Below are 230686 nucleotides of genomic sequence, written 5' to 3'. Positions count from 1 at the left end.
CAAGGGAGTCGCTCATGCGGGCCTCATCATTTTGTCGTCTGACGCAGCAGCAAGTTGCCGCCGCGCTGGGTGAATTCAAGTTGTTTCATGGCGCTCATGCCCAGCAGCACCTGATCACCGTCCAGACCGGGCACCACCAGGGCGCGCACGTTGTTCAGGACGATATCGCCGATCTGCAGCCGCTCAAGCGTGGTCCGAAAAGCCTCGGCAAGGCCATTGGCGGTACCGACCTGAACCCTGTCCCCACGCTTGAGGTGAAGTGTGTCCGCAACTTGCCCGGGAACCGCGACATCGGTCGCGCCGGTATCGAGCATGAACTGCACCTCACCGGTGTTGATCTGCCCCGTCATGACGAAATGCCCCTGCCGATTGCTCGCCAGTTGCACCTCGACATAGCCCTCACCGTGTCTGGAAGTGACGTTGGTGTTGGGGTTTTCCTGACGCTGCTCCCATTCACCAAAAAACCGCGTCGCCAGAAACAGCGCTGCGGCCCAGGCGATGATCAGCATCAGACGCCCGGCACGCTTGCCGGGAGCGGGCTGAGTCAAGGTTTGGCGCTCCAGCCACCCTCAGGCGCGGCAAAGCGCCAGACGATGGGGCGTTTCTCACCATCGGCTCGAACACCGAAGTTATTGTCGGTTCCGACCCAGGCGCCCGTGTCATCGACGATCAGCGCCTCGGTCAGGCCGTATTTCTGATCATAGAGCCGATTGGGTTTCAGAGCCTCCCGGGCGAACGACCAGCAGGTTTCCAGCTCACCGGTTTCCAGCGTGCGACGGCAAATCCGGTAGGCCGAGCGCTCAAGCGTGAACAGCTTGCCCTTGTACAGAGAGATATCGGAAAAGTCCTTGGCCACGGACTTGCCACCCACCTGCGGCGGCAGCTTTTCGTTGCCGGACTCCACTTTCAGAATGCAACTGGCGTCACAGGCCCAGCCATCCTTGCCCAGCCGCGCCGTCAGCAGCCCGCGCTTCTCGCGCTCGGCCGCCAGCCAGATCTGATCACCCGCAGGGCTGATCGCAATGCCTTCGAATATCGCGTTGAAGTGCTGCAGCATGCCGGCCGTCTGAGCCTCCTGGACCAGCTTCTTCGGCAGTTCCAGCCAGACCGGCGCACCGTTGACCGGCACCTTGAGCACCGTGGCATAGCCTTCACTGACCAGATAACGGTTGCCGGCTGCGTCGCAGCTCACGCCTTCGTAGTCCAGATCGCCACCGCGAAGCAAAACGGCGGCCTTGGCCATTGCGCGCAGGGTCGCCGACAACCCGCTGTCCGGGATCGGCGGAATGTCGAGCACCTGCGCGTGGGCTTTCCACACCGTCGCCGAGGTGTCCAGGCTGTAGAGCAGCGTGTCGTCGCGATCGGAGATCGTCCACAGCACGCCGTTGCACGACGCCAGACCCGACAGGTTGCCGCCGATCATGTCGTCGACCGGGTGCTCGGACAGCAACTTGAGCTCTGGCAGGGGCGCTGCGAAGACGGGAGTGGCGGTCAGCAACAGCGCTGCCAGCCAACCTCGCATCAAACCAGCACCTCGGCCAGATTGCCCTTGGACTCGAGCCACGTCTTGCGGTCGCCCGCGCGCTTCTTGGCCAGCAGCATGTCCATCATCTCCGAAGTGGCGGCAAAGTCGTCCAGCGTCAGCTGAACCAGGCGGCGGGTGTTCGGATCCATCGTGGTTTCACGCAGTTGCGGCGGGTTCATTTCACCCAGGCCCTTGAATCGTGTGACCTGTGGCTTGCCGCGTTTTTTCTCGGCCACCAGGCGATCGAGAATGCCATCGCGCTCGGCCTCGTCCAGGGCGTAGTAGATTTCCTTGCCCAGGTCGATGCGATACAACGGCGGCATCGCCACATACACATGGCCGGCGTCTACCAGCGGGCGGAAGTGCTGGACGAACAGCGCGCACAGCAACGTGGCAATGTGCAGCCCGTCGGAGTCGGCGTCAGCCAGGATGCAGATCTTGCCGTAGCGCAACTGGCTCATGTCAGCGGCGCCCGGATCGACACCGATGGCGACCGCAATGTTGTGCACCTCCTGACTGGCCAGCACTTCACCGCCGTCGACTTCCCAGGTGTTGAGGATCTTTCCGCGCAGCGGCAGGATGGCCTGGAACTCCTTGTCACGCGCCTGCTTGGCCGAACCACCGGCAGAATCGCCCTCGACCAGAAACAGCTCCGAGCGCATCGGGTCCTGCCCGGCACAATCAGCCAGCTTGCCGGGCAATGCCGGCCCCTGAGTGATGCGTTTGCGCTCGACCTTCTTGCTCGCCTTGAGACGGCGACCGGCATTGTTGATGGCCAGTTCGGCCAGTTGCATGCCCAGCTCGGGGTGGCCGTTGAGCCACAGGCTGAAGGCATCCTTGACCACTCCGGAAACGAACGCCGCCGCCTCCCGGGAGGACAGCCGCTCCTTGGTCTGGCCGGAGAATTGCGGCTCCTGCATCTTCATCGACAGCACGAAAGCAATGCGCTCCCAGACGTCCTCGGGCGCCAGCTTCACCCCGCGCGGCAGCAGATTGCGGAACTCGCAGAATTCGCGCATTGCATCGAGCAGGCCCTGACGCAAACCATTGACGTGGGTGCCGCCCTGGGCCGTGGGAATCAGGTTGACGTAGCTTTCCTGCACGCTGTCGCCGCCTTCGGGCAACCACAGCAAGGCCCAGTCGACGGCCTCCTTGTTCCCGGCAAAGGCGCCGCAGAACGGCTCTTCGGGCAGGCGCAGGAAATCATTGACCGAGTCCTGCAGGTAAGAGCGCAGGCCGTCTTCGTAATGCCATTCGACCTTCTCGCCACTGCTCTTGTCTTCGAAGCTGACCAGCAGGCCCGGGCACAGAACGGCCTTGGCCTTGAGCACGTGTTTGAGACGGCTGACCGAGAATTTCGGGCTGTCGAAATATTTGGGATCCGGGGCGAAATAGACGCTGGTGCCGGTGTTGCGTTTGCCGACCGTGCCGACGACCGCCAGCTCGGTGACTTTGTAGCCGTCGGCAAAGGTCATTTCGTATTCGTTGCCGTCACGCTTGACCCGCACCCGTACCTGGGTCGAGAGCGCGTTGACCACGGAGATCCCGACCCCGTGCAGACCACCGGAAAACTGGTAGTTCTTGTTGGAGAACTTGCCGCCGGCGTGGAGTTTGGTGAGGATCAGCTCGACACCCGACACGCCCTCTTCCGGGTGAATGTCCACTGGCATGCCACGGCCGTCGTCGGCCACTTCCAGCGAGTTGTCGGCGTGGAGAATGACCTGCACCGACCTGGCGTGCCCCGCCAGGGCTTCATCGACACTGTTGTCGATGACTTCCTGCGCCAGGTGATTGGGGCGCGAGGTGTCGGTGTACATGCCCGGCCGCTTGCGGACCGGGTCGAGGCCCGAGAGGACTTCGATGGCGTCTGCGTTATAAGAGCTAGCGCTGGGATTGGCCATGGGGTCTCGTCATCAAGTCGTTCATGAAATTTCGGAGTGACATTGTTCTAACTGTTCGTTTCAGCATAGAGCTTCGATTTGCGCGCCTGTCTCACAGCGCCGATGGTTCAATGGCCTGCAGCAGCTGCGGGGCAAAGCCGGCAAAACCGAGCAAGGCCGGCAGCCGCTGTTCAAAGCCCTGAAAGCTGTGATCGCCGCCCGCTTCGATGTGCAAGGCACAGGCCCGGTAGAACCCCTGGGCGCGGCGGTAATCCAGCGTCTGGTCACCGGTTTGCAGCCATACCTGAATACGCTGCGGATCTTGGGGAGCGGGCACTTCAAGCTCAGCCAGGGCAGCCACATGATCGTGGGTCAGCTCCCAGCTTTCGCCGGTATAGAGGTTTTTTTGAGTCCCCAGAAAACCGTCGAACAGCTGATGCGGGTTGACCGCCGGATTGATCAGCACCGCCTTGAGGCCGTGGCGTTCAGCCAAGTGAGTCGCATAGTAGCCGCCGAGTGAGCTGCCGACCAGCAGTGGCCGACCGAGTTCTTCGATCGCGCCTTGCAGCTGAGCCAGGGCCTGGCGTGGATGATGATGCAGCTCCGGCACCCGCAACCGCTCGCTCAACCCAAGATGCTTCATCAGCTCGGCCAGTTGGGTGGCTTTGTGCGATGTCGCCGAACTGTTCAGGCCGTGGATATAAAGAAGCGTCGAGTGATCCTGATTCACGCTGTTACCTCCGAAAATCTCGAGTCGGTACGTCTGTTGTGGGGGCCACAAGAGCAAAGCCACGCAGTTTACAGGGACAACCGCAAGAAGACTCGTCTGATGATAATCCGCGGCAAATTCAGGACTTTTCCTTCAATACCCGACGCCGCTGAGGTCGGCTTCGAACAGCCCGGCAGCGATGCGCGAGACCGCGGTTTCGATCTGACCGTCATCGTGCAGACGCAACCAGCGATAGCCCGGAGCGCGCGAATCGAGCTTGAAGTCTTCACTCTGGGGCGCGAACTGAATGCAGGTCGAAGGCGAGGCCATGAGCCGAACGCCCTGTCGCAGCTGGTCGAACTCCTGATGCACATGCCCCCAGAGCAGCGCCTTGACCTGCGGAAAACGCTCCAGCACGGCGAACAAGGCTTCCGGGTTGCGCAACCCGATGGGCTCCATCCAGGCGGCGCCAATCGGCACAGGATGATGGTGCAAACAGATCAAATGATGGCGTTGCGGCGCCTCGCTCAGGGATTGAGCGAGCAACTGCAGCTGCTTGTCTTCCAGATAACCGGGCACCGACCCCGGCACCGCGGAGTCAAGCATAGTGATGCGCCAGTTTCCGACATCCACGACCGGTTCGAGAAAATCGCTTTGCTGGGCGGCAATGGCCATTTCCCGCAGCCCGTCATGATTACCCGGCAGCCAGCGCTTGGGCGCCTGGATCAGCTCGCTCGATTCGCGAAACGTCTGATACGACGCAACCGTGCCGTCCTGAGAAAGGTCACCGGTGGCCAGCACCAGGTCGATGGCCGGTTGCTCGGCCAGCACCAGATCGATCACCGCCTTGAGGCTGTCAGCGGTTTTCATGCCCAGCAGCTGGCCGTGCGCTTCTGCGAACAAATGGCTGTCGGACAGTTGCACCACCAGGACGGAGGATGAATTTAAAGGCGCGCTCGGCAAAGGCCATCTCCTTGAGCAGGTATGGCCGGATTATGGTGTCTGATTGTTACGACGGCAAACCCGGAAACAGCGTGGCAGTTCTCAATCATGCAATGAGAACCCAAGCCTGACGCAAATCCTGTAGGCGCTGAGCTTGCTCGCGAGGGCGGCCGATAGACAGTACAACGTCGACTGGTCCGCAGCATTCGCCAGCAAGCCGGCTCCTACAGTTGATCAGTGGTACCTGTGGAATATCTCAGCGTACCGCCTCGAACTCGTGCCCGCAGGCCAGGCAATGGCTGAGCCACTCGCCGAGAAACAGGTTCAGCTGAGCCTTTTCGTCGGGCTGGTGCATATCGGCGTTGGGGTAGGGATAAATACCGCGGAAGCGCCGGGCGTGTTCGGCACCGATGACTTCGGCCATGCGCGCGTCGTGATAGACCTGCACTTCCAGTACTGGCACCGGCAGCCAGGGCAGGCTGTGCTCCTGACGCACCTGCAACGTGGTGGTGTACGGACAGTCGAGGATGACCTCGACCGCCAGCACGCCGAGCATCTGATCGCCCTGGGTGACCGCCACCCGGCGCGAACGTTGTTCATTGCGCATGTCGGGTAACAGACGCATCAAGCGCGCGTAGTTGGCCTCACAGGCTGCTTGCAGCCCGGCGAGGTCGACACGATAGCGCTCGCGGAAAAGATTCACGACCACAGCCCCCTGATTTCGGCACGATTAAGTGCCAGCCACTGTATTGCGATGATAGTTGCCGCATTGACGATGCGTCCGTCTTTTACGGCTTGCATCGCGTCATCGAACGACCAGACCGACACGCGGATATCCTCGGCCTCTTCGACCAGCCCGTGGACCCCACCAGCCCCCTCGCTTTCGCATTTACCCAGGTACAGGTGGACAAATTCGTTACTGCCACCGGGCGACGGAAAGTATTTGGTGATCGGCCACAATGCACCGAAGACCAGCCCAGCTTCCTCTTCTCCCTCGCGGTGGGCAACCTCTTCAGGCTGCTCTTTTTTGTCGATCAGCCCGGCGACCATTTCGATCAGCCAGGGGTTGGGGTGCTTGCCGACCACGCCTACACGAAACTGCTCGATCAGCACCACTGCATCGCGCTTGGCGTCGTAGGGCAGGACACAAACCGCATCATGGCGCACGAACAGTTCGCGCTTGATCTCGGGGCTCATGCCACCATCGAACAGCTCATGACGCAGATGCAGACGGTCCAGTTGGTAGAAACCCTTGAAGCAGGTCTCGCGCTGGGTGATCTCATGCTTGGTGGGGGTCGACTTGGTGGTCTCGGTCATAAATTTCTCACTGCTTGAGCACAGGTGACTTTGCCCCATCCTAACGTGCCGGTGCCTCAGATGCAGCCCTTTGAAATGGCAAATCCGGCGCTCAGGGTAGACGGGGTAAGCGAAAGGCACTCTAATCCGCCCGGTGGCGAACCGATTGCGCCACACGTAGTCGAAGCTGGTTGCCGTTACCTCCCTGTGATGGCCCTTTATGCCAACGCCAAGGATCAACATGTCGTTTCTGAAGATCATTTCAATGGCCTGCCTGGCCCTGATACTGGGCGCCTGCCAGAGTCTTTTCCAGCCCAACCTGCGCAGTCCGCTGACCGTTCAGCGCGACGCCTCGGAGCTGATCAAGCCCGGTTGCACCACCGACGATTGCCCGCTGGTAAACATCGACACCGTGCATTTCCCGGACGAGCCCAAACTCGATGCCATCGTGCAGCGCACTTTGTTGCAGCTGACTCGCAGCGATACCGACGGCCCGCTGCCGCCGACCCTGAAGGACTACCAGGAGCAATTCCTCAGCCGCGCCCAGGCGCGCAACAGCAGTTATCTGCAGGCCAAGGTACGCGAGCAGCATGACGGTATCGTGGTGGTCGAGCTGTCGAGCTACTTGGATACCGGCGGTGCCCACGGCAACCCGGGCCGGGCTTTCATCAACTACTCCCGCCCGCAACAACGGGTGCTGACCCTGGCCGACATGCTGGTGCCCGGCCAGGAAGCGGCATTCTGGGACAAGGCCGAACTTGCGCATCAGGCCTGGCAGATCAGCACCAAGCTGGACAAGGACACCGAGTTCCAGAAGATGTGGCCATTCAAGAAAACTTCAAACGTTGCCCTGACGTACGGTGCAGTGATCCTCAAATATCCGGTCACCACCATCGCGCCATACGCCATGGGCCACATTGAGCTGAAGATTCCTTATCCGCAGCTCAATGGCATCATCAAGCCGGAACTGTTCCCCGGCCGGAGCTGATCGCCTTACTCAAGATCAGCTGCAACACGCCAGCGACGATCAACGCTGGCAGTGTTGCGCCGATGTTCGGGTACAGGTTGGCCAGCACGTGGTAGGTACTGATCCCGCCAAGCCACGCCAGCAGACTCATCCAGCGCAGCTTTTCAGTCGCAACGCTCCGGCTGCAGTCGCCCGTCGCGGCGCCATGGCTGCGACGACGCAGGATGAAATGGTCCACCAGCACCACGCCGAACAAGGGTGCAAACACCGAGCCGATCAGTAGCAGGAAGTTCTGGTACTGCGCCAGCGGCGCGAAACAGGCGATCAGCGTGCAGACAATGCCGATGGCCAGCGCCAGATGTTCGACCTTGACCTTGAGCAGAATGCCGCTGGAGACCGCTGCCGAGTGGATGTCGGCAAAGGCGTTTTCCGACTCGTCCAGCAGGATCAACAACAGCGGAATGCCCATCCCGGCGCCGGCCAGCGCCAGCAGCAGCGCATTGGCTTCGCCGCTCGGCGCGAACGCCAGCGTATAGGCCACACCCAGAGTCATCAGCCAGAAGTTACCGATAAAAAAGCCCAGCACGGTGCCGCCGAACACGCCAGTGGCGCGCTTGCCGAAGCGTGAATAATCGGCGATCAGCGGCAGCCAGGACAAAGGCATGGCAATGGCGATGTCAAAGCCGACGGCGAACGGCAGCGAACCGTCTCCGGCGCGGGACCACAACGCCGACAGATCGGCTTTGCTCAGCAGGTTCCAGCTCAGCCAGAGGCACGCGCCGAGCAACAGCCAGATGCCCCATTTGCGCAGGATTTGCCGGACGAACGTCAACGGACCGCTGACCGCCAGCGCCGTGGCGATGGCACCGAAGATCAGCGTCCAGAGCAGCGGATTGGCCCACAGGCTGGACTCGGAAAACGCGCCCGCGCCGAGCAGGCTGGCAGCATCGCGCATGACGATGATTTCAAACGAGCCCCAACCCACCAGTTGCAGCAGGTTGAGAATCGCTGGCACGCCCGCACCCTTGGTGCCCAGGCTGAGCTTGAGTGCGGCCATCGACGACAGCCCGGTGTCGCTGCCGATCACGCCGACCGCAGCGAGCAACAGAACGCCGACCAGCGTGCCGAGGAAAATTGCCAGCATAGAGCCTGACATGCCCAACCCCGGCGCCAGCAACGCGCCGGTCTGCAGGACCATCAAGCCGATGCCCAGGGAGAACCATAATGCAAACAAGTCGCGGCCGCCGAAGACCCGCCTGCCGGCGGGGACGGGGATGTCGGGTGAGTAGGTGCTAGGTGTGTTCACGTTGTTATCTCGCAGGGACACTGTTAGTTATCGGCATACATCCAGCCTGTGATGATCGTTGCCATGCTCTGCGTGGGCATGCATGCCCGGACGCTCCGCGTCCCATGTGACGTGGAGCGTCATCCAGGGCGTTGCCACGCTCTGCGTGGGCACGATCAGCCTCAGGCGAGGCGAATCAAACCTTCTTATAAAGCTGACTGCCTTCCTGCTTGAAGCGTTGCGCCTGTTCGCGCATGCCCTCGGCTACCGAGACATCCACTGCCTCGATTTTCTGGTTGGCGGCGTATTCGCGCACTTCCTGGGTGATCTTCATCGAGCAGAATTTCGGTCCGCACATGGAGCAGAAATGCGCGACTTTGGCCGAATCCTTGGGCAGGGTTTCGTCGTGATAGGAGCGCGCGGTGTCCGGGTCAAGACCGAGGTTGAATTGGTCTTCCCAGCGGAATTCGAAACGCGCCTTGCTCAAGGCATTGTCGCGAATCTGCGCCCCCGGATGCCCCTTGGCCAGATCCGCCGCATGAGCGGCGATCTTGTAGGTAATGATCCCGGTCTTCACATCGTCCTTGTTGGGCAGCCCCAGGTGCTCCTTGGGCGTGACGTAACAGAGCATGGCGCAACCGAACCAGCCGATCATGGCCGCGCCGATCCCTGAGGTGATGTGGTCGTAGCCGGGCGCGATGTCGGTGGTCAGCGGGCCGAGGGTGTAGAACGGCGCCTCGTCGCAGCACTCCAGCTGCTTGTCCATGTTCTCCTTGATCAACTGCATCGGCACGTGGCCCGGGCCTTCGATCATGCATTGCACGTCGTGCTTCCAGGCGATCTTGGTCAGCTCGCCGAGGGTTTCCAGTTCACCGAACTGCGCTTGATCATTGGCGTCGGCAATCGAGCCCGGACGCAGGCCGTCGCCCAGCGAGAAGCTGACGTCGTAGGCCTTCATGATTTCGCAGATTTCGTCGAAGTGGGTGTAGAGGAAGTTTTCCTGGTGATGCGCCAGGCACCACTTGGCCATGATCGAACCGCCACGGCTGACAATCCCGGTGACGCGCTTGGCGGTCAGCGGCACGTAACGCAGCAATACGCCGGCATGGATGGTGAAGTAATCAACGCCCTGCTCCGCTTGCTCGATCAGCGTGTCGCGGAACAGCTCCCAGGTCAGGTCTTCAGCGGCGCCGCCGACTTTTTCCAGTGCCTGATAGATCGGCACGGTACCGATCGGCACCGGCGAATTGCGGATGATCCACTCGCGGGTTTCATGGATGTGCTTGCCGGTGGACAGGTCCATGACGGTGTCCGAACCCCAACGGATGCCCCAGGTCAGCTTCGCCACTTCTTCTTCGATGGACGAACCCAGCGCGCTGTTACCGATGTTGCCGTTGATCTTCACCAGGAAGTTGCGGCCGATGATCATCGGCTCGAGCTCCACGTGATTGATGTTGGCCGGAATGATCGCGCGCCCGCGGGCGATTTCCTCGCGGACGAACTCGGCGGTGATCTCCTTTGGCGTGTTGGCGCCGAAACTGTGCCCTGCGTGTTGTTGCTTCAACAACCCTGCAGCGCGGGCCTCTTGCAGTTTCATGTTTTCGCGGATGGCGACGTATTCCATCTCGGCGGTGATGATGCCCTGGCGCGCGTAGTGCATCTGGCTGACATTGGCCCCGGCCTTGGCGCGGCGCGGGTTGCGCACGTGAGCGAAACGCAGCTTGGTCAGCTCGGCATCGGCCAGGCGCTGCTGGCCGAAATCGGAACTCAGGCCGCCCAGGCGTTCGGTGTCGCCACGCGACTCGATCCAGGGCGAACGCACATCGCCCAGGCCTTTGCGCACGTCGATGATGACGTTGGGATCGGTATAGGGGCCTGAAGTGTCATACACACAAACCGGTGCGTTGATCTCGCCTCCAAAGTCGGTCGGCGTGATGTCCAGGCTGATTTCGCGCATCGGCACGCGGATATCCGGGCGTGAACCCTGGACATAGATTTTCTGCGAACGGGTGAACGGCTGCACCGAACCCGAATCGACCTGGGCGGATTCACTCAGATTGGCGTTTTTTGCTTTTGTACTCATCACGGGCTCTCCAGACATCATCCTGCGTGGAATGAATTGTCGGAGCTTGAGCCTGATATCAACGGACGGATGCACCCTGAGACGACACGGATGCTGAGAATCGAAAGGCGAGGACTGTTCAAGAAATGAACAAAGACGACCCCGGACGACACTCAAGAGGACTCGCCGGGAGACGAGAAATCTTGTTCCCTACGCAGGCGCTAACCTGATCAGGTTCAACGGGATCCGGATTATCCGATCTCAGCCTCATATCAAGGCACCCCGACAAGAACGGCGTCAGTCTAGTCGCCATGCAGGGCAAACACCAAGCGTGGAATTCAAACGCTCGTTAAATGGCTGTTTTACCCGATTGTTGTCAGCAGGCCACGGAACTACACTCGCTACGCGACGCCAAAGCCGTCGGAACAAGATTTGGCGACAACAACTACTAGGGAATGTCTATGCTGCGCAAACTTTCACTGGCCATTGCCGTGTCGGGTGCCTGGAGTGCAATGGCCGGGGCAGCAGACTTGCCTCTGCCGACCAAAACCGGTCTGGTCAGCGTCTATCAGGAAGCGGTGAACAACAACGCAGACCTGGCGGCAGCCCGCGCCAACTACGACGCGCAGAAGGAAATCGTGCCTCAGGCGCGTGCAGGCCTGCTGCCGAACATCTCGGGCGGTGCCGACGTGAACGACACGCGCACCAAGATCGACCAGCCATCCACGGTGATCAATCGCAGTGGCACGGTGTACCGCGCGACCTTGAGCCAGCCGATCTTCCGCGCTGACCGCTGGTTCCAGCTCAAGGCGGCCAAGGACGTCAACGAGCAGGCCATGCTGCAGCTCTCGGCCACCGAGCAAAACCTGATTCTGCAAAGCGCCGAGGATTACTTCTCGGTACTGCGCGCCCAGGACAACCTGGCGTCGACCAAGGCTGAGGAGGCTGCGTTCAAACGCCAGCTGGATCAAGCCAACGAGCGCTTTGATGTCGGCCTGTCGGACAAGACCGACGTGCTGCAGGCCCAAGCCAGCTACGACACGGCGCGTGCGTCGCGGATCGTGGCCAAGCGCCGCGTGGACGATGCGTTCCAGGCCCTGGTCACCCTGACCAACCGCGAATACAACGCCATCGAAGGCATCGTGCACACCCTGCCGGTGCTCGCTCCGACGCCCAACGACGCCAAATCCTGGGTCGACACGGCATCGCAGCAGAACCTCAACCTGCTGGCCAGTAACTACGCGGTCAGCGCCGCCGAAGAAACCCTGCGTCAACGCAAGGCGGGTCATGCACCCACGGTCGATGCCGTCGCCCAGTACGAAAAAGGCGACAACGACCCGCTGGGCTTCACCAACCCGAACTACACCGGGCAGAACTTTCACGGCAGCGTCGAACAGCGCACCATCGGCCTGCAAGTGAATATCCCGATCTACAGCGGTGGCCTGACCAGCTCGCAGGTTCGCGAGGCCTATGCCCGCCTCGGCCAGTCCGAGCAACAGCGTGAAGGCCTGCGCCGTCAGGTGGTGGAGGACACCCGTAACCTGCACCGCGCGGTGAACACCGATGTGGAGCAGGTACAAGCGCGCAAACAGTCGATCATTTCCAACCAGAGCGCGCTGGAAGCCACGGAAATCGGCTATCAGGTCGGCACGCGCAATATCGTCGACGTGCTCGATGCCCAGCGCCAGCTGTACGCCTCGGTGCGCGACTACAACAACACCCGTTACGACTACATCCTCGACAACCTGCGCCTCAAGCAAGCGGCAGGCACCTTGAGCCCGGGTGATCTGCAGGATCTGTCGCGTTATCTCAAACCCGACTACAACCCGGACAAGGATTTCCTGCCGCCGGATCTGGCCAAAGAGGCAGCGAAGAACTTCGAGCGACCTTCGGAAAGATAATGACGTCAGTATCTAGCCGGCGATGCAACGGCGCTTCTGCCCGCCCGGCGTAGGAGCCAGCTTGCCCGCGATCTGGCGCGTAGCGGCAGCAAAACCAGACGCTCGGGTTGTGTCTGACTCAACGCTGTCTCAGGGTTTACTACTGCTGCGCAGCAGATCGCGAGCAAGCTCACTCCTACGGGCTGCGCCCCGAATCAAAAGCGGTTAGCGCAGCAGGCTGGCGATGCCGTCCAACAGCTTGTGCAACGCACCCTGATTGGCCTTCATCACCGCCAGCCCGGCATCCGCCATGGCCTTGGCCTGCTCGGGCTGTTCGACCAGGCGCTGCACCGCTGCAGCCAATCCATGAGCATCAGCGACTTCTTCCAGCGCGCCGGCATTGCGCAACATCGCGGCGATTTCCAGGAAGTTGAACAGGTGCGGCCCGCTCAATACCGGCTTGTCCAGCGCCGCCGGTTCCAGCAGGTTATGCCCGCCGTTGGGCACCAGACTGCCGCCGACGAAGGCAATGTCGGCCAACGCATAGAGAAACAGCAACTCGCCCATGGTGTCGCCGACCAGCACTGAGTGCTGGCTGGCAACAGGCGCTGAGGTCGAGCGACGAACTGTTGAAAAACCCTGCTGCTGGCTCAATTCGAACACGCTGTTGAAACGCTCCGGATGGCGTGGCACCAGAATCAGCAACGCATCGGGATGGCTTTGCAGCAACGTCCGGTGAGCCGACAACACCACCTCATCCTCACCGGCATGCGTGCTGGCAGCGATCCACACCGGGCGCTGGGTGGTCTGCCACTGATCACGCTGGTGCACCGCCCGCGCCAGCAACTGCGGGTCGATGGTCAGGTCGAATTTGATCGAACCGGTCACCGTGACCCGGTCCGGTCGCGCGCCAAGCTCACGAAAACGCTGAGCTTCGGTTTCGGTCTGTACCGCGATCAAGCTCATTTCAGCCAGCATCGGCCGGGTCAGCCTGGCGAATCGTCCGTAGCCGCGCGCGGAACGCTCCGATAATCGCGCGTTGGCCAACACGGTGGGTATGCCGCGTTTGGCGCACTGATGAATATGGTTGGGCCACAGCTCGGTCTCCATGATCACGCCGATCTTCGGCTGGATGTGATCGAGAAAACGCCCGGCCGCCCATGGAAAGTCGTAAGGCAGGTAGCAATGCTGCACCCGAGGCTCATCGGCGAACATCGACTGGATGCGCTCGGACCCGGTTGGGGTCATGCAGGTGATGGTGATCGGCAGCTGTGGATAACGGGCGAGCAATGCACGAATCATCGGTGCGGCAGCGATGCTCTCGCCGACCGAAACCGCATGCACCCAGATGCCGCCAGGTTGCATCGGCGCCAGGCCCATGGCGAAACGCTCGCCGATACGCTGCGCATAGGCCGGCGCCTTGCGCGAACGCAACCACAGGCGCAGGGCAATAAAGGGCAGGCCAAGGTGAAACAGGACGGTATAGAGGGTTCTATTCATGGGCGCGGAGTTTATCAGCCAATGGCCTTCAAATGATGGGTGAAACACTCGGCCAGCCAACGTGCGGCCGGCCCCAGAGGTTCGTCGCGACGCCAGACCATTTCCACCACCAGCGCCGGCGGCGTCCATTCACTGCTCAATTCAATCATCTGGTTCTGGTAGGCCGGGTATTGCACCACATGGCGCGGCAGCCAGGCCCAACCCAGTCCACGCATCAGCAACTCGGCCATGACGTAAAAACTGTCGGCGCGCCAGACCTGCGGACTCAACGGCTCGCCACCGGGATAGCCGCTCTGCTGCGGCGCGATGAGCAACTGCCGATGCCGCGCCAATTGCTGACGACTGATCAGCGGCTCGCTTGCCAGCGGATGATCGACCGCACAAACAGTGACCATCTCGACGCTGCCGAGCACTCGGCGCTCCAGCTCCTCGGGCATCTGCTCGTGATGGAACAGCAAGCCAAGATCAGCGCGGCGCTCCAGCAACTTGCGCGCGACATCCCCCTGCGCAGCGCTGGCCAGCTGCACCTCGACCCTGGGGAAACGCTCGTCCAGCGCTTCCAGGCTGTCGAGCACCGGCTGATAAGGCATCGCTTCATCATGAGCCAGCCTCAGCCGCGCTTCCTCACCCCGCATCAACGCCATGGCACGGCCGTCAAGCCGATCGCATTGGCGCAGCAACTCTCGTGCTTCTTCGAGCAATGCGCCGCCTGCTTCGGTCAGGCGTGGCTGACGCCCACTGCTGCGATCGAAAAGGCTTACGCCCAGATCGGTCTCAAGCATGGCGATGGCGCCGCTGACCGCCGACTGCGCTCGCCTGGACGTGCGTGCCACGGCGGAAAACGAGCGTTGCTCGGCGACGTTGACGAACAGCCTGATCTGTTCAAGATTCCATTGCATGCGCAGGCAACCTATCGGCCAGAGAGATGGGTAATGACTTTACCCCATCTGCGTAGTCTCTAGAATCGCCGGCATTGAAAACCGCTTTCTGTACCGAGGGATCTGACCATGCCTGCCTACTACCTGCTCGCTATCGCTATCTGCGCCGAAGTCATCGGCACCGTTTCCATGAAAGCCGTCAAAGGCCTCAGCACACCCCTGCCGCTGTTGCTGGTGATTGTCGGTTACGCGGTGGCGTTCTGGATGCTGACCCTGGTCGTGCGCACTATTCCGGTGGGCGTGGCCTACGCCGTCTGGGCGGGCATGGGCATCGTCATGGTGAGCATTGCCGCGCTCTTCATCTACGGACAGAAACTCGACCTGCCCGCTGTCGCCGGAATGGGCCTGATCGTCGCCGGGGTCGTGGTGATCCAGCTGTTCTCGAAAACAGCCGGTCATTAAGGGGGGTCATTGAAAAGCGGCTTCCCCTATAATGGCGCGATTGATTTCGCCATTTGAGGTGCCCATGCCATCTGCTCTTTCCACTGACGTCCTGATTGTCGGCGCTGGCGTTGCCGGCCTCTGGCTCAATGCCCGCCTGCGTGGGCAGGGCTTCTCGACGATAGTGGTGGAAAGCGCCAGCCTCGGCGGCGGGCAGACAGTCAAATCCCAGGGCATCATCCATGGCGGCGCCAAATATGCCTTGCATGGCGCGCTGTCAGGGGCCTCCGAAGCGATCGCCGACATGCCACGTCGCTGGCGTGAAGCACTGGCCGGCAAGGGCGAATTGAATCTTTCAGGGGTGCGCCTGCTTTCCGAGGCGCATTACCTGTGGTCCCCGGGCACCATCGCCGGCAACCTCACCAGCTTCTTCGCCAGCAAGGCGGTGCGCGGGCGTGTCGATCAGGTCAAGGGCAATGACCTGCCGCCAGCCCTGCAAGACCCGCGCTTCAAGGGCAAGGTCTATCGTCTGGCCGAACTGGTCATCGACGTCCCCAGCCTCATCGAAAAACTCGCCGACCTGGCCGGCGACAGCCTGCTGGCAGGCCAGCAGATCGAGCCGCTGACTCACGAAGGCGAGCTGGTCGGCCTGCGCGTCGACGGCCGCGACATCCATGCCCAGCGCGTGGTACTGAGCGCCGGTGGCGGCAATGCCGAGCTGCTCAAGGCCCTGAACGTCAGCCACCCGACCATGCAACGGCGACCGTTGCACATGGTCATGGTCAAGGGCCCGACCCTTAAACCGCTGTATGCCCATTGTCTGGGTGGCGGCCCCAAGCCGCGTATCACGGTCACCACCCATCCGGCCGCTGACGGGCAGTGGGTCTGGTACCTGGGGGGCGATATTTCCGAAGCAGAAGGCGTTGCCCGCCAACCCGCTGAACAGATCGCGGTCGCGAAAAAAGAGCTGGAGCATCTGTTGCCGTGGGTGGATCTGAGCCAGGCACAGTTCGCCACCTTGCGTGTCGACCGTGCCGAACCGCAGCAGAGCGGCCTGGCACGCCCGGACAACGCATTCCTTGAGGTTCAGGGGCGTCTGATGGTGGGCTGGCCGACCAAACTGGCGCTGGCGCCCGACTTCGCCGACCGGGTGCTGGCCTCGCTCTCGCGAGATGATATTCACCCCATTCCGCAACCGCCACGCAAAGACCTGCCACGCCCGCCCATGGCCACACCTGCCTGGGACCTTCTGCTGCCATGAAAACCCTGCACGATCTGCATCGGCCACTGGGCCGCCTGGGCATCAACGTCTCCCCTGTCGGGTTGGGCACGGTCAAGCTGGGCCGGGACCAGGGCGTCAAATACCCCAACGGCTTCACCATTCCCGATGATCACGAGGCGCAGATGCTGCTCAAGCTGGCACGGGATCTGGGTATCAACCTGATCGACACCGCCCCGGCCTACGGTCGCAGCGAAGAGCGCCTCGGCCCGTTGTTGCGCGGCCAGCGTCAGGACTGGGTCATCGTCAGCAAGGTCGGCGAAGAGTTCGAGGCCGGCCAGTCGCGGCATGACTTCAGTGCGGCGCACACGCGCCTGTCGGTGGAACGCAGCCTCAAGCGTCTGGAGACCGATTTCATCGATCTGGTCCTGGTGCATTCGGATGGCAACGACCTGCATGTCCTTAACGAATGCGGCGTCTATCAGGCGCTGGCCGAGCTGAAACGCGAGGGCAAGATTCGCGGCTTCGGTTTCTCGGGCAAGACTGTCGAGGGAGGGTTGCTGGCGTTGCAGCAAGGCGATTGCGCCATGGTGACCTACAACCTCAACGAGCAAGGCGAAAAGCCGGTCCTCGACTACGCTGCTGCTCACGGCAAGGGCATTCTGATCAAAAAAGCGCTGGCCAGCGGGCATGTCTGCCTGAGTCCCGGCGTCGATCCGGTGCAAGCCAGTTTCGAGTTACTGTTCGAGCACCCTGGCGTCACCGGCGCCATCGTCGGGACCATCAACCCTCTGCACCTGGCCCATAACGTGGCGACTGCCGCCAAAGTAATCCGCCATCACAACTGATGTGGGCGGCCGACCCCAACGCAAGAAGGAGCCGATATGCCGCGAACCCTGATCCGGAAAAACCCCAGCAACTTCAAAACCCTGCCGCTGTTCGTCGAAGCCACCCCCGAAAGCCTGAGCTACCAGAGCCTGGGCATGCCGCTGAACTTTGCCCAGACGCTATTGCGTCGGCGGCATATCGAGGTGGAGAGTAACGAGCGCTTTTCCACCGAGCTGGCGAACCTGGGAGTGTCGGTGCGCCTGACGCTCAACTGGCAGAATCGCGATTACTGGGTGCTGGTGCGTCAACGCCGTCAGGACCGCGGCGATGTGGTGCTGAAGCTGATCTCAGGCTACGTTCCGGCGCATGAGCTCAATCTGCCGCTGCATACGGCGATTCAGGAAGTGGCCGAAGAGTGCCTGATCGAGACCCCGCAAGGCTGGCTTGGCGGACGCTTCAATGACACCTGGCTGCCGGCACCCTACGCCGCTGCGCTGCACTACCGCGAAGCCATGCCCTTTCGTCTCAGCCCGCTGTCCGGCGCGGCGCGTCCCGTGCGCTGCGGCAGCATGACGCTGATCGAGCGGCCGCGCGCCTATGTCCACTTGCCGACCGCGTCACTGCAACTGATCTACGACATGCGCCTGGAAGTGCCCAAAGAGGCGCGTCCGCTCAGCCTGTTCCACGTCGACGAGGTGCTGGAAAACGATCAATTGGTGGCAAGGCTCAATCGCAGCAAGCCGGATTTGTACCTGATGCCTCTGGAAAACGGCTCACCCTTGCCCGAGCTATACACGCTCAAGAATGACAAGCTTTCACCTGCCAGCACGCGCGGACTGTACCTGGCCGAGAGTTTCGCCGCCCAGGAGGGCTGGGTCGTGCGTGAGGAGCGCATCCGCTGGAAGGACTGGCTGTTGCAGCAAGGCATGACCCCACCCAAGCCCAAGAAGACCGGCCTCAAGCGGCGCCTGAAAGTGGGGGCCAAGCAACTGTTGCGCATGGCGCGCAAGACCTTGCATAAGTCGTAGCCGCAGAGCGCTGCAACCCTGTTGTAGGAGCCGGCTTGCTGGCGAACGCGACGGGGCCGCCACATTCGCCAGCAAGCCGGCCCCCACGGCCTTCGGCCAGAATCGGCGCGGCGTCATGGCTGACACTTTGAAGCCAACCCGCCGACGTTCGAGAGTTGAAGGACCACCGGCTCACTGCCCGCGAATCTTCTCGACAATTGCGGTGGTCGAACTGTTGGCGACCAGCCCCAGTACCCGCACTTCTCCGCCGTAGGCCTGGACGATTTCGGCGCCGACCACCTGGTCGACACTGTAGTCGCCACCTTTGACCAATACGTCCGGCTTGACGTGGCTCAGCAGGTTCTCGGGCGTGCCCTCGGGGAAGCTGATGACCCAGTCCACTGCGCCGAGGCCGGCCAGCACCGCCATGCGTCGATCAACGCTGTTGATCGGGCGACCAGGGCCCTTCAAGCGGCTGACCGAGGCATCGTCGTTGACCGCCACGATCAAGCGATCACCCTGCGCCCGCGCCTGTTCCAGGTAGGTCACGTGGCCGGCATGGAGGATATCGAAGCAGCCGTTGGTGAATACGATCGTCTCGTTATGTGCCCGGGCATCATCGATGGCCAACAACAGCTGATCGAGACTCAGCACCCCGCGCTCGGAACCCTCGGCGCGCTGAATCGCACGGCGCAGTTCCGGGGCACTGATCGCAGCAGTACCCAACTTGCCGACGACGATGCCGGCAGCCAGGTTGGCCAGAGCGACCGCATGGGGCAATTCTTCACCGGCGGCAATCGCAGCGGCCAGGGTGGAAATCACCGTATCGCCAGCACCGGTCACATCGAACACTTCGCGGGCGCGTGCGGGCAGGTGGAGGGCGTGCTGATCGGGACGCAGCAAGGTCATCCCGTGTTCGCCGCGGGTCACCAACAGCGCACCCAGCTCCAGCTCCGCCATCAGTTGCGCACCCTTGGCGACCAGTTCGGCTTCGTCGACACAATGGCCGACGATCGCCTCAAATTCGCTCAGGTTCGGCGTCAGGACGCTGGCACCGCGATAGATGGCGAAGTCCTTGCCCTTGGGGTCGGCCAGCACCGGAATGCCGCGATCGCGCGCAGCTGTGATCAATACCTGATGGTTTTTCAGCGCGCCTTTGCCGTAGTCGGAGAGGACCAGCACCTTGACCCCGTCGAGCAACGAATCAACCTCAGCGCTCAAGGCCTGGGCGTCGGTGGCGAACGGCTCTTCGAAGTCGATGCGCAGCAGCTGCTGATGGCGGCTCATGACCCGCAGTTTGACAATGGTTGGCTGGTGAGCAATGCGCTGAAAGCGTGCCGTCACGCCCGCTGCCTTGAGGCTGTTGCTCAGGCTATCGGCTGCTTCGTCTTCACCGGTGACGCCTACGAGCGAGGCCCTGGCACCCAGTGCAGCGATGTTCAACGCCACGTTGGCAGCGCCGCCCGGACGATCTTCGATCTGATCGACTTTGACCACCGGCACCGGGGCTTCAGGCGAAATTCTGGAGGTACCGCCATGCCAGTAGCGGTCGAGCATGACATCGCCCACTACCAGAACTGGTGCCTGATCGAAACGCGGCATGGACAACTTCATCGAACAACCCGTAACTAAGAATGAACAAGGGCGGAATCTTAGCACAGGGTTCGCAATGGCTTGAGGCAAGAAGGGAAAGTCGCTGTGACAGGCCGTCAGGCGATATGTAGCGACGCTATCGCGAGCACGCTCACTCCTACAGGGTTGTGTGATTCCTGTAGGAGTGAGCTGGCTCGCGATAGATGTTTCAGTCGCAGCGATTCTGCAAGCCGGTCAAACAGCCCCGACCGGCGCCGGTTCATCCAGGCCCATGGCGTGCAGTCGGGCGTAATAGCCATTGTGCGCCAGCAGCTGGGCATGCGTGCCGCGCTCGACGATCCGGCCCTGATCCATGACCAGGATCAGATCGGCGCGCTCGATGGTCGACAGACGGTGGGCAATGACCAGGGTGGTGCGGCCTTTCATCACGTGATCGAGCGCTGCCTGAATATGACGCTCGGACTCGGTGTCCAGCGCCGACGTCGCCTCGTCGAGAATCAGCAGCGGAGCATTCTTGAGCAGTGCCCGGGCAATCGCCAGGCGTTGGCGCTGACCACCGGACAGCAGCACGCCGTTCTCGCCCACCTGAGTGTCGAAGCCCTCAGGCAGCTGGTCGACGAACTCCTTGGCGTAGGCATCGGCTGCCGCGGCTTCGACATCGGCACGCGGCGCGCCGGCCAGATCGCCGTAGGCGATGTTATTGGCCACGCTATCGTTGAACAGCGTCACGTTCTGATTGACCTGAGCCACATGCTTGCGCAGGTTACGCAGGCGATAGTCCTCGATCTCCACATCGTCGAGCAGGATCTGCCCGGAGGTGTGGTGGTAAAAACGCGGGATCAGGTTGGCCAGCGTCGACTTGCCGCTACCGGAGCGCCCGACCAGCGCAATCATCTGCCCTGGCGCTGCCGAGAAGCTGATGTCGTGAAGTACCTGACGCTCGGTTTCAGGGTAGGTGAAGCTCAGGTTGCGGACTTCCAGATGCCCCTTGACCCGATCCAGCTCAATCGTGCCGGTGTCCAGTTCAGGCTCGACATCCAGCTGTTCGAAAATGCTCTCGGCGCCCGCGACCCCTTTCTGGATCGTCGAGCTGACTTCAGACAGCTGCCGGATCGGTTTGGGCAGCAGGCCCGCAGCCGTGATGTAGGCGACCAGATCGCCAGCCGTCGCGTCACCGCGCAGGAACAGCACCAGAAACATCAGCACAGCCATGGCGGTGTAGATCACCAGCTGCAACATCGGCGTATACACCGCACCGGTCTTGGTCATGCGCAGCTGTTTGTCGGTGTTGCTGGTGCTGGCCCGGGCAAAGCGCTCTTCTTCGTATTTCTCGCCACCGAAGCTGCGCACCACGCGATAACCCTGGATGGTTTCCGATGCGACGTGGGTCACATCGCCCATCGCCACCTGGATCTTCTTGCTCTGCTTGCGGAATTTCTTGCTGGCATTGCCCACCATGAACGCGATCAACGGCAGGATCGCCAGCATCACGATGGTCAGCTTCCAGTTCATCCACAGCAGATAGATGAACAGGAAAACGATGGTCAGGCCTTCGCGAATCACCACCTTGATGGCGTCGGTGGCAGCGCCGGTGACCATGGTCACGTTAAAGGTGATACGCGAAATCAGATGCCCGGAGTTGTGGGTATCGAAGTAGCGATTGGGCAGCACCAGCAGCTTGTTGAACAACTCCACGCGCAAGTCGTGTACCAGGCCCAACGAAACCTTGGCCAGGAAGTAGTTACCCAGGTATGACCCCAGCCCCTGCCAGGCGGCGATCAGCACGATCAGCAGCGGCACCGCCTGCAGTAACTGCAGATCCCTCAGGTAAGGCACGTTGGGGAACAGCACGGCCTCAGGATTGCTCAGACCGTCGACGAAGTACTTGAGAATCCCCGCCAGCATCGGCTGGGTCGAGGCGAAGATCACGAAACCGACGATGCTGAGCAGGAAAATGCCCACGTAGGGTTTCACGTAGTTCAGCAGTCGGAAATAGATTTTCAGGCTGGAGGATTCGCTTTTCTCTGGCGTGCTCATGGTCATCGATACGATAAAAAGAGCCGAAATACTAACACACGGGTGGACGGTTGGGCCTCAGGTCGCCGGCTGAGGTATCATGGCGGCCATTTTCGAAGGAGCCCGCATGCGCGCACTCGCCTACTCTGACTACCAAGCCCTGCGCAGAGACGCCGAAGTCATAGAAGCCGACTTCTTTGGAGACAAGGTTCTACGCCTGACCGACGGCAATTACATGAAGCTGTTCCGGCGCAAGAGGCTGATCTCCTCGGCCGCGCTTTATCCTTACGCCAAACGTTTCGCCAACAATGCACTGACCCTTCGCAAACGCGGGATTGCCTGCCCCGAAGTGCTGGATACGTATCGTGTCGCCGATATCGCTCGCGATGTGGTGCATTATCAGCCGCTGCCAGGCCAGACACTTCGTCAGCTGATTGCCGAACCTGCTCGCTTCAATGACCCGGCACTGATCAGACAATTCGGGCGCTTCGTCGCTGAACTGCACAATCAGGGGATCTACTTCCGCTCGCTGCACCTGGGCAATGTCGTCATGACGCCTGAAAACCAGCTAGGGCTGATCGACATCGCCGACATGAAAACCCTGCGCCGCCCCTTGCGCAGAAACCTGTGCCTGCGCAATTTCCAGCACATGCGCCGCTACAAGAGCGACCATGCGTGGTTGCTGCAGAAGGACGGGGATCTGTTTTTCGAAAGCTATATCGAACACAGCAAGCACGTCTGGAAACGCCAGATACTCACCGAGCAACTGGCGCTCGCGGGTCAGGCGTGATCCTGCGCCACTGTCGCCTGCTTCTCGGACTTGCCAAGGCACAGTGAAAGCACGAACGGCATCCACACGACCATCCACATCGCCCGCGCACGGCCAAACACGGTGAACACATCGAACTGCTGCGCGACAGTGGCGAACACCCAGATCATCAGGATCGCCATGCCCAGGCTCTCGGCACGGTGACGCCACGCACGAAAGCCCAGCCACACCCACAGCCAGACCCACAGCGCGGTGAAGATCACGCCGTATTGCACCGCGGTGTCGAGTATCAGGTTATGGCAGTGGCCGAAGACTATCCCGCCCGCCGACACTTCATAGTCGCTACTCAGACCGATGCCCAGCCACGGACGCTGCGCAATCAGCTCCAGCGCGCCCTTGATCAGGATCATCCGCTCGGAGTCGCCGCGCTGCAGGATTGATGGTTCGAAGATCGCCAGCGCCACCGCCGCGACCAGCGCCACGATCGCCAGGATGCGATAGAAACGCCCGCCGCCGAGCAGCACCACCACTGCCGCCACGGCCATCAGCGATACGATCGAGCCACGACTGCCGGTCATGATGACAAAGGCCACCGAGCACGCCTGAAGCATTGCCCAGACGACCCGCGCGCTGAGCTTCTGCGGCCACCAGGTGCAACTGAGCACCACCAGCGCGGCGATGGTGTACCCCGCCGGATTGGGGTTATCCATGAATCCGCCGAATCCGTACATCCGGTCGATGCCACGCATCGGATAGGCGATCAGCGCTGCCAGCGAATACAGCCCGGCCAGCCCGCCCCAGAGGATCATCATGCTCTGCAGCGGCCGGTTGAACGTGCGCCCCCAGACAATCCAGCCCAGGATCAGCAGCAGAAAAAACAGCTCACGCTTGATGATGGTCAGGTATCGCTCGGCATCATGGCTCCATGCCAACGACACCAGCGACCAGGCAAACAACAGCAGGAACAGCCAGAGCTCGCGGCGGTTCAGCACCGTATGACGAAATTCGTTGAAGTAGCGAGCGACCAGGTAGAAGCAGGGCAGATAGACAAACGCCGTCAGCAACCAGCTGTAGAACTTCATGGTTGGGGTGAGCATGACCCCAGCCACGCTCCAGAACAGCCCGACCGCCAGCAGCACGCCACCGATGCCCAGGTGATCGAGGACCGAACGCAGTTGCGCAGCGCCCTGTGAAGTGATGCTGCTGACCGACTGCCGATCCTGTAAAGACTGACTCACTGTGCACCCTTGGGCTTGCGATATTTAAAGACAAAGTGCCGGAATCGCTTCCATGTCAGTCGATTCCAGCGATGGACGGGGATACTGGCGAACAGACCGCGGGCGAACTTCTTGTCGGCAACAACAGACTCCTTGAGCGCCTTGTTGATGATCGCCAAGCGGCCTGCTTCGTAGGCAGGGTTGCCCTTGTAGGCCTCGATGACCTTGAGGTCATAGATCAACTGACTCTTGTAGGCAGTCTTCGAAATATTGGTCTCATGGCGACGGTACAGGGTGACCCGGTCCGGCAGGATGTCCACCTGGTAACCGGCCTGGGCCACCCGCAGGGTCATCTGGAAGTCCTGGACCTTGATCGACGGGTCGTAGCCGCCCACCTTGTCGATCGCCTCGCGGCGGTACATGGCCACCGGCGCACCGACGGCGTAGGCGTCGGCCAGCAGCTCATCGAAGGTCCAGCGCTGTACACGGGCGTTGGCGGCGACCTTGTGCTTGAGCGGCGCGCCTTTGGAATCGATGTAGATGACCTTCGCACCCAGCAAGCCAACTTCAGGATGTTCGAGCATGTAGCTCACCTGGCGGCGAATACGCCCGGCGAGCATCACATCATCGGAGTCGTGGGTAATGATGAATTCGCCACGAGCGTGACCCAGCGCATTGTTGAGCGCGGCACTGACCCCCTTGTTTTCCTGCTGATAAAACTCGAAGCCATGCACCTGACGCAATGCTTCGATCTTTTCAGCGCTGGCATCGGTGGATCCGTCGTTGACCACGATCAGTTCGAAGTTGTCGTAGTCCTGCGCAAGGATGCTGAGCAGGCACTCCTCGATGTACAGCTCATGGTTGAAGCACGGCACCAGAACCGAGACTAATGGCCATTTCATATCCGCACTCGATCCTTGGCTTCTGGCCGCGCCTTCAAAGGCCATGTTCCCTGGGCCTGATAACGGACTTCATGACATCCTGACAGTAAGAAAAATGGCATGCGGAGGTTATCTGGATTCAAGTTAGGATCGTTATATTCAGCGCATAAACCGTTCAAATCAAATCCCTGACAGTGCTCGCAGCTTCTCGATCCAGCTCAGTGGCGCCTGTTCGCGCAACGCGGGTTCGAGTTCACGCACGATTCGCGCACCGATGGCTGCGAAGCCGAACCCAGACACTGCCAGATCCCGCCCATTGACCGCAATATGCGCAGCAAGCGTCGGGTCATCGCGCAGCACCGCGAGTTTTTCGCGCAACTGCGGGATATCGCTGTAAAACACCACGTTATGCATGTCCTGCAGGCCCAGCGCGCGGTTTTCCGCCTCACCTTGATCATAGGCAAACAGCACGCAGCCACACGCCATGGCTTCGAAATTCTTGATCATGTATTCGCCCATGCCCACATCGGCACTGACGAAAAAGCGGATGCGGTTCAGCGTGTCGCAGTATTGCTCACCGGACTTGGTTCGGGTCACCACCAGATTTTCGACTTGACCGAGTTCATCGAGCAGCGCCTTGCGACCGCTGTAGGCGACGCTGTTGGTACTGCCGACGAAAGCCAGTTCGATGTCCCGCTCGCGTCCTTGATCACTGAGCAGCGTCTCGTCGTATCCCTTGGGCACGAAGACGGCGTCGAAACCTTCCTCGCGCAGCCGCTCGCTGACCACGAACCCTGAACTCAGAACGCGCACCCATGACAGCTTGCGGTAATGAGCGCTGAATTTGCCGGTGTATTTGCAGGGGATGTAGTTCTGGTAGGCGTCGTGCTCGAGAATCACCAGATTGGGCACGGTGCGAATGAAGCTCGCCTGGCGGATTTCCTGCTTGAAGCGCAGGAAGAACACGATACGGTCGTACTGCGTGACGTCCACGTGCTGACGAAAGTAGCGACGCAGATGACGCTGTTCGTCCGAGGTCAGCCACCGCAGATCGCACTCGCAGTTCGCGGCGACGCCTTCATATAAGCGATCCAGAATCGCGCGTTGCTCTTTCTGGACCAGAAACAAGACCTTCATGGGCTTCCTTATAAAACCAGATCACTTCGAGCCCGGCCTCTCGACCCCTTGACGGTGTTGAGGGCGATCAGAGCTCCTTGCGCCAGAACAGCTCGTGGCGGCGCACGGCCTTTCTGAAAAATTCGTTTTCACCTTCGCCCGGCCAGCGTCGGCCGGCCAGCAGTTTCTGCAGCCATCGCCGGACTCTACGCTTGAGCGCAGCTGGGGGTTGCAAGTCATGCATCATACCCAAGGCCATGGCCTTGTCTCGCTGTTGTTCGGTATTGAGCTCGATACTGTAGGGCATCAGCTCTTGCGACGAGTCGAATACCGGCGGCAATGCCACGCCGCTGTAGGCATTGCCCATCGGCCAGCGATCGTTGTCGTGCAGATGATTGGCATAACCAAGCACCCATTGCGGCTGCCATTCCAGCCCCTGCAGCGCCTCGAGCACTGCCGCTTGCGAGCAGATGTGATCCGGATGCGGGTCGATGGTGGCGTGCGGCATCACCAGGACCTGCGGTCGCGCGTGCAGCAACAAAGCGCGCAAGTCGGCGATCAGGTTGTTCCAGGTCGGCGCGCCGTCGACATCGCCCGGCAACGTCATCGAGTTGAACTGACGAAACAGCCGTGTATCGCTCAAATCGGCTTCGCGCGAGGCAATGGGCTGATCAGGGGCGGCCTGCATGGCGGGCAACTGCAGACAGAAATAGCCCAGTTGCACGCACCGAGACTCCGGCACACCCGCCCAGCGCGGCACGCTGATGCTGTCCCAGGCACGCAGACGCCCTTTGATTCGCGCCGCCTCGGCAGGGCGCATGCCCATCTTCTGATAGTGCTCGGCTTCAATCTCGCCTGCGGTCAGGGTCACGATCCAGCTTTCATCGGCCTGGCTGTAAAGCCCGAAAGCGGCAAGCTCAGCGTCATCGGCATGCGGGGCGATCACCATCACGCGCTGGCGTCGGGCATCGGCTTGACGGAACGACCACAGACGCGGCTGCCCCTGAACGCTGCAACGGCGGCCGCGAATACGCAGCCTGCCAGCGCTCACATCAGCGTTGAATCCGGTCAGGTTCAAGTAACGCAGGCCTTTCACCCCGCGCTCGAAGGCCTGATCGTCAGTGCGCTCGCTGCCAGTCAATTCGATGGACGGATCGAAGAAACGTCCCAGCCACGAGCTTTTGATCGGCAGCGCCAGTACCAGTGTTTCAGAGCCATCCAGCGTGAGAGGCTGATCGACGACCAGCGCGTTGCCCTGCAGCCGTACCCCGGGCACTTCGTGGTGTTCGGCAAAGCGGTATTGGTAATCGTCGCCGGGCGAATAGAACAGGTGGTCGGAGAACCAGGCTTCGTGGGCCACCCAGCCAAGCACGGCGAGTACCAGCGGCAGCCACCAGGCGACCAGCAGGCCAAGCACAACCAGGATGACCAACGCCACCAGCAACGCCACTCGCTTGTTGCGGCGGTGGCGTTTGAGCAGTTGCTGTTTGCGGCTCAAATCTGAAACACCGGTACGGGGTTGCACCAACGATCCTTGTACTCCCGATCGGCGCGACCGAAGGAAAACCGCAGTGGCTTGCCCAGCGCCCTGGCCTGTTCCCAGGCGCTTTGCGTGTTGAGGAAGCTCAGCACGCTGCCGGGGCTGAAGTCGCGGGTCTGCGGGTCGACACCGCCGTTGATGTATTCAACGCTGATCCACTCAGGCGCCTCGACGCGGTACACCAGTTGAATGGCGATCGGCGCATCGTTGAGAAAGACCACAGAGCCCATCAACAACTCGCGCAGTAGCTCGATCACCTCGGCCATGCGCTCGGCGCCGGTCGCGGCAAAACCCCAGCGACGCTGGAACAGGTCGCAGTACATGCGTGCAAGCTCGGCACTGCTGAAGTCGGTCACCGGGCGAACGACCCCGCCGGCCTCTTCGAGCAGGCGCAATTCGCGGCGCTGGTTGTAGCGAAATTTCTTCGACAGGTCTTCTGGCGCGCGAGCCATTGCCAGTGATTCGGCCTGCGGCTTGAGGGTGGCTATGCGACCCTCACCCAGCGCCGACAGATAACGACCGCGATGCCGCACCGGCACCTGCACATCGCCTGACACCGGCAGAATCAACTCGGCGTTGCCCAGATCGAACAGGCCTTTCTTGCCGTGGCTTTTGAGCACGTCCTTGGACAACGCCAGTGAGCGGCCCCAGGTCGGGATGGCCGCTTTCAGTTCACCGTTGTGCTGCCACCCCAGGTACCGCACCGGGATTTGCGCAAGCCCGGCCAGACGCTCGACCACCAGCGGATGGGTCGCGACGCTGCCGCCAAAACGCTGCCAGGCCTGCTGGTAGCTCGGGGCATCGATCTGCGTCCAGCCACGTTCACGAAAGGCGCGAAAACGATTGAGCATCAGGACTCCGCAGTCAGGTCGGTGACTTGCGGCAAGCGCCAGAACACCGTGCGCACAGCTTCATCGGAGAACCGCTCACGCAAACGCTGGAGCATCATCTCTGCGCAGGACTGCCGTTGTTCAGCATCCAGTTGCGACAAGTGCACCAAGCCCTGAGCCAGATGCCCGGCATCGCCCAGCGGGAACAAGATGCCAACGCCTTCGACCACTTCCCTGGCGCCGCCGCAGGAGGTGGCAATCAACGGCACCCCGGCGACCATGGCTTCGAGCAGCACCATGCCGAAGGGTTCGTGATCGGAGCTCAAGGCGAACGCATCGAACGCCCTGAAGTAACGGCTGGCCTGCGGCACCTGCCCCAGCAGCAGGACCTGGCGACCGATGCCAAGCTCCATGGCCAGTTCCTTGAGGTCCTGCTCCAGTCGTCCCTTGCCCAGAATCACCAACTGGCTATCGGCAGGCAGATTCGGCAGCGCCTGTGCGAAACCACGCAGCAGCGTGGCCTGATCCTTGTCGGGGTGCAGCCTGCCGACGTTGCCCACGACCCAGGCGTCCTGCGCGATCCCAAGGGCTTCGCGCGCCTGTTCACGGGAGAGCAACGAGGCTGCGAGCGGATCGACATCGATGCGGTTGTAAAGGGTCTGGATTCGGCCGGTCGGCCATTTCGGCAGGCACTTGCGCATGTCGTCGCGCACGGCATCCGACACACCCAGCAGGCTCAGGCGCATGCGAAACAGGTGGGCAAACAGCTTGCGACTGCGGCGCTGGTAATCGCCGAAGGCATGATGCACACCGATCACCGCCAGACGCGTCGCCAGCAACGCGATGTAAATGGGCTTGAAGCGGTGGGCGATGCAGAACGCGAAATTGCGCGACGCGGCGATCTTGCGCAAGTCACGGATCGCCCCCAGCTTCAGGCCACGAATGGCCTTGGAGCTGTACTCCATGAACAGCACTTCGTCCGAGGCGCAATTGTGCGCGACCTCGGGGTCGGCCGCGCCGGTCAAGAATACCGTGGTCACCCGGTATCCCTTGCCGGCGAACAGGCTGGCGTATTGACGGGCGCAGTCGAGAAACGGCCCGTCATAGCCGTGGCAGAACTGCAACACATGGCGCTCAGCCGAGCGTGTCATAGCTGTCCGCGCCGTCTTTGACCACCAGGATGTCTTCCATGATCAGGTACTGCAGGTCCGAACCGAAGAACATGTTCAGGGCGTCGGTCGGCGAGCAGATCATCGGCTCGCCACGACGGTTGAGCGAGGTGTTCAGCGACACGCCGTTGCCGGTCAGGGTTTCCAGCGCCTTCATCATGTCGTAGTAGCGCGGGTTGTACTCGCGCTTGAGCACCTGGGCACGGGAAGTGCCGTCTTCATGGACGACTTCCGGCACGCGGGTCTTCCACTCTTCGGCAACTTCGAAAGTGAAGGTCATGAACGGCGCCGGGTGATCGATCTTGATCATCTGCGCCGCAACGGTGTCGAGCATCGACGGGCAGAAAGGCCTCCAGCGCTCGCGGAACTTGATCTGGTGGTTGATACGATCAGCCACGCCGGCAATGCTCGGGCAGCCGATGATCGAACGACCACCCAGGGCACGCGGACCGAACTCCATGCGGCCCTGGAACCAGGCCACCGGGTTGCCGTCGACCATGATCTTGGCGATCTGCTCAGGCATGTTCTCAAGCTTGCGCCACGCAGGCTGGCTCGGATGACGGGCACAGGCGGCGATCACGTCTTCGTTGCTGTACGACGGGCCGAGGTAGACGTGTTCCATCTTCTCGACCGGTACGCCACGGGCGTGGGAAACATAGGCCGCAGCGCCGACCGCAGTGCCCGCATCACCGGAAGCCGGCTGCACGAACAGCTCTTTGACTTCAGGCCGGGCGATGATTTTCTGGTTCAGCTTGACGTTCAGCGCACAACCACCGGCGAAGGCGATCTTGCCGGTTTCCTTGAGGATGTCGCCCAGATAGTGATCCATCATCTGCAGCGACAGTTTCTCGAACAGCGCCTGCATGCTGGCGGCGTAGTGGATGTACGGCTCGTCGGCGATGTCGCCTTCGCGCTTGGGACCCAGCCACTCGATCAGTTTCGGCGAGAAGTAGAAGCCTTTGCCCTTCTCTTTATAACGACGCAGGCCGATCACGTTGGCGTATTCGGTATTGATCACCAGCTCGCCGTTTTCGAAACTGGCCAGACGCGAGAAATCATACTTGCTGGCGTCGCCATACGGCGCCATGCCCATGACCTTGAACTCGCCGTCGAGCATCTCGAAACCGAGGAACTCGGTGATCGCGCCGTACAGACCGCCCAGGGAGTCAGGGTCGAAGAATTCCTTGATCTTGTGGATCTTGCCGTTTTCGCCGTAGCCGAAGAACGTCGTGGCGTATTCACCCTTGCCGTCGATGCCCATGATCGCGGTTTTCTCTTTGAAACCGGAGCAGTGATAAGCGCTGGAAGCGTGGGCCAGGTGGTGCTCGACCGGTTCGATCTTGACTTTTTTCGGATCAAAACCCAGTTGCTCAAGGCACCAGACGATCTTGTTGCGATAGCGCTTGTAGCGGCGGTTGCCCATCAGGATGGCATCGAGTGCGCGGTCCGGGGCGTACCAGTAGCGCTTGGCGTAGTGCCAGCGCGCTTCGCCGAACAGGCTGATCGGGGCAAACGGGATGGCGACCACGTCGACGTCGGAGGGCTTGATGCCTGCCTGTTCGAGGCAGAACTTCGCGGATTCGTAGGGCATGCGGTTCTTTGCGTGCTTGTCGCGCACGAACCGCTCTTCTTCGGCTGCTGCAACCAGCTTGCCGTCGATGTACAGGGCCGCGGAAGGATCATGGCTAAGGGCGCCGGACAGGCCAAGGATCGTCAATGCCACTAGGGTCTAGCCTCTTAAGTCTGCAGGCAGGCGTCGTGCGCCTGATAAATAAGGTGTGCCTGGCGCAAGTGCGGCGGGCAGCTAAAGGGCGGGATTATAGCGTAATGAAGTGCGATATGGCGCTGGGCGAACAAAAGCGTGCTGCGCCCCTCGAGCCGGGTGGCGGACGCCAGGGCACGAGCGGCGCCCGCGTCGACCCATCCTGTGACAGTGCGGCCCATGCCTGGCAATACATATCTAACGCCTCCTCCTGATTGGGCCGTGATTGATTGAAGCCTTCGAGCACGCGACTCCCTGCGTGCCATAGGCGCCCTGTTGAAAAGGGCCAATCAGGAACCCAGATCCAATGCACACCTTTACCGCTGTATCCCAGACACCCGCGGCCACCCGGACTCACGCTGATGCCGCCCTGGAACGCCTCGCCCGTACTGTCACCACCCTCTCCACTGAACTGGACGATTTACCCCTGGCCCATCAGGCACTGCTCGACGCGCTGAAGGCTGAGGACAAGCCGCTGATCGAGCACGAAATGAACAACTTGCTGCAACGACTCGAGGATTACTGGCTCGCCCCCAGCGCCTTGGGGCAAAGCCGGCGCAAGCTGTTCACCGCTCGCTTGAACAAAGCGCTGCACGATGAGGCGATCCTCAAATCCCATGAAACCGACCTGGGCATGGACGCCGCCGCATGCCTGCCGCTTTCAGCGCCCGCTATGGGCGAGCCTTCGCAAACCCGGGCGGGCGCCGCCTCGTTGCATGTGAAGCTCAACCACCAGACGTTCGTGGAAATCAAGGGTGCCCTGGTCATGAGCACCGACGCCGGGCGCACCCTGCTGGCGCTGCCCGCCTGTGGACTGACCGAGTTCGCGAGCCAGGGCGAACTGTTCGAAACCCTCGCACAGTGGCTCAACGACACAGAGCTGCGCTGGGCCTTGCTGATCAATACCGATCAACGCCACCAGGATGCGGCAGTCGCCATCGCAGAGGATCCCGAGTTGTTCATGGAGGCGTTTGGTCCTGCCGATGTACAGCTGCAATCGATCACCGACGATCCCTATCGACATGCCTTGCAACGGCAGATGGACAAACAGCGCGAGGACCTGCGCTACGCCTGTGGTGTCGGGCTGGGCACTGATCCGCAACAGCACGCCGGTCAGATCGAAGCGGCGATCCGCATGTCCGGGCTGTTCGGCCCCGAGGCGATGCTCGAGCGACGTGAGCAGGCCCTCGCCGAACATGCCCTGCGCAAGGGCCTGCCGGACTGGATAAAGATCGCATCGGCCGATGACCTGGATACTTATGGGCAGCACCTCGCCCGTCACGACCAGGCACGCCAAGCGCTGTCCAGCGTGCTCAACGGCGCCGCTTCCGCCGATCAGTATGCGCAGGTGAGCGTGCGAACGCGCCTGGCCAATGACCTTGGCTACGACCTTAAGCCCGACGACATCACCGTCACTACCCAGCGCACGCTACCGGTCACCGGGCAAAGCTATACCATTGCGCGCACCTTGACCCAGCTGGCGCTGTACGGGCTGCATCCGGGTGATCGGCAGGACGGCTCGGAGTTTCTCACCCGCAGCACCATCGGCATCGACGGCATACCCCAAGGCCCAGCCCATGCCTTGCTCACGCCGGCCTATATCGCGCGGATCATCGAGGAACTGGACCTGCGCCTGGGCTTTGCGGACTACCAGCGCACGGCGTACGCAAAGGGCGCCAACCAGAAATCAATGCGCGAGCTGATCCACATTCAGCTTGCAGAAGCCGCGTACGCCGCAAAACTGCAGGGGCACCTTTCGCCCGAAGAGTTCGCCATTGTCGAGGCGATCGCAACGTCTGCGCCGGCCGAAAACGGCGCCGTGATGCGCACCCAACACATCAGGATCAACAACAGCGGGATTCTGGGCCGCATTCTGCTGTTGCGCAAAGACAATGCCCAGGGCGAACTCGAACGGCTGATCATGTTCGCCGCCGATGCGCCACGCGAGCAGCTGTTCCAGAGCTTTCTCAACGAAACGCAGCTGCTGCATGAACTGGTGGCCTGGGCTGCCGATCCGCAGATGAGCGAGTATCTGCTTGGACAGTCGTCGGCTGCCGAGCGTCCGATGCTCGATGAGGCATTGCAGGCCCTCAGGCAGAAACCGCACCCGCTGCCCGATTTCATCCGTCTGATATCGCTGGACAGCTACGACGCAGGCCTGCGCAACTTTGTCCGCGAGCTGATCGATGTCTCGCTTTCCAGGCATCAGGCCCACACCCCGGACTGGTACCGCCAGGCCAGCGCAGCACAGCGTCAGGAATTGCTCCAGCTCGAGGACGCCAGCGCCGCAGCGATCCGTCACTATGAGGCGCAGGCCCATACCCGGGTCCAGGACTTCGAAGACTACGTGCACCAGCGCGCCAGCGAGAAGATCTGCCAACTGCTGAATGTACCGCCAGGAACGGTAGACCCCGATCAGATCGTCATTACCGCTGAACGGGAAACAATGACCTACACCCGCATGATGCGAGATGGCTACGACGACAGCATCGGCCTGTTCACAGCGGCGGCCGACGGCATGGCATCGTTCAGCGGCCCGCAAGGCGTTGACCTGAGTGCGCTGACCGCCGTCAATGTCGCCCGCTCCGTGCACGGCAAATGGCTGGCCGATGACTACACCGCCGGCATCCGGCGCAACCAGCTGGACCCAGCGTCCACCGGCTACGAGTACCGACGCCAGGCCAGCACCCTGATCACCCTTCTGCACATGCAGTCGGCAGCCTTGCGCAGCCTGCTCAAGGGGCATATCGACGCGGCTCAGTATCACTGGCTCAAGGTGGCGATCAGCAACCTGCATGACAGCCATGCCGACACGCGCGCACGCTATCCGGTCTACCCTTTGCAGATTCACATCAACAAGCCATTGATTGGATCAGGGCTGCGCGGGCTGGACGATCTGGTGATGACCAGTACCCACCTGACCCACGTGGAAACCGTCCAGGGCTGCTTTGCCCTGCTGTCCACCGACAACAGGCTGGCGCCGCTGCTCTACACGCCTCAGGCCCCGGACGGGGTCGAGTTCCGTGTGTTCAGCTCGTTCGCCGAGTCGCTCAGCGCGCCGGGCATGATTGATTACTACAAAGACCGCTGCAGGATCAATGCGCGCCGGGTGCTGTCGTTCTTCCTCAACGACATGAAGCAGGGCAATGCCAACAAGCCTCCGGTCATCCCCCGGGAATCGATCACCGACTTTGCCCATATCTGTTTCAACCGGCCGATCGAGCGCAAATTGCGCGACGTCGAAGAAACCACCAGCGGTCGCCATGACATGCTGAGCAAGGTCATCTGGAACAGCATCGACATCATCGCCACCGTGCTGACGCTGCCCTTCCCGCCTGCAAGTTTCGTCGTGGGCGTCGGGCTGTCGCTCCGTGACAGCGTCAAGGCGTATCAGGCCCTGATCGGCCATTCGCCGGAGCAGGCCGGGGCACTGATCCTGGCTGCGGCGCTGAACATGGCTGGCGCAGCAGGTGATCTGCAGGTCGGCCTGAAGGGCTTCGGCGGGGTGCTGCGCAAGCTTGCCAGAGACTCTAAAACGGGTGTTTCGCCCAAGGTCTTGAACAAGACCCCGGCAGCGACAACGCGGCAAACGCTGTACCCGGTGCAGCTGGAGAACGAGCCGTTTCTCCTCGGCAAACCCAACGCCAACGGTCAGGCTGCGGTGTATCGAAGCCTGGGCTTTGACACTGACGAGGTGTACGCGACCCGGCATTACGCGGTCAGGGACGCCAGCGGCAGCTGGCAACCGCTGGGCCAGCCCTCTTCGCCAGCGCTCGCCGGTGCGCGGCAGGTCGTCAGCGCCAATCGCGTGGTGAACATTTCCCTGCGCGACCTGCCACGGCTGAGCGAAGGGCATGCCGCCGGGGTCAGTCTGGGCAACGGCAAGTGTTTCATCGAAATGCACGGCCTGGTCTATCAGGTCAATTACGACGCCAGCGTGCGCTGCTGGCACATCGTCGACCCGGACAACCCGTTCGCCTTTTTCGGGCGTCAACCCGTCAGGTTGAACGATCAGGGGCAATGGACGCTGATCGAACGCGCCGGTCTGCGTGGTGGCGGCAAGGACGACCCGACGGGCTTCAACCCCCTGCCCGAGGACGCCGGCGCCAGCGCGCCAGCCCCGGCAAGCCTGCGTGACTTCGAGGTGCCGAAAAACTTCCAGCGGCATCTGGACCGGGTGCTCAATACTGCTCCGATGGAGGAGCTGGGCGTGGGGCTGGACGAGTTTTTCGAGATCTACTATGCGCAGATGCGTCAGGTCTATTTCATGCTCAAGGAAAAACTCTACCGCCACGCTCGAGCCTTCTTCGACCAGCCGCTGGCACTGCCGCCACGACCGCTGATTCCGGCAGTGGACGCGTCAACCCCTGTCGGCAGCTTCCTTGAGAGCGTATTTGCCAACAGCAACGGCCTGGTCCTGAGCGAGGCACCGAAATCGATCGCCAGCAAACGCTTTCTGGTCACGCACATGCACAATCTGGTCGAGCAGCGTGTCGAGGTGATCTACCTGCCTCATCTGTTCACCGACAAGCACCTGGGCAAACTGGCCAAGTATCGCGTGAAAGGCAAAAGCGTGCGTTCCGGCTCCCATGAAATCAAGAATCACCTGGAGCTTATCAACGGCGGTGCACTGAATAACCTGAGCCGCGAATACGATTACTACCACCTGATCAAGCAAGCGCATCGCCACGGCATCGAGGTGCGCCCGCTGAGTTCATCGGTGAGTTATCCGGTCGACGGCTTTGCAGTGGCGACCTCGGTCGCAGACAGCACAGCCGCTCAAAAAATGAGCAATTTTTTCGCTCACCAGCTGATCGCCAGCGATGTCGCCCAGGATCCTTCCAAGCGCTGGATCGCCCTGCTCGACCGCACGTTTGCCACCACCCACGAGCAGGTGCCCGGTATCGCCCAGCTGGAAGGCGCCATCAGCGTACATATCGAAGACGTGGCGGCAGGCCAGGCAACCCGGATCAGCGCCGATGCGGGTCGTGTCGGTATTGATGCGCAGTCCACGCCCTGCGATTTCACCCTTGCATTCGCCAACCCCAACAAGACCGACGCTGCGGCCGTTGCTGGCGTCCCCGCGCGTCTGGACACCGCGTCGACCGCCGGGGCCGGCGCAGTGACCGCCAGCCCTGACGCCGCCCGCGCAGCGCTGCGTTGGGACGACGCAACAGGCTGGAAACGCGTCACGACTCAACAGTCGAGTGTTGACAGCTCACCGACCGCGCTTCAGCAGTCGCTGAGCGATGCCGCCTATGAAGTGCCAGCGGACTCCAGACGCATCCTGCATGAGCTGGCATACGACAGGATCAGGGGGCTCGACAGCCGTTATTTCACCCTCGACGACGACATCATCCCGGTACAGACCCGATTCTTTGAGTTGCGCTCGAAGCTGCAAGTCGATTCCCGGCCGATCGTATTTGGCGAGGTTCCACTGCGCCCGGTGATGCCCGTCCTTGAACCGCAACCGAGCGCCGCGCAGTTCATCCAGAGCCTCTACCAGAACACCGACGGCATGGTCGTTGGCGAATTTCATGCCTCCATTGGCAGCAAGAAATTCATCATCGACAACCTGCCGCTACTGGCGCAGCAGAAGGTCAAGACCCTGTACATGGAACATTTGCTGACCGACCTGCATCAGGCAGACCTGGACCGCTTCTTCGACACCGGGATCATGAGCCAGAGGCTGCTCGATGACCTCAGAACGATGGACAGCGGGCATCTGACGGATCCGGACAACGTGTATAACTTCGAAAAACTGGTGATCAGGGCGCAGCAACACGGCATGGAAATTCGCGCCATCGATTGCGCGGCGAGCTACCACCTCAAAGGCGTGCGTCCCGAAACGCCGACGATTCGTCAGCAGATGATGAATTACTTCGCCTCACGCACGATTCGTCGCCATCAGGCCGTCATGGGCAAACACCGGTGGGTCGCACTGGTCGGAAACAGCCACGCCAACACCTACCGAACCGTGCCGGGGATCGCCGAACTGGAGGGCGCCATTGGCGTTCATCTGGATGACGTGGCCCCGGGAACGTCCAGGGGCATTACCCTGGACCCTGGCGAAAGCCGACGCACCCCATTGGGCAAGCAGTCAGGATTCGTCAAGGGCGACTTCAGGGTCGAGATCGAGGTGCCGGGTACGCTCATCGACCTCACGCCCCCCGCGACGCCGTCCGTGGAGGGGCGTCTGACCTTCCCGGGCATGTTCGTGATCGAGCGTGAGGCGGGCAGTGCACAGGTCATCATTCATCGATCACGGGACAGTGCGATCCATCGCACTCCCGTGCAGATCAACGCCCAAGGCAAGGTCTTCGTTGACCGTCCGAACTGGACCCAGGTCCACCTGCACCCCTTTGACAGTCCCGAGGCGCTGGCGCTGGCCCTGGAAAGGATGCACCTGCACCGCGTGGGTTGAGATCACCATCACGCAAGTGGCAGCGCTGAACGGCTGCCACCTCACATAGCACCGTCTATGGCGCTTTTGGCAGGCGCTGCTCCAGCAACTGGTGCAGCGCGCTGTCTGCCGGCCAGTTGCGCATGAATCGCGCGCGATCCTTGGCGAACGCCGCCGCGAACGCACTTGGCGAGCCGTGCTGACACATCGCATCGAGATCGATCAACGCCCAGCGGTCCTGATCCCAGAACACATTGTGCCCCTTCAAGTCGCCATGGCTGATGCGCTCACGCAGCAATTGCGCGAACAACGCATCCAGCGCCTGCAACTCGCTTTGCGGGGCCTGACCGGATTCAACGTAGGGCGCAAAGCGCTCGATGATGTCCGGGCCCGGCAGGTATTCAGTGACCAGATACGCCTTGCGCCGCAACCAGAACAAGCGTTGTTCCAGCAGCGCCAATGGCTTGGGCGTGGCGATGCCGAGGAACATCAGGCGGTTGCCTTCGCGCCACGAATGCCAGGCGCGGCTCGGGCGCCAGAAGCGCTTGAGCCAATGGGCGAAGTTCTTGATATTGTAGCGTTTGATCACCAGTGCACGACCGCCGACCTCAGCCTTGGCCACACTGGCCGCGCCGCCGGTCTTGTACAGATGGCCGCTGTCGATCAGCGAATCGGCCTGCTCGAGCACCGGAAGCATCGCGGCCTGTTCCTCACGACGAATCGCGCGCAGGCCAAACGGGCCGTCGGATACGCTGAACAGGCTGCAATCGCGGCCGACCTTGATCAGGTAATCGCGCAGGCGCCAGTGGCTGACCTTGTCGATCTGCTTTTGCAGTGCCTCCACAGGCAGGCCATGCTCGCCGTTGCTCAACAGGTAATGCACCAACAGCTCTTCAGTGAACGGCTCCAGCGACTTGGGCAACTGGGCGAAGAACACGCCCAGGTTCTCCAGCACCTTTTGTCGCGACAGGGGCTTGCCCGCTTGCTCGACACGAATCCCGGCACCATCGATCAGGTACAGCTTGCCGTCCTGACGCAACAGGTTGTCCAGGTGCAGGTCTTCCTGCCAGATGCCCTTGCCGTGCATCTGCCCGACTGCGGCAAGGGCATCGCCCAGCACGGCCTGTTGTTCGTCAGCCAGAGGCGGCAGGTGTTCAACAGCCTTCCACGCCTCGCCCAGACTCTGCGCCTTGTCGAGAAACTCGAACAGCAACCAGCCACCCTCGCCTTCCTGCAGCCCTTCGGCCAACAGCAATGGCGTGGTCAGGCCCTGGTCGGCCAGCAACTGCACCCCGGCGCGCTCGCGCTGAAAATGCCGGGGCGCCTTTTGCCCTACCAGCAATTTGGCCAGCACCGCACGGCCACGCCAGATCCCGGCGCCCACATAGCGCTGCCCCGGCAAAACCCGCAGCAGGGTCAGCAATTGCAAATCGGCAGGCCCGGCCGCATCGGCCAGCGCGATGCTCATGGGTAGCGCTGGGGTGCGACCGGCATGTTTCAGTTCAGACAAACGCATCAGTGCCCTCTTCGATCAAACATGAATGAAACGCGGATCAGCAAGTTCACACTGACTGGCCTCTGCCCGGAGGGCGTGGGAGTCTGCCGGGTGGCGCTCCACCTTCCCGACGATCTGCCGGCTACCGGCAGCAAATCCAGTACATGCGGTGTATCAGGCATAACCAGGGCGTCCGGTTTTACTACTGCTTGGCAGCAGATCGCCAGCAAGCTTGCTCCTACGGCCTGCGGCCAGAATCAAAAACAACCCCCATCGCGACCCACTTCATGCGCGGCCGTACGGTGCGAATGCAATTACCGACTGCCGCGCTTATGACTGCCGCGCTTCGCCAGGCGCTGCCACCAGGCGTCTACCAGACCGCTGTCGCCGGGCGCTTGCAGATAAGCGGCGAGCATCTCGCGGATCTGGGCCTCGTTCCACATCGGCGCCCGGCGCAGCAGCGGTTCCAGATCCTTGACCCGGTCACGCTGGCCGAAGACCGACTTGCGGGTTTTCTCAAGGTCGATCAACTGCGCCAGGTATTCGCCTGCGCGGGCCTTGAGAAAAATATGCTTGGGGTAGAAACAGCCGTGCACCTGCCCGGCCTTGTGCAGCGTGCGGGCCAGTTGTCCGCATGCCTGCAGAATCGCCAGACGTTGAGTCGCCGACAGCTCTTCCCATTGCAACAGCAGGGTGTCCAGATCGGTCCAGCCGTCCAGCGCGCGGGTCATCAGAATCGCCCGGCGCTCGCCGTCGACCTTCTGCTCGCCATAAAACACCGCGTGCAGCGCCGGAATGCCAAGCTTCTGATACAGGCTGATGTTGCGAAACTCCCGGGAGAACGAAGGCTCGCCCAGCGGATGATGCAACGTGCGAGTCAGGTAATTGCTCTGGCGCTTGAGGTAGTAGCCCGCGCCCTCGAGCTCCAGACGAAACACGCTGCTCCAGCCGCCGCGCCCGGTGTTGGGCTCATCGACGGCGTCGAGCTGCACGTCCCACAACGAATCGAAATCCGCCAGGCCATGACGCTCCAGCAGGCTGCGATCGGCGTCATCAATGAAAACACTCATTCGCGGCCCTCGAAGAAGCTGACGATATGACGAATGCGCTTTTTGTCTGACTCATTCAGGCGCTCGCGCCCGCGATATTGCAGATAAAAACGCAGACGCTGGGTGGCTGACAGGTGATATTTGGCCACCTTGTCCAGGCACGCGAGGTCCTTGGTGATGCGATAGCGCAGCATGAAACTGACCCAGAACGCGCCGTTGGGGCAGTCGATCAGAAACACCGTCGATTGATCGTCCACCAGCAAGTTACGCCACTTCAGGTCGTTATGCGTGAAGTGATGATCGTGCATGGTCCGGGTGTAGCTGGCGACCTGCTGGCTGATCCGGTCGACCCAAGCGCGGTTGTCCAGGCGCGCATCGTTGAAGCGCGCCAGCTCCGACAGATCCTCGGTGCGCGGCAGCTCGAGGGTGATCAGCGCGCCGCGATCATAGGCTGCGCCCTTGCGCTCAAGGCCCCAGGCGACGACTTCGGCCGTGGGAATACCCCACTTGGCAAAGCGCTTGAGGTTCTGCCATTCGGACTTGACCCGCGGGCGCCCCAGATAACGGCGCAGCCCCTTGCCGGCAGCCACATAGCGTTTGACGTAGTAGTTCACGCCGCCGCGTTCGACGCGGATCACCTCGGACAACGGGTCGCGGGTCAGGCGTTCACCCTGCAGGGCAAAAACAGCGTCAAGCGAGCCGAAATCGTCAGCCAGCGCAGCATACTCAGGCTCCAGGTTCCAACCAGCCATCAGAGCGCATCCCCGTAGCGCAGTTTGCGCTGGTAGAGCTTGTCGGCCTTGCCTTGCAGCCAGATCAGCAGCGCTGACTCTTCGGCCAGAATCTGGCGCAATGGCTGCTGGAAGTAACCCTTTAGAAAACGCAGCTTGTCGCGACGGGTCAGACCGATGTCCATCGCCGAGAAATACAGCGCCGCCAGATCCTTGTTGCGCCAGCGCATGGTGATCGCCGGACGTGTCTGGGCGCGGTGCAAGTCAATCACCGAGAGCTTGAAATCATCAGCGGTGACCGGTTTGTCGGTGTGCAGCAGGAAGTGGCAGATGTAGCAGTCGCGATGGTTGACCCCGGCCCGGTGCATCATCCCGACCAGACGCGCGACTTCGGCGATGTACGCCCGCTTCATGCGTGGTTCGGGCGGCACCTTGCGCCAGTCGATGCTGACGTCTTCCAGGCTTTCGGTCGGTGCCAGCTCTTCGGTAATGATGAACGAGTGCTGAGCGGCCGGGCTGTTGCCACGCTCGCCGTAGGCTACGGCGGTCATGGTCGGCACGCCGACTTCGTGCAGGCGATTGATCGCCTGCCACTCCTGGCCTGCGCCGAGCACCGGCAACTTGGCGGTCAGCAGGTTCTTGGCCACTTCGCCCCAGCCGATGCCGCGATGGATCTTGACGAAATACCCGCGTCCGTCGACTTCGGTGCGCAAGGTGCGGCGGTTTTCCAGTTCGCGATAAACCTGCCCTTCCAGCGCCTCGACGGCATCGAACGCGTCGCGTCCGGCCCACAGGCTCTTGAAAGGTTCGGCAAGGATCAGTTTCATCCGTGGTGCTCCGCCAGAATCACATCCGCAGCGTGTTGCGGCATGCTGTAAAGATCAGCCGTGTCGGCGAATGCCAGCCCGTTGCGGCCCCAAGTGGTGCGCGCGGCATCGTCCTTGAGGATGCGGGCCAGATATTGATTGAGCTGGTTCTGTTCGAACGGCTCATCGAGCACCAGGCCGCTGTCCGCCTCGGCGATGTAATGGGCGTACCCACACACGGCGCTGACCAGCACCGGCAAGCCGGCCACCAACGCTTCGAGCAGGACCGTCCCGGTGTTCTCGTTGTAGGCCGGGTGGATCAACAGGTCGGCGCCCAACAGAAAACGCGGGATGTCGCTGCGCCCTTTCATGAACGTGACGTTATCGCCCAGGCCCAAAGCGCTGCTCTGCAACTGGAATACCTTGGGGTCGTCCTGGCCGATTACAAACAGACGCGTGCGCTTTCTCAGTTCGGTCGGCAACGCGGCAAGCGCCTTGAGGGTGCGATCGACGCCCTTGGTCTTGAACCCGGAGCCGATCTGCACCAGCAGCAGATCGTCATCGCCCAGTTTGAATTCGCGGCGAAACTCGGCGCGAATCAGGGCGGCGTTTTCGGGGGCGCGACGGTCCAGGGAAATCCCCGGCGGCAGCAGGTGGAAGCGCTCGAGCGGCGTGTTGTAGTGCTTGATGAACAGCGGCTGCTGCACCTCGGAGATCATCAACACTTCAGTCTTGGCGTCCCTGGCGAACACCGCGCGCTCGTAATCGGCGAAGTGGCGATAACGGCCCCAGTATTTGTACAGGCCGTGACGCAGGTTTTGCGCCTTGTCCTCATAACAGCCATCGGCGGCGTAATACACATCCAGGCCGGGCATCTTGTTGAAGCCGATCAGACGGTCCACCGGGCGCTTGGCCAGGTCGGCGTTCATCCAGTCGGTGAGCTTTTCGTTGCGCCGGTGATTGAAGATCGCCTTGACCGGCGCCACCAGCACTTCAAAGCCAGGCGGCACATCGCCCTCCCAGATCAGGGTGTAGACGCGGATCGTGTGGCCGCGCTGCTGACACTCCAGGGCAATGCGCATGAAGTCGCGCTGCAGGCCGCCGAAGGGGAAGTATTTATAAAGCACGAATGCCAGTCGCATCACGGATGTTCCTTTGCCAGCAACAGCGAACCCAACTGATTCGCTACTCGCTCGGGATTCAGGCGAGTGAAGCACAGCGGCCACTCGCGTTCGATATCGAACCGACGCTGGTCTTCCGCCGTCGGTCGATAGGTGCATTTCTTTTGCAGGCACGGCGCACAGGCCGGATAATCGCCGGCCAGATGAACTTGCGATTTGCCGTAGGCGCCGGTCAGCCCAGGGTTGGTCGGGCCGAACAGCGACAGGGTAGGAACATCCAGCGCCGCGGCCAGATGACCCAGGCCAGTATCCACCGCAACGCAGCCTTGGGCGCTGGCCAGCACTTTGGCCACGCCTGCCAAATTCAATCTGGGCAGCACCAGCGCTTTATCAAGGCCCTCGGCGATGCGTTCGGCGCGTGCCTTCTCTGCCGGGTTGCCCCAGGGCAGATGGACCTCAAGGCCCTGGCTGATCATGCGCTCGGCCAATTGCCGCCAATACAGCTCGGGCCAGTGTTTGGTGACCCAGGTGGTGCCGTGCAGAAACAGCACGAAGGGCGCGCCGCCGCTATTGGCATCGAGCAAACGACTGCGATCCAGGCCGTAGTCGCCAAGGCCGGCGGGAACCTGATAGCCCAGCGCCTGTGCGAACAGCTGACGCAGGCGCTCGACTGCATGCTGACCGCGTGGCACAGGATACGCCCGATCATAAAAGCGTGCCGCCAGCGGCTCCCGGGCCGAATGCCGGTCCAGGCCGATGACGGGGGTTTTGACCTGGCGGGTGAGCCAGGCGCTTTTCAGCAGGCCTTGGGCGTCGATCACCAGATCGTAGCGCGTGTCACGCAGACGTTGCTTGAACTGGCGCCATTCGCCGTTCTTGAAGGTCTGCCAGAGATTCTTGCGCCAGCGCCGGATGGCCACCGGAATCACCCTGGCGACTGCCGGGTGCCAGCCGGGAATCTCGGCGAAGCCTTCTTCGACTACCCAGTCGAACTGGATGCCCGGCAGCGCGCGCATCGCATCGGTCAGTGCGGGCAGGGTATGAATCACATCACCCAGCGACGAGGTCTTGATCAGCAGTACCCGCAAGTCAGGCGACCTCGACCGGTGTACCGCCCAGGCGGCCGAGCGCGCCAACCACGGACTCAGGCTCCAGCAGTCGCAGACAGTTGTAGTGACCGAAGCGGCAGGTACGGTCGAAACACGGACTGCATTCGATGCCCAACTGGACGATCTCGACCTGATCGGCCAACGGCGGGGTGAAGCCCGGGGAAGTCGAGCCATAGACCGCCACCAGCGGACGATTGAGCGCCGCGGCCACGTGCATCAGGCCCGAATCGTTGGAAACGACCGAGTCGGCACAGGACATCAGATCAATCGCTTCGGCCAGAGAGGTTCCGCCACTGAGGTTTACCGACTCTTCACGCAGGCCCGGGATCAGTCGCTCGCGAATGCTTTCACCGACCGGATGATCGTTTTTCGAGCCGAACAGCCAGACCTGCCAACCCTCGCGGATCTTCGCTTCGGCGACCTTGGCGTAGTGCTCGGCGGGCCAGCGCTTGGACTCGCCGAATTCGGCGCCAGGGCACAGCGCCAATACCGGGCGATCGAGGCTCAAGCCGAACTTGGCCAAGGCCGCGTCACGACTGGCAGGCTCGATCTGCAAGGTTGGCCGGGGATAAGGGCGCGGCAATTCAGCGTCCTTGTCGTAGGCCAGCGCCATGAAGCGCTCGATCATCAGCGGATATTTCTGTTTATCCAGCGTGCGCACATCATTGAGCAACCCGTAGCGGAACTCGCCACGCCAGCCGGTGCGCTTGGGGATACCGGCGAAGAACGGCACCAGCGCCGATTTCAACGAATTGGGTAGCAGGATCGCCTGATCGTACTGGCCCTTGAGCGATTTGCCGATGCGCCGACGGGTCGCCAGCTCAAGCGCGCCGTGGCCGAGCGGGAAGCTCAGGGCCTTGCGCACCTGGGGCATACGCTCAAGGATCGGCCGGCTCCATTCGGGCGCCAGCACATCGATTTCGCATTGCGGGTGACGCTGCTTCAGGCACTGGAACAGCGTTTGCGCCATCACCATGTCACCGACCCAGCTGGGCCCTACGATCAGAATTCTCATGCTCAATCCAAAAACGACCAGAAACGATCAGGGAGGCTCATCAGGCTGCGTGACGCTTGCACACAGCCTGACGCCTCCCTGTCATAGCTTTATATAGGTCCACTCGTGCGAACCTTGCAGTGTTCTCACTGGCCTGATCGCGAGCAAGCTCACTCCTACAGGGAGCTTGCTCGCGATCAGGCCGCAGGACTCAATGAAGAATCCTTCATCTATCAACTCAGCCCCAGCTGCCCCCAGATCCGCATCACTTCGCGCCGTTCGTTGACAAACTGGTCACCGCTGACCACCCCTGCATCCTTCTGCAAGGCCTGTCGGTGAGCGGCTGAACGGTACGCCTTGTACACCTCACGCAGCAGGCTGGCATCGGCTGCGGGCATCAGACCTGCCTGTTCCAGCCCCTCCAGAATGCGGATGTTATCGGTGTACTTCAGCAGCGCGGGATGCTCTCTGGACCACGCCAGGGCCGCGTATTGCACCATAAATTCGATATCGACGATACCACCGGCATCCTGCTTGAGATCGAACGACGACGTGGCCTCGAAGGCATTGGCGGCCTTTCCGGCCGCAGTGCCGCGGGTACCAAGGTTGTCGCGCATCTTGGCGCGCATCTCACTGACCTCCTGACGCAACGTTGGCAGGTCACGCTCGCGCCCCAGCACCGAGGCGCGTACCGCTTCGAATCCCTTGCCGACATCGTTACTGCCCACCAGCACTCTGGCGCGCACCAACGCCTGATGCTCCCAGGTCCAGGCCTCGTTTTCCTGGTAGCGTGAAAACGCCCCGAGCGAACTGACCAGCAGGCCGGAGGCACCAGACGGCCGCAGGCGCATGTCCACCTCGTACAGCAGACCGGAGTTGGTCTGGGTCGTGATCAGATGAATGATTCGCTGCCCCAGACGGGTGAAAAACTGCGCCCCATCGATCGGCTTGGCACCATCGGTCTCAGCCTGAGGGTCACCGTCGTGGATGAACACCAGGTCCAGGTCCGAACCATGCCCCAGTTCGATGCCCCCCACTTTTCCATAACCGACTATCACGAAGCCGGGATCGCACAAGGTGCCGTCAGGTCGCTGCGGTGCACCGTGGCGGGCGACCGTATGCCGCCACGCCAGCGCAAGCACCTGCTCCAGAATCGCTTCGGCCAGCCAGGTCAGGTAGTCACTGACTTTCATCAGCGGCAGGCTGCCGGTGATTTCCGAGGCAGCGACGCGCAGGCGGTGAGCCAGTTTGAAATGGCGCAACGCCTCCATCTGCTGCTCCAGGTCATCCTCGGGGATGCGCGTCAGACGCTCACGCAGCTCGGCCGCCAGCTCCAGCGCCTGGGGCGGGCTGAAAAGACGTCCCTCATTGAGCAATTCGTCCAGCAACAGGGGGAAGCGCGCAATCTGCTCGGCAATCCAGGGGCTGGCGGCACACAAGGTCAGCAGGCGTCGAAGCGCCCCGGGGTTTTCCGTGAGCAATACCAGATAGGCCGAGCGCCGGGCCACGGCCTCGACCAACGGCAAGACACGCTCAAGCACAAGGTCGGGATTGTCATGTTCGACCGCCTGCGCCAACAGACGCGGAATGAACGCGTCCAGTCGTTCGCGTCCCAGACGCTGCATCGAGCGCAGCTGCGAACTGTTACGCAGGTTGCTCAGATGCTTGAGCGCTTTCTGCGCATCGACGAACCCGCCCTCCTGCAGCTGCAGACAAGCGCTTTCTTCGTTCTGCGACTCTTCCCACAACGGCAACCACTCACCGCCGACGATTTCTTCACCGCCGTCCTGCTGGCCTTCCTCTTCATCCGGGTCGGCGATCACCTGACGGAAATGCCAGTCCACCCGCCCGCGCCAGTACATCAACTGCTTGTGAAAGCCGTCCCAGTCGGCGAATCCCATGATGAAGGCGATGCGTGCCTGGTCGCGGTCATCGTCGGGCAGCATCTGCGTCTGGCGATCGGCGATGGCCTGAATCGCGTGCTCGGTGTAGCGCAGGAACTCGTAGCCCTGGCGCAATTCGTCGATCACCGCGCTCGGCAGATAACCTTGCCCCTCAAGGGTTTTCAGCACCTTGAGCAAGGGCCGCTGTTGCAGGCTCAGATCGCGCCCGCCGTGGATCAGCTGGAAGGCCTGGGCGATGAATTCCACCTCGCGAATGCCGCCCGAGCCCAGCTTGATGTTCGCCGCCATGCCCTTGCGCCGCACTTCCTGCTGGATCAGCTGCTTCATGGTGCGCAGCGCCTCGATGGCCGAGAAGTCCAGATAGCGGCGATAGACGAAGGGGCGCAGCATCGCCAGCAGCTCTTCGCCCTTGGCCTGATCCCCACCGACCACCCGCGCCTTGATCATGGCGTAGCGCTCCCAGTCGCGGCCCTGGTCCTGGTAGTACTGCTCCAACGCATTGAAGCTGAGCACCAGCGCCCCGGATGAACCGTAAGGCCGCAGGCGCATGTCGACACGGAAGACAAAACCATCGACGGTGACCGGGTCCAGCGCCTTGATCAGACGCTGGCCCAGGCGGATGAAAAATTCCTGATTATCCAGGGGGCGCTTGATCCCTTGAGTTTCGCCGCCTTCGGGGTAGGCGAAAATCAGGTCGATGTCCGAGGAAAGATTCAGCTCCACCGCGCCCAGCTTGCCCATGCCCAGGATAACCATGTGCTGCGCCTCGCCGCTGCGCCGCCCGGTGGGGGTCCCGAACTGCTGGCAATGGCGTTCGTACAACCATTTGTAGGCAAGGTCGATACTGCCATCGGCCATGTCGGAAAGGTCACGACAGGTTTCCACCAGATCAGCCTGGCGGGTCAGGTCGCGCCAGATAATTCGCACTTGCTGACGTGTCCGTTGCCGACGTAGATTACGCCCCAGCTCATCGTCGCTGGCAGCCTGAACCACTGCACTGGCAATCTGCCCATGCAGCTCACCAGGCGCAAAACTGCGCTCCAGCTCCCCGGATTCAGCGAGATCGAGCAGCATCTGTGGGTCGCGCACAACCTGTTCGGCGACGAAGTCACTGGCCGCGAAGATGCGCTCCATGGCTGTCAGCCGAGCAGCGGGCCACGCGTCGAAAGCCGCCTGGGCACTGTCCGTCAGAGAAGTGAGCGAGGCGCGGAACGACTGTTGCGCGCGAGTGACCAACGGCAGAAGGACGGCCGGCAGATCGGCCAGCACAGGTAGGCTCATGGTCTATCCTAGATCGGCGTTCAAAAGACTACCCGGCATGCTGGTTGTACACACGATACGGACAAGACTGTCGAACAAAGGTTAAAGATTGCTGATTCCAGCTTCTTATTGGTTTTCAGCATAACTGCTTTGCCGGCAGGGGTTGATTTTCTACCAACAATGGCAATTTGTTTCACGAAGTGACACGAGCGAAAACATCGTTCCGCTGTAGTTTTACTACTGTATATACAAGTCAAAAAGCTGAAACAGCCGAAGATTTGTAGTAAAACTACACAACGCCGGGTACAAGTCCGGTCATCCAAGAATTTTACGTCGTCTGCCCACAAGGCCAGTCGCAACAAACTCAGGCAACCGATTCTGGAAGCCTTTCCGCCCTGGAGCAAGCCATGCAAGACCTCGATCCCGTCGAAACCCAGGAATGGCTGGACGCCCTGGAATCGGTTCTCGACAAAGAAGGCGAAGACCGCGCGCATTACCTGATGACCCGTATGGGCGAGCTGGCCACACGAAGTGGTTCGCAGCTGCCGTACGCCATCACCACGCCATACCGCAACACCATTCCCGTCACCCACGAAGCACGCATGCCTGGCGACCTGTTCATGGAACGCCGCATTCGCTCGTTGGTGCGTTGGAACGCCTTGGCGATGGTGGTCAAAACCAACATCGGCGACCCGGATCTGGGCGGTCACATCTCCAGCTTCGCTTCCAGTGCGACCCTGTATGACATCGGCTTCAACTACTTCTTCCAGGCCCCGACCGACGAACACGGCGGCGACCTGATCTACTTCCAGGGTCACGCATCGCCAGGCGTCTACGCCCGTGCGTTCATGGAAGGCCGCATCACCGAAGACCAGATGAACAACTTCCGTCAGGAAGTCGATGGCAACGGTCTGTCGTCTTATCCACACCCGTGGCTGATGAAGGATTTCTGGCAGTTCCCGACCGTTTCCATGGGTCTGGGTCCGATCCAGGCGATCTACCAGGCGCGCTTCATGAAGTACCTGGAGCACCGCGGCTATATCCCTGAAGGCAAGCAGAAAGTCTGGTGCTTCCTGGGCGACGGCGAGACCGACGAGCCGGAATCCCTGGGCGCCATCGCCCTGGCCGGTCGTGAGAAGCTCGACAACCTGATCTTCGTCGTCAACTGCAACCTGCAGCGTCTGGACGGTCCGGTTCGCGGCAACGCCAAGATCATCCAGGAACTGGAAGGCGTGTTCCGTGGTGCTCAGTGGAACGTGACCAAAGTCATCTGGGGCCGTTTCTGGGACCCACTGCTGGCCAAGGACGTCGACGGCATCCTGCAACGTCGCATGGACGAAGTCATCGACGGCGAATACCAGAACTACAAGGCCAAAGACGGCGCCTTCGTTCGCGAACACTTCTTCAACTCGCCAGAACTCAAGGCCATGGTTGCAGACATGTCCGATGACGAAATCTGGAAGCTCAACCGTGGCGGCCACGACCCGTACAAGGTCTATGCGGCTTACCACGAGGCGGTCAACCACAAGGGTCAACCGACCGTGGTTCTGGCCAAGACCATCAAAGGTTATGGCACCGGCGCCGGTGAAGCGAAAAACACCGCGCACAACACCAAGAAAGTCGACGTGGATAGCCTGCGTCACTTCCGTGACCGCTTCGACATCCCGGTCAAGGACGATCAACTCGAATCCCTGCCGTTCTTCAAACCTGAAGAAGGCAGCGCCGAGGCCCGCTACCTGAGCGAGCGTCGCGCTGCACTGGGCGGCTTCGTCCCACAGCGTCGCGCACAGAGCTTCAGCCTGCCGACTCCGCCGCTGGAAACCCTCAAGGCGATCCTGGACGGCTCCGGCGACCGCGAAATCTCCACCACCATGGCCTTCGTGCGCATCCTGGCGCAGCTGGTTAAGGACAAGGAAGTGGGCCAGCGTATCGTTCCGATCATCCCGGACGAAGCCCGTACCTTCGGTATGGAAGGCATGTTCCGCCAGCTGGGCATCTACTCTTCCGTCGGCCAGCTGTACGAGCCAGTCGATAAAGAACAGGTGATGTTCTACCGCGAGGACAAGAAAGGTCAGATCCTCGAGGAAGGCATCAACGAAGCGGGCGCGATGTCCTCCTTCATCGCTGCCGGTACCTCGTACAGCAGCCACAACCAGCCGATGATTCCGTTCTACATCTTCTACTCGATGTTCGGTTTCCAGCGTATCGGCGACTTGGCATGGGCCGCAGGCGACAGCCGCACCCGTGGCTTCCTGGTTGGCGGTACTGCTGGTCGTACCACCCTGAACGGTGAAGGTCTGCAGCACGAAGACGGTCACAGCCACATCCTGGCCTCGACCATCCCGAACTGCCGCACCTACGATCCAACCTACGGCTACGAGCTGGCGGTGATCATTCAGGACGGCATGAAGAAGATGTTCGAAGAGCAACAGGACGTCTTCTACTACCTGACCGTGATGAACGAATCCTATGTCCAGCCTGCAATGCCGGCCGGTTCCGAGGAAGGCATCGTCAAGGGCATGTACCTGCTCGAGGAAGACACCAAGGAAGCGGCGCACCACGTGCAACTCCTGGGTTCGGGCACCATCCTGCGCGAAGTACGCGAAGCGGCGAAGATCCTGCGCGAGCAGTTCAACGTCGGTGCGGACGTCTGGAGCGTTACCAGCTTCAACGAACTGCGTCGCGACGGTCTGGCCGTAGAACGCGCCAACCGCCTCAAGCCAGGTCAGAAACCACAAGTGAGCTACGTTGAAGAGTGCCTCAACGGCCGTAAAGGTCCGGTGATCGCTTCGACCGACTACATGAAACTGTTCGCTGACCAGATTCGTCAGTGGGTTCCGACCAAGGAATACAAAGTCCTGGGCACCGACGGTTTCGGCCGTTCCGACAGCCGCAAGAAGCTGCGTAACTTCTTCGAAGTTGACCGTCACTTCGTTGTGCTGGCAGCTCTGGAAGCCTTGGCCGATCGCGGCGATATCGAACCTAAAGTGGTGGCCGAAGCCATCACCAAGTTCGGCATCGACCCGGACAAACGCAACCCGCTGGACTGCTAAGCGTCTGCGTTAAAGATCGAAGTAAGCGCTGACCGATTGCGCGAAACAGCCAAGGATGCGGAATTTACTCCGGTAAATGAGCATCCAAGGCTGTTTCGTCGCACTACCGCCAGCGCAATCGAGTGAACAGGTTCTCCTAAGGAGAGACATTGTGAGTGAGCTAATTCGCGTACCCGACATCGGCAACGGTGAAGGTGAAGTCATTGAGTTGATGGTCAAGGTCGGTGATCGCATCGAAGCGGACCAGAGCATTCTGACCCTGGAGTCGGACAAGGCGAGCATGGAAATCCCTGCTCCCAAGGCCGGCGTCATCAAAAGCATGAAGGTCAAGCTGGGCGACCGCCTGAAAGAAGGCGACGAGTTGTTCGAGCTGGAAGTCGAAGGCGAAGCTGCTGCACCTGCTGCAGAGCCAGCTGCTGCCGCTCCGGCGCCAGCGCCAGCGGCTGAAAAACCGGCTGAAGCTGCCCCTGCAGCTGCTGCACCAGCACCTGCCGCCGAGGCTGCCGTTCAGGACATCCACGTTCCTGACATCGGTTCGTCGGGCAAGGCACGCATCATCGAGCTGATGGTCAAGGTTGGCGACAGCATCGAAGCCGACCAATCGCTGATCACGCTGGAATCGGACAAGGCCTCGATGGAGATTCCTTCTCCGGCGGCAGGCGTGGTCGAGAGCATCAGCGTCAAGGTCGAAGACGAAGTTGGCACCGGCGACCTGATCCTGAAACTGAAAGTCGCAGGCGCCGCACCCGCTGCTGCACCAGCCCCGGCAGCCGCCCCCGCGGCGGAAAAAGCCCAGGCCCCTGCTGCCGCTCCGGCCGCTGCTCCGGCTGCCAAGACAGAAGCTGCACCGGCACCTGCCGCAGCCCCGGCCAAAGCCGGCGCCAAGGTACACGCAGGCCCGGCTGTTCGTCAGCTGGCGCGCGAGTTCGGTGTCGAGCTCAACGCTGTGTCCGCCACCGGTCCACACGGCCGTGTCCTGAAGGAAGACGTGCAGGCGTACGTCAAATCCATCATGACCAAATCCAAGGACGCACCCGCTGGCGGCGCTGCCGGCGGCATGGGCATCCCGCCGATTCCGGAAGTCGATTTCAGCCGTTTCGGCGAGATCGAAGAAGTGCCGATGACTCGCCTGATGCAGCTGGGTGCGACCGGCCTGCACCGCAGCTGGCTGAACATCCCACACGTCACTCAGTTCGACCAGGCCGACATCACCGACCTGGAAGCTTTCCGCGTCGCGCAGAAAGCCGTCGCTGAAAAAGCCGGCGTGAAACTGACTGTCCTGCCGTTGCTGCTCAAGTCCATCGCGCACCTGCTCAAGGAACTGCCGGACTTCAACAGCTCGCTGGCGCCAAGCGGCAAGGCGATCATCCGCAAGAAATACGTCAACGTCGGTTTCGCCGTAGACACGCCGGATGGCCTGCTGGTCCCTGTGATCAAGGACGTCGACCAGAAGAGCCTGCTGCAACTGGCTGCCGAAGCCGCCGTGCTGGCTGAAAAAGCGCGCACCAAGAAGCTCTCGGCCAACGAGATGCAGGGCGCCTGCTTCACCATCTCAAGCCTGGGTCACATTGGCGGTACCGGCTTCACGCCGATCGTCAACGCGCCTGAAGTGGCGATCCTGGGTGTTTCCAAGGCCACCATGCAACCGGTCTGGGACGGCAAGGCTTTCCAGCCGCGCCTGATGCTGCCGCTGTCGCTGTCCTACGATCACCGTGTGATCAACGGTGCCGCAGCTGCCCGCTTCACCAAGCGTCTGAGCGAATTGCTGGCGGACATCCGCACGATTCTGCTGTAAGCCTCGTCAGGCCCGCGTCCAGCGACGCGGGCCTGTACAGTTTTTCGAGCTGCCACGCTCGTACCTCAACCCCGCTCATTTGGCGGGGCTTTTTTTGGGCGGGTGGTTTTGGATATTGGATATTGGGGTTGGGGTTGGGGTTGGGGTTGGGGTTGGGGTGCATATCGGGGGTCGGTGGTGACGCTGATATGGGTTCGGCCTAACGGCCAAACTGTTCCGCCTTCGGCGGGTTACTTGAAAAGACACCAAGTAACCAAGTGTCCTGGCTCCCTGTTCGGCCCGACTTCGTCGGGTTCCCTCGACTCCGGCATTGCTCCGTGGGCCCGCCGCCATCCGCCATCCATGGCGGGGGGCGGCTCTCGCGGCATCCATGCCGCTCGGCCCACTACGCAATACCTGCGCTCGGCCTTCCAAAGTCGCAATGGGTGGCGCCCATAAAACCTGCGCATGAACCACAAAAAGATTGCGACGCGCTGGTGCTAACGCACGTCGCTTGTTGAGGTCGACACGGTCTATGTAGGAGCCGGCTTGCTGGTGGTGGACGCGATGCACCTGATCCGCCGCGCCGTCTGACTCTACTGCCGCTGCCCGGCAGATCACTGGCAAGCCAAGCTCCCACGGCCTGCGGCCAGAATCAGAAGCAAGCGGCGCAACAGGGAGTCCATTGCTTCTGCCCGCAGGCCCTCAGATGTCCACCCGCTTCTGCCCGGAGGGCGTGGGAGTTGGCTTGCCGACGATCTGGCGCGAAGCGCCAGCAAAGCCTGTGGACGCGATGCACCTGACCCCCGCGCCGTCTGACTCTACTGCCGGTGCCCGGCAGATCGCTGGCAAGCCAAGCTCCCACGGCCTGCGGCCAGAATCAAAAGCGGGCGGCGCAACAGGGGTCGATTGCTTCTGCCCGCAGGCCGTCAGAGGTCCACCCGCTTCTGCCCGGAGGGCGTGGGAGTTGGCTTGCCGACGATCTGGCGCGAAGCGCCAGCAAAGCCTGTGGACGCGATGCACCTGATCCGCCGTGCCGTCTGACTCTACTGCCGGTGCCCGGCAGATCGCTGGCAAGCCAAGCTCCCACGGCCTGCGGCCAGAATCAGAAGCAGGCGGCGCAACATGTCGATTGCTTCTGCCCGCAGGCGCTCAGATGTCCACCCGCTTCTGCCCGGAGGGCGTGGGAGTTGGCTTGCCGACGATCTGGCGCGAAGCGCCAGCAAAGCCTGGGGACGCGATGCACCTGACCGGCCGTGCCGTCTGACTCTACTGCCGGTGCCCGGCAGATCGCTGGCAAGCCAAGCTCCCACGGCCTGCGGCCAGAATCAGAAGCAGGCGGCGCAAGGGGGGCGATTGCTTCTGCCCGCAGGACGACAGATGTCCACCCGCTTCTGCCCGCAGGCCCGCAGATGTCCACCCGCTTCTGCCCGGAGGGCGTGGGAGTTGGCTTGCCGACGATCTGGCGCGAAGCGCCAGCAAAGCCTGTTGACGCGATGCACCTGATCCGCCGCGCCGTCTGACTCTACTGCCGGTGCCCGGCAGATCGCTGGCAAGCCAAGCTCCCACGGCCTGCGGCCAGAATCAAAAGCACGCGGCGCAAGGGGGGTCGATTGCTTCTGCGCGCGGCCGTCAGATGTTCACCCGCTTCTGCCCGGAGAACGTGGGAGTTGGCTTGCCGACGATCTGGCGCGAAGCGCCAGCAAAGCCTGTGGACGCGGTACACCTGGCCCGCCGCGCCGTCTGACTCTACTGCCGGTACCCGGCAGATCGCTGGCAAGCCAAGCTCCCACGGCCTGCGGCCAGAATCAAAAGCAGGCGGCGCAATAGTCCAAAGCTGCTTGAGGAGCTTGTCTGAAACCATAGAATCTCCCACACTGGATCGGGTTCACGCCAAGGGTCGGAGATACAAATCCTGCAGCAGCACGGCTTGCCGCCGGCGTCCTCAAGATTGCTAACGCCGGCAGGCCGGACTGCTGCAAGACCGGTGTCTAACATCTGCTTTTGCTACTGCTTTTTCGAACGCGACAGTCCAGACACCACCGATCGCGACTTGGGTGCAGGCCAAACGCAGGCGATGCGCAGTGGGTCGAGCGGCATGGATGCCGCGAGAGCGCCGTCAGGACATGGATGTCCGTTCGGCGCGGGCCCACGGAGCATCGCCGGAGTGCGGGTATTCCGACGAAGGAGGAACCAAACCAGGAGCAAGCACTTTTGGTTACTTTTGGTGCGTTTCAAAAGTAACTCGCCGAAGGCGAAACAGTTCTGCCTAACGGCAGAACCACCTACCAGCGAAACCCGACTTACAGGATAAACACAAGACCAACGCGCCCATGCCCGCTACAACATCAACCACTTACTGCCCTTTCCCGACAAATCCGACCAACAACCTTCAGTTAATCCCCGATTTGCCGACAGATTTATAGCACTAAGCCATCGCGCTCACTTGTCAGCCCGTTCGCCATGATGCAACCTTGCGACACGCGATTTCACAATGGGCTCCTTGCCCATGCGCGACCGTACTCTTAAAGCGAGTTCCTTCATGAAAAGCCAACCTGATGCTGCCGCTCGATCGGCAGCCGAGGTCGTGACGCAATTGCCGGTGCCCTCGCGGCTCGGCATGCTGCGTTTCGAGCGGCTGAATGAAGCGAGCTGGGCGATGCTGTACCTGGACCCCAACTGCGAAAAGCAATTCGACATGCCGGCCATGGAGTTGTGCGCGCTCATTGGCGCCCCCTATGCCAGCCTGATGGAGCCCGAGGCGCGTTATCAACTGCACGACGCCGTGCAAATGCAACTGGCCGTCAATTCCCACTACGTGATCCGCTATACCCTGCACACCACCCGCGGCCCATTGGGCCTGCTGGAGATCGGTGAAGGCTACAAGCAACACAACCGGCATCTGCTACGCGGTTACCTGATGGTCGTGGATGAGGTGTTCGAAGCCAGCGAACTGGCGTTCAGCCCGGACCTGGAAGTTCAGAACTCGCGCCTGCAAATCGCCCTGGAACTGAACCAGCGCGCCCAGCACGAACAGCTTCAGCACCTGGAGCGCGTACGTGCCCAGCAGAGCCTGATCCTGCGCCTGGCACGTCATCGCTACAGCTCCAGCAACTCGCTGCAGGAAGCTGCGGAGCTGATCACCAAAAGCGCCTGCGAGATCTACGACATTTCCTGCGCCAGCATCTGGAATCTCAACGCCAAGGTGCTCGAACCGATAGCCGAATACCGTCGCGACACCGACGCCTACCGCAAACCCCCGCCCATCGACGTCAGCCGCTTCCCCAGCTATCTGGAAGCGCTGCATACCAGCCGCGCCATTGATGCCAATGACGTCGAGCTGGACCCGCGTACCCGTGAACTGGCCGCGAGCCTGCGGCCGCGTGACATCAACGCCATCCTCGACGCCAGCGTGCGAATCGATGGCCAGGTGGTCGGCGTGTTGTGCCTTGAGCAGACGGGTACCCCCCGCGAGTGGCAATCCGACGAAATCGCCTTTGCCGGCGAGCTGGCCGATCAGTTCGCTCAAGCCATCAACAACCACAACCGGCGCACCGCCACCAACGCGCTGCACCTGTTTCAGCGCGCCGTGGAGCAAAGCGCCAACGCGTTTTTGCTGGTCAATTGCGACAGCGTGGTCGAATACGTCAACCCAAGCTTCACCGAGATCACCCAGTACACCGCCGAAGAAGTTCACGGGCATCGCTTGTCGGAGCTGCCGGCGCTGGAGAATCTCAACTCGCTGCTGCTCGATGCCAACTCAAGCCTGGCCACGGGCAACAGCTGGCAGGGCGAGTTCAAGAGCCGTCGCAAGAATCTGGAGCCCTACTGGGGCCAGCTGTCGATTTCCAAGGTCTTCAGCGATAACCGCGAGCTTACTCATTACATCGGCATCTACGAAGACATCACCCAGGCCAAGCTCTCCCAGCAGCGCATCGAGCGCCTGGCCTACACCGATAACCTGACCAATCTGGGCAACCGTCCGGCGTTCATCCGCACCCTCGACGAACACTTCGCGCGGGACATCGAAACCCCGATCAGCCTGTTGTTGGTGGACATCGACAACTTCAAGCGAATCAACGACAGCCTTGGCCATCAGACCGGCGACAAGCTGCTGATCAGCCTGGCCCGACGCCTGCGCAACAGCCTGAGCCCGACCGGGATCCTGGCCCGTTTCGCCAGTAACGAATTCGCCGTACTGCTGGATGACACCGGCCCCGAAGACGGCCAGCGTATCGCCAGCCAGGTGCTGACCACGCTGGACAAGCCGATGTTCGTCGACAACCAGCTGATCAGCGTGACCGGTTCGGTGGGCCTGGCCTGTGCCCCGCTGCATGGCCGCGATCCACAGACCCTGATGAAAAACGCAGGTCTGGCGCTGCACAAGGCCAAGGCCAACGGCAAACATCAGGTGCAGGTCTTCACCGAGGCGCTGAACGCCGAGGCCAGCTACAAGCTGTTCGTGGAGAACAACCTGCGTCGCGCGCTGACGCAAAACGAGCTGGAAGTCTTCTACCAGCCCAAACTTTGCCTGCGTACCGGCCGCTTGCTGGGCATGGAGGCGCTGTTGCGCTGGAATCATCCGGAAAAGGGCATGATCCGCCCGGACCAGTTCATCAGCGTGGCCGAAGAAACCGGTCTGATCATTCCGATCGGCAAGTGGGTCGCACGCCAGTCCTGCCGCATGAGCAAGCAATTGACCGCCGCCGGATACGGCAAGCTCCACGTTGCCATCAACGTCTCACCCAAGCAGTTTTCCGACCCGGAGCTGGTCAGTTCGCTGGCCAGTATCCTGCGCGAAGAACAGCTCGACCCGTCGCTGCTGGAGCTGGAACTGACCGAAGGTCTGCTGCTGGAAGCCACGGAGGACACGCGCCTGCAGCTGGAATCGCTGAAAACCCTGGGCCTGACCCTGGCCATGGACGACTTCGGCACCGGGTATTCGTCGTTCAGCTACTTGAAAAAATTCCCCATCGACGTGATCAAGATCGACCGCAGCTTCATCCGCGACATCCCGGATGACCAGGACGATATGGAGATCACTTCAGCGGTCATCGCCATGGCGCACAACCTCAAGCTGACGGTGGTCGCCGAAGGCATCGAAACCGCCGAGCAACTGGCCTTTCTGCGTCGCCACCGCTGCGACGTGGGCCAGGGCTATCTGTTCGACAAACCGATCCCGGGCGAAGACCTGATCGACAAGCTGCGACGCTACCCACGCGGCCCGCTGGCCTGATTCGCCACAACGCGCTTCCTGCTCCAGACGTTGTGCGGCACACTTGTCGCCTGGCATTTGTAACAGCCCAATCTGACCCCATATACGTCCTTCACTGACAAACCCTGTCGGTCGTCCTGTCCCAGAGAGGATTCGCCTCATGGTCTTGCGCTCGGAAATTCTTGTGAACAAAAACCAACTGCCTACCGCCCAGCAAGCACTGCCAGGCCGCGAAACACCGATGAACATCCCGGAAGAACACTTCGTCAACGGCCATCCGCTGCTGGGGCCGTTCCTGGTGGACGTCGATTTCGCCATTTTCGGACTGGGTTGCTTCTGGGGCGCGGAGCGTCGCTTTTGGCAACGTGACGGCGTTTACAGCACAGTCGTGGGCTACGCCGGTGGCTTTACGCCGAACCCGACCTACGAGGAAGTGTGCTCCGGCCTGACCGGCCATAGCGAAGTGGTACTGGTGGTTTACGAGCCCGGGAAGGTCAGCTACGAAGAGCTGCTGGCGATGTTCTGGGAACTGCACAACCCGACCCAGGGCATGCGTCAGGGCAATGACATCGGCACTCAATACCGCTCGGTGATCTACGCTACCAACCCCGCGCAACTGCAAGCCGCCAAGGCCAGCGCCGAGGTGTTCCAGGCTGAACTGACCAAGGCCGGCCTGGGCGAAATCACCACCGAGATCGACCAGGCACCGACCATGTACTTCGCCGAGGCCTATCACCAACAATACCTGGCCAAGAACCCCCAGGGTTATTGCGGCATTGCCGGGACCGGTGTGTGCATGCCGCCGAGCTTGAATCCGTAAGCCTCCACGATGCCACGGCCGTCACCCAAATCGGTATGGGCCATGGCTTCTGCCCGGAGGGCGTGGGAGCTGCCGGGGTGGCGCTCCACCTTGCCAGCGATCTGCCGGGCACCGGCGGTAGAATCAGGCAGCGCAGTGGGTCAGGTGCATAGCATTCACAGGGTTCGCTGGCGCTTCGCACCAGATCGTCGGCAAGCCGGACTCCCACGCCCTCGGGCAGAAGCAACGAACTCCGTCGCCGCGTGCCTTTGATTCTGGCCAGAGGGCGTGGGAGCTGCCAGGGTGGCGCTCCACCTTGCCAGCGATCTGCCGGGCAGCGGTAGTAAACTGGATACTGCGTGGAATCTGCCAGACATCGATGGTCTGATTTTACTGCCAGTGCCCAGCAGATCGCGGGCGAGCCGGACCCCCACGGCCTGCGGCCGGAATCAGAAAGCGGACATCCGGCAAATCAGGCTTCGGCAATCAACCAATCCATCCGCCAGTCGCCCTGGGTCTGCCCCAGTTTCTCGGCGAGCCATGGCAGCAACTGGCGCAACTCCTCTTCCAGTCCCCACGGCGGGTTGGCGATGGCCATCCCCGAGCCGTTGAGGCTGTTCGGCGTGTCCAGCGGATGCACCAGCAGCTCCACGCGCAGCAATTTTGGTGCGCCGGTTTCGGCCAGTTCCTGATAGAAACGCTTGAGCGCGCGCTGATCCTTGACCGGGTACCAGATGGCGGCGACGGTCTGACGCATGCGCCCGATGGTTTCCTTGAGCGCGACCGAACAGCGTTTCATTTCGTCGAGCTGCTCGAACGGCGGGTCGATCAGCATCACGGCGCGCTTCTCCTGCACCGGTAGCAAGGCACGCGGCACATGCCAGCCTTCGCCCAGATGCACCGCCACGCGGCGGTCGTATTTCATGTTGTCCTTGAGCAGCGCGCCGTCTTCGGGGTGCTTCTCATTGAGCAATACACGGTCCTGTTCGCGGGTCACACGGCGCGCCAGCTCCGGGGAGCCTGGGTAGTAACGCAATTCGCCGGTCTTGCGGTTCATCTGGCGGATCGCATCCATGTAGCCGGCGGCCACCGCAGGCACGTCGTCCGCGTCCCACAGGCGGCCGATGCCTTCGAGCCACTCACCGGTGCGCGTCGCCTGATCACCCTGCAGGTCATACAGACCGAGACCGGCGTGGGTGTCGATATAGGCGAGGGGCTGCTCCTTGCGCGACATCAGCGCGATAAGGCGAGTCAGGACGATGTGTTTGAAGACGTCGGCATGGTTGCCGGCGTGGAAGGCGTGACGGTAGTTCATGGCGGCTCCTGGAAGGCTGCGGAGTTTAACAAAACAGCCGAGGTTGCGCAGACCACTCAGGCGATGGAGCAAAAACGCAGGCAAAAAAAGCCCCGGTTAAGCCGTTACAAAACCGGGGTTGAGGGACTTGCGCGGAGCAGAGGGTGACCAAACCGTAATCCGAGCAATACAAGTGGCGGCATTATGCCGAATTAACCAAACGGTTACATAGCCGAAAACGACACGCTTATGCGCATGCCAGACATTGCCGACGACAGGTCTTGCCGAGCGTGCAGCGCGCTACCAGAATCGCCTCAACCCCCCATAAAAGGAGCGAGCGTCATGATGCATGCAGACCTGATCGACCAGGACGATCTACTGGGTCAACTCCGATCGATCGGCTTTGAAATGCCCTCCGGAGCGACTCCCGAACAAGCCTGCAGCCAAGCGGTATGCGGCCTGACCGACGACCGCGCCAGGGCATTGCGCCAGTTGGTGGAAAGAATGCTCACCAGCAGCGCGACCATCCTGCCGGCAGTCCGTCAGGCGATCGATCAACAGTTGCTACCGGCACTGGCTTCCTACCAGACTGCACGCGTCAAGGCTTGATCAAGGATGGCGCTCTCGGCCTGGACCGGCAGGCAGATGAGCGCCAAACCTTCATCACAGATCCTTGAGTACGACCAGCAGACGGGCCCCGCCTTGCTTGTCCGACTCCGTGCCAGTGCGCAGGAGAAAAGTCTTGCCGTGGTCGTTGGTCAAAATGTTGGTCGATGTCCAGTATTCATTGACCTGCCGCCAGCCCAGATAAGCCTCAATGTCGCCTGCGCTGGATGCGTAGGTGTCGTAGAAGAGCCTCATTTCGGCAACGCTGAGCGCTCGGTTGACCCAGGGTCGATCATTGACGCTGGACCCCCAATTGACAGGACCATACTGCGCCACCTGCACGATGGCTGAAAACGTAATGGCGAACTGCGCCGTAGCTGCGCTGCAATCGCGAACACTGATCAGCGCTGTGCCGTTACCGGCGGCGGTCACCAGGCCTTCACTGTCGACCTGCGCAACCTGTTCATCGGAGGACGCGTAGGTATACGGCGGCATCCCGCCAGTGGGCTGCCGTCGATATTGCGCCTTGGCAGGCGCGACGGGAGGTGGCTTGCCCCTGACGATGATGTAGCCGGGGATGGCCATGGCATGCGGGGCACCGAGATTCAATGCTTGCGGCCTGATTGAAAGGACCAGTGGCTCAGACACCAACCGGCCGTCCTTCACTTTCTCGAGATAGCTACGGCGTCCTGGCGATAGCTCATTCGGACTCGCCAGGTCGGTTATCGCGCCACCCGTGCGCGCCCCCTGACCGGCAGTACCCTGCCCTTGCGGACTCGCACCTTTGTCTGTCGACATGCTCCACCTCACAAATTGCATCCAGGCGATGAGTGATCAGCTCGCGCAGCGCCGTGACGCGCAGGCGCGAAACTGTGATCCAGTGGGTATTGCAGGCAAGTTTCCAGACCTGGACGGGCTGAAAACCCCTGCAGACATGAGGCACCTGTTTGCAAAAGTCGACAACTGTCAGAAATGACAGGTTTTCCCGATTGGCCGGACCGCTCGTCGTTCTGTCAGCTGTTGGGCGGGTGGAGTTGACGGATTCAGGAAGTGAAGCTCAGTTCGCCACCACCGCAGATTTGCGACGCTGCACGAGCCTCTTGCACAGCTCGGCCCCGTCGCAGATGGCTGGCGAATGCGTCGGGCCAGTCAGGGTAGCGGCGGCTGACAACCCGGACTCGCCTGCCAGCCGGCATCAACAAGCTGCGTGCGGCGGTAGTTCTACAACCGCACGCTCGCAAAGGTCGACTCGTTGCGCGCCTGGCTGAGCGCCGAGAGCGGCCCGGACAGCGGCGCCAGCACCATCGCCTGGGGAATCGGCAGCATCGCCACCTGCTGTGCGGTGTTGGAACCTACGCGCTCATCGCGCGGCGGGATGCCGAAGTATTCGCGGTAGCACTTGGAAAAGTGCGGGGTGGAGACAAAACCACAGACCGACGCCACTTCAATGATCGACATCGGGGTTTGCTTGAGCAACTGCCGGGCGCGAATCAGGCGCAGCTTCAGGTAGTAGCGCGACGGCGAGCAATGCAGATACTTCTGGAACAGCCTTTCGAGCTGACGCCGGGAGACCGCGACATAAACTGCCAGCTCGTCGAGGTCGATTGGCTCTTCGAGGTTGGCCTCCATCAGCGCGACGATTTCCTGAAGTTTCGGCTGGTTGGTGCCGAGCATGTGCTTGAGTGGCACGCGCTGGTGATCCTGCTCATTGCGAATGCGCTCGTAGACGAACATTTCCGAGATCGCAGCGGACAGTTCACGCCCGTGATCACGGCTGATCAGGTGCAGCATCATGTCCAGCGGCGCGGTGCCCCCGGAGCTGGTGAAGCGGTTACGGTCCAGGGTGAACAGACGCGTACTCATCGCCACGCGAGGGAAGGCTTCCTGCATCGCGGCCAGGCATTCCCAGTGCACGCTGCAATCGAAGCCGTCGAGCAGGCCGGCGCATGCCAGCGCCCAGCTGCCGGTGCACACCGCGCCCAGACGGCGGGACTGACGTGCCTGGCTCTGCAGCCAGCTCACGTGTTCGCGAGTGACGGTGCGTTGAATGCCGACACCTCCGCAGACGATTACGGTGTCCAGCACCGGCGCCTTGTGCATCGAGGCATCAGGGGTAATTTGCAGGCCATCGCTGGCCCACACCTGGCCGCCATCGACACTCAGTGTGGTCCAGCGATACAGCTCACGACCAGAAAGCTGGTTGGCCATTCGCAGTGGCTCAACCGCAGATGCGAGAGAAATCAGTGTGAAATTGTCCAGCAGCAGGAAGCCGATGGATTGAGGCGCACGGTTCTGGGGTTGAGCCCCGGAGTTGAACGAAGTCATCACGGTATCTCCTCAAGCGAAAAGCGGTTGATGGCCCCAGTAAGAGGCTCTTGTTGTTGGCCCTCCTCAAAGGAGAGCTTTGTCATTGCAACGCAAATGCCATGCCTAAAGTTGAATGGGCATTCAATAAACCCTGATTGCGACGTCGCGATACGTCTATTCGGTAGCGACATGGGCGTTCGATTAGCGACCTGACGATTGCCGAGCCACGGAAATGGCGGGCGCGATGAGCAATTCGGTATCACTTGTGTGAAGCACCGAAATATCGGACGAAGGGAGAGTGTCACCCCATGCACGGATGACTCGCGCAGGGTCGAAACAGGCCGGCAGGACATGGCTTTGCGCCATGCGACACGGTATGCGCGCCAAAAGGTAGCGGCGGGTTGGCAGCGTGGATCAAAAGCGAGCAGACATGAAACGCGAACTTGCTTGTGCCGAAGGCGTGGGAGCCCGCCGGGGTGGCGGACTCCTACGGGCTTCGCCCAGAATCAAAAGCATTGAAAGGACGAGGGCTCGATCAACACTCCACTGCACTCACCGCCAGCCCGCCGCGCGATGTCTCCTTGTATTTGTCGTGCATGTCGGCGCCGGTATCGCGCATGGTGCGGATGACCCGGTCCAGCGAGATGAAGTGCTGGCCGTCTCCGCGCAACGCCATTTGCGCGGCGTTGATGGCCTTGACCGCGGCAATTGCGTTGCGCTCGATGCACGGCACTTGAACCAGGCCACCGACCGGGTCGCAGGTCAGCCCCAAATTGTGCTCAAGGCCGATTTCCGCCGCGTTGCACAATTGCTCAGGCGTGGCACCCAGAATGTCTGCGAGCCCCGCCGCCGCCATTGCGCAGGCTGAACCCACCTCGCCCTGGCAGCCCACCTCGGCGCCGGAGATCGACGCGTTCTTTTTACAGAGGATGCCGATCGCGGCCGCACCCAGAAAGTAGTCCACCACATTGGCTTCGCTGACTTCATCACTGAATTTGACGAAGTAATGCAGCACCGCAGGGATGATGCCTGCCGCGCCGTTGGTGGGCGCCGTGACCATGCGTCCACCCGCCGCGTTTTCTTCATTGACCGCCAGGGCGAATAGGTTGACCCACTCCATCGCGCTCAACGTCGAGCCAATTACATTGGGCTTGCCCAGTTCCTGAAGGCTGCGATGCAGGCGCGCCGCACGACGACGCACATTCAGGCCTCCGGGCAGGATGCCTTCGTGTTTGAGACCCTGCTCCACGCACTGCTGCATGGCGCGCCACAAGTGCATCAGGCCTGAACGAATCTCTTCCTCACTGCGCCAGACCTTCTCGTTCTCCATCATCAACTGCGAGACCCGCAGGCCGTGCTTTTCACACAGCGCCAGCAGCTCGTCGGCGCTGGAAAAGTCGTAGGGCAGCACGGTGCTGTCCATATCCAGCACGCCGCTGGCCGCTTGCGCCTCATCGACCACGAAACCACCGCCCACCGAGTAATAAGTGTCGCGATGGCATTCGCCGCTGGCATCAAAGGCGAGCAGAGTCATGGCGTTGGGATGGAAAGGCAGGTTTTCGTCGATCAGCAGCATGTCGCGTTGCCAGACAAAGGGGATCGGGTGATCGCCATTGAGCTTCAGCGTGTCGGTTTCGCGCAGTTCGGCGATGTGCTGACCAATAAGCGTGGGATCGATTGCGTCCGGCCATTCGCCCATCAGGCCCATGATCACCGCGTTGTCGCTGCCGTGACCGACGCCGGTCGCCGACAGCGAGCCATACAGCCGCACTTCGATGCGCCGGACTTGCGCCAGCTGACCGCGCTCACGCAGGCCTTGAACGAATAACGCGGCTGCGCGCATCGGCCCCACGGTGTGAGAGCTGGAGGGGCCGATACCGATCTTGAACAGGTCGAACACGCTGATAGCCATTTACCGCAAACCTCCGCAAAACAGGGTTCCCGGCGCGCCGAGCGGCCGGCGACGGAGCTGCTACGCTCAAACTGCAATCCGTCGAGATGGCGGCATCATCAGCCTTTTATCTTGCCGGGCGGCGTCTCACACCGACCCACTCTTGTCCACAAACGTCGCGTCCATGCGCAAGCGAGCAGGAGCCTGTCCCCGAGGAACAAATGTCACTGTTTTCGACACTTTTTGCCGCATTGGCACTCGAAAAGCCGCCGGCGGCCGGGGAAAGAACCTGTAAGCGACGTCACTGACACTGGATACGACCCCCTATGTACTGGTTACGACGCCCCCTGTAGGCGTTTGTTTTCCCCTGCTACATGATCGTTGTCGACTCGATCGCCAGACGCAGTGAAAGAGCTGTTTTCCAACTTGACTCGCCGACACCAAAAAAACGCGTCAGCCCGCTGATGACGAGAAGAAAACACCTAAGGAGTCCAACCATGAAAGGTTCACAAAAGCTGTTGCTGGGCGTTGTGCTGAGTCTGCCCATCCTGGCCCAGGCTGCAGAGCCTGCCGCCTGCCAGACGGTCAATTTTTCCGATGTAGGCTGGACCGATATCACTGCAACGACCGCTACCACCAGCGTGGTCCTGCAGTCACTGGGCTACAAGACCAAGACCACGATGATTTCCGTGCCCGTGACCTACAAGTCGCTGGCCGATGGCAAGAACATGGACGTGTTCCTCGGCAACTGGATGCCCACCATGGAAAACGACATCAAGGCTTATCGCGACGCCGGCAGCGTCGAAGTGGTGCGCACCAACCTCACCGGCGCCAAATACACCCTGGCCGTGCCGCAAGCGTTGTACGACAAAGGCCTGCACGATTTCGCCGACATCGCCAAATTCAAGAAAGAGCTCGACGGCAAGATCTACGGCATCGAGCCTGGCAACGATGGCAACCGCCTGATCCAGAGCATGATCGACAAAGATGCCTTCGGCCTGAAAACCGCTGGCTTCAAGGTCGTCGAGTCGAGCGAAGCGGGCATGCTGTCGCAGGTCGATCGCGCCTCCAAGCGTGACACCGCCGTGGTCTTCCTCGGCTGGGCGCCGCACCCGATGAACAAGCGCTTCAAGATCCAGTACCTGACCGGCGGCGACGATTTCTTCGGCCCCGATTTCGGCGCTGCAACCGTGGCCACCAACACACGCAAGGGTTACACCGCCGAATGCAGCAACGTCGGTCAGCTGCTGAAGAACCTGCAGTTCACGGTCGACATGGAAAGCTCACTGATGGGCAACATCCTCGACGACAAGATGAAGCCTGAAGCAGCCGCCAAGGCGTGGCTGAAGAAAAACCCTCAAGTACTCGACACCTGGCTGGCGGGTGTCACCACAGTGGACGGTAAACCTGGCCTGGAAGCCGCAAAAGCCGAGCTGACGAAGTAACTCGACACGCAGGCGGGTCCGCCCGCCTGTTGTCCTCTTTTCATCCCGCACGCGGACAATCGATATCATGCTGACTGATCATAAAATCCCCCTAGGCCAGTACATCGCAGGCTTTGTCGAATGGTTGACGCAACACGGCGCCAGCACCTTCGACGCCATCGCTTCGTCACTGGAAACCATGATCCACGGACTGACCGGCGGTCTGACTTGGTTCAACCCTTTTGTGCTGATCGGCCTGATTGCTCTGCTTGCTCATTTCATCCAGCGCAAATGGGGCCTGACCGCCTTCGTCATCATCTCCTTTCTGCTGATCCTCAACCTGGGTTACTGGCAGGAAACCATGGAGACCCTGGCGCAGGTGTTGTTTGCCACGCTGGTGTGCGTGGTGATCGGCGTGCCGCTGGGCATCATCGCGGCGCACAAGCCGATGTTTTACACCTGTATGCGACCGGTGCTGGACCTGATGCAGACCGTTCCTACATTCGTTTACCTGATTCCTACCCTGACCCTCTTCGGGCTGGGTGTGGTGCCGGGTCTGATTTCGACGGTGGTGTTCGCGATTGCGGCGCCCATCCGACTGACCTATCTGGGCATCTGCGATGTCCCGCAAGAACTGCTCGACGCCGGCAAGGCCTTCGGCTGCTCCCGTCGTCAACTGCTGTCCCGGATCGAACTGCCCCACGCCATGCCAAGCATCGCGGCCGGTATCACCCAGTGCATCATGCTGTCGTTGTCGATGGTGGTGATTGCCGCACTGGTGGGCGCCGACGGTCTGGGCAAACCCGTGGTCAACGCACTGAACACCGCTGATATCGCCCTGGGCTTCGAAGCGGGCCTGGCGATCGTATTGCTGGCAATCATGCTCGACCGTATCTGCAAACAACCCGACGCTAAAGTGAGGGCCGACGCATGAGCATCATCAAATTCGACCAGGTAGACGTCGTCTTCTCCAAAGACCCGCGTGAGGCTCTCAAGCTGCTGGATCAGGGCCTTGCGCGGCCAGAAATCCTGAAGAAGACCGGTCAGATCGTTGGCGTGGAAAAAGCCAGCCTGGAAATCAACAAAGGCGAGATCTGCGTACTGATGGGCTTGTCCGGCTCGGGCAAATCCAGTCTGTTGCGCTGCATCAACGGCCTCAATACCGTCAGCCGCGGTTCGTTGTTCGTCGAGCATGAAGGCAAGCAGATCAACATCGCCAAATGCACCCCGGCCGAGCTGAAAATGATGCGCACCAAACGCATCGCCATGGTGTTCCAGAAGTTCGCCCTGATGCCCTGGCTGACCGTTCGCGAGAACATCAGTTTCGGCCTGGAAATGCAGGGCCGCCCGGAGAAAGAACGCCGCCAGCTGGTGGACGAGAAACTCGAGCTGGTAGGCCTGACCCAATGGCGCAACAAGAAGCCCGACGAGCTGTCCGGCGGTATGCAGCAACGAGTGGGCCTGGCCCGCGCGCTGGCGATGGACGCCGACATTCTGTTGATGGACGAACCCTTCTCTGCGCTCGACCCACTGATCCGTCAGGGGCTGCAGGACGAGCTGCTGGCGCTGCAGAAGAAACTCAACAAGACCATCGTCTTCGTCAGCCATGACCTGGACGAAGCACTCAAGCTCGGCACCCGCATCGCGATCATGAAAGACGGCCGGATCATCCAGTACAGCGTGCCGGAAGAAATCGTGCTCAACCCTGCCGACGAATACGTGCGCACCTTCGTCGCCCACACTAACCCGCTCAACGTGCTGTGCGGCCGCAGCCTGATGCGCCCGATCACCGACTGCACGCGCATCAACGGTTCCCAGGTCTGCCTGGATCCGGGAGATGACTCGTGGATCGACCTGACCGAAGGCAACCAGATCCAGGGCATCCATCAGCACGGCGCTGCTGTCGATCTGCAGAGCTGGGCACCCGGTCAGGCAGTAGAGAATCTGGGCCGCAGGCCGACCGTGGTGCATTCGGACATTGGCATGCGTGAAGCCCTGCAGATCCGCTATCACACCGGCAACAAGCTGGTGCTGCAGGAGAACAACCAACTGGTGGGCATTCTCGGCGACAGCGAGCTGTATCACGCGTTGCTGGGTAAAAATCACGGTTAAAAGCAGCTCCAAGCTGCAAGTTTCAAGCTGCAAGACGAAGGCCCGTACGCCTCTGTTCTTGCGGCTTCTAGCTTGAAGCTTGCGGCTGTTTCTGCTTGCCCGCCGCTTTTTGTTGATTGAACGTTCAATTAAAAAGCTCTACACTGCAGGCCGTTTTTCAGTCCTTCATGATCACCCGGCGAGCCACGGAGACTCACAGATGCCCAAGGTCGGTATGCAACCCATTCGCCGTCAACAGCTGATCCAGGCCACCCTTTCGGCGGTCGATCAGGTTGGCATGGGCGACGCCAGCATCGCGCTGATCGCCAAGCTTGCGGGCGTCTCCAACGGCATCATCAGTCACTACTTCCAGGACAAGAACGGCCTGATCGCAGCGACCATGCGTCACCTGATGAACGCCTTGATCATCAACGTCGCCGCGCGCAGGCAAGCGTTGACCGACGACAGCCCCCGGGCGCATCTGAAAGTGATCATCGAGGGCAACTTCGACGCCAGCCAGGTCAACGGCCCGGCGATGAAAACCTGGCTGGCCTTCTGGGCCACCAGCATGCATTCCCCATCCCTGCACCGGTTGCAGCGGATCAACGATCACCGCCTGTATTCGAACCTGTGCTGCCAGTTCCGCCGCGTCCTCCCGCTGGACGACGCACGTACCGCCGCCCGCGGCCTGGCCGCGCTGATCGACGGCTTGTGGCTGCGCGGCGCGCTATCGGGGGATGCCTTCGATACCGAACAGGCGCAGCAGCTCGCCTACGAATACATGGATTTCCAACTGGCAAAAGCGGCGAGCTGAAGCAGCTGCCGCACATCGATCGCACCGCGCGCAGCGCACCCGATCACGCCATCGACAGACAACTGCGAGGATTTTATGGCCCGTTTCGAATTGCAAAAACTCTACATTGACGGTGGTTACGTCGACGCCAGCAGCGACGCGACCTTCGAAGCCATCAACCCGGCCAATGGCGAAGTCCTTGCCAAGGTCCAGCGGGCCACCCAGGCAGACGTCGAGCGTGCCGTGGTCAGCGCTGAAAAAGGCCAGAAGGTCTGGGCCGCGATGACTGCCATGGAGCGTTCGCGCATTCTGCGCCGTGCCGTCGACATCCTGCGCGAGCGCAACGACGAACTGGCCGCCCTGGAAACCCTGGACACCGGCAAGTCGATCTCCGAGACCCAATACGTCGACATCGTCACCGGCGCCGACGTGCTGGAATACTACGCAGGTCTGGTGCCAGCCATCGAAGGCGAACAGATCCCGCTGCGTACCTCGTCGTTCGTCTACACCCGCCGCGAGCCGCTGGGCGTCACCGTCGGCATCGGCGCCTGGAACTACCCGATCCAGATCGCCCTGTGGAAATCCGCGCCAGCGCTGGCTGCGGGTAACGCGATGATCTTCAAGCCAAGCGAAGTCACGTCGCTGACCACCCTCAAGCTGGCGGAGATCTATACCCAGGCGGGCGTGCCGGACGGCGTGTTCAACGTGCTCACCGGCAGCGGTCGCGAAGTTGGCACCTGGCTGACCGAACACCCGCGCATCGAGAAAATCTCGTTCACCGGCGGCACCGATACCGGCAAGAAAGTCATGGCCAGCGCTTCGAGTTCATCGCTCAAGGAAGTGACCATGGAACTGGGTGGCAAGTCGCCGCTGATCATTTTCGATGACGCCGACCTGGATCGCGCGGCCGACATCGCCATGATGGCCAACTTCTATAGCTCCGGTCAGGTCTGCACCAACGGCACGCGGGTATTCGTGCCGAGTGCGTTGAAGACCCGGTTCGAAGAGAAAATCCTGGAACGCGTCAAGCGCATCCGCGTCGGCAACCCGCAGGACGACACCACCAACTTCGGCCCGCTGGTGAGCTTCGCGCACATGGAAAGCGTGCTGGGCTACATCGCCAAGGGCAAGGAAGAAGGGGCACGCCTGCTGATCGGCGGCGAGCGCCTGACTGACGGTGAGTTCGCCAAGGGAGCCTTCGTTGCGCCGACGGTGTTCACCGACTGCAGCGACGAGATGACCATCGTCAGGGAAGAGATCTTCGGCCCGGTGATGAGCATCCTCAGCTACGAGACCGAAGAAGAAGTCATCCGCCGCGCCAACGACACCGAAATGGGTCTGGCGGCGGGCGTCGTGACCCGCGACCTCAACCGCGCCCACCGGGTGATCCATCAACTGGAAGCCGGTATCTGCTGGATCAACGCCTGGGGCGAGTCCGACGCCAAAATGCCGGTCGGCGGCTACAAGCAATCGGGGGTCGGCCGCGAGAACGGCATCAGCTCGCTGGCGCAGTACACGAGAATCAAATCGGTACAGGTCGAGCTTGGGGATTACGCGTCGGTGTTTTGAGAGCAGCTTCTAGTTTCAAGCGGCAAGCTTCAAGAAACAGCAGATCCTGCTTGCCGCTCCACACATTGATTCGCAAGCTCAGCTTCGCTGCTTTTTCTTGCAGCTTTAGGCTGGGGGCTTGCCGCTTTACGGAGCCCTTATGAACACCTCCGAATACGATTACATCATCATCGGCGCCGGCTCTGCCGGTAACACCCTGGCAGCGCGCCTCACTGAAGATGCGGGCGTCACCGTTCTGTTGCTCGAAGCCGGCGGCCCGGACTACCGCGCCGACTTCCGCACACAGATGCCCGCCGCGCTGGCGTTTCCGCTGCAGGGCCGTCGCTACAACTGGGCCTACGAAACCGACCCCGAACCGCACATGGACAACCGGCGCATGGAGTGCGGGCGTGGCAAGGGCCTGGGTGGTTCGTCGCTGATCAACGGCATGTGCTACATCCGCGGCAACGCCATGGACTACGACGGCTGGGCCAAACTCCCAGGCCTTGAAGACTGGACCTACCTGGATTGCCTGCCGTATTTCCGCAAGGCCGAAACCCGCGACATCGGCCCCGACGACTACCACGGTGGCGAAGGCCCGGTCAGCGTGACCACACCCAAGGCGGGCAACAACCCGTTGTTCCACGCCATGGTCGAGGCAGGTGTGCAGGCTGGCTATCCCGCCACCTCCGATCTCAACGGCTATCAGCAGGAAGGCTTCGGCCCGATGGATCGCACCGTGACGCCCAACGGCCGTCGCGCCAGCACCGCGCGCGGTTATCTGGATGAAGCCAAGAAGCGCCCGACCCTGACCATCGTCACGCACGCCCTGACCGACCGGATCCTGTTCGACAACAAGCGGGCGACCGGTGTCGCCTACATGGTCGGCGACAGCGATACCCGCATCCAGGCCCGGGCGCGCAAGGAAGTCCTGCTGTGCAGCGGCGCAATCGCCTCGCCACAGATCCTCCAGCGCTCGGGTGTCGGCCCTGCCGCGCTGCTGAAAAAGATGGATATCCCTGTAGTGCACGATCTGCCGGGCGTGGGGGAAAACCTTCAGGATCACCTGGAGATGTACCTGCAATACGCCTGCAAGGAGCCGGTCTCGCTCTACCCTTCTCTGCTCTGGTGGAATCAGCCGGCCATTGGCGCCGAGTGGATGTTCCTGGGCAAGGGTATCGGCGCCAGCAACCAGTTCGAGGCCGGTGGTTTCATTCGCTCCCGTGAAGAATTCGAGTGGCCGAACATCCAGTACCACTTCCTGCCGGTCGCGATTAACTACAACGGCAGCAACGGGGTGAAGGAACACGGCTTCCAGGCTCACGTCGGCTCGATGCGCTCGCCAAGCCGTGGCCGCGTGCAGCTCAAGTCGAAGGACCCGCGCGAGTACCCGAGCATCCTCTTCAACTACATGGCCACCGAGCAGGACTGGCAGGAGTTTCGCGACGGCATTCGTTTGACCCGCGAAATCATGCAGCAGCCGGCGCTGGACAAATACCGCGGCCGCGAAATCAGTCCGGGGCCGGAGGTGCAGACCGACGAGCAACTCGACCAGTTCGTCCGCGAACATGCCGAGACCGCGTTCCACCCGTCCTGCTCGTGCAAGATGGGCACCGATGAAATGGCCGTGGTCGATCATCAGGGCCGGGTGCACGGGATGGAAGGTCTGCGCGTGGTCGACGCCTCGATCATGCCGATCATCACCACCGGCAACCTCAACGCCCCGACGATCATGCTGGCCGAGAAAATTGCCGACCGGATTCGCGGGCGGGCGCCATTGCCACGCAGCACGGCCAGATACTTCGTGGCAGGCGATACCCCGGCGCGTGGCAAGCCGATGCGTGAGGTCGGTCACGCGACACTGTAAGGCGAACGCAATACTGTAGGCGTGAGCTTGCTCGCGATAGCGGTCTGTCAGTTACCGGTTGGGTGCCGGACAGATTGCAATCGCGAGCAAGCTCACTCCTACAGGTCGATATACACATCGCGTCCTCGTAACCCCCGCCCCAAGGCTCAAGCGCGCTATGATTCGGACCGTTGCCCGTCCGATCGCCAAGGAGCCATCCTGCATGTTCGACTTCTCCGCTCAACTCAAGCAGCGCTTCGCTGCCCTGCAGAGCAGCGCCCAGTTTCTCTCCCTGCGTTACGTCAAACAGACCAGCCAGCATCTGTCTGTGCGCAAGAACGTCGCCGAACCGCCGCAACTGAGCAGCGACGAAGGCGCCATGCTCACCGTGCGCATCAACGGCGTCGAAGCCTACGCGGCCACCAACGACATCTCTCAACGGGGGCTGCAGGCGGCGCTTGAGCAAGCCGAGGCACAGGCGCGAATGCTCGCACCGCACGCCTTGCTCGACCTGAGCGAACACGCCGTGTCCAGCAGCCGCGCTGATTACCTGTCGCCGAATCTGAGCACCGCATTTCCTTCGCTCAGCGACTGCTATGCCCTGCTTGGCCGCGAATCGGCCTCGGTGCCCAAGGACGAGCGCCTGGTCAACTGGCAGGTCAGTCTGGGGATTGAAAACGTCGAACAGATCTACCTCAACAGCGCCGGCGCCGAGATCCGTCAGGCCCAGCGTTTTGTCTTCCCGGGCCTGAGCGTCACCGCTTATGACGGCCAGGACAGCCAGACCCGCAGCCTGGGCCGCGACAACTTCGGCCAGCAAGGCGGCGCAGAAGTCATCACCTCCTGCGGGATTATCGGCGCGGCCGCCAACGTCGCCGATCAGGCGCTGCAACTGATCATGGCGCCCAACACCCCCACAGGCCCGCGCGATCTGCTGCTGACACCGGATCAGATGATCCTGCAGATCCACGAATCCATCGGCCACCCGCTGGAGCTGGACCGTATCCTGGGCGATGAGCGCAACTACGCCGGCACCAGCTTCGTCAAGGCCTGCGACTTCGGCAGCCTGCAATATGGCTCGAGCCTGCTCAATGTGACCTTCGACCCGCAGATCCCCGAGCAATTGGCGAGCTATGCCTACGACGACGATGGCACACAGGCCAGCAAGCAGTTCCTGATCAAGGACGGCGTGCTCGAGCGACCGCTGGGTGGCGCTCTGTCGCAGTACCGCAGCGGCATGGACGGCGTGGCCAACAGTCGCGCCTGTAGCTGGAACCGCGCGCCCATCGACCGCATGGCCAACCTCAATATCGAGCCAGGCGACCAGTCGATGGCGCAGCTTGTCGGCGGCATCGAGCACGGCATTCTGATGAGCACCAACCGCTCATGGTCGATCGACGATGCGCGCAACAAATTCCAGTTCGGCTGCGAATGGGGTCAGTTGATCGAGAACGGCGAACTCAAGGGCGTGGTGAAGAACCCGAACTACCGGGCAATTTCCGCCCAGTTCTGGCGCAACCTCAGCGCAGTCGGCGATGCCAGCACGTTCAAGGTCCTGGGCACGCCAAACTGCGGCAAGGGCGAACCCAATCAAGTGGTACGCGTCGGCCACGCCTCACCCGCCTGCGTATTCGCCAACGTCGATGTTTTCGGAGGTGACGCCTGATGTCCCATCAAGATCAATTCAAAGCGCTGGTTCAATGGCTGCAAGGTGCTGTGACGCCTCAGGAACGCTTCACCCTCAGCTACAACGCAGAAGCGTCGGATTTTATCCGTTTCAATCACGCCAAGGTGCGTCAGGCCGGACACGTGCAGCAGGCCAGCGTCTATTTCAAGCTGATCGAAGACGGGCGCCACGCCGACCTCAACCTGACGCTGTCCGGTGATCGGGACGTGGATCGTCAGCGCCTGGGCGAAGCTCTGGATCAGTTGCGTGACACCCTGACGCTGCTGCCGCAAGACCCCTACCTGCTGCTCAACGACGAGGCCTGGCAGAGCAGCAACGTCCAGGACGCGCCGCTGCCTGACAGCGCCCACGTGGTACAGCAGATCGCACAGCTGGGCGAAGGCCTGGATCTGGTCGGCATTTATGCCGCCGGGCCGATCTACCGGGGTTTTGCCAGCTCCAATGGTGCGCTGGGCTGGCACCAGGCCAACAGTTTCAACTTCGACTGGAGCCTGTTCCACGACAATGGCCAGGCGGTGAAGGCCAACTACGCCGGTCACCAATGGAGCGATGAGGCATTCGCCCAACGCTTCGCCCTGGCCCGTGAACAACTTGAGTTTCTGGGTCATCCTTCGCACACGCTGGCGCCCGGCCAATACCGCGCCTATCTGGCGCCGGCTGCACTGGAAGAAGTGATGGGCATGCTGTGCTGGGGAGGGTTCTCGGCGCAGTCGCTGGCTGACAAGACCAGCCCGCTGCAACGTTTGTACGACGGTCAGGCCACGCTCAACCCGCTGGTGAGCCTGGATGAACAGGTCACGGGGTCATTGTCTCCGGCGTTTTCAGGCGAAGGTTACCCGCGCTCGGATCTGGCGCTGGTGGTCGAAGGCCACGCCAGGGATCGCCTGATCGATTCGCGCAGTGCCGCCGAATACGGCCTGACCGCCAACGGCGCCGGCTGGGGCGAATATCCCAGCGCACTGAGCATGGGCGGTGGCTCGCTGGCGCTGGACGATATCCTCAAGGCCCTGGGCACCGGCCTGTACATCAGCAACCTGTGGTACCTGAACTTCTCCGACCGCACGGCAGGACGCATCACCGGCATGACCCGCTTTGCCACATTCTGGGTCGAGGACGGCAAGATCAAGGCTCCGGTCAGCACCATGCGCTTTGACGACAGCATATTCAGTCTGCTGGGCGGTGCGCTGGAACAATTGACCACGCAAAGGGAACTCATCCTCTCGGCAAGTACCTACAGTCAACGTCAGACAGCTTCGAACCTGCTGCCGGGGGCGCTGGTGAGCAAGCTTACGTTGACGCTTTAGCGTTGTTTTTGATTCGGCCCGAAGGGCGTGGGAGCTCGACTTGTCAGCGATCTGCTGCGAAGCCGCAGTAAAACCTCCTGACGCGCTGTGTCAGGAATACCGCGTTGGCGGGGTTTGCTACCGCTTCGCGGCAGATCGTCAGCAAGCTGGACTCCTACGGCCTTCGGCCAGAAGCATGCACGTAGCAATTCAGTAGTCACCAAAAAAACCATAAGGACCCAGACCTCCACATGCCGACCTCAACACCGCAGCTGGACGCCAGAACCCTGCGCTGGATGCCCTGGGTCATCGCCATTGCGTTTTTCATGCAAAGCCTGGACGGCACGATCCTCAACACCGCGCTGCCGTCCATGGCCGGATCGCTGTCCGAGGACCCGCTGCGCATGCAGTCGGTGATCATCGCCTACATGCTGACCATTGCCCTGCTGATTCCCGCCTCCGGCTGGATTTCCGACCGCTTTGGCATCAAGCGCATCTTCTTCAGCGCGATCCTGCTGTTCAGCTTCGGCTCATTGCTGTGCGCGGCCGCCAACTCCCTCGGCATGCTGGTCGCGGCCCGCGTGGTGCAGGGGCTCGGGGGCGCGTTGATGATGCCGGTCGGACGACTGATCGTGCTGCGGGCCTATCCGCGTACCGAACTGGTGCGCATCCTCAGCTTCATCACCATGCCGGCGCTGCTTGGCCCGTTGATGGGACCGACGGTTGGCGGCTGGCTGGTGGAATACCTGAGCTGGCACTGGATCTTCCTGATCAACATTCCAGTGGGCATTCTGGGCTGCTTTGCCGTGCGCAAGTTCATTCCGGACCTGCAGGGCGGCGGGCGCACACGCTTCGACCTGGTGGGCTTTGCGCTGTTCGGCGCGTCCATGGTGCTGATCACCATTGCCCTGGAGGGCCTGGGCGAACTGCACTTGCCGCACCTGCGCGTGGTGATGCTGCTGTTTGGCGGCATGGCGTGTCTGGCGGCCTATTGGCTGCGCGCCGGCCACGTGGAATCGCCGCTGTTTTCTGCCTCGCTGTTTGGCACCCGCAGTTTTGCCGTCGGAATCATGGGCAACCTGTTCGCGCGCCTGGGCAGCGGCGCCTTGCCGTTCCTGTTGCCGCTGATGCTGCAAGTGGCGCTGGGTTACTCGCCCTCCCATGCCGGGATGAGCATGATCCCGCTGGCACTGGCGGCGATGTTCGCTAAACCCCTGGCGACCAAGGCCATCGAACGGCTGGGTTACCGCATCGTCCTGACCGGCAACACGCTGCTGCTCGGCGCGTTACTGGCGAGCATGGCCTTGGTAGACGCCAACACGCCTTACTGGCTGCTGCTGATCCATCTGGCGTTCCTTGGCGGGGTCAACTCATTGCAGTTTTCGGCGATGAACGCCGTGACCCTGATCGATCTGGACGATGCCAGCGCCGCCAGCGGCAACAGTCTGCTGTCAGTGGTCGCGCAGCTGTCCCTGAGCCTGGGGGTTGCCTGTGCGGCGGCACTGCTGGGCGGCTTTACCGAAGACGTCAGCACCGGCGAAGTCAGCAGCGTGCTGGGTGCCTTTCAACTGACCTTCCTGTGCGTTGGCGTGCTGGCCATGCTGGCGGCATCGATCTTCCTGCAACTGTCGCCACGCATGCCGCCGGAAAATCCGCCGCGCAAGCCGCAGACCGAGCCTGAAATCGAAGCCTGACTGGCCGCTGATTGCGCCGCAACGCGATCCCTGTAGCCGTCCGGCGTGCCGGCGGCCACGTTCTTGTGGGCGTCAGCGCCGGCAGGCCGGATGGCTACACAGGGCTCGCGCCAGGCTCATAAAGCGCCACCATTTATCGCCCACAGCCCCTAGGCAGGGGCCGCGACCTGATACACTGCGCGACATTTTGTTTTGCAGGCTCACTCTTGTGACTAACACCGCGTTCAATTCCTTGCCCCTTTCCGCCGCCATGCTGGCTAACCTGGAGTCCCTCGGTTATGCCCAGATGACGCCGATTCAGGCGCAGAGCCTGCCGGTGATTCTCAAGGGCATGGACCTGATTGCCCAGGCCAAGACCGGTAGCGGCAAGACCGCTGCATTCGGCATCGGCCTCCTCAACCCGATCAACCCGCGCTATTTCGGCTGTCAGGCCCTGGTGCTGTGCCCGACCCGTGAGCTGGCGGACCAGGTGGCCAAGGAAATCCGTCGCCTGGCGCGCTCCGAAGACAACATCAAGGTGCTGACCCTGTGCGGCGGCGTGTCCTTCGGCCCACAGATCGGCTCGCTGGAGCACGGCGCGCACATCATCGTCGGCACCCCGGGCCGTATCCAGCAGCATCTGCGCAAAGGTTCGCTGGTGCTCGACGGCCTCAACACACTGGTGCTCGATGAAGCCGACCGCATGCTCGACATGGGCTTCTACGACGCCATCGCCGACATCATCGAGCAGACCCCGCAACGTCGTCAGACCCTGCTGTTCTCGGCCACCTACCCGGTGGGCATCAAGCAGTTGGCGTCCAAGTTCATGCGCGATCCGCAGACGGTGAAGGTTGAAGCGCTGCACGCTGACAGCCAGATCGAGCAGATCTTCTACGAAATCGCCCCGGAGCAACGTCTGGAAGCGGTGGTCAAGGTCCTCGATCATTTCCGTCCGCAGTCGTGCGTGGCGTTCTGCTTCACCAAGCAGCAGGTCCAGGAAGTGGTCGATCACCTGACCGCCAAGGGCATGTCGGCCGTGGGCCTGCATGGCGACCTTGAGCAACGTGATCGCGATCAGGTGCTGGCGATGTTCGCCAACCGCAGTACGTCGGTGCTGGTTGCCACCGACGTCGCCGCGCGCGGCCTGGATATCGATGCGCTGGACATGGTGATCAACGTCGAACTGGCCCGCGACTCGGAAATCCACATTCACCGCGTCGGCCGTACCGGTCGTGCTGGCGAGACCGGGATTGCCGTCAGCCTCGTCGCGCCATCGGAAAGCCAGCGCGCCCGGGCCGTCGAAGAGCTGCAGAAAGCGCCGCTGAACTGGCAGCAATACGACAACCTGACCCGCACCGAAGGCGGCAAACTGCTGCCTCCGATGACCACCCTGTGCATCGGCTCGGGCCGCAAGGACAAACTGCGTCCGGGCGACATCCTCGGCGCGCTGACGGGTGAGGCGGGCATTCCCGGCACCCAGGTTGGCAAAATCGCGATCTTCGACTTCCAGGCTTATGTCGCCGTCGAGCGCAGCATGGCCAAACAGGCGCTGGAGCGCTTGAACAACGGCAAGATCAAGGGCAAGTCGTTGCGGGTGCGGATTCTGTAATCTGGCCCGGCACCGCAGCGCGCCTCAATCGCCAGCAAGCTCACGCCTACAGGTCGGCGCAACTGTTGTGATCGTTCCCACGTTCCGCGTGGGAATGCCGCCCCGGACGCTCTGCGTCCTTTTTTGTGACGCCCAGCGTTACGGTTTGCGTACCAACGCCGAGCGTTGGCACGATCTTCTTCTGTTGAGGACATCGCTTTGCCCGTTACTGACGTTGTGATCATCGGCGCCGGCGCCGCAGGTTTGATGTGTGCATTCACCGCCGCCAGGCGTGGGCGCAAGGTGATGTTGATCGACCACGCGAACAAGCCGGGCAAGAAAATCCTCATGTCGGGCGGCGGGCGCTGCAACTTCACCAACATGTACAGCGAGCCTGCCAACTTCCTTTCGCAGAACCCGCATTTCTGCAAGTCGGCGCTGGCGCGCTACACCCAGTGGGATTTCATCGAGCTGGTGGGCAAACACGGTGTGCCCTACCACGAGAAGAAACTCGGCCAGCTGTTTTGCGACAACAAGTCCAGCGACATCCTGGGCCTGCTGCTCAGCGAGTGCGACGAGGCCGGCGTCAGTCTGCATATGGACACCTCGGTGCAGACCATCGAGAAAACCGCTGCCGGCTACCTGCTGCAGACCACCCTTGGCGACATCACCTGCGCGTCGCTGGTGATTGCCACCGGCGGCCTGTCGATCCCGACCCTGGGCGCCACCGGCTTCGGTTATCAGGTCGGCAAGCAGTTCGGCCACACCCTGCTGCCGACCCGCGCAGGCCTGGTACCGTTCACCATCACCGATCAGCTCAAGGAGCTTTGCACCGAGCTGACCGGGACTTCGGTGGATTGCGTGGTGAGCTGTAACGACACCAGCTTTCGCGAGAACATTCTGTTTACCCACCGCGGCCTCAGTGGCCCGGCGATCCTGCAGATCTCCTCGTTCTGGCACCCAGGCGACGCCGTGGAAATCAACCTGCTGCCCGAGCACGATGCGCACAGCTGGCTGACCGGACAACAGGCCGAGCGCCCCAACAGCGAACTGAAGACCCTGCTCGGCGAGATATTCACCAAGAAGATGGCCAACCTGATTGCCGAGCAATGGTTCGTGTCCAAGCCGATGAAGCAGTACACCCATGCCGAGCTGGCCGACATCGCCGAGAAACTCTCGAGCTGGCAGGTGGTGCCCGCGGGGACCGAGGGCTATCGCACCGCTGAAGTGACCCTGGGGGGTATCGATACCCGCGAGGTGTCGTCCAAGACCATGGAGTCGTTGAAATCACCCGGTTTGTATTTCATTGGCGAAGTGCTGGACGTCAGCGGGCATCTGGGCGGTTTCAACTTCCAGTGGGCCTGGGCCTCGGCGTATGCGGCGGCGCAGTTCGTCTGACCGGCAACGCATCTGCCCTGGTGGGAGCCTACAGATTCGGCGCTCGGCGACAGATCGCCGCAACCGAACTGGAATAAATTTTGCTGACCGGATGTACAGCGCGCATCAGGCGCTGTACATATCCCTCAGCAGAATCAATCGCGAACAAGGCCGTCAGCGTTCATGGCATCGAAATCGTTGCGCAATACCTTCCGCCGCCTGTGGGCGCTGGACAAGTTTTCCTACAGCGTGCGGGTTTTCGTCGCGCTGACCGGCAGCATGGCCCTGTGCTGGTATCAAAACGAGATGTCACTGGTGATCCCGCTGTTTTTGGGGATTATCGCCAGCGCGCTGTCCGAGACCGACGACAGCTGGCAGGGTCGCCTCAACGCATTGGCGGTGACGCTGGTGTGCTTCAGCGTCGCGGCGCTGTCCGTCGAACTGCTTTTCCCCTACCCCATTGCGTTCATCTGCGCCTTTGCCCTGGCGGCGTTCTGCCTGACCATGCTGGGGGCCTTGGGCGAGCGTTACGGGGCCATCGCCTATGCGACGCTGATTCTCTCGGTCTACACCATGATTGGCGTGGATCAACGCGGTGGCGAGGTCACTGACTTCTGGCACGAACCGATGCTGCTGGTGGCCGGTGCCGCCTGGTACGGACTGTTGTCGGTGCTGTGGCAGATGCTGTTCTCCAACCAGCCGGTGCAGCAGGCGCTGGCTCGTCTGTTTCGGGAGCTGGGCCTGTACCTGAAATTGAAGTCCGAGCTGTTCGAGCCGATCCGCACCCTGGACGTCGAAGCCAGGCGCCTGGAACTGGCCAAGCAGAATGGCAAGGTAGTGGCCGCGCTCAACGTCACCAAGGAAATCATCCTGAACCGGGTCGGCAGCGGTCGCCCCGGCTCCAAGGTCAGTCGCTACCTGAAGCTGTACTTTCTGGCTCAGGACATCCACGAGCGCGCCAGCTCCTCGCATTACCCGTACAACTCGCTGGCCGAGGCGTTTTTCCACAGCGATGTGCTGTTCCGCTGCCAGCGCCTGTTGCGTCAGCAAGGCAATGCCTGCCGTGACCTGTCGGTGTCGATCCAGTTGCGCCAGCCGTTCATCTACGACGACAGCTTCGCCCACGCGCTGGATGACTTGCGCGCCTCGCTCGAACACCTGCGCATCCAGAGCAATCCGGCCTGGCGCGGGCTGTTGCGCTCATTGCGGGCACTGGCCAACAACCTGGCGACCCTGGACCGGCTGCTCAGCGACGCCAGCAACCCCGATGCCCTGGCCGACGCCTCCGACAGCAGCCTGCTGGACCGCTCGCCCCGCACCTTGAAGGACGTCTGGACGCGCCTGCGCCTGCAATTGACGCCCACTTCGCTGCTGTTCCGGCATGCCCTGCGCCTGCCACTGGCGCTGGTGATCGGCTACATCATGGTTCACCTGATCCATCCCTCGCAGGGCTACTGGATCATCCTGACCACGGTTTTCGTCTGCCAGCCAAGCTATGGCGCCACCCGCCGCAAGCTGGGTCAGCGAATCATCGGTACGGCCATCGGCCTGACCGCAGGCTGGATTCTGTTCGATCTGATCACCACCCCGGTGCTGCAATCGATGTGCGCGGTGTTGGCCGGCGTGGTGTTCTTCGTCAACCGCACCACGCGCTACACGCTGTCGACGGCTGCGATCACAGTGATGATCCTGTTCTGCTTCAATCAGGTGGGCAACGGTTACGGGTTGTTCCTGCCGCGCTTGATGGACACCCTGCTGGGCAGCCTGATTGCCGGGCTTGCGGTGTTCCTGTTCCTGCCGGACTGGCAGGGTCGGCGCCTGAACAAGGTGCTGGCCAACACCCTGACCTGCAACAGCATCTACCTGCGTCAGATCATGCAGCAATACGCCCAGGGCAAAAGCGATGACCTGGCGTATCGACTGGCCCGACGCAACGCCCACAACGCCGATGCGGCATTGTCGACGACCCTGGCGAACATGCTCATGGAACCTGGGCATTTCCGAAAGGAGGCCGACGTAGGTTTTCGCTTCCTGGTGCTCTCGCACACGTTGCTCAGCTACCTGTCAGGCCTGGGTGCGCACCGAGAGACGCCGTTACCCGCCGATGTGCGCGAGCATCTGATCGAGGGTGCGGGCGCCAATCTGGCCGCGAGCATCGATGAAATCGCCCAGAGCCTGTCGACCCGCCAGCCAGTGGCGGTACAAAGCGATGCCGAGGAAGCGCTGGCCACCGACCTGGAGCAGATGGCCGAGGAGATCGACGAAGGACAGCGACTGGTGCAGACGCAACTGGCGCTGATCTGCCGTCAACTGGGGCCGTTGCGGACCCTGGCCGCGCATCTGATCAAGGAACCGACCAAGGAAGCCGACGTTACAGACCGTGCAGCTTGAACAGCTTGTCATAGGTGCCATCGGCCTTCATCGCAGCGATGGCCTTGTCGAAATCGGCGACGATTTTTTCGTGATCGGGGTTTTTCAGGCTCACCAGAATGTGCAGGCCGTTTTCGCTCAGCGAGCCTGACACAAACTCGACGTTGTCACGCACCTCGTCGGGCTCGCGACTGAGGGCCAGGCGCGCTGCGTATTCGTCCTCGATGGTCAGATCCACCCTGCCTGCCGCCAGCATCCGCACCGCTGTCGAGAAGCTCGCAACCGGCACCTTTTTCAGCTCTGCATCGTTGTCGAAGGCCGGCCAGTACGCATAGCTGCGCACCACTGCAATCGAGTAGGGATGCAATTGTTCCAGCGTCTGGTACTCGATGCCCGACGTCTTGCGCTTGAGAAAGCGCAGTCTGTTGACCAGGTATTCACCGGAAAACTCGCCAATCTGCGTACGGTCCTTGCTGTACCAGGCGTTGATCAATATGTCGTATCGACCCTCGCTCACGCCATGGATTGCCCGGGCCCAGGGCACCTGCTCATATTCGGTGGTGTAGCCGGCGCGAGTCAGCGCCGTGCGGATCAGATCGGTCGACAGCCCCCCGTTAAGCAGCGAGACATCGGCGTACGGGGCCCAGGCATCTGCGGCCATGCGCAGCTTCTGCGCCATCGCGCCTTGCGTGACCAGTAGCATTGCCAGCAAACCCATGGCTCGAAGCAAACGCGGCATGCTCAAGATCCTTAGGGCAAACGATGAGCCCGTGATTGTTTCAGCGCCGCCAGAGCGACACGGTGAAATCCATGGTTCGAGCGTCGGGCGCGCAGCATGGGCGGCTCGAGGTCAAGCGACTTGCGAGGGTCAGTGCAGCGTCCTGCAAGGTCATGCAAAGCCACGTAAAAACGCGATAGCAACTGGCCTTCAGTGAAGACCTGTTCTACCGTTTTAACAACTCATAGGAAAGTGCTGTTTGTGCCGCAGTTCAAGAAAACAGACCAATGCGGCATCCCCTTGTCGCAACTGCATTGAACTAGTCGCTTTGGGCTCAGCGCGATATGCGTCTAGTATCCGCCATGGACTTCTTCATATGAGCCGGCTTCATGTCTATAAACTGGATTTGCAAACACCATACCGCCCTGACCAAAGAACAGTTGTACGCCATTTTGCAGCTACGCGCGCAGGTGTTCGTGGTGGAGCAGAAGTGCTGGTATCAGGACGTCGATGGCCAGGATTTGCTGGGCGATACCCGGCATCTGATGGCGTGGCAAGACGCCGAACTGGTGGCGTATCTGCGTTTGCTGGACCCGATCCAGCAGGACGGCGACGTGACCATCGGCCGCGTCGTCACCGCCCCTTCAATGCGCAACAAGGGCATGGGTCACGAGCTGATGGTGCAAGCTTTGGAACATGCCGAGCGCAACTGGCCGGACCAACCGATCTACCTGTCAGCGCAGGCGCACTTGCAAGGCTATTACAGCCGCTATGGCTTCAACGTGGCCGGTGAGGTCTATGTCGAGGACGGCATTCCCCACGTCGGCATGCGTCGGGATCTGGACTGAGATTGCCCATGCGCACCGGCCCTGCGTGATCGCAGCGGGTATCAGGGATAACCCAGCACCGCCTTGATCTGCTGCAGGTTGCGCTCGATCCACTGGCGATCGATCGCGCCCCAGTCGTGAATCCGATAGGCCCCGGCATGATTGCGCGCGCCATCGAGTTGCTCGAACTCACAGACAATATCCAGATCGGCCAGCGCCGCGATGGTGTCCTGCGCGGTGCGGCGCGGCATTCCGGTGACGTCGGTGAGCGCCGGGACGCTGCTGGCCAGCTGGCTGTCGATCAGGTACGCCACGTAGAGGCGTCGGTAGAAACTGCTCTTGGTCTTGCTGACGTCCATCGTCGGGTCCTTGTTCTAAATCTTGCCAGGTTGATTCATGTTTGCGCAGCGTCACCCTGCAGGAGTGCGCTTGCTCGCGATAGCAATTTGGCGGGAACACTGGGATGGCGGCTCTGGCCTGAGCGCGAGCAAGCTCACGCCTACAGGAATCAGGATCGCTCAGGTCGACCGCTCAACCCTGCATATCCCGCCAGGTCAGGTAGATGCGCAGATCGAACTCCAGCTGGTGATAACCGGGCTGCATATGCTCGCACAGCTGGTAGAACGCCTTGTTGTGATCGCTCTCTTTGAAATGCGCGAGTTCGTGTACCACGATCATCTTCAGAAACTGCGGCGCGGCGTCCTTGAACAGCGACGCCACGCGGATTTCCTTCTTGGCCTTGAGCTTGCCACCCTGCACCCGTGACACGCTGGTGTGCAGGCCGAGGGCGCGATGGGTGAGGTCCAGCCGGTTGTCGAACAGCACCTTGTCGATGTTCGGCGCATTGCGCAGGTATTCCTGCTTGAGCCCCAGCGCGTAGGCGTAGAGCGCCTTGTCACTCTGCACGTCGTGACGGCCCGGGTAGCGTTGTTCCAGATAGGCGCCCAGTTTGTCCTGGACGATCAGCTGCCGTACCTGATCCTGCAGCGACGCCGGATAGGCTTGCAGATATTTGAGCGGCGGTACGGCAGTCACGGTCATGGTCAGATCAAGTCGCTGAAAAGGCGCCAGTCTACCGCGTCAGCTCTGATCGAGCAGCGGATCAGAGGTCGGCAATTCGATCGGCTGGACGAAACGCAGCGCATCGTCGGCGGCCAGCGGATGAGCCAGCAGGAACCCTTGAATGATCTGGCAACCATTGGCCACCAGCCATTGGTACTGCTCAAGGGTCTCTACCCCTTCGGCAATCACGTCGATGTTCAGCATCCGACACAAGTCGATGATACTGCGCGCCACCGCCTGGTCGCGGGTGGAGCTCATCATGCCGCCGATGAAATGGCGATCAATCTTGAGGGTGTCCAGATCGAGGTTTCGCAGGTGAGCCAACGAACTGTCACCTGCCCCGAAATCGTCGAGCGACACCCGCACACCTATGTCATGCAGGCTTTGCAGCTGCTGGCGGCTGTGGACCAGGTTATGCACCAGTGACGGCTCGGTGATCTCGACTTCCAGTTGGCGGGGGTGCAGACCGTGCATGTGGATGGCACGCTGCAACTCGGCCGCCAGATTCGGCATGCTGAACTGTGCCGGACTGACGCTGACGCTCATCACCAGGTCATCTGCAAAGACACCACTCCAGCGCTCACGCTGGGCGGCTCCCTGTTCAAAGATCCAGCTTCCGAGCTTGTTGATCAGCCGTGTTTCTTCGAGCAGCGGAATGAACAGGCTGGACGGCACATCTCCGGCGTCCGGATGATTCCAGCGCAACAGCGCCTCGAACCCTCGGGTGCGCCCGGTCACCACGTTGATCTGCGGCTGATAGACGATCGAGAAGTCCTTGCCTTCGATGGCGGTGCGCACGCTTTCCTCAAGCATCAAACGTGAGCGCGCGCGGCCATTCATGTACTGATCGTAGAACCGGTACTGCTGCCTGCCTGCACGCTTGGCTTCATACATGGCGATATCCGCCGCCCGCAGCAGACCGTCCAGGTTGGTGCCGCAGTCTGGATAAACCGCGATACCCAGGCTTGCACCCAGGGTCGCTTCAACGCCGTCGATATGTCGACGCACCGAGACTCGCTCGATGAGTTTTTCTGCCACTTTGGCCGCGTGTTCCGGGAAGTCCAGTCCATCGATCACCACGACGAACTCGTCCCCACCCATCCGCGCCAGCACGTCATAGGGGCGCAGGCATTCCTTCAACTGTTCTGCGACCCAGATCAGCACCTGATCCCCTGCATCGTGGCCCAGCGAATCGTTGACGTGCTTGAAGCCGTCAAGATCCAGGTACAACACCACCAGATACTTCCCGGCGTGTTCATTGCGCAGCAACATGCCTTCGACGGTCTGGTAGAAGCCGCGCCGGTTGAGCAGCCCTGTCAGCGAGTCGGTCACCGCCTGATGCTCGAGCTGACTGTACAGATCACGCACCACGGACATGTCGAGCACGCTCAGCACCATGGCTTTCTGCTCATCGGGCAGGGGCGCGCAGGACAGCGCCACAGGCACTTGCCGACCTTCAGGGGTGCGCATCACCGCGTCGTGCACGCGGTAGGTGTCAGCGCGGCGGTAATGATGATAGAAGCCCGAGTCGGTCCACTCGCTGACAGTGGGCTCCTGCAGGTAGCAGCACAGCCCGGTGCCGCGCAGCTCGCCATCGGTCATGCCCAACAGTTTGCAGATGGCCGGGTTGGCGAAGCTGATGATGCCGTCCTCTTTGACCACCAAGATGCCTTCGGCAACGTTGGCCAGCACCGACGCATTGAAGGCGCGCGCCGACTCCAGCTCGCGGCTGAGCTTCTGCAAGGCACGTCGATTGTGCTGATGCTCCAGCAGCGCCTGAACCTTGGGCTTGAGGACGTTGGGGTCGAAGGGCTTGAACAGGTAGTCCACGGCACCGCTGGCATAACCCTTGTGCACAGCGTCGCGGGACTGCTCGTTGGCCGTCAGAAAAATAATGGGCGTCAAACGGGTTCGCTGACTGCCGCGCATCAGGCGCGCGACTTCAAAGCCGTCCATTTCCGGCATCTGCACATCCAGCAGGACAAGGTCGACGTCTACGTCCAGGAGCAGGCCGAGCGCTTCCATGCCTGAACTTGCGGTGACGATCTCCCAATCCTGTCGTTGCAGGACGGCACGCATCGTGACCAGGTTTTCCGGATAGTCATCAACGACCAACAGGACCGACTTGCCAGGAGATGGCGGGGACTGCACGCATTCCATGCTGCTATTCATTCACATTACTGCCCGGTGAAGGGGCTCCGCCCATGGGTCCAATTGGCGTTTACTCTAGCTGTGAATCGGAAAAAAAGAAGCAGGGCCACCGTTTGGCCATCCCAAAACGCGACCCGACCCGACTAACGGTAGCTGCTCTGAGCGGCCCTTGCACACCGTCCTCACGGCAAAATGGCGGCACATTGACGTCAACCGCCCGACGGATTCGCGTTAACAAAGCGCGCCTCAAAACGTATAAGGAGCCCCCCTCAAACCCTTGCGCCAGACGCGTTTGCTGGCAATGAGACATATCGGACTAAAGACAAAATGATTGATTTGGGATCCTGGAATCTGAGCATTCCAGTGGGCTCGCCCCCCGCCACCATCGAAACAAAGCAACTGCTCCAGGGCTATGACGGAAAATTTTTCACTTCCGGCTCCTCGAACATCACTTTCTGGGCCCCCGTCACCGGCAGCAAGACCGCCAACGCGATCTACCCCCGCTCCGAACTCCGCGAAACCTGGTCCGACGGCACGCTGCACAACTGGTCCTACGCCGACGCCGACAATTTTCTGAATGCCAAACTCAAGGTCATGCAGGTGCCGTCTTCCGGACGCGTAGTGATCGGGCAGATCCATGTGTACGAAAGCTCGCAACCTTTGCTGAAAGTGGAATACCAGTACAAGGACGCAACCCAGGACGGCATCATCGTTGCCAAAGTGCGCTTTCATCCGGACGACAAGAAGCCGCGCATTTTCACCATCGCCGAAGGCGTGCGGCTCAACGAAACCTTCAACTATGCCATTCACCTGAACAAGGCCGGACTGCTCAGCGTCAGTGCCCACGGCATGGTGTGGAACGAACGCCTGAGCGCCACCTGGAGCAAACAACAGCTGTATTTCAAGGCAGGCGTCTACACCCAGGACAACACCGGCTACACCAGTGAAGGCGGCAAGGTGATGTTCTTCAATCTGGATATCGATCACAACAAGACGTGATAACAACACGCCCAGCGGACCTTGGAGCGCGGGTTGACACAGTCCCGCCCTGGCCCTGACGCAAAAAAGCCCGCGTTCCTTGCGAAACGCGGGCTTTCTTTAATTGCGGCTGCTTCCTACGCCGCCTTGTACTCTTTCTCAGCGGCTTCGAACCGGGCCTGCATACCCGGCGTCGGGCCCTTGCCCAACAGACTGAACAGCAGGATGGCGATGCTGGCAAAGATGAAGCCTGGAATGATTTCGTACAGCCCCAGCAATTCGAAATGCTTCCACACCACTACGGTGATGGCGCCCACCAGAATGCCGGCCAGTGCTCCGTTGCGGGTCATGCCCTTCCAGACGACGGAGATCAACACCACCGGGCCGAACGCTGCACCGAAACCGGCCCAGGCGTAACTGACCAGACCCAGCACGCGGTTTTCCGGGTTGGCAGCCAGGGCGATGGCGATCAGCGCCACCAGCAGAACCATGGCACGGCCCACCCACACCAACTCACGCTGCGAAGCGCTCTTGCGCAGGAAGGCTTTGTAGAAGTCCTCGGTCAGCGCACTGGAGCACACCAATAGCTGGCAGCTCAGGGTGCTCATGACGGCGGCGAGGATGGCCGAGAGCAGCACACCGGCGATCCACGGGTTGAACAGAATCTTCGCCAACTCGATGAATACCCGTTCATGGTTCTCGCTCACCGGCCCTGCAACCTCGGGATGGGCCGAGAAATAAGCGATGCCGAAGAAACCCACCGCGACCGTGCCGCCCAGGCAGAGAATCATCCAGGTCATGGAAATACGGCGCGCCTTGGCGATGGACTTCACCGAATCGGCGGCCATGAAGCGTGCCAGGATGTGCGGCTGACCGAAGTACCCAAGGCCCCAGCCCAACAGCGAAATGACGCCGATAAACGTGGTGTTCTTGAGCATGTCGAAGTTGCTTGGGTCTTTCGCCTCGATGGCCAGGAAAGTGGTATCGATGCCTCCGGTGGCCAACAGCACGATGATCGGCGTGAGAATCAGGGCGAAGATCATCAACGTGGCTTGCACGGTATCGGTCCAGCTGACGGCCAGAAAACCACCGACGAAGGTGTAGGCAATCGTCGCCGCGGCACCGGCCCACAAGGCGGTTTCGTAGGACATGCCGAACGTGCTTTCAAACAGACGAGCGCCGGCGACGATGCCGGAGGCGCAATAGATGGTGAAGAACACCAGGATCACGATGGCCGAGATCACTCGCAGCAAACCGCTCTGATCCTCGAACCGGCTGGAGAAGTAATCGGGCAGCGTCAGCGCATCGCCATTGTGCTCGGTCTGCACGCGCAGACGGCCGGCGACGAACAACCAGTTCAAATAAGCCCCGGCGATCAGCCCGATGGCGATCCAGCTCTCCGACAGACCGGACATATAAATGGCGCCTGGCAGCCCCATGAGCAACCAGCCGCTCATGTCCGAGGCACCCGCCGAGAGTGCGGTCACGACGCTGCCCAGGCTGCGCCCACCGAGAATGTAATCCGACAGGTTATTGGTGGAGCGATAGGCCATGAGGCCAATCAGGACCATCGCCGCGATGTAGATCACGAAGGTGATCAAAGTAGGATTGCTGACGCTCATTGTGTATGCCCGTGCGTTGTTTTTATGCCAGGACGGCGCCAGAGCGGGTTGCCGACAGTCGGCTGGTCTGGCTCGTCCCCTGTATCCGACCCGACTCCCAAGACGCGAATCGACGGCCAGACCGTGCTAGGAACAAAGTGGTTGCACCAAGGTCGGGCATGCTAGTCAACCTGTCGATGTAGGCGCAACCCATGGCAGCGCCTCAGTTGCACCTTTATGCACACAAAAATGTAACTATTTAAGTGCTTTTGCGCCTTTATCGAGCGTTGGCGCCCGGTTCAAGGGCCTTGGCACCATTGCCGGGCAGTTGCTGACAGGTTTGCTTCAGATGCGAAGTGGTCCGAGAAATATCCCGAAAAAAAGGGTTGCACCCGGTTGCACCTCAGTCGAGCCACAGCTACTCTTGGCCACAGCTATAGCCACACGAATAGTGGCTCTTATGAGGACCAAGACATGGCGACCACCACCCTGGGTGTCAAACTCGACGACCCGACCCGCGAGCGATTGAAGGCTGCTGCACAGTCCATTGACCGGACGCCGCACTGGCTGATCAAACAGGCGATCTTCAATTACCTGGAAAAACTCGAGGGTGGTGCAACCCTTAGCGAACTCAGCGGCCTGGGCAGCAAGGATGCCGACGACCAGGGTGAAGTCCCGGCGGACAGCACCCATCAAGCGTTCCTGGAGTTTGCCGAAAGCATCCTTCCGCAGTCGGTTCTGCGGGCTGCCATCACCTCGGCCTATCGTCGCCCCGAGCCCGAAGTCGTGCCCATGCTGCTGGAACAGGCTCGCCTGCCGGCGGCGATGGGCGAGGCCACCCAAAAGCTGGCGGCTTCCATCGCCGAAAAACTGCGCAACCAGAAGAGCGCCGGTGGTCGTGCCGGTATCGTCCAGGGCCTGCTGCAGGAGTTTTCGCTGTCCTCCCAGGAAGGCGTCGCCCTGATGTGCCTGGCCGAAGCGCTGCTGCGCATCCCCGACAAAGGCACCCGCGACGCGTTGATCCGCGACAAGATCAGCACCGGCAACTGGCATCCGCACCTGGGCAACAGCCCTTCATTGTTCGTCAACGCCGCCACCTGGGGCCTGCTGCTGACCGGCAAACTGGTGAGCACCCACAACGAAGCCGGGCTGACCTCGTCGCTGAGCCGCATCATCGGTAAATCCGGCGAGCCGATGATCCGCAAGGGCGTCGACATGGCCATGCGCCTGATGGGCGAGCAGTTCGTCACCGGCGAGACCATCGCTGAAGCACTGGCCAACGCCAGCCGCTTCGAGGCCAAGGGCTTCCGCTACTCCTACGACATGCTGGGTGAGGCCGCGCTGACCGAGCACGATGCCCAGAAGTATCTGGCATCGTATGAACAGGCCATCCATTCCATCGGCAAGGCGTCCCACGGGCGTGGCATCTACGAAGGCCCGGGCATTTCCATCAAGCTCTCGGCCCTGCATCCGCGCTACAGCCGTGCGCAGTACGAGCGCGTGATGGAAGAGCTCTACCCGCGCCTGCTGTCGCTGACGCTGCTGGCCAAGCAATACGACATCGGCTTGAACATCGATGCCGAGGAAGCCGATCGCCTGGAGCTGTCGCTGGACCTGCTCGAGCGCTTGTGCTTTGAGCCGCAGCTGACCGGCTGGAACGGCATCGGCTTCGTGATCCAGGCCTACCAGAAACGTTGCCCGTACGTGATCGACTACGTGATCGATCTGGCCCGCCGCAGCCGGCACCGCCTGATGATCCGTCTGGTCAAGGGCGCCTACTGGGACAGCGAAATCAAACGCGCCCAGGTCGATGGCCTGGAAGGGTATCCGGTCTATACCCGCAAGGTTTACACCGACGTTTCCTACATCGCTTGCGCGCGCAAACTGCTGTCGGTGCCAGAAGTCATCTACCCGCAGTTCGCCACTCACAACGCCCATACGCTGGCAGCCATTTACCACATCGCGGGTCAGAACTATTACCCCGGCCAGTACGAATTCCAGTGCCTGCACGGCATGGGCGAGCCGCTTTACGAGCAGGTGGTCGGCAAGGTTGCCGACGGCAAGCTGAACCGGCCGTGCCGCGTATACGCACCTGTCGGCACTCACGAAACCCTGCTGGCCTACCTGGTTCGCCGCCTGCTGGAAAACGGCGCCAACACCTCGTTCGTCAACCGCATTGCCGATCAGTCGATTTCGATCCAGGAACTGGTGGCCGATCCGGTCTCCAGCATCGAGCGCATGGCCACGCAGGAAGGTGGTTTCGGTTTGCCGCATCCGCGCATTGCGCTGCCGCGTGACCTGTATGGCAGCGAGCGCGCCAACTCGGCGGGCATCGACATGGCCAACGAACATCGTCTGGCGTCGCTGTCTTCGGCACTGCTCGCCACTGCCCACACCGACTGGAAAGCCGGCCCGATGCTGGGCGGCGCGGTCAGCGCCGGCACCGAGGCCCCGGTACTGAACCCCTCCGACCTGCGTGATGTGGTGGGTCATGTCCAGGAAGCCAGCCTTGAGGATGTCGATAACGCCCTGCTCAGTGCCCTGAGCGCCGGCCCTATCTGGCAAGCGACGCCGCCTGCAGAACGGGCAGCCATTCTCGAACGTGCCGCGGACCTGATGGAGGCTGAAATCCAGCCGCTAATGGGCCTGCTGGCCCGGGAGGCCGGCAAGACCTACGCCAACGCCATTGCCGAAGTACGCGAAGCCGTGGACTTCCTGCGTTATTACGCAGTTCAGGCGCGCAACGATTTCAGCAACGACGCCCACCGTCCGCTGGGGCCGGTGGTGTGCATCAGCCCGTGGAACTTCCCGCTGGCGATTTTCAGCGGTCAGGTTGCCGCCGCGCTGGCCGCCGGTAACCCGGTGCTGGCCAAGCCCGCCGAGCAGACTCCGCTGATCGCCGCCCAGGCCGTTCGCCTGCTGCTGGAAGCCGGGATCCCGGAAGGCGTGGTGCAGTTGTTGCCGGGCCGTGGGGAAACCGTCGGCGCTCGTCTGGTCGGTGATGACCGGGTCAAAGGCGTGATGTTCACCGGCTCCACCGAAGTGGCTCGCCTGCTGCAGCGCAACATCGCCGGACGCCTGGACGCTCAGGGCCGGCCGATCCCGTTGATCGCCGAAACCGGCGGTCAGAACGCCATGATCGTCGACTCCTCGGCGCTGACTGAACAAGTGGTCATCGATGTGGTGTCCTCGGCATTCGACAGCGCCGGTCAGCGCTGCTCGGCCCTGCGCGTGCTGTGCCTGCAGGAGGATTCCGCCGACCGCGTGATCGAAATGCTCAAGGGCGCCATGGCCGAGAGCCGTCTGGGCAATCCCGAGCGGCTGTCCGTGGATATCGGCCCGGTGATCGACGCCGAAGCCAAGGCAGGGATCGAGAAGCACATCCAGGCCATGCGCGATAAAGGTCGCACGGTCTATCAGGTGGCCATCGCCGACAACGACGAAATCAAGCGCGGCACCTACGTGATGCCCACCCTGATCGAGCTGGAAAGCTTCGATGAACTGCAACGCGAGATTTTCGGCCCGGTGCTGCACGTTGTCCGCTACAAGCGCAAAGAGCTGGATCAACTGATCGCGCAGATCAACGCTTCGGGCTACGGCCTGACCCTGGGCGTGCATACCCGCATCGACGAGACCATTGCCAAGGTGATCGACTCGGTGAACGCGGGCAACATGTACGTCAACCGCAACATCGTCGGCGCGGTAGTCGGTGTGCAGCCGTTCGGCGGCGAAGGCCTGTCGGGCACCGGGCCCAAAGCCGGTGGGCCGCTGTACCTGTATCGCCTGCTGTCGACACGTCCGGCCGATGCCGTGCAGAAGTCCTTTGCCTTGCGCGATGCAGCAACGGCGCCGGACACTCGTCTGCGCGACACCCTGCTCAAGCCGCTGAGCGCGCTGAAAGCCTGGGCGGCCAGCCAGCAACAGGGAGAACTGGAAGCCCTGTGTGGACAGTTCGCCGAGCAATCGCAGAGCGGTGTCATCCGCCTGCTGGCAGGCCCGACCGGTGAGCGCAACAGCTACAGCATCCTGCCGCGCGAGCACGTGCTGTGTCTGGCAGAGGACGAGACCGACCTGCTCACCCAACTGGCCGCGGTCTTGGCCGTCGGCAGCAGCGCAATCGTGCCGGACAACGAGCTGAGCAAGCCGCTGCGCAATCGCCTTCCCAAGGAAGTACAGGCGCGCATCAAACTGGTTGCCGACTGGAGCAAGGACGACCTCGTCATCGATGCCGTACTGCATCACGGCGACTCCGACCAACTGCGCGCCATCTGCGAACAGGTCGCCCAACGCAGCGGCGCCATCATTGGCGTCCACGGCCTGTCCAAAGGCGAGACCGGCATCGCGCTGGAACGTCTGGTAATCGAACGTGCATTGAGCGTCAACACTGCTGCGGCAGGGGGCAACGCAAGCCTGATGACGATCGGTTAAGCCGGGATTCTGTATCAGTCCGGCCTGCCGGCGGTAGGCCTTTGGGTCGCTACCGCCGGCAAGCCGGACTGCTACCGATGAATCTTCAGAGCATGACCTGCGACACCTTGGCCATCCGAGCCAACCTCCCACCACCCCGCCCCACGACACCCTCTGCTTAGGCTTTCTTCCTTCATCGCGAAGGACATTTCCGAAATTCGCCTGCCTGCTTGTGCTCTCCGATATCGACCCATAGGCTGCCCGGGTCGCTGAAGCGCAACGCCCAGGTTTGGCAGCCTGATCAAGAGGCAGCGTGATGCGACAGCTCCTATGGTGGCTTTGCGCGGGGCACGTTCGCGTGCGCTGGTTTTTGGCCTTTGGGACCAGTCTGCTAACCCGTGTCAAAGCCGCCACCCTTATTTCGTTTAGCAGCGAAGCGTCGGTGGCATCACAATCAAAAGGCCTTTACATGCTAAAAATCAGTAACCGGTTGGCGAAGTCACCCACCCAATTCCCGTGATAGCAGGCGTCGAAACCCACAGTCATAATGCCTTAACTCTTACAACCGGTATCCACACATCCACGTAACCCTTGCCTTGGGCCGGGTCAAAGTCAGAGCTGTATTGTTCGAACTCGGGGCCGTCGGCAAGCGCGTAACCAGAGCCAGGCAACCAGTGATTAAAGATGGTGAAGAATGTCTGATGGATCTTTGAAATATGATCCAGGTGTCGGAACACCGCATAGTTTTGCTGTGGCACTTTGAAGTACCGAAAAGCTGGGGGCAGATTTTTGATGCAGGAGACTTCGCTGCCGGCAATATACTCAAAACTTCCGTCATCTCCAGGGTTACAGCACAGACCATAGTTCCAGTTGTTCACCTGGCATGACACTCGCCCTATGTAAGGCTCGAACGCTTGCCACAAACCGACAATGCCTTCATTCCTATCGATGGTAAAACGATCTCCCAGACCCGCAATGAAAAACTCGGGTCTAGTTTCAAAGCGTGGTGTTGAGAGCGTTATCAGATTCATTTCTTTCATGCGTAGAGGCTCCACCAAGGGTAGGTGTTCATATTTGCGCTCACGAACCTGCTTCGGAGTGACCCCAAACTGATCGCGGAAAGCGCGCGTAAAAGCTTCATGGGAGCTGTAACCAGCATCCAGCGCTACTTTCAGGATTTCAGGTGTTCCCTGCTGTAAGGTCAGCGCCGCCTGGCTCAAACGCCTAGCCCGGATGTAGCGCATTACTGGCCAGCCCGTCGACAGCGCAAACAAACGGGCAAGGGCAAAAGGAGACAGGTTGCAATGACGCGCAACACGTCCTAGATCGAGGTGGGCTCCCAGCTCCAGCTCGATGTACCACAGGGCTCTCTCGATATTCAGCATCATGATGCTCCTTGAAGTCAGAACAACGTTATCAAACGAATCCGCGAAGTATTTGATCGTTCTTGCGGTTTCTGTAAAGCGTCAAGCGAATACACCAAAAATCCCCCCCCGACCCACCCAACAAATCGTTCGAAGAATCCCTGGCCCACGCCTCGGGCCTGCTGCGATGCGCCATGGCCACAGCCTGTGAAAGCGCAGAGAACCTCAGCGGCGTCAAACGCGACCTGGCGTTCTCCGTCGTACACCTGATCGACATAGCCGAAGCCGTAGTCGACCAGTCGCTGGATCAGCTGGAGGTGCGCTGACCCCAGATTCACGCGAACTGTAGGAACCGGCTTGCTGGCGAATGCGCTGGGGCAGTGGCACATAGACTGACACGCCCGGTTCGCCAGCAATCCGGCTTCTACAGAATCAATCACCACGACAAAGGGCTTTTTCGAGTCCGCCACAGAGTCCAGCCCTTTAAGCATTCAGATGAAAAAAGCAATAACAGGAGCAAGCCAATATCATATCCTTCCGTGAGATCGGGCCCCATGAATATGATCGAAACCGAGGGAACGAGAAATATCAGCCTGAACGGTATCTGAAACCAGGCCACCCACCTTGCTGCGCCGCATCGCGCAATGAACAACACACAACTCAGAAGGATAGAAAGTTCAAAACCCCAAACCATCACGGCGAACACTTTTGAATATTCTCCTTGCGCTTCGAGCAACTCAAGACCGCCATTAAAATCTTCAACATAAGGAACTCTATCTGTACTAAGACTTATGAAGATATATCTGGCAATGTACATTGCATCAAACAGACCCCAACCCAAAAAAACCTTTTCAGCGGACACATTTAACCTGACCATTGTTTCAGCCCCTTCAATTCACAACGATGTCCATCGTAGACCCAGTACATGCGTATATAACTGCCGGGCGCTTCTTTTAATAACGTAGGAAGCATCCCCGCCTGCCAGATACGGACGGCGGTTTCGCCTATAACGAAAAACTTACCCACAACCGGTTTTATCCCTCGTCGCGTTCTACCCCTCCATCACCCAAATCAATCTTGCTGTTCACCCCCACCTCACCCACCTAGACTCACGGCAATCCAATATGAGGTGATGCCGCCATGTCCGAGACGCTGCTCAGTTCCCGCAATCTGGCTTTCGAGTTGTATGAAGTGCTGGATGCCGAAGCACTGACGCGGCGCGAGCGTTTCGCTGAGCACAGCCGCGAGACGTTCGATGCGGCGATCGGCACGGCGCGCAGCATCGCCGAGAAATACTTCGCCCCGCATAACCGCAAGAACGACGAAAACGAGCCGCGCTTCGAGAATGGCGAAGCGGTGCTGATACCCGAGGTCAAGCCTGCGGTGGATGCGTTCCTTGAGGCGGGCTTTCTCAATGCCGCGCGGAATTTCGAGGCGGGTGGCATGCAACTGCCGACGTTGCTGTCGCAAGCCTGTTTTGCGCATTTTCAGTCAGCCAATGCGGCGTCGACGTCTTACCCGTTCCTGACTATGGGCGCCGCCAATCTGATCGAAAACTTTGGCAGCGCCGAGCAGAAACAACGCTTCCTGCAACCGATGATCGAGGGGCGTTTCTTCGGCACCATGGCCCTGACCGAGCCCCACGCAGGTTCATCGCTGTCGGATATTCGTACTCGCGCCGAACCGGCCGCAGACGGCAGCTATCGCCTGCGCGGCAACAAGATCTTCATCTCCGGCGGGGACCATCCGCTGTCGGAAAACATCGTGCATCTGGTCCTGGCCAAACTCCCGAATGCGCCTGCCGGCGTGAAGGGCATTTCGCTGTTCATCGTGCCGAAATTTCGGGTCAACGACGACGGCAGCCTCGGCGAGCGCAATGACGTGCTACTGGCCGGGCTGTTCCACAAGATGGGCTGGCGCGGCACGACCTCCACTGCGCTGAATTTCGGCGACAACGGCCAGTGCGTCGGCTACCTGATTGGCAAACCGCATCAGGGCTTGAGCTACATGTTCCAGATGATGAACGAGGCGCGTATCGGGGTCGGCATGGGCGCTGTGATGCTCGGTTATGCGGGGTATCTGTACTCGCTGGAATACGCCCGGGAGCGCCCGCAGGGTCGCCTCCCCGACAGCAAAAACCCGGAAAGCGCGCCGGTTTCGATCATCCGCCACGCGGACGTGAAACGCATGCTGCTGACCCAGAAAGCCTACGTCGAAGGTTCATTCGACCTGGGGCTGTATGCTGCGCGGCTGTTTGACGACACCCAGACCGGCGAGTCCGAGGAACAACGCAAGCTGGCCCATGAGTTGCTGGACCTGCTGACCCCCATCGTCAAATCATGGCCGTCGGAGTTTTGCCTGAAGGCTAACGAGCTGGCGATCCAGATTCTCGGCGGCCATGGCTACACGCGCGAGTATCCGGTGGAGCAGTACTACCGCGACAATCGCCTGAACCCGATCCATGAAGGCACTCACGGCATCCAGTCGCTGGACCTGCTCGGCCGCAAGCTGGCGCAGAACGACGGCGCCGGGCTCAAACAGTTGATACGCCTGATCACCGACACCTGCCTGCGCGCCCAGACCCATGAGTCGCTGAGCACCCTGCGCCAGCCGCTCGAACACCTGGTGGCGCGCCTGCAAGCCGTGACCCTGCAATTGCTCAGCGACCTGGCCGAAGGGAAAGTCACTGCAACGCTGGCCAACTCGGCGCTCTACCTCAAGGCCTTCGGCCACACGATCATCGGCTGGCGCTGGCTGGAACAGGCGATCCGCGCCCAAGAGGGGTTGAGCAAAGGCAACCCGGCCGACGTCGACTTCTACCGGGGCAAGCTGCAGGCGGCGCGCTACTTCCTGACCTGGGAAGTCCCGTCCTGTCATCACGAACTGGCGATTCTGAAGGCGCGTGATGATCTGTGTCTGTCGATGGACGAAAACTGGTTCTGACTCACCGGGATCTCGCGACACACATCGGTTAACAGCACGGTCTGGCGGCGCCAGCGTTTGCGTAAGCGCGGCCGCGCCAAGCCGTGCGGCTGCAAAAAACCCCGCGATCCATGCGCCTTCTGTCGGTAGCCAACCGCGCCTCGCTTGCCCGCATTCTCCGAATCATTCAGACAAAGCTTTGACAGTGAACCAATTCAACGGGTTAAATCGGTTGGCACGCGGACTGCATGGTCACTTCGCGGACACTTTCATTTTTTGCTTTTGCCTGGAGTACCGCCCTTGGATGCCACGACCATCAACAGCCTGTTCCTGATCGGCGCGTTGCTGGTGGCGGCGAGCATTCTGGTCAGCTCGCTGTCCTCGCGGCTGGGCATTCCGATTCTGGTGATCATCCTGGCGGTCGGCATGACCGCAGGCGTGGATGGCGGCGGCATCATCTTCGATAACTACCCAACGGCTTATCTGGTCGGCAACCTCGCCCTGGCGGTGATTTTGCTCGACGGCGGTTTGCGCACGCGGGTCGCAACCTTCCGCGTTGCGCTGTGGCCCGCATTGTCGCTGGCCACGGTCGGCGTACTGATTACCACCGGACTGACCGGCCTGGTCGCCGCCTGGCTGTTCGACCTGAACATCATCCAGGGCCTGTTGATCGGCGCCATCGTCGGCTCCACGGACGCCGCAGCGGTGTTTTCGTTGCTCGGCGGCAAGGGCCTGAACGAGCGGGTGACCGCCAGCCTGGAAATCGAATCCGGCAGCAACGATCCCATGGCGGTGTTCCTCACCGTGACCCTGATCGACATGCTCGCCAGCGGCCAGACCGGCCTGCACTGGAGCCTGCTGGGCCATCTGGTGCAGGAGTTCGGCATCGGCGCCATCATCGGTCTCGGCGGCGGCTGGCTGATGTTGCAACTGGTCAACCGCATCAATCTGGCGACCGGTCTGTATCCAATCCTGGTGATTGCCGGTGGCCTGGCCGTATTCGCCCTGACCAACGCCATTCACGGCAGTGGTTTTTTGGCGGTCTACCTGTGCGGTCTGGTGCTGGGCAACAAGCCGATCCGCAGCCGCCACGGCATCCTGCACATGCTCGACGGCATGGCCTGGCTGGCGCAGATCGGCATGTTCCTGGTCCTGGGCCTGCTGGTGACGCCTCACGATTTGCTGCCTATCGCCTTGCCCGCCCTGGGCCTGGCGCTGTGGATGATTCTGGTGGCACGGCCGCTGTCGGTGCTTGCGGGGCTGTTGCCCTTCCGGGTGTTCCACGGTCGCGAAAAAGCCTTTATTGCCTGGGTCGGCCTGCGCGGCGCGGTCCCCATCATTCTGGCGGTGTTCCCGTTGATGGCGGGCCTGCCCCACGCTCAGCTGTACTTCAACCTGGCGTTCTTCATCGTGCTGGTGTCACTGCTGGTCCAGGGCACGAGCCTGCCCTGGGTCGCCAAATGGCTGAAGGTGACGGTTCCGCCCGATCCGGCGCCCATCTCCCGCGCGGCTCTGGAAGTCCACGTGACCAGCGAGTGGGAGCTGTTCGTTTACCGACTCGGCGCAGAAAAGTGGTGCATCGGCGCGGCCCTTCGCGAGTTGAAAATGCCCGACGGTACTCGGATTGCAGCCCTGTTTCGTGGCCAACAACTGCTCCATCCGTCGGGTAGTACGGTGTTGGAGACGGGCGATCTGCTATGCGTCATCGGCCACGAACACGACCTTCCGGCCTTGGGCAAGCTGTTCAGCCAGGCACCGCAGCGCGGTCTGGATCTGCGCTTCTTCGGTGACTTCGTGCTCGAAGGAGACGCTCAGCTGGGGGCTGTCGCGGCGTTGTACGGTCTGAAGCTCGACGGCCTGGATCCGGATATGCCGCTGAGTCAGTTCATCATTCAGAAGAATCGCGGGGCGCCAATCGTGGGCGACCAGATCGAATGGAATGGAACTATTTGGACAGTTGCGGTTATGGAGGGGAACAAGATCCTCAAAGTGGGCGTCAGATTCCCCGAAGGAAGCCGCCCGGGTCCCGGGTTGTTCCTCTAAACTGCTCTCCTTTCCTGATGGCTCGACCCGGTGTCTATGTTCACGCTGCGTACCTTTTTTGCCTCGGCCCTGCTGGGGCTATGCCTGTCTTCATTCCCGGCGCTTGCCGCCGACACGCCTCCCCCCAGCAGCGACGCTGTCCAGCAAAGCCTGGACAAGATCGCCGACCGAAAACTGTCGGCCGATGATCAGAAAAGCCTGCAACAGGTGCTGGAACAGACGCTTGCGTTCCTGGCCAGCCAGCAGGACAACCAGCGCAAGCTTGAAGACCTGAAGAAACAGCTGGCAGACGCGCCCAGGCAGACTGCCGAAAACCAGAAAGAGCTCACGCGCCTCAAAGGCATACGCCAGATACCGGTGGCGCAACGCTACGCCAGCATGGACGTGCCCCAGCTTGAGCAGATGCTCAGCCAGCGCAGCACTCAGCAAGCCGATCTGCAAAAAGCCCTCAATGATGCCAACAGCCTGACGATCACAGCCCAGACTCGCCCCGAACGGGCGCAGGCCGAGATCAGCAGCAGCCAGACCCGCATCCAGGCCATCAACGGTATCCTCAAGTCCGGCAAGGATGGCGGCAAAACCATCAACGCCGATCAACGCAACCAGTTGAACGCCGAACTGGCGTCGATCAATGCGCTGATTGCCTTGCGTCGTCAGGAGCTGGCCGGCAACAGCCAATTGCAGGACCTGGGCGGCAGTCAGCATGATCTGCTGACCGAGAAGGTCGCTCGTCAGGATCAGGAAATCCAGGACCTGCAAACGCTGATCAACGACAAGCGTCGTGCCCAGTCCCAGCAAACCGTCACCCAGCTCTCGCTGGAAGCACAAAAAGCGGGTGGCAGCAGTCTGCTGGCGACCGAAAGCGCCGCCAACCTCAAGCTCTCCGACTATCTGTTGCGCGGCACCGACCGGCTCAACGAACTGACGCAGCAGAACCTCAAGACCAAGACTCAGCTCGATGCCATCACCCAGACCGACCAGGCGCTGGATGAGCAGATCAATGTGTTGAGCGGCAGTCTGCTGTTGTCCAAGATCCTCTATAAACAGAAGCAGGCATTGCCGCATCTGAAGCTCGACAGCGGACTGGCCGACGAGATCGCCGACATCCGCCTGTATCAGTTCGAGGTCAATCAGCAACGTGAGCAGATGAGCAGCCCGAGCGCTTATGTCGACACCTTGCTCGCGACTCAGAAACCGGAAGACGTCACCCCCGCCCTGCGCAAAACGTTGCTGGATCTGGCGACCACCCGCAGTGATCTGCTCGAGCGGCTCAACCGTGAACTGAGCGCCCTGCTCAACGAATCCATCACCTTGCAGCTCAACCAGAAACAACTGGTCAGCACGGCCCTCAGCCTGCGTCAGACGCTGGACGAGCAGATGTTCTGGATTCCCAGCAACAAGCCACTGGACTTCGAATGGTTCGAGCGCATCCAGCCGCGGCTGGCCAAGCAGGTCTCCACTCTGCCCTGGACCTCCAGCGTCAGCGAGTTGAGTGACGGCCTGACCCAGCGGCCACTGATCTTCCTGCCCCTGCTGTTGGTGATCGGCGGCCTGATGTGGAAGCGCAAGGCGCTGTACGACAAGCTCAATCGCCTGCACGCCGACATCGGGCACTTCAAGCGTGATCGGCAATGGCAGACCCCACTGGCGATCTTTATCAACATTCTGCTGGCGATGCCGCTGTCGCTGGCGTTGGCATCCTGCGCGCTGGCCCTGCAAATCGATGCCCGCGAGCAAAACGTCAACCTGGGCGCCGCGTTGATGCAGATCTCCCTGGCCTGGCTGGTGTTTTACACCGCTTACCGCATCCTGGCGCCGGGTGGCGTGGCGCAGCTGCATTTCCGCTGGGAAAAACCGCAGGTCGAATTCCTTCGCGGCTGGATCCGACGCCTGGGTCTGGTCGTGCTGGCACTGGTCTCCGTTGTGGCGGTCGCCGAGCACGAGCCTTCCGCGCTGGCCGATGACGTGATCGGCATCGCCGTGGTCTTGACCTGCTATGCGCTGATGACCTGGCTGCTGGGGCGCCTGCTGCTGACCAGCCCGACCCACCAGAATGCCTCGCTGTTCCGCCGCGCGGTGGGTGTGGCGTTTACCGCGCTGCCGGTCGCGCTGTTTCTCGCCGTGTGTTTTGGCTACTACTACACCGCGCTGAAACTCAGTGACCGACTGATCGATACCCTCTACCTGCTGATGCTATGGCTGGTCATCGAAGCCGCCTTCGTCCGCGGCTTGGGCGTCGCGGCGCGGCGCCTGGCGTATCAGCGTGCGCTGAGCAAACGCCAGGCGGCCAAGGAAGCCGGTGAAGGCGAAACCCTGGTCGAAGAGCCGACACTGGACATCGAGCAGGTCAACCAGCAGTCGCTGCGTCTGATCCGCCTGGCCCTGATCGGTGGATTCATCGGCGCGCTGTACCTGGTCTGGGCGGACCTGATCACGGTGTTCTCGTATCTGGACAACATCACCCTGTATGAATACACCAGCGGCACCGGCGCGGCCATGAGCATGGTGCCCATCAGCCTCGGCGATCTGATCGGCGCGCTGGTGATCATCGGCATCACGTTCGTGCTGGCCGGCAACCTGCCCGGTCTGCTGGAAGTGCTGGTGCTGTCGAAACTGAACCTCAAGCAAGGCAGTTCCTACGCCACCACTACCCTGCTGTCCTACACCATTGCCGGCGTCGGCTTCGTCTCCACCCTGTCGGCCCTGGGCGTCAGCTGGGACAAGTTGCAATGGCTGGTGGCGGCGCTATCGGTAGGTCTGGGTTTCGGTATGCAGGAGATCTTCGCCAACTTCATCTCCGGCATCATGATCCTGTTCGAGCGCCCGGTGCGGATTGGCGACACCATTACCATCGGCAACCTGTCGGGGACTGTCAGCAAGATCCGCATTCGCGCCACCACCATCACTGACTTCGACCGCAAGGACATCATTGTCCCGAACAAGACGTTCATCACCGGGCAACTGATCAACTGGTCGCTGACCGACACCATCACCCGCGTGACCCTCAAGCTGGGCGTGGATTACGGCTCCGACCTTGACCTGGTACGCAGCCTGCTGCTCAAGGCCGCCCATGACAACCCACGGGTGCTCAAGGAGCCGGCGCCGATCGTCTACTTCCTCAACTTCGGCGAAAGCACGCTGGATCACGAACTGCGCATGCATGTACGCGACCTCGGCGACCGCAACCCGGTGCTTGATGAGATCAACCGCTTCATCAACAAGGAATTCAAGAAGCAGCACATCAATATTTCGTTCCGGCAGATGGAGGTTTACCTCAAGAACATGCAGGGGCAGGAGTACAAGATGGTGCCCATTGAAGCGGAGCAAAAGAGCATCGCTGAGCCCGCCGCCGTGCCCGTCGCGCCGAAGGATGTCCCGGAGCCGCCGGACGTCAGGCTCGACTGACAGCAAAAAGCCCAGCAGAATGCTCGGACATGCTGCTGGAGCTTTGCCGTGAAAGCCCTCGACGAGTTGACCTTCGACAACCGCTTCGCCCGCCTGGGCGACGCATTTTCCACTTCCGTGCTGCCCGAGCCCATCGCCGAACCGCGTCTGGTGGTCGCCAGCGATGCCGCCCTGGCACTGCTCGATCTGGACCCGTCACAGGCCCGGGAGCCGGTATTCGCCGAGCTGTTCAGCGGCCACAAACTGTGGGCAGAGGCCGATCCGCGCGCGATGTTGTATTCCGGCCACCAGTTCGGCTCCTACAACCCGCGGCTGGGCGATGGACGCGGGCTGCTACTGGGTGAGATCTACAACGACGCCGGCGAGCATTGGGACCTGCACCTCAAGGGTGCCGGGCAGACGCCGTACTCGCGCATGGGTGATGGTCGTGCCGTATTGCGGTCTTCGATCCGGGAATTCCTCGCCTCCGAGGCACTGCATGCGCTGGGTATCGCCAGCAGCCGCGCTGCTTGCGTGATCGGCTCGAGTACCACGGTCTGGCGCGAAACCCAGGAGCGCGCCGCGATGGTGTTGCGCCTGGCAAAGAGCCACGTGCGCTTCGGCAGCTTCGAATACTTCTTCTATACCAAGCAGCCGGAGCAGCTCAAAGAGCTGGTCGATCACGTGCTGTCGTTGCACTACGCGCAATGCCTGGAGCAGCCCGAACCGTACCTGGCCATGTTCAACACAATCGTCGAACGCCAGGCCGAGATGATCGCCAAATGGCAGGCCTACGGCTTCTGCCATGGCGTGATGAACACCGACAACATGTCGATTCTGGGCATCACCTTCGACTTCGGCCCGTTCGCCTTTCTCGATGACTTCGACCAGCATTTCATCTGCAACCACTCCGACAATGAAGGTCGTTATTCTTTCAGCAATCAGGTGCCAATCGGTCAGTGGAACCTCAGCGCGCTCGCCCAGGCACTCACGCCGTTCATCAGCGTCGAAGCACTGCGCGAGGCGCTGGCGCTGTTCCTGCCGCTGTATCAGGCGCATTACCTGGACCTCATGCGCCGGCGTCTGGGTCTGACCACAGCCGAAGAAGAAGACGCCGACCTCATCGCCCGCCTGCTGCAACTGATGCAGAACAGTGGCGTCGATTACAGCCTGTTCTTCCGCCGCCTGGGTGAAGAATCGGCCGAGATTGCCGTCAGCCAACTGCGCGACGATTTCGTCGACCTGCTCGGCTTCGACGCCTGGGCCGACACCTACAAAGCCCGCATCGCCCGCGAGCCTGCCACCGGCCAGGACCAACGTCGCGCCCGCATGCACGCCGTCAACCCGCTCTACATCCTGCGCAACTACCTGGCCCAACGCGCCATCGAAGCCGCAGAACTTGGCGACTACAGCGAAGTCCAGCGTCTGCATCAGGTGTTGTGCAAGCCCTTCGAGGAACAGCCCGGCATGGAAAGTTATGCACAACGGCCACCCGATTGGGGCAAGCATCTGGAGATCAGTTGTTCGTCTTGATAAAGGCCATTACCTCGATATCCCTTTGCAGCAGCACGGTTTGCCGTTAGTCGCGACGGCAAATCGCAACGCCACCAGCAAGCCGTCCTGGCAAAAGGCTTCAAGCGTTTTTAATCACCGGCAGAACGCCACTGCCCGCCTCGGGTTTGACCTGAGCGACGGGGTTGGGCCCCTGAGCAGCAGCCTGCTTTTTCAGGTATGCCTCGGTGAAGGTCACCGGTACCGGTGATGTTCTGGGGCTGAATTTTTTCGTTCGCGCGGGATGGGTTGGGTCGGCGCCCTTGTCCTTCTGAGTGTCGACGATCCCGGCGAGGATGTCGTAAAGCGTCAATTTGCGGTCTGCGGAACGCCGCTCGATGATGCCGGAAACGCTTGGCAGGGTCTGGTCGGTTTTGATCCTGGCCTGCAGGATCGCCTCGGCATCCTTGGGATAATCCACCGCCTTCTCGATGGTCGGCAGCGATTTGAAGTAGCTCAGTGCCTCCCTGTAAAACTTCGGCGCCTTGCCGGTCCGGGTCTGCTCAAGCACCCCTTCGGCAATCGCAACCTTGCGCCAGGCGTCGTCCATCTTTTGCACGCCCTGCCAGGCTGCACGTCGTTCGTTCAGGGTGAAGTCGCCGCTGTCGTCGTAGGCAATCAGATTGAGTTGTTCGCGCGACAGGTTTTCAAACGGGCTTTTTGCATTCATGTCTCCCGCCAGCGTGCGGGTCACGAAGGCGCTGGCCTGGCGCGCGCGATCGAGCAACTCGGGGTCGTTGGTCGCCGGAACCTCCATTGCCCGAGTCGCGCTGTTGGCCTTGGGTGTCTCCAGCAGAAATTCGTTTATCCGATTGAGCCCATATTTCCCCAGCTCAGCGTGCGTCATCCCCGCGTCCCGCTTGGCCGCCCTGGCCGCGCTTTCGTTCAACTGACTGGCGAGCGTGGAAAAACTAGCCTTGTCGGTCTTCACCCGCTTGCTTTCAGCCACCGCCGTCTGATCACCCTTTTCGCTCGTGGTTGCGGCTGCTGGCTTATTCGAAATGATCGCGGAAACGGCGGCCTGTATCTGACTGATCATTGGCGACTCCCTGGCAATGAATGTTCAGGGGCCGCCGTGCCAACAACCTTGCGCAAACCGGCCCCAGGACACAAACCTATTGCTGGAAGCCGGCCAGGCCCAGTCGGGCAAACGGGGGGCTCTTTCGGCTAATGCCCCCGGTTCATGAGGCGTCCGGGTCCGTACTTCGCGCCATGGGAAGACCTGCGTTCAGTAATAGAGGGCATTGCGGGGGGATGTGATGAATGAGGGCTGGAGCACAGAAATTTGCGCATCCATTGAGTTAGTTGTCATGAAAGATCGCTAGTCTTGAAGATCAATCACGCTTAGCACCTTGGACACGATATCGTTCGTCGTGAACTTATCGAGACTCTCGATGAATCTTGCCGAACCTGAACGAACGCGTTGTTCAATATCGAAACTGCGTACCTGATTACACACGGCGATACCGCTGGTTTCATGGCCTGCAACCAGAACGGCGAGTCCAGATTCGCGCGCAAACCGTCCCCCACTGGTAACCGGCACTGTCATACAGACGCCCAGCGCGTTTATTCGATGAGATGTGATGACTACAAATCGATGACGATCTTTCATTTCACGACCAGCGACCGGATTAGGATCGATCCAGTAAACGTCGCCCTGGCGAGGCGCCCCCCGGCGCACCATCAGGTAATCTCCCTTCCGGCAGGATTACCCTCCCTGGCCCAGTCGGTCTCACGGTTCAGCTCTGCAACATGCTCCGCCCCTCTGAGCAGTTGCGAAGCGGTATATCGTTTACGCGCCAGCTGCGCGACAGGCTTTGCAACAAGCTCACCGGCTACCACTGTCAGCTCGACCTGCGAGCCTATTTCCAACTCCAGAAGCTTGAGAAACGCTGGAGGAATAGTCATCACAGCGGCACCTCCCTGGCGACGAATAGTAGAGTTCATAGTCATCGGTTTTCTCTTATCGACCATACTCTTCACCTCTCGCTTAAGTGCTACGAACGTAGCACTTAAGGCCCAGCCTGGCGATCAATGAAGACGAGCGTTCAGGCTATTCATTGCCAAGACTTCCTGAAAGCCGAATAGGCGGCGGCCTCTGTGAGAAAGTGCTGAAATTCGCGCTTGATAACCCGCCCTGCAGGCTCCACTTACCCATCATTAGCCCCCCATTGCGGAAAACCTGCCATGTCCGACTCACTGCTGATCCCTTGCCCACACTGCAATGGACTTAACCGTATTCCCTCCGAGCGACTGGGCGATCAGCCCAAGTGCGGCCGCTGCAAGCAGGCGGTGTTGCTGAGCAAGCCGTTCAATCTGACGCAGGGCGATTACGCCAGCCAGATCAAAGGCGATCTGCCGCTGCTGGTGGATGTCTGGGCCGAGTGGTGCGGGCCGTGCAAATCCTTCGCGCCGACGTTTGAACAGGCGGCAGCGCAACTGAGCGGCCGGGTCCGCCTGGCCAAGCTCGACAGCGAGGCAAACCAGCAGCTGTCGGCACAGCTTGGCATCCGTTCGATTCCCAGTCTGATTCTGTTCAGAGACGGGCGCGAAGTGGCCCGGCAGAGCGGCGCCTTGCCGCTTCAGCAGCTGACGGCATGGCTGGCGAGCCAAGGCATCTGACAGCCCACGCCACCTGGCACGAAGTGTATGCCTGCTTCGGTTGTAGGGTATTTCTGAAAGCGCATCGAGCCGTCACACACACCGATTTCAACGCCTAGGGTTAGTCGTTCTCACGGATGATCCAGAGGCAGTCAACGATGACATGTGTAATCAGAGAAGGTGACTCCACCACCACCGGTGGCGTGGTGATGCAAACCTCGTCCACGCAAGTCTGGGCCGAGCGCAGGCTTGCGCGAATGGGCGATCCGGTGTGGTGCGCCGCCTGTCAGCAGGTGGGTTTTATCGCTCAGGGCAACCCGACCTTCATTGACCAACTGATGGCCGTCGCCACGGATGGCCATCTCGTGCATTGCGCCTGCCCGCATGGCGTTCATCGGCTGATATCAAGTCAGGATCAGTTGCTGGCCGACATGGACGCGACGATAAACATCCCCAAGGATCAAGCCGAAAAAGCTCGCAAGCGGGCCAGGCAACTGAGCAGAACGCTGCGCCCGGCTGACTCCCCGGCGCAATAGACGGCACAGGCGCCGGGGTCGCCCGCGCAAACGGCCAAGCTCAACGCTAAGCCTTGCTTTCCAGCAGATCGTGCAATTGGACAAACTGCAGACTCAACTTGTGGCGCGGGTCCAGATAAATCAGAGGCTTGCTGGCTTCATGGGACTCGCGCATCTGCACCGAACTGCTCAGGTAAACCGGCAATACCGGCAGACCTTCGGCGATCAGCTCGTCGAGGATCCGCTGCGGCAGCGAGGCCCGTGACTGAAACTGGTTGACGATGATGCCCTCCACCTCAAGCCCTTCATTGTGGTCCTCTTTCAATTCGTCTATTTCCCTGAGCAAGCCATAGAGCGCCTGCCGCGAGAAGCTGTCGCAGTCGAAGGGAATCAACACGCGGTCGGCGGCGATCAACGCCGATACCGCGTAGAAATTCAACGCGGGCGGTGTATCCAGATAAATACGCTCGTAATCCTCATCCAGCCCGTCGAGCAACTTACGCAGCTTGTTGATCTTGTGCTTGGCCTCAAGCTTGGGCTGCAGGTCGGCCAGCTCGGCGGTGGCCGTCACCACATGCAGGTTATCGAACGGCGTTTCGTATATATCGACCTGGTTCTTTTTCGAGAACGGCACGGAAGAAAGCGTGTGCTTGAAGAAATCGGCAATGCCCATGGGAATGTCTTCGCCGGTCAACCCTGTCAGGTATTGCGTCGAATTGGCCTGTGCGTCGAGATCGATCAACAGGGTCCGATAGCCCTGACTGGCGCTGACCGCCGCCAGATTGCAGGCAATGCTCGATTTGCCAACGCCGCCTTTCTGATTGAACACCACACGCCGCATCTGGAGAACTCCCTGTTGCTGTCTTGCAGTGAAGGACCGCCTGGCGGCCCGATGAATGGTCCCGAGTCTAGGCAATCTGCATCAAGAGGGCGAGCCTCTCGGACAAATCGGACAACCGGAGGAGAACAGGCGGGCTTGCCGCTCTAATTCGTCCTACTCGGTCTGACAGACCATATCCGCCATAACAGTAAGAAAGATCTTCAGTAAATAAACTAATTGTTTCAGCGTTTGCCACTGTGCTTTGGCATCGGGATAATGCCCGCCACTCGGTACTAGCGCCGCGCCATGGTTGGTGTCACTTCGGATTCTCGAAGCCAGGAAGTAAGCCCGCTAAAGGGCGGGAAGATAACTCGTGATCATGTTCAACATCGCACAATGGCGCGCGTGGGCCCCTGGCCTGACGTCGGCAGAAGACTGGTCACAATGGAGCCGAAACCCGGCAATTGCGTGCGATCAGGGTGAAGCGCCCGACGTCTCTTTCCTGCCTGCCATGCAGCGTCGACGGCTGAGTCGCCTGGCCAGAATGGCCTTCGCTGTAGGCTGGCCGCTGGCTGAAGGGCGTGAACAGTTGCCGCTGGTATTCGTGTCACGACACGGCGAGACCCCGCGCACATTCGACATCCTCAGCGATCTGGCCACCGACCAACCGCTCTCTCCGACCCAATTCAGCCTGTCGGTACACAACGCCGTGATTGGCCTGTGGTCCATCCTGCGCAACGAAACCAGTGAAATGACCGCACTGGCGGCTGCTGGCGACGGGTTGGAACATGGCGTACTCGAAGCAGCAGCGTTGCTCAGGGAAGGCGCCCCGGCAGTACTGCTGATCGTGGCCGAGGAGCGGCCGCCAGGCGCTTATGCGCCCTGGATCGACGATGTGCCGTTCCCTTATGCGATGGGGCTGCTGTTGACCCCGGGCGACGAATGGCAGCTGGGACTGAGCACTTGCGAGTCTAAGGACACTGCACATTTGCGGGACGACTGGCCCCACGCCCTCAAACTTATCCGCGGGTTGTCAACGCAAAAGGGCGCCCTGCAGCATCACTGGAAGAATCGGCTATGGAACTGGCTACACAACCGCTGAGCAAGAGCCGCGACGCCTATTACTGGCGCTTGCTGGGCACTGCACTGAGCTTCGCCCTGTTCGGGCTGGGCGGGTTGTGCCTGCGTCTTCTCATATTCCCGCTGCTGTCATTGCTGCCGGGGCACCCGTGCAGCCAGCAACGCCGCGCTCGCCGCACAATCAGCCGGCTGTTCTGGGCCTTTATCCGGTTCATGGCCAGGGCCGGTGTCCTTACGTATGAAATCGAAGGCGCAGATCGCCTGGGCCGACCGGGCCAGATGATCATCGCCAACCATCCTTCGTTGATCGACGTGGTGTTTCTCATCGGCCTGGTCCGCGATGCCAATTGCGTGGTCAAGAAAAGCCTGTGGGACAACCCGTTCACTCGGGGTCCGGTACGTTCGACCGGCTATGTCACCAACGACGGCAGCGCCGACATGCTGGAAAACGCCGCCGGACTGCTGCAGTCAGGTCAGACCCTGATCATCTTCCCGGAAGGCACCCGTACCCCGCCGGGGATGGCTCCTGCTTTCCACCGAGGCGGCGCAGCCATCGCACTGCGTGGCGCCAAGACCGTCACCCCGGTCACCATCCATGTTTCGCCCAGCACATTGACCAAGGCCGAACCCTGGTATCGCATCCCTCTGCGTCGACCGCACTTTCACTTGCGCGTAGGCAACGACATCGACCCTGCGGCATTCGCCGCGCTGGGTCCGCCCCCTGTGGCATCACGCAAGCTCAATGACTATCTGCATCACTACTTCACCAAGGAACTCGCCACAGATGAGCGATCTGCACCTGGAAATCAAACAGCTGATCATCGACGCCCTGGGCCTTGAAGACATCAGCACACACGACATCGGCAACGACCAGACGCTGTTTGGCGAAGGGCTGGGGCTGGACTCGGTCGACGCCCTGGAGCTAGGGCTGGCCGTGCAGAAACGCTACGGCATCAAGATCGACGCCGACGCCAAGGACACACGCACCCACTTCACCAGCGTCGACAGCCTCGCGGCCTTCGTCAGCGCTCGCCAAGTGGCCTGAGGACTGAACATGCAATCCCGTGAAGACATCTTCCAAACCCTGCGTACTGCGCTGGTCGAGCTGTTCGAACTTGAACCGGAGCGAGTCACTCCGCAGGCCAACCTGTATCAGGACCTGGAAATCGACAGCATCGACGCCGTCGACCTGATCGACCATATAAAACGCAAGACCGGCAAGAAGATCGCCGCCGAAGAATTCAAGTCCGTACGCACCGTCGACGATGTGGTTGAAGCGGTCCACCGGCTGGTCACCGCGGCAGCATGAACCGGCTGATCGGCATCGGACTGGTGCTTGCGGGCGCGCTCTATCCATTTGCAGTGTATTTCGGCAGGGGCCACTTCGCGCCGTGGCAACTGGCGCTGCTGCTGGGAGCCTTGTGGGCATGCCGCGCGCTGACCGCTGAGCGGCGTCCCGGCAGTCTTGGCATGGCGTTCGTCGCGCTCGCTTTCTGCCTGTTGCTGGGGATTTTCGACAGCCCGCAGTTTCTGCGCTGGTACCCGGTGCTGATCAGCGCCTTCATGCTCACCGTGTTCGGGCTGAGCCTGATACGCGGCATGCCGGTCATCGAACGTCTGGCGCGCCTGACCGACCCACAGCTTTCGCCGGCCGCTATTCGCTATACGCGCCAGGTGACCCGGATCTGGTGTGTGTTCTTCCTGGTAAACGGTGCAGTCGCAGCCGCGCTGACCCTCTGGGCACCACTGAGCTGGTGGGCGCTGTACACCGGTCTGATTGCCTACGGGCTGATGGGCGCGCTGTTCGCCGGTGAATGGGTTGTCCGCCAGCGCGTGCGAGGTGGTGCATGAGCTGGATAAACCCTGAACAACTGCTGCTGGAGGCTTACCCGGGCCGGACGATCACCCATGCGCCTTACATGAGCCAGCCTCAATGGCGCGACCGGGCACTGAGTGCTGCCGCAGCGCTGCAGGCGCGCGGAGCTGCGAGCATTGCGATTTACCTCGAAGATGCTGGCGAACTGGCCGTGGCATTGTTCGCTGCGTGGCGCGCCGGGGTCAGGGTTCTGTTGCCCTCCGATCTGCAAGCGCCGACTCGCCAGCGCTGGGCGCGGCAGGTAGATCTCTGGATCACGGACCTGGCGGAAGATACGCAGCTGCATCAGCTCGACGCAGCCCCTCTCACTCCGGCGACACTGGACCTCGACCAATGCGTGCTAGGGCTCTGCACTTCCGGCTCCAGCGGCGAGCCCAAGCTGATCGAAAAAAAGCTGCGCCACCTGGCCAATGAAGTCGCCGCGCTGGAACGCCTGTGGGGCGCGGATCTGGGGAACGCCTGCGTGATCGGCAGCGTTGCCGCACAGCATATTTACGGGCTGCTGTTCCGGGTGTTATGGCCAATGTGTGCCGGCCGCAGTTTCGTGCGCATGCAACTACCGTTTCCCGAGGACCTGCAGCGTGCCAGCCGCGAGCACCAAGCCTTCGCCTGGGTGGCCAGCCCTGCCCTGCTCAAGCGTATGGGTGACAACCTCGACTGGCGCAGCATGAGCGCGGTGCGCCGGGTATTTTCGTCCGGCGGCGCGCTGCCTCCCCAAGCAGCTGAAAGCCTGCATGAACGGCTGGGCCAATGGCCGACCGAGATCCTTGGCAGCTCCGAAACCGGCGGCATCGCCTGGCGTCAGGATGAGCCGCTGTGGCGAGCGTTTGAAGGCGTGACGCTGAGTCAGGACGACGAGGGCGCGCTGTGCGTGGAATCTGCGTATCTGCCGGCCGGTCACGTTGAACGGACAGCCGACGCCGCGCGGTTTGGCGATGACGGACGTTTCGAGTTGCTTGGGCGACTGGACCGCATCGTCAAACTGGAAGAAAAGCGCATCTCCCTGCCCCTGCTGGAGCAGGCGCTGGCCACCCATGACTGGATCAGCGAGGCGCACATGGGCGTGGTGCATGAAAATCGCGCCTCGCTCGGTGCGCTCGCGGTACTCAGCGCCAGCGGTGTGCAAGCCTTGCGCAACAGGGGCCGCAAGGCACTGACCAGCGCTCTGCGTCAGCATCTGATGCCCCATTGCGAGGCCATCGCCCTGCCACGCCGCTGGCGGCTGGCAAGTCAGCTGCCACTCAACTCCCAAGGCAAGCTGCCTCAGGCGTTGATAGAAGCTTTGCTCGCCGCGCCAAGGACCCGGGAACCCGAGTTGGTTCGCCAGCAACAGATCGGCGACGAACTGCAACTGGATCTGATCGTGCCGCTGGACCTTGCGCACTTCACCGGGCATTTCCCCGGCACGCCGATTCTACCGGGCGTGGTGCAGGTCGACTGGGCCATCAACATGGCACAGCGCCTGATGCAAATTCCGTCGCGCTTCGCCGGTATGGAAGTCCTGAAATTCCAACAGTTGGTACGCCCCGGTGATTGCATCTCCCTGACCCTGCGATTCGATCGCGAGCGCAGCAAACTGCATTTCACCTATCGCAACGGCGATGCGTCGTGCTCCAGCGGACGGATTCTATTGATGGAAGAGCCTCTCAATGCATAACGCCTGCGCCGTTATCCCGGTCTACGACCACGAACTGGCCGTTCCGGCGGTGGTTCGGGAGCTGCTGCAGGCTGGCCTGCCTTGCGTGCTGATCGACGACGCCAGCAGCCCGGCTTGCGCGGCGGTCCTCAAGACACTGGCTGCACAAAACGACTTGTTCCTGGTGCAGCTGCCAGTCAATCAGGGCAAGGGGGGCGCGGTCATGGCCGGCCTTCGCGAAGCCGCAAAACTGGGCTTTAGCCATGCGCTTCAAGTGGATGCCGATGGCCAGCACGATCTGAACGATATTGCGGTGTTCCTCGAACACTCCCGCGAGCACCCCCAATCACTGATCTGTGGCTATCCGCAGTACGACGCCAGCGTACCCAAAGGTCGCCTGTACGCACGCTATCTGACCCATGTCTGGGTCTGGATCAACAGCCTGTCCCTGCAGATTCCCGATTCGATGTGCGGTTTTCGGGTCTATCCGCTCAAGCCGGTGTTGCATCTGATCAACACGGTAAATCTGGGCAAGCGCATGGATTTCGACCCGGAAATACTCGTGCGTCTGTCCTGGCGAAATCAACCGATGCGCTGGCTGCCAACCAGGGTTCATTACCCCCAGGACGGCCTGTCGCATTTCCGCCTGTTTCACGACAACGCATTGATTTCGAAAATGCACACCAAGCTGTTCTTCGGCATGCTGGCGCGCTTGCCGCTGATCCTCTGGCGGCGGTGGCTGCCATGAGCGATGCCGGGCAAAAGGAGCACTGGGCCCAGCATCAGGAGCGCGGCAGCTTTCTGCTGATGAAGCTCACGGCCTGGGGCGTGAAGCTGCTCGGACGCCGGGTGCTGAGCCCGGTTTTGCACGCCATCGTCCTGTACTTTTTTCTGTTCGGTCGCAGCGCCCGTCGGAGCGCCTGGCAATACCAGCAACGCCTGGCCGAGTGGAGCAATCAACCGTTATCGCGCCCCAGCCACTGGCGCGTGTTCAAACAGTTCATGGCCTTCGCCGACGCCCTGCTGGACAAGCTCGACGTGTGGAACGGCAAGCTGGGCCTTGAGCAAATCCAGATCGTCGATGACGCCAGCCTGCGCGATCAGTTGCGCGGCGAACGCGGACAGATGCTGGTCGGCGCCCACCTGGGCAACCTCGAGGTCTGCCGGGCACTGGCCGAACTGGGCGAAAAGGTCACGATGAATGTGCTGGTTCATACCCGGCACGCCGAACGCTTCAACCGCCTGCTCGGCGAGGCCGGGGCGACCAACCTGCGCCTGATACAGGTCAGCGAGCTGGACCCGGCGGTCATGCTGCAACTGAGCCAGCGCCTTGACCGCGGGGAGTGGCTGGCGATCGCCGGCGACCGCGTGCCGCTACACGGAGGGCGCAACGTGCGCGTCGACTTCCTCGGCCATTCGGCGGCTTTCCCGCAAGGCCCATGGTTGCTCGCCGGCCTGCTGAAGTGCCCGATCAACCTGATTTTCTGCCTCAAGGGGGCGAGCGGTTACCGCGTGGTACTCGAGCCCTTCGCCCAGGCCATCGAGTGGCGGCGCAGTGATCGTCAGCAAGTGATCGCACGATGGACCCAACGTTATGCCGACCGTCTGGCGCACTACTGCCTGCAAGCGCCTGAGCAGTGGTTCAACTTCTACCCGTTCTGGAAATCCGATGACGAACCAAGCACCTGAGCCGATCATCTTCGGCGAACGCCCTTTGAGCATCGAGGACGTTTGGGCGTTGTCCAACCGTCAGCGACCAACCGCCCTGCAAGGTGACGAGCCATACCGTCAGCGCATTGCCAGGGGGGCGCAGTTCCTTGACTCGCTGCTGGACAAGGAAGGCGTGATCTACGGCGTCACCACTGGCTACGGTGATTCCTGCGTGGTTGCGGTACCGCTGGAGCACGTCGAGGCACTGCCGCGTCATCTGTATACCTTTCATGGCTGCGGGCTGGGCAAGATGCTCGATGCCCAGGCGACCCGGGCGGTATTGGCTGCACGTCTGCGTTCACTGTGCCACGGTGTTTCCGGCGTGCGTATCGAGCTGCTGGAACGGTTGCAGGCGTTTCTCGATCACGACATTCTGCCGCTGATTCCGGAGGAAGGCTCGGTCGGTGCCAGCGGCGACCTGACCCCGCTGTCCTATGTCGCGGCGACGCTGTCCGGCGAACGTGAAGTCGTTTTTGACGGCCAGCGCCGCCAATCTGCCGATGTGCACCGCCAATTGGGCTGGACGCCGCTGGTTCTACGGCCCAAAGAGGCCCTGGCGTTGATGAACGGTACCGCCGTAATGACCGGGCTGGCCTGTCTGGCCTTTGCCCGTGCCGACTACCTGCTGAAGCTGGCGACTCGCATCACCGCATTGAATGTGGTGGCGCTGCAAGGCAACCCCGAGCACTTCGACGAGCGCCTGTTCGCCGCCAAACCGCATCCCGGGCAGATGCAAGTGGCGGCATGGCTGCGCGAGGATCTGGCGATCAACGCCCCTACGGCGCCGCTGCATCGCCTGCAGGATCGCTACTCGTTGCGGTGCGCCCCCCATGTGCTCGGCGTGCTGGCTGACAGCCTCAACTGGCTGCGCGGCTTCATCGAAATCGAGCTCAACAGCGCCAATGACAATCCGATCATCGACGCCGAAGCCGAGCGCGTCCTGCATGGCGGGCATTTCTATGGTGGCCATATCGCTTTTGCCATGGACAGCCTCAAGACCCTGGTGGCCAACGTCGCCGATCTGCTGGACCGTCAGCTGGCGCTGTTGGTGGACGAACGCTACAACCACGGCCTGCCGAGCAATCTGTCGGGCTCGCCGGCGCACCGCGCGATGATCAATCACGGCTTCAAGGCAGTTCAGATCGGCACCAGCGCCTGGACCGCCGAAGCCTTGAAAAACACCATGCCGGCCAGCGTGTTTTCGCGCTCCACCGAGTGTCACAACCAGGACAAGGTGAGCATGGGCACCATCGCCGCGCGCGACGCCATTCGTGTGCTGGAACTGACCGAACAGGTTGCCGCCGCGACGCTGATCGCCGCCAACCAGGGTGTATGGCTGCGCAGCCGCGTCGCAGATGCCCGTGCCTTGCCGCCAGTGCTCGCCGCCATGCATGAGCAACTGCGTGAGGATTTCCCCCCGGTCATCGAAGATCGCGCGCTGGACGCTGAACTGCGCCTGTGCCTGCAACGCATTGCCCACCAACACTGGAGGCTGCATGCGTAACAAAGGCGTGATTCACGAAGACACCCAAGTGCTGGTGCCATTTTTCGACGTCGACAGCATGCACGTCGTCTGGCACGGCCATTACGTCAAGTATCTGGAAGAAGCGCGCTGCGCCTTGCTCGACAAGCTCGGGCACAACTACGCCCACATGCTGCAATCGGGTTATGCGTGGCCGGTAATCGACCTGCAATTGCGCTATGTGCGCAGTGCAGTGTTCGGTCAACGGATCAACGTGCGCGCCAGTCTGGTGGAGTGGGAAAACCGCCTGAAGATCGACTACCTGATCACTGATATCGCAACAGGCGAACGGCTGACCCGCGCCAGTACCGTTCAAGTGGCGGTGCATATCGACAGCCGGGAAATGCAACTGGCCTCGCCAAAGGTATTCGTCGAAGCGGTCGGGAGGGCACTGGAATGCTGATCCCTGCAGGCGCGAGCGTGCTCGCGAAAATCGTCAACGATAACCCCGGGCGCCTGATCAAACGCAGCGCCCTGAAGCTTTTCGCGAGCAGGCTCGTTGCTGCAATGGCGGTGCTGTTGTCGAGCTTCGGCGCGCATGCCTTCGATCTGCAGCAGCTGAGCGAGCAACTGGCGAAACCGAGTGTGATCCACGGCGGATTCATTCAGGAAAAACACCTGCGCTCGCTGCCTCAACCGCTGACCAGCAAAGGCAACTTCGTCCTGGCCAGGGACTTGGGCCTGTTGTGGTTATTGGACACACCGCTCAAGCAGGACTACCGCATCACCGCCGCAGGGATAGCCCGTCGCGAAACGGATGCAGACGGCGCCTGGCAGATGCTCCCCGGCAAGAGCGCCGGTGCTGAGCAGAACCGTCTGTTCCTCGCCGTGTTGCGCGGTGACAGCAGCGGCCTGCAACGCGATTTCGAATTGCACCTGAGCGGCGACACGAACGGCTGGCAACTGACGCTGGTGCCACGTTCGCTGATGCTTGGGCAGGTGTTCAAGCAGATCAACATCAGTGGCGGTGCCCTGGTGCAACGTATCGAGCTTATGGAAACCCAAGGCGACAGCACCCTTTTGAAGATGATCGATAGCACCAGCGCCCAGCCCCTCAGCGAATCGGAGCGCACCGACTTTGCCCGCTGAACGCCTGCTGCCGCGCCTGTTTCTGGTCATCCTGCTGGCGGTCCTGGCGCTGGCGGGCTGGCAGTGGCGTGACGGCGCGCCATTGTCGGCCAACCTGATGGAGCTGGTCCCGGGCAGCAGTCCGGATGCGCTGGAGCTGCGTGCCGAACAACGCATTCAGGAGCCGCTCAACCGCGAAATGCTGATACTGGTCGGCCAGGCTGACCGATCGCGGGCCGTTGATCTGGCGCACAGGATAAGCGACACCTGGCAGGCCAGCGGACTTTTCGAAAAGGTCCAATGGAATCTGCAAGCCGACCTTCCGGCCTTGCGTGAGCAACTGTTGCAAGGTCGACTGGCCATGCTTGCCGACAGCGACCGCGCCGAGCTGATCGAACATCCCGAGGTGTTCATCGAAAAACGCGTACAGAATCTGTTCGACCCGTTTGGCGGCTTCAGTCTGGTGCCCAGCCAGAACGATTGGCTAGGGCTGACCGGACGTATCCAGAACAGCCAGCCGAGCCACGGTGCGGTGCAGCTGGACATTGGCAGCGGCGCCCTGATTGCCGATGCCGATGGCAAAAGCTGGGTGCTGTTGCGGGCACGGACCAAGGCCGATGCCTTTGACATGAGCCTGCCGCTCAAGGTCTGGGCCTTGCTCGATGACGCGCGGGCCCAGGCGTCCAGTGAAGACGCGCAACTGCTGGCCGCGAGCGGTCTGCTGTATGCCGCCCACGGCCAGCAGCAGGCCGCCCGTGAAATCACCTGGGTCGGCGGCGGCGCGACATTGGGCATCCTGTTGCTGCTGATGATGGCGTTCCGACGCTGGCGCGTGCTGCTGGCGTTCGTACCGGTCATCGTCGGCATGCTCTTCGGCGCCACCGCATGCATCGCCTTGTTCGGCAAGATGCATGTGATGACGCTGGTATTGGGCTCGAGCCTGATCGGTGTTGCTGTCGATTACCCCCTGCACTACCTCTCCAAGAGCTGGAGCCTGAAACCCTGGCGCAGCTGGCCCGCCCTGCGTCTGACGCTGTCAGGCCTGAGCCTGAGCCTGGCCACCAGTTGCATTGGCTATCTGGCGCTGGCCTGGACGCCATTCCCGGCCCTGACCCAGATTGCCGTTTTCTCGGCTGCCGGACTGGTCGGCGCTTACCTTTGCGCCGTATGCCTGCTGCCTGCGCTGCTCAAGGGCGTCGAGTTGCGTCCGGCGCAGTGGCCGCTCAAGCTCGCGCAGCGGATGGTGAATCTGCACGGCCAATTGCTGGCGCGGGGGGGGACTGCGCCTCTGCTGGTCTTGCTACTGATTTTCTGTGGGGGCGGGCTCTGGCAACTGACAACCAAAAACGACATCCGTCAGTGGATCGCCGCGCCGCCGAGCCTCACCGACGAAGCCCGCGCAGTCGCGCGCATCACCGGCTATCAACCGACCAGCCAGTTTTTCCTGGTTCGCGGGGCAGACCAGCAACAGTTGCTGGCGCGTCAGACCGCCCTCAGTCAACGCCTTGATCAGTTGGTGATGCTGGGCAAACTGCAAGGCTATCTGGCGTTGAATCAACTGGTGGCCACGCCAGTCGAACAAGAGGCCACCCGCAATGCACTCGATGCCTTGCCCGCACATTGGCAGCCATTGCTCGACCTTGGGGTGCCGGCCGAGGCCTTGAACCAGGAGCTGGCCAACCTGCGCGCACTGCCCACCCAGGACATTGACAGCCTGCTGGCCGGACCACTGGGCGAGCCATGGCGCCTGCTGTGGATGGGTAAAAATGGCAACGAAGTCGCAGGGCTCGTCAGCCTGCGAGGCCTCAACGATGCCAACCTGCTGCGTATTCAGGCGCAGGATTTGCCCGGCGTACAACTGGTTGACCGCCTCGGCGACCTGAACAAGGTCTTCGCCGCCACGCAGGTCAGCGCTGCAGAACTGAAACTGCTGTCCTGCGTACTGATCGTGGCGCTGCTGACCCTGCCGTTCGGCCTTGGCGGTGCATTGCGTATCGTTGCGCTGCCGCTGCTCGCAGCGCTGTGCAGCCTCGCGAGCCTAGGCTGGCTTGGTCAACCGCTGACACTGTTCAGCCTGTTTGGCCTGCTGCTGGTGACAGCGATCAGCGTCGATTACGCCATCCTCATGCGCGAGCAGATTGGCGGTGCTGCCGTCAGTCTGCTCGGTACGCTGCTGGCCGCGGCGACCACATGGTTGTCGTTCGGTCTACTGGCGATATCCAGTACGCCTGCGGTCAGCAACTTCGGTCTCTCGGTCAGCCTGGGCCTGGCCTTCAGCTTCTTGCTGGCGCCATGGGCCGGCCGCCAGCACACCCAAGATACGCCTGCGAACGATGGCGAACGGGATGCAGGCTTGAACGGGCCGCGCCCTTCGCAAGAGGAGCAGGCCAACACACTCGAAAAGGAAACCTTGTGCCAGTAGCTGATAGGGAATGTCGCCAGATCGTGGTGATCGGTGCCGGTCCAGCCGGAGCCATCGCCGCCACCCTGCTTAAACGTCAGGGCCATGATGTATTGATTATCGAACGAGAGCAGTTCCCGCGTTTTTCGATCGGCGAGAGTCTGCTGTCGCATTGTCTGGATTTCCTCGAAGAAGCCGGCATGCTCGATGCGGTCCAGGCTGCCGGGTTCCAGCTCAAAACCGGTGCAGCGTTCGCTTGTGGCGAGCAGTACAGCGCGTTCGATTTCAGCGAAACGTTCAGCGACGGCAAGCCGACGACGTTCCAGGTGCCACGTGCCGACTTCGACAAACTGCTGGCCGACGAAGCGAGCCGTCAGGGGGTGGAAATCCGCTACCAGGAATCCATCATCGCCGGCGATTTTGCAGCCGGGCAGCCGGTTCTCGCCGTGCAGCGCGCAGATGGCAGTCAATACAGCGTGCAGGCGGGTTTCGTGCTTGACGCCAGCGGCTACGGCCGGGTGTTGGCGCGCCTGCTGGATCTGGAAGCACCCTCTGACTTCCCTACCCGCCAGGCGGTATTCACACATGTGGAAGATCGCATCGGCGACCCCGATTTCGACCGGACCAAGATCCTGGTCACCGTTCATCCGACAATGCCCGATGTGTGGTTCTGGTCGATCCCGTTCAGCGCCGGGCGCTGCTCTGTCGGCGTGGTGGCATCGGCCGAGCGCTTCAACGGTCAGCCCGAAGACCTGGACGCCTGTCTGCGCGCCTTTATCGAGCAGACTCCAAGCCTGAGCCGGGTGCTGCAAAACACAGTCTGGGATACCCCGGCGCGGACCATCGGTGGCTATGCCGCCAACGTCAAGACCCTGCATGGCAGAGGCTTTGCGCTGCTGGGCAATGCGGCGGAGTTCCTCGATCCGGTGTTTTCGTCCGGCGTGACCATCGCCATGCGCTCGGCCAGCCTGGCCGCCGGGGTATTGCACCGTCAGTTGCAGGGCCAGAGCGTGGACTGGGAAGCCGAATTCGCCGTACCGCTCAAGCGTGGTGTCGATACGTTCCGCGCCTACGTCGAGAGCTGGTACGAAGGCCGCTTGCAGAGAGTAATCTTCTACCCCGACAGCAGCGACGACATTCGTCGCATGATCTGCTCGATCCTGGCCGGTTATGCCTGGGATGAGCGCAACCCGTTCGTGGCCGAGCCCAAGCGAAGGTTGCGCATGCTGGCTGAAATCTGCGCGAGTACAGACTCATGAGCGAGCCGTTTTTCAGCCACAGCTATGTCGAGGAAACGCGCCTTGGCTTTGTGTTCCTGCGCAGCCACACCTGGCAACACCACGTGCTGCGCGTGGCCATCAACGACCTGCGCGGTCTGTTCGGCGAGCATCCCCCGCAAGATCCGGTGATCCTCGACGCGGGTTGCGGTCAGGGAAAATCTTTCCAGTACTTGCACAAGGTGTTCAATCCGACGCAGATTCTGGGGGTCGACGCCGACCCGCTGAGCCTCAGGCTCAGCGCTGAAGAGGCCGCACGCAGGCGCCTTGACGTCGAGCTGCTGGGCAGTGACTGTGCAGCGTTGAAGCTGGCCGACGCCAGTGTCGATCTCGTGTTCTGCCACCAGACGTTTCATCATCTGGTCGAGCAGGAGAAAGCCCTCGCCGAGTTCTATCGCGTGCTCAAACCGGGGGGCTACCTGCTGTTCGCCGAATCCACCCAGGCCTACATCGACACCTGGGTGATTCGCTGGTTCTTCCGCCATCCGATGCAGGTGCAGAAGAGTGCGGCGCAATACCTGGACATGCTGCGCCAGCAAGGTTTTCAATTCGGCCCGCAGAACGTCTCCTATCCCTATCTTTGTTGGAGTCGTGCCAAGGATTTCGGCTTGCTCGAACGCCTCAAACTGATCAAACCCAAACCCTTCGGCGAACGTGAGGAGACGCTGGTCAACGTCGTCGCACGCAAACCGCCCAAGGCCTCACTGGAAGGTGACACACCATGATCCGCGCCCTTCTGCTGGTTTGCGTCCTGTTGCTGAGCGCCTGCGCCAGCCACGCGCCGTTGCCCGCTCAAATCCCTCACATCAAATTCCCGCAACAGCTGCACGTTCAGCGCGAGCAGGCCGGCCAACGCCAGGACTGGCTGCTGGTGGTCCAGAAAGAGCGCCATGGCCTGCGCTGGTCGCTGATGGACCCGCTGGGCATGCCACTGGCACGCCAGCAGTTGCAGGAAGACACCTGGAAAGCGGACGGTCTGCTGCCACCAAACCCCGAAGCCCGAGAGCTGTTCGCCGCCGTACTGTTCGCGCTGACGTCCGAGCAGGAAGTGCGCTTCGACTACCCGGGTGTGCAGCTGCTGCCCCATGGCCGCATCCTGGAAGATCGCTGGAGGGTCGACTACGCCTCCGAGGGCATCTTCCGTCTCACCCTGGAAAGCGGCGAACTCAAATACATTGTCAGCCCGCTCGAAGGCAAGGCGAGCAAATGACCGCCTACCTCAATTCACTGGGGCTGATCTGCGCGCTGGGGCAGGACCGTGCCAGCGTCGCACGAGCATTGTTCGCCGGTGACACCTCTGGCATGCGCAGCGAAAACGGCTGGCTACCTGAGCGTTCCCTGCCGGTGGCGGCGGTCAAAGGAGCGCTGCCGCCAATTCCTGCCGCGCTCGGCCAACAAAGCAGCCGCAACAACCAGCTGCTGTTGGCAGCGGCGCTGCAGATAGAGCCCCAGATCCATCAGGCGATCGACCAATACGGACGCGAGCGCATCGGGGTGATCCTCGGCACCAGCACATCGGGCATCGACGAGGCTAGTCGCGGTATCGCAGCCTATCTGCGCGATGAGGCGTTCCCCGATAGCTACGACTACCGCCAGCAGGAACTCAGCGCGCCGGCCAATTTCCTGACCACCTGGCTTGAGTTGAGCGGCCCCAGCTACGTGATTTCAACCGCCTGCACGTCCAGCGCCCGCGCCTTGCTCAGCGCCCGCCGTCTGCTTGACATGAACCTGTGCGACGCAGTGCTGTGTGGCGGCGTGGACAGTTTGTGCAAACTGACACTCAACGGTTTTTCGGCACTTGAGGCGGTCTCCGGCGAGCGTTGCAATCCGTTTTCGGTCAACCGCAACGGAATCAATATCGGTGAGGCGGCAGTGCTGTTCCTGATGACCCGCCGGGCCGGTGACGATCATCACATCGCCCTGCTCGGCGCAGGCGCCAGCTCCGACGCCCACCATATTTCCGCTCCCGAGCCGCATGGCCGCGGCGCGCAACAGGCGATGCGCAAAGCGCTGGATAACGCGCATCTGCACCCCGGCGACATCGGTTATCTGAACCTGCACGGCACGGCGACTCAACACAACGACTCGATGGAATCGGTAGCCGTGAACGCCATTTTCCCAGGGGGCGTGCCGTGTTCATCGACCAAACCCATGAGCGGCCACACCCTCGGCGCGGCCGGGGCGCTGGAAGCGGCGTTCTGCTGGCTGGCGTTGTCACCCGACAATTACACGCAACAGCTGCCGCCTCATGTGTGGGACAACCAGGCCGATACAAGCCTGCCTGCAATGACCTGGGTAAAACCGGGCGACGTCCTGCAAAGTCAGGCACCACGTCGCCTGATGAGCAACTCATTCGCCTTCGGCGGCAACAACGTCAGTCTGATCATCGGAGACGCAGCGTGACTTCCATGACCCCATGCCCGTGGTGGCCTGCCGACCTGCTGCCCCACACCGGCGACATGATCCTCATTGATCAAGTGCTGGAGTTCGACGCAGAGCAGATCCTCACCCGCATTCATGTGCGTGGCGGCGGCCTGTTCAATCGCCCCGACGGCAGCCTGCCCGCCTGGGTCGGCATCGAGTTGATGGCCCAGACGGTCGCCGCCTATGCCGGTTGTCAGGCCCGGGTTGGCGATAAACCCGTGGAGCTGGGCTTTCTGCTGGGCACGCGCAAGTTCGAGTGCAATGTCGAGCATTTCCCGCTCGGCAGCGACCTGCTCATCCACGCCCGGCGCTCCCTGCAGGACGACAGCGGCATGGGCGTGTTCGAGTGCCACCTGACTGGCGGCGGGATTCAAGCCAGCGCCCGCCTCAATGTCTACCGCCCGCCGCAATCGGCCAATTATCTGGCCGAAGGAGCCGCACATGACTGACTCGATTCTGGTCACCGGTTCCAGCCGTGGTATCGGCCGCGCCATCGCGCTGCGTCTGGCCCAGGCCGGTTACGACATCGTCCTGCACTGCCGCAGCGGACACGCAGAAGCCCAGGCGGTGCAAGGGGAGGTTCAGGTGTTGGGCCGACAGGCGCGGGTGTTGCAATTCGACGTTGCCGATCGCGCGGCCTGCAAGGCCATTCTGCAAGCCGATGTCGAAACCCACGGCGCGTATTACGGCGTGGTGTGCAATGCCGGCCTGACCCGTGACGGTGCTTTTCCGGCACTGACCGAGGACGACTGGGACATTGTCATGCGCACCAACCTCGACGGTTTCTACAACGTCCTGCACCCGGTGATGATGCCGATGATTCGTCGTCGTGCCGCCGGGCGAATTGTGTGTATCACTTCGGTATCGGGACTGATCGGCAACCGTGGCCAGGTTAACTACAGCGCCTCCAAAGCCGGCATCATTGGCGCCGCCAAGGCCCTGGCCATCGAACTGGGCAAGCGCAAGATCACCGTCAATTGCGTCGCTCCGGGCCTGATCGACACGGCGATGCTTGACGAAAACGTGCCGGTGGACGAGCTGCTCAAGATGATCCCCGCGCAACGCATGGGCACCCCTGAAGAAGTGGCCGGTGCCGTGAATTTCCTGATGTCGGCGGAAGCCTCTTACATCACCCGTCAGGTTCTGGCGGTCAACGGAGGCTTGTGCTGATGAAGCGCGTCGTCGTCACCGGCATGGCCGGTATCACCTCGCTGGGCAGTGACTGGGCCAGCATCGAAGCCAACTTCAACAGCGATCGTAGCGGCATCCGGCGCATGGATGAATGGGATCGCTTCAGCGAACTGAATACGCGTCTGGCGGGCCCTATCGACGACTTCGTCGTACCCTCGCACTGGACCCGCAAACAACTGCGCAGCATGGGTCGGGTTTCACGCCTGGCGGTAGGCGCCTCGGAACAGGCGCTGCGTGACGCCGGCTTGCTGGGTGACCCGATCATTCGTGACGGGCGCATGGGGGTGGCCTGCGGTTCATCCACCGGCAGCACCGACGAAATCAAGGCGTTTGGCAACATGCTGCTCAACTCGGTGGCCGAAGGCCTCAATGCCAACTCTTATGTGCGCATGATGCCGCACACCACAGCGGCGAATATCAGCATTTTTTTCAACCTCACCGGCCGCCTGATCCCGACCTCCAGCGCCTGCACCAGCGGCAGCCAGGGCGTGGGTTATGCCTATGAGGCGATCAAGTTCGGGCGCCTGCCGCTGATGCTCGCTGGCGGCGCCGAAGAGCTGTGCCCGACCGAAGCGATGGTGTTCGACGCGCTCTATGCCACCAGCCTGAAAAACGACGCGCCGCATACCAGCCCCCGCCCGTATGACAGTGCACGGGATGGTCTGGTGATCGGCGAAGGCGGCGGCATGCTGGTACTCGAAGAGCTGGAGCACGCGTTGGCCCGTGGCGCGCGGATTCACGCGGAAGTGGTCGGCTTTGGCAGCAATGCCGACGGCGTGCACACCACCCGTCCCGAGCAGCTCACCATGCGCCGCGCCATGGAGCTGGCCCTCGAGGACGCCCACCTGTCGCCCGATGCGATCGGCTATGTCAACGGTCATGGCACCGCGACCGAACAGGGCGATATCGCTGAAACCCTGGCCACCCACAGCCTGTTCGGCTCGCGCATGAGCATCAGTTCGCAAAAGAGCTTCCTGGGCCACACCCTGGGTGCCTGCGGTGCGCTTGAGTCATGGTTCAGCATCGAGATGATGAACCGCGACCGCTACATTCACACGCTCAATCTGGACGAGGTCGACAGCCGCTGCGGCGAACTGGACTACCTGCGCGGCGAACCCAGGCGCATGAGCCATGAGTTCGTGATGAACAACAACTTCGCTTTCGGTGGGGTCAACACCTCGTTGATCTTCCGTCGTTGGCAATGACCGCTTCACCCATCTTCTGGAGAAATGGAATGTCCTCCCTGCTTCGCGCCTCACTGATCATCCTGGCGCTGTTATCCACCGCCGCCTGCACCAGCAAGGCCGTGGTAACCCCCGACCGCACCCTTGCGACAAACCTGCATGCTGATCAGGAACAGGTGAAGCAGGCGATCCTGACCACGCTGGTCAAACGCCAGTGGAGTGTCCAGCGTGTCGGCCCTGACCTGGTTCAGGCGCAAATCACCGTGCGCGGGCAGTTCCACGCCGAAATCGATATCCCGTACACCGCAGATCACTACCAGATCAGATACCGCGACAGCCGTGAGATGAACTACAAGGACGGCAAGATTCACAAGAACTACAACCGCTGGGTCAGGTTGCTCGATAAGGGCATCCTGAATGAGTTGCGCGACGCTCAGGCGAAGGTCACCGCGAAGAATCTGGCAAACGGCGTGGCGACTGACGCCATGCCGCTGCAGTCGGGGCAGATGCTGCACTGAAGAGCGCCTGCCACTCACCCCGCCTTGCGCGTCACCAGTTCAACGAATGCCTTGGCCATGGGGGACTTCTGGTCCTTGCGCTGCACCAGCCACACCGCTGATGTCGCGTCAGGGTCCAGCAGCGTGCGATAGACCACGCCATCAATGCGCATGCGCTGATAGGACGCGGGCAGCACGGTCACCCCCAATCCCGCCGCGACAAGGCCGATGATCGTCATCGCCTCGCCCGCCTCCTGGGTGAACATCGGGCTGAAGCCGGCCTCTCGCGCCAGGTCCAACAACTGCGCGTACAGGCCGCTGCCGTAGGATCGCGGAAAAAACACGAAAGGCTCGGCCGCCAGCTCCCTGAGATGGATGCCCCGCTCGCTCCCCTCGGCCAACGGGTGGTCGGAACGCAAAATGGCCACTAACGGCTCACGTAACAGCTCCACCGCCACCAGTGAATCCGGCAAAGGCAGAGGACGCATGATGCCAACCTGCATCGATTGTTCTTCCAGGCGCTCGGCGACCTCCTTGCTGCTCATCTCCTGAAGCGCCAGATGCACGGCTGGATAGCGCTGGCGAAAAGCAAAGATCGCTTGCGGGATGCTGGAGGTGAACGGGGCGGAGGCGGTGAAGCCGATCTTCAGTTCGCCCAGCTCGCCCAACTGCGCGCGGCGGGCGACATCCGAAGCTTTTTCGACTTGGGCCAGTACCAGCCGCGCCTCATCGAGGAACAACCGGCCGGCCTCGCTCAATTCCACTCGTCGGTTGGTACGCTCGAACAGACGCGCTCCCAGTTCCTGCTCCAGCGCCTGGATCTGCTGGCTCAGCGGGGGCTGCGATATCCCCAGTGCCAGCGCGGCGCGTCCAAAGTGCAGCTCTTCGGCCACGGCGATGAAGTAGCGTAGATGTCTCAACTCCATGAATACCTCATTAGGTCGTCAGACGTATCAAACAGGTCGAACAATATATTGGAAAGAATCGTTAGCCAGCTATATTCTTTTCAATATTGCCGCCCCGCTCCCCCCTGAGGTTCATCGTGAATACTGCTGCATCTCCCAACGCATCTGCGCCCGAGCTGATCGAAGCCGCGATCCCGCTGGGCGATACCTATATCGAAAAAGACACCCCCGCCTTCATTCGTACGGTTCTGGCGTTGTTTTCCGGCGGTTTCGCCACGTTTGCCTTGCTGTATTGCGTGCAGCCGATGATGCCCGTGCTGTCCAGAGAGTTCTCCATCAACCCGGCCCAGAGCAGCCTGATTCTGTCGGTCTCCACGGCGATGCTGGCGATTGGATTGTTGATCACCGGTCCGATCTCTGATCGCCTTGGGCGTAAGTCGGTGATGGTCTGTTCGTTGTTTTCAGCGGCGATTTTCACCATCGCCAGCGCGCTGATGCCGACCTGGGAAGGGGTGCTGGTTGCCAGGGCGTTGGTGGGGCTGTCTCTGAGCGGTCTGGCAGCGGTGGCTATGACCTACCTGAGCGAAGAAATCCACCCGCAGCACATCGGTCTGGCCATGGGGCTGTATATCGGCGGCAACGCCATTGGCGGGATGAGCGGGCGGGTAATCACCGGTGTGCTGAGCGACTACGTCAGCTGGCACACCGCGCTGTCGATCATGGGCCTGATCGCCCTTGGCGCCGCCTGCGTGTTCTGGAAAATCCTGCCGCCGTCGCGCAACTTTCGCGCCCGCCCGCTCAACGGCCGAACCCTGCTGGAAGGGTTTGTCATGCAGTTTCGCGATGCTGGCCTGCCGTGGCTGTTCCTGGAAGGCTTCCTGCTGATGGGCGCTTTCGTCACCCTGTTCAACTACATCGGCTATCGCCTGTTGGCCGAGCCGTACAACCTGAGCCAGGCCGTGGTGGGATTATTCTCGGTGGTGTACCTGTCGGGCATCTACAGCTCGGCGAAGATCGGTGCGCTGGCCGACCAACTGGGTCGACGCAACGTGCTGTGGGCCGTCATCGTGCTGATGCTGGCAGGCGTGGCCCTGACCATGTTCAGCCCATTGGTGGTGGTGATCGCGGGCGTCCTGATGTTCACCTTCGGCTTCTTCGGCGCCCACTCGGTCGCCAGCAGCTGGATCGGCCGTCGTGCGATCAAGGCCAAGGGGCAGGCCTCGTCGCTGTACCTGTTCAGTTATTACGTTGGTTCCAGCGTTGCAGGCACCGGCGGCGGCGTGTTCTGGCATTACGCAGGCTGGAACGGCATAGGCGTGTTCATCGGCATCCTGCTGCTGATCGCACTGGCTGCAGCGCTGAAACTCGCGAAAGTCCCGCCGTTGGCGGTGAATGTGCAGGTTTGATCTTTTAGGCGTTTTCGTACAAAACCCAGCTTCGTTTCACATGGTTCGCATCGACCTTGCCTGACAGTAAAGCGTGAACATTTATCATCAATGGCCGTGCACCGGTGAGCCCAGATCTGGCAGTACGACTGGAACGCGCCGGACTGAGTACCGCTCGCTTTTGGCTGGCCCTACAGATGAACCACGACCTCTGGCAGGCAGAGCACCGGGAGCAGCCCTCCATCACGCCTGTATATTCCCCACAAACGATCACTGCAGCATGAAACCGCACACAAAAACGCCCGGCATCGACCGGGCGTTTTTGCGTCTGCGTGTTAGCGCTTATTGATGATACTGCGCCGACATCTCGTGTACCGCTTCGATGAATGCACCCGCATTGGCCGGGTCGACCTCGGGGGTGATGCCGTGGCCCAGGTTGAATACGTGGCCGGTACCGCTGCCGTAGCTCTTGAGGATGTTCGAGACTTCCTGGCGAATCGCCTGGGGGTTTGCGTAGAGCACGGTCGGGTCCATGTTGCCTTGCAGCGCGACCTTGCCGCCCACCCGGCGACGGGCTTCGCCGATGTCGCAGGTCCAGTCCAGGCCCAGCGCGTCAGCACCGGCATCAGCGATGCTTTCCAGCCACAGACCGCCGCCCTTGGTGAACAGGATCACCGGCACTTTACGGCCGTCGTGTTCGCGGATCAGGCCGCTGACGATCTTGCGCATGTAAGCCAGGGAGAATTCCTGATACGCCGCCGCCGACAGGCTTCCGCCCCAGCTGTCGAAGATCTGCACCGCTTGCGCGCCTGCCAGGATTTGCCCGTTGAGGTAAGCGGTGACGGCCTGCGCCAGCTTGTCCAGCAACAGGTGCATGGCTTGCGGGTTGTCGTAGAGCATGGCTTTGGATTTACGGAAGTCCTTGGACGAGCCGCCTTCAACCATATAGGTGGCCAGGGTCCACGGGCTTCCGGCGAAACCGATCAACGGCACCCGACCGTTGAGTTCACGGCGGATGGTGCTGACCGCATCCATGACATAGCCCAGGTCTTTGCGGGCGTCGGGAATCGGCAGGGCTTCGATGTCGGCCAGGGTGCTGACGGTCTTCTTGAAGCGCGGGCCTTCGCCGGTTTCGAAATACAGACCCAGGCCCATGGCGTCAGGCACGGTGAGGATGTCGGAGAACAGGATGGCGGCGTCCAGCGGGTAGCGCTCAAGCGGCTGCAGGGTGACTTCGCAGGCAAACTCCGGGTTCATGCACAGGCTCATGAAATCGCCGGCCTTGGCGCGGCTGGCGCGGTATTCCGGGAGATAGCGACCGGCCTGACGCATCATCCATACCGGCGTGACATCTACAGGTTGCTTGAGCAGGGCGCGAAGGAAACGGTCGTTCTTCAGGGCGGTCATGGCGGCATCCGGAAAAAAAGTGCGGGCATTTTCTCAGACACCAACGCAAAAGGCACGGTAAGTACCGTGCCTTTTGTCTATGGGGGCGATTTGTCGCAGAAATCCGGCGCTGGATCATCTGCTAGGAGCCGGCTAGCTGGCGAACCAGACGACGCGGTGTATCGGACACAACGCGTTATCGTTCTTCGCCAGCAAGCCGGCTCCCACGGCCTTCGGCCAGAATCAAAAGCAAGCGGCGCAGTAGAGGTCTATCGCTTCTGCCCGCAGGACGACAGAGGCCCACCCGCTTCTGCCCGGAGGGCGTGGGAGTTGGCTTGCCGACGATCTGGCGCGAAGCGCCAGCAAAGCCTGGGGACGCGATGCACCTGACCGGCCGTGCCGTCTGACTCTACTACCGGTGCCCGGCAGATCGCTGGCAAGCCAAGCTCCCACGGCCTGGGCCAGAATCAAAAGCAGGCGCAATAGTCCAAAGCTGCTTGAGGGGCTTGTTTGAAACCATAGAATCTCCCACCCCCTTTCGGTCAGAAGAGGACAGGCAAACACCGTTCGAAAACGCTTTGCCCTCCCAGTCCGGATTGCAGATCAGACGCCCAGATAGTCCAGAATCCCTTCAGCCGCGTTGCGGCCTTCGAAGATTGCGGTCACAACCAGATCCGACCCGCGCACCATATCGCCACCGGCGAAGATTTTCGGGTTGCTGGTCTGGTGCTTGAACTTGCCCTGTTCCGGCGCGACCACACGGCCCTGGCTGTCGGTGTCGATCTGGTGCTGCTCGAACCAGGATGCCGGGCTTGGGCGGAAACCGAAGGCGATGACCACAGCGTCTGCCGGGATGATCTCTTCGGAGCCTGGAATCGGCTCGGGGCTGCGACGACCACGGGCATCAGGCTCGCCAAGTCGGGTCTCGACGACCTTCACGCCTTCGACCTTGTCCTCGCCGACAATGGCGATCGGCTGGCGGTTGTAGAGGAACCTCACGCCCTCTTCCTTGGCGTTCTTCACTTCCTTGCGCGAGCCCGGCATGTTTTCTTCGTCGCGGCGATAGGCACAGGTCACCGACTTGGCGCCCTGGCGGATCGAGGTACGGTTACAGTCCATGGCGGTGTCACCACCACCGAGCACCACCACCTTCTTGCCTTTCATGTCGACGAAATCTTCCGGCGACTTTTCAAAGCCCAGGTTGCGATTGACGTTGGCGATCAGGAAATCCAGCGCATCGTGCACGCCTGGCAGGTCCTCACCGGGGAAGCCGCCCTTCATGTAGGTGTAGGTGCCCATGCCCATGAACACGGCATCGAATTCTTCCAGCAGTTGCTCGACCGAGATGTCCTTGCCGATTTCGGTATTGAGGCGGAACTCGATACCCATGCCGGTGAACACTTCGCGGCGGTTGCTGAGCACGCTTTTCTCAAGCTTGAACTCAGGGATGCCGAAGGTCAGCAGACCGCCGATTTCCGGGTTCTTGTCGAACACCACCGGCGCCACACCACCGCGCACCAGCACGTCGGCACAACCCAGGCCGGCAGGGCCTGCACCAATGATTGCCACGCGCTTGCCGGTCGGCACCACGCGCGACATGTCCGGACGCCAGCCCATGGCGAAGGCGGTATCGGTGATGTACTTCTCCACCGATCCGATGGTCACTGCGCCGAAGCCGTCGTTGAGGGTGCAGGCACCTTCGCACAGACGGTCCTGCGGGCACACGCGACCGCAGACTTCCGGCAGGGTGTTGGTCTGGTGCGACAGCTCGGCGGCGGCGAGGATGTTGCCCTCCGACACCAGCTTCAACCAGTTGGGAATGAAGTTATGCACAGGGCATTTCCATTCACAGTACGGGTTACCGCAACCCAGGCAACGGTGGGCCTGGTCGGCCGACTGCTGGGGTTTGAAGGGCTCGTAGATTTCCACGAACTCTTTCTTGCGTTGACGCAACAGTTTCTTCTTCGGATCTTTGCGCCCGACATCGATGAACTGGAAGTCGTTACTGAGACGCTCGGCCATTCTCTTGAACCTCTAACCGCAGCCTCAAGCCGTAAGCCTGAAGCTGCAAGAACTTATTTCGCAGGCACTCGCGCACTGCCATTAGCTTGCGGCTTGAAACTTGCCGCTTGCAGCTGCCCTTATTGCGGATTTGCGCGGGTGCTGGACAACAGAGACTTCAGGTTCGCAGCCTTGGGCTTGACCAGCCAGAAGCGGCGCAGGTAGTCGTCCAGGTTCTCCCAGAGATTACGGCCCCACTCGCTGTCGGTTTCCGCCACGTACTCGGCCAGAACGCGCTCCAGATGGCTGCGATAGGCTTCCATCGCTTCGCCGCTGATGCGCTGGATCTCGACCAGTTCGTGGTTGACCCGGTCAACGAAGGTGTTGTCCTGATCCAGCACGTAGGCGAAACCACCGGTCATGCCGGAGCCGAAGTTGTAGCCGGTCTTGCCCAGAACGCAGACGAAACCGCCGGTCATGTATTCGCAGCAGTGATCGCCAGTGCCTTCCACCACGGTGTGGGCGCCAGAGTTACGTACCGCGAAACGCTCGCCCGCGGTTCCTGCAGCAAAAAGCTTGCCGCCGGTGGCGCCGTACAGGCAAGTGTTGCCGATGATGGCGCTGTCCTGGGTTTTGAACGGGCTGCCTTTTGGCGGCACGATCACCAGTTTGCCAGCGGTCATGCCTTTGCCGACGTAGTCGTTGGCATCTCCTTCCAGGTACATGTTCAGGCCGCCGGCGTTCCACACACCGAAGCTCTGACCGGCGGTGCCCTTGAAGCGGAAGGTCACCGCAGCGTCGTTCATGCCCTGGTTGCCGTGCAGTTTGGCGATTTCGCCGGAAATCCGTGCGCCGATGGAGCGGTCACAGTTGCAGATGTCCAGTTCGTACTCGCCACCGCTCTTGGCCTGAATGGCCGATAGCGCCATGTCGACCATTTTCTCGGCCAGCAGGCCCTTGTCGAACGGCGGGTTGCGCTCTACCTGGCTGAACTGGGGTTTGTCAGCCGGAATGTGATCGCTACCCAGCAGAGGCGTCAGGTCCAGATGCTGCTGCTTGGCAGTCTCGCCCGGCAGGATATCCAGCAGATCGGTACGGCCGATCAGTTGCTCCAGCGAGCGAACGCCCAGCTTGGCCAGCCACTCGCGGGTTTCTTCGGCCACGTAGGTGAAGAAGTTGATCACCATGTCGACGGTGCCGATGTAGTGATCCTTGCGCAGCTTGTCGTTCTGGGTCGCAACGCCGGTGGCGCAGTTGTTCAGGTGGCAGATACGCAGGTATTTGCAGCCCAGCGCGATCATTGGCGCGGTACCGAAGCCGAAGCTTTCAGCGCCGAGGATCGCGGCCTTGATCACGTCCAGGCCCGTCTTCAGACCACCGTCGGTCTGTACCCGCACCTTGCCGCGCAGGTCGTTGCCGCGCAGGGTCTGGTGGGTTTCGGCCAGGCCGATTTCCCACGGAGCGCCCGCGTACTTGATCGACGACAGCGGCGACGCACCGGTACCGCCGTCGTAGCCGGAGATGGTGATCAGGTCGGCGTAGGCCTTGGCCACACCGGCGGCGATGGTGCCGACGCCGGCTTCCGCTACCAGCTTGACCGAGACCAGCGCTGCCGGGTTGACCTGCTTAAGGTCGAAAATCAACTGCGACAAGTCTTCGATCGAGTAGATGTCGTGGTGCGGCGGTGGCGAAATCAGGGTCACGCCAGGCACTGCGTAACGCAGCTTGGCGATCAGACCGTTGACCTTGCCGCCTGGCAACTGCCCGCCCTCGCCCGGCTTGGCGCCCTGGGCAACCTTGATCTGCAGCACGTCGGCGTTGACCAGGTACTCCGGCGTCACACCGAAGCGGCCGGTGGCGATCTGCTTGATCTTGGAGCTGCGGATGGTGCCGTAGCGGGCCGGATCTTCGCCGCCCTCACCCGAGTTGGAGCGCGCGCCCAGACGGTTCATCGCCTCGGCCAGCGCTTCATGAGCCTCTGGCGACAACGCACCCAGCGAGATACCCGCCGAGTCGAAACGCTTGAGAATCGCTTCCAGTGGCTCGATTTCCTCGATGGCCAATGGTGTGTCGAGTTCCTTGACCTTGAACAGGTCGCGGATCATCGACACCGGACGGTTGTCCACCAGCGCCGTGTATTCCTTGAATTTGCTGTAATCGCCCTGCTGCACGGCGGCTTGCAGCGTCGCCACCACGTCAGGGTTGTAGGCATGGTATTCACCACCGTAGACGAACTTCAGCAGCCCGCCTTGCTGGATTGGCTTGCGCGGGCTCCAGGCTTCACCGGCCAGGGCTTTCTGCTCATCTTCGATGTCGACGAAGCGCGCACCCTTGATGCGGCTCGGCACACCACGGAAGCTCAGGTCGCAGACCTGCTCGGACAAACCGATGGCTTCGAACAGTTGCGCACCGCGATACGAGGCGATGGTGGAGATACCCATCTTCGACAGGATCTTGAGCAGGCCCTTGGTGATGCCTTTGCGATAGTTCTTGAACACTTCGTACAGATCGCCCAGCACTTCGCCGGTGCGGATCAGGTCGCCCAGCACTTCGTAGGCCAGGAACGGATAGACCGCCGAGGCGCCGAAGCCGATCAACACGGCGAAGTGATGCGGATCGCGCGCGGTGGCGGTCTCGACCAGAATGTTGCTGTCGCAGCGCAGGCCTTTTTCGGTCAGGCGGTGATGCACCGCGCCGGTGGCCAGCGAAGCGTGGATCGGCAGCTTGCCCGGGGCGATGTGACGGTCAGTCAACACGATCTGGGTACGCCCGGCGCGCACGGCTTCTTCGGCCTGATCGGCAACGTTGCGCACAGCAGCCTCAAGGCCGGTGCTTTCGTCGTAGTTCAGGTCGATGATCGCGCGGTCGAAGCCTGGGCGGTCCAGGTTCATCAACGAGCGCCACTTGGCCGGGGAAATGACCGGCGAGCTGAGGATCACCCGCGAAGCATGCTCAGGCGACTCCTGGAAAATATTGCGCTCGGCGCCCAGGCAGACTTCCAGCGACATGACGATGGCTTCACGCAGCGGATCGATCGGCGGGTTGGTGACCTGCGCGAACTGCTGGCGGAAGTAGTCGTACGGGGTGCGCACACGACGCGACAGCACGGCCATTGGCGTGTCGTCGCCCATGGAGCCGACGGCTTCCTGACCTTGCTCGCCCAATGGGCGCAACACCTGATCACGCTCCTCGAACGTGACCTGGAACATTTTCATGTACTGCTTGAGCTGATCCGGGTTGTAGAACGCCGAACCGTGGTCGTGGTCTTCCAGGGTCGCCTGAATGCGCAACGCGTTCTTGCGCAGCCACTGCTTGTACGGGTGGCGCGACTTGAGACGGCTGTCGATGGCATCGGTGTCGAGGATCTGGCCGGTCTCGGTGTCCACGGCGAAGATCTGACCCGGGCCGACACGGCCCTTGGCGATGACGTCCTCGGGGCTGTAGTTCCAGACACCGATTTCCGAGGCCAGGGTGATGTAGCCGTTCTTGGTGGTGACCCAGCGCGCCGGACGCAAACCGTTACGGTCGAGCAGGCAGACCGCGTGGCGACCTTCGGTCATCACGATACCGGCCGGGCCGTCCCACGGCTCCATGTGCATGGAGTTGAATTCATAGAACGCCCGCAGATCAGGGTCCATGGTCTCAACGTTCTGCCATGCAGGTGGCACGAGCATGCGCACGCCACGGAACAGGTCGATGCCGCCGGTAACCATCAGCTCCAGCATGTTGTCCATGCTCGAGGAGTCCGAACCCACGCGGTTGACCAGCGGGCCCAGTTCGTCCAGGTCCATCAGGTCATTGGTGAACTTGGTGCGACGGGCCTGAGCCCAGTTGCGGTTACCGGTGATGGTGTTGATCTCGCCGTTGTGGGCGAGGAAGCGGAATGGCTGGGCCAGCGGCCATTTCGGCAGGGTGTTGGTCGAGAAGCGCTGGTGGAACACGCAGATTGCGGTCTGCAGGCGCTCATCGTTGAGGTCCGGATAGAATGCCGTGAGGTCACGCGGCATCATCAGGCCTTTGTAGATGATGGTCTTGTGCGAAAAGCTGCAGATGTAGTGGTCGGTATCAGCGGCGTTGGCAACTGACGAGCGGCGACGGGCGCTGAACAGCTTGATCGCGAATTCCTGATCGCTCAGGCCTTCACCGCCGATGAACACCTGCTCGATCTTCGGCAGGCGCTCAAGGGCCAGGCGGCCGAGGACGCTGGTATCGATGGGTACTTCACGCCAGCCGATCAGGGTCAGGCCTTCGGCGAGGATTTCGCGATTCATGTTGTCGCGAGCAGCTTGCGACTTGGCGTTGTCCTGGTTGAGGAACACCATGCCCACGCAGTACTGGCGCGGCAGCTCAGCGCCGAAGTGCTCTTGGGCCACGGCGCGCAGGAACGTGTCGGGTTTTTGCATCAACAGCCCGCAACCGTCACCGGTCTTGCCGTCGGCGTTGATCCCACCACGGTGGGTCATGCAGGTCAGGGCTTCGATAGCCGTCTGCAACAGATGATGACTGGGCTCGCCTTGCATATGGGCGATCAGGCCGAAACCACAGTTATCCTTGAATTCTTCTGGATGGTACAGACCTGCTTTCATAGACACATTCTCACCAGGCTGCCTCTTATCGAGGCAAATTTCTTTTCAATTCAACCATTTACCGTCCACGCTGAACGTATGCCAGCTTTGCGGGAGCAAAAGGGAGGTCATTGTACACACCGACACAAAACCTCACAAATTTAGCGACGAAACGTCGCAAATTTATGTCGCATTCATGAAAGGTTTTAAAACGATTCTCGTGCTAGTCAGAGCTGTTTTGCGAGTCTGACCAAAGAGAGCCCAAAGTTCAATGCGTGTCTGAGACGCATACACCACAAGGCGCGCTGCTCATTGTCAGCGCGCTCATGCGTGAATTTGGGGGCCAAGCGAGCGACCTGGATAAGGCCGCTGCGTCTTCAGCGAGCGGCGGCGAGTTCCTGTTGGATACTGCCGACAGTACGAGGCCAAGGTTTACCAGCCTGAACCTTCTCTGGCAAGACCTTGATAGCGGCAAGTGCAGCATTGCGGTCCGCGAAGCTACCGTAGGTCACCACATACAGAGGCTTGCCCTGCAGGGTCTTCTTGAAGTAGCGGTACTCCGCGCCCTGCTCTTTCACGTAGCTCTGAGCCGTGGCTTCGGAGCTGGTGCCGAGGATCTGCACCACGTAGTGAGTCGGCGTCTGACCCGAGTACCAGGTCCCGCCAGCAGCGGCTGGAGCGGCAGCGGCGGGTTTCTCTACGGGCTTGGGCGCAGGTTTGGCGCTGGCGACCTGAGTCGGTGCCGGCGCAGGCTTGGCAACGGGTGCAGGCGCAGGCTTAACCGCAGGCGCTGGTCGTGGCGTCGGTACTGGCGTTTGCGCCATGGCAGGTGCGGGACCCGCTGTTGCGCCTGCTGGTGGCGCAGTCGTGGTCACGGTTGGCGGCTGCAGCGACTGGTTGGCCGCAGCGCCGCCGTCCTCGCCGTCACCTTCGCCGGAGCCTGCGGCCTCGGCCAGTGGACCGCGCATCACCGGCTGCGAGTTACCGACCAACGGTAGCGGCATCGGCTGGGAGTTACCGGCGAACTCGATGGCCGGGCCACCGTTGTTCGATTGTTGCGCAGGCGCCTGCCCCTGACCCAGCGGCAATTGCGCCTGAGAGTTGGCTGGCGCAGTCGCCGGCGCATTGTTACGACCTGGAATCAACCACGCTGCGAGCACTGCTGCTACAACGACGCCACCCAAAGCCAACACGTGTTTCTTAGGCATTTTGAACCCCATACTTGGACGCTTGACCGCAGAGCGGCTGGCGATCATGGCTTCGATCATCGAATCGCGCGCGACCTGGTTGATCGCGCCCGGCCATCCATTGGACTGTTCGTGGATATCTGCAATCTGATCGGCATTGAGCACTTCAATGCCTCGCCCCGCGCCATCGAGACGCTGAGCCAGATACTCACGGGTTTCTTCTTCGGAATACGGTGCAAGCTCGATGACGTGGAAGCGCTCTTCTTCTGTACCGCTCTCGGCGCACAGCTGATCCAGTCGATCGATGATCGAAGCCTCGCCGAACAGGAAGACGTGCGGACGCCCTTCCGGAGTGCCCGCCGCCAATCCCAACAACGCTTCGAGTGCGGATTCGCCAAGTTGTTCGGCATCGTCCACCAGGACATACACTTCCTGACCCGTCAGCGCCAGTTGCACGACTTGCGAGAGGATGGCGCGCATCTCTGGCTGGGCGACGTTCAGCGCCTGGGCCACCTGACGCAGGACGCCTGAGGCATCACCCGCGCCACGGGCGGAAACCACCACGCTCTGCACCGACTGCTTGTTGGTGCTGGCAACCAGCGCCTGGCGCAGCAGCGTCTTGCCGCTGCCGTGAGGGCCGGTTACCAGCAACAGCAATTGGCTGTAACGCGCCAGGTGATGCAACTGACCCAGCACCGGCTTGCGCTGGGCAGGGAAAAACTTGAAGCCGGGGACCCGCGTGGCAAAGGGGTCATGACTCAATTGATAGTGACCGAGGAAGGCCTCATCGGCGTGCAAACTAGTCATGGATTTCTCATTAACCTCTAAGCTGATCCACCAAGGCGCGGTAGTCCGCGACCAGTGTGGCCTGTAGTACTTCTTTTGGATATTCGTCAGTCACCACCGCCTCGCCCATACGGCGCAGCAGCACCAGGCGCAGACGGCCATCGATCACCTTTTTGTCCACCGCCATGTGCTCGAGGAAATGCTCAGGCGTCATGTCCTGGGGCGGTACCACCGGCAGACCGGCGCGCTGAAACAGGCGGATACCGCGATCGCGCTCCTGCTCGCTGATCCAGCCCAGGCGCATCGACATCTCCAGCGCCATCACGGTACCTGCGGCGACGGCCTCACCGTGCAACCAGACCCCGTAACCCATGTGGGTTTCGATGGCATGACCGAAGGTGTGACCCAGATTCAGCGTGGCACGCACGCCCGATTCGCGCTCGTCGGCGCCGACCACGGCCGCCTTGGCCGCACAGGAGCGAGCAATGGCCGTGGTCAGTGTGGCCTGATCCAGACCGCGCAGCTTGTCCACATTGTCTTCGAGCCATGTCAGGAACGGCTCATCGCAAATCAGCCCGTACTTGATGACCTCGGCCAGCCCGGCCGAGAGTTCACGCTCAGGCAGCGTGTTCAGCGACAGGGTGTCGATGATGACCGCCTTTGGCTGGTAGAACGCACCCACCATATTCTTGCCCAGCGGGTGATTGATCCCGGTCTTGCCGCCCACCGAGGAGTCCACCTGGGACAACAGCGTGGTCGGCACCTGAATGAAATCCACCCCACGCTGATAACAGGCCGCCGCGAAACCGGCCATGTCACCGATCACGCCGCCGCCCAGCGCAATGACGGTCGTACGACGGTCGTGGCGCGCGGTCAGCAGGCCATCGAAGATGGTTTGCAGGGTTTCCCAGTTCTTGAAGGCTTCGCCATCGGGAAGCACGATCGGCAGGACGCTGTAGCCGGTCAGCGCTTTGCTCAGGCGCTCCATGTACAACGGAGCCACAGTCGCGTTGGACACGATCGCGACTTGCTTGCCGGCAATATAGGGCGTGAGCAGCTCAGGCCGATCCAACAAGCCTTCGCCAATATGAATCGGGTAGCTGCGCTCGCCAAGCTCGACCTTGAGTGTCTGCATGTGTCCCCACTGTTCTAACAATTGGATGCCCGGGTTCGTTCGCAGAGGCGTCGATACGGACCAGGGCGCAGGTCATTTGACGACCCTGCTTTTTATGGTCGCCGAGGATAGCGCATTTCCGTCTGCGCTTTAACGGGGAGGAAGCTCGGCCAACAGGGCGAGGATGTCAAGGACGACCATTCGTGGCGGCCGCTCATCGGTTTCGATGATGACATCGGCGATTTCTCGATAGAGCGGATCACGGATGGCCAGCAGCTCGCGCAGCACTCGGGCAGGATCGGCCGTACGCAGCAGAGGCCGATTGCGATCACGGGAGGTGCGACCCACTTGCTGCTCGACCGAGGCGTGCAGATACACCACACGGCCCCCGGCATGCAGCGAGCGGCGGTTTTCTTCGCGCATGACCGCGCCACCACCAGTGGCGAGCACCACGCCATCATGGGCGCATAGCTCGGCAATCATGGCTTGTTCGCGATCGCGAAAGCCCGCTTCACCTTCCTTGTCGAAGATCCACGGGATATTGGCGCCCGTTCGCAGCTCGATTTCCTTGTCGGAATCCTTGAACGGCAGTCGAAGCTCTTTGGCCAGCAGGCGACCGATGGTGCTTTTGCCAGCCCCCATCGGTCCCACAAGTATTAAATTTCGCACAGAATCAACGACTCACAGCAATCGCCTGGTTGTTCATGATACGCGGAGTGAGGAACACCAACAGCTCGGATTTTTTCTCCGAGACCACATCCCGCCGGAAAAGGCGGCCAACATACGGCACATCGCCCAAAAATGGCACCTTGTCGACGACTTTACTCTGCGTATTGGAGAACACACCACCAATTACGATGGTTTCGCCATCGGCCACCAGCACTTTGGCATTGACTTCGTTTTTCTTGATGGGCGGCACGCCCAGCACGGTATTGACGTAGTCCGGCTCGTCCTTGGTGACCTTCACTTCCATGATGATGCGGTTATCCGGGGTGATCTGCGGGGTCACTTCCAGAGACAGCGAGGCCTCTTTGAAGGACACCGACGTCGCACCGCTGGAACTGGCTTCCTGATAAGGGACTTCCGTACCCTTGAGGATCTTCGCGGTTTCCTTGTCCGAGGTCACAACCTTGGGCTGGGAAACCACTTCCCCGTTGCCGGTCTTCTCCATGGCACTGAGTTCCAGGTCCAGGATGGTGTTATTGGTCAAGAAGCCCAGGCCGATGGTCGAAGTGGGGTTAGCCACGCCCATGTCCACATAAGGACCATTGGTCGCGCCCGCGCCGCTCACCGTGCCGTTGCCGCCGGCTGTGAAGTTGCCGCTGGTGCTGGAGCCGCCCCAACGCACGCCGATTGCCTTGTCGTAGTCGACGTTGGCTTCGACGATGCGCGCCTCGATCATTACCTGACGCACCGGAATATCAAGCTGGGAGACGATACGGCGCAGCTCGTCCAGACGATCCTGGGTCTGGTAGGCAATGATGTTGTTGGTGCGCTCATCGACTGTGATCGAACCGCGCTCGTCGGACTTCGACTCGGCACTGGTCACCGACTGGAACAGCTTGGCGATGTCGGCGGCCTTGGCGTAGTTGACCTGCAGCAGCTCACGACGCAGCGGCGCCAGCTCGGAAATCTGCTTGAGCGATTCCAGCTCCTGACGCTCACGGGCGGCAATCTCATCCGCCGGCGCGACCAGCAGCACATTGCCGATCTTGCGCTTGTCCAGGCCCTTGGTCTTGAGTACCAGATCCAGCGCCTGATCCCACGGCACGTTCTGCAGGCGCAGAGTGATACCGCCCTGCACGGTGTCACTGGCGACCAGGTTGAGGTTGGTGAAATCGGCGATCAGCTGCAGTACCGAGCGCACATCGATGTCCTGGAAATTCAGCGACAGTTTCTCGCCGGTGTAGACCAGCTTCTCTGAGTTACGACGCTCGACATCTTCGTTGGTCAACGGGCGCACGCTGATGGTCAGCTTGTTATCGGTCTGATAGGCCGAATAGTCGAACGCACCGGACGGCTCGATGGAGATGCTGGCCTTGTCGCCGCTGACACTGGAGTTGATGAACTGGACCGGGGTGGCGAAATCCTTCACATCGAGACGTACACGCAGCGGATCAGGCAATTGAGTCTTGGCAAAGTCGACACGGATCTTGCCGCCCTGCTCCTGGATATCGGGCGCGATACCCGTATCGCTCAGCTCGATGACGACATTGCCCTCACCCAGCTCACCGCGCTGGAAATCGACGTTTTTGACCGCTCGCGGGCCTGGAGAAAACGACCGGGCAGCAGGTTTGGGCTGTGCAGTGGCGTTTACCGACGCCGGAGGAACGCTGACTCGGGGCGCACCCTGGGCGGTACTGGGTTGCGAACCCTGCGCCGCAGCGGCGCCCTGACCCACGACCACGAACAGGTTATTGCCTTCGACCCTGGAGCTGTATGGCGCAAGCGTGGTGAGGTTAATGATCACCCGCGTGCGGTCCTTGGCTTCGACCACCACCACACTGTGGGCGTTACCCGACCCCAGGTCACGACTCTTGATCGCCAGCTGGCTGGTCACGCCGGGCAGATCCAGCGCGATACGCGCCGGCTGCTCAGTGGTGTAGCCACGAGGCGCCGCCACCGGACCGTCGAAGGAAAGCTTCAACTCGACCCGATCCCCCGGCAATGCGGCAACATCCATCGTCTTGAGATTGGCCGCCTGGAGAATCGGTGAAAGCATCGCCATCCCTAGCGACATGCCGATAATCGAAAGAATCCTAGTCATGTTCACATTCCACCACTGTGCAGATCCGAAGGTGTTTCGCTTGCCTGTCATGTTCATGAGCGTTCTTTGAGGGAAATGCTGCGCGGCCGCTCAAGCCACGCCCCCTCTCCATCGGGCACGATCTCGATCAGCTGCACCTCGGACTCGTTGATGGAGATGATCCGGCCATCGTTGCGGCCCAGATAATCACCTACCTTGACCCGGTGCACGCCGCCGGCGCCACGCAACAGGGCGAACATACCGGATTCATTGCTCAGGGTGCCGACCATTTCGAAACCGTCGATATTGAACCCTTCAAGGAACTGCTTGACCCGGGTCGGATCCGGATGGACCAGGTGCGAGCCCTTCTGGCGGTTTACCAGATCGACCTTGATCGGCGGCTGAAACGGGCTGCGCAGGCTCGCGGCTGCGTAGGTGAAAGCCTCATAAGGACGAAACTTGGGCATCGGCTCGATGTTGCCGACCGGACGCGCGCGCACCTCTGCCATGAACTGCTTCAAATCGTCGAAGTCGCCCGAACCGTCGCAACCTGCCAACCCCATCAGCGTGACGCCGATGCACAACCAACGCACGGCCCTCATTTCGCCTGTCCTTTCGTGTCAGTGCCCTGTAGTCCCTTGTCGTTATAGCGATAGGTCTTGGCCAGGATGCTCATGCGCAGCTTCCCGGGGGACTTGGGGTCCACCGGTTTGATTTCGAAATCGTGCAAGGTGACGATGCGCGGCAAGCTGGCCACGCCGCTGACGAAGGTCGCCAGGTCGTGATAGGCGCCCGTCACCGTGATCTGTATCGGCAGCTCGATGTAGAACTGCTGGGCCGCTTCAGGCAGCAGCTTGATCTCTTCGAACTCAAGACCGCTGCCAAGGCCGGTACGGGTAATGTCTTCCAGCAAGCCCGGGACCTCGGTATCGCTGGGCAGTTGCCGCAGCAGCGCGCCGAAGGTGTTTTCCATCTCCACCATCTGCGCTTTGTAGGCGGTCAGGTTCGCCGCCTGGTAAGCCTTGTTGGAAAACTGCTCCTTGAGCGTGGCCTCGTCACCGCGCGCCTGATCCAGCTGCGTCTGCATGTCCTGGATGTAGAAGAAGTACCCCCCGGCCAGCACCAGTACCAACAGCAGGGCGCCGGCAATGGTCTTGACCGCGGCAGGCCATGAACCGAGATTGTTGAGTTCCAGATCGTTGATATCGATCTTGCGCAGGCTGTCCAGCCATTCATTCACATTCATGGCTTGGCTCCTTCGACAGCCGGCTGAGTCTGACGGACGGTCAGCTGGAAGGTGTTGGACTGATCCACCGACCCTGCGGTGTTGGCCTTGACCTCGGTCAGACTCGGCGCCTCCAGCCAGTCGGAGGCGTCCAGATTACGTAGCAGGTCCGACACGCGGTTGTTCGACTCCGCGGCGCCGGCGATGCTGATCAGCTTGTCGGCCATCTTCACTTCGCTGAAATACACGCCATCGGGCAATGTCCGCGCCAGCTGGTCGAAGATCCGACCGATGATCGGCCGGTTGCCTTGCAGGTCCTGGATGATTTTCATCCGCTCCAGCAACTGCTTGCGCCGCGCCTTCAGCTCGCTGATCTCCTTGATGCGCGCATCGAGCTGGACGATCTCGGTCTTGATGAACTGGTTGCGCGCGTTCTGGTGGCTGATCGCGCTGCTCAAATATTGATCAGCCAGCAGGATGGCACCGATGCCGATCACCAGAACGCCGACCAGGGAGATCAGAAAACGCTTTTTACGCTCTTCGCGCTGTTGTTCACGCCAGGGAAGCAGGTTGATCCGTGCCATTAGTCGAAGCTCCTCAAAGCCAGACCGCAGGCGATCATCAGTGCCGGGGCATCACTGGCCAGGGCGCCGGCGTTCACTTTGGCGCTCAGGGCCATGTCGGCGAAGGGGTTGGCGACCATGGCGGGCGTACCCAGACGCTCCTGAATCAGGCGGTCGAGTCCGGCAATGGATGCCGTGCCGCCTGCCAGCATGATGTAGTCGACACGGTTGTACTGGCCAGCTGCGAAGAAGAACTGCAGGGAGCGGGATACTTGCTGAACCACGGCGTCCTTGAATGGCTGCAGCACTTCCATCGTGTAGTCGTCCGGCAATCCGCCCTGCTTTTTCGCAAGGCCTGCCTCGCCCACGGACAAGCCGTAGCGGCGCTGAATTTCCTCGGTGAGCTGACGACCACCGAACAGCTGCTCGCGGGTGTAAATGATCCGGCCGTTATGCAGCACGCTGAGGGTGGTCATGGTGGCGCCGATGTCGATCACTGCCACCGTCAGCTGATCGTGGTCTTGCCCCAGTTGGGAGGACAGCAGGCCGAAGGAGCGCTCCAGTGCGTAGGCTTCGACATCGACCACGCGAGCCGTCAGCCCGGCCAGGGCCAAGGCAGCTTCGCGCACTTCGACGTTTTCCTTGCGGCAGGCAGCCAGTAGCACTTCGACGCGCTCGGGATTGCGCGCCGAATAGCCCTGGACTTCGAAATCGATGGCGACTTCTTCCAGTGGGTAGGGAATGTATTGGTCGGCTTCGATCTTGAGCTGGTTTTCCATCTCGTCGTCGGAAAGCCCTGCGTCCATCTCGATAGTCTTGGTAATGACCGCCGAACCCGCCACCGCAACCGCCGCGATTTTGACGTTGCTCTTGGCTTTTACCAGCACGCGCGTCAATGCATTGCCGACACCTTCGAGCTCGGCAATGTTCTTTTCTACCACCGCATTGGCAGGCAACGGTTCGACCGCGTAGGACTCGACCTTGTAGCGGGTACCGGAACGACTCAATTCAAGGAGCTTTACCGAGGTGGAGCTAATATCGATCCCTAGAAGGGTATTGGCCTTCTTACTGAAGAGTTCGAACACAACCGATTCCCTATGCGTTTCCGTCACTTACGGATATTTTTTTGACCAACGCCACTGTCGGCAGCCTTGACAGTAGCGCAAATAACGCTCGGCGACGAAAAATGCTTATAATGCCCAGCGTTTTTTTCGTGTAGCGAAGCTTCAAGGCGTGTTCATTTGTCGATGCCTGCGCTTAACTCATTCTTTTATCTGGAAATCCAAAAGCCTTGATACGCCTGCTGAAGTTTTTCTGGTGGTCCTTCGTCGCTCTCGTATGCGGACTGCTGCTCGGCTTGACCGGGGCCTTCCTCTACCTGTCTCCAAACCTGCCCTCGGTCGACGCGCTGCGCAACATCCAGCTGCAGATCCCGCTGCGGGTGTTCAGCAGCGATGGCAAGCTGATCGCCGAGTTTGGCGAGATGCGCCGCTCTCCCATCCGTTTCGCCGACATTCCGCCCAATTTCATTCATGCGTTGCTATCGGCCGAAGACGACAACTTCGCCAACCACTATGGCGTGGACCCCAGCAGCCTGATGCGCGCCGCCAGCCAACTGGTCAAGAGCGGTCACATTCAGTCCGGCGGCTCGACCATCACCATGCAGGTCGCCAAGAACTACTTCCTGACCAGCGAGCGCAGCTTCTCACGTAAAACCACCGAGATTCTCCTGGCCTTGCAAATCGAGCGCCAACTTACCAAGGACGAGATTCTCGAGCTGTACGTCAACAAGATCTATCTGGGCAACCGGGCCTACGGCATCGAGGCCGCGGCACAGGTTTACTACGGTAAATCCATCCGTGATCTGAGCGTTGCCCAGATGGCGATGATCGCCGGCCTGCCCAAGGCGCCGTCACGATTCAACCCACTGGCCAACCCGGTGCGGGCCAAGGAGCGTCGCGACTGGATCCTGGGCCGCATGTTCAAACTGGGCAAGATCGACCAGAGCACCTATCAGACCGCTCTGGCCGAGCCTATCAATGCCAGCTATCACGTTCAGAGCCCTGAAGTGAACGCGCCGTACATCGCCGAAATGGCCCGCGCCGAGATGGTCGGTCGCTACGGCAGCGAAGCGTACACAGAAGGCTTCCGCGTCACCACTACCGTGCCGAGTAATCTGCAGGAAGACGCCAACAAGGCGGTGCAGGATGGCCTGATCGAATATGACCAGCGCCACGGCTATCGCGGGCCTGAGAGCCGCTTCCCCGGCCTGACCCGGGACGCCTGGATCCAGGAACTGTCCAAGCAGCGTCCGATCAGCGGTCTTGAGCCGGCCATCGTCAGCCAGGTCGACAAGAACGGCATCCACGTCCTCACGCGCAATGGCGAGAAAGAAGAAACCGTCGCCTGGGACAGCATGAAGTGGGCCAAGGCCTTCCTCAACACCAACAGCGTCGGCGCAAATCCGAAGCAGGCCGCCGATGTCGCCCACGTCGGTGATCTGATCCGCGTACAGCGCCAGCCGGACAACTCGCTCAAGTTCAGCCAGATCCCGGTTGCACAAAGCGCGCTGGTGTCGCTGGACCCGCACAATGGTGCGATTCGCGCGCTGGTCGGCGGCTTTGCCTTCGAACAGAGCAACTACAACCGCGCCATGCAGGCCAAGCGCCAGCCGGGCTCAAGCTTCAAGCCGTTCCTCTACTCTGCCGCCCTGGATAACGGCTACACCGCCGCGAGCCTGGTCAACGACGCGCCGATCGTGTTCGTCGACGAGGCCATAGACAAGGTCTGGCGTCCGAAGAACGACACTGGCACCTTCCTCGGCCCGATCCGTCTGCGCGAAGCGTTGTACAAGTCGCGCAACCTGGTGTCGATCCGCCTGCTGCAGAGCCTGGGGGTCAACACGGCGATCAACTACATCACCCGTTTTGGCTTCAACAAACAAGACCTGCCGCCGAATCTGTCGCTGGCGCTGGGTACTGCGACACTGACCCCGATGGAAATCGTCAGCGGCTGGAGCACCTTCGCCAACGGTGGCTACAAGATCAGCCCATACCTGATCGACAAGATCGAAGACCGCGAAGGCAAGACACTGTTCGTTGCCAACCCGCCGACCGTTCCGGCCAACGACCCGAACCCCAAGGCTGTCAGCGAAACCGCCATCAGCAGCGCATCGACCTACGCGGCTCCGCAAACCCCGGCCCTGACCGCCAACACGGTGCCCAATGCCCTGGACACTAATGGTGCACCGCCCGCACCGGCCGTTGCCGAGCGCATTGTCGACGGTCGCACCACCTACATCCTCAACAGCATGCTGCAGGACGTGATCAAGCGTGGTACCGGGCGCCGCGCCCTGTCGATGAACCGTCCGGACATCGCGGGCAAGACCGGCACCACCAACGATTCGAAAGACGCCTGGTTCACCGGCTACAACGCAGACTACGTCACCACGGTCTGGACCGGCTTCGACCAGCCGGAAAGCCTCGGCCGTCGTGAATTTGGCGGTACCGTCGCGCTGCCGATCTGGATGAGCTACATGAGCGCTGCCCTCAAGGACAAGCCACCGCATGTGCAGGCTGAACCCGACGGCATCCTGAGCCTGAGAATCGACCCGGTCAGCGGCCGCTCGGCCACGCCAAGCACGGCAGGGGCGTTCTTCGAACTGTTCAAGAGCGAAGACACGCCGCCTAGCGTGAACGAGCTCAACGGCAGCCCGGCACCCGGCAGCCCGCTGCCAGCAGATGAATCGGCGCCGATCGATTTGTTCTGATCTTATCGGCGATCTTCGAAATGGCGAAGATCCCCTGCAGGAGTGAGCTTGCTCGCGATGAAGACATGTCAGACAGCCCCACGGCGACTGATCTGCCGCAATCGCGAGCAAGCTCACTCCTACAGGCGACCGCTTTTCCAGCACCCACAAAAAAGCCCTGCATCGCTGCTGCCGATCGACCTCTTCTGATCCTGATAGGGAATCTTCGAAACGGCGAAGACCCCGGTAGGAGTGAGCTTGCTCGCGATAAAGACATGTCAGACAGCTCCACGGCGACTGATCTTCCGCAATCGCGAGCAAGCTCACTCCTACAGGCGACCACTTTTCAGCACCCACAAAAAAGCCCTGCATCGCTACTGCCGACCGACGTCTTCTGATCCGGATAGGAAATCTTCGAAACGGCGAAGATCCCCTGTAGGAGTGAGCTTGCTTGCGATGAAGACAGTCAGACAGCCCCACGGCGACTGATCTGCCGCAATCGCGAGCAAGCTCACTCCTACAGGCAGCCGCTTTTCCAGCACCCACAAAAAAGCCCTGCATCGCTGCTGCTGATCGACGTCTTCTGATCCTGATAGGGAATCTTCGAAACGGCGAAGACCCCCTGTAGGAGTGAGCTTGCTCGCGATGAAGACATGTCAGACAGCCCCACGGCGACTGATCTGCCGCAATCGCGAGCAAGCTCACTCCTACAGGCAGCCGCTTTTTCAGCACCCACAAAAAAGCCCTGCATCGCTGCTGCCGATCGACGTCTTCTGACCCTGATAGGGAATCTTCGAAATGGCGAAGACCCCCTGTAGGAGTGAGCTTGCTCGCGATGAAAACATGTCAGACAGCTCCACGGCGACTGATCTGCCGCAATCGCGAGCAAGCTCACTCCTACAGGCAGCCGCTTTTCCAGCACCCACAAAAAAGCCCTGCATCGCTGCTGCCGACCGACGTCTTCTGATCCTGCAAGGGAATCTTCGAAACGGCGAAGACCCCGGTAGGAGTGAGCTTGCTCGCGATGAAGACATGTCAGACAGCCCCACGGCGACTGATCTGCCGCAATCGCGAGCAAGCTGACCCCTACAGGCGACCACTTTTTAGCACCCACAAAAAAGCCCTGCATCGCCGCTGCCGATCGACGTCTTCTGATCCTGATAGGGAATCTTCGAAACGGCGAAGATCCCCTGTAGGAGTGAGCTTGCTCGCGATGAAGACATGTCAGACAGCCCCACGGCGACTGATCTGTCGCAATCGCGAGCAAGCTCACTCCTACAGGCGACCGCTTTTTCAGCACCCACAAAAAAGCCCTGCATCGCTGCTGCCGATCGACGTCTTCTGATCCTGATAGGGAATCTTCGAAATGGCGAAGATCCCCTGTAGGAGTGAGCTTGCTCGCGATGAAGACAGTCAGACGGCCCCACGGCGACTGATCTGCCGCAATCGCGAGCAAGCTCACTCCTACAGGCAGCCGCTTTTTCAGCACCCACAAAAAAGCCCTGCATCGCTGCAGGGCTTTTTGTTTGTAGCGTTCAGCTATCAGCCGTTGAACACGTCATCCACGCTCTTGAGCGGGTAGTGCTTCGGATACGGCAGGGTGGCAACGCCGCTCTCGATGGCCGCCTTGGCAACGGCATCGGAGATCAGACCCAGCAAGCGAACATCCATTGGCTTGGGAATGATGTACTGACGACCGAACTCCAGCTTGATACCGCCGTAGGCGTCGCAGACTTCCTGAGGCACCGGCAGCTTGGCCAGTTCGCGCAGGGCGTTGGCAGCGGCGATTTTCATCTCTTCGTTGATGCGGCTTGCACGAACGTCAAGCGCGCCACGGAAGATGAACGGGAAGCCCAACACGTTGTTGACCTGGTTCGGGTAGTCCGAACGACCGGTCGCCATGATCACGTCGTCACGGGTAGCGTGGGCCAGCTCCGGCGAAATTTCCGGATCCGGGTTCGAGCAGGCGAACACGATCGGGTTGGCCGCCATGGACTTCAGGCCTTCGGCGCTCAGCAGGTTCGGGCCGGACAGACCAACGAACACGTCAGCGCCATCCAGAGCGTCGGCCAGGGTGCGTTTGTCGGTGGCGTGCGCGAACTGCGCCTTGTACTGGTTCAGATCGGAGCGGCCGGAGTGAACCACACCGTTACGGTCGATCATGAAGATGTTTTCGATCGCAGCGCCCATGCTCACCAGCAACTTCATGCAGGAGATGGCGGCCGCGCCAGCGCCCAGGCAGACGATTTTCGCCTCGCCCAGGGTTTTGCCGGCGATTTCCAGGGCGTTGATCATGCCGGCCGCAGTAACGATCGCGGTGCCGTGCTGGTCATCGTGGAAAACCGGGATATCACATTGTTCGATCAGGGCCTTTTCGATCTCGAAGCACTCAGGTGCCTTGATGTCTTCCAGGTTGATGCCGCCGAACGTGATGGAGATGCGCTTGACGGTGTCGATGAAGGCCTGCGGGCTTTCCGAATCGACTTCGATGTCGAACACGTCGATACCGGCGAAACGTTTGAACAGAACACCCTTGCCTTCCATCACCGGCTTGGAAGCCAGCGGGCCAAGGTTACCCAGGCCCAGGATCGCGGTGCCATCGGAGATGACGGCTACCAGATTACCTTTGCCGGTGTACTTGTAAGCGAGTTCAGGATCGCGTGCGATTTCACGCACCGGCTCAGCAACGCCCGGGCTGTAGGCCAGCGACAGATCGCGAGCGGTGGCGGTGGCCTTGGTGAGTTCAACGCTCAGTTTCCCCGGACGAGGATGGGCGTGATATTCGAGAGCGGCAGTTTTCAAATCTGACATGTGGGCATTCCGCTTTTTTGCTGTTGGACAGACGGACCGACGAGCATACGCAAGTCAGAAAGTCCTAACAAGACTGGCGGGTCACCTGTGTCAAGGGGCCGCATCTACGACTTTCAGCGTAGAGCCGCGGAACACAAGGCTTTCAGTGTGCACAATCGAACTGAAAAAATGTCTACAATTTTAATTAGAAGTCGTATTCAACATCACGGGATGGGTGAGCGGCATCATCCAGCGCGCTTGACCTGCTTTAAGGCCACCACGGCGAGACCGATCGATGACCCACCCACGCGCTTCAATCTGCCGACCTTTGAGGCGCAGCAAAGAGGCGCTGTCGAACTGACTCAGCAGGTTGGGCGCAACACGCAGCACCAAGGCATCCCCCAGTTCGATCCAGAGGCCGCCACCGTTGCGCTGGACATCGCTGACTCGGCCCGACACCACGGCAAAACCACTGCGGTTGACTTGCGTCGCCGGCTGCACCGGGGAATTGCGCCACAGCCCGAGGCCGGCCTGACGCGCAACCTGTTCGGCCCCGGCCTGGCAATCGACCAGCGCGACGTTCGGAGAAACCGCAACCAGATAACCCAAGCCTTCGGCCAGCAGTTGCGCTTCGAAGTTGGCGCCGTTGCGACCGTAAACGTTGGCCAGCGTCCGACCGTAGCGGTCGGCAGCCTCCTTACCCACCAGCAGGCCGACCTGACCATCGGAATCATCGACCAGTGTTTGCAGACGACGCTTGGCCGCCTCGGCAAATGGCTCGGCGGACTGACCTTTTTTGCCGGTTTCCGGCGCGTTGAGGCCAATCATGCGCACGCTACGCCCATCGCTCAGGCGTAAGGTATCGCCATCGACCACACGCTGGACCTGCGCTGGCTGCAGGGAGGACGGCGCCGGGCACAGCGCATGGGCCGCAGACAGCCAAATCGCGGACATAAAAAAGGCGCCCGCAAGGGACGCCTTTTTAAGCAGCCTGGAGAAACCCATTGGAAACTCCAGACTTCCAGCCTTACTCGGCAGCTGCAGGAGCTTTGGTAGCGCCGAAAGCACCGAAACGCGACTTGAACTTGTCGACACGACCGCCGACGTCCAGCGTCTTTTGCTTACCGGTGTAGAACGGGTGGCACTCGTTGCACACGTCCAGGCTCAGAGGCTTGGCCAGGTTGGAACGAGTGTGGATGACGTTGCCGCAGCTGCAGGTCGCAACGACGTCTTCGTAAACTGGATGGATATCAGCTTTCATCGGTATTTCCTCAGGCTAGCGTGCCGCCACCCAACACTATTGTTGAATACCGCACGGAATTAGGCCGCGCATATTACCAGACATCGCAAATGACGCAAGGGCACGTTAACGCCGGTCGTCTGCTAAGATCGCGCCCTTGGTCATACTCCGTAACAGGAAATCCCCCGCGTGCCCGACGCCATCTTGCGCCTCGCCCTGCCCTCGCCTCTGCGCCGCCTGTTCGACTACCGCGCTCCTGCCGGCGTCTCTCGCGACGCCTTGCAGCCCGGCATGCGCCTGCGGGTGCCGTTCGGCCGCCGGGAGATGATCGGCATCCTGATCGAAATCACCGATCACAGCGAGGTGCCAGCCGACAAACTCAAGCCCGCCATCGCCCTTCTGGATGCCGAAGCGCCCTTGCCACCCGCGCTGTTCAAGTTGTGCCTGTGGACCGCTCAGTATTACCAGCACAGCCTCGGCGACACATTAAGCTGGGCATTGCCGGTGTTGCTGCGTCAGGGCGAACCTGCCGAGGCGCGACAGGAGCGTTTCTGGCAGATCGCCGACGGTGCCAGCATCGATGATCCGCGCATCGCACGGGCGCCGAAACAGAAAGAAGCGCTCAAGACGCTGGCCCAGCACCCCCATGGCGTCGCTCATCAGCTATTGAGCAAGCTGATGCTCAATCGCGACAGCCTGAACCTGCTTCTGGCCAAGCAACTGGTCACGGCAGAGGTGCGTGGCCACGCGCCCACCGCGCGACATGAGCATTGGCTGGCCCAGCCGGAGTTGCCACTGAACACCGAACAACGCGCCGCTTTCGAGGCGATTCGCTCAGGCTTTGGCAGTTTTCATGCCTCTCTGCTGGCAGGCGTCACCGGCAGCGGCAAGACCGAGGTGTATCTGCAGCTGATCCGCGAAACCCTTGAGGCCGGCAAGCAGGCGCTGGTGCTGATTCCGGAAATCAACCTGGGTCCGCAAACCCTGGCGCGCTTCGAGCAGCGGTTCAACGCGCGCATCGCCCTGTTGCACTCGGCGGTCAATGACCGGGATCGCCTCGACGCCTGGCTGGCAGCGCGCGACGGCGAGGCAGACATCATCATCGGCACGCGTTCGGCGCTGTTCACGCCGATGAAGAACCCCGGGCTGATCATCATCGACGAAGAGCACGACGGGTCCTATAAACAGCAGGAGGGCCTGCGCTACCACGCGCGGGACCTGGCGCTGGTCCGCGCACGTCAGGAAGACATTCCTATCGTGCTTGGCTCGGCCACGCCATCACTGGAAAGCCTGCACAACGCCTACACCGGGCGTTACGCCCTCCTACGCCTGAACCAGCGCGCCGGCGGCGCTCAACAACCGCGATTCCTGCGCCTGGACGTCAAGAGTCGACCGTTGGACAGCGGTATTTCCGGCCCCATGCAGCAGGCCATCGGTCAAACCCTGGCGGCCGGCCAGCAGGTGCTGGTTTTTCTCAATCGCCGGGGTTTCGCGCCGACCCTGCTGTGTCACGACTGCGGGTGGCTGTCGGAATGCAACCGGTGCGATGCACGCATGACAGTCCATCAGCGTTCAGGCGAATTACGCTGCCACCACTGTGGCCATGTCGAGCGCGTCCCGCGCAACTGCCCGGCGTGCGGCAAGGTTGACCTGCGCCCGGTCGGTGCGGGCACTGAGCGCGCCGAGGAACGGCTGGCGATTTTGTTCCCCGACTATCCGGTGCTGCGGGTTGATCGCGACAGCACCTCGCGCAAGGACGCGATGAAACATCTGTTCGCGACGATTCAGAAGGGGCAGCCTTGCATCCTGGTCGGCACACAGATGCTGGCCAAGGGTCATCACTTCCCCCGCGTGACGCTGGTGTCGATCCTGGATGCCGACGGCGGGCTGTTTTCCGGCGACTTCCGCGCCAGTGAGCGCATGGCCCAGCTGATCGTGCAGGTGGCTGGGCGGGCCGGACGCGCAGGAGAACCGGGCAAGGTGATCATTCAGACGCACCTGGCCGATCATCCGCTGTTGATCCAGCTCACCGAGCAGGGCTACTTCGCCTTCGCCGAGCAGGCATTGAGTGAACGTCGCGCTGCCGGCTTGCCGCCGTTCTCGCATCTGGCTCTGCTGCGCGCCGAGGCCCACAAACCGGGGCAGGCCGAGGGGTTTCTTGACCAGGCCTGCACCGAGGCCGAGCATCTGCTCAGGGAAATGGCGCTGGGCGGCATTGAACTGTTGGGCCCGGTTCCGGCTCCTATGGAGCGCCGCGCCGGCCGCTATCGCGCCCAGTTGCTGGTGCAGGCCAACGCCCGCGCGCCGCTGCACAAACTGCTGGCGACCTGGTTGCTGGCGCTGGAGAGCATGCCCAGCGGCAGGCAGGTGCGCTGGTCGCTGGATGTGGACCCGGTGGATCTTTATTGAACAGGCAACACCTGTAGGGGCGAGGCTTGTCTCTGGGCCGCATCCAGACGATCGCCTGCACAGCAGTCGTAAACCTGGGCAACCCGGTTATTTCTGACGGACCGCATTCGCCGGGTTTGCTGCCGCTTCGCGTCAGATCGCGGGACAAGCCACGCTCCCACAGGTGATTGTGGTCGCGACCAGTTTCACAACCGCACATCCAACGCGGTTGGCAAGGTGGCTCCGGCAACGGATAATGCCCAGTTTTTCCACCCGCGCATCGAGCGCTGCCGCGCTTGCGGTCGAAAGAGAGCCTCATGAAAGACACCATTCGCCAGCTGATTCAACAAGCTCTGAGCCAACTCGTCACCGAAGGCGTCTTGCCACAAGGGCTGACGCCGGCGATCCAGGTGGAAAACGCCAAAGACAAGAAAAACGGCGACTTCGCCAGCAATATCGCGATGATGCTGGCCAAGCCTGCGGGCATGAAGCCACGCGACCTGGCCGAGAAAATCGTTGCCGCGCTGCCTGCCGACGAGCAGGTCAGCAAAGTCGATATCGCCGGTCCCGGCTTCCTCAATTTCTTCCAGAACACCCAGGCCCTGGCCGCGCGTCTTGATGAAGCGTTCGCTGACGCCACGCTGTCGGTGCGCAAGAACGGTCCCGCCCAGCGCGTGGTGGTCGACCTGTCGGCGCCCAACCTCGCCAAAGAGATGCATGTCGGCCACCTGCGTTCGACCATCATCGGCGACGGCGTGGCCAGCGTCCTGGAGTTTCTCGGCGACACCGTGATCCGCCAGAACCACGTCGGCGACTGGGGCACTCAGTTCGGCATGCTGTTGGCCTATCTGCAGGAAACCCCGGCCACCAGCGACGAACTGTCGGACCTGGAAAACTTCTATCGTGCCGCCAAGGGTCGCTTCGACGAGTCCGAAGAGTTCGCCGAGCGCGCCCGTGGCCTGGTGGTCAAGCTGCAAGCCGGCGACCCCGAGTGCCTGACCTTGTGGACCCGCTTCAAGGACATCTCGCTGTCGCACTGTCAGCAAGTGTACGAGCGCCTGAACGTCAAACTGACGCCCAAGGATGTGATGGGCGAAAGCGCATATAACGACGATCTGGCCAACGTGGTCGCGGACCTGAAGAAGGCCGGCCTGTTGGTCGAAAGCAATGGCGCACAGTGCGTGTTCCTCGAAGAGTTCAAGACCGCAGAAGGCACCCCGCTGCCCGTGATCGTGCAGAAAGCCGGCGGTGGTTATCTTTATGCGACCACTGACCTGGCCGCTGTCCGCTACCGCAGCAACGTCCTGAAAGCCGACCGCGCGCTGTATTTCGTTGACCAGCGTCAGGCCCTGCACTTCCAGCAGGTGTTCGAAGTGGCGCGTCGCGCCGGCTTCGTCAGCAACGACATGCAGATGGAACACATGGGCTTCGGCACCATGAACGGCGCCGATGGCCGGCCGTTCAAGACCCGCGATGGCGGCACCGTCAAGCTGGTCGACCTGCTCGACGAAGCCGAAGAGCGCGCCTACGTGCTGGTCAAGGAGAAGAACCCTGAGGTCGCCGAGGCGGAACTGCGCGCCATTGCCAAGGCCGTGGGCATCAGTGCGGTGAAATACGCTGACCTGTCCAAGCACCGCGCCAGCGACTACAGCTTCAACTTCGACCAGATGCTCAGCTTCGAAGGCAATACCGCGCCCTATCTGCTGTACGCCTACACCCGTGTGGTCGGCGTGTTCCGCAAGCTGGGTGAGGCGTTCGACCAGAGCAAGGGTCAGATCGTCCTCGACGCACCCCAGGAACAGGATCTGGCAGCACGTCTGGCGCAGTTCGGTGAAACCGTGAACAACGTCGCCGAAAAAGGGACGCCGCATGTGCTGTGCGCCTACCTCTACGATCTGGCCGGGCTGTTCTCCAGCTTCTACGAGAACTGCCCGATCCTGAATGCGGAAAACCCCGAGCAACAACAGAGCCGTCTGCGTCTCGCGCACCTGACCGGTCGCACCCTCAAGCAAGGCCTGCAATTGCTGGGTCTGGAAACTCTGGAGCGTATGTAAGTTGGCAGTCAAAAAGAAACCTGCTCCCAAGCGCGGCGCCAGCCGGTACGAGGCACCCGCAAAGAAGCCGATTCCGGGATGGGTGTGGATGGCGGTCGGCCTGACCGTCGGCGCCTTCATCGTTTTCCTGATGAAACTGGAGCCGGGCAGCACCGATGTGAAGCGTGAGAAAGCCGACGCCAAGGCTGCGAAGATCGCCGAAGCCAACAAGACGCCGCCAAGCCCCACGGCGCCGGTCAAGCCCAAGTACGACTTCTACACCCTGCTGCCGGAGTCGGAAGTCATCGTGCCGAACGAAGCGGTACCGGAGAAGACCCCGCCTCCGGTGGTTGCGCCAACGACACCGGTGACGCCTGAACAGGCCGCCAAGATCGACACGGCGCGTGCCCAGGCGGCCCTCAGCGGCCTGACGCCACCACCCGCGCCACCGGTGAACAAACCCGCGCCAGTGACGACGTTCTTCCTGCAAGCCGGTTCGTTCCGCAAGCAGGCCGATGCCGACAAGGTCCGTGCGCAGATCATTCTGCTGGGGCAGGCGGCGACGGTGGAATCCGGCACGGTGAAGGATGAAACCTGGTACCGCGTGCTGGTGGGCCCGTTCAGCAATCGCGAACAATTGACCACCGCGCAGAAACAACTGGCCGGTGGTGGTTTCAGTAACCTTTTGTTGCAACAACGCCAGGCGAGATAATTAATCGCGGCGTGCAGGACACGCCGCAGATGATGATCGTCCCCACGCTCTGCGTGGGAAGGCCGGGCCGGGCGCTCTGCGTCCATATAGCCCACGCGCAGGGTCGGGAGATGCATTCCCACGCGGAGCGCGGGAACGATCAAGCGATCGCGAGCAAGCGATCGAGAGCAAGCTCACTCCTACAGTGAGCGCGCTCCGGGCAGATCCCGGACTGCTACAGAACACCGCGCCGCGAGCACCTGCCATTCATCCTTGAACCCACCCGGCAGTTGAAATACCCGACCCCACCCCCATATGAGTTTGCATCAGGGCATTTTCGCCCGACAGCGTGGAGACTCTCCCCTTGACCACCATCGTTTCAGTGCGCCGCCAAGGCAAAGTCGTCATGGCGGGTGACGGCCAGGTTTCCCTGGGCAATACCGTCATGAAAGGCAACGCCAAAAAGGTCCGCCGTCTTTATCACGGCCAAGTGATCGCCGGCTTTGCAGGCGCCACTGCCGACGCCTTCACCCTGTTCGAACGCTTCGAAGCCCAACTGGAAAAACATCAGGGCCATCTGGTTCGCGCCGCTGTGGAGCTTGCCAAAGACTGGCGCACCGACCGCTCCCTGAGCCGCCTGGAAGCCATGCTGGCGGTTGCCAACAAGGACGCGTCACTGATCATTACCGGTAACGGCGATGTCGTGGAGCCAGAAGACGGCTTGATCGCCATGGGCTCGGGCGGCGCCTTCGCCCAGGCGGCGGCCCGTGCACTGCTGCTGAAAACTGACCTGTCGGCGCGTGAAATCGCCGAAACGGCTCTGCACATCGCTGGCGACATCTGCGTGTTCACCAACCACCACATCACCATTGAGGAGCAGGACCTCGCTGAATAAGTGCTGAGGTGGGTCGCAACTCATCGCGACCCGTCGCACTCATTCATCACCGAGGACCTAGAAAACCATGTCCATGACTCCCCGTGAAATCGTCCATGAACTCAATCGCCATATCATCGGCCAGGACGATGCCAAGCGCGCTGTCGCCATCGCATTGCGCAACCGCTGGCGCCGGATGCAGCTGCCTGAAGAGCTGCGTGTCGAAGTCACCCCCAAGAATATTCTGATGATCGGCCCGACCGGTGTCGGCAAGACCGAGATCGCCCGTCGTCTGGCGAAACTGGCCAACGCCCCGTTCATCAAGGTCGAAGCCACCAAGTTCACTGAAGTCGGTTATGTCGGCCGTGACGTCGAGTCGATCATTCGCGACCTCGCCGATGCCGCCATGAAGCTGCTGCGCGAGCAGGAGATGACCAAGGTTCGTCATCGCGCCGAAGACGCCGCCGAAGACCGCATCCTTGATGCCCTGCTGCCACCGGCACGCGTCGGCTTCAACGAAGATGCCTCGGCCGGTAGCGACTCCAACACCCGTCAACTGTTCCGCAAGCGCCTGCGTGAAGGTCAGCTGGACGACAAGGAAATCGAAATCGAAGTCGCGGAAATGGGCGGTGTCGATATCTCCGCGCCTCCGGGCATGGAAGAGATGACCAACCAGCTGCAAAGCCTGTTCGCCAACATGGGCAAGGGCAAGAAGAAAAGCCGCAAGTTGAAGGTCAAGGACGCCCTGAAAATGGTCCGCGACGAGGAAGCCAGCCGTCTGGTCAATGACGACGAACTCAAGGGCAAGGCGCTTGAAGCGGTCGAGCAGCACGGCATCGTGTTCATCGACGAGATCGACAAGGTCGCCAAACGCGGCAATGTCGGCGGTGCCGACGTGTCCCGTGAAGGCGTGCAGCGTGACCTGCTGCCGCTGATCGAAGGCTGCACCGTCAACACCAAGCTGGGTATGGTCAAGACCGACCACATCCTGTTCATCGCCTCCGGCGCGTTCCACCTGAGCAAGCCGAGCGACCTGGTGCCTGAGCTGCAAGGCCGGCTGCCGATCCGTGTCGAACTCAAAGCGCTCAGCCCGCAGGATTTCGAACGTATCCTGAGCGAGCCGCATGCGTCCCTGACCGAGCAATATCGCGAGCTGCTCAAGACCGAAGGCCTGAACATCGAGTTCCTGCCTGAAGGCATCAAGCGTCTGGCAGAGATCGCCTGGCAGGTCAACGAGAAGACCGAGAACATCGGTGCTCGTCGCTTGCACACCCTGCTGGAGCGCTTGCTCGAAGAGGTGTCGTTCAGCGCCGGTGACCTGGCCAGTGCACAGGATGGCGGCACCATCCAGATCGACGCCGAGTACGTCAACAGCCATCTGGGCGAATTGGCCGAAGACGAAGATCTGTCGCGGTATATCCTTTAACCCGTCCGGGTTCGCGCTGTAGGAGTGAGCTTGCTCGCGATGCGGTATTTCAGACGACGATGCATTGATCTGACCTGACCTATCGCGAGCAGCTCACTCCTACAGTGTCTGCGTCGGTTGCGAGACCATCAGGCGCCCTACGTTCCACCTGCCGGATACAGGCCCATGTCCCGACTTCCCACCGCAATCCAGCTGCACAAGGCCTCGAAAATCCTGTCCCTGAAATACGGCCCGGATGAGGAATATCATCTGCCCGCCGAGTTTCTGCGGGTGCATTCGCCGTCCGCCGAGGTTCAGGGCCATGGCAACCCCATCCTGCAATTCGGCAAGCTGGGCGTCGGTCTGACCCAGATCGAGCCGGCCGGGCAGTACGCACTAAAACTGACCTTCGACGACGGTCATGACAGCGGACTGTTCACCTGGGAGTACCTGGAGCAATTGGCCCAACGCCAGGAGCAGCTGTGGGACGAATACCTGACTGAACTCAAAGCGGCGGGCAAATCCCGCGACCCTTCCGAGCAAGTCATCCGCCTGATGCTCTGAGCCACCGCTCTAGTCCGCGCCCTGGCTACCGGCTGGCGTTTTAGGACGCACTTTCTAATTGCATCTGCTTCAATGCTCCGCGCAGCGGTCAATGACTGGCCCTGCTTGCGATTTGTTGAAATCTCGCGTAACCAATGATTCTGGCAGGCTCTCTGCATCGGAGTTTTTGCACCAGCCTGCCGGTGTTGTTCGTAGCCGTCGCCTGTAGCGCCATAAACCCCGGTGCCTTGCGTAGCGTTCACACCTGTTGTGTTAATCATCGGTCACCCGAGAGCAGTACTGGCGTTTGCCTGTGACACCTTTGCACAGGGGGTCAGTGCTCGTCTCAGGACAATGGAGCGTCGTAGATGAGTAACAAGAGTAATGATGATCTGCCGCGTCAAGCCTCTGAACACACCTTGGGGTTGAACCCCGTTGTGGGCCTGCGACGCAAGGATTTGCTCACCACGGCACGCCTGGTATTGACCCAGGCCATCAGGCAGCCCTTTCACAGCGCCAAGCATGTGGCTCACTTCGGCCTGGAGCTTAAAAACGTCCTGCTCGGCAAATCCACGCTGGTGCCCGATGGCGACGACCGCCGCTTCGTCGACCCGGCCTGGAGCCAGAACCCTCTTTACCGTCGCTACCTGCAGACCTACCTTGCCTGGCGTAAAGAGCTGCACAGCTGGATCGATGACAGCAACCTGTCGCCGACCGACATCAGCCGTGGTCATTTCGTCATCACCCTGATGACCGAGGCCATGTCGCCCACCAACGGCGCAGCGAACCCGGCAGCGGTCAAACGCTTCTTCGAGACCGGCGGCAAGAGCATCCTCGATGGCCTCTCGCACCTGGCCAAGGACCTGGTCAATAACGGCGGCATGCCCAGCCAGGTCAACATGGACGCCTTTGAAGTCGGCAAGAGCCTGGGCACGACCGAAGGTGCGGTGGTGTTTCGCAACGATGTGCTGGAGCTGATCCAGTACCGGCCGATTACCGAGCAGGTGCATGAGCGGCCACTGTTGGTGGTGCCACCGCAGATCAACAAATTCTACGTTTTCGATCTCAGCCAGGATAAAAGCCTGGCGCGCTTCTGCCTGCGCAACAACGTGCAGACGTTCATCATCAGCTGGCGCAACCCGACCAAGGCGCAACGTGAATGGGGCCTGTCGACCTACATCGACGCGGTGAAGGAAGCGGTGGATGTGGTCTGCAAGATCACTGGCAGCAAGGATGTGAACATGCTCGGCGCCTGCTCCGGCGGCATCACCTGCACCGCGCTGCTGGGCCATTACGCAGCGCTCGGCGAGCAGAAGGTCAATGCGCTGACCCTGCTGGTCAGTGTGCTCGATACGACCATGGATACTCAGGTCGCGCTGTTCGTCGATGAGCAGACCCTGGAGTCGGCCAAGCGCCATTCTTATCAGGCGGGCGTGCTCGAGGGCCGGGACATGGCCAAGGTCTTCGCCTGGATGCGCCCCAACGATCTGATCTGGAATTACTGGGTCAACAACTACCTGCTGGGCAACGAGCCGCCGGTGTTCGACATCCTGTTCTGGAACAACGACACCACCCGTCTGCCGGCGGCGTTTCATGGTGACTTGATCGAGATGTTCAAGAACAATCCGCTGATTCGCCCGAACGCCCTGGAAGTCTGCGGCACGCCTATCGATCTGAAACAGGTCAAAAGTGACGTCTTCTGTCTGGCCGGGACCAACGACCACATCACCCCTTGGGTCTCATGCTACAAGTCGGCAAGGCTGTTCGGCGGCAAGACTGAATTCGTGTTGTCCAACAGCGGTCACATCCAGAGCATTCTGAACCCGCCGGGAAATCCGAAGGCGCGCTACATGACCAACCTGGATATGCCGGACGACGCCGGCAAATGGCAGGAAGAGGCGACCAAGCACACCGACTCCTGGTGGTTGCACTGGCAGGTCTGGCAGGCAGAACGCTCGGGCAAACTGAAAAAGGCCCCGGTTACGCTGGGCAACAAGGCGTACCCGGCGGGCGAGGCATCGCCAGGGACCTATGTGCATGAAAGGTAAATACCCACTGTAGGAGTGAGCTTGCTCGCGATTGCACCTGCGCGGCCGATACAGGTCTGTCGGCTTCTCGCCTCGCTCCTGTAGCCGCAAATAACGAGCAAGCAACAGCAACGGCAAGCATCGAATACACAGGAACCGCCGGTGGCGGTTTCAGGACCGGAAGACGCGCAGGACAGCATTACCGGCGTTTAACCACAGGGCTTCGCGCATGCCGCAACCGTTTGTATTTCGCACCATCGATCTGGATGGCCACAACATCCGCACGGCAGTGCGCCCCGGCAAGAGTCACCTCACGCCGCTGCTGATTTTCAACGGCATAGGGGCCAACCTTGAGCTGGTGTTCCCCTTCGTCGACGCATTGGACCCGGACCTTGAAGTCATCGCGTTCGACGTGCCCGGCGTGGGTGGTTCATCGACGCCCAATCGCCCCTACCGCTTCCCCGGTCTGGCGAAACTGGCGGCACGGATGCTCGACTATCTGGACTACGGTCAGGTCAACGTGATCGGTGTGTCGTGGGGCGGAGCGCTGGCTCAACAGTTCGCCCACGATTACCCGGAGCGCTGCAAGAAGCTGGTGCTCGCCGCCACCGCTGCGGGCGCGGTGATGGTGCCAGGCAAGCCCAGAGTGCTGTGGCTGATGGCGAGCCCCCGGCGCTATATCCAGCCGTCGCATGTCATCCGTATCGCCCCGGAAATCTACGGCGGTGCATTCCGTCGCGACCCACACTTGGCGGCCAATCATGCCGCCAAGGTCCGCTCGTCCGGAAAGCTGGGCTACTACTGGCAGTTGTTCGCCGGCATGGGCTGGACCAGCATTCACTGGCTGCACAAGATCCAGCAACCGACCCTGGTGCTGGCCGGTGACGACGATCCGTTGATCCCGTTGATCAATATGCGACTGTTGGCCTGGCGTATACCCAATGCCCAGCTACACATAATCGACGACGGTCATTTGTTTTTGATCACCCGGGCCGAGGCGGTTGCGCCCATCATCATGAAGTTTCTCCAGCAGGAACGGCTACGCGCCGTCATGCATCCTCAACCCGCACCGCTGGTGCGATAACTTCGAAGGACCCGGCTGGAAACACAGGAGCTCGTGCTTTAAAAAAAAGTAGTCGCTTCATGACTGTGCCATCGGCGGGATTGCCCAGGTGCAGGGCGGCGCGGGCGGCTGGGGATAGCGCTGCGCGCAGGTGTATTTGCTTATGGCCTGACGAAGGAGTGTTGACCCATGCGAGACAAACCGGCGAAAAATCCCTACCCGACGCCCGCCACTTTCATCAATGCGCAAAGTGCAATCACCGGCTTGCGCGGCAGGGACCTGTTTTCGACCTTGCGCAACGTGGCACTGCAAGGGCTCAAACACCCGGTGTATACGGCACGACACGCGCTCGCCCTGGGCGGCCAACTGGGCCGGGTGATGCTGGGCGAAACGCCGTATCAGCCGCACCCCCACGACACGCGTTTCAGCGACCCGACCTGGGCCCACAACCCGCTGTACCGCCGCGGGCTTCAGGCCTATCTGAGCTGGCAGCACCAAGTGCGCGACTGGATCAAGGACAGCGATCTTTCCGAGGATGATCGCTCGCGTGCGCAATTCATTTTCGCGCTGCTCAACGATGCCCTGGCGCCCACCAACAGCCTGCTCAACCCGCTGGCCGTCAAAGAGCTGTTCAACTCCGGCGGCAGCAGTGTGGTGAAGGGGCTGAGCCACATGTTCGATGACTTCCTGCACAACAACGGCCTGCCCAGCCAGACCACCAAAGACGCCTTCGAAATCGGCCGGACCCTGGCCGTCACGCCGGGTGCGGTGGTCTTTCGCAATGAGCTGCTGGAGCTGATCCAGTACAAGCCAATGAGCGAAAAGCAGTACGCTCGGCCACTGTTGATCGTGCCGCCGCAGATCAACAAGTACTACATCTTCGACTTGAGCCCCGCCAACAGCTTCGTCCAATACGCCCTGAAGAATGGGCTGCAGACCTTCATCATCAGTTGGCGCAATCCGGATGTGCGTCATCGCGAATGGGGCCTGTCCACCTATGTCGAGGCCGCCGAAGAAGCGATGAACGTCTGCCGGGCGATCACCGGCGCACGGGAAGTGAACCTGATGGGCGCCTGCGCGGGCGGTCTGACCATCGCCGCTCTGCAGGGCCATCTACAGGCCAAGCGCCAGATGCGCCGGGTGTCCAGCGCAAGCTATCTGGTCAGCCTGCTGGACAGCCAGATCGAAAGCCCGGCGACGCTGTTCATCGATGAGCAGACGCTGGAAGCCGCCAAGCGTCGCTCGTACCAACGGGGCGTGCTGGACGGCAAGGAACTGGCCAAGGTGTTTGCCTGGATGCGCCCCAACGATCTGATCTGGACCTACTGGGTCAACAATTACCTGTTGGGCAAGGCGCCGCCGCCCTTCGACATCCTTTACTGGAACAACGACAGCACACGCCTGCCTGCTGCCTTGCATGGCGACCTGCTGGACTTCTTCAAGCACAACCCACTGACTCATGCCGGCGGCCTGGAGGTCTGTGGCACGCCTATCGATCTGCAGAAGGTCACGGTGGACAGCTTCAGCGTCGCCGGCATCAACGATCACATCACCCCGTGGGACGTGGTCTATCGCTCGACGCTGCTGCTGGGCGGCAACCGGCGCTTTCTGCTTTCCAACAGCGGCCATGTGCAGAGCATCCTCAACCCCCCCAGCAACCCGAAGGCCAACTTCGTCGAGAACGGCAAGTTGAGCAGCGACCCGCGCGCCTGGTACTACGACGCCGAGCGTACCGAGGGCAGTTGGTGGCCGAGCTGGCTGAGCTGGATTCAGGAGCGCTCAGGCACCCAGCACGAAACCCTGATGACCCTGGGCAACCAGAACTACCCACCCATGGAGGCCGCGCCGGGGACGTATGTGCGGGTCCGCTGAACACGCTCGATCTGAAGGGTAAACGCCTGTAGCAGTCCGGCTTGTCGGCGACCGCGATCGTGAGGCCGCCACCGCCGGCGAGCCGGACGGCTACAGAACGGCAGCGTGGCAGACGCCCCTTTTTGTTTGAAAACCGCAACACCGAACTAAGAAGACTGGATGAAGACCCGCGACCGCATACTCGACTGCGCCCTGCTGCTGTTCAACCAACAGGGCGAACCCAATGTATCGACCCTGGAAATTGCCAACGAACTGGAGATCAGTCCCGGCAATCTCTACTACCACTTTCACGGCAAGGAGCCGTTGGTGATGGAGCTGTTCGAGCGCTTCGGGCATGAGCTGGCGCCGCTGCTCGACCCCCCGGCCGATGCGCGTCTGGATGCCGAGGACTACTGGCTGTTCCTGCATCTGATCGTCGAACGCCTGTCGCACTACCGCTTCCTGTTCCAGGACCTGTCGAACCTCGCCAGCCGCCTGCCCAAGCTGGCTCGCGGCATCCGCAATCTGCTCAATGCGCTCAAGCGCACCCTCGCCTCATTGCTCGCCCGGCTGAAGGCAGAAGGTCAGGTCACCAGTGACACTCAGGCCCTGGGGCAACTGGTGGAGCAGATCACCATGACCTTGCTGTTCTCACTGGACTACCAGCGCATCCTCGATCGGGAAGGTGAAACCCGGGTAGTGGTCTACCAGATCATGATGCTGGTGGCGCCGCACCTGATACCCGGCGCCAGGCACGCGGCAGAAAAACTGGCGCTGCATTATCTGGAGGATTGAGCTCAGGATACACACACGCCTTTTGATTCTGCCGAAGGCGCGGGAGTCAGGCTTGCCGACGATCTGCCGCCAAGCGGTAGCTAAGCCGATGAATGCGGTGTACCTGATGCGGACAGATTGAATGGTTCCCGCTGCCGGTGCCGGCAGATCGCTGGCAAGCAAGCTCCCACGCCCTCCGGACCGAGGCAGGTTCGCCAGCAATGTAAAAACCCGACCTGCTTGCACAGATCGGGTTTGGGTGTTGCCAGCCTTGAATCAGGACTGGCTGGACGGGGTCGATGCCGTGGAGGCTGTCGACGAAGCTGCGGGTGGCGGGGTCGGTGCCGAGGCAGCGCTGGCACTTGGAGCCGGCGTTGCTGCAGCCGGTTTCGCAGCCGCTGCCGGCTTGGCGGCCGCAGGTTTTTTCGCGGCTGTCGGTTTCTTCGCCGCCGCAGGTTTCGCCGCTGGCTTTGCAGCCGGTTTGGCGGCGGCCTTCGGTGCAGGCTTGGCGGCAGGTTTGGCGGCAACGCTTTTTGCCTTGGCGGCGGTGGAAGCCGCTGCCTTGGAGGCTGCCGCCACCGGTTTGGCCGCGGCCTTGGCCACCGCAGGTTTGGCCGCTGCGGTTTTGCTGGCTACCGTACTCGCCGCCTTGGCGACCGGCTTGGCCGCCGCTTTGACCAGAGGCTTGGCGACGCCATTGGTTGCCGGCTTGGCTGCGGGTTTAACTGCTGCGGTTTTCGAGATTGGCGTGACCGATGCACCGGTCAACTTCTCGATCTGCCGGGTCAACAAGTCGACCTTGCTGTGCAGGGCTTTGACTTCGTTCCGGCTTGGAACACCCAGACGGGAAATCGCGCTGTTAAGGCGCTTGTCGAAAGCCCCTTCCAGTTCGCCCCATTTGCCCAACGCCAGATCCTTCACGTCGCCGACCCGCGACTTGGTGGAGGACTTGGCGGTATCGACAGTCTTGCCGACAGTGGCCTTGGTTTCCTTTTCGGCCTTCTCGCCATCTTTGACCAACGTTTCGAAAAGCTTACTGCCGTCATTGCTGATCTTCGAGTAAGCGCCTAAACCAGCCAGCCAGATCTGGCGGGAGTATTTCTCCACCTCGCCAATCCAGGAGCTGCCTTCTTTTTCAGATTTCTTCTTGCCAGCCATCCCGCTCTCCTTATTGTTTACGCGCGACACGTTCGAGCAATGCCGTCAGCTCATCGAGCTTAGCAGAGAGTGTCTCAACATCATGTTTAGACGGAATGCCAATGCGATTCAAGGCGCTGGCCACACGGCGGTCGAAGGCACTTTCGATTCTGTCGAGCTGCACTTCCACCCGACCTTTGACTTTGCTGACCTCACCTCTGGCCTCGCCCTTGACCAACTCGATCTCGCTGTTGGCGGCCTCGACCTTTTCATCGATGACTTTCTTCGCCTGTTTTTCCGTCTGCTCGCCGGTCTTGATCAGCTCTTTGACGTAGTCGGCACCTTCCTGCCCGGCCTTGACGTAAGCCCCCAGGCCCGCGAGCCAGATCTTGCGGGCGTAGAATCGAACCTCGGAAAACGTCTTCGCTTCCTCGGCTTCGATTTTCTTCTTCAGGATCACTTTGTTGACCATGGTGCACCTCACGCTCGAAAGGGAAAGAGGAACCGCCCCATGGAAAACCGGGGCATGGCACAAAGTAGAGGGAAAAATTAGAAAGCTCACCCTAGGTTGGGGTGGCTGTGAAAAAACGCCGAACACCTCAGGCATTGCGCCGAATGAGGGCCTGCTTCTGGCCGACGGCCATAGGAGCCGGCGTGCTGGCGAATGCGCTGGATCCGTCACATCAACAGCGCCGGGAACACCGCGTTCGCCGGCAAGCCGGCTCCTACAGCCTATTGCGTGAAGGCGACGATGTGTAATCAGGCCGTCAGCACTTTATCCAGCTGCTTCTCGACTTCCGACTGGATCGAGCCGCTCATGGCGGACAGGAAGAAGTTGAGTTCGATGTTGACCCGCACCCGATCATCTTCGACATCGACCGTACCCTTGGCGCCCTTGCCTTCCAGCGCAACCGTATCGCCGTCCCACTCGTGGGCGATGCCGTATTTGTCGGAGAGTTTCTGCAGCATGACCTCAGCTTTCTCGCGGGCCTTGTCCTTACCCAGCGCATGCGGGCGTTCTACGGTAATTCGGGCCATCGGCAGGCTCCTTCATCCTGGTAAATCGTCGGGCCACTATACCAGCGGCGCCCAGCGAAGAAACTGTTGGCGGTGAGCCTTGTCAAGACAAAGCCAGCCTCGACGATTAGAATGGCCGCACTTTATTCCGGTGACAGCGATATGAACGATCCGCGCAAAGGCAGCGATGCCGAACCCACCACCCATTTCGGCTACAAAACCGTAGCAGAGAGCCAGAAGGCCGACAAAGTCGCCGAGGTTTTCCACTCCGTTGCCGCCAAGTACGACCTGATGAACGACGTGCTGTCCGGCGGCATGCATCGCCTCTGGAAGCGTTTCACCATCGAGCTTTCCGGGGTTCGCACCGGTAACCGCGTGCTGGACATCGCCGGCGGTACGGGTGATCTGGCCAAGAAGTTCTCGCACCTGGTCGGCCCGACCGGCGAAGTGGTGCTGGCCGACATCAACGCCTCGATGCTCAAGGTCGGCCGCGACCGCCTGCTTGATCGCGGCGTGGCCGGCAACATCAAGTTCGTCCAGGCCGACGCCGAAAAGCTGCCGTTCCCGGACAACCACTTCGACTGCGTGACCATCGCCTTCGGCCTGCGCAATGTCACGCACAAGGAAGACGCCATCCGCTCCATGCTGCGCGTGCTCAAGCCGGGCGGCCGGCTGCTGGTGCTGGAGTTCTCCAAGCCGACCAACAAGGTCATGTCCAAGGTCTACGATGCTTACTCCTTCGCCTTCATGCCGCTGGCGGGCAAGCTGATCACCAACGATTCGGAAAGCTATCGCTATCTGGCCGAATCGATCCGCATGCACCCGGATCAGGAAACCCTGAAATCGATGATGGTAGAAGCCGGTTTCGACCGCGTGACCTATCACAATATGACCTCAGGCATCGTCGCCCTGCACCGCGGCATCAAGCCCTGATGCTGATCAGCGGGCTGCTCGCCAGCGTCGAGCACGGCATCAATCGGGTGTTGCAGATGGACAGCACGGCACTGCCACGCCTTGATCGCCTGAGCGGCAAGGTGGTGGCGGTCGAGTGCACCAGCCCGGCGTTTGATCTGTACATCCTGCCCAGCGACGAAGGCCTGATGCTCGCCGCCCACTGGGAAGGCGGTGCCGACGTCACCCTGCGCGCGCCCGCTGCAAGCCTCATGCGCCTGGCCATGAGCAAGGACAAGAACGCCGTACTGCACAGCCCGCAGGTCGAGTTGGAGGGCGAAAGCGCTGTGCTGCTCGAACTGACCGGCATCTTGCAGGACCTGGACCTGGACTGGGAATACGAGCTGCAACGCTGGCTCGGTCCGGTCGCGGCACCGCTGATTGGCGGGCATCTGCGCAGCAGCGCCCGTTGGTCCGCCGCCAGCCTTGCCAGCCTGAGCCAGAACCTGGCCGATTACCTGGCCGAAGAATCCCGCACGCTGGTCGGCAAGCGCGAGGCTGAAGCCCGCTTCGCCGAGCTGGACCAGACCAAACAAGACCTGGAACGCCTCGAAGCCCGCTTCGAGCGTCTGGCCCAATCCCTTAAATCCAGCGATAACGCATGAGCCTGCTTGCCGTCCGCCGCCTGTTTCGCATCCAGCGTGTCGTAATCCGTTACCGCCTCGATGACCTGTTGTTCGCCCTGCCTTTGCCTTGGTGGCTGCTCGCCGTGCGCTACGTCCTGCCGTGGCGCTGGCTTCCGCGACGCAAGAGCGAACTGACCCGCGGCGCGCGCCTGCGTCTGGCACTGCAGGACCTGGGGCCGATCTTCATCAAGTTCGGACAGCTGCTCTCGACCCGACGCGACCTGCTCCCGGAAGACATCGCCGATGAGCTGATGATGCTGCAGGACCGGGTCCCGCCGTTCGACTCCGAGCAGGCCATCGCCCTGATCGAGTCGCAACTGGGGGCAAAAATCAGTCAGGTGTTCAGCCGTTTCGACGTCGCCCCGCTGGCCTCCGCTTCTGTGGCCCAGGTCCACGCCGCGCAACTGAAGACCGGCGAAGAAGTCGTGGTCAAGGTGGTGCGTCCGGGCCTCAAACCGATCATCGGTTCGGATCTGGCCTGGCTGTTCATCCTTGCCAAGATCGCCGAGCGCCTGTCGGCCGACGCCCGCCTGCTGCATCCGGTGGACGTGGTCGCCGACTACGAAAAAACCATCTACGACGAACTCGACCTGCTGCGCGAGGCAGCCAACTCCAGCCAGCTGCGCCGCAACTTCGAAGGCTCGAGCATGCTCTACGTGCCGCAGGTCTACTGGGACTGGTGCCGCCCCAAAGTGCTGGTGATGGAGCGCATCTACGGCGTGCAGGTCACTGACCTTGCGACCCTTGCCGATCAGCGCACCGACATGAAAAAGCTCGCCGAGCGCGGGGTGGAGCTGTTCTTCACCCAAGTGTTCCGCGACAGCTTCTTTCATGCCGACATGCATCCGGGCAATATCTTCGTCAGCACCGTGTCACCGTGGGACCCGCAATACATCGCCATCGACTGCGGCATCGTCGGCAGCCTGACGCCCGAAGACCAGGACTACCTGGCGCGCAACCTGTTCGCCTTCTTCAAGCGCGATTACCGCCGGGTAGCGCAGCTGCACATCGATTCGGGCTGGGTGCCGGCGGAAACCAAGCTCAATGAGTTCGAAGCCGCCATCCGTACCGTGTGCGAACCGATCTTCGAGAAACCGCTCAAGGACATCTCCTTCGGTCAGGTTCTGATGCGCCTGTTCCAGACGGCGCGCCGCTTCAACATGGAAGTGCAGCCGCAACTGGTGCTGCTGCAGAAGACCCTGCTCAATATCGAAGGCCTGGGCCGGCAGTTGTACCCTGACCTGGACCTCTGGAGCACCGCGCAGCCATTCCTCGAACGCTGGATGCGCGAGCGCGTGAGCCCCAAGACGCTGATTGGCAACCTGCAATCCCAGGTCGAGCAGATTCCGCACCTGGCCAACATGACCCGCGACCTGCTCGAGCGCCTGTCCCAGCCGCACCGCCACGATCCGCCACCGCCCTACACACGCAACGGCGATCACTGGGCGTTGCGTCTGATCGGAGCCGGGCTGCTGGCAGGCGGCGTGGTGCTGGCCACTGCGCACACCCAGACCGGTGACGAGCTGATGGCGCTGAGCGCCTGGCCCGCCTTGCTGATGCTGGTAGCCGGGCTATATCTGGTCGTTCGCCGATAGCCATCGGCGCTGGCCGCTGGCACACTAACCCTCCTACACAGCGAGCGGCCGGAGCCGATGATGAAAGACTGGCTGGACGAGATCAAATGGGACAGTGACGGCTTGGTCCCGGCCATCGCGCAGGATCACAAGACCGGGCGCATCCTGATGATGGCCTGGATGAACCGCGAGGCACTGAGCCTGACCGCCGCTGAAAACCGCGCCATCTACTGGTCGCGCTCGCGTGGCAAGTTATGGCGCAAGGGCGAAGAATCCGGCCATGTGCAGAAACTTCATGAAATGCGCCTGGATTGCGACGCCGACGTGATCGTCCTGATGGTCGAACAGATCGACGGCATCGCCTGTCATACCGGCCGCGAAAGCTGCTTCTACCGCGTCTATGACGACGCCGGATGGAAGACCGTCGACCCGGTCCTCAAGGACCCCGACGCCATTTATCACGCAGGACACTGAACATGACTGATACCTTGTCTCGCCTGGCGGAGGTGCTTGAAGCACGCAAAGGCGCGGCTGCCGACTCCTCTTACGTCGCCAGCCTCTATCACAAGGGGCTGAACAAGATCCTGGAGAAGGTCGGCGAAGAGTCGGTCGAAACCATCATCGCCGCCAAGGATGCCGCCGTCAGCGGAGACTGCAGCGATGTCATCTACGAAACCGCCGACTTGTGGTTCCATAGCCTGGTCATGCTGTCTGCGCTGGGCCAGCATCCGCAAGCCGTACTCGATGAGCTGGATCGCCGCTTCGGGCTGTCCGGTCACGCCGAAAAAGCTGCTCGTTCGGCGGAATAAACACGAGGGCCTGCCGGCCCTGAATTTCTTGTGAGGAACGCGTCATGGGCATTTTTGACTGGAAACACTGGATCGTCATTCTTGTGGTCGTCGTGCTGGTCTTCGGCACCAAGAAACTCAAGAACCTGGGCACCGACGTGGGTGAGTCGATCAAGGGCTTTCGCAAGGCCATGAACGACGATGAAAAGGCTAACGAGCAACCGCCGGTTCAACCGCAACCGACTGCTCAGCCAACCGCGCCGAATCAGCCGCTGCATCAGCCGCAAACCATTGACGGCCAGGCACACAAGGTCGAAGAGCCCATCCGCAAAGACTAGGTCGTGACGCATGTTTGGTATCAGCTTCTCTGAACTGCTGCTGGTCGGCCTCGTCGCCCTGCTGGTGCTGGGCCCCGAGCGCCTGCCTGGCGCAGCGCGTACTGCCGGCCTGTGGGTCGGACGTCTGAAACGCAGCTTCAACGCGATCAAACAGGAAGTAGAACGCGAAATCGGCGCTGACGAGATTCGTCGCCAGTTGCACAACGAGCACATTCTTTCGCTGGAAGAAGAAGCGCGCAAAATCATGCAGCCGCAGCAACCGCCCGCCCAGCCTGTAGCGCAACCCCCTGTCACGAGCGAGACGCCACCGGCGAGCGAGCCGATCACGCCGATCATGGGCGCGGCACTGGCGCCTGCGCCAAGCGCAGATATCGGCCCGGCTGCCCCCGCCGAAAGCGCATCGGTCAGCCCGCAGCCGATTCACGCCGAGCCCGCTCAGCCCGTCTCGACGCCTGCCCCTGCACCCGTGACCACACCGGCCACTGCCGTGCAGAGCGCACCTTCCGCCAACGATTCGTCACAGCCACCGCGAGCCCCATGAGCGAAATTCCGGAAAACGACCAGCAAATGCCGCTGGTCTCGCACCTCACTGAACTGCGTTCGCGCCTGCTGCGTTGTGTGCTGGCGATCTTCGTGATCTTCGGCGCGCTGTTCTATTTCACGCAGAAGATCTACACCTTCGTTTCAGCGCCACTGCGCAAGTTCTTGCCCGAAGGCGCGACGATGATCGCCACCGACGTGGCATCGCCGTTCATTACGCCGTTCAAGCTGACCATGATGGTTGCGCTGTTCCTGGCCATGCCGGTGATCCTGCACCAGATATGGGGTTTCATCGCGCCGGGGCTGTACAAGCACGAGAAGCGCGTCGCCGTGCCGCTGCTGGTCTCCAGCATCATTCTGTTCTACGCCGGGATGGCCTTTGCCTACTTCCTGGTGTTCCCGCTGATCTTCCACTTCTTTGCCAGCGTGACCCCGGAAGGCGTGTCGATGATGACCGACATCGCCAGTTATCTGGACTTCGTCATGACCCTGTTCCTGGCGTTCGGCGTCGCATTCGAGATCCCGGTCGCCGTGGTTCTGCTGGTGTGGATCGGCATCGTCGACGTCAAATACCTGAAGAAAGTCCGCCCCTACGTAGTGATTGGCTGCTTCGTGGTCGGCATGATCCTCACCCCGCCCGACATCTTTTCGCAAACGCTGCTGGCCGTGCCGATGTGGTTGCTGTTCGAAATCGGCGTGCTGTGCAGTTCGATGATCACCAAGCGCGGCGATCACGAAGACGATGAAAAAGCCGAAGACGAGCAAGACCAGCCGCCAGCGACCCAGCCGTGAACCTGCTGCTTCTCGAAGACGCCGACTTCATCGCGGCTGACCGTGTGGTCCTGCGTGACCGGCGCCTCAAGCACATGCAGGAGGTGCATCGCTCTGAAGTCGGTGACAGCCTGCGTGTCGGTCGCGTCGGCGGCCTGCTCGGCAGCGCGCAGCTGCTGCGTCTCGAAGCTCGCGAGGCTGAACTGTCGGTTGTCTTTGATCGGCAGCCGCCCGGCAAACTGCCCTTGACCCTGATCCTCGCCCTGCCGCGCCCCAAGATGCTGCGTCGGGTGTTCCAGACCGTGGCGACCATGGGCGTGCCCAAGGTCATTCTGGTCAACAGTTACCGGGTCGAGAAGAGCTTCTGGCAGACTCCGTTCCTGCAACCAGAGGCCATCCGCGAGCAGTTGATCCTGGGGCTGGAACAGGCGCGCGATAGCGTCCTGCCGCAAATCCTCATCGAGAAACGCTTCAAGCCCTTCGTCGAAGACCGCTTGCCTGCCATCGTCGACGGCACGCTGGGTCTGGTGGGACATCCAGGGGACTTCCCCGCCTGCCCGCGTGCAGTCGATCAGCCGGTGACCCTGGCCATCGGACCCGAAGGCGGCTGGATTCCGTATGAGGTCGACATGCTGCATGAATCGGGCCTCAACCCGGTGCAGCTCGGCGATCGGATCCTGCGGGTCGAGACAGCTGTCACGGCTTTGCTTGCGCGGTTGTTTTAAGACGCCCCCGATCACGCCTGAATCCGGTAGGAGTGAGCTTGCTCGCGATCTGTTGCGCAGCAACAGCAAACCTGACGACCCGGAACACCTGACACGCCGAATGTGCAGGATTTGCTGCCGGTTCCCGGCAGATCGCGGAGCAAGCTCATTCCTACAGGAATCGTATTTCGCGTGTCTGCATCACGACGCTCGAAGCTGCGCAAACCCCTACAACACTTGGCAGGATCGCCCGCCATACGGTGCTTCAGTTTGGGGCATGATGGCCGATAAACAGACGTCCATAAAAACAGTACGCAAGGAATCATCATGTATCGCTGGTCTGCCCAACGCCTTGGAAACGTGAGTGTCAGTCGTAAACTCGGGATCGGCTTCGGTCTGGTGCTGTTGCTGACGCTGGTCATCACTGCCACGGGCTGGTCAGGCATCGACACCCTGATCAAGCGTGGCGACAGGCTGGCCGCGATCTCGCAGGTCAGTGAGCAAACCCTGGAACTGCGTACCGCGCGCATGGGTTATGAAGTCCGGTACAGCAGCGAAGCGGCGACGCAGGTCATTACCGCGTTGGGCAAGCTTGACGCAACGTTGAAACTTGCGCGCAACCTGATCGTGGCGGCAGACGACCTCAAGCTGGTGGACACTCAGATTCAGGCTGCCGGCGACTACCGCCGCGCCTTCGACGAAATGACCCAGGCCATTCAAGTCCGTGAGGCCAGTCGCGTGAACCTGGGCACTACCGCAGATGCCGCAGTCGATCAGGTCAACAAGATCGAAGAGGCGCTGATTCAGCACGACAACATCCTGCAGTTCAACAGTGCCGTGGGTGTGAGCAAGCAAATCCAGCAGGCGCGCTTTCAGGTCCGCGGCTACACCTTCAGTGGCAACCCGGATTTCGAGACCAGTGCCAATGCCGCGATCAACGAGGCCATCGTTGGCGTGAATACGCTGGCAGGCGACGTCTCCTCGCAGTACATCCCACAATTGCAAAAGGCCAATCTGGCGCTCAAGGGTTATCTTGCCGCCGTCGGCCAATACCGCGACGCTCAGCAGAACAGCCGTCTGGCGCTGGAAAAAATGAGCAACCTGGGTCAGCAGCTGCTGGACCTGAGCGACAAGCTGACCGTCTCGCAAAACGCCAGACGTGACGCCGACAGTCAGCAGGCCCAGTCCATGCTCGGCCTGGCCACCGTTCTGGCATTGCTGTTTGGCGTGCTCGCGGCATGGGCGATCACCCGCCAGATCACCCTGCCACTCAAGCACACGCTGATTGCCGTGGACCGGGTTGCTTCGGGCGACCTGACCCATAATTTGACTATCGACCGGCGCGATGAGCTGGGCCAGTTGCAAGGGGGCATCCAGCGCATGACCCTCAACCTGCGCGAGCTGATCAGCGGTATCAGCGACAGCGTCACACAAATCGCCAGCGCCGCCGAGGAACTGTCCGCGGTCACCGAGCAGACCAGCGCCGGAGTCAATAGCCAGAAGGTCGAGACCGACCAGGTGGCCACGGCCATGCATCAGATGACCGCCACGGTGCAGGAAGTGGCGCGCAACGCCGAAGAGGCCTCAGAAGCCGCTGTCGCCGCTGATCAGCAGGCCCGCGAGGGTGACAAGGTGGTAAACGAAGCCATCGCCCAGATCGAGCGTCTGGCCAGCGAGGTGGGGCATTCCACCGAAGCCATGGGTGAACTCAAGCGCGAAAGCGACAAGATCGGCAGCGTGCTCGATGTGATCAAGTCGGTGGCCCAACAGACCAACCTGCTGGCCCTCAACGCAGCGATCGAAGCGGCGCGCGCCGGTGAGGCCGGGCGTGGCTTTGCCGTGGTGGCCGATGAGGTTCGCAGCCTGGCCCAGCGCACACAGAAGTCCACCGAGGAAATCGAAGAGTTGATCGCGGGCCTGCAAAACGGCACCCAGCAAGTGGCGACGATCATGGACAACAGCCGCGAACTGACCGTCAGCAGCGTGGCCCTGACTCGCCGGGCCGGCGGTTCGCTGGAAAGCATTACCCGAACCGTGTCGGCTATCCAGGCCATGAACCAGCAGATTGCTGCTGCCGCCGAGCAACAGAGCGCCACCGCCGAAGAGATCAACCGCAGCATACTCAACGTCCGCGATGTGTCAGAACAGACCTCGGCGGCCAGTGAAGAGACGGCTGCCTCCAGTGTTGAACTGGCCCGCCTGGGCACGCATCTGCAGGGGCTGGTGGGGCGGTTTCGGGTGTAAGCCTTGAGGCTGACCGTGCTCGTTCCCACGCCCTGCGTGGGAACGATCAAGCCGTTGCACAGTTCGTCCCGTGGTGCCAATCATCGCTTTCACCTGTCATCGTTCTGTGACCCGCATCACCTCTCTACTGCGCTCAGAAATGCCCTACACCCGCTTCAGGTCACGACCCGGCCTCACCTGCCGATGCGCGTTTATCGTTCATCCGCAGGAGACCCATCATGTCGCAAGGAATCAACGCTGCGCTGGCCAATACCAGCGTCAAACTCAAACTGTCGCTGGGCTTCGGCACGGTGCTGCTGCTGACACTGGTCATCACGCTCACCGGCTGGCACGGGCTGGACACCATGATCGAGCGCTCCGAGTCGCTGACCTCAATCGCTCAGCTCAATGCCCTGACCAAGGATCTTCGCGCCGAACGCATCACGTTTCGAATGGAGAACGGCGCCGACAGTGCTGCACGGGTATCGACCCGAATCAACGAAATCGAAGCGCACCTGGTCACCCTTCGCCAAGACGACCACCCCTCCGACATCCTTGAAATGCTCAACAGACAGAGCGAGACAGTACGGGCTCTGGAGCAAGCCTTTAGCGATCTGAGTCAGTTGCTGCAAATTCGAGATGCGTCGCGACTGCAGATGAAGAACCTGTCGGACGGGGTGATCGAGGCCGTCGATCAAGTCGAAAGCGATGTCCTCAAAGCCGTCAGCCAAGAGCAGGACAACAAGGAGAAACTGGACGAATTCACCAATATCCTTGAACTGCGCCGACACCTGCAGGACGCCCGACTCCAGGCTCAGGCCTATCTTCATAGCGGCAGGGAGGCAGCCGAGACAGCGGCGGTGGCTGCCATCGACCAGGCGCTCAAGGAGGTCGCGCAGATCATGGCAAGCCCGTCCGATACCAATGCCGGCATCCTGATGACGGCAAGCAAGTCACTCGAAGACTACCGCGCACAGTTGAATAAACTGAAGGAGCTGCAGACCAGGGCCGAAGCTGCGCATGAATCGATGGAAGGGATGGGCGACACCCTGCTCGCCTCCACCAACGCCATCAGCGCACAGCAAAGCCAGCGGCGGGACAGTGAGGCGGACCAGTCGCGCAACACCCTTGCAGGGGTTGCATTACTGGCGATCACACTCGGCCTGTTGGCGGCATGGTTGATCACCCGACAGATCATCCTGCCGCTGCAGCAGACCCTGAGCGCTGCCAGACGCATCGCCAGTGGCGATCTGAGCGTGGACCTCGACGTTCGGCGTCATGACGAGATGGGCAGCTTGCAGACCAGCATGCAAGACATGACATCCAGGCTGCGCAGCCTGATAGGCGGCATCGGTGACGGCATCACACAAATAGCCAGCGCCGCGACACAGCTCTCGGCGGTGACCGAACAGACCAGCGCCGGGGTCAACAATCAGAAAGCCGAAACCGATCAGGTTGCAGCGGCCATGAATCAGATGACCGCAACCGTGATGGAAGTCGCCCGCAGTGCCGAAGAAGCCAGTGAGGCGGCAAAGCAGGCCGACCAGCAGGCGCGCGAAGGCGACCGGGTGGTCGCCGAGGCCATTGGTCAGATCGAACGGCTGGCGATAGAGGTCGGCAACTCGACGAAGGCGGTGGGGCAGCTCAAACAGGAAAGCGACAAGATCGGGGGTGTACTGGATGTGATCAAGTCGGTGTCTCAGCAGACCAACCTGCTGGCCCTGAACGCCGCCATCGAAGCGGCCCGCGCCGGAGAGGCCGGGCGCGGCTTTGCGGTGGTGGCCGATGAGGTCCGCAGCCTGGCGCTGCGCACCCAGGAGTCCACTGAAGAGATCGAAATACTGATCACTGCGCTGCAGGATGGCACGCAACAGGTGGTCACGACCCTGGATGCCAGCCGCAGCCTCACCGACAGCACCGTGGAGCTAAGCCGCCGCGCCGGAAGCGCGCTGGAGCACATCACCCGAACGGTCTCGACGATCCAGACCATGAACCAACAGATCGCCACCGCTGGCGAGCAGCAGAGCGTGGTCGCCGAACAGATCAATCGGAGCGTGTCGACCGTGCGCGATGTGTCCGAGCAAACCGCCTCGGCCAGCGAAGAAACCGCCGCCTCCAGCCTTGAACTCGCCCGGCTGGGGACGCAATTGCAGGACATGGTGGGGCAGTTTCGGGTCAACTGACGCTTCTTTGAGCCCCCCCTGTAGGAGTGAGCTTGCTCGCGATAGCGTCAGGTCCCGCAGCACAGCGTTAAAGCGACCTACGCCATCGCGAGCAAGCTTCAATCCTGCAGCTCACGGCCAATGCACACACAAAAACGCCGCCGGGGATTGCTCCTCGGCGGCGTTTTTTTTCAGCGGGTCACTCAGGCATGCACCAGCGACTGCTCATTGGCATGGCCGGCTGGCTGCAACGGCAGCAACGGCGCGTGAGGGTCGGCCGCGACCGACGCTCTCCATGCATCCAGCCAGGCGGCGTTGCCCTCGGCCCAGACCAGCTCATGCAGCCGAGCCAGCGCTACCGGATCACTGAGCAATTGCAGCCGCTCGTGATTGTTCAGGTGCTCCGGACCGCCCTTGATGGCGTGACGCACACGCTCGACACGCATCCACTCGATCGGCTCGGCATGACGGTGACGCGAAGTCGCCAATGCACAGGCCAGAGCGTTCTGCCGCGGATCGACGACGGCACGGACGAAACCGTCGTTCAGCGCGTGCCAGCGGTTTTCGTGGGTGTACTGGTCGGTGGAAACCAGTTCCTGAGGCGGCGTGTGCTCTTCCGGAATCAGGAACAGATTATCGTCGCGTGCCTTCAAGCCCAGATTAGTCCGGCTGGAAATCACCGACACCGGGATCGACAGCATCAGCGAACCGACGATAGGCGCCAGCCACCACAGGAAGCTCGGGTTCAGCCAGGCCACCAGCAGCGCCCAGGCAAAGCCCAGTGCTGTTTGCGGACCATGTCGCTTGAGCGCTTCGCTCCACGGGGTGGAGTCGTCGTCACGCTGCGGCGAGTTCCAGGTCGCGGCCCAGCCCAGGAATGCGGCGAGGACGAAACGGGTGTGGAAAATCATCCGTACCGGTGCCAGCAGCATGGAGAACAGCATCTCCATCAGCATCGACAGCGTGACCTTGATCCGGCCGCCGTAACCGACTGCGCCCTTGGCCCAGATCAGCACGATACTCAACAGCTTCGGCAGGAACAGCAGCACCACTGTGGTGGAGAACAGCGCGACGGCTTTTTCCGGGTGCCACTGAGGCCACAGCGGATACAGCTGACGCGGCTCCATGAAGTAGGTCGGTTCCATCAGCGTGTTCACCGCCAGCAACGCGGTGGACAGCACCAGGAAGAAGAACCACAACGGCGCCGACAGGTAGGACATCACCCCGGTCAGGAACACCGCCCGGTGCACCGGGTGCATGCCCTTTACAAGGAACAGGCGGAAGTTCATCAGGTTGCCGTGGCACCAGCGACGGTCACGCTTGAGTTCATCCAGCAGGTTCGGCGGCAGTTCTTCGTAGCTGCCCGGCAGATCGTAGGCAATCCACACACCCCAACCGGCACGGCGCATCAGCGCAGCTTCGACGAAGTCGTGAGACAGGATCGCGCCGGCAAAAGCACCTTTACCCGGCAGCGGCGCCAGGGCGCAGTGCTCGATGAACGGCTTCATGCGGATGATCGCGTTGTGACCCCAGTAGTGCGATTCGCCCAGCTGCCAGAAGTGCAGACCGGCGGTGAACAGTGGTCCATACACGCGGGTGGCGAACTGCTGCATGCGCGCATACAGAGTGTCCATGCCCGAGGCACGTGGCGCGGTCTGGACGATACCGGCGTCCGGCGTCGCTTCCATCAGGCGCACCAGACTGGTCAGGCACTCACCGCTCATGACCGAGTCGGCGTCCAGCACGACCATGTAACGGTAGTCACCGCCCCAGCGACGGCAGAAGTCATCGAGGTTGCCGCTTTTGCGTTTCACGCGACGGCGACGACGACGGTAGAAGATCTTGCCGAAGCCACCGGCCTCGCGGCAGACGTCCAGCCAGGCCTGCTGCTCGGCCACGGCGATGTCGGTCTCATTGGTGTCGCTGAGGACGAAGAAGTCGAAGCGATCCAGATCGCCGGTCGCGGCAACCGATTCGAAGGTGGCACGCAGACCGGCGAACACGCGAGGCACGTCTTCGTTACAGATCGGCATGACCAGCGCGGTACGGGCACCGGCTTCGATCGGCTCGTTGCCAGCACTGGCACCGGAAATACGGTATTTATCGTGCCCGGTGAGCAGCTCCAGGAAGCCCATCAGGGCGGTCCAGAAACCGGCCGAGACCCAGCAGAACAGAATCCCGAACAGCAGCAGGATGCTGGTTTGCAAGGCATACGGCATCACTTGCACAGCGGTCTGCCACAGGGTCTGATGACTGATTTCGTCGAACGATACCAGCGACCAGCCTTGATACGGCAGGATGCCTTTCATGTACCAGCCAGCGACGATGGTCTGGCCGAGCATCAGGATCAACAGGATATAGCGACGGATCGAGCCGACCGTACGCCAGCGCGACTTGGGCAGCTCGCGCGGCAGATCGTCGTGGGCAGGCTTGGGCGGATTCTTCTTGCCGGTCAGCCGCCGCCAGCCGCGGTGCAGAATGTTGGTGCGCCACGGCTCGGGCACTACTTTGGTACGCCGGATCGGCGGCGTAGCCTTCAGCGTCACCCGCCCGCTGGCGTCTACAGCGAGCATTTCTGCCTCTTGCAGTTCATCAGCGGTGGTCAAGGTCAGACGACGGCCCACCGAAGCCTGAGCGGCTTCGGCAGGATCAGCGATGGTCTGCGCCGAAAGGCGTTCATGCAGCTCGGCGAACGAGGTGCAGCTGGCAAGTTCTGCCCGCTGCTCGTCACTCATTGGCAGGTGTGCAAGGTACTCGTTCAGAGACTCTGGCACGGCTTGTGAATTACTCATCGGCTGGCAACTGGTAGCTCCAGGTTTCGGTCAGAACCTGTTGGTTCATGGCCGGACCCTGTTGGGTGGATGCAGCCTCTACCGCTGGCTGCTGGGTTTCTTTACTGCCTTTGTTGGCCTTGGCGGCGTCGCCCAGAGCGGCTTCAGGCTTGGAGGCCTCGTCGGTCTTGGCTTCGGCAACCTTGGCGTCGGCGCCTTTGCCAGCATCAGCCTTGGCCGCGTCTTTAGCGTCGGCTTTGGCGACCTTGGCGTCTTTCGCATCACCGGCCTTGACGGCGTCGGTCTTGACGATCTCAGCCTCTTTAGGCGCAGCAGCTACAACAGGTTTGGCGTCTGCTTTTTTCTCAGGCTTCTTGTCTGATTTGTCAGCAGTGATGACCGCAGGTTCCTTGCCAGGTTCGGCCGGGGTTTCGCGCAACAGATAGGCGCGCATTTCCACCGACTTGTTGGCGTCCTTGATCTTCATCCGCAGCGTCAGGCGCCAGCCTTTGGTGACCGGGTTGTAACGCAGGTTGTTCTCGACCAGCTCGGTGTTTTCGTCAGTGGTGACCTGGCTGCGGATCGCCGGGTCTTCACCGAGCTTGGCCAGGGTCGGGCCGACGAAATCCACCAGATAGGCAACGCTGCCATCGGGCTGACGGATAAGGTTGGACTGCTTCACGTCACCGGTGGAGCGCAGGGTCTGCTTGACCCAACCCAGATCAGGCGAGTGGATAGCGTCTTCGTCCATGGTCCAGTGCAGGCGATAGTTGAAGTCGATCGGCTGACCTGGTTCAGGTTGGGTTTCCGGCTTCCAGAAGGCAACGATGTTGTCGTTGGTTTCGTCGGCAGTCGGGATCTCTACCAGATCGACGGTGCCCTTGCCCCAGTCGCCCTTAGGCTCGATCCAGGCGCTTGGACGCTTGTCGTAGCGATCGTCCAGGTCTTCGTAGTGGCTGAAGTTGCGGCCACGTTGCAGCAGACCGAAGCCGCGCGGGTTCTCGACCGAGAAGCTGCTGACGGCCAGGTGTTTAGGGTTGTTCAGCGGACGCCAGATCCACTCGCCATTGGCTGCCTGGATCGACAGACCGCTGGAGTCGTGCAGCTCGCGACGGTAGTTGAGAACTTTCGACGGCTGGTTGGCGCCGAACAGATACATGCTGGTCAGCGGGGCCACACCCAGTTTGCCAACCTTGTCACGCAGGTACATGCGCGACTGCACGTCGACCAGGGTGTTGGTGCCGGGACGCAGGGTCAGCTTGTAGGCGCCGGTGGCGCGCGGCGAATCCAGCAGCGCGAAGATCACCAGATGGTTGTCATCGGTGTTGGGCTTCTCGATCCAGAACTCGGTGAAGCGCGGGAACTCTTCGCCCGACGGCATCGCGGTGTCGATGGCCATGCCACGCGCGGAAAGGCCGTAAACCTGACCCTTGCCGATCACGCGGAAGTAGCTCGCGCCCAGCATGGTCATGATTTCGTCTTGCTTGTCATCTTTGTTGATCGGGTACATGACGCGAAAACCGGCATAGCCAAGGTTCTCGGTGGACTTGGGATCAAACTTGACGTCGCCGAAATCGAAACGACTCGGGTCGTACTTGATCTCGTTGACTGCAGTGGAGGTGACTTCGTTGATCTTCACCGGGGTGTCGAAGTGCATGCCCTGGTGATAGAACGAGATCTTGAATGGCGTCTTGTCATTGGCCCATTCAGCCTTGTCCTGCAAGAAGCGAATCTTCTGGTAGTCGGCAAACTTCATGTCGCGGAATTCCGCCGGAAGGTTGCTCTTTGGCGCTACGAATTTCTGTCCGGCCAGTTCTTTGGCCTTTGTCGCCACGTCGTCGAGATCGAACGCCCAGAGCTGACCGGCGCCGAAAAGACAAAACAAAGCCGACCCGGCCAACAAGGCGCTACGCAGGCGCATGCCAGGGGTCTTTGGTGCATTACATGGACTAACAATCACGAGCAACCCTCGCCGAAAACAGATGAAGAAACCAACGGCCAGCTATCAAATGCCGGGTTGGCGAGCATTGTTCCGACTCCGAAAGGGGCCAATGATTCCCCAAACGATTTCGGACCAGTCTGCGTTTTTACGATTTTGACGAACGATAGCCCGTCTTTGTAGCGCGCGATTATCTAGTAGCCCGCGTTACAACGCATCAGGGGAAGCAAAGTATTTATGGCTTTTTGCCTACTAAATACGGGTACGACAGGCAAAACGGCAGGTTTAGCTCTCCAGCAAAAATGTCACAGGGCCATCATTGATCAGATGCACCTGCATATCTGCACCAAATTGGCCTGCCGCGACCGTTGCGTGCGAGTTTTTAGCCTTCTCCAGCAAATAGTCGAACAATTCGGAGCCCAGTGCAGGCGGCGCGGCTTTCGAGAAGCTTGGGCGCATGCCACTGCGTGTATCGGCGGCCAGTGTGAACTGGGAGACCAGCAGCAGACCACCGCCCACGTCGCTCAACGATAGATTCATTTTGCCGTCGGCGTCGCTGAACACCCGGTAGTTAAGCAGCTTGTGCAACAACTTGTCGGCACTGGCGCGCGTGTCCTGCGGCTCGACCCCCACCAGCACCAGCAGCCCCTGATCGATGGCGCCGACCGTCACACCCGCGACATCCACGCGTGCGCCCTGCACGCGCTGAAGCAACCCTTTCATTTACAGCCCTCGTTCTTGCAACCGTTCACTGTAGAAGCGAGCTTGCTCGCGATTGCGATAGCCCAGCACGATTGCAGTGTCCGGGCTGAAGTCCACGCGAGCAAGCTCACTCCTACAACAGGTAGGCAGCGCGACGTGTCACGCCTCTTCTGGTGGCAGATCCAGCAAACGCCGCGCCACCTGCGAAGCGGCGCGCACCAGCGCATCGGTGATGCCCGGCTCGGATGCGGCATGACCTGCATCGCGAATCACCTGCAGCTCACTGTTGGGCCAGTTCTGGTGCAATTCCCAGGCGTTGTCCAGCGGGCAGATCACATCGTATCGGCCGTGCACGATGATCCCCGGCAGGTGCGCAATCTTGGGCATGTCGCGGATCAGCTGGTTTTCTTCGAGGAAGGCGTTGTTGGTGAAGTAGTGACATTCGATACGGGCGATGGACAGCGCGCGTTGCGGCTCTGAGAAGCGGTCCACGACCAGCGGGTTGGGACGCAGCGTGGCGGTGCGGCCTTCCCAGGTGGACCAGGCCTTGGCCGCGTGCATCTGGGCAATCTGGTCATTACCGGTCAGGCGCTTGTGGAAAGCGGTGAGCAGATCGCCGCGCTCATCGAGCGGAATCGGCGCCAGGTAATCCTGCCAGTAATCGGGGAACAGGCGGCTGGCGCCCTCTTGGTAGAACCACTTGATCTCTTGCGGACGGCACAAAAAGATACCGCGCAGAATCAGCGCGTGTACGCGATCGGGGTGTGCCTGGGCGTAGGCCAGCGACAGGGTCGAGCCCCATGAGCCGCCGAACAGTACCCATTTGTCGATGCCCAGGTGTTGGCGAATCCGTTCAAGGTCCTGGACCAGATGCCAGGTCGTGTTGTTTTCAAGATTGGCGTGAGGCGTGGAACGGCCACACCCGCGCTGGTCGAACGTGATGATGCGGTACAGGTTCGGATCGAAGTAGCGACGGCTCTGCGCGTCACATCCCGCACCTGGCCCACCGTGAATGAACACCACCGGCAAGCCTTCCGGCGAGCCGCTTTCATCGACATACAGCACATGAGGCTCTTCCACTGCCAGATCGTGCCGGGCATAAGGTTTGATCTGCGGGTACAAAGTCTGCATAGGTGCTCCATAAGTCCAATTCAGGGGCTTCTATCTAGCTGCCGTTTGGCATCATAAACCTGAATTGGCAAATGATCATATTGGCGCGCCATCTGCCCTGTGGCTGCACGGCTTGCGGGCCCTGGCAGCCACCCTTGGAATCGCCAAACCGACGACTCGTGGGGCCGCAGGGACGCGGTCACGAACAAAATCTTGCGCGCGGCCATGAGATTGGAACGATCAATGCAAGCCTGCCAAACCGTCTGACAACTTGAGAAATCGGCGAACCAGACCGCCTTGGGTGAGTCGTAAAGAGGTCATGTGAGGGGATATTCATTCATTCGGGAGGACATATCCGCTGACACGCCCTACAGTCAAACAATCCCATTAAATCGTCAAACCAACTTGAGGTCGTACCCGATGTCTCCGGAACCCAACGTTCGTGACGCTGAAGTGGCAGCCTTTCGTGAAGCTGTGCTGAACAAACTCGAGTATGCCGTCGGCAAAGACGCCGACCATGCGTTCGACCATGACTGGTTCATGGCCATTGCCCTGGCGACCCGCGACAAGATGGCCGAGCGCTGGATGAATCACACGCGCTATATCTACAAGCAGGAAAGAAAGCGGGTGTACTACCTGTCGCTCGAATTTCTGATCGGGCGGCTGATGTTCGACAGCCTGAGCAACTTGGGCATCATGGAAATCGCCCGCGAAGCGCTCAAGGGACTGAAGGTCGATCTGGAACAAATCCGCGCGCTGGAACCTGATGCCGCACTGGGCAACGGTGGCCTGGGCCGTCTGGCCGCCTGCTTCATGGAAAGCATGTCGACGCTGGGCATCGCCGGCCACGGCTATGGTATCCGCTATGAGCACGGCCTGTTTCGTCAGGCGATTGTCGACGGCTGGCAGCAGGAGCAAACCGAAAACTGGCTGGACTTCGGTAACCCCTGGGAGTTCGAACGTCCGGAGGTGATCTATCAGATCGGTTTCGGCGGCAGCGTACAGCCAGTACTCGACGCCTCCGGCGCGCCCGTCATCGACGCCTCTGGCGAGACACGGCAGATCTGGACCGCCGGCGAGACTGTGCGCGCCATCGCCTATGACACGCCCGTGGTCGGCTGGCGCGGCAAGGCGGTTAACACCTTGCGCCTGTGGCGTGCCCGGGCAGTGGAAGATTTGCACCTGGAGCGCTTCAACGCCGGTGACCACGTAGGTGCGGTGGCGGAAGTCGTGCGCGCCGAAAGTATTTCCCGCGTGCTGTATCCCAACGACAGCACCGAAGCCGGCCAGGAACTGCGCCTGCGTCAGGAATACTTCTTCGTCTCGGCCTCGCTGCAAGACCTGCTGCGTCGACACAAGAACATGGGCTACACCATCAACAGCCTGCCGGAACACGCGGCCATCCAGATGAACGATACGCACCCCTCGATCGCCGTGGCGGAGCTGATGCGCATCCTCATCGACCTCAACGGCGTGGAATGGGACGAAGCCTGGCGGATCACGGTCGGCACGCTGGCCTACACCAACCACACGCTGTTGCCCGAAGCGCTGGAAACCTGGTCGGTCGGGCTGATGGAACGCATGCTGCCGCGGCACATGCAGATCATCTACATGATCAATGCCCAGCACATCGACAACGTTCGTCTGGAGCACAAGGACGATCCGGACCTGTTCGGCCTGCTGCGTGCCGTTTCGCTGATCGAAGAGGACAACGGCCGACGTGTGCGCATGGGCAATCTGGCGTTCATTGGCTCGCACAGCATCAATGGTGTTTCGGCGCTGCACACCCAACTGATGCGCAAGACCGTTTTCGCGCACCTGCACAAACTTTATCCGGACCGCATCAACAACAAGACCAACGGCATCACGTTCCGCCGCTGGCTGTTCCAGTCCAACCCCGAACTGACCGCCATGCTGGTCAAGGAGCTGGGCGAGCAGGTGCTGGACAACCATGAAACCGCGCTGCTCAAACTCGAGCCGCTGGCCGATCAGCCGGCGTTCCAGAAAGAGTTCGCAACCCAGCGGCTGCACAGCAAGCAAGCGCTGGCTGCGATCATTCAGGATCGCATGGGCATCACGATCAACCCTGAAGCGATGTTCGACGTGCAGGTCAAACGGATTCATGAGTACAAGCGCCAGTTGCTGAACCTGTTTCATACCGTGGCCCTGTATCAGGCCATGCGCGCCGACCCAAGCACCGACTGGGTGCCACGGGTGAAGATCTTTGCAGGCAAGGCAGCGGCCAGCTATCACTCGGCCAAGCTGATCATCAAACTGGCCAACGACATCGCTCGTACGGTGAACAACGACCCTACCCTGCGTGGCCGCCTGAAAGTGGTGTTCATCCCCAACTACAACGTCAGCCTGGCCGAAAGCATCATTCCGGCGGCCGATCTGTCGGAGCAGATTTCCACCGCAGGACTGGAAGCGTCAGGCACCAGCAACATGAAATTCGGCCTCAACGGCGCCTTGACCATCGGCACCCTGGATGGCGCCAACGTGGAAATGAGCGAGCAAGTCGGGCTTGAACACATGTTCATCTTCGGCATGACGGCGCAGGAGGTGGAAGCCCGCAAGCATGCCGGCGAGTTCAACGCGCACAACGACATTGCCGCTTCGGGACGTCTGAACGATGTGCTACAGGCAATCCGCGGCGGGGTGTTCTCTCCGGACGATCCGTACCGTTATGCCGGACTGATCGAGCAGTTGATCGACTATGACCGGTTCTTTGTCTGCGCGGATTTCGAATCGTACTGGGCGGCCCAGGCCAGAGTGGAAAAACGCTGGCACGACTCCAGCGAATGGTGGCGCTCGGCGGTGCTCAACACTGCGCGCATGGGCTGGTTCTCTTCGGACCGGACCATTCGCGAGTACTCCAACGATATCTGGAAGGCGCTGGATTGAGGCAGGTCGCTAGCGCCACACCGTTGGAACTGTAGGAGCCGGCTTGCTGGCGAATGCAGGTCGTCAGACACGCAAATGGTGGCTGACACACCGCCTTCGCCAGCAAGCCGGCTCCCACAGGTTTTTCCCTTCGACATGATCGGGAACTGCTTCACGACACAATTTGTTTCCTCTTCCCTCACGCCCGATATACTCCTGTCCATCGCCGGTCACCGGCCGAAAAGGGATGTCGTCGCGTGCAATGGATTCTTTTGCTGGCTGGCCTGTTCATCGGTGCGCTGCTCGACGAGTCGCTGATGGGCGGCGCCGTGGGTGCGGTGATCGGGCTCGCCGCGGGCTTGAGCCTGCGCTTGTCGTCGGTGGCGCGCGAAGCGGCCGGGCAAAAGGCCGAGCTGGCAAAAACCAGGCTGGATCTGCAGACCCTCGAACAACGCCTGAACCGGTTGGACTCGGCCGCTTTGCAGATGCCGGATTTACCTGCCGACAGCGCTGCCCCTGCCCCGCTTGATATTCAACCCATTGCCGACAACGGTCCGGAATTGCTCTGGGACCTGCCAGACCTCGATTCCCCGGAATCCCTGAGCGACACTCAGACAGAGGCTGCCAGCGACTCGCAATGGCGCCGACCACCTGATACCACCCAGGCTCGTCCCGTTGCCCAAACGTCCGCATCCGCCGAGCCCAACCTGTTCGACAGCACCCTGTTGCGCGCCAGAGAATGGCTGCTGGGCGGCAATACCGTGCTTAGAGTGGGTGTGGTGCTGTTGTTTCTCGGCCTGGCATTTCTGCTGCGCTACGCCACCGAAGGCATGGTGGTGCCGATCGAGGCGCGTTATGCCGGGGTCGCCCTGGCCGCCGTGGCACTGCTGGGACTGGGCTGGTGGCTGCGGCATCGCAACGAATCCTTCGCCCTGATGCTGCAAGGCACGGGAATAGCTGTGTTGTACCTGACCGTCTTCGCCGCGATGAAGGTCCATACGCTGCTGGCCCCCGGCATGGCCTTCGCTCTGTTGGTCGCCGTGACCCTGTGCTCGGCCATCCTGGCATTGACCCAGAATTCCTTGGCACTGGCCTGCGTCGCAGCGCTGGGAGGCTTCGCCGCGCCGCTGTTGACCTCATCCGGGGAAGGCAGCCACGTCGCGCTGTTCGGGTATTTCGCCCTGCTCAACGCCGGTATTCTTTCCATCGCCTGGTTCAAGGCCTGGCGCCCACTGAATCTGATCGGCTTCGTCGCAACTTTCGGCATCGGCTGTGCGTGGGGCCTGAAGTCCTACACCCCAGAGGTGTTCTGGAGCACTGAACCCTTCCTCGTCCTGTTCTTTCTGATGTACCTGGCGATCGGTTTGCTGTTCGCCCGGCGCAAATTGCAGGAACACGGCACAGGGCCTGAGGATGACAGCCGCGAAGCGATGCTGCGTTGGTCTGCACGGCAAAGTCACTACGTCGATGGCAGCCTGCTGTTCGGTACGCCGATTGCCGGATTCGGCCTGCAGTACGCGATCATCCGGCACGTTGAATTTGGCGCGGCGCTCAGTGCATTGGTGCTGGGCCTCCTTTATATGGGGATCGCCCGATTCCTTGCCGGACGCGCGCCCGGCCGGGGCTTGCTGCTGGTGGAAACCTGTCTGTCACTGGGCGTGGTGTTCGCCACCCTGGCGATCCCCTTGGGGCTCAGCGCACAGTGGACCACGGTCGCCTGGGCGGTCGAAGGCGCAGCGGTGTTCTGGCTTGGCCTACGCCAGAATCGCTTGCTGGCGCGGGTCTTCGGCTTGCTGTTGCAGCTGGGCGCCGGCGTCGCATTCCTGGCAGTGGTTGGGCGCTGGTACGGGCCGATGTTCAATCACGCCGACTTCTGGACGCCACTGATCATCTCCCTGGCCGGATTGATCAGCGCATTTACCGTCGAGCGCATTGGCACGTTGCGCCTGGCATTGAGTCAGCGATTGCTGCAGCCATCGCTATTGCTCTGGGGGGCATTGTGGTGGTCGGTCGCGCTGTGCGTGAGCACCCATTACGTCGAGGGCGGCCGCGAAGTGCCGACGCTGTTGCTGCTGGGTGCCATCAGCGTCGGCCTTTGGACCGTCGCCGCGTTGCGCCTGAACTGGTCCGGGCTGGCGCAGTTGTGCAGCCTGCTGACGCCTGCCAGTTTCGTGTTGCTGGGGCTGATGCTGTTCAATCCGTATTACCACCCGGCCGCCGACTGGGGCTGGCTGGGCTGGCTTGCGGTGTTTGCGGCGCACCTGCTGTCGCTCAAACGGCTGGATGCCTTGCTGCTGCCACGCCTGCGCAGCGCGGCTCACGTGATCGGATGCTGGCTGATTATCAGCGTGTTGTCACTTGAACTGCGCTACGGCTTGCTGGTGTTGTCAGAGTCCTACAATGCCTGGCGCTGGTTGGGCTGGGCGCTGCTGCCAAGCCTTTATCTGTTGGCGATGACAGCGCAACGCAAGTGGCCATGGCCGATCGGCGCCTACATCCGCGAATACCGCGTCTGGGCAGCCGCGCCGCTGGCAATGCTGATGCTGGCGTGGTTCTGGCTCGCCAACGGGTTCAGTGATGGCGCCGCCGACCCGCTGCCCTACATCCCGCTGCTCAACCCTCTGGAGCTGGGTTTGCTGATCACCCTGGCGGGTATTTTCAGCTGGACCCGTCAGCAACTGCCGCAGTTGGGCGTCAGCCTTGATCATGCGCGCAAAGCTGCGCTGGTGATTGCAGGCGCCTCACTGTTTGCCCTGGTCACCGCCATGGTCCTGCGCAGCGCTCATCATTGGGCCGGCGTGGCCTGGCACACCGATGCGCTGTTCGAATCGATGCGGGTACAAGCGGGCCTGTCGATCGTCTGGACCCTGATGGCGCTGGCGCTGATGATTGGTGGCCATCTGCGCGCACGGCGTGAGGTGTGGATCGTCGGCGCGGTATTGATCGGTGTCGTGGTCGCCAAGTTGTTCCTCGTCGAACTGAGTAATCGAGGCGGGCTGGAGCGGATCGTTTCGTTTATCGGCGTTGGCATTCTGCTGCTCGTAGTGGGATATTTCGCACCATTACCGCCGAAAAAAGCTACACGCAGTCAGCTACCCACCGACGCTGCGCCCACGGATTCGGCACCGCAATGAACAACAGGAGTCAGTTGTTGAGCCGTCAGTTCATCGTGAGAGCCGCCGTGTTCGGCGCTCTATTGTGCGCAGCCCTCTGGGCTCAGGCTGAGGATTTGCCGGATGACTTCGCCAGCCACATCCCGCTGACCGTCAGCGGCGAAGGCCCCTGGTATCGCCTTGAGTTGCCGCTGGCGCTGCAGCTGAACGCGCGCCAGAGCAACCTCAACGATGTGCGCGTGTTCAACGCCGATGGCCAGGCCCAGCCTTATGCCTTGAGCCTCGGTCAGCCACAGCGCGAAGAAGACCAGAGCCCGGTCTCGGTGAAGTGGTTCCCGCTCTACAACCGCGACGACGCCCGGGATGCCGAGCCGAAAATCCGCGTCGAGCGCACAGCCAACGGCACGCTTGTCGAGGTTCAGCCGCAGGGCGAAATCGAGGCCGGTGAGGAGATCCTGCGTGGCTGGTTGCTGGACACCAGCGCGATCAATGCGCCGCTGGATCAGCTGATTCTCGACTGGAGCACCGAACGTGAAGGCTTCCAGCGTTTCAGCATCGAGGCCAGCGATGATCTGCAGCACTGGAAACGCTGGGGTGAAGGTCAGGTAGCGCGGTTGTCGTTTGCCGATGAACTGGTAGAGCAGCGCGTCGTCACGCTTGCGGGGCGCAGCGCGCGCTATCTGCGGCTGCTGTGGAATATGCCGCAATCGGCACCGACCCTGACCTCTGCACAACTGCTCAGTAGCCGACCGGGTGTGCTGCCGTTGAGCTGGTCGCCGGCGATTGCCGGCCAAGTGGAGAAACCCGGTGTGTATGTCTGGCAACTGCCTGTCGCCCTGCCGCTTGAGCGCATGAGGGTCGACATTACTCAGCCCAACAGCCTGGCGCCCGGCACGTTGTACGGCCGTCGCGACGCCAGCGCCCCATGGCGGTTGATCGATAGCGGTCTGCTTTATCGCCTGACGCAAAATGGCCAGGACGTGGTGCAAGATGAAATGGAGTTGCCCGGCGATGTCGTGCAACAACTCAAGCTTGAGGTCGACGAGCGAGGCGGCGGCCTGGGCAAGGATGCGCCGAAGCTGAGCTTCGCCGTACGGGCGACGCAGCTGGTGTTTCTGGGCCGTGGCGCGCCACCGTACAGCCTGGCTATCGGCAACGCGACGATCAAGGGCGCCAACCTGCCACTGGCTACGCTGGTGCCAGGGGCGACCGCGGAAAAACTGACAACGCTGGGCAGTGCAGCACTGACGACAGCGCCGCTGGTGCCCGCGACGCCCGCCATTGCCGCGGCTCCCGGGCCGGACTGGAAACGCATCGGGCTATGGTCGGTCCTGGTGTTGGGGGTGATTTTTCTGGGCTGGATGGCGATTGGCACCTTGCGGGCCTCTCGCGGTAAATAAAAAAAAGCGCAATCATCAGCGCTGAACCGATCCTGCACTGACAAAACGCCAACGATCTACCCCAACTTGTTGCGATGCAGCGTCTACGCTCATGTAGCCCGTGAACTCAATCACTACCGAGCCGGTCTGACAGGCAGTATTAAGTCCTTACACGCGTTAAACTGTTCGCGTTTTTATTCCCCATCTTCGGAGCTATCCATGTCCCGCGTTACCCTGAGTCGCTATCTGATTGAGCAGACCCGCAGCAACAACACTCCTGCCGATCTGCGCTTCCTTATCGAAGTGGTGGCGCGTGCGTGCAAGGAAATCAGCCACGCGGTATCCAAAGGCGCCCTGGGCGGTGTCCTGGGCAGCATGGGTACTGAAAACGTTCAAGGTGAAGTGCAGAAGAAGCTGGACGTGATTTCCAACGAAATCCTGCTCGAAGCCAACGAATGGGGCGGCCACCTGGCCGGCATGGCGTCCGAAGAAATGGACAACGCCTACCAGATCCCGGGCAAATACCCCAAGGGTGCCTACCTGCTGGTATTCGATCCGCTGGACGGCTCGTCCAACATCGATATCAACGCGCCGGTCGGCACGATCTTCTCGGTGCTGCGTTGCCCGAACGAATACCTGAGCCAGAACGAAGCGCTGAATGAAAAGGCCTTCCTGCAGCCAGGCACCGAGCAGGTAGCCGCCGGCTATGCCATCTATGGCCCGCAGACCATGTTGGTGCTGACCTTGGGCGATGGCGTCAAGGGCTTCACCCTGGATCGTGAAATGGGCAGCTTCGTGCTGACCCACGAAGACATCAAGATTCCGGAGTCCACTCAGGAGTTCGCGGTCAACATGTCCAACCAGCGTCACTGGGAAGCCCCGGTACAACGCTACGTTGACGAATTGCTGGCCGGCGAAGAAGGCCCGCTGAAAAAGAACTACAACATGCGCTGGGTTGCCGCGATGGTGGCCGACGTGCACCGCATCCTGACCCGTGGCGGTCTGTTCATGTACCCACGCGACTCTCGCGAACCTTCCAAGCCGGGCAAGCTGCGCCTGATGTACGAAGCCAACCCGATGTCGTTCCTGGTCGAGCAGGCCGGCGGTGCCTCCACCAACGGCCACCAGCGTATCCTCGACATCCAGCCTGAAGGCCTGCACCAGCGAGTGGCGGTGTTCCTGGGTTCGAAAGAAGAAGTGGAACGCGCTACCTCGTACCACAAGGCGTAACAGCGTGAGGGAGCCCTGGCTGCCGTTGCTCGCTTGGTGGTTCGGTTCTGCCGAGTCCCCCGGCGACATCGCCAGGGAGAAAAACCGGCTCTGGTTCGGCAAGAAGAAATCCCAGGACACCGACGCGCTCCACCGCTTCGGTGGCCTGGTGGACCTTGCGCTCAAGGGCGGCCTGTCGCAGTGGGCCGAAACCCCGCAAGGCTGGCTGGCGTTGGTGCTGTTGCTCGATCAACTGCCACGCATGATATTCCGCGATACGCCCAAGGCTTATTCCGGCGACCAACGCGCCCAGGCGCTGGTCAGTCATGGCCTCAAGCTTGAGCGCGACCTGGCGCTGACCCCGCTGCAACGCACCTTTATCTATCTGGTGCTGGAACACACCGAAAACCTGCACGCCCAGGACGAAGCCATCAGCCGCTTCACTGCGCTGCTGCCACTGCTCCCCGCCACAGACCGCGAGTACTTCACCCAGACCCTGGATTACGCAAAAAAGCATCGTCTGGTGATCGAGCGCTTCGGGCGTTTTGCGCATCGCAACGAGGTATTGGGCCGGGCGTCTACCGAGCAAGAACTGGAGTTCTTGAAGGAGCATGGGTCGAGGTTTTAGCAAGTCACCTACTTGCTCTCATTGTTGGCACGGAACCAGACCCTGCCTTTTCTCTTCTAAGCTTGCGCTATCGTCCCAGCGTCTTGGCGCTGCGACGTTGCCCCCCTTCGATTCAGGAGCTCCACCCATGTCTTTGCGCTCTATTGCGTTGTTGACCTTTTGCGTACTGCTGGCGGCCTGCAGCAAGGTCAACCAGGAAAATTACTCGAAACTCTCGGCAGGGATGTCCAAGGTCGAGGTCGAACAACTGCTCGGCAGCCCGACCGAATGCTCGGGAGCACTGGGGATGTCGAGCTGCACCTGGGGCGACAAGAAGGCGTTCATCAGCGTTCAGTATGCCGCTGACAAAGTCGTGCTGTATTCCGGTCAGGGGCTCAAATGAATATCAACCGTGTGATGCGCCTCGGCGCGGCGGCACTGGCCGCGATATGGCTGAGCGCCTGCGCAGTGACCCCGCAAGGAGAATCCATGGCCCCCAGAACTGCCGACAATGTCGACCTCAAGCGCTATCAGGGCACATGGTACGAACTGGCGCGCATGCCGATGTTCTTCCAACGTAACTGCGCGCAGTCCGAGGCCCATTACAGCCTCAAGGATGATGGCAACATCGCGGTGACCAACCGCTGTCGGACCCTTGAAGGTAAGTGGGAACAAGCCACCGGCAGTGCCTCGCCACAGGTACAAGGCAAGACCGACAAACTGTGGGTAGTGTTCGACAACTGGTTCTCGCGTCTGCTGCCAGGCGTCGCCAAGGGCAACTACTGGGTGCTCTACGTCAGCGACGACTACAAGCTGGCGGTGGTGGGCAACCCCAATCGCAAATACCTGTGGCTGCTGTCGCGTACCGCTCACGTGTCGGAGTCGGTGCGCAACGAACTGCTGAGCAAGGCGCAGCAGCAGGGGTATGACACCACCAAGCTGATCTGGCGGGCGGATGATTCGACGATCGCCAAGGTGGCTGACTAGCGCAGCTTTACGGTAGGAGTGAGCTTGCTCGCGATGGCGGTCTGTCAAACACCTTAAAACTGCCAGACCTACCGCAATCGCGAGCGAGCCCACTGTTACAGGGTACGGGTCTGCGTTGAGGCTACCTACCCCAACAACTCCCGCAACACCTGGGCAAACGCACGGCTGCTTTGCTCTTCATCGGCATGCCGGCCATCGCGAATGACCCAACGACCGTTGACCATCACCTCACGCACCTGGCGATCGCCACCGGCAAACAGCCAGCGATTGAGAATGGCGTCACCCGAAGCGGTTGCAAGGTACGGATCGTTGCCATCGAGCACCAGCCAGTCGGCGCGCTTGCCAACCTCCAGCGCGCCAATCGCCTGGCCCATCGCCTGCGCACCACCGGCCAGCGCTGCGTCATACAAGGTACGCCCGACCATCGGCTGGTCCGGCCGATACAGGCGATTGCGCCGCTGATCGCGAAGACGCTGACCGTATTCCAGCCAACGCAGCTCTTCGACGACACTCAACGACACATGGCTGTCCGAGCCGATCCCCCAGCGCCCGCCCTGGGCGATGTAGTCCACCGCCGGAAAAATCCCGTCGCCCAGGTTCGCTTCAGTGGTCAGGCACAATCCGGCCACGGCGCGACTTTGCGCCATCAACGCCACTTCATCGGCCTGGGCGTGGGTAGCGTGCACCAGACACCAACGTTGATCGACCTCGACGTTTTCGTACAACCACTGCAACGGCCGACGTGCGCTCCAGCTCAGGCAGTCATCGACTTCCTTTTGCTGCTCGGCGATGTGGATGTGCACGGGGCATTGACGGTCGCTGGCGGCCAGGACGTCACTGATCTGTTGCGGCGTCACCGCACGCAGGGAATGGAAACACAGGCCCAGGGCTTGAGCCGGCTGCGCACCAATGATCGGTTGCAGGCGCGATTGCAGTGCCAGATAGCTTTCGGTGCTATTGATGAACCTGCGCTGGCCTTCGTTGGGCGCCAGCCCGCCAAACCCTGCGTGGCTGTACAGCACAGGCAGCAGGGTCATGCCGATACCGACCGAAGCGGCCGCCTGACTGACCTGCAGTGCCAGCTCGTCCGGGTTGGCGTAGGGCTTGCCGGTGGTGTCCTGATGCACGTAATGAAATTCCGCCACCGAGGTAAAACCACCCTTGAGCATCTCGATATACAGCTGACGGGCAATGACCCCCAGTTGTTGCGGGCTGATCTGTCCCACGAGGCGGTACATCAGGTCGCGCCAGGTCCAGAAACTGTCATTGGGATTGCCCGCCACTTCCGCCAGACCGGCCATCGCCCGCTGAAACGCGTGGGAGTGCAGATTGGGCATGCCAGGCAACACCGGGCCATTGATCAGTTCAGCGCCCTCTCGATCAGCGTCGGCCTGAACATGGGTCAACAGGCCATCGGCGCTGACCTCGAAACGTACGTTATTGGCCCACCCGCCTGGCAATAACGCTCGTTCGGCAAAGAAAACGGACATTGCTTCGCACCCCTCACGTGAAATTGTCTATACATATACAGACGTTTGCCTGCCCGGTAAACTGCGGCAAGCTTGTCGTTCATCGAGTTAATGGTTAGCGTGAGCACCGGCTATAACGCCATTAGCCTTCTGACTTTTATGCCATAACAAGGATTTCTCTGTGCCGACTCCGCCTGCCATCTCGCCGTTGGCCGCCCAGATGGGTGACAGTCCGGCGCCGCTGTACGCCCGGGTGAAGCAAATGATCACCCAACAGATTCAAAACGGGACCTGGCCGCCGCATCACCGCGTGCCGTCCGAAAGCGAACTGGTGACTCAGCTGGGTTTCAGCCGCATGACCATCAACCGCGCCCTGCGGGAAATGACCGCAGAGGGCATGCTGGTGCGCATGCAGGGCGTCGGCACTTTCGTCGCTGAACCCAAGACCCAATCCGCGTTGTTCGAGGTGCATAACATCGCCGACGAAATCGCCTCGCGCGGTCACGTACACACCTGCCAGGTGATCATTCTCTGCGAGGAAGCGGCCGGCTCCGAGCGCGCGTTGGCGCTGGACATGCGTGAAGGCCAGCGGGTGTTCCACTCCTTGATCGTGCATTTCGAGAACGGTATCCCGGTGCAGATCGAAGACCGCTTCGTCAATGCGTTGGTCGCACCGGACTACTTGCAGCAGGACTTCACCAAACAAACCCCCTACGCTTATCTCAATCAGGTCGCGCCGCTGACCGAAGGCGAGCACGTGGTCGAAGCGATTCTGGCCGAGCCTGACGAGTGCAAGCTGCTACAGATCGAAAAAGGCGAGCCGTGCCTGCTGGTGCGCCGTCGCACCTGGTCCGGGCGTCAGCCGGTGACCGCCGCCCGCCTGATTCACCCCGGTTCTCGCCATCGCCTGGAAGGACGCTTCAGCAAATGACCCGACTGACTGTTCTACGTGCCGCTGACTACCCGCGCATGCCATGGAAAAATGGTGGCGGCAGCACCGAGGAAATCACTCGCGATGCAGGCGCCGGTCTGGACGGTTTCGGCTGGCGCCTGTCGATTGCCGATATAGAACAGTCCGGCGATTTTTCAGTGTTTGCCGGTTATCTGCGCATCATCACGGTGCTGCAAGGCGCAGGCATGACGCTGAACATCGACGGCAAGGACAGCGAGCCGTTGTTGGTGTCCGATCCGTTTGCCTTCAGTGGCGACAGCGAGGTGTCCTGCACTTTGCTGGACGGACCAATCCGCGATTTCAACCTGATCTACTCGCCAAGCCGCTATAAAGCGCGTCTGCAATGGCTCGACGTGCTGCAACCGCAACGCTTCTTCAGCTGCGCCGATGTGTTTGTGGTGTTCAGCGCCGCCGAACAGATGGCGGCCAACCTGGGCGAGCATCCACCGCTGCTGCTGGAACGCCATGACTGCCTGCAACTGGACAACCCGCAGGGCTCATTGCTGGAAGTGGTGCTGTACGCGCCGCGTGCGAGCCGGTGTTGTGTGATTGAATTGAGCGCAACTTGACAGCCACTGCCTTCAACCTGCGGCAGCCGGCTTGCTGGCGAAGGCGTCAGGCCAGACACGAGGATGTCGCCTGACCCACCATTCGCTGCATCCCGGCTCCCACGGCCTTTGCCCGCAAGCCAATCATCTCGCCGCACACAAGGACGCGCATGACCAACGTCGACAATCAGAAAGAAACCCCACGCGCCCTCGCCATCCTCGCAAGCTTCCTTGCGTCGGAGTCCGCTGGCGGCATCGTGCTGATGGGCGCGGCGCTGGCGGCCATCATCGTCGCAAACTCGCCCATGGCTTCGTCCTACTTCGCCGCACTGCACAGTGTCTGGGGTGGGCTGTCGATCGAGTTGTGGATCAACGACGGCTTGATGGCGATCTTCTTTCTGATGGTCGGACTGGAGATCAAACGGGAAGTGCTTGCCGGCGGGCTTGCCAGTTGGGGCCAGCGTGCCCTGCCCGGTTTCGCTGCAGCGGGCGGGATGCTGGTACCGGCACTGATCTACGTCGGCATCAACATGGGCAACCCGCAAACCCTGAGCGGCTGGGCGATTCCGGCGGCCACCGACATCGCCTTCGCGCTGGGCGTGCTGTCATTGCTGGGTAAACGGGTGCCAACCTCGCTGAAAGTGTTTCTGGCTGCGCTGGCGATTCTCGATGATCTGGGCGCGGTCACCATCATCGCGCTGTTCTACAGCACCGGGCTGAACCTGCCGATGCTCGGCGCCTCCTTTGCGACCCTGGCGGTGTTGATCATCATGAATCGCATGGGCGTGCGGCGTCTGCTGCCCTATCTGCTGCTGGGCCTGCTGCTGTGGTTCTTCGTCTTGCAGTCGGGCGTGCACGCGACACTCGCAGGTGTCGCGTTGGCCTTGTGCATTCCGCTGGGCACCCGTCAGGAAGAACACCGCTCGCCGCTGTTGCTCCTCGAAGAGAAGATGCACTACTGGGTAGCGTTTGCCGTGGTGCCAGTGTTCGGCTTTGCCAACGCCGGCGTGTCGCTGACCGGGATCACTCTGGGCAATCTGCTGGACCCGATACCGCTGGGCGTCGCGCTGGGGCTGTTCATCGGCAAGCAGATCGGCGTATTCCTCGCTGCGGTGCTGGCCATTCGCTCGGGTCTGGCCACCTTGCCGCAAGGCAGCAACTGGGCCCAGCTCTACGGCGTGGCGCTGCTCTGCGGCATTGGCTTCACCATGAGCCTGTTTATCGGCAACCTGGCCTTCCCTGGCGCGGCGCACCTGATCGATGAGGTAAAAGTGGGCGTGCTGATGGGCTCGATTCTGGCGGCGATTGCCGGGGTATTGTTACTGCGCAGCAGACTGGCGCACCACTGATTCGATCGCGGCAACGGCAGACCTCTGGCGATCGTCCGAGTGTATTACCGGCGTTCGCCGTGCGTCGCATCCAGGTCTTCATCGCGGTGCGGGCAGCTATTCTCAACGGCGAATCGCACAAAAAGCCGGGTCGCCATTCAGACCAGTGACAGCCCGGATCAAGCGCAGCCTTTCCGCGCTCCGGGGATGCACAGATGAGCGAAAAATCCGACACAACACCTGAACATGACGTACAGATACTGGCGGGCGAATACGTGCTCGGCACGCTTTCTCCTGAGCGACGGGCAGAGGTGCTCGAGCGCATGGATCATGACCCGGCGTTGCGTCGGGCGATCCAGAGTTGGCAGGCCCGCCTGTTACCGCTGCCTGATGTTGCCGAGCCGCAAGCGCCAGGTGCGCGACTGAGGAGTCTGCTGGGCCGCCAGCCCGGTGGCTCTGCCGATGGATCACGCGCCAGGAGCAAGAAGTCTCGCCGATGGAGCAGTCTGAGCCTTTGGCGCCGGCTCGCCGCTGTGGGTCTGGTTGCCACCGTACTGCTCGGCACGCAACTGCTGACTCAGGTTACGCCCACCAGCACGCCGTCCTGGCTGGCGGTACTCTCAAGCCCTGAAGACAAGACGCCCGGCTGGGTGATTCAGATCAGCGATTCGCGAGAAATCCAGCTGATCGCCCTTGGCATGCCCAAGGTGCCGGACGACAAGACACTGCAACTCTGGACAGAGACCGACGACTCCCGGGGGCTGGTGTCGTTGGGCAGGGTCAGGCCCTACGAAGTGCTCAAGGCGCGGTTCAATGCCCTGCTGCCGTTGAAGGCGAACCAGGTGTTTGAGCTGACCCTGGAGAACGCCACCGGGCCGATCGCCAGCAAGCCAGGCGGCGCGGTGCAGTTCATCGGGCGGGTGGCGAAGGTGATGTAGCGGATTGTGTGAGCGTGCCTCTGCTCGATAGGCACCAAGTGGCGCCCTCGCGTCCGGCCGCACGCAAAAGCCTTACCAGCGCAACAGCCGGGGCCCGAGCAGCCCGCCGATAACGGTCGACAGCAGTATCCCCAGCAGGTACCAGACGCCCCAGAACGGGACCTCCATCTCAGGACAATGCAGGCAATAGGCAATGGTCGCCAGAGAACCTGCGAGCAACCCCCCGCAAGCGCCGGCCGCACGCAGACGGGTTGGCGCCATGCTGCGCAGCGCCCAGAAGATCGAGATGAAGCCGGGAATCGCCAGCAGCACGATATTGATCGCACAGACCTTCCACGTCTTGCCGAAAATCATCGCCAGCCGCGTGTCGGGCGCCGCTTGAGCCAGCGCGTACAGCCCCCCCAGCCACACGCCCAGCACCGCAAGACTCACCAGCAAGCCGCCTGCCCCTGCGCTCATGCCGGGACGCGCCAGGCGCATGACCATCCACAGCGAACCCGCCGCCAGACACAACGGCAGCGCAACCTTGCCCCAGAACAACGGCGTTCTGGCCACGAACGCAAGGTCCGGCCGCGCGCCGAAAATCACCAGCACCAGCAGCAGGGAACCCAGCGCAGCCATGGCCACCGCCAGACTGAAACGCTTGGCAAGCAGGCCACGATCCACCGCAGCGACATCGCCGGCGAGCATGGAGATCAGGTCATCGGTTTTCATCGTGTACCTCGTATGCGTGCCGCCAGCGCCTTGAGGCCGCGATGCACGCCAATCTTGACCGCTGATTCGGACAGCCCGGTCATCTTCGCTGTTTCAGTCACCGATAAACCTTCAAGCTTGACGTGGAGGATGGGCAAGCGCTGGCGATCAGGCAGCTCGTTCATCAGCTTGCCCAGATCGCGACTGGCCTGGGCCGGCTCCAGCGCAGGCTCGGCGAACAGCTCGGCGGTGTCATCAAGCGAATCATTGAACACATCGCCGCGCGACCGGGCGCGAAAGAAGTCAGTGAGTTTATAGCGAGCAATGGCAAACACCCAGGCGGTGAAAGGCTGATCGGCGCGGTAGGTGTGGCGGGCGTTATGAATCGCCAGCAGCACTTCCTGAAGGACATCTTCGATTTCACCCGGCTGGCGTTGCAGTCGCCCTCTCAAATACCCGCGCAAATGGCTGCTCAGCTCCGAAAGCAAGGCTCGATACGCCTGCGCGTCGCCGTCCTGCCCCGCCAGAAACAGCGATTGCAGGTGCAGCTCCCGGTTGCGTAGCGCCGCATTGTGCGCAGCGTGATCAGTAGTTCGCTCCATCGCCCGCCCTGGTTACATCTTCGGTGAAATATTTATCGAGTCAGCCTGTAGCAGCCCGGCTTGCTGGCGGTGGCGCAGAGGGTATCGCCGCCGCCAGCAGGGCTGGACTGCTACAGAGGCGTAGTAGATGCCGGACACCGCCGTCAAACAATTCAACTTTCTGTTACCGATTGCCCTGTCGTGGGGCGCGCGCACCCAAAAGTAACAATTTCGCCATCTGCGTAACGTTAGCCGCACTGGGGCATTGGGGTGGAGAAATCGATGCACGCCCGGTTATTCGTGGGCTGGCGATCTTTTGCAGTGACCAATCGACGAGTTGGCCCCTTGGTTGCATATGCTTGTATGTACAAGTAAATATGAGTATGCAAGAGTACATTCAGCGCCCCGCTTCGGCTCATAGAACCGGCGCCTGATCTGCCAAACCCATATTCCGCCTGTTCGACGCAGGCACCGTCAGCCCAAGTGCCTGGGCCGGATTGATCACCGAGGATTGTTACGTGACTACTGACAACAAAACCCCAGCCCAGCAATGGACCAAACGCCGCGACGTGGAAATCCGCGCTGCCCGCGGCACTCAACTGACCGCCAAGAGCTGGTTGACCGAAGCCCCGTTGCGGATGTTGATGAACAACCTGGACCCGGAAGTCGCCGAGAACCCTAACGAACTGGTGGTCTACGGCGGTATTGGCCGTGCGGCTCGCAACTGGGAATGCTACGACAAGATCGTCGAAAGCCTGACCAACCTGAATGACGACGAGACCCTGCTGGTGCAATCCGGCAAGCCGGTCGGCGTGTTCAAGACTCACAGCAACGCGCCGCGCGTGCTGATCGCCAACTCCAACCTGGTGCCGCACTGGGCCAGCTGGGAACACTTCAACGAACTGGACGCCAAGGGCCTGGCCATGTACGGCCAGATGACCGCCGGCAGCTGGATCTACATCGGCAGCCAGGGCATCGTCCAGGGCACCTACGAAACCTTCGTCGAAGCCGGTCGCCAGCACTACGACGGCAGCCTCAAGGGCCGTTGGGTACTGACCGCAGGCCTGGGCGGCATGGGTGGCGCACAACCACTGGCCGCGACCCTGGCCGGCGCATGCTCGCTGAACATCGAGTGCCAGCAGAGCCGCATCGATTTCCGCCTGAAAAGCCGTTACGTCGACGAGCAGGCCACTGACCTGGACGACGCGCTCGCACGCATCGCCAAATACACCGCCGAAGGCAAGACGATCTCCATCGCACTGCTGGGCAATGCGGCTGAAATCCTCCCGGAACTGGTTCGCCGTGGCGTACGCCCGGACATGGTCACCGACCAGACCAGCGCCCACGACCCGCTCAATGGCTACCTGCCAAAAGGCTGGACCTGGGAGCAGTACCGCGACCGCGCCGCCACCGACCCTGCCGCTGTGGTCAAGGCCGCCAAGCAGTCGATGGCCGAGCATGTTCAAGCCATGCTGGCGTTCCAGAAACAAGGCATCCCGACCTTCGACTACGGCAACAACATCCGCCAGATGGCCAAGGATGAAGGCGTCAGCAACGCGTTCGACTTTCCAGGCTTCGTACCGGCCTACATCCGTCCGCTGTTCTGCCGTGGCATCGGCCCGTTCCGCTGGGCGGCGCTGTCGGGCAACCCTGAGGACATCTACAAGACCGACGCCAAGGTCAAGGAACTGATCCCCGACGACGCTCACCTGCACAACTGGCTGGACATGGCCCGCGAGCGCATCAGCTTCCAGGGGCTGCCGGCACGTATCTGCTGGGTAGGCCTGGGTCAGCGCGCCAAGCTGGGCCTGGCGTTCAACGAAATGGTGCGCAGCGGCGAGCTGTCGGCACCGGTGGTGATCGGTCGCGACCACCTGGACTCCGGTTCGGTAGCCAGCCCCAACCGTGAAACCGAATCGATGCAGGATGGCTCCGACGCGGTGTCCGACTGGCCGCTGCTCAACGCCCTGCTGAACACCGCCAGCGGCGCGACCTGGGTATCGCTGCACCACGGCGGCGGCGTGGGCATGGGCTTCTCGCAGCACTCGGGCATGGTCATCGTCTGTGACGGCACCGACGAGGCTGCAGAGCGTATCGCCCGGGTTCTGCACAACGACCCGGGCACTGGCGTCATGCGTCATGCCGATGCTGGCTACCAGATCGCCATCGACTGCGCCAAAGAGCAGGGCCTGAACCTGCCGATGATCGATAAAGCGCGGTCTGAAAAAAACTAGCAATACAACGCTGATCCTCCTGTAGGAGTGAGCTTGCTCGCGATGCCATCGGCGCATTCACCGTTGTAGGTGGCTGACACATCGCAATCGCGAGCAAGCTCACGCCTACAGGGGCAAGCATGCGTATCACCATTCGCTTTAGGGGATTGTTCGTAATGGCTGTTCCAGATGATCGTGTTGCAACTCCATCCGTGGTCGAAAGGCGTTCGATCGATTACATCCCTGACGCGGAAAGACATGGCAGTCTGTTCAGTCAATTCACCCTCTGGCTGGGTGCCAACCTGCAGATCACTGCAATCGTCACCGGTGCCCTGGCCGTGGTCCTGGGTGGCGACGTGTTCTGGTCGCTGATCGGCTTGCTCGTCGGTCAATTGCTCGGCGGTGGCGTCATGGCGCTGCATGCCGCACAAGGTCCGAAACTGGGCCTGCCACAGATGATTTCCAGTCGGGTGCAGTTTGGCGTCTACGGGGCCGTGATCCCGCTGGTGCTGGTGTGCCTGATGTACATCGGCTTTTCCGCCAGCGGCTCGTTGCTCGCGGGGCAAGCCGTCGCACAGCTGATTCAGGTACCGGACTGGCAAGGCATCGTGATCTTCGCCGCTGCCATCGTGGTCCTGACCATCTTCGGCTACCGGGTCATCCACATGATCGGCCGGATCGCCAGCCTCATCGGCGTGATTGCCTTCGTCTACTTGTTCGGCGCGCTGCTGGCGGGTAACGATGTCGGCGCGCTGCTGGGCAACAAGCACTTCTCGCTGAGCAGTTTCCTGCTGGCGATTTCCCTGTCGGCGTCCTGGCAGATCGCGTTCGGCCCCTACGTGGCGGACTACTCGCGCTATCTGCCGCGCAGCACCTCGGCGAGCAAGACGTTCTGGGCGGTGGGCCTGGGCGCGGTGATTGGCGCGCAAGTGTCGATGGTCTTCGGGGTATTCGCCGCAGCGTTGGCGGGCAAGCAATTCGCTCATCACGAAGTGTCATTCATCGTCAGCCTGGGTGGCACCGGCATCGTCGCCGCATTGCTGTATTTCAGCATCGCCTTCGGCAAGGTCACCGTCACCACGCTCAACGCCTACGGCAGCTTCATGTCGATTGCCACCATCATCAGCGGCTTTCGCGGCAGTCGGCACATTTCCAGCGCCCTGCGTCTGACCTACATCTTCGCCATGGTCGGCACCGCTACCCTGCTGGCCTTGCTGGGCAAGGATTCATTCCTCAAGGACTTCTCGGCGTTCATCCTGTTCCTGCTGGCATTCTTCACCCCGTGGAGCGCGATTAACCTGGTGGACTTCTACTGCATCACCAAAGAGCGCTACGACATCCCGGCACTGTCCGATCCGGACGGTCGTTATGGCCGCTGGAACTGGGTCGGGATCAGCATTTACGTGATCGGCGTGCTGATTCAGATGCCGTTCATTTCCACCCATTTCTACACCGGACCTCTGGTCGCAAGCCTGGATGACACCGATATCTCGTGGATCATCGGCCTAGTGGTGCCTGCCGCGCTGTATTACCTGGCGGCAAAAAGGTGGCCGGGCAGGATTGCCGACCGCCTGATTCTGCCGTCCGAGCAGCACGCGCCTCTGGCAAGCCGTCAGCCCGTGCCGGCGCAAGCGATAGTGAACTGACCCTCTGTGATGCAGATCTGTTAAATCTGCAGTGAAGCGGGACGCAGCGCTCAGGCGCTGCTCCCATTGGCTGGATGCCACTGGCGAAGACCTTGTCCAAGGCACATCCTGCGGTCTGGCACCTGCAGGCAAGCGAAGATGCCGCCAAGCAGGTAGATGCTTCACTCTGACTGACAGCGCTCTGTTGAGGAGCGAACACTTCACGGATCGAGACAACCCTATGTTCCCCGAAAGCTTCACGTTCTCCATCGCCGACTGGGTCAACGACTGGGTCGACAAACTGGTCACCAACTATGGCGATGTGTTCCGGCACATTTCCGACACCCTGCTGTGGGCCATCGTCAAACTCGAAGGCCTGCTGCGCGTTGCGCCGTGGTGGGTATTGCTGGCGATCGTCGGGCTTATCGCCTGGCATGCGACGCGTAAGCTCACCACCACCGCCATCATCGTCGGCCTGCTGTTTCTGGTAGGCGCGGTCGGGTTGTGGGACAAGCTGATGCAGACGCTGGCGTTGATGCTGGTGGCGACGTTCATTTCGGTGCTGATCGGCATCCCGCTGGGCATCCTCTCGGCGCGCAGCAATCGCCTGCGTTCAGTGCTGATGCCGTTGCTGGACATCATGCAGACCATGCCCAGCTTCGTGTACCTGATCCCGGTCCTGATGCTGTTCGGCCTGGGCAAGGTGCCGGCGATCTTCGCCACGGTGATCTACGCCGCGCCGCCGCTGATCCGTCTGACCGACCTGGGTATCCGTCAGGTGGACGGCGAGGTGATGGAAGCGATCAACGCCTTTGGTGCCAATCCGTGGCAGCAACTGTTCGGCGTGCAACTGCCGCTGGCGCTGCCAAGCATCATGGCCGGGATCAACCAGACCACCATGATGGCCCTGTCGATGGTGGTGATCGCCTCGATGATCGGCGCCCGTGGCCTGGGTGAAGACGTGCTGGTGGGTATCCAGACCCTCAACGTCGGTCGTGGCCTGGAAGCAGGCCTGGCCATTGTCATCCTGGCAGTCGTGATCGACCGCATTACCCAGGCTTACGGCCGCCCACGGCATGAGGCGAACAAATGATGAGCGTCGAAGCGCAAACCATCGCCGACAAGATCGTCGTCAAGAACGTGTACAAGATCTTCGGCAGCCGCGCCAGGGATGCCCTGGCCATGGTCAAACAGAACCAGAGCAAGGATCAGGTCCTCGCGCAGACCGGCTGCGTGGTCGGCGTGAACGATCTGTCGCTGTCCATCGCCGCTGGCGAAATCTTCGTGATCATGGGCCTGTCGGGCTCCGGCAAGTCGACCCTGGTGCGCCATCTCAATCGCCTGATCGATCCCACCAGCGGCGAGATTCTGGTCGATGGCGAAAACATCCTGACCTACGACATGGAAGCGCTGCGCAACTTCCGTCGGCACAAGATCAGCATGGTGTTCCAGAGCTTCGGCCTGCTGCCGCACAAGACCGTGATCGACAACGTGGCCTATGGCTTGACCATCCGCGGCGAGAGCAAGGCGCAATGCGCCGAACGTGCCCAGCACTGGATCACCACGGTGGGCCTCAAGGGCTACGAGAAAAAGTATCCGCATCAGCTGTCCGGCGGCATGCGCCAGCGTGTAGGTCTGGCCCGCGCCCTGGCGGCCGACACCGACATCATCCTCATGGACGAAGCCTTCAGCGCCCTCGACCCGCTGATCCGCGCCGAAATGCAGGATCAACTGCTGGAGCTGCAATCGGCGCTGAAGAAAACCATCGTTTTCATCACCCACGACCTCGATGAAGCCTTACGTATCGGCAACCGCATCGCCATCCTCAAGGATGGCCGGTTGATTCAGGTCGGCACACCGAAAGAAATCCTCTACTCGCCCGCCGACGAATACGTTGATCGTTTCGTCCAGCGGCGTGTGGCGACCCTTTAAAGGACGGCTGCAGTCATGTCGCGAGCAGAACAGATCATCATCGGCGATGCCCGGGTTACCTGGCAGGACATTACCGCCGTGGCGCGTCACGGTGCGAGCCTGGCCCTGTCCGCCAGCGCATGGCAGCGCATCGACAATGCCCAGGCCATCGTGCAGAGCATCGTCAGCAGCGGCGAGCGCGCCTATGGCGTGAACACCGGCCTGGGCGCCCTGTGCAACGTGTCGCTGCAAGGCGAACAACTGAGCCGGCTGTCGCGCAACACCTTGCTCAGCCATGCCTGTGGAGTGGGTCCGGCACTGCCCGACGAACAGACCCGAGCGATCATCTGCGCCGCGATCATCAATTACAGCCAGGGCCACTCGGGCATCCATCGCCAGGTGGTCGAAGCGTTGCTGGCGTTGCTCAACCGGCGCATCACGCCGCAGGTGCCGTCCCAGGGTTCGGTCGGCTACCTGACTCACATGGCGCACATCGGCGTCGCCCTGCTGGGCGTGGGTCAGGTCAGCTATCGCGGCCAGGTGATTTCGGCGTTGCAGGCGCTCAGCGAAGAGGGTCTGTCGCCCGTTGAACTGGGCGCCAAGGACGGTCTGTGCCTGGTCAATGGAACGCCGTGCATGACTGGCCTCGGTTGCCTGGCCATTGCCGACGTCAACCGCCTGATGCAGTGGGCCGATGTGATCAGCGCCATGACCTTCGAAGGCCTGCGCGGTCAGCTGGACGCTTTCGACGAAACCATCATCGCGCTCAAGCCGCATCCCGGCATGCAGCAGGTGGGCAAGAACCTGCGTGGTTTGCTGGCAGGCAGTGAAGTCCTGGCCAACAGTCAGGGCATTCGCACCCAGGATGCCTTGAGCATTCGCTCCATTCCGCAAGTCCACGGGGCCACCCGCGACCAGCTCGCCCACGCCACGCGGCAGATCGAGACCGAGCTGAACTCGGCCACCGACAACCCTTTGCTGCTGGGCACGCCCCAGGCTTACCGCGTGGTGTCCCAGGCTAACCCGCACGGGCAGTCCGTGGCGATGGCGGCCGATCTCCTGGCGATTGCCATGGCCGAACTGGGCTCCATCGCCGAGCGCCGTCTGGATCGTCTGATCAACCCTACGGTCAGCGGCCTGCCGGCGTTTCTGGTCAGCCAGCCAGGGGTCAACTCGGGGATGATGATCGTGCAGTACGTCGCCGCTTCCCTGTGCGCGGAAAACCGCCAGTTGGCGCAACCGGCGGTCATCGACAACTACGTGACCTCAGGCCTGCAGGAGGATCATCTGAGCATGGGCACCAGTGCCGCCCTGAAGCTGCACAAGGTGCTGGAAAACGTCACACAGATCCTCGCCATCGAGTACCTGCTGGCCGCCCAGGCGTTCGAATTTTTCAAGGGCCCGCGCTTCGGCGTTGGCACCGAAGCCGCCTGGCGCCTGCTGCGCGAGCGCGTCCCTGCCTATGACGAAGACCGCTGGCTGGCGCCGGATATCGCCAGCAGCGTGACGTTGCTCAAGAACGAAGAGTCATTGGAAACCGTATTCCAGCGCTGCCGCGACTACGCGTCAGCCCACAACAGCAACAGTCACAGCCCAAGCGCCACGAGCGCGGGACAGGCAGGAGCCGGTTCTGAGCAGGTGACCCATATCGACGAAGGAGTAGCAGCATCGTGACCGACACCCAAAAGGCGACCCCGCTGAACCTGATCCCCGGCCAGTTGACCCTGGCGCAATTGCGCGCGATCTATCAGCAGCCCGTAACCCTGACCCTGGACGCCAGCGCCGACCGGCAGATCGAAGACAGCGTGGCCTGCGTCGAACAGATCCTGGCCGAAAACCGCACCGCCTACGGCATCAACACCGGGTTTGGCCTGCTGGCCTCGACCCGCATCGCCAGCGCGGACCTGGAAAACCTGCAGCGCTCGCTGGTGCTGTCCCATGCAGCCGGCGTCGGCCAGCCGATCAGCGACGAACTGGTACGCCTGATCATGGTGCTCAAGGTCAACAGCCTGAGCCGTGGCTTCTCCGGCATTCGGCGTCAGGTCATCGATGCGCTGATCGCCCTGATCAACGCCCAGGTCTATCCGCATATCCCGCTCAAGGGTTCGGTCGGCGCATCAGGCGACCTGGCACCGCTGGCGCACATGTCGCTGGTGCTGCTGGGCGAAGGCAAGGCGCGCTACAACGGCCAGTGGCTGAACGCGGTGGAAGCACTGGCGCTCGCCGGTCTCAAACCACTGACACTGGCAGCCAAGGAAGGTCTGGCGCTGCTCAACGGCACCCAGGTATCGACCGCCTATGCGCTGCGTGGCCTGTTCGAAGCCGAAGACCTGTTTGCCGGTGCCGTGGCTTGCGGCGCGCTGACGGTCGAAGCGGTGCTGGGTTCGCGCGCGCCCTTCGACGCACGCATTCATGCTGCCCGCGGTCAACGCGGTCAGATCGACTCGGCTGCGGCCTATCGCGACCTGCTCGGCGACGCCAGCCAGGTTTCCGAATCGCACCGCGACTGCGACAAGGTCCAGGACCCCTACTCGCTGCGTTGCCAGCCACAAGTGATGGGCGCCTGCCTGACCCAACTGCGTCAGGCCGCCGAAGTGCTGTCGGTCGAGTCCAACGCCGTCTCCGACAACCCGCTGGTGTTCGCGGCCGAGGGCGAAGTGATCTCCGGCGGTAACTTCCACGCCGAGCCTGTGGCCATGGCCGCCGATAACATCGCGCTGGCCATTGCCGAAATCGGCTCGCTGAGCGAGCGTCGCATCTCGTTGATGATGGACAAGCACATGTCGCAATTGCCGCCGTTTCTGGTGGCCAATGGCGGGGTGAACTCAGGTTTCATGATCGCTCAGGTAACGGCTGCCGCACTGGCCAGCGAGAACAAGGCCCTGTCCCATCCGCACAGCGTCGACAGCCTGCCGACTTCGGCCAACCAGGAAGACCACGTTTCCATGGCCCCGGCCGCTGGCAAGCGTCTCTGGGAAATGGCAGAAAACACTCGGGGCGTGCTGGCTGTAGAATGGCTGGCTGCATGTCAGGGTCTGGACCTGCGCAACGGTCTGAAGACCTCGGAAAAACTGGAAATCGCCCGCACCACCCTGCGCGGCAAAGTACCGTTCTACGAAAAAGACCGTTTCTTCGCCCCTGACATCGAGGCCGCCATCGCGCTGCTGGCTTCCAACTGCCTGAGCGAACTGGTTTCTGCCGACCTGCTGCCGAGCTTCTGATCGGTGACGGGCCAGGAGGGCCTGTCATTGGAGTGAGGGTGACGAGATTTTGGCATTACGCCGCCCGACCGTAGGCGTGAGCTTGCTCGCGATGCGCTGTGTCAGACATCGATCGGTTGTCTGACACAGCGCTATCGCGAGCAAGCGAAGGCCTACAAGGGGTGTATTTTCGCGCCGTCATTCCACAGTAAAAGAAAGACTAGGAAAGCGTGAGATGAAACCGCAAAACGATACAGATTTGAAACGCGGGCTCAGTGCTCGCCACATTCGCTTCATGGCGCTGGGTTCGGCGATTGGCACCGGATTGTTTTACGGCTCGGCGTCGGCCATCAAACTGGCAGGGCCCGCTGTGCTGCTGGTCTACATCATCGCCGGTGCCGCGGTGTACATGGTCATGCGCGCACTCGGCGAGATGGCCGTGCGCAATCCGGTGGCCGGCTCGTTCGCCGAATACGCCACCACCTACCTGGGCCCGATGGCCGGCTTCGTGCTCGGCTGGACCTACGCCTTCGAGATGATCATCGTGTGTCTGGCCGATGTCACCGCGTTCGGCATTTACATGGGCTTCTGGTTCCCGGATGTCCCGCGCTGGATCTGGGTGCTGGGCATCGTGTTGTTGATCGGCGCGCTCAATCTGTGCAGCGTCAAGGTATTCGGGGAAACCGAGTTCTGGCTGTCGCTGCTCAAGGTCGGCGCGATCATCGCAATGATCCTCGCAGGCTTCGGGATCATGCTGTTCGGCATCGGATCGGTGTCCGGCGAAAGTGTCAGCCACGTGAGTAACCTGTGGACTCAGGGCGGCTTCATGCCAAACGGGGTAGGCGGTCTGGTGGCGTCGCTGGCGGTGGTGATGTTCGCCTTTGGCGGTATCGAAATCATCGGCGTCGCGGCGGGTGAAGCGCGCAATCCCGAGCAAGTGATTCCGCGTGCGATCAACGCCGTGCCGCTGCGCATTCTGCTGTTTTACGTGCTGACGCTGTTCGTGCTGATGTCACTCTACCCGTGGCAACAGATCGGCAGCGAGGGCAGCCCGTTTGTGCAGATTTTCGACAAACTGGGGATTTCCTACGCTGCGATCATCCTCAACATCGTGGTGATTTCGGCGGCGGTGTCGGCGATCAACAGCGACATCTTCGGCGCGGGCCGAATGATGTATGGCCTGGCTCGTCAGGGACAGGCGCCGAAGGGTTTCGCCCGGCTGTCGAAACAGGGCGTGCCGTGGATGACCGTGCTGGTGATGGGCGCCGCCTTGCTGTGCGGCGTGGTGCTGAACTACCTGATCCCGGAAAACGTGTTCCTGCTGATCGCATCCATCGCGACCTTCGCCACTGTCTGGGTATGGCTGATGATCCTGGTCACGCAGATCGCGATGCGCCGTTCGATGAGCCGCGAGGAAGTCGCGCAACTGAAATTCCCGGTACCGCTGTGGCCCGTCGCGCCAGTGGTCGCCACCGCCTTCATGGTGTTCGTGTTCGGCGTGTTGGGGTATTTCCCGGACAGCCAGCCGGCACTGCTGGTCGGCGCGATCTGGATTGCGCTGCTGGTGATTGCCTATCGGGTCTGGGTAAAGCCAAAAATGCACATGGCCCGCGCCGCCGACCTGTAGCAGCAGGGCTTGCCGGGGCTGACGGACTGAAGATCGCTACCGCCGGCAAGCCGCACTGCTACAGAGAGATCGTTGCCGTACGAGAATGCGGCGTTCGTACAACCTGATTCAAGAAATCCTGGAGGCACTGATGAAAACGCTCTGGCATAACTGTCATGCGGCAAGCATGGCGAACGGTAGTTACTCGATCATCGAGGACGCTGTCATCGTGACCGAAGGGGCGCACATTGCATGGATTGGGCCGCGCAGTGAGCTGCCAGACCAGGGCAGTATCGAACGCGTGGACCTGGGCGGCGCCTGGGTCACCCCCGGCCTGATCGATTGCCACACCCATACGGTGTTCGGCGGCAACCGCAGTGGTGAGTTCGAGCAGCGCCTGCAAGGCGTCAGCTATGCCGAAATCGCAGCCGCCGGCGGCGGAATCGCCAGCACCGTTCGCGCCACCCGCGCAGCCAGTGAGCAACAGTTGTACGCCAGTGCCGAGCGCCGCTTGCAGCATTTGCTCAAGGATGGCGTGACCACCGTGGAGATCAAATCCGGCTATGGCCTGGATCTGGACAGCGAGCGCAAGATTCTGCGGGTGATTCGTCAGCTCGGTGAAAACCTGCCGGTCACCGTGCGCAGCACTTGCCTTGCCGCTCACGCCCTGCCGCCGGAATACAAAGACCGCGCCGACGATTACATCGCCCACATCTGCAGTGAAATGTTGCCGGCGCTGGCAGCGGAAAATCTGATGGATGCGGTCGATGCCTTCTGCGAATACCTGGCGTTTTCGCCCGAGCAGGTCGAACAGGTGTTCATTACGGCAGGTCAGTTGGGCCTGCCGGTCAAGCTGCATGCCGAGCAATTGTCATCGCTACATGGTTCGAGTCTTGCGGCGCGCTACCAGGCACTGTCCGCCGATCACCTGGAGTTCATGACCGAAGCAGACGCCATCGCCATGGCCGCCGCAGGTACGGTCGCGGTTCTGCTGCCGGGCGCATTCTACTTCTTGCGTGAAACCCAGTTGCCGCCGATGGAGGCCCTGCGCAAGCACGGCGTGAAGATTGCCATCGCCACCGACCTCAACCCGGGCACCTCGCCGGGCCTTTCGCTGCGCCTGATGCTGAACATGGCCTGCACCTTGTTCCGCATGACCCCGGAAGAAGCGCTGGCCGGCGCAACGATTCACGCAGCCAAGGCGCTGGGCATGGCCGATACCCACGGTTCGCTGGAAGTCGGCAAGGTCGCCGATTTTGTCGCCTGGGATATCGAGCGGCCGGCAGACCTGGCCTACTGGCTGGGCGGTGACCTGGACAAGCGCGTCGTGCGTCACGGCCAGTTGAGCACTTTTTGATCAAACCCACTCTTCAAATCGGGAGAACACCGTGGACAAGGTTCTGAGTTTCACTCGCGGTCGCATACCGCTGCTGATCAGCATGCCGCACCCAGGGCTGAACCTGACGCCCGCCGTACGAGACGGTCTGGTGGACGAGGCCGTGAGCCTGCCCGACACCGACTGGCACATCCCGCGCCTGTATGACTTCGCCCACGAGCTGGGCGCCAGCACGCTGGCCGCTGAATACTCGCGCTTCGTCATCGACCTCAATCGCCCCTCCGACGACAAACCGCTCTATGCGGGCGCCACCACCGGTCTGTATCCCTCGACGCTGTTCGAAGGCGATCCGTTGTTCAAGGAAGGCCAGATGCCTAGCCAGGAAGAACGGGCAACGTACCTGGAGAAAATCTGGACGCCCTACCACGACATGCTGCGCACAGAGCTCGAACGCCTGCGGGACGAATTCGGCTACGCGCTGTTGTTTGATGCTCACTCAATTCGCGGGCACATCCCGCACCTGTTCGATGGCCGCTTGCCGGACTTCAACCTGGGCACTTTCAATGGCGCAAGCTGTGCTGCGGGTCTGGAACAACGCGTGGAGTCCATCTGCGCCAGCGCGAAAAACTACGCCCATGTGCTCAACGGGCGCTTCAAGGGTGGCCACATCACCCGCCACTACGGCAACCCGGGCGAGCATATCCACGCCGTGCAACTGGAACTGGCGCAAAGCACGTATATGGATGAGTTCGTACCCTTCCACTACCGCCCGGATCTGGCCGAGCCGACGCGCGTGGTATTGAAAGAGTTGCTGGAAGGGATGATTGCCTGGGGGCGGGAGACGTACGGGAAGTAAGCCAACCACCGCTGCGCTTCTGCCCGAAGGGCATGGAAGTCCCGCTTGCCGACGATCTGCCGGGAACCGGCAGCAAAACCCTGACAACGCGGTGTTTCTAAAGAGACCGAGGTGCGTGGTTTTACTGCTGCTGCGCAGCAGATCGCGAGCAAGCTGGCTCCTACGGCCTTCGGCCAGAATCAAAAACGCCAGGCGCGTGTCAGGTCCGCTGAGCGTGCGTTGGACTTGCCCCGTAATTACCGGCCACCGCGCTTCTGCCCAAAGGGCGTGGGAGTCCCGCTTGCTCCTACGGCCTTCGGCCAGAATCAACAGCAGGCAGTGGTGCGTTTGTCACTTGCGCAACAACCGCAACCCGTTGAACACCACCAGCAAGCTGACTCCCATGTCGGCGAACACCGCCATCCACATGGTCGCTACACCGGCGAAGGTAAACCCGAGGAAAATCACCTTGATCACCAAGGCCAGGGCGATGTTCTGCTTGAGCACCGCCGAGGTGTCTCGCGACAGGCGAATGAACGCCGGGATCTTACGCAGATCATCATCCATCAAAGCGACATCGGCGGTTTCGATGGCGGTGTCGGTGCCGGCGGCCGCCATGGCGAAACCGATCTCGGCACGGGCCAGCGCCGGCGCGTCGTTGATGCCGTCACCGACCATCCCCACCCGATGCTTCTGCGCGTACAACGCCTCAATGGCTTGCAGCTTGTCGCTGGGCAACAGATTGCCCTGAGCCTGATCGATGCCCACCTGAGCGGCAATCGCCTTGGCCGTATGCGGGTTATCCCCGGTCAGCATGACGGTTTTCACACCCAGGGCATGCAACTGCGCGATGGCTTCCCGACTGCTTTCCTTGACTGTATCGGCAACGGCGAACAACGCCAGGGGACCAGAAGCATCGAACAACAGCACCACGGTCTTGCCTTGGGTTTCCAACGCCTCGAGACGCGCCTCCAGCTCCGTCGAACACAACCCTGAGTCATGCACCAGACGATGGTTGCCCAAGTGGTACAACCGGCCTTCCACCTGACCCCTGACACCGAGCCCGCTGAGGGCCTCGAACGCCTCGACTTCAAGCAGCGACTGCTCTTGCGCAGCCTTGGCAATCGCCTGCGACACCGGGTGATCGGAGCGTCCGGCCAGGCTCGCGGAAATGGCTACGGCCCTGTCGCCAAACGACTCATCGAGCAGCACGTAGTCAGTCTGCACTGGCTTGCCGTGAGTGATGGTGCCAGTCTTGTCCAGCGCCAGGTAAGTCAGGCGGTGGCCCATTTCCAGATACACACCGCCCTTGACCAGGATGCCCTTGCGCGCTGCGGCAGCCAGACCACTGACGATGCTCACCGGGGTGGAAATCACCAGTGCGCATGGGCAGGCGACGACCAGCAACACCAGCGCGCGGTAGATCCAGTCGAACCATACTGCGCCCATGAACAGCGGCGGGATCACCGCCACTGCCAACGCCAGGGCGAACACCGCCGGGGTATAGATTTTCGAGAAACTGTCGACGAAGCGCTGCGTCGGCGCCCGCGCACCCTGTGCTGCCTCGACCGCATGGATGATCCGCGCCAGTGTCGAGTTGTCAGCCGCCGCAGTCACCTTGTATTCCAGCGAGCCTGCCTGATTGATGGTGCCGGCGAATACCTTGTCGCCAACGGTTTTTTCCACCGGCAGGCTTTCACCGGTGATCGGCGCCTGGTCGATACTGGACTGCCCGGCGACAACTTCGCCATCGAGACCGATCCGCTCACCCGGCTTGACGCGCACCACGCTGCCCAAGGCGATCTGCTTGACCTCAACCTCGACCCACTGTCCGTCCTGCTGCACCGTGGCCGTTTCCGGCGTCAGTTGCATCAACCCGCCGATGGCGTTGCGGGCGCGGTCCAGCGACTTGGCTTCGATCAGCTCGGCCACAGTGAACAGGAACATCACCATCGCCGCTTCCGGCCACTGGCCGATGAATACGGCACCGGTCACCGCGATGCTCATCAGCGCGTTGATGTTCAGGTTGAAGTTTTTCAGGGCTATCCAGCCCTTTTTATAGGTGGTCAGACCGCCACTGAATATCGCCACCAGTGCAATCAGCGCCACCACCCAGGTAGGTGCAGCGTTGCTGAAGTGGATGACTTCAGCAGCTACAGCCGCGACCCCGGACAATGCCAGCGGCCACCAGGGCTTGTTCGGCGCAGGCAAGGACGCGGTTGGCTGGTCGGCGCCCTCCTCGATCACATCCGCCTGCATGCCCAGCGAGCCGATCGCTTCGCGAATCGGATCGGTCGATGGCAACTCGTGCCAGACCCCCAATACGCGATTGATCAGGTTGAATTCGAGTTTCTGGATGCCGGCCATCTTGCCCAGCTTGTTCTGGATCAGCGTCTGCTCAGTCGGACAATCCATGGCCTCGATGCGAAAGCTGCTCCGTTGCACCGCATCGCCCGTGGTATTGCCGACGGTGACAGAAGCCGGGGCGCTTTCGTGGGAGCAACAGGCGTGAGCATCGTGATCATGCTTATGCACCGGGGTAAACCGGGCAGACGCATGATCATGAGCGCCATGATCGTGACCTGAATGATCGTGTTCTGAATGCTCATGATCAGCATGGTCGTGCGGCGAATGTTTGTGTACAGAGTCACTCATGGGTTGAGTCTCTTGGTGTGCGTGTTGCCAAGTGAACACCCTGTAGCCACTATAGGGTCAAGCCACATAATGAGATTGATGATCATGAATGCGTCTTTCAAGATCGGTGAGTTGGCCAAACTCACCGACTGCCCCGTTGAAACCATCCGCTATTACGAGCGCGAAGGCCTGCTGGCGGCGCCCGCGCGCAGTGAAGGCAATTATCGGCTGTACACCCAAGAACACGTCGAGCGCCTGACCTTCATCCGCAACTGCCGCAGCCTGGACATGACCCTCGATGAAATCCGCAGCCTGCTGGCCCTGCGCGACAGCCCGCAGGATCAGTGCGAGAGCGTCAATGCGCTGATCGATGAGCACATCCAGCACGTCAGCGCACGCATCGACAGTCTGCAGGCGCTGCAGGAGCAATTACTCGACCTGCGCCAGCGCTGTAGCGAAGGTGCGCCGGATCATTGCGGGATTCTCGATCGGCTGGAAGTCAGCGGCAGCGTGGTGACCGTGGATGTCGAGCATTCGCATGTGGGCAGAAGTCACGGGCATTGAGGCAAATCCATGACCTGTCGGCCAAAAAAAAGCCCCCACCCTGGCATTCAGGTCGGGGGCTTTGTTTTCAGCAGTGATCAGCCGTGGTGGATTCGCTCAACCGCCTCTGTCACACCGGCGCCATAGGCCGGATCCGCCAGGAAGCAGTGCTTGATGTGCAACTGGATTACCGGTGCCGATACGCCGCGCAGCGCCCGTGCAGTGTTGTCGAACAGCGCCTGTTTCTGTTGCGGGCTCATGTTGCGGAACAGGTTGCCCGGCTGCGAGAAGTAGTCGTCATCCACGCGGTGATTCCAGTGCCCTGCCGCGCCTTCGATCGACAGCGGTGGCTCACGGAAATCCGGCTGCTCCTGGAATGCGCCCTTGGTGTTGGGCTCGTACGAAGTCATGCCGCCACGGTTGCCGTCGATGCGCATCAGGCCATCGCGGTGATAGCTGTTCACGTGCAGCGCGGCCCGTGGTGAGTTCACCGGAATCTGGTGGTAGTTGACGCTCAGACGGTAGCGCTGAGCATCGCCGTACGAGAACAAACGGCCCTGCAGCATTTTGTCCGGAGAGAAACTAATGCCCGGCACTACGTTGGAGGGGGCGAACGCTGCCTGCTCGACATCGGCAAAATGGTTGTCAGCATTGCGGTTGAGCTCGAAGAAACCGACTTCGATCAGCGGGTAGTCGGCCTTTGGCCAGACTTTGGTCAGGTCGAACGGGTTGATGCGGTAAGCACCCGCTTCCTTCTCCGGCATGATCTGCACGCACAGTTTCCAGCGCGGGAAATTGCTGTGTTCGATGTTTTCGTACAGGTCGCGCATGTGGGATTCACGATCACCGCCGGCTACCGCTTGGGCCTCGGCATCGGTCAGGTTGGCAATGCCCTGCTGCGAGACGAAGTGGAATTTGACCCAGAAGCGCTCGTGCTGTGCGTTCAGGAAACTGTAAGTGTGGCTACCGAAGCCGTGCATTTCGCGGAAGCTGCGCGGGATCCCGCGTTCGCTCATGACGATAGTCACCTGGTGGAACGACTCAGGCAATTGGGTCCAGAAGTCCCAGTTGTTCTCGGCGCTGCGCATGCCGGTACGCGGATCGCGTTTGACGGCGTGGTTCAGATCGGGGAATTTCAGCGGGTCACGCAAGAAGAACACTGGCGTGTTGTTGCCGACCATGTCCCAGTTGCCTTCCTCGGTGTAGAACTTCAGGGCGAAACCGCGAATGTCGCGTTCGGCGTCGGCCGCGCCACGCTCACCGGCCACGGTGGAGAAGCGCGCGAACATCTCGGTTTTCTTGCCGATCTCGGAAAAGATTTTCGCGCGGGTGTATTGGGTAATGTCGTGGGTCACGGTGAAAGTACCGAACGCGCCCGAGCCCTTGGCGTGCATGCGGCGCTCCGGAATGACTTCGCGATCGAAGTGCGCCAGCTTCTCGAGGAACCAGACATCCTGCAGCAGTGCCGGGCCATGGGGACCGGCAGTCTGGATGTTCTGGTTATCGACTACGGGGGCGCCGAATGCGGTCGTCAGTTTGTTGCTCATGCGCGTATCTCCACGGGTCATCACTGTCTTGGGCGACTCCTCATGAAGCCGGCCTTTGTCTGTTTGATGGGGAGAACGATAAGGAAAAGCGCGGGGATTAGCTCATTGGCACTGTGTACGGGGTAGATAGAGGATATTAATTGATTACTTATTGATCGATAGGCAGCGACGATTGAAGCGAAATCGAACATTCCTGTAGCAGTCCGGCTTGCCGGCGGTAGCGATCTTGCGTACGCCAGCGCCGGCAAGCCGGACTGCTACAGGGAATGTGGAATGTGGCAGGTTCAAATCTGGCTGCGCTGATAGCCGTGGGGCACGCCGCCTTTGGACAGCACCCACTGCCACAACTGAATGTCCCGGGCCCGAAACGCGCCGGCGCAGGACAACAGGTAGTAACGCCACATGCGGTAGAAGCGCTCGCCCAATTGCGCCTGGAATTGCGGCCAGGCCTTGATGAAGTTGTCATGCCAGGCCATCAGCGTCTTGTCATAATCGGCGCCGAAGTTATGCAGATCTTCTACGACAAACAGACCGTCCATGGCGTCACCCATCTGTCCTATCGAGGGCAGGTCGCCGTTGGGGAATATATATTTGTCGATCCACGGGTCAGGATAAGAACTGCGCTGGTTCTTGCCGATCGTGTGCAACAAGAACAGTGCGCCGGGTTTCAAACAACGATGAGCCAGCTCCATGTATTGGCGATGGTTCTTGCGGCCGACATGTTCAAACATACCCACACTGGCAATGGCATCGAACTGCTCATCCAGTTCACGGTAGTCCTGGAAGCGAAACTCCAGCGGCAAGTGCTTGTAGCGCTCCTTGGCCCAGGCGATCTGCTCTTTGGAGATACTTACCCCGACCGCCTCCACGCCATAGTGCTCGGCGGCATAGCTCATGAAGCTGCCCCAGCCGCAACCGATGTCCAGCACGCGCATCCCCGGCTTTAGCTGCAGCTTGCGGCAGATCATGTCCAGCTTGGCAACCTGGGCTTCTTCCAGGTTATTCGCGTTCTCCCAGTAGCCACAGGTATAGGTCATGCGCGAGTCGAGCATGGTCGAGTAGAACGCGTTGCCAAGATCGTAGTGCACTTGGCCAACGGTCCTGGAGCGCCGGACGCTCTGGCGATTCATGAACCTGGCCATCAGCGCGTAGAACACCAGCCGCATGGGTTTGACGTCGTCGGTCATGCCGGTTTTCATCAGCCGGTGAAAGAATTCATCCAGATGCTCGCTGTCCCACTGGCCGTCCATATAGGCTTCGCCGAGCCCCAGGTTTCCCTGTGTGAATGCTCGTTCGATAACGCCGGGTGCATTGAAACGGATGTCCGAAGGGGCCGAGCCGTTTATCTGTATCCCGGCTTCGTTGAGTATCTGTGCGGCGGTGCGATAGAGACCGGAGTTTCGGTCGGAGAAGGTGTCAGTGCTGAAGTTCGTCGTGGTCATGGATAGTTAATTCCAAACGCGTGTCAGGCTGAAGACTTTCGAGAGACCTCGACTATATGACAAACAATCTGAAAACTTAAACTAAAACCATTCGCCCAATAGATTGAAAATATCTATCAACGCAATTTTGTTTACCCATGTGCAAAACAGTTATTACGTAATTGCAACAATGGCAGTTCACGCGGGTTTTATATGAAGGGAGTTAACCAGTTAGAACATAGAAGTTTCGTGCGGTTTTTATAGCGGTACAGGTTGAAGGGGCAGATCTGAAAAAAGGTGAGAAGTCCGCTGGCGGGTGCCTGTAGCAGTCCGGCTCACCGGCGGTAGCGATTTTTAAAACGCCACCGCCGGCAAGCCGGACTGCTACAAAGAGGTGCCGCCAACCAGATGTCAGACCGCGACAGGCGCCTTGATACTCGGGTCGGCATCGTAGCCGACGATTTCGAAGTCTTCGAAACGGTAGCCGTAAATGTTTTCCGGGCGGCGGTTGATCTTCAGCTGAGGCAACGCCTTCGGGGTCCGGGTCAGCTGAGTGGCGATCTGCTGCTCGTGGTTGGAATAGGCGTGGGTGTCTCCCAGGCTGACGATGATCTCGTGAGGGATCAGGTCGCACTGCTGCGCCAGCATGTGGGTCAGCAACGCCAGGGCGGCGATGTTGTACGGCAGGCCCAGGAACACATCAGAGCTGCGGATATACAACTGCATCGACAGCTTGCCGTCGGCGACGAACGCCTGATAAAGCAGGTGACAGACCGCCAGCGCCTGGCGCCCGGCCTTGACGTTCTCCTGCGGCGAAAGCTTCTCGTCCGGCAGGTATTCGGTGTTCCAGCCATGGAAAAGAATCCGGCGGCTGTTGGGGTTGTTTTTCAGGCAGTCGACCATGTAGTCGATCTGATTGATCTTGCCGCCATCCTTGGTCGGCCAGCCCGTCCACTGAGCACCGTAGACCGGACCCAGGTCACCGTCTTCGGTGGCCCACTCGTCCCAGATGGTCACGCCGTTTTCGTTGAGCCATTGGGTATTGGTGTTGCCACTGAGCATCCAGATCAGCTCATTGGCGATGCTCTTGAAGTGCAGCTTCTTGGTGGTCAACAGCGGGAAGCCGTCGGCCAGGTTATGACGGATCTGCCGACCGAACACAGCGGTGGTGCCCGTGCCGGTACGGTCGCCTTTGCGCGTGCCGTTGGCGATCACGTCCTGTAACAGCTCCAGATATTGCTTCATGCCCAAAGGCCCTCTGTATCGGTGAACCGGCCGAACCCGTAGGTTCGGCCCTTCAATGTCAAGCCGCTGCCTTGTTGGCAGCCGGTGCGCGGTGGTAGGCCAGCCAGATGAGCACCAGACCGCCGATGATCATCGGCAGGCTGAGGATCTGACCCATGGTGACCCAGCCCCAGGCCAGATAGCCCAACTGGGCGTCCGGCACTCGAACGAACTCCACAACGAAGCGGAAGATCCCGTAAAACAACGCGAACATGCCGGAAACCGCCATGGTCGGGCGCGGCTTGCGCGAGAAGAAATAGAGAATGACGAACAGTGCCACACCTTCCAGCGCGAACTGGTACAGCTGCGACGGATGACGCGGTAACTGCGCAGGATCGCTGAATGGCGGGAAGACCATCGCCCAAGGCAGGTCGGTGGGTTTGCCCCACAACTCGCCATTGATGAAGTTGCCGATACGCCCGGCACCCAGACCGATCGGCACCATTGGCGCGATGAAGTCCATCAGTTGGAAGAACGACTTGCCGTTGCGTTTGCCGAACCAGTAGGTGGCGATCATCACGCCGATGAATCCACCGTGGAACGCCATGCCGCCTTTCCATACTTCGAAAATCAGCAGCGGATTGGCAATGTAGTTGGGCAGGTCATAAAACAGCACATAGCCCAGTCGTCCACCGACGATCACGCCCATCGCCACCCAGAAAATCATGTCCGAGAGTTTTTCCTTGGTCCACGTCGGATCAAAACGATTCAGGCGCCGTGAGGCCAGGAACCAGGCACTGCCGATACCGACCAGATACATCAGGCCGTACCAATGGATTTGCAGCGGACCGATGGCCACGGCTACCGGGTCAATCTGCGGGTAAGGCAGCATTGCGACTCCTCAAGATAAAAACGCTCACAGAGCGATAAAACAAAACTAGATCAGAAAACTCGTGCCCACGACCACCAGCAACAGCGCGAACAGCCGCTTCAGCACCCGGGGCGACAGTTTATGTGCCAGCCTGGCGCCGAATCGAGCGAAAAACATGCTGGTCACCGCGATGCCAATCAGCGCCGGCAAGTACACGAAGCCGAGACTATGCGGGGGCAGCAGGGGGTCGTGCCAGCCAAGAATCATGAAACTTATGGCACTGGCAATCGCGATGGGAAAGCCACAGGCCGATGAGGTTGCCACCGCCTGCTGCATGGTCAGACTGCGCCAGGTCAAGAATGGCACCGTCAGCGAACCACCGCCTATGCCGAAAATGGCCGATGCCCAGCCGATCACCACACCGGCCGCGGTCAGCCCGGGTTTGCCCGGCACACCTCGGCTGGCCTTGGGTTTGAAGTCCAAAGCCATCTGCATGGCAACCACAATCGCGAACACTCCGATGATCTTCTGCAGGCTCGGCCCGGCGATGTAACTTGCGGTCAGCGCGCCAAGCCCTGCGCCGATCAGGATACCGACCGTCATCCAGGCGAACACCGCCCACTGCACGGCGCCCATGCGGTGATGGGCCCGGACCGACTGGATCGATGTAAAAACGATGGTCGCCAGTGAGGTGCCCACCGCCAGATGAGTCAGGACCGAGGCATCGAAGCCTTGCAGCGTGAAGCTGAACACCAGCACGGGGACGATGATGATGCCGCCACCGACGCCAAACAGGCCGGCCAGCACGCCGGCGCATGCGCCCAGCGCCAGATAGAGCAGAAATTCCATGGGAGTCTCCGGAAATCAGTGCGGCATGGTACCGGAGCGGGCGTATCTGCTCTAGCAGCGTGCGATGGATGTCAGCTGGTTCTGGGGTAGAGTGGCAAAAAAAGGAGGCTCGCATGTGTCTGATCGTCTTTGCCTGGCGCCCTGACCACTCGCAGCCGCTGATTCTGGCGGCCAATCGTGATGAGTTCTACGCCCGTCCCACACTGCCGCTGGCGCAGTGGGAGCACGCCGCTCATGTCTATGCGGGCCGCGACCTGGAAGCAGGCGGCACGTGGCTGGGTGTAAGCGCAGACGGACGCTTCGCCGCCCTGACCAATATCCGTGATCCGGGTCAGCCACTGGGCCGTCGTTCTCGCGGAGAGCTGGTTGCTCATTTTTTGACCGGTTCATTGTCAATCGACGAGTATCTGGGCGAGGTCGCCGGGCGCTCGGCCGAATACGGTGGCTTCAATCTGTTGGTGGGTGACCGGCAAGCGTTGCACTTCCTCAGCGCCGCCAGGCCAACACCGGTTCGTCTGGAGGCTGGGGTATATGGTGTATCCAACGCCGGGCTCGACACCCCTTGGCCGAAACTGGAGAAAGCCAAGGCCGCGCTGGCACGACACCTCGACGATCCGCAGCCGGACCCGTTGTTTCGCTTCCTGGCCGACCCCGAATCCGCGCCAGAAGCGCAGTTGCCCAGCACTGGCGTGGGCATGGCAACCGAGAAGCTGTTATCCAGCGTATTCATCGCCAGCCCCAATTACGGTACGCGCGCCAGCACGGTGCTGATCGTCAATGCCGATGGCAGCCGCAGGTTGATAGAGCGCAGTTTCGGGCCGTATGGCGGGAGGTTGGGGGAAGTGGAGATAAGTCTTTAGCTCGCGATGACCCAACGCCTGGCTCACCACAGCCATTGTGGGAGCCGGCTTGCTGGCGAAAGCGCCGTGCCAGTCAACCATGCGGCATCTGAGTTGACGCATTCGCCAGCAAGCCGGCTCCTACAGTCGATCCCTGGATGCCCGAGCCTCAGTGCCCCTTCACAGACCCCGGATTGATCATCCGCGACAAGCCCAGGTTTCTCAGGGCCAGCTGCAGCGAACTGCTGATCACTTGCGGGTTGTCGTTCTTCATCAATTGCGCGAGCAGTTCCTTGGCCTTGCTCAGGTGGATCTGCCGCAGCATCCACTTCACCTTCGGCAGGTTGGTGGCGTTCATCGACAGGCTGTCGAAGCCCATCGCCATCAACAGCACCGCAGCAGCAGGATCACCTGCCATCTCACCGCAAATGCTCACTGGCTTGCCTTCGGCGTGAGCGTCACGTACGACGCTCTGCAGCGCCTGCAGTACGGCCGGGTGCAGGTAGTCATACAGGTCGGCCACCCGCGGGTTGTTGCGGTCGACCGCCAGGAGGTATTGCGTCAGGTCGTTGGAGCCAACCGACAGGAAATCCACCTGCCGCGCCAGCTCCCGGGTCTGATAGACCGCTGCCGGAATTTCGATCATCACGCCCACAGGTGGCATCGGAACATCGGTGCCTTCGTCGCGCACCTCGCCCCAGGCGCGGTGAATCAGGTGCAGGGCTTCTTCGGTTTCGTGAGTGCCGGAGATCATCGGCAGCAGAATTCGCAGGTTGTTCAGACCCTCGCTGGCCTTGAGCATGGCGCGGGTCTGGACCAGAAAGATTTCCGGATGATCGAGGGTGACACGAATGCCGCGCCAGCCCAGGAACGGGTTGTCTTCCTTGATCGGGAAGTACGACAGCGCCTTGTCACCGCCGATGTCCAGGGTACGCATGGTCACCGGCAAGGGGTGGAACGCCGCCAGTTGCTCACGGTAAATCGCCAGCTGCTCCTTCTCGCTCGGGAAACGCTGCTGGATCATGAAGGGGACTTCAGTGCGATACAGTCCGACACCCTCGGCGCCGCGCTGCTGAGCCCGCGCCACATCGGCGAGCAAGCCGGTGTTGACCCACAATGGCATGCGGTGCCCGTCGAGCGTGATGCAGGGCAATTCGCGCAGGGCATCGAGGCCCTGGGATAGCTGACGCTCTTCCTCGACCACCACCGAATACTGTTTACGCAGCGCTTCGCTGGGGTTGGTGAAGACTTCGCCGTGATAGCCGTCGACGATCAGCTCGATGCCGTCGACCTTGGAATACGGCAGGTCCACCGCGCCCATGACCGTCGGAATGCCCATGGCACGGGCCAGAATCGCGACGTGGGAGTTACCCGAGCCCAGCACCGACACCAGGCCGACCAGCTTGCCCTCCGGAACTTCGCCGAGCATGGCCGGGGACAGCTCCTCGCTGACCAGGATGGTGTTGTCGGGATAGACCAACGTCTGCTGACGCGCCTCTTGCAGATACGCCAGCAAGCGACGGCCCAAATCCTTGACGTCCGACGCACGCTCACGCAGGTAAGCGTCGTCCATCAGTTCAAAGCGCTTGACGTGCTCGTTGACCACCGAGCGCAGAGCGCCCTGGGCCCATTGGCCGGTCTTGATGACGTTGGTGACTTCGCTGCCCAGCGACGCATCGTCGAGCATCATCAGGTAAACGTCGAACAATGCGCGTTCTTCAGGACGCAACTGCGTAGCCAACTTCGCCGAAAGCGTACGCATGTCGCTACGAACGCCCTCGAGGGCGGTCTGGAACAGCTTGAGCTCGGCGGTGATGTCAGAGACGCTCTTGTCCGGCACCACTTCAAGATCGGCGGGCGGCAGCATGACCAGTGCGGTACCTACCGCAGCGCCCGGCGAACCCGGCACGCCGACGAACCGTGCTTCCTGGATGCCTTTGCCTTGACGCCCCAGCCCGCGGATCGAGCCAGTGGCTTCGGCGTGGGCAATGACCCCGGCAAGTTGCGCGCTCATGGTCACCAGGAAGGCTTCTTCGCCTTCATCGAACTGGCGACGTTCCTTTTGCTGGATCACCAATACGCCGACGACCCGCCGATGGTGGATGATCGGAGCGCCGAGAAAGGAGGCATAACGTTCTTCGCCGGTTTCGGCAAAGTAGCGATAACGCGGGTGATCGGCAGCGTTTTCCAGGTTCAGCGGCTCTTCACGCGTCCCGACCAGACCGACCAGGCCTTCATTGGGCGCCATGCTGACCTTGCCGATCGAGCGCTTGTTCAAGCCCTCGGTGGCCATCAGCACGAAACGGTTGGATTCGGGGTCGAGCAAATAGACCGAGCAGACCTGGCTGCTCATGGCCTCTTTGACGCGTAACACAATAATCCCCAACGCCGCCTTGAGATCCTTGGCGGAGTTAACTTCCTGGACGATCTTGCGCAGCGTATTGAGCATGGCTCGGGGTCGAACTCCGTGTCAGTCGCGCGCCAACAGGCGCGGGGCAAGCTCTTTGAGTGCGCGTCGATACACCTCGCGCTTGAATGTCACCACCTGGCCCAACGGATACCAATAGCTGACCCAACGCCAGCCATCGAACTCCGGTTTACCGGTCAAATCCATCCGCACCCGCTGCTCGTTGGAGATCAGGCGCAGGAGAAACCACTTTTGCTTCTGGCCGATGCACAGCGGCTGGCTGTGAGTACGCACCAAACGTTGCGGCAGACGATAGCGCAACCAACCACGGGTGCAGGCAAGAATTTCAACATCATGCCGTTCCAGCCCGACTTCTTCGTTCAATTCTCGGTAGAGCGCGTCTTCCGGCGTCTCCAGAGGGTTTATTCCCCCTTGCGGAAACTGCCAGGCATCTTGATTGATACGCCGAGCCCATAAGACCTGGCCAGCATCATTTGTCAGAATTATCCCGACATTAGGGCGGAAACCATCGGGGTCGATCACGGCTACAACCTCGCAAACGCATGTCGCCGCATTGTTCCACAAAGATCGTGAAGGCAGCAACGAGGCGCAGGCAGCTTATCGTCACAACTGCATTAATAGATGCGATCTCTTGGGCAAACCTCGTATTCTTGTGCTCTTTTTTCAGCTATTTCAGCGAGTAACCGCATGCGCCTGGCATTATTCGACCTCGACAACACCCTGCTTGGTGGTGACAGCGATCACGCCTGGGGTGATTACCTGTGTGAGCGCGGCATCCTTGACGGTGCTGTCTATAAAGCGCGCAACGATGCGTTCTATCAGGACTATCTGGCCGGCACCCTGAACCTGACCGACTACTTGAACTTCAGTCTGGAGATTCTCGGGCGCACGCACATGGCTCAACTCGACGAGTGGCATGGCGAATTCATGCGCGACTGCATCGAGCCGCTGATCCTGCCAAAAGCCATGGCACTCATCGCCAGGCACCGGGACGCGGGCGACAAGTTGGTGGTCATCACCGCGACCAACCGTTTCGTCACTGCACCGGTGGTTGCCCGTCTGGGCATAGAAACCTTGCTGGCCACCGAATGCGAAATGCTCGACGGCCGCTATACCGGCCGTACCACCGATGTGCCGTGCTTCAAGGAAGGCAAGGTCACCCGGCTGAACCGCTGGATGGAAGAGAACGGGTTCAACCTGGAAGACAGCTACTTCTATAGTGACTCGATGAACGACTTGCCCTTGTTGGAGCAAGTGGCTCATCCAGTTGCCGTGGACCCGGACGAGAAACTGCGCGCTGAAGCGATTCGTCGCGGCTGGCCGGTGATTTCGCTGCGTGATTGAGGACGTCATCGCGAGCAAGCTCACTCCTACATGTGTTTACGCGCCTGTGTAGGAGTGAGCTTGCTCGCGATAGCCATTTTGGTGCCACCTGTGCAAGCAAACCGAGCCGTTATACCGGCTTGGCACCCATCAAACCGGCAATCGCCACGAAACAGACAGCGCTGAAGATCGCCAACGCCAGGGTGAAATTCGCGTTACCGACAATTACCGGCCGACGTAGCCGGTTGACCCGCACCGCCAGCCACGCCCAGCTCAGTGCCCCGAAGGTATAAAGCACACTGGCCGCCAGCAGCCAGGTCTGGCCCAGCGACCAACCGGCGTAATGCACCAGCCACCAACCGCTGATCGGTAACGTCAGCAGGCACAGACCCATCAACAACCAGACGAACACCCATGGCCTTTGCATGGCGCGATTCTGCACCGTCAGATCCCCGGCCCTGCGCCCGCGAATGATCCACACCGTCAACGCGAGCCCGCAGATAAACAGCAGCGCGGTGGTGACCATGTGCAGGATTTTCAGTGCGGCGAAGTGTTCCATGTCGGGTTCGTTCCTTTATAGAAGGCGGTGCTTTGAGCGTAGTCGCGCCGAGGAAGTTGCGTCAGCCCCAGATATCGCTGGCCCGCCGCTTCTGCCCCGAGCATGGCTTGTCCCGCGATCTGCCGGGTTTTTGCTCTCATCACACTCGCTTCTGCCCGGAGGGCGTGGGAGCGTGGCTTGTCCCGCGATCTGCTGCGAAGCGGCAGTAAAATCGGCCAATGCGGTGTGTCAGGCATGCGCCGTTCTCAGGTTTTACTGCCGGAGCCCGGCAGCTCGCGGGGCAAGCCCGCTCTTACGGGCTACGGCCAGAATCAAAAGCAACCGGGTCAGCCCAAAAACAACCGATATGCCGGGTTGTTGCTCTCATCCCAATACGGATAACCGATCTCCGCCAGCGCCTGCGGCACCAGATGCCGCTCATCTTCCGGCACCACCAGCCCTGCGACCACGCGGCCATCGGCAGCGCCGTGGTTGCGGTAGTGGAACATCGAGATATTCCACTTGCCGCCCAGCTTGTTGAGAAAGTTGAACAGCGCCCCCGGCCGCTCGGGGAATTCGAACCGGAACACCACTTCATCGCTGACCCGCTCCGAATGCCCGCCGACCATGTGCCGCAGGTGCAGCTTGGCCAGTTCGTTGTCGGTCAGGTCGAGCACCGGAAAGCCCTGCCCCGTGAGGCTGGCAATCAGCGCCTTGCGCGGGTCGGTTTCCGGGTGGGTCTGCACGCCGACGAAAATGTGCGCCTCGCGGTCGGTGTGGTAGCGGTAGTTGAACTCGGT

The 230686-nt window shown here is 61.2% G+C and carries 179 protein-coding genes, 3 pseudogenes and 1 riboswitch (1 of these 183 cut by a window edge); of the genes and pseudogenes, 103 read left to right on the top strand and 79 right to left on the bottom strand.

Going from position 1 to position 230686, the window contains the following annotated elements:
• The 8 genes from parC to ACI2KS_RS16230 form a co-directional block, all read right to left on the bottom strand.
• A protein-coding gene (gene parC / locus ACI2KS_RS16265; RefSeq protein WP_404621968.1) for a DNA topoisomerase IV subunit A crosses the window boundary here: on the bottom strand, window positions 1-16 show its 5' portion. The gene continues 2252 nt to the left of window position 1, outside the view; the window shows 16 of its 2268 coding nt (coding positions 1-16); the start codon lies at window positions 14-16; its stop codon lies off the left edge, out of view.
• Window positions 17-26: 10 nt separating this feature from the next.
• Window positions 27-509 carry a TIGR02281 family clan AA aspartic protease gene (locus tag ACI2KS_RS16260; RefSeq protein WP_404622186.1) on the bottom strand — a complete coding sequence of 161 codons (483 nt, stop codon included), beginning with the start codon at window positions 507-509 and terminating at the stop codon, window positions 27-29.
• A 35-nt stretch (window positions 510-544) separates the two neighbouring features.
• The gene (locus ACI2KS_RS16255) at window positions 545-1522 is read right to left on the bottom strand and encodes an esterase-like activity of phytase family protein (protein ID WP_404621966.1); all 978 of its coding nucleotides are present in this window, start codon (window positions 1520-1522) and stop codon (window positions 545-547) included.
• Window positions 1522-3426, bottom strand: a complete 1905-nt coding sequence (parE, locus tag ACI2KS_RS16250; RefSeq protein ID WP_404621964.1) for a DNA topoisomerase IV subunit B — start codon at window positions 3424-3426, stop codon at window positions 1522-1524. The genes ACI2KS_RS16255 and parE overlap by 1 nt, the downstream gene beginning before the upstream one ends.
• 91 nt (window positions 3427-3517) lie before the next feature.
• On the bottom strand, window positions 3518-4135 hold the full coding sequence (locus ACI2KS_RS16245) for a YqiA/YcfP family alpha/beta fold hydrolase (RefSeq protein ID WP_404621962.1): 618 nt from the start codon (window positions 4133-4135) through the stop codon (window positions 3518-3520).
• Between the two features lie 132 nt (window positions 4136-4267).
• A complete protein-coding gene (gene cpdA, locus ACI2KS_RS16240; RefSeq protein WP_404621960.1) occupies window positions 4268-5077 on the bottom strand; it encodes a 3',5'-cyclic-AMP phosphodiesterase in 810 nt (269 codons plus the stop codon).
• Window positions 5078-5312: 235 nt separating this feature from the next.
• The gene (locus tag ACI2KS_RS16235; protein ID WP_404621958.1) at window positions 5313-5765 is read right to left on the bottom strand and encodes a DUF1249 domain-containing protein; all 453 of its coding nucleotides are present in this window, start codon (window positions 5763-5765) and stop codon (window positions 5313-5315) included.
• A complete protein-coding gene (locus ACI2KS_RS16230) occupies window positions 5756-6373 on the bottom strand; it encodes an NUDIX domain-containing protein (RefSeq protein WP_404621956.1) in 618 nt (205 codons plus the stop codon). The genes ACI2KS_RS16235 and ACI2KS_RS16230 overlap by 10 nt, the downstream gene beginning before the upstream one ends.
• A gap of 220 nt (window positions 6374-6593) precedes the next feature.
• On the opposite strand from ACI2KS_RS16230, the gene ACI2KS_RS16225 reads away from it, so the two are divergent.
• Complete coding sequence (locus tag ACI2KS_RS16225; protein WP_404621954.1) at window positions 6594-7340, top strand: RsiV family protein; 747 nt, start codon at window positions 6594-6596, stop codon at window positions 7338-7340.
• Here the strand turns inward: ACI2KS_RS16225 and cytX are convergent.
• Together cytX and thiC are read right to left on the bottom strand one after the other, a co-directional pair.
• Window positions 7309-8625 carry a putative hydroxymethylpyrimidine transporter CytX gene (gene cytX / locus ACI2KS_RS16220; protein WP_404621952.1) on the bottom strand — a complete coding sequence of 439 codons (1317 nt, stop codon included), beginning with the start codon at window positions 8623-8625 and terminating at the stop codon, window positions 7309-7311. The two genes, ACI2KS_RS16225 and cytX, sit on opposite strands and share 32 nt — an antisense overlap.
• A 175-nt stretch (window positions 8626-8800) precedes the next feature.
• Window positions 8801-10687 (bottom strand): phosphomethylpyrimidine synthase ThiC, encoded by a 1887-nt coding sequence (gene thiC / locus ACI2KS_RS16215; protein WP_404621950.1) that lies wholly within the window; start codon window positions 10685-10687, stop codon window positions 8801-8803.
• A gap of 169 nt (window positions 10688-10856) precedes the next feature.
• Window positions 10857-10961, bottom strand: a riboswitch (TPP riboswitch).
• Between the two features lie 166 nt (window positions 10962-11127).
• Between thiC and ACI2KS_RS16210 the strand changes: the two genes are divergently transcribed.
• The gene (locus ACI2KS_RS16210) at window positions 11128-12567 is read left to right on the top strand and encodes a TolC family outer membrane protein (protein WP_404621948.1); all 1440 of its coding nucleotides are present in this window, start codon (window positions 11128-11130) and stop codon (window positions 12565-12567) included.
• 204 nt (window positions 12568-12771) lie between these two features.
• On the opposite strand, the gene waaA is transcribed toward ACI2KS_RS16210, so the two are convergent.
• Both waaA and ACI2KS_RS16200 read right to left on the bottom strand, forming a co-directional pair.
• A complete protein-coding gene (waaA, locus tag ACI2KS_RS16205; RefSeq protein ID WP_404621947.1) occupies window positions 12772-14046 on the bottom strand; it encodes a lipid IV(A) 3-deoxy-D-manno-octulosonic acid transferase in 1275 nt (424 codons plus the stop codon).
• Between the two features lie 14 nt (window positions 14047-14060).
• Window positions 14061-14951 carry a LysR family transcriptional regulator gene (locus tag ACI2KS_RS16200; RefSeq protein WP_404622185.1) on the bottom strand — a complete coding sequence of 297 codons (891 nt, stop codon included), beginning with the start codon at window positions 14949-14951 and terminating at the stop codon, window positions 14061-14063.
• Window positions 14952-15053: 102 nt separating this feature from the next.
• Here ACI2KS_RS16200 and ACI2KS_RS16195 point away from each other — a divergent pair, with 102 nt between their 5' ends.
• From ACI2KS_RS16195 to ACI2KS_RS16180, 4 genes are all read left to right on the top strand, one after another.
• Window positions 15054-15386, top strand: a complete 333-nt coding sequence (locus ACI2KS_RS16195) for a DMT family transporter (protein ID WP_404621945.1) — start codon at window positions 15054-15056, stop codon at window positions 15384-15386.
• 64 nt (window positions 15387-15450) lie between these two features.
• Window positions 15451-16626, top strand: a complete 1176-nt coding sequence (locus ACI2KS_RS16190) for an NAD(P)/FAD-dependent oxidoreductase (protein ID WP_404621944.1) — start codon at window positions 15451-15453, stop codon at window positions 16624-16626.
• Window positions 16623-17432, top strand: a complete 810-nt coding sequence (locus ACI2KS_RS16185) for an aldo/keto reductase (protein ID WP_404621942.1) — start codon at window positions 16623-16625, stop codon at window positions 17430-17432. Before ACI2KS_RS16190 ends, ACI2KS_RS16185 begins: the two co-directional genes overlap by 4 nt.
• Before the next feature lie 36 nt (window positions 17433-17468).
• Window positions 17469-18440 carry a metal ABC transporter ATPase gene (locus ACI2KS_RS16180; RefSeq protein ID WP_404621941.1) on the top strand — a complete coding sequence of 324 codons (972 nt, stop codon included), beginning with the start codon at window positions 17469-17471 and terminating at the stop codon, window positions 18438-18440.
• Between the two features lie 171 nt (window positions 18441-18611).
• Here ACI2KS_RS16180 and hldE read toward each other — a convergent pair whose 3' ends face one another.
• Together hldE and msbA are read right to left on the bottom strand one after the other, a co-directional pair.
• Window positions 18612-20033, bottom strand: coding sequence for a bifunctional D-glycero-beta-D-manno-heptose-7-phosphate kinase/D-glycero-beta-D-manno-heptose 1-phosphate adenylyltransferase HldE (gene hldE / locus ACI2KS_RS16175; protein ID WP_404621939.1), 1422 nt, complete (start codon window positions 20031-20033; stop codon window positions 18612-18614).
• Between the two features lie 213 nt (window positions 20034-20246).
• Window positions 20247-22049, bottom strand: a complete 1803-nt coding sequence (gene msbA / locus ACI2KS_RS16170; RefSeq protein WP_404621937.1) for a lipid A export permease/ATP-binding protein MsbA — start codon at window positions 22047-22049, stop codon at window positions 20247-20249.
• Window positions 22050-22155: 106 nt separating this feature from the next.
• Here msbA and ACI2KS_RS16165 point away from each other — a divergent pair, with 106 nt between their 5' ends.
• Complete coding sequence (locus ACI2KS_RS16165) at window positions 22156-22818, top strand: phosphotransferase (RefSeq protein ID WP_404621935.1); 663 nt, start codon at window positions 22156-22158, stop codon at window positions 22816-22818.
• On the opposite strand, the gene ACI2KS_RS16160 is transcribed toward ACI2KS_RS16165, so the two are convergent.
• The 7 genes from ACI2KS_RS16160 to ACI2KS_RS16130 form a co-directional block, all read right to left on the bottom strand.
• Window positions 22809-24035 carry an O-antigen ligase family protein gene (locus tag ACI2KS_RS16160; RefSeq protein WP_404621934.1) on the bottom strand — a complete coding sequence of 409 codons (1227 nt, stop codon included), beginning with the start codon at window positions 24033-24035 and terminating at the stop codon, window positions 22809-22811. The genes ACI2KS_RS16165 and ACI2KS_RS16160 overlap by 10 nt on opposite strands.
• A complete protein-coding gene (locus ACI2KS_RS16155) occupies window positions 24032-24916 on the bottom strand; it encodes a glycosyltransferase family 2 protein (RefSeq protein WP_404621932.1) in 885 nt (294 codons plus the stop codon). The genes ACI2KS_RS16160 and ACI2KS_RS16155 overlap by 4 nt, the downstream gene beginning before the upstream one ends.
• Before the next feature lie 159 nt (window positions 24917-25075).
• A complete protein-coding gene (locus ACI2KS_RS16150) occupies window positions 25076-26032 on the bottom strand; it encodes a glycosyltransferase (protein WP_404621931.1) in 957 nt (318 codons plus the stop codon).
• A 67-nt stretch (window positions 26033-26099) separates the two neighbouring features.
• Complete coding sequence (locus ACI2KS_RS16145; RefSeq protein WP_404622184.1) at window positions 26100-27509, bottom strand: PIG-L deacetylase family protein; 1410 nt, start codon at window positions 27507-27509, stop codon at window positions 26100-26102.
• Window positions 27506-28402, bottom strand: coding sequence for an antimicrobial resistance protein Mig-14 (locus ACI2KS_RS16140; protein WP_404621930.1), 897 nt, complete (start codon window positions 28400-28402; stop codon window positions 27506-27508). Before ACI2KS_RS16140 ends, ACI2KS_RS16145 begins: the two co-directional genes overlap by 4 nt.
• On the bottom strand, window positions 28402-29532 hold the full coding sequence (locus ACI2KS_RS16135; RefSeq protein WP_404621929.1) for a glycosyltransferase: 1131 nt from the start codon (window positions 29530-29532) through the stop codon (window positions 28402-28404). Before ACI2KS_RS16135 ends, ACI2KS_RS16140 begins: the two co-directional genes overlap by 1 nt.
• Complete coding sequence (locus ACI2KS_RS16130) at window positions 29516-31273, bottom strand: carbamoyltransferase (protein ID WP_404621927.1); 1758 nt, start codon at window positions 31271-31273, stop codon at window positions 29516-29518. Before ACI2KS_RS16130 ends, ACI2KS_RS16135 begins: the two co-directional genes overlap by 17 nt.
• Window positions 31274-31619: 346 nt before the next feature.
• Between ACI2KS_RS16130 and ACI2KS_RS16125 the strand changes: the two genes are divergently transcribed.
• Window positions 31620-37736, top strand: a complete 6117-nt coding sequence (locus ACI2KS_RS16125; protein WP_404621926.1) for a dermonecrotic toxin domain-containing protein — start codon at window positions 31620-31622, stop codon at window positions 37734-37736.
• Between the two features lie 55 nt (window positions 37737-37791).
• On the opposite strand, the gene ACI2KS_RS16120 is transcribed toward ACI2KS_RS16125, so the two are convergent.
• The 8 genes from ACI2KS_RS16120 to glnE all read right to left on the bottom strand — a co-directional run bounded on the left by ACI2KS_RS16120 (window position 37792) and on the right by glnE (window position 48205).
• Entirely contained in the window at window positions 37792-39231 is a 1440-nt protein-coding gene (locus ACI2KS_RS16120) for a lipopolysaccharide kinase InaA family protein (RefSeq protein WP_404621925.1), read from the bottom strand.
• A 293-nt stretch (window positions 39232-39524) separates the two neighbouring features.
• Window positions 39525-40280 carry a lipopolysaccharide kinase InaA family protein gene (locus ACI2KS_RS16115; RefSeq protein WP_404621924.1) on the bottom strand — a complete coding sequence of 252 codons (756 nt, stop codon included), beginning with the start codon at window positions 40278-40280 and terminating at the stop codon, window positions 39525-39527.
• Window positions 40277-41011, bottom strand: a complete 735-nt coding sequence (locus ACI2KS_RS16110; protein WP_404621923.1) for a lipopolysaccharide kinase InaA family protein — start codon at window positions 41009-41011, stop codon at window positions 40277-40279. Before ACI2KS_RS16110 ends, ACI2KS_RS16115 begins: the two co-directional genes overlap by 4 nt.
• Window positions 41011-41817, bottom strand: coding sequence for a lipopolysaccharide core heptose(I) kinase RfaP (rfaP, locus tag ACI2KS_RS16105; RefSeq protein ID WP_404621921.1), 807 nt, complete (start codon window positions 41815-41817; stop codon window positions 41011-41013). The genes ACI2KS_RS16110 and rfaP overlap by 1 nt, the downstream gene beginning before the upstream one ends.
• Window positions 41814-42938, bottom strand: coding sequence for a glycosyltransferase family 4 protein (locus ACI2KS_RS16100; protein ID WP_404621919.1), 1125 nt, complete (start codon window positions 42936-42938; stop codon window positions 41814-41816). The genes rfaP and ACI2KS_RS16100 overlap by 4 nt, the downstream gene beginning before the upstream one ends.
• Window positions 42938-44005, bottom strand: coding sequence for a lipopolysaccharide heptosyltransferase I (waaC, locus tag ACI2KS_RS16095; RefSeq protein WP_404621917.1), 1068 nt, complete (start codon window positions 44003-44005; stop codon window positions 42938-42940). Before waaC ends, ACI2KS_RS16100 begins: the two co-directional genes overlap by 1 nt.
• 1 nt (window position 44006) lies before the next feature.
• Window positions 44007-45041 (bottom strand): lipopolysaccharide heptosyltransferase II, encoded by a 1035-nt coding sequence (waaF, locus tag ACI2KS_RS16090; protein WP_404621915.1) that lies wholly within the window; start codon window positions 45039-45041, stop codon window positions 44007-44009.
• 212 nt (window positions 45042-45253) lie between these two features.
• Window positions 45254-48205, bottom strand: a complete 2952-nt coding sequence (gene glnE / locus ACI2KS_RS16085) for a bifunctional [glutamate--ammonia ligase]-adenylyl-L-tyrosine phosphorylase/[glutamate--ammonia-ligase] adenylyltransferase (RefSeq protein WP_404621913.1) — start codon at window positions 48203-48205, stop codon at window positions 45254-45256.
• A 386-nt stretch (window positions 48206-48591) separates the two neighbouring features.
• Between glnE and aceE the strand changes: the two genes are divergently transcribed.
• The 4 genes from aceE to msrA all read left to right on the top strand — a co-directional run bounded on the left by aceE (window position 48592) and on the right by msrA (window position 59046).
• Window positions 48592-51237, top strand: a complete 2646-nt coding sequence (gene aceE / locus ACI2KS_RS16080) for a pyruvate dehydrogenase (acetyl-transferring), homodimeric type (protein ID WP_404621911.1) — start codon at window positions 48592-48594, stop codon at window positions 51235-51237.
• 151 nt (window positions 51238-51388) lie between these two features.
• Entirely contained in the window at window positions 51389-53032 is a 1644-nt protein-coding gene (aceF, locus tag ACI2KS_RS16075) for a dihydrolipoyllysine-residue acetyltransferase (RefSeq protein WP_404621909.1), read from the top strand.
• A gap of 2521 nt (window positions 53033-55553) precedes the next feature.
• Window positions 55554-58247 carry a putative bifunctional diguanylate cyclase/phosphodiesterase gene (locus tag ACI2KS_RS16070; protein WP_404621907.1) on the top strand — a complete coding sequence of 898 codons (2694 nt, stop codon included), beginning with the start codon at window positions 55554-55556 and terminating at the stop codon, window positions 58245-58247.
• Between the two features lie 139 nt (window positions 58248-58386).
• Complete coding sequence (msrA, locus tag ACI2KS_RS16065; protein ID WP_404621905.1) at window positions 58387-59046, top strand: peptide-methionine (S)-S-oxide reductase MsrA; 660 nt, start codon at window positions 58387-58389, stop codon at window positions 59044-59046.
• A 451-nt stretch (window positions 59047-59497) separates the two neighbouring features.
• Here msrA and ACI2KS_RS16060 read toward each other — a convergent pair whose 3' ends face one another.
• Entirely contained in the window at window positions 59498-60340 is an 843-nt protein-coding gene (locus ACI2KS_RS16060; RefSeq protein WP_404621903.1) for a 23S rRNA (adenine(2030)-N(6))-methyltransferase RlmJ, read from the bottom strand.
• 321 nt (window positions 60341-60661) lie between these two features.
• Between ACI2KS_RS16060 and ACI2KS_RS16055 the strand changes: the two genes are divergently transcribed.
• Window positions 60662-60928, top strand: coding sequence for a hypothetical protein (locus tag ACI2KS_RS16055; protein WP_404621901.1), 267 nt, complete (start codon window positions 60662-60664; stop codon window positions 60926-60928).
• A gap of 54 nt (window positions 60929-60982) precedes the next feature.
• On the opposite strand, the gene ACI2KS_RS16050 is transcribed toward ACI2KS_RS16055, so the two are convergent.
• The 3 genes from ACI2KS_RS16050 to ACI2KS_RS16040 all read right to left on the bottom strand — a co-directional run bounded on the left by ACI2KS_RS16050 (window position 60983) and on the right by ACI2KS_RS16040 (window position 65144).
• Window positions 60983-61573: an Ig domain-containing protein gene (locus ACI2KS_RS16050; protein WP_404621899.1), complete on the bottom strand. Its 591-nt coding sequence runs from the start codon at window positions 61571-61573 to the stop codon at window positions 60983-60985.
• A 573-nt stretch (window positions 61574-62146) separates the two neighbouring features.
• The gene (locus ACI2KS_RS16045) at window positions 62147-63250 is read right to left on the bottom strand and encodes a GlxA family transcriptional regulator (protein WP_404621897.1); all 1104 of its coding nucleotides are present in this window, start codon (window positions 63248-63250) and stop codon (window positions 62147-62149) included.
• 517 nt (window positions 63251-63767) lie between these two features.
• On the bottom strand, window positions 63768-65144 hold the full coding sequence (locus ACI2KS_RS16040; RefSeq protein WP_404621895.1) for an L-serine ammonia-lyase: 1377 nt from the start codon (window positions 65142-65144) through the stop codon (window positions 63768-63770).
• Between the two features lie 476 nt (window positions 65145-65620).
• On the opposite strand from ACI2KS_RS16040, the gene ACI2KS_RS16035 reads away from it, so the two are divergent.
• From ACI2KS_RS16035 to yccS, 12 genes are all read left to right on the top strand, one after another.
• Window positions 65621-66568 (top strand): choline ABC transporter substrate-binding protein, encoded by a 948-nt coding sequence (locus ACI2KS_RS16035; protein ID WP_404621893.1) that lies wholly within the window; start codon window positions 65621-65623, stop codon window positions 66566-66568.
• A gap of 64 nt (window positions 66569-66632) precedes the next feature.
• Window positions 66633-67481, top strand: coding sequence for a choline ABC transporter permease subunit (gene choW, locus ACI2KS_RS16030; RefSeq protein ID WP_404622183.1), 849 nt, complete (start codon window positions 66633-66635; stop codon window positions 67479-67481).
• Window positions 67478-68659 carry a choline ABC transporter ATP-binding protein gene (gene choV / locus ACI2KS_RS16025; protein ID WP_404621891.1) on the top strand — a complete coding sequence of 394 codons (1182 nt, stop codon included), beginning with the start codon at window positions 67478-67480 and terminating at the stop codon, window positions 68657-68659. Before choW ends, choV begins: the two co-directional genes overlap by 4 nt.
• 199 nt (window positions 68660-68858) lie before the next feature.
• Window positions 68859-69452: a transcriptional regulator BetI gene (gene betI, locus ACI2KS_RS16020; RefSeq protein WP_404621889.1), complete on the top strand. Its 594-nt coding sequence runs from the start codon at window positions 68859-68861 to the stop codon at window positions 69450-69452.
• A gap of 75 nt (window positions 69453-69527) precedes the next feature.
• The gene (gene betB, locus ACI2KS_RS16015; RefSeq protein ID WP_404621887.1) at window positions 69528-71000 is read left to right on the top strand and encodes a betaine-aldehyde dehydrogenase; all 1473 of its coding nucleotides are present in this window, start codon (window positions 69528-69530) and stop codon (window positions 70998-71000) included.
• Between the two features lie 139 nt (window positions 71001-71139).
• Entirely contained in the window at window positions 71140-72846 is a 1707-nt protein-coding gene (betA, locus tag ACI2KS_RS16010) for a choline dehydrogenase (protein ID WP_404621885.1), read from the top strand.
• Between the two features lie 202 nt (window positions 72847-73048).
• A complete protein-coding gene (locus ACI2KS_RS16005; protein ID WP_404621883.1) occupies window positions 73049-74491 on the top strand; it encodes a TldD/PmbA family protein in 1443 nt (480 codons plus the stop codon).
• A complete protein-coding gene (locus ACI2KS_RS16000) occupies window positions 74491-75816 on the top strand; it encodes a TldD/PmbA family protein (protein ID WP_404621881.1) in 1326 nt (441 codons plus the stop codon). The genes ACI2KS_RS16005 and ACI2KS_RS16000 overlap by 1 nt, the downstream gene beginning before the upstream one ends.
• 230 nt (window positions 75817-76046) lie before the next feature.
• Window positions 76047-77489: a multidrug transporter subunit MdtD gene (gene mdtD, locus ACI2KS_RS15995; RefSeq protein WP_404621879.1), complete on the top strand. Its 1443-nt coding sequence runs from the start codon at window positions 76047-76049 to the stop codon at window positions 77487-77489.
• A gap of 208 nt (window positions 77490-77697) precedes the next feature.
• Window positions 77698-79077 (top strand): ATP-dependent RNA helicase DbpA, encoded by a 1380-nt coding sequence (gene dbpA / locus ACI2KS_RS15990; RefSeq protein ID WP_404621877.1) that lies wholly within the window; start codon window positions 77698-77700, stop codon window positions 79075-79077.
• Between the two features lie 198 nt (window positions 79078-79275).
• Window positions 79276-80454, top strand: coding sequence for an NAD(P)/FAD-dependent oxidoreductase (locus ACI2KS_RS15985; protein ID WP_404621875.1), 1179 nt, complete (start codon window positions 79276-79278; stop codon window positions 80452-80454).
• A 162-nt stretch (window positions 80455-80616) separates the two neighbouring features.
• A complete protein-coding gene (gene yccS, locus ACI2KS_RS15980) occupies window positions 80617-82824 on the top strand; it encodes a YccS family putative transporter (RefSeq protein WP_404621873.1) in 2208 nt (735 codons plus the stop codon).
• On the opposite strand, the gene ACI2KS_RS15975 is transcribed toward yccS, so the two are convergent.
• Window positions 82805-83542, bottom strand: coding sequence for a substrate-binding periplasmic protein (locus ACI2KS_RS15975; protein WP_404621871.1), 738 nt, complete (start codon window positions 83540-83542; stop codon window positions 82805-82807). The genes yccS and ACI2KS_RS15975 overlap by 20 nt on opposite strands.
• Before the next feature lie 368 nt (window positions 83543-83910).
• On the opposite strand from ACI2KS_RS15975, the gene ACI2KS_RS15970 reads away from it, so the two are divergent.
• Entirely contained in the window at window positions 83911-84369 is a 459-nt protein-coding gene (locus tag ACI2KS_RS15970) for a GNAT family N-acetyltransferase (RefSeq protein WP_404621869.1), read from the top strand.
• Window positions 84370-84410: 41 nt separating this feature from the next.
• On the opposite strand, the gene ACI2KS_RS15965 is transcribed toward ACI2KS_RS15970, so the two are convergent.
• The 3 genes from ACI2KS_RS15965 to ACI2KS_RS15955 form a co-directional block, all read right to left on the bottom strand.
• A complete protein-coding gene (locus ACI2KS_RS15965) occupies window positions 84411-84707 on the bottom strand; it encodes a helix-turn-helix domain-containing protein (protein ID WP_404621867.1) in 297 nt (98 codons plus the stop codon).
• Between the two features lie 172 nt (window positions 84708-84879).
• Window positions 84880-85389 carry a M48 family metallopeptidase gene (locus ACI2KS_RS15960; protein ID WP_404621865.1) on the bottom strand — a complete coding sequence of 170 codons (510 nt, stop codon included), beginning with the start codon at window positions 85387-85389 and terminating at the stop codon, window positions 84880-84882.
• Between the two features lie 39 nt (window positions 85390-85428).
• On the bottom strand, window positions 85429-87582 hold the full coding sequence (locus ACI2KS_RS15955; RefSeq protein ID WP_404621863.1) for an EAL domain-containing protein: 2154 nt from the start codon (window positions 87580-87582) through the stop codon (window positions 85429-85431).
• A 306-nt stretch (window positions 87583-87888) separates the two neighbouring features.
• Here ACI2KS_RS15955 and ACI2KS_RS15950 point away from each other — a divergent pair, with 306 nt between their 5' ends.
• Complete coding sequence (locus ACI2KS_RS15950) at window positions 87889-88560, top strand: polysaccharide lyase family 7 protein (protein WP_404621861.1); 672 nt, start codon at window positions 87889-87891, stop codon at window positions 88558-88560.
• A 116-nt stretch (window positions 88561-88676) separates the two neighbouring features.
• Here the strand turns inward: ACI2KS_RS15950 and putP are convergent, their stop codons facing one another.
• Entirely contained in the window at window positions 88677-90161 is a 1485-nt protein-coding gene (gene putP / locus ACI2KS_RS15945; protein ID WP_404621859.1) for a sodium/proline symporter PutP, read from the bottom strand.
• Window positions 90162-90614: 453 nt separating this feature from the next.
• On the opposite strand from putP, the gene putA reads away from it, so the two are divergent.
• Window positions 90615-94568, top strand: coding sequence for a trifunctional transcriptional regulator/proline dehydrogenase/L-glutamate gamma-semialdehyde dehydrogenase (gene putA / locus ACI2KS_RS15940; RefSeq protein WP_404621857.1), 3954 nt, complete (start codon window positions 90615-90617; stop codon window positions 94566-94568).
• A gap of 521 nt (window positions 94569-95089) precedes the next feature.
• Here the strand turns inward: putA and ACI2KS_RS15935 are convergent.
• Window positions 95090-95935, bottom strand: a complete 846-nt coding sequence (locus ACI2KS_RS15935; RefSeq protein WP_404621856.1) for a GyrI-like domain-containing protein — start codon at window positions 95933-95935, stop codon at window positions 95090-95092.
• A gap of 86 nt (window positions 95936-96021) precedes the next feature.
• Between ACI2KS_RS15935 and ACI2KS_RS15930 the strand changes: the two genes are divergently transcribed.
• Window positions 96022-96237: a DUF6124 family protein gene (locus ACI2KS_RS15930; protein ID WP_404622182.1), complete on the top strand. Its 216-nt coding sequence runs from the start codon at window positions 96022-96024 to the stop codon at window positions 96235-96237.
• 110 nt (window positions 96238-96347) lie between these two features.
• Here the strand turns inward: ACI2KS_RS15930 and ACI2KS_RS15925 are convergent, their stop codons facing one another.
• Window positions 96348-96773 (bottom strand): hypothetical protein, encoded by a 426-nt coding sequence (locus ACI2KS_RS15925; protein WP_404621854.1) that lies wholly within the window; start codon window positions 96771-96773, stop codon window positions 96348-96350.
• 278 nt (window positions 96774-97051) lie between these two features.
• Between ACI2KS_RS15925 and ACI2KS_RS15920 the strand changes: the two genes are divergently transcribed.
• The 4 genes from ACI2KS_RS15920 (at window position 97052) to selO (ending at window position 105793) form a co-directional block, all read left to right on the top strand.
• The gene (locus tag ACI2KS_RS15920; protein WP_404621852.1) at window positions 97052-98854 is read left to right on the top strand and encodes an acyl-CoA dehydrogenase; all 1803 of its coding nucleotides are present in this window, start codon (window positions 97052-97054) and stop codon (window positions 98852-98854) included.
• Between the two features lie 279 nt (window positions 98855-99133).
• Window positions 99134-100876 (top strand): potassium/proton antiporter, encoded by a 1743-nt coding sequence (locus tag ACI2KS_RS15915; RefSeq protein ID WP_404621850.1) that lies wholly within the window; start codon window positions 99134-99136, stop codon window positions 100874-100876.
• A 36-nt stretch (window positions 100877-100912) separates the two neighbouring features.
• On the top strand, window positions 100913-104281 hold the full coding sequence (gene mscK, locus ACI2KS_RS15910) for a mechanosensitive channel MscK (protein WP_404621848.1): 3369 nt from the start codon (window positions 100913-100915) through the stop codon (window positions 104279-104281).
• 48 nt (window positions 104282-104329) lie between these two features.
• Window positions 104330-105793 (top strand): protein adenylyltransferase SelO, encoded by a 1464-nt coding sequence (gene selO, locus ACI2KS_RS15905; protein WP_404621846.1) that lies wholly within the window; start codon window positions 104330-104332, stop codon window positions 105791-105793.
• Between the two features lie 100 nt (window positions 105794-105893).
• Here selO and ACI2KS_RS15900 read toward each other — a convergent pair whose 3' ends face one another.
• The 3 genes from ACI2KS_RS15900 to ACI2KS_RS15890 all read right to left on the bottom strand — a co-directional run bounded on the left by ACI2KS_RS15900 (window position 105894) and on the right by ACI2KS_RS15890 (window position 107785).
• Window positions 105894-106850 (bottom strand): hypothetical protein, encoded by a 957-nt coding sequence (locus tag ACI2KS_RS15900; RefSeq protein WP_404621844.1) that lies wholly within the window; start codon window positions 106848-106850, stop codon window positions 105894-105896.
• 282 nt (window positions 106851-107132) lie between these two features.
• Window positions 107133-107495 (bottom strand): type II toxin-antitoxin system PemK/MazF family toxin, encoded by a 363-nt coding sequence (locus ACI2KS_RS15895; RefSeq protein WP_404621842.1) that lies wholly within the window; start codon window positions 107493-107495, stop codon window positions 107133-107135.
• Window positions 107495-107785 carry an AbrB/MazE/SpoVT family DNA-binding domain-containing protein gene (locus ACI2KS_RS15890; protein ID WP_404621840.1) on the bottom strand — a complete coding sequence of 97 codons (291 nt, stop codon included), beginning with the start codon at window positions 107783-107785 and terminating at the stop codon, window positions 107495-107497. The genes ACI2KS_RS15895 and ACI2KS_RS15890 overlap by 1 nt, the downstream gene beginning before the upstream one ends.
• Before the next feature lie 213 nt (window positions 107786-107998).
• Between ACI2KS_RS15890 and trxC the strand changes: the two genes are divergently transcribed.
• Together trxC and ACI2KS_RS15880 are read left to right on the top strand one after the other, a co-directional pair.
• The gene (gene trxC / locus ACI2KS_RS15885) at window positions 107999-108433 is read left to right on the top strand and encodes a thioredoxin TrxC (RefSeq protein WP_404621838.1); all 435 of its coding nucleotides are present in this window, start codon (window positions 107999-108001) and stop codon (window positions 108431-108433) included.
• Between the two features lie 137 nt (window positions 108434-108570).
• Window positions 108571-108948 carry a PAAR domain-containing protein gene (locus ACI2KS_RS15880; RefSeq protein ID WP_404621836.1) on the top strand — a complete coding sequence of 126 codons (378 nt, stop codon included), beginning with the start codon at window positions 108571-108573 and terminating at the stop codon, window positions 108946-108948.
• Between the two features lie 46 nt (window positions 108949-108994).
• Here the strand turns inward: ACI2KS_RS15880 and ACI2KS_RS15875 are convergent, their stop codons facing one another.
• On the bottom strand, window positions 108995-109768 hold the full coding sequence (locus ACI2KS_RS15875; RefSeq protein ID WP_404621834.1) for a ParA family protein: 774 nt from the start codon (window positions 109766-109768) through the stop codon (window positions 108995-108997).
• Between the two features lie 352 nt (window positions 109769-110120).
• Between ACI2KS_RS15875 and ACI2KS_RS15870 the strand changes: the two genes are divergently transcribed.
• The 20 genes from ACI2KS_RS15870 to ACI2KS_RS15775 are packed head-to-tail and all read left to right on the top strand — an operon-like array spanning window position 110121 to window position 127634.
• The gene (locus tag ACI2KS_RS15870; RefSeq protein ID WP_404621832.1) at window positions 110121-110849 is read left to right on the top strand and encodes a beta-ketoacyl synthase chain length factor; all 729 of its coding nucleotides are present in this window, start codon (window positions 110121-110123) and stop codon (window positions 110847-110849) included.
• The gene (locus ACI2KS_RS15865) at window positions 110825-111667 is read left to right on the top strand and encodes a lysophospholipid acyltransferase family protein (RefSeq protein WP_404621830.1); all 843 of its coding nucleotides are present in this window, start codon (window positions 110825-110827) and stop codon (window positions 111665-111667) included. The genes ACI2KS_RS15870 and ACI2KS_RS15865 overlap by 25 nt, the downstream gene beginning before the upstream one ends.
• Window positions 111612-111872: a phosphopantetheine-binding protein gene (locus ACI2KS_RS15860; RefSeq protein ID WP_404621828.1), complete on the top strand. Its 261-nt coding sequence runs from the start codon at window positions 111612-111614 to the stop codon at window positions 111870-111872. The genes ACI2KS_RS15865 and ACI2KS_RS15860 overlap by 56 nt, the downstream gene beginning before the upstream one ends.
• 9 nt (window positions 111873-111881) lie before the next feature.
• Entirely contained in the window at window positions 111882-112136 is a 255-nt protein-coding gene (locus ACI2KS_RS15855) for an acyl carrier protein (protein WP_404621826.1), read from the top strand.
• Entirely contained in the window at window positions 112133-112678 is a 546-nt protein-coding gene (locus tag ACI2KS_RS15850) for a hypothetical protein (protein WP_404621824.1), read from the top strand. Before ACI2KS_RS15855 ends, ACI2KS_RS15850 begins: the two co-directional genes overlap by 4 nt.
• Window positions 112675-114360 carry an AMP-binding protein gene (locus tag ACI2KS_RS15845; protein WP_404621822.1) on the top strand — a complete coding sequence of 562 codons (1686 nt, stop codon included), beginning with the start codon at window positions 112675-112677 and terminating at the stop codon, window positions 114358-114360. The genes ACI2KS_RS15850 and ACI2KS_RS15845 overlap by 4 nt, the downstream gene beginning before the upstream one ends.
• Entirely contained in the window at window positions 114353-115087 is a 735-nt protein-coding gene (locus ACI2KS_RS15840; RefSeq protein WP_404621820.1) for a glycosyltransferase family 2 protein, read from the top strand. The genes ACI2KS_RS15845 and ACI2KS_RS15840 overlap by 8 nt, the downstream gene beginning before the upstream one ends.
• On the top strand, window positions 115084-116028 hold the full coding sequence (locus tag ACI2KS_RS15835) for a glycosyl transferase (RefSeq protein ID WP_404621818.1): 945 nt from the start codon (window positions 115084-115086) through the stop codon (window positions 116026-116028). The genes ACI2KS_RS15840 and ACI2KS_RS15835 overlap by 4 nt, the downstream gene beginning before the upstream one ends.
• The gene (gene hutH / locus ACI2KS_RS15830) at window positions 116009-117553 is read left to right on the top strand and encodes a histidine ammonia-lyase (protein WP_404621816.1); all 1545 of its coding nucleotides are present in this window, start codon (window positions 116009-116011) and stop codon (window positions 117551-117553) included. The genes ACI2KS_RS15835 and hutH (ACI2KS_RS15830) overlap by 20 nt, the downstream gene beginning before the upstream one ends.
• Window positions 117546-117974, top strand: coding sequence for an acyl-CoA thioesterase (locus ACI2KS_RS15825; protein ID WP_404621814.1), 429 nt, complete (start codon window positions 117546-117548; stop codon window positions 117972-117974). The genes hutH (ACI2KS_RS15830) and ACI2KS_RS15825 overlap by 8 nt, the downstream gene beginning before the upstream one ends.
• Window positions 117968-118660 carry an outer membrane lipoprotein carrier protein LolA gene (locus ACI2KS_RS15820; RefSeq protein WP_404621812.1) on the top strand — a complete coding sequence of 231 codons (693 nt, stop codon included), beginning with the start codon at window positions 117968-117970 and terminating at the stop codon, window positions 118658-118660. Before ACI2KS_RS15825 ends, ACI2KS_RS15820 begins: the two co-directional genes overlap by 7 nt.
• A complete protein-coding gene (locus tag ACI2KS_RS15815; protein ID WP_404621810.1) occupies window positions 118650-121061 on the top strand; it encodes an MMPL family transporter in 2412 nt (803 codons plus the stop codon). Before ACI2KS_RS15820 ends, ACI2KS_RS15815 begins: the two co-directional genes overlap by 11 nt.
• Window positions 121052-122299 carry an NAD(P)/FAD-dependent oxidoreductase gene (locus ACI2KS_RS15810; protein ID WP_404621808.1) on the top strand — a complete coding sequence of 416 codons (1248 nt, stop codon included), beginning with the start codon at window positions 121052-121054 and terminating at the stop codon, window positions 122297-122299. The genes ACI2KS_RS15815 and ACI2KS_RS15810 overlap by 10 nt, the downstream gene beginning before the upstream one ends.
• Window positions 122296-123042: a class I SAM-dependent methyltransferase gene (locus tag ACI2KS_RS15805; protein WP_404621806.1), complete on the top strand. Its 747-nt coding sequence runs from the start codon at window positions 122296-122298 to the stop codon at window positions 123040-123042. Before ACI2KS_RS15810 ends, ACI2KS_RS15805 begins: the two co-directional genes overlap by 4 nt.
• Window positions 123039-123527 carry a DUF3261 domain-containing protein gene (locus tag ACI2KS_RS15800; RefSeq protein WP_404621804.1) on the top strand — a complete coding sequence of 163 codons (489 nt, stop codon included), beginning with the start codon at window positions 123039-123041 and terminating at the stop codon, window positions 123525-123527. Before ACI2KS_RS15805 ends, ACI2KS_RS15800 begins: the two co-directional genes overlap by 4 nt.
• A complete protein-coding gene (locus ACI2KS_RS15795; RefSeq protein ID WP_404621802.1) occupies window positions 123524-124720 on the top strand; it encodes a beta-ketoacyl-[acyl-carrier-protein] synthase family protein in 1197 nt (398 codons plus the stop codon). Before ACI2KS_RS15800 ends, ACI2KS_RS15795 begins: the two co-directional genes overlap by 4 nt.
• A 5-nt stretch (window positions 124721-124725) precedes the next feature.
• On the top strand, window positions 124726-125190 hold the full coding sequence (locus tag ACI2KS_RS15790; RefSeq protein WP_404622181.1) for a 3-hydroxylacyl-ACP dehydratase: 465 nt from the start codon (window positions 124726-124728) through the stop codon (window positions 125188-125190).
• Window positions 125183-125911, top strand: coding sequence for a 3-oxoacyl-ACP reductase FabG (gene fabG / locus ACI2KS_RS15785; RefSeq protein ID WP_404621800.1), 729 nt, complete (start codon window positions 125183-125185; stop codon window positions 125909-125911). Before ACI2KS_RS15790 ends, fabG begins: the two co-directional genes overlap by 8 nt.
• Window positions 125911-127137 carry a beta-ketoacyl-ACP synthase gene (locus tag ACI2KS_RS15780; protein WP_404621799.1) on the top strand — a complete coding sequence of 409 codons (1227 nt, stop codon included), beginning with the start codon at window positions 125911-125913 and terminating at the stop codon, window positions 127135-127137. Before fabG ends, ACI2KS_RS15780 begins: the two co-directional genes overlap by 1 nt.
• 29 nt (window positions 127138-127166) lie before the next feature.
• Window positions 127167-127634: a hypothetical protein gene (locus tag ACI2KS_RS15775; RefSeq protein WP_404621797.1), complete on the top strand. Its 468-nt coding sequence runs from the start codon at window positions 127167-127169 to the stop codon at window positions 127632-127634.
• A 14-nt stretch (window positions 127635-127648) separates the two neighbouring features.
• On the opposite strand, the gene ACI2KS_RS15770 is transcribed toward ACI2KS_RS15775, so the two are convergent.
• A complete protein-coding gene (locus ACI2KS_RS15770) occupies window positions 127649-128539 on the bottom strand; it encodes a LysR substrate-binding domain-containing protein (protein WP_404621795.1) in 891 nt (296 codons plus the stop codon).
• A gap of 116 nt (window positions 128540-128655) precedes the next feature.
• Here ACI2KS_RS15770 and ACI2KS_RS15765 point away from each other — a divergent pair, with 116 nt between their 5' ends.
• Window positions 128656-129924, top strand: a complete 1269-nt coding sequence (locus ACI2KS_RS15765; RefSeq protein ID WP_404621793.1) for an MFS transporter — start codon at window positions 128656-128658, stop codon at window positions 129922-129924.
• An 83-nt stretch (window positions 129925-130007) separates the two neighbouring features.
• A pseudogene (locus ACI2KS_RS15760) lies at window positions 130008-130187 on the top strand (HigA family addiction module antitoxin); the annotation flags it as partial.
• 58 nt (window positions 130188-130245) lie between these two features.
• Here the strand turns inward: ACI2KS_RS15760 and hemE are convergent.
• The 11 genes from hemE to ACI2KS_RS15705 all read right to left on the bottom strand — a co-directional run bounded on the left by hemE (window position 130246) and on the right by ACI2KS_RS15705 (window position 146561).
• Window positions 130246-131310, bottom strand: a complete 1065-nt coding sequence (gene hemE, locus ACI2KS_RS15755; RefSeq protein WP_404621791.1) for a uroporphyrinogen decarboxylase — start codon at window positions 131308-131310, stop codon at window positions 130246-130248.
• Between the two features lie 582 nt (window positions 131311-131892).
• Window positions 131893-133311: an FAD-dependent oxidoreductase gene (locus tag ACI2KS_RS15750; RefSeq protein ID WP_404621789.1), complete on the bottom strand. Its 1419-nt coding sequence runs from the start codon at window positions 133309-133311 to the stop codon at window positions 131893-131895.
• A gap of 119 nt (window positions 133312-133430) precedes the next feature.
• Window positions 133431-137876 carry a glutamate synthase large subunit gene (gene gltB / locus ACI2KS_RS15745; protein ID WP_404622180.1) on the bottom strand — a complete coding sequence of 1482 codons (4446 nt, stop codon included), beginning with the start codon at window positions 137874-137876 and terminating at the stop codon, window positions 133431-133433.
• A gap of 356 nt (window positions 137877-138232) precedes the next feature.
• Window positions 138233-139849: an SPOR domain-containing protein gene (locus ACI2KS_RS15740; protein WP_404621787.1), complete on the bottom strand. Its 1617-nt coding sequence runs from the start codon at window positions 139847-139849 to the stop codon at window positions 138233-138235.
• A gap of 10 nt (window positions 139850-139859) precedes the next feature.
• Entirely contained in the window at window positions 139860-140963 is a 1104-nt protein-coding gene (gene aroB / locus ACI2KS_RS15735; RefSeq protein WP_404621785.1) for a 3-dehydroquinate synthase, read from the bottom strand.
• A gap of 129 nt (window positions 140964-141092) precedes the next feature.
• Window positions 141093-141611: a shikimate kinase AroK gene (gene aroK / locus ACI2KS_RS15730; protein ID WP_404621783.1), complete on the bottom strand. Its 519-nt coding sequence runs from the start codon at window positions 141609-141611 to the stop codon at window positions 141093-141095.
• Window positions 141612-141615: 4 nt separating this feature from the next.
• Entirely contained in the window at window positions 141616-143709 is a 2094-nt protein-coding gene (gene pilQ, locus ACI2KS_RS15725; RefSeq protein ID WP_404621781.1) for a type IV pilus secretin PilQ, read from the bottom strand.
• A gap of 53 nt (window positions 143710-143762) precedes the next feature.
• Complete coding sequence (locus ACI2KS_RS15720; protein ID WP_404621779.1) at window positions 143763-144290, bottom strand: pilus assembly protein PilP; 528 nt, start codon at window positions 144288-144290, stop codon at window positions 143763-143765.
• Complete coding sequence (gene pilO, locus ACI2KS_RS15715; protein WP_404621777.1) at window positions 144287-144934, bottom strand: type 4a pilus biogenesis protein PilO; 648 nt, start codon at window positions 144932-144934, stop codon at window positions 144287-144289. Before pilO ends, ACI2KS_RS15720 begins: the two co-directional genes overlap by 4 nt.
• Entirely contained in the window at window positions 144931-145497 is a 567-nt protein-coding gene (locus ACI2KS_RS15710; protein ID WP_404621775.1) for a PilN domain-containing protein, read from the bottom strand. Before ACI2KS_RS15710 ends, pilO begins: the two co-directional genes overlap by 4 nt.
• The gene (locus ACI2KS_RS15705) at window positions 145497-146561 is read right to left on the bottom strand and encodes a pilus assembly protein PilM (RefSeq protein ID WP_404621773.1); all 1065 of its coding nucleotides are present in this window, start codon (window positions 146559-146561) and stop codon (window positions 145497-145499) included. Before ACI2KS_RS15705 ends, ACI2KS_RS15710 begins: the two co-directional genes overlap by 1 nt.
• 206 nt (window positions 146562-146767) lie before the next feature.
• On the opposite strand from ACI2KS_RS15705, the gene ACI2KS_RS15700 reads away from it, so the two are divergent.
• Window positions 146768-149245 (top strand): penicillin-binding protein 1A, encoded by a 2478-nt coding sequence (locus ACI2KS_RS15700; RefSeq protein ID WP_404621771.1) that lies wholly within the window; start codon window positions 146768-146770, stop codon window positions 149243-149245.
• A 1521-nt stretch (window positions 149246-150766) separates the two neighbouring features.
• On the opposite strand, the gene ACI2KS_RS15695 is transcribed toward ACI2KS_RS15700, so the two are convergent.
• From ACI2KS_RS15695 to rpmE, 3 genes are all read right to left on the bottom strand, one after another.
• Window positions 150767-152035, bottom strand: coding sequence for a malic enzyme-like NAD(P)-binding protein (locus ACI2KS_RS15695; RefSeq protein ID WP_404621769.1), 1269 nt, complete (start codon window positions 152033-152035; stop codon window positions 150767-150769).
• A 180-nt stretch (window positions 152036-152215) separates the two neighbouring features.
• Entirely contained in the window at window positions 152216-153019 is an 804-nt protein-coding gene (locus tag ACI2KS_RS15690; RefSeq protein ID WP_404621767.1) for a thermonuclease family protein, read from the bottom strand.
• A gap of 22 nt (window positions 153020-153041) precedes the next feature.
• Window positions 153042-153275, bottom strand: coding sequence for a 50S ribosomal protein L31 (gene rpmE / locus ACI2KS_RS15685; protein ID WP_404621765.1), 234 nt, complete (start codon window positions 153273-153275; stop codon window positions 153042-153044).
• Between the two features lie 168 nt (window positions 153276-153443).
• Here rpmE and ACI2KS_RS15680 point away from each other — a divergent pair, with 168 nt between their 5' ends.
• The 10 genes from ACI2KS_RS15680 (at window position 153444) to ACI2KS_RS15635 (ending at window position 166924) form a co-directional block, all read left to right on the top strand.
• The gene (locus ACI2KS_RS15680; protein ID WP_404621763.1) at window positions 153444-155663 is read left to right on the top strand and encodes a primosomal protein N'; all 2220 of its coding nucleotides are present in this window, start codon (window positions 153444-153446) and stop codon (window positions 155661-155663) included.
• Window positions 155664-155959: 296 nt separating this feature from the next.
• On the top strand, window positions 155960-157696 hold the full coding sequence (gene argS, locus ACI2KS_RS15675) for an arginine--tRNA ligase (protein WP_404621761.1): 1737 nt from the start codon (window positions 155960-155962) through the stop codon (window positions 157694-157696).
• Window position 157697: 1 nt separating this feature from the next.
• Complete coding sequence (locus tag ACI2KS_RS15670; protein WP_404621760.1) at window positions 157698-158387, top strand: SPOR domain-containing protein; 690 nt, start codon at window positions 157698-157700, stop codon at window positions 158385-158387.
• A 343-nt stretch (window positions 158388-158730) separates the two neighbouring features.
• Window positions 158731-159261, top strand: coding sequence for an ATP-dependent protease subunit HslV (gene hslV / locus ACI2KS_RS15665; RefSeq protein ID WP_404621759.1), 531 nt, complete (start codon window positions 158731-158733; stop codon window positions 159259-159261).
• Between the two features lie 67 nt (window positions 159262-159328).
• On the top strand, window positions 159329-160666 hold the full coding sequence (gene hslU, locus ACI2KS_RS15660; RefSeq protein ID WP_404621757.1) for an ATP-dependent protease ATPase subunit HslU: 1338 nt from the start codon (window positions 159329-159331) through the stop codon (window positions 160664-160666).
• A 165-nt stretch (window positions 160667-160831) separates the two neighbouring features.
• On the top strand, window positions 160832-161209 hold the full coding sequence (locus ACI2KS_RS15655; RefSeq protein WP_404621755.1) for a gamma-butyrobetaine hydroxylase-like domain-containing protein: 378 nt from the start codon (window positions 160832-160834) through the stop codon (window positions 161207-161209).
• Window positions 161210-161556: 347 nt separating this feature from the next.
• Window positions 161557-163236 (top strand): class II poly(R)-hydroxyalkanoic acid synthase, encoded by a 1680-nt coding sequence (gene phaC, locus ACI2KS_RS15650; protein ID WP_404621753.1) that lies wholly within the window; start codon window positions 161557-161559, stop codon window positions 163234-163236.
• 208 nt (window positions 163237-163444) lie between these two features.
• Window positions 163445-164299 (top strand): poly(3-hydroxyalkanoate) depolymerase, encoded by an 855-nt coding sequence (phaZ, locus tag ACI2KS_RS15645; protein ID WP_404621751.1) that lies wholly within the window; start codon window positions 163445-163447, stop codon window positions 164297-164299.
• A gap of 168 nt (window positions 164300-164467) precedes the next feature.
• Window positions 164468-166150, top strand: a complete 1683-nt coding sequence (gene phaC, locus ACI2KS_RS15640) for a class II poly(R)-hydroxyalkanoic acid synthase (protein ID WP_404621749.1) — start codon at window positions 164468-164470, stop codon at window positions 166148-166150.
• Between the two features lie 159 nt (window positions 166151-166309).
• On the top strand, window positions 166310-166924 hold the full coding sequence (locus ACI2KS_RS15635; RefSeq protein ID WP_404621747.1) for a TetR/AcrR family transcriptional regulator: 615 nt from the start codon (window positions 166310-166312) through the stop codon (window positions 166922-166924).
• 255 nt (window positions 166925-167179) lie between these two features.
• Here the strand turns inward: ACI2KS_RS15635 and ACI2KS_RS15630 are convergent, their stop codons facing one another.
• The 3 genes from ACI2KS_RS15630 to ACI2KS_RS15620 form a co-directional block, all read right to left on the bottom strand.
• Window positions 167180-168061 carry a phasin family protein gene (locus ACI2KS_RS15630; protein ID WP_404621745.1) on the bottom strand — a complete coding sequence of 294 codons (882 nt, stop codon included), beginning with the start codon at window positions 168059-168061 and terminating at the stop codon, window positions 167180-167182.
• A 10-nt stretch (window positions 168062-168071) separates the two neighbouring features.
• Window positions 168072-168512, bottom strand: a complete 441-nt coding sequence (locus ACI2KS_RS15625; RefSeq protein WP_404621743.1) for a phasin family protein — start codon at window positions 168510-168512, stop codon at window positions 168072-168074.
• A gap of 287 nt (window positions 168513-168799) precedes the next feature.
• Entirely contained in the window at window positions 168800-169078 is a 279-nt protein-coding gene (locus ACI2KS_RS15620; RefSeq protein ID WP_404621741.1) for a polyhydroxyalkanoic acid system family protein, read from the bottom strand.
• A 141-nt stretch (window positions 169079-169219) separates the two neighbouring features.
• Between ACI2KS_RS15620 and ubiE the strand changes: the two genes are divergently transcribed.
• The 12 genes and pseudogenes from ubiE to ACI2KS_RS15560 all read left to right on the top strand — a co-directional run bounded on the left by ubiE (window position 169220) and on the right by ACI2KS_RS15560 (window position 179755).
• Entirely contained in the window at window positions 169220-169990 is a 771-nt protein-coding gene (gene ubiE / locus ACI2KS_RS15615; protein ID WP_404621739.1) for a bifunctional demethylmenaquinone methyltransferase/2-methoxy-6-polyprenyl-1,4-benzoquinol methylase UbiE, read from the top strand.
• Complete coding sequence (locus tag ACI2KS_RS15610; RefSeq protein WP_404621737.1) at window positions 169990-170613, top strand: SCP2 domain-containing protein; 624 nt, start codon at window positions 169990-169992, stop codon at window positions 170611-170613. The genes ubiE and ACI2KS_RS15610 overlap by 1 nt, the downstream gene beginning before the upstream one ends.
• On the top strand, window positions 170610-172229 hold the full coding sequence (gene ubiB, locus ACI2KS_RS15605) for a ubiquinone biosynthesis regulatory protein kinase UbiB (protein WP_404621735.1): 1620 nt from the start codon (window positions 170610-170612) through the stop codon (window positions 172227-172229). The genes ACI2KS_RS15610 and ubiB overlap by 4 nt, the downstream gene beginning before the upstream one ends.
• Before the next feature lie 60 nt (window positions 172230-172289).
• Window positions 172290-172682, top strand: a complete 393-nt coding sequence (gene hisI, locus ACI2KS_RS15600; RefSeq protein WP_404621733.1) for a phosphoribosyl-AMP cyclohydrolase — start codon at window positions 172290-172292, stop codon at window positions 172680-172682.
• A gap of 2 nt (window positions 172683-172684) precedes the next feature.
• Window positions 172685-173017: a phosphoribosyl-ATP diphosphatase gene (locus ACI2KS_RS15595; RefSeq protein ID WP_404621731.1), complete on the top strand. Its 333-nt coding sequence runs from the start codon at window positions 172685-172687 to the stop codon at window positions 173015-173017.
• A 44-nt stretch (window positions 173018-173061) separates the two neighbouring features.
• Complete coding sequence (locus ACI2KS_RS15590) at window positions 173062-173334, top strand: twin-arginine translocase TatA/TatE family subunit (protein WP_404621729.1); 273 nt, start codon at window positions 173062-173064, stop codon at window positions 173332-173334.
• A 10-nt stretch (window positions 173335-173344) separates the two neighbouring features.
• Entirely contained in the window at window positions 173345-173875 is a 531-nt protein-coding gene (gene tatB / locus ACI2KS_RS15585; protein WP_404621727.1) for a Sec-independent protein translocase protein TatB, read from the top strand.
• Window positions 173872-174666: a twin-arginine translocase subunit TatC gene (gene tatC / locus ACI2KS_RS15580; protein WP_404621725.1), complete on the top strand. Its 795-nt coding sequence runs from the start codon at window positions 173872-173874 to the stop codon at window positions 174664-174666. The genes tatB and tatC overlap by 4 nt, the downstream gene beginning before the upstream one ends.
• The gene (locus ACI2KS_RS15575) at window positions 174663-175370 is read left to right on the top strand and encodes a 16S rRNA (uracil(1498)-N(3))-methyltransferase (RefSeq protein ID WP_404621723.1); all 708 of its coding nucleotides are present in this window, start codon (window positions 174663-174665) and stop codon (window positions 175368-175370) included. Before tatC ends, ACI2KS_RS15575 begins: the two co-directional genes overlap by 4 nt.
• Before the next feature lie 306 nt (window positions 175371-175676).
• The gene (locus ACI2KS_RS15570; protein WP_404621721.1) at window positions 175677-177593 is read left to right on the top strand and encodes a methyl-accepting chemotaxis protein; all 1917 of its coding nucleotides are present in this window, start codon (window positions 175677-175679) and stop codon (window positions 177591-177593) included.
• Between the two features lie 218 nt (window positions 177594-177811).
• Window positions 177812-178894: pseudogene (locus tag ACI2KS_RS15565) on the top strand (methyl-accepting chemotaxis protein); the annotation flags it as partial.
• Complete coding sequence (locus ACI2KS_RS15560; RefSeq protein ID WP_404622179.1) at window positions 178880-179755, top strand: methyl-accepting chemotaxis protein; 876 nt, start codon at window positions 178880-178882, stop codon at window positions 179753-179755. The pseudogene ACI2KS_RS15565 and the gene ACI2KS_RS15560, both read left to right, overlap by 15 nt.
• A 182-nt stretch (window positions 179756-179937) precedes the next feature.
• Here the strand turns inward: ACI2KS_RS15560 and mdoH are convergent, their stop codons facing one another.
• The 4 genes from mdoH to pip form a co-directional block, all read right to left on the bottom strand.
• Window positions 179938-182526 carry a glucans biosynthesis glucosyltransferase MdoH gene (mdoH, locus tag ACI2KS_RS15555; RefSeq protein ID WP_404621719.1) on the bottom strand — a complete coding sequence of 863 codons (2589 nt, stop codon included), beginning with the start codon at window positions 182524-182526 and terminating at the stop codon, window positions 179938-179940.
• Complete coding sequence (locus ACI2KS_RS15550; RefSeq protein WP_404621717.1) at window positions 182519-184426, bottom strand: glucan biosynthesis protein G; 1908 nt, start codon at window positions 184424-184426, stop codon at window positions 182519-182521. Before ACI2KS_RS15550 ends, mdoH begins: the two co-directional genes overlap by 8 nt.
• 303 nt (window positions 184427-184729) lie before the next feature.
• Window positions 184730-185167, bottom strand: a complete 438-nt coding sequence (dtd, locus tag ACI2KS_RS15545; protein WP_404621715.1) for a D-aminoacyl-tRNA deacylase — start codon at window positions 185165-185167, stop codon at window positions 184730-184732.
• Window positions 185168-185305: 138 nt separating this feature from the next.
• Complete coding sequence (gene pip, locus ACI2KS_RS15540; RefSeq protein ID WP_404621713.1) at window positions 185306-186277, bottom strand: prolyl aminopeptidase; 972 nt, start codon at window positions 186275-186277, stop codon at window positions 185306-185308.
• A gap of 399 nt (window positions 186278-186676) precedes the next feature.
• Here pip and ACI2KS_RS15535 point away from each other — a divergent pair, with 399 nt between their 5' ends.
• From ACI2KS_RS15535 to ACI2KS_RS15505, 7 genes are all read left to right on the top strand, one after another.
• Entirely contained in the window at window positions 186677-189160 is a 2484-nt protein-coding gene (locus ACI2KS_RS15535) for a glycogen/starch/alpha-glucan phosphorylase (protein ID WP_404621711.1), read from the top strand.
• Between the two features lie 236 nt (window positions 189161-189396).
• Window positions 189397-192273, top strand: a complete 2877-nt coding sequence (locus ACI2KS_RS15530; RefSeq protein WP_404621709.1) for a DUF2339 domain-containing protein — start codon at window positions 189397-189399, stop codon at window positions 192271-192273.
• The gene (locus ACI2KS_RS15525; protein WP_404621707.1) at window positions 192270-193652 is read left to right on the top strand and encodes a DUF3999 domain-containing protein; all 1383 of its coding nucleotides are present in this window, start codon (window positions 192270-192272) and stop codon (window positions 193650-193652) included. Before ACI2KS_RS15530 ends, ACI2KS_RS15525 begins: the two co-directional genes overlap by 4 nt.
• Before the next feature lie 198 nt (window positions 193653-193850).
• Window positions 193851-194861, top strand: a complete 1011-nt coding sequence (locus tag ACI2KS_RS15520) for a class 1 fructose-bisphosphatase (RefSeq protein WP_404621705.1) — start codon at window positions 193851-193853, stop codon at window positions 194859-194861.
• Window positions 194862-194865: 4 nt separating this feature from the next.
• Window positions 194866-195468, top strand: a complete 603-nt coding sequence (locus ACI2KS_RS15515) for a DUF924 family protein (protein WP_404621703.1) — start codon at window positions 194866-194868, stop codon at window positions 195466-195468.
• A gap of 127 nt (window positions 195469-195595) precedes the next feature.
• On the top strand, window positions 195596-195850 hold the full coding sequence (gene bamE, locus ACI2KS_RS15510) for an outer membrane protein assembly factor BamE (protein ID WP_404621701.1): 255 nt from the start codon (window positions 195596-195598) through the stop codon (window positions 195848-195850).
• A gap of 86 nt (window positions 195851-195936) precedes the next feature.
• Complete coding sequence (locus tag ACI2KS_RS15505) at window positions 195937-196434, top strand: lipocalin family protein (RefSeq protein WP_404622178.1); 498 nt, start codon at window positions 195937-195939, stop codon at window positions 196432-196434.
• 125 nt (window positions 196435-196559) lie between these two features.
• Here ACI2KS_RS15505 and ACI2KS_RS15500 read toward each other — a convergent pair whose 3' ends face one another.
• On the bottom strand, window positions 196560-197924 hold the full coding sequence (locus ACI2KS_RS15500) for a formimidoylglutamate deiminase (protein WP_404621699.1): 1365 nt from the start codon (window positions 197922-197924) through the stop codon (window positions 196560-196562).
• Window positions 197925-198123: 199 nt separating this feature from the next.
• Between ACI2KS_RS15500 and hutC the strand changes: the two genes are divergently transcribed.
• From hutC to ACI2KS_RS15480, 4 genes are all read left to right on the top strand, one after another.
• The gene (hutC, locus tag ACI2KS_RS15495; RefSeq protein ID WP_404622177.1) at window positions 198124-198834 is read left to right on the top strand and encodes a histidine utilization repressor; all 711 of its coding nucleotides are present in this window, start codon (window positions 198124-198126) and stop codon (window positions 198832-198834) included.
• Entirely contained in the window at window positions 198831-199424 is a 594-nt protein-coding gene (locus tag ACI2KS_RS15490) for a HutD family protein (RefSeq protein ID WP_404621697.1), read from the top strand. The genes hutC and ACI2KS_RS15490 overlap by 4 nt, the downstream gene beginning before the upstream one ends.
• A 149-nt stretch (window positions 199425-199573) precedes the next feature.
• The gene (gene nhaA, locus ACI2KS_RS15485) at window positions 199574-200752 is read left to right on the top strand and encodes a Na+/H+ antiporter NhaA (RefSeq protein WP_404621695.1); all 1179 of its coding nucleotides are present in this window, start codon (window positions 199574-199576) and stop codon (window positions 200750-200752) included.
• A 194-nt stretch (window positions 200753-200946) separates the two neighbouring features.
• Window positions 200947-201669, top strand: a complete 723-nt coding sequence (locus ACI2KS_RS15480) for an anti-sigma factor domain-containing protein (protein WP_404621693.1) — start codon at window positions 200947-200949, stop codon at window positions 201667-201669.
• Between the two features lie 72 nt (window positions 201670-201741).
• Here ACI2KS_RS15480 and ACI2KS_RS15475 read toward each other — a convergent pair whose 3' ends face one another.
• On the bottom strand, window positions 201742-202383 hold the full coding sequence (locus ACI2KS_RS15475) for a DUF1109 domain-containing protein (RefSeq protein ID WP_404621691.1): 642 nt from the start codon (window positions 202381-202383) through the stop codon (window positions 201742-201744).
• Window positions 202380-202964, bottom strand: a complete 585-nt coding sequence (locus ACI2KS_RS15470) for a sigma-70 family RNA polymerase sigma factor (RefSeq protein WP_404621689.1) — start codon at window positions 202962-202964, stop codon at window positions 202380-202382. The genes ACI2KS_RS15475 and ACI2KS_RS15470 overlap by 4 nt, the downstream gene beginning before the upstream one ends.
• Window positions 202965-203461: 497 nt before the next feature.
• Here ACI2KS_RS15470 and hutU point away from each other — a divergent pair, with 497 nt between their 5' ends.
• From hutU to hutG, 9 genes are all read left to right on the top strand, one after another.
• Window positions 203462-205177: a urocanate hydratase gene (gene hutU / locus ACI2KS_RS15465; RefSeq protein ID WP_404621687.1), complete on the top strand. Its 1716-nt coding sequence runs from the start codon at window positions 203462-203464 to the stop codon at window positions 205175-205177.
• Between the two features lie 155 nt (window positions 205178-205332).
• Window positions 205333-206802 carry a purine-cytosine permease family protein gene (locus tag ACI2KS_RS15460; protein WP_404621686.1) on the top strand — a complete coding sequence of 490 codons (1470 nt, stop codon included), beginning with the start codon at window positions 205333-205335 and terminating at the stop codon, window positions 206800-206802.
• Between the two features lie 220 nt (window positions 206803-207022).
• Window positions 207023-207874 (top strand): ABC transporter permease, encoded by an 852-nt coding sequence (locus ACI2KS_RS15455; protein ID WP_404621684.1) that lies wholly within the window; start codon window positions 207023-207025, stop codon window positions 207872-207874.
• On the top strand, window positions 207874-208713 hold the full coding sequence (locus ACI2KS_RS15450; RefSeq protein ID WP_404622176.1) for a glycine betaine/L-proline ABC transporter ATP-binding protein: 840 nt from the start codon (window positions 207874-207876) through the stop codon (window positions 208711-208713). The genes ACI2KS_RS15455 and ACI2KS_RS15450 overlap by 1 nt, the downstream gene beginning before the upstream one ends.
• A 15-nt stretch (window positions 208714-208728) precedes the next feature.
• The gene (hutH, locus tag ACI2KS_RS15445) at window positions 208729-210366 is read left to right on the top strand and encodes a histidine ammonia-lyase (protein ID WP_404621682.1); all 1638 of its coding nucleotides are present in this window, start codon (window positions 208729-208731) and stop codon (window positions 210364-210366) included.
• Window positions 210363-211913, top strand: a complete 1551-nt coding sequence (gene hutH / locus ACI2KS_RS15440) for a histidine ammonia-lyase (RefSeq protein WP_404621680.1) — start codon at window positions 210363-210365, stop codon at window positions 211911-211913. The genes hutH (ACI2KS_RS15445) and hutH (ACI2KS_RS15440) overlap by 4 nt, the downstream gene beginning before the upstream one ends.
• Window positions 211914-212127: 214 nt before the next feature.
• On the top strand, window positions 212128-213519 hold the full coding sequence (locus ACI2KS_RS15435; RefSeq protein ID WP_404621678.1) for an amino acid permease: 1392 nt from the start codon (window positions 212128-212130) through the stop codon (window positions 213517-213519).
• A gap of 130 nt (window positions 213520-213649) precedes the next feature.
• Window positions 213650-214855, top strand: a complete 1206-nt coding sequence (gene hutI / locus ACI2KS_RS15430; RefSeq protein WP_404621676.1) for an imidazolonepropionase — start codon at window positions 213650-213652, stop codon at window positions 214853-214855.
• 31 nt (window positions 214856-214886) lie between these two features.
• On the top strand, window positions 214887-215690 hold the full coding sequence (gene hutG, locus ACI2KS_RS15425; protein WP_404621674.1) for an N-formylglutamate deformylase: 804 nt from the start codon (window positions 214887-214889) through the stop codon (window positions 215688-215690).
• A gap of 330 nt (window positions 215691-216020) precedes the next feature.
• Here the strand turns inward: hutG and ACI2KS_RS15420 are convergent, their stop codons facing one another.
• The gene (locus ACI2KS_RS15420) at window positions 216021-218324 is read right to left on the bottom strand and encodes a heavy metal translocating P-type ATPase (RefSeq protein WP_404621672.1); all 2304 of its coding nucleotides are present in this window, start codon (window positions 218322-218324) and stop codon (window positions 216021-216023) included.
• A gap of 84 nt (window positions 218325-218408) precedes the next feature.
• On the opposite strand from ACI2KS_RS15420, the gene cadR reads away from it, so the two are divergent.
• Entirely contained in the window at window positions 218409-218867 is a 459-nt protein-coding gene (gene cadR, locus ACI2KS_RS15415) for a Cd(II)/Pb(II)-responsive transcriptional regulator (RefSeq protein ID WP_404621670.1), read from the top strand.
• Between the two features lie 77 nt (window positions 218868-218944).
• On the opposite strand, the gene ACI2KS_RS15410 is transcribed toward cadR, so the two are convergent.
• The 5 genes from ACI2KS_RS15410 to ACI2KS_RS15390 form a co-directional block, all read right to left on the bottom strand.
• Complete coding sequence (locus ACI2KS_RS15410) at window positions 218945-220393, bottom strand: catalase (RefSeq protein WP_404621668.1); 1449 nt, start codon at window positions 220391-220393, stop codon at window positions 218945-218947.
• A 284-nt stretch (window positions 220394-220677) separates the two neighbouring features.
• A complete protein-coding gene (cfa, locus tag ACI2KS_RS15405; RefSeq protein WP_404621666.1) occupies window positions 220678-221835 on the bottom strand; it encodes a cyclopropane fatty acyl phospholipid synthase in 1158 nt (385 codons plus the stop codon).
• Between the two features lie 390 nt (window positions 221836-222225).
• Window positions 222226-223059: a thymidylate synthase gene (locus ACI2KS_RS15400; RefSeq protein ID WP_404621664.1), complete on the bottom strand. Its 834-nt coding sequence runs from the start codon at window positions 223057-223059 to the stop codon at window positions 222226-222228.
• Between the two features lie 58 nt (window positions 223060-223117).
• Complete coding sequence (gene lgt / locus ACI2KS_RS15395) at window positions 223118-223930, bottom strand: prolipoprotein diacylglyceryl transferase (RefSeq protein ID WP_404621662.1); 813 nt, start codon at window positions 223928-223930, stop codon at window positions 223118-223120.
• A gap of 45 nt (window positions 223931-223975) precedes the next feature.
• Window positions 223976-224758, bottom strand: a complete 783-nt coding sequence (locus ACI2KS_RS15390) for a sulfite exporter TauE/SafE family protein (protein WP_404621660.1) — start codon at window positions 224756-224758, stop codon at window positions 223976-223978.
• Between the two features lie 113 nt (window positions 224759-224871).
• On the opposite strand from ACI2KS_RS15390, the gene ACI2KS_RS15385 reads away from it, so the two are divergent.
• The gene (locus ACI2KS_RS15385; protein ID WP_404621658.1) at window positions 224872-225618 is read left to right on the top strand and encodes an NRDE family protein; all 747 of its coding nucleotides are present in this window, start codon (window positions 224872-224874) and stop codon (window positions 225616-225618) included.
• 148 nt (window positions 225619-225766) lie between these two features.
• On the opposite strand, the gene ptsP is transcribed toward ACI2KS_RS15385, so the two are convergent.
• On the bottom strand, window positions 225767-228046 hold the full coding sequence (gene ptsP, locus ACI2KS_RS15380; protein WP_404621656.1) for a phosphoenolpyruvate--protein phosphotransferase: 2280 nt from the start codon (window positions 228044-228046) through the stop codon (window positions 225767-225769).
• Window positions 228047-228067: 21 nt separating this feature from the next.
• Window positions 228068-228547, bottom strand: a complete 480-nt coding sequence (locus ACI2KS_RS15375) for an RNA pyrophosphohydrolase (protein ID WP_404621654.1) — start codon at window positions 228545-228547, stop codon at window positions 228068-228070.
• Between the two features lie 165 nt (window positions 228548-228712).
• Here ACI2KS_RS15375 and ACI2KS_RS15370 point away from each other — a divergent pair, with 165 nt between their 5' ends.
• Entirely contained in the window at window positions 228713-229369 is a 657-nt protein-coding gene (locus ACI2KS_RS15370; protein ID WP_404621652.1) for an HAD family hydrolase, read from the top strand.
• 109 nt (window positions 229370-229478) lie between these two features.
• Here ACI2KS_RS15370 and ACI2KS_RS15365 read toward each other — a convergent pair whose 3' ends face one another.
• Both ACI2KS_RS15365 and ACI2KS_RS15360 read right to left on the bottom strand, forming a co-directional pair.
• On the bottom strand, window positions 229479-229907 hold the full coding sequence (locus ACI2KS_RS15365; RefSeq protein WP_404621650.1) for a DUF2269 family protein: 429 nt from the start codon (window positions 229905-229907) through the stop codon (window positions 229479-229481).
• 326 nt (window positions 229908-230233) lie between these two features.
• Window positions 230234-230686, bottom strand: a pseudogene (locus ACI2KS_RS15360) (threonine ammonia-lyase, biosynthetic); the annotation flags it as partial.

The organism is Pseudomonas sp. NPDC087358, assembly GCF_044900785.1.
In the GTDB taxonomy this organism is placed as follows: domain Bacteria; phylum Pseudomonadota; class Gammaproteobacteria; order Pseudomonadales; family Pseudomonadaceae; genus Aquipseudomonas.
The sequence above is the reverse complement of the archived record's forward strand: the minus strand, read 5'-3'. Positions and strand labels throughout refer to the sequence as shown.

Bases quoted from the DNA above. Each gene is read 5' to 3' on its own strand.
- ACI2KS_RS16260 (WP_404622186.1), bottom strand. From the start codon at position 509: ATGCTGATCATCGCCTGGGCCGCAGCGCTGTTTCTGGCGACGCGGTTT.
- ACI2KS_RS16255 (WP_404621966.1), bottom strand. From the start codon at position 1,522: ATGCGAGGTTGGCTGGCAGCGCTGTTGCTGACCGCCACTCCCGTCTTC.
- parE (WP_404621964.1), bottom strand. From the start codon at position 3,426: ATGGCCAATCCCAGCGCTAGCTCTTATAACGCAGACGCCATCGAAGTC.
- ACI2KS_RS16230 (WP_404621956.1), bottom strand. From the start codon at position 6,373: ATGACCGAGACCACCAAGTCGACCCCCACCAAGCATGAGATCACCCAG.
- ACI2KS_RS16225 (WP_404621954.1), top strand. From the start codon at position 6,594: ATGTCGTTTCTGAAGATCATTTCAATGGCCTGCCTGGCCCTGATACTG.
- thiC (WP_404621950.1), bottom strand. From the start codon at position 10,687: ATGAGTACAAAAGCAAAAAACGCCAATCTGAGTGAATCCGCCCAGGTC.
- ACI2KS_RS16210 (WP_404621948.1), top strand. From the start codon at position 11,128: ATGCTGCGCAAACTTTCACTGGCCATTGCCGTGTCGGGTGCCTGGAGT.
- waaA (WP_404621947.1), bottom strand. From the start codon at position 14,046: ATGAATAGAACCCTCTATACCGTCCTGTTTCACCTTGGCCTGCCCTTT.
- ACI2KS_RS16195 (WP_404621945.1), top strand. From the start codon at position 15,054: ATGCCTGCCTACTACCTGCTCGCTATCGCTATCTGCGCCGAAGTCATC.
- ACI2KS_RS16190 (WP_404621944.1), top strand. From the start codon at position 15,451: ATGCCATCTGCTCTTTCCACTGACGTCCTGATTGTCGGCGCTGGCGTT.
- ACI2KS_RS16185 (WP_404621942.1), top strand. From the start codon at position 16,623: ATGAAAACCCTGCACGATCTGCATCGGCCACTGGGCCGCCTGGGCATC.
- ACI2KS_RS16180 (WP_404621941.1), top strand. From the start codon at position 17,469: ATGCCGCGAACCCTGATCCGGAAAAACCCCAGCAACTTCAAAACCCTG.
- hldE (WP_404621939.1), bottom strand. From the start codon at position 20,033: ATGAAGTTGTCCATGCCGCGTTTCGATCAGGCACCAGTTCTGGTAGTG.
- msbA (WP_404621937.1), bottom strand. From the start codon at position 22,049: ATGAGCACGCCAGAGAAAAGCGAATCCTCCAGCCTGAAAATCTATTTC.
- ACI2KS_RS16165 (WP_404621935.1), top strand. From the start codon at position 22,156: ATGCGCGCACTCGCCTACTCTGACTACCAAGCCCTGCGCAGAGACGCC.
- ACI2KS_RS16155 (WP_404621932.1), bottom strand. From the start codon at position 24,916: ATGAAATGGCCATTAGTCTCGGTTCTGGTGCCGTGCTTCAACCATGAG.
- ACI2KS_RS16150 (WP_404621931.1), bottom strand. From the start codon at position 26,032: ATGAAGGTCTTGTTTCTGGTCCAGAAAGAGCAACGCGCGATTCTGGAT.
- ACI2KS_RS16140 (WP_404621930.1), bottom strand. From the start codon at position 28,402: ATGCTCAATCGTTTTCGCGCCTTTCGTGAACGTGGCTGGACGCAGATC.
- ACI2KS_RS16135 (WP_404621929.1), bottom strand. From the start codon at position 29,532: ATGACACGCTCGGCTGAGCGCCATGTGTTGCAGTTCTGCCACGGCTAT.
- ACI2KS_RS16125 (WP_404621926.1), top strand. From the start codon at position 31,620: ATGCACACCTTTACCGCTGTATCCCAGACACCCGCGGCCACCCGGACT.
- ACI2KS_RS16120 (WP_404621925.1), bottom strand. From the start codon at position 39,231: ATGCGTTTGTCTGAACTGAAACATGCCGGTCGCACCCCAGCGCTACCC.
- ACI2KS_RS16115 (WP_404621924.1), bottom strand. From the start codon at position 40,280: ATGAGTGTTTTCATTGATGACGCCGATCGCAGCCTGCTGGAGCGTCAT.
- ACI2KS_RS16110 (WP_404621923.1), bottom strand. From the start codon at position 41,011: ATGGCTGGTTGGAACCTGGAGCCTGAGTATGCTGCGCTGGCTGACGAT.
- rfaP (WP_404621921.1), bottom strand. From the start codon at position 41,817: ATGAAACTGATCCTTGCCGAACCTTTCAAGAGCCTGTGGGCCGGACGC.
- ACI2KS_RS16100 (WP_404621919.1), bottom strand. From the start codon at position 42,938: ATGCGACTGGCATTCGTGCTTTATAAATACTTCCCCTTCGGCGGCCTG.
- waaF (WP_404621915.1), bottom strand. From the start codon at position 45,041: ATGAGAATTCTGATCGTAGGGCCCAGCTGGGTCGGTGACATGGTGATG.
- glnE (WP_404621913.1), bottom strand. From the start codon at position 48,205: ATGAGCCTACCTGTGCTGGCCGATCTGCCGGCCGTCCTTCTGCCGTTG.
- aceE (WP_404621911.1), top strand. From the start codon at position 48,592: ATGCAAGACCTCGATCCCGTCGAAACCCAGGAATGGCTGGACGCCCTG.
- ACI2KS_RS16070 (WP_404621907.1), top strand. From the start codon at position 55,554: ATGAAAAGCCAACCTGATGCTGCCGCTCGATCGGCAGCCGAGGTCGTG.
- msrA (WP_404621905.1), top strand. From the start codon at position 58,387: ATGGTCTTGCGCTCGGAAATTCTTGTGAACAAAAACCAACTGCCTACC.
- ACI2KS_RS16060 (WP_404621903.1), bottom strand. From the start codon at position 60,340: ATGAACTACCGTCACGCCTTCCACGCCGGCAACCATGCCGACGTCTTC.
- ACI2KS_RS16055 (WP_404621901.1), top strand. From the start codon at position 60,662: ATGATGCATGCAGACCTGATCGACCAGGACGATCTACTGGGTCAACTC.
- ACI2KS_RS16045 (WP_404621897.1), bottom strand. From the start codon at position 63,250: ATGACTTCGTTCAACTCCGGGGCTCAACCCCAGAACCGTGCGCCTCAA.
- ACI2KS_RS16040 (WP_404621895.1), bottom strand. From the start codon at position 65,144: ATGGCTATCAGCGTGTTCGACCTGTTCAAGATCGGTATCGGCCCCTCC.
- ACI2KS_RS16035 (WP_404621893.1), top strand. From the start codon at position 65,621: ATGAAAGGTTCACAAAAGCTGTTGCTGGGCGTTGTGCTGAGTCTGCCC.
- choV (WP_404621891.1), top strand. From the start codon at position 67,478: ATGAGCATCATCAAATTCGACCAGGTAGACGTCGTCTTCTCCAAAGAC.
- betI (WP_404621889.1), top strand. From the start codon at position 68,859: ATGCCCAAGGTCGGTATGCAACCCATTCGCCGTCAACAGCTGATCCAG.
- betB (WP_404621887.1), top strand. From the start codon at position 69,528: ATGGCCCGTTTCGAATTGCAAAAACTCTACATTGACGGTGGTTACGTC.
- betA (WP_404621885.1), top strand. From the start codon at position 71,140: ATGAACACCTCCGAATACGATTACATCATCATCGGCGCCGGCTCTGCC.
- ACI2KS_RS16005 (WP_404621883.1), top strand. From the start codon at position 73,049: ATGTTCGACTTCTCCGCTCAACTCAAGCAGCGCTTCGCTGCCCTGCAG.
- ACI2KS_RS16000 (WP_404621881.1), top strand. From the start codon at position 74,491: ATGTCCCATCAAGATCAATTCAAAGCGCTGGTTCAATGGCTGCAAGGT.
- mdtD (WP_404621879.1), top strand. From the start codon at position 76,047: ATGCCGACCTCAACACCGCAGCTGGACGCCAGAACCCTGCGCTGGATG.
- yccS (WP_404621873.1), top strand. From the start codon at position 80,617: ATGGCATCGAAATCGTTGCGCAATACCTTCCGCCGCCTGTGGGCGCTG.
- ACI2KS_RS15975 (WP_404621871.1), bottom strand. From the start codon at position 83,542: ATGCCGCGTTTGCTTCGAGCCATGGGTTTGCTGGCAATGCTACTGGTC.
- ACI2KS_RS15970 (WP_404621869.1), top strand. From the start codon at position 83,911: ATGTCTATAAACTGGATTTGCAAACACCATACCGCCCTGACCAAAGAA.
- ACI2KS_RS15965 (WP_404621867.1), bottom strand. From the start codon at position 84,707: ATGGACGTCAGCAAGACCAAGAGCAGTTTCTACCGACGCCTCTACGTG.
- ACI2KS_RS15960 (WP_404621865.1), bottom strand. From the start codon at position 85,389: ATGACCGTGACTGCCGTACCGCCGCTCAAATATCTGCAAGCCTATCCG.
- ACI2KS_RS15955 (WP_404621863.1), bottom strand. From the start codon at position 87,582: ATGAATAGCAGCATGGAATGCGTGCAGTCCCCGCCATCTCCTGGCAAG.
- ACI2KS_RS15950 (WP_404621861.1), top strand. From the start codon at position 87,889: ATGATTGATTTGGGATCCTGGAATCTGAGCATTCCAGTGGGCTCGCCC.
- putP (WP_404621859.1), bottom strand. From the start codon at position 90,161: ATGAGCGTCAGCAATCCTACTTTGATCACCTTCGTGATCTACATCGCG.
- putA (WP_404621857.1), top strand. From the start codon at position 90,615: ATGGCGACCACCACCCTGGGTGTCAAACTCGACGACCCGACCCGCGAG.
- ACI2KS_RS15935 (WP_404621856.1), bottom strand. From the start codon at position 95,935: ATGATGCTGAATATCGAGAGAGCCCTGTGGTACATCGAGCTGGAGCTG.
- ACI2KS_RS15920 (WP_404621852.1), top strand. From the start codon at position 97,052: ATGTCCGAGACGCTGCTCAGTTCCCGCAATCTGGCTTTCGAGTTGTAT.
- mscK (WP_404621848.1), top strand. From the start codon at position 100,913: ATGTTCACGCTGCGTACCTTTTTTGCCTCGGCCCTGCTGGGGCTATGC.
- ACI2KS_RS15900 (WP_404621844.1), bottom strand. From the start codon at position 106,850: ATGATCAGTCAGATACAGGCCGCCGTTTCCGCGATCATTTCGAATAAG.
- ACI2KS_RS15895 (WP_404621842.1), bottom strand. From the start codon at position 107,495: ATGGTGCGCCGGGGGGCGCCTCGCCAGGGCGACGTTTACTGGATCGAT.
- ACI2KS_RS15890 (WP_404621840.1), bottom strand. From the start codon at position 107,785: ATGGTCGATAAGAGAAAACCGATGACTATGAACTCTACTATTCGTCGC.
- trxC (WP_404621838.1), top strand. From the start codon at position 107,999: ATGTCCGACTCACTGCTGATCCCTTGCCCACACTGCAATGGACTTAAC.
- ACI2KS_RS15880 (WP_404621836.1), top strand. From the start codon at position 108,571: ATGACATGTGTAATCAGAGAAGGTGACTCCACCACCACCGGTGGCGTG.
- ACI2KS_RS15875 (WP_404621834.1), bottom strand. From the start codon at position 109,768: ATGCGGCGTGTGGTGTTCAATCAGAAAGGCGGCGTTGGCAAATCGAGC.
- ACI2KS_RS15865 (WP_404621830.1), top strand. From the start codon at position 110,825: ATGGAACTGGCTACACAACCGCTGAGCAAGAGCCGCGACGCCTATTAC.
- ACI2KS_RS15860 (WP_404621828.1), top strand. From the start codon at position 111,612: ATGAGCGATCTGCACCTGGAAATCAAACAGCTGATCATCGACGCCCTG.
- ACI2KS_RS15855 (WP_404621826.1), top strand. From the start codon at position 111,882: ATGCAATCCCGTGAAGACATCTTCCAAACCCTGCGTACTGCGCTGGTC.
- ACI2KS_RS15850 (WP_404621824.1), top strand. From the start codon at position 112,133: ATGAACCGGCTGATCGGCATCGGACTGGTGCTTGCGGGCGCGCTCTAT.
- ACI2KS_RS15845 (WP_404621822.1), top strand. From the start codon at position 112,675: ATGAGCTGGATAAACCCTGAACAACTGCTGCTGGAGGCTTACCCGGGC.
- ACI2KS_RS15840 (WP_404621820.1), top strand. From the start codon at position 114,353: ATGCATAACGCCTGCGCCGTTATCCCGGTCTACGACCACGAACTGGCC.
- ACI2KS_RS15835 (WP_404621818.1), top strand. From the start codon at position 115,084: ATGAGCGATGCCGGGCAAAAGGAGCACTGGGCCCAGCATCAGGAGCGC.
- hutH (WP_404621816.1), top strand. From the start codon at position 116,009: ATGACGAACCAAGCACCTGAGCCGATCATCTTCGGCGAACGCCCTTTG.
- ACI2KS_RS15825 (WP_404621814.1), top strand. From the start codon at position 117,546: ATGCGTAACAAAGGCGTGATTCACGAAGACACCCAAGTGCTGGTGCCA.
- ACI2KS_RS15820 (WP_404621812.1), top strand. From the start codon at position 117,968: ATGCTGATCCCTGCAGGCGCGAGCGTGCTCGCGAAAATCGTCAACGAT.
- ACI2KS_RS15805 (WP_404621806.1), top strand. From the start codon at position 122,296: ATGAGCGAGCCGTTTTTCAGCCACAGCTATGTCGAGGAAACGCGCCTT.
- ACI2KS_RS15800 (WP_404621804.1), top strand. From the start codon at position 123,039: ATGATCCGCGCCCTTCTGCTGGTTTGCGTCCTGTTGCTGAGCGCCTGC.
- ACI2KS_RS15795 (WP_404621802.1), top strand. From the start codon at position 123,524: ATGACCGCCTACCTCAATTCACTGGGGCTGATCTGCGCGCTGGGGCAG.
- ACI2KS_RS15790 (WP_404622181.1), top strand. From the start codon at position 124,726: ATGACCCCATGCCCGTGGTGGCCTGCCGACCTGCTGCCCCACACCGGC.
- fabG (WP_404621800.1), top strand. From the start codon at position 125,183: ATGACTGACTCGATTCTGGTCACCGGTTCCAGCCGTGGTATCGGCCGC.
- ACI2KS_RS15780 (WP_404621799.1), top strand. From the start codon at position 125,911: ATGAAGCGCGTCGTCGTCACCGGCATGGCCGGTATCACCTCGCTGGGC.
- ACI2KS_RS15775 (WP_404621797.1), top strand. From the start codon at position 127,167: ATGTCCTCCCTGCTTCGCGCCTCACTGATCATCCTGGCGCTGTTATCC.
- ACI2KS_RS15770 (WP_404621795.1), bottom strand. From the start codon at position 128,539: ATGGAGTTGAGACATCTACGCTACTTCATCGCCGTGGCCGAAGAGCTG.
- hemE (WP_404621791.1), bottom strand. From the start codon at position 131,310: ATGACCGCCCTGAAGAACGACCGTTTCCTTCGCGCCCTGCTCAAGCAA.
- ACI2KS_RS15750 (WP_404621789.1), bottom strand. From the start codon at position 133,311: ATGGCCGAGCGTCTCAGTAACGACTTCCAGTTCATCGATGTCGGGCGC.
- gltB (WP_404622180.1), bottom strand. From the start codon at position 137,876: ATGAAAGCAGGTCTGTACCATCCAGAAGAATTCAAGGATAACTGTGGT.
- ACI2KS_RS15740 (WP_404621787.1), bottom strand. From the start codon at position 139,849: ATGACTAGTTTGCACGCCGATGAGGCCTTCCTCGGTCACTATCAATTG.
- aroB (WP_404621785.1), bottom strand. From the start codon at position 140,963: ATGCAGACACTCAAGGTCGAGCTTGGCGAGCGCAGCTACCCGATTCAT.
- pilQ (WP_404621781.1), bottom strand. From the start codon at position 143,709: ATGACTAGGATTCTTTCGATTATCGGCATGTCGCTAGGGATGGCGATG.
- ACI2KS_RS15720 (WP_404621779.1), bottom strand. From the start codon at position 144,290: ATGAGGGCCGTGCGTTGGTTGTGCATCGGCGTCACGCTGATGGGGTTG.
- pilO (WP_404621777.1), bottom strand. From the start codon at position 144,934: ATGAATGTGAATGAATGGCTGGACAGCCTGCGCAAGATCGATATCAAC.
- ACI2KS_RS15710 (WP_404621775.1), bottom strand. From the start codon at position 145,497: ATGGCACGGATCAACCTGCTTCCCTGGCGTGAACAACAGCGCGAAGAG.
- ACI2KS_RS15695 (WP_404621769.1), bottom strand. From the start codon at position 152,035: ATGTCAGATTTGAAAACTGCCGCTCTCGAATATCACGCCCATCCTCGT.
- ACI2KS_RS15690 (WP_404621767.1), bottom strand. From the start codon at position 153,019: ATGGGTTTCTCCAGGCTGCTTAAAAAGGCGTCCCTTGCGGGCGCCTTT.
- rpmE (WP_404621765.1), bottom strand. From the start codon at position 153,275: ATGAAAGCTGATATCCATCCAGTTTACGAAGACGTCGTTGCGACCTGC.
- argS (WP_404621761.1), top strand. From the start codon at position 155,960: ATGAAAGACACCATTCGCCAGCTGATTCAACAAGCTCTGAGCCAACTC.
- hslU (WP_404621757.1), top strand. From the start codon at position 159,329: ATGTCCATGACTCCCCGTGAAATCGTCCATGAACTCAATCGCCATATC.
- ACI2KS_RS15655 (WP_404621755.1), top strand. From the start codon at position 160,832: ATGTCCCGACTTCCCACCGCAATCCAGCTGCACAAGGCCTCGAAAATC.
- phaC (WP_404621753.1), top strand. From the start codon at position 161,557: ATGAGTAACAAGAGTAATGATGATCTGCCGCGTCAAGCCTCTGAACAC.
- phaZ (WP_404621751.1), top strand. From the start codon at position 163,445: ATGCCGCAACCGTTTGTATTTCGCACCATCGATCTGGATGGCCACAAC.
- phaC (WP_404621749.1), top strand. From the start codon at position 164,468: ATGCGAGACAAACCGGCGAAAAATCCCTACCCGACGCCCGCCACTTTC.
- ACI2KS_RS15635 (WP_404621747.1), top strand. From the start codon at position 166,310: ATGAAGACCCGCGACCGCATACTCGACTGCGCCCTGCTGCTGTTCAAC.
- ACI2KS_RS15630 (WP_404621745.1), bottom strand. From the start codon at position 168,061: ATGGCTGGCAAGAAGAAATCTGAAAAAGAAGGCAGCTCCTGGATTGGC.
- ACI2KS_RS15625 (WP_404621743.1), bottom strand. From the start codon at position 168,512: ATGGTCAACAAAGTGATCCTGAAGAAGAAAATCGAAGCCGAGGAAGCG.
- ACI2KS_RS15620 (WP_404621741.1), bottom strand. From the start codon at position 169,078: ATGGCCCGAATTACCGTAGAACGCCCGCATGCGCTGGGTAAGGACAAG.
- ubiE (WP_404621739.1), top strand. From the start codon at position 169,220: ATGAACGATCCGCGCAAAGGCAGCGATGCCGAACCCACCACCCATTTC.
- ACI2KS_RS15610 (WP_404621737.1), top strand. From the start codon at position 169,990: ATGCTGATCAGCGGGCTGCTCGCCAGCGTCGAGCACGGCATCAATCGG.
- ubiB (WP_404621735.1), top strand. From the start codon at position 170,610: ATGAGCCTGCTTGCCGTCCGCCGCCTGTTTCGCATCCAGCGTGTCGTA.
- hisI (WP_404621733.1), top strand. From the start codon at position 172,290: ATGAAAGACTGGCTGGACGAGATCAAATGGGACAGTGACGGCTTGGTC.
- ACI2KS_RS15595 (WP_404621731.1), top strand. From the start codon at position 172,685: ATGACTGATACCTTGTCTCGCCTGGCGGAGGTGCTTGAAGCACGCAAA.
- ACI2KS_RS15590 (WP_404621729.1), top strand. From the start codon at position 173,062: ATGGGCATTTTTGACTGGAAACACTGGATCGTCATTCTTGTGGTCGTC.
- tatB (WP_404621727.1), top strand. From the start codon at position 173,345: ATGTTTGGTATCAGCTTCTCTGAACTGCTGCTGGTCGGCCTCGTCGCC.
- tatC (WP_404621725.1), top strand. From the start codon at position 173,872: ATGAGCGAAATTCCGGAAAACGACCAGCAAATGCCGCTGGTCTCGCAC.
- ACI2KS_RS15570 (WP_404621721.1), top strand. From the start codon at position 175,677: ATGTATCGCTGGTCTGCCCAACGCCTTGGAAACGTGAGTGTCAGTCGT.
- ACI2KS_RS15560 (WP_404622179.1), top strand. From the start codon at position 178,880: ATGCAAGACATGACATCCAGGCTGCGCAGCCTGATAGGCGGCATCGGT.
- mdoH (WP_404621719.1), bottom strand. From the start codon at position 182,526: ATGAGTAATTCACAAGCCGTGCCAGAGTCTCTGAACGAGTACCTTGCA.
- ACI2KS_RS15550 (WP_404621717.1), bottom strand. From the start codon at position 184,426: ATGCGCCTGCGTAGCGCCTTGTTGGCCGGGTCGGCTTTGTTTTGTCTT.
- dtd (WP_404621715.1), bottom strand. From the start codon at position 185,167: ATGAAAGGGTTGCTTCAGCGCGTGCAGGGCGCACGCGTGGATGTCGCG.
- pip (WP_404621713.1), bottom strand. From the start codon at position 186,277: ATGCAGACTTTGTACCCGCAGATCAAACCTTATGCCCGGCACGATCTG.
- ACI2KS_RS15535 (WP_404621711.1), top strand. From the start codon at position 186,677: ATGTCTCCGGAACCCAACGTTCGTGACGCTGAAGTGGCAGCCTTTCGT.
- ACI2KS_RS15525 (WP_404621707.1), top strand. From the start codon at position 192,270: ATGAACAACAGGAGTCAGTTGTTGAGCCGTCAGTTCATCGTGAGAGCC.
- ACI2KS_RS15520 (WP_404621705.1), top strand. From the start codon at position 193,851: ATGTCCCGCGTTACCCTGAGTCGCTATCTGATTGAGCAGACCCGCAGC.
- bamE (WP_404621701.1), top strand. From the start codon at position 195,596: ATGTCTTTGCGCTCTATTGCGTTGTTGACCTTTTGCGTACTGCTGGCG.
- ACI2KS_RS15505 (WP_404622178.1), top strand. From the start codon at position 195,937: ATGGCCCCCAGAACTGCCGACAATGTCGACCTCAAGCGCTATCAGGGC.
- ACI2KS_RS15500 (WP_404621699.1), bottom strand. From the start codon at position 197,924: ATGTCCGTTTTCTTTGCCGAACGAGCGTTATTGCCAGGCGGGTGGGCC.
- hutC (WP_404622177.1), top strand. From the start codon at position 198,124: ATGGGTGACAGTCCGGCGCCGCTGTACGCCCGGGTGAAGCAAATGATC.
- ACI2KS_RS15490 (WP_404621697.1), top strand. From the start codon at position 198,831: ATGACCCGACTGACTGTTCTACGTGCCGCTGACTACCCGCGCATGCCA.
- nhaA (WP_404621695.1), top strand. From the start codon at position 199,574: ATGACCAACGTCGACAATCAGAAAGAAACCCCACGCGCCCTCGCCATC.
- ACI2KS_RS15480 (WP_404621693.1), top strand. From the start codon at position 200,947: ATGAGCGAAAAATCCGACACAACACCTGAACATGACGTACAGATACTG.
- ACI2KS_RS15475 (WP_404621691.1), bottom strand. From the start codon at position 202,383: ATGAAAACCGATGACCTGATCTCCATGCTCGCCGGCGATGTCGCTGCG.
- ACI2KS_RS15470 (WP_404621689.1), bottom strand. From the start codon at position 202,964: ATGGAGCGAACTACTGATCACGCTGCGCACAATGCGGCGCTACGCAAC.
- ACI2KS_RS15460 (WP_404621686.1), top strand. From the start codon at position 205,333: ATGGCTGTTCCAGATGATCGTGTTGCAACTCCATCCGTGGTCGAAAGG.
- ACI2KS_RS15455 (WP_404621684.1), top strand. From the start codon at position 207,023: ATGTTCCCCGAAAGCTTCACGTTCTCCATCGCCGACTGGGTCAACGAC.
- ACI2KS_RS15450 (WP_404622176.1), top strand. From the start codon at position 207,874: ATGAGCGTCGAAGCGCAAACCATCGCCGACAAGATCGTCGTCAAGAAC.
- hutH (WP_404621682.1), top strand. From the start codon at position 208,729: ATGTCGCGAGCAGAACAGATCATCATCGGCGATGCCCGGGTTACCTGG.
- ACI2KS_RS15435 (WP_404621678.1), top strand. From the start codon at position 212,128: ATGAAACCGCAAAACGATACAGATTTGAAACGCGGGCTCAGTGCTCGC.
- hutI (WP_404621676.1), top strand. From the start codon at position 213,650: ATGAAAACGCTCTGGCATAACTGTCATGCGGCAAGCATGGCGAACGGT.
- ACI2KS_RS15420 (WP_404621672.1), bottom strand. From the start codon at position 218,324: ATGAGTGACTCTGTACACAAACATTCGCCGCACGACCATGCTGATCAT.
- cadR (WP_404621670.1), top strand. From the start codon at position 218,409: ATGAATGCGTCTTTCAAGATCGGTGAGTTGGCCAAACTCACCGACTGC.
- ACI2KS_RS15410 (WP_404621668.1), bottom strand. From the start codon at position 220,393: ATGAGCAACAAACTGACGACCGCATTCGGCGCCCCCGTAGTCGATAAC.
- cfa (WP_404621666.1), bottom strand. From the start codon at position 221,835: ATGACCACGACGAACTTCAGCACTGACACCTTCTCCGACCGAAACTCC.
- ACI2KS_RS15400 (WP_404621664.1), bottom strand. From the start codon at position 223,059: ATGAAGCAATATCTGGAGCTGTTACAGGACGTGATCGCCAACGGCACG.
- lgt (WP_404621662.1), bottom strand. From the start codon at position 223,930: ATGCTGCCTTACCCGCAGATTGACCCGGTAGCCGTGGCCATCGGTCCG.
- ACI2KS_RS15390 (WP_404621660.1), bottom strand. From the start codon at position 224,758: ATGGAATTTCTGCTCTATCTGGCGCTGGGCGCATGCGCCGGCGTGCTG.
- ACI2KS_RS15385 (WP_404621658.1), top strand. From the start codon at position 224,872: ATGTGTCTGATCGTCTTTGCCTGGCGCCCTGACCACTCGCAGCCGCTG.
- ptsP (WP_404621656.1), bottom strand. From the start codon at position 228,046: ATGCTCAATACGCTGCGCAAGATCGTCCAGGAAGTTAACTCCGCCAAG.
- ACI2KS_RS15370 (WP_404621652.1), top strand. From the start codon at position 228,713: ATGCGCCTGGCATTATTCGACCTCGACAACACCCTGCTTGGTGGTGAC.
- ACI2KS_RS15365 (WP_404621650.1), bottom strand. From the start codon at position 229,907: ATGGAACACTTCGCCGCACTGAAAATCCTGCACATGGTCACCACCGCG.